General features: G+C 39.0%; 232 protein-coding genes, 2 tRNA genes and 6 pseudogenes (2 of these 240 running past the window's edge). 136 read left to right on the forward strand and 104 right to left on the reverse strand.

The genetic code is table 11. The features are described 5' to 3' along the window. The 14 genes from Sdiek1_RS04980 to Sdiek1_RS05040 form a co-directional block, all read left to right on the forward strand. A protein-coding gene (locus Sdiek1_RS04980; protein WP_087438177.1) for an ABC transporter ATP-binding protein crosses the window boundary here: on the forward strand, positions 1-95 show its end. It extends 592 nt beyond the left edge of the window; the window shows 95 of its 687 coding nt (coding positions 593-687); its start codon lies beyond the left edge, outside the window; its stop codon occupies positions 93-95. Further along, positions 92-1,330 carry an ABC transporter permease gene (locus Sdiek1_RS04985; protein ID WP_087438178.1) on the forward strand — a complete coding sequence of 413 codons (1,239 nt, stop codon included), beginning with the start codon at positions 92-94 and terminating at the stop codon, positions 1,328-1,330. The genes Sdiek1_RS04980 and Sdiek1_RS04985 overlap by 4 nt, the downstream gene beginning before the upstream one ends. A 9-nt stretch (positions 1,331-1,339) precedes the next feature. Beyond that, the gene (locus tag Sdiek1_RS04990; RefSeq protein WP_087438179.1) at positions 1,340-2,056 is read left to right on the forward strand and encodes an outer membrane lipoprotein-sorting protein; all 717 of its coding nucleotides are present in this window, start codon (positions 1,340-1,342) and stop codon (positions 2,054-2,056) included. Continuing rightward, the gene (locus Sdiek1_RS04995) at positions 2,057-3,163 is read left to right on the forward strand and encodes a hypothetical protein (RefSeq protein ID WP_087438180.1); all 1,107 of its coding nucleotides are present in this window, start codon (positions 2,057-2,059) and stop codon (positions 3,161-3,163) included. A gap of 526 nt (positions 3,164-3,689) precedes the next feature. Continuing rightward, positions 3,690-4,472 (forward strand): TOBE domain-containing protein, encoded by a 783-nt coding sequence (locus Sdiek1_RS05000; protein ID WP_025346180.1) that lies wholly within the window; start codon positions 3,690-3,692, stop codon positions 4,470-4,472. A 21-nt stretch (positions 4,473-4,493) separates the two neighbouring features. Continuing rightward, positions 4,494-5,249 (forward strand): molybdate ABC transporter substrate-binding protein, encoded by a 756-nt coding sequence (modA, locus tag Sdiek1_RS05005; protein WP_087438181.1) that lies wholly within the window; start codon positions 4,494-4,496, stop codon positions 5,247-5,249. Continuing rightward, positions 5,246-5,641, forward strand: a complete 396-nt coding sequence (locus Sdiek1_RS05010; RefSeq protein ID WP_087438182.1) for a hypothetical protein — start codon at positions 5,246-5,248, stop codon at positions 5,639-5,641. Before modA ends, Sdiek1_RS05010 begins: the two co-directional genes overlap by 4 nt. Before the next feature lie 8 nt (positions 5,642-5,649). Continuing rightward, positions 5,650-6,333 (forward strand): molybdate ABC transporter permease subunit, encoded by a 684-nt coding sequence (gene modB / locus Sdiek1_RS05015; protein WP_087439835.1) that lies wholly within the window; start codon positions 5,650-5,652, stop codon positions 6,331-6,333. After that, positions 6,326-7,195: an ABC transporter ATP-binding protein gene (locus Sdiek1_RS05020; RefSeq protein WP_087438183.1), complete on the forward strand. Its 870-nt coding sequence runs from the start codon at positions 6,326-6,328 to the stop codon at positions 7,193-7,195. Before modB ends, Sdiek1_RS05020 begins: the two co-directional genes overlap by 8 nt. Then, positions 7,195-8,016 (forward strand): sulfite exporter TauE/SafE family protein, encoded by an 822-nt coding sequence (locus tag Sdiek1_RS05025; protein ID WP_192866775.1) that lies wholly within the window; start codon positions 7,195-7,197, stop codon positions 8,014-8,016. The genes Sdiek1_RS05020 and Sdiek1_RS05025 overlap by 1 nt, the downstream gene beginning before the upstream one ends. Positions 8,017-8,057: 41 nt before the next feature. After that, positions 8,058-8,450 carry a fluoride efflux transporter CrcB gene (crcB, locus tag Sdiek1_RS05030; RefSeq protein ID WP_087438184.1) on the forward strand — a complete coding sequence of 131 codons (393 nt, stop codon included), beginning with the start codon at positions 8,058-8,060 and terminating at the stop codon, positions 8,448-8,450. Beyond that, positions 8,447-8,626 carry a DUF190 domain-containing protein gene (locus Sdiek1_RS15105; RefSeq protein ID WP_238099162.1) on the forward strand — a complete coding sequence of 60 codons (180 nt, stop codon included), beginning with the start codon at positions 8,447-8,449 and terminating at the stop codon, positions 8,624-8,626. Before crcB ends, Sdiek1_RS15105 begins: the two co-directional genes overlap by 4 nt. Further along, positions 8,595-8,759, forward strand: a complete 165-nt coding sequence (locus Sdiek1_RS15110; protein WP_238099164.1) for a putative PII-like signaling protein — start codon at positions 8,595-8,597, stop codon at positions 8,757-8,759. The genes Sdiek1_RS15105 and Sdiek1_RS15110 overlap by 32 nt, the downstream gene beginning before the upstream one ends. Then, a complete protein-coding gene (locus Sdiek1_RS05040; RefSeq protein ID WP_087438185.1) occupies positions 8,759-9,931 on the forward strand; it encodes an MFS transporter in 1,173 nt (390 codons plus the stop codon). The genes Sdiek1_RS15110 and Sdiek1_RS05040 overlap by 1 nt, the downstream gene beginning before the upstream one ends. A 43-nt stretch (positions 9,932-9,974) precedes the next feature. Here the strand turns inward: Sdiek1_RS05040 and Sdiek1_RS05045 are convergent, their stop codons facing one another. The 3 genes from Sdiek1_RS05045 to Sdiek1_RS05050 are packed head-to-tail and all read right to left on the reverse strand — an operon-like array spanning position 9,975 to position 12,942. Beyond that, positions 9,975-12,011 carry an arsenate reductase (azurin) large subunit gene (locus Sdiek1_RS05045; protein WP_202819585.1) on the reverse strand — a complete coding sequence of 679 codons (2,037 nt, stop codon included), beginning with the start codon at positions 12,009-12,011 and terminating at the stop codon, positions 9,975-9,977. 27 nt (positions 12,012-12,038) lie between these two features. Then, the gene (locus tag Sdiek1_RS14985) at positions 12,039-12,446 is read right to left on the reverse strand and encodes a hypothetical protein (RefSeq protein ID WP_202819586.1); all 408 of its coding nucleotides are present in this window, start codon (positions 12,444-12,446) and stop codon (positions 12,039-12,041) included. 10 nt (positions 12,447-12,456) lie between these two features. After that, entirely contained in the window at positions 12,457-12,942 is a 486-nt protein-coding gene (locus Sdiek1_RS05050; protein WP_087438186.1) for an arsenate reductase (azurin) small subunit, read from the reverse strand. Between the two features lie 311 nt (positions 12,943-13,253). On the opposite strand from Sdiek1_RS05050, the gene Sdiek1_RS05055 reads away from it, so the two are divergent. The 18 genes and pseudogenes from Sdiek1_RS05055 (at position 13,254) to Sdiek1_RS05140 (ending at position 28,781) form a co-directional block, all read left to right on the forward strand. Further along, on the forward strand, positions 13,254-13,736 hold the full coding sequence (locus Sdiek1_RS05055) for an arsenate reductase ArsC (RefSeq protein WP_087438187.1): 483 nt from the start codon (positions 13,254-13,256) through the stop codon (positions 13,734-13,736). An 87-nt stretch (positions 13,737-13,823) separates the two neighbouring features. After that, a complete protein-coding gene (locus Sdiek1_RS05060; RefSeq protein WP_087438188.1) occupies positions 13,824-14,138 on the forward strand; it encodes an ArsR/SmtB family transcription factor in 315 nt (104 codons plus the stop codon). After that, a complete protein-coding gene (locus tag Sdiek1_RS05065; protein WP_087438189.1) occupies positions 14,135-15,385 on the forward strand; it encodes an arsenic transporter in 1,251 nt (416 codons plus the stop codon). The genes Sdiek1_RS05060 and Sdiek1_RS05065 overlap by 4 nt, the downstream gene beginning before the upstream one ends. A 158-nt stretch (positions 15,386-15,543) precedes the next feature. Further along, positions 15,544-15,909 carry an arsenite efflux transporter metallochaperone ArsD gene (gene arsD, locus Sdiek1_RS05070; RefSeq protein ID WP_087438190.1) on the forward strand — a complete coding sequence of 122 codons (366 nt, stop codon included), beginning with the start codon at positions 15,544-15,546 and terminating at the stop codon, positions 15,907-15,909. Between the two features lie 58 nt (positions 15,910-15,967). Further along, entirely contained in the window at positions 15,968-17,674 is a 1,707-nt protein-coding gene (gene arsA, locus Sdiek1_RS05075) for an arsenical pump-driving ATPase (RefSeq protein WP_439951342.1), read from the forward strand. Next, on the forward strand, positions 17,671-18,069 hold the full coding sequence (locus Sdiek1_RS05080) for an arsenate reductase ArsC (RefSeq protein ID WP_087438191.1): 399 nt from the start codon (positions 17,671-17,673) through the stop codon (positions 18,067-18,069). The genes arsA and Sdiek1_RS05080 overlap by 4 nt, the downstream gene beginning before the upstream one ends. After that, on the forward strand, positions 18,066-18,773 hold the full coding sequence (locus Sdiek1_RS05085; protein ID WP_087438192.1) for a cytochrome c biogenesis CcdA family protein: 708 nt from the start codon (positions 18,066-18,068) through the stop codon (positions 18,771-18,773). The genes Sdiek1_RS05080 and Sdiek1_RS05085 overlap by 4 nt, the downstream gene beginning before the upstream one ends. A 186-nt stretch (positions 18,774-18,959) precedes the next feature. Continuing rightward, positions 18,960-19,226 carry a thioredoxin family protein gene (locus tag Sdiek1_RS05090; RefSeq protein WP_087438193.1) on the forward strand — a complete coding sequence of 89 codons (267 nt, stop codon included), beginning with the start codon at positions 18,960-18,962 and terminating at the stop codon, positions 19,224-19,226. Between the two features lie 10 nt (positions 19,227-19,236). Next, positions 19,237-19,605 (forward strand): rhodanese-like domain-containing protein, encoded by a 369-nt coding sequence (locus Sdiek1_RS05095; RefSeq protein WP_087438194.1) that lies wholly within the window; start codon positions 19,237-19,239, stop codon positions 19,603-19,605. Positions 19,606-19,607: 2 nt separating this feature from the next. Continuing rightward, the gene (locus Sdiek1_RS05100) at positions 19,608-20,342 is read left to right on the forward strand and encodes a sulfite exporter TauE/SafE family protein (RefSeq protein ID WP_087438195.1); all 735 of its coding nucleotides are present in this window, start codon (positions 19,608-19,610) and stop codon (positions 20,340-20,342) included. Continuing rightward, a complete protein-coding gene (locus Sdiek1_RS05105) occupies positions 20,339-21,637 on the forward strand; it encodes a TolC family protein (protein ID WP_087438196.1) in 1,299 nt (432 codons plus the stop codon). The genes Sdiek1_RS05100 and Sdiek1_RS05105 overlap by 4 nt, the downstream gene beginning before the upstream one ends. Continuing rightward, complete coding sequence (locus Sdiek1_RS05110; RefSeq protein WP_087438197.1) at positions 21,634-22,704, forward strand: efflux RND transporter periplasmic adaptor subunit; 1,071 nt, start codon at positions 21,634-21,636, stop codon at positions 22,702-22,704. Before Sdiek1_RS05105 ends, Sdiek1_RS05110 begins: the two co-directional genes overlap by 4 nt. Positions 22,705-22,707: 3 nt before the next feature. Continuing rightward, the gene (locus Sdiek1_RS05115; protein ID WP_087438198.1) at positions 22,708-25,776 is read left to right on the forward strand and encodes an efflux RND transporter permease subunit; all 3,069 of its coding nucleotides are present in this window, start codon (positions 22,708-22,710) and stop codon (positions 25,774-25,776) included. A 1-nt stretch (position 25,777) separates the two neighbouring features. After that, positions 25,778-26,692 (forward strand): cation diffusion facilitator family transporter, encoded by a 915-nt coding sequence (locus Sdiek1_RS05120; RefSeq protein WP_087438199.1) that lies wholly within the window; start codon positions 25,778-25,780, stop codon positions 26,690-26,692. Next, positions 26,685-27,645 (forward strand): annotated as a pseudogene (locus Sdiek1_RS05125) (permease). The gene Sdiek1_RS05120 and the pseudogene Sdiek1_RS05125 overlap by 8 nt, the downstream one beginning before the upstream one ends. An 11-nt stretch (positions 27,646-27,656) precedes the next feature. Next, entirely contained in the window at positions 27,657-28,112 is a 456-nt protein-coding gene (locus tag Sdiek1_RS05130) for a rhodanese-like domain-containing protein (protein WP_087438200.1), read from the forward strand. Positions 28,113-28,131: 19 nt separating this feature from the next. Beyond that, entirely contained in the window at positions 28,132-28,500 is a 369-nt protein-coding gene (locus tag Sdiek1_RS14785; protein WP_151897978.1) for a hypothetical protein, read from the forward strand. Next, complete coding sequence (locus Sdiek1_RS05140) at positions 28,497-28,781, forward strand: thioredoxin family protein (RefSeq protein ID WP_087438202.1); 285 nt, start codon at positions 28,497-28,499, stop codon at positions 28,779-28,781. The genes Sdiek1_RS14785 and Sdiek1_RS05140 overlap by 4 nt, the downstream gene beginning before the upstream one ends. Positions 28,782-28,812: 31 nt before the next feature. Here the strand turns inward: Sdiek1_RS05140 and Sdiek1_RS05145 are convergent, their stop codons facing one another. The 4 genes from Sdiek1_RS05145 to Sdiek1_RS05160 form a co-directional block, all read right to left on the reverse strand. Continuing rightward, positions 28,813-30,198 (reverse strand): efflux transporter outer membrane subunit, encoded by a 1,386-nt coding sequence (locus tag Sdiek1_RS05145; RefSeq protein ID WP_161491992.1) that lies wholly within the window; start codon positions 30,196-30,198, stop codon positions 28,813-28,815. Continuing rightward, complete coding sequence (locus Sdiek1_RS05150) at positions 30,188-33,313, reverse strand: efflux RND transporter permease subunit (protein ID WP_087438204.1); 3,126 nt, start codon at positions 33,311-33,313, stop codon at positions 30,188-30,190. Before Sdiek1_RS05150 ends, Sdiek1_RS05145 begins: the two co-directional genes overlap by 11 nt. Next, positions 33,314-34,435: an efflux RND transporter periplasmic adaptor subunit gene (locus Sdiek1_RS05155; protein ID WP_161491993.1), complete on the reverse strand. Its 1,122-nt coding sequence runs from the start codon at positions 34,433-34,435 to the stop codon at positions 33,314-33,316. A 586-nt stretch (positions 34,436-35,021) separates the two neighbouring features. After that, complete coding sequence (locus Sdiek1_RS05160) at positions 35,022-35,657, reverse strand: recombinase family protein (protein WP_087438206.1); 636 nt, start codon at positions 35,655-35,657, stop codon at positions 35,022-35,024. Between the two features lie 300 nt (positions 35,658-35,957). Here Sdiek1_RS05160 and Sdiek1_RS05165 point away from each other — a divergent pair, with 300 nt between their 5' ends. The 4 genes from Sdiek1_RS05165 (at position 35,958) to Sdiek1_RS05180 (ending at position 37,948) form a co-directional block, all read left to right on the forward strand. After that, positions 35,958-36,188 (forward strand): type II toxin-antitoxin system HicA family toxin, encoded by a 231-nt coding sequence (locus tag Sdiek1_RS05165; protein ID WP_087438207.1) that lies wholly within the window; start codon positions 35,958-35,960, stop codon positions 36,186-36,188. After that, positions 36,185-36,544 (forward strand): type II toxin-antitoxin system HicB family antitoxin, encoded by a 360-nt coding sequence (locus Sdiek1_RS05170; RefSeq protein WP_087438208.1) that lies wholly within the window; start codon positions 36,185-36,187, stop codon positions 36,542-36,544. Before Sdiek1_RS05165 ends, Sdiek1_RS05170 begins: the two co-directional genes overlap by 4 nt. 489 nt (positions 36,545-37,033) lie before the next feature. Continuing rightward, positions 37,034-37,540: a hypothetical protein gene (locus Sdiek1_RS05175; RefSeq protein ID WP_087438209.1), complete on the forward strand. Its 507-nt coding sequence runs from the start codon at positions 37,034-37,036 to the stop codon at positions 37,538-37,540. A 78-nt stretch (positions 37,541-37,618) separates the two neighbouring features. After that, complete coding sequence (locus Sdiek1_RS05180) at positions 37,619-37,948, forward strand: hypothetical protein (RefSeq protein WP_087438210.1); 330 nt, start codon at positions 37,619-37,621, stop codon at positions 37,946-37,948. A gap of 24 nt (positions 37,949-37,972) precedes the next feature. Here the strand turns inward: Sdiek1_RS05180 and istB are convergent. Both istB and istA read right to left on the reverse strand, forming a co-directional pair. Beyond that, a pseudogene (gene istB / locus Sdiek1_RS05185) lies at positions 37,973-38,792 on the reverse strand (IS21-like element helper ATPase IstB). Next, a complete protein-coding gene (istA, locus tag Sdiek1_RS05190; protein ID WP_087438211.1) occupies positions 38,783-39,871 on the reverse strand; it encodes an IS21 family transposase in 1,089 nt (362 codons plus the stop codon). The pseudogene istB and the gene istA overlap by 10 nt, the downstream one beginning before the upstream one ends. A gap of 370 nt (positions 39,872-40,241) precedes the next feature. Between istA and Sdiek1_RS05195 the strand changes: the two genes are divergently transcribed. Further along, the gene (locus Sdiek1_RS05195; protein WP_161491994.1) at positions 40,242-41,849 is read left to right on the forward strand and encodes a methyl-accepting chemotaxis protein; all 1,608 of its coding nucleotides are present in this window, start codon (positions 40,242-40,244) and stop codon (positions 41,847-41,849) included. A gap of 122 nt (positions 41,850-41,971) precedes the next feature. Beyond that, the gene (locus tag Sdiek1_RS05200) at positions 41,972-42,460 is read left to right on the forward strand and encodes a CreA family protein (protein WP_238099168.1); all 489 of its coding nucleotides are present in this window, start codon (positions 41,972-41,974) and stop codon (positions 42,458-42,460) included. A gap of 98 nt (positions 42,461-42,558) precedes the next feature. On the opposite strand, the gene Sdiek1_RS05205 is transcribed toward Sdiek1_RS05200, so the two are convergent. From Sdiek1_RS05205 to Sdiek1_RS05220, 4 genes are all read right to left on the reverse strand, one after another. Further along, entirely contained in the window at positions 42,559-43,170 is a 612-nt protein-coding gene (locus Sdiek1_RS05205) for a class I SAM-dependent methyltransferase (protein WP_087438214.1), read from the reverse strand. Positions 43,171-43,222: 52 nt separating this feature from the next. Then, positions 43,223-45,310, reverse strand: a complete 2,088-nt coding sequence (locus Sdiek1_RS05210) for a TonB-dependent receptor plug domain-containing protein (protein ID WP_087438215.1) — start codon at positions 45,308-45,310, stop codon at positions 43,223-43,225. A gap of 1 nt (position 45,311) precedes the next feature. After that, complete coding sequence (locus tag Sdiek1_RS05215) at positions 45,312-46,355, reverse strand: ABC transporter substrate-binding protein (RefSeq protein WP_087438216.1); 1,044 nt, start codon at positions 46,353-46,355, stop codon at positions 45,312-45,314. Between the two features lie 386 nt (positions 46,356-46,741). Continuing rightward, complete coding sequence (locus Sdiek1_RS05220; protein WP_087438217.1) at positions 46,742-47,335, reverse strand: Crp/Fnr family transcriptional regulator; 594 nt, start codon at positions 47,333-47,335, stop codon at positions 46,742-46,744. Positions 47,336-47,613: 278 nt separating this feature from the next. On the opposite strand from Sdiek1_RS05220, the gene fdhF reads away from it, so the two are divergent. From fdhF to Sdiek1_RS05380, 30 genes and pseudogenes are all read left to right on the forward strand, one after another. Continuing rightward, on the forward strand, positions 47,614-49,851 hold the full coding sequence (gene fdhF, locus Sdiek1_RS15555) for a formate dehydrogenase subunit alpha (protein WP_369688487.1): 2,238 nt from the start codon (positions 47,614-47,616) through the stop codon (positions 49,849-49,851). A gap of 3 nt (positions 49,852-49,854) precedes the next feature. Next, positions 49,855-50,427, forward strand: a complete 573-nt coding sequence (locus Sdiek1_RS05235; RefSeq protein WP_087438220.1) for a 4Fe-4S dicluster domain-containing protein — start codon at positions 49,855-49,857, stop codon at positions 50,425-50,427. A gap of 13 nt (positions 50,428-50,440) precedes the next feature. Further along, a complete protein-coding gene (locus Sdiek1_RS05240; RefSeq protein WP_087438221.1) occupies positions 50,441-52,402 on the forward strand; it encodes a proton-conducting transporter transmembrane domain-containing protein in 1,962 nt (653 codons plus the stop codon). Between the two features lie 12 nt (positions 52,403-52,414). Continuing rightward, complete coding sequence (locus Sdiek1_RS05245; RefSeq protein WP_087438222.1) at positions 52,415-53,338, forward strand: respiratory chain complex I subunit 1 family protein; 924 nt, start codon at positions 52,415-52,417, stop codon at positions 53,336-53,338. Position 53,339: 1 nt separating this feature from the next. Further along, the gene (hyfE, locus tag Sdiek1_RS05250; protein WP_087438223.1) at positions 53,340-53,987 is read left to right on the forward strand and encodes a hydrogenase 4 membrane subunit; all 648 of its coding nucleotides are present in this window, start codon (positions 53,340-53,342) and stop codon (positions 53,985-53,987) included. 9 nt (positions 53,988-53,996) lie between these two features. Then, a complete protein-coding gene (locus Sdiek1_RS05255) occupies positions 53,997-55,481 on the forward strand; it encodes a hydrogenase 4 subunit F (protein WP_087438224.1) in 1,485 nt (494 codons plus the stop codon). A gap of 10 nt (positions 55,482-55,491) precedes the next feature. After that, on the forward strand, positions 55,492-57,234 hold the full coding sequence (locus tag Sdiek1_RS05260) for a hydrogenase large subunit (RefSeq protein WP_087438225.1): 1,743 nt from the start codon (positions 55,492-55,494) through the stop codon (positions 57,232-57,234). Between the two features lie 6 nt (positions 57,235-57,240). Further along, positions 57,241-57,780: a formate hydrogenlyase complex iron-sulfur subunit gene (locus Sdiek1_RS05265; protein WP_087438226.1), complete on the forward strand. Its 540-nt coding sequence runs from the start codon at positions 57,241-57,243 to the stop codon at positions 57,778-57,780. Beyond that, a complete protein-coding gene (locus Sdiek1_RS05270) occupies positions 57,777-58,601 on the forward strand; it encodes an NADH-quinone oxidoreductase subunit B family protein (RefSeq protein WP_087438227.1) in 825 nt (274 codons plus the stop codon). Before Sdiek1_RS05265 ends, Sdiek1_RS05270 begins: the two co-directional genes overlap by 4 nt. Positions 58,602-58,619: 18 nt before the next feature. Continuing rightward, positions 58,620-58,967, forward strand: coding sequence for a formate hydrogenlyase maturation HycH family protein (locus tag Sdiek1_RS05275; RefSeq protein WP_087438228.1), 348 nt, complete (start codon positions 58,620-58,622; stop codon positions 58,965-58,967). Next, positions 58,964-59,422: a hydrogenase maturation protease gene (locus Sdiek1_RS05280; RefSeq protein ID WP_087438229.1), complete on the forward strand. Its 459-nt coding sequence runs from the start codon at positions 58,964-58,966 to the stop codon at positions 59,420-59,422. Before Sdiek1_RS05275 ends, Sdiek1_RS05280 begins: the two co-directional genes overlap by 4 nt. 11 nt (positions 59,423-59,433) lie before the next feature. Beyond that, the gene (locus Sdiek1_RS05285) at positions 59,434-60,288 is read left to right on the forward strand and encodes a formate/nitrite transporter family protein (protein ID WP_087438230.1); all 855 of its coding nucleotides are present in this window, start codon (positions 59,434-59,436) and stop codon (positions 60,286-60,288) included. A 53-nt stretch (positions 60,289-60,341) separates the two neighbouring features. Beyond that, on the forward strand, positions 60,342-60,587 hold the full coding sequence (locus Sdiek1_RS05290) for a hypothetical protein (RefSeq protein ID WP_087438231.1): 246 nt from the start codon (positions 60,342-60,344) through the stop codon (positions 60,585-60,587). Between the two features lie 148 nt (positions 60,588-60,735). Beyond that, the gene (locus tag Sdiek1_RS15560) at positions 60,736-62,979 is read left to right on the forward strand and encodes a molybdopterin oxidoreductase family protein (RefSeq protein WP_369688488.1); all 2,244 of its coding nucleotides are present in this window, start codon (positions 60,736-60,738) and stop codon (positions 62,977-62,979) included. A 214-nt stretch (positions 62,980-63,193) separates the two neighbouring features. Further along, positions 63,194-63,886 (forward strand): response regulator transcription factor, encoded by a 693-nt coding sequence (locus tag Sdiek1_RS05305; protein WP_087438233.1) that lies wholly within the window; start codon positions 63,194-63,196, stop codon positions 63,884-63,886. Then, a complete protein-coding gene (locus Sdiek1_RS05310; protein WP_087438234.1) occupies positions 63,876-65,291 on the forward strand; it encodes an ATP-binding protein in 1,416 nt (471 codons plus the stop codon). The genes Sdiek1_RS05305 and Sdiek1_RS05310 overlap by 11 nt, the downstream gene beginning before the upstream one ends. Before the next feature lie 215 nt (positions 65,292-65,506). Next, positions 65,507-67,546: a cytochrome C gene (locus tag Sdiek1_RS05315; protein WP_087439839.1), complete on the forward strand. Its 2,040-nt coding sequence runs from the start codon at positions 65,507-65,509 to the stop codon at positions 67,544-67,546. An 85-nt stretch (positions 67,547-67,631) separates the two neighbouring features. After that, on the forward strand, positions 67,632-68,417 hold the full coding sequence (locus tag Sdiek1_RS05320) for an FKBP-type peptidyl-prolyl cis-trans isomerase (RefSeq protein WP_087438235.1): 786 nt from the start codon (positions 67,632-67,634) through the stop codon (positions 68,415-68,417). 36 nt (positions 68,418-68,453) lie between these two features. Then, on the forward strand, positions 68,454-69,125 hold the full coding sequence (locus Sdiek1_RS05325) for a 4Fe-4S dicluster domain-containing protein (RefSeq protein WP_087438236.1): 672 nt from the start codon (positions 68,454-68,456) through the stop codon (positions 69,123-69,125). A 1-nt stretch (position 69,126) separates the two neighbouring features. Then, positions 69,127-70,089: an NrfD/PsrC family molybdoenzyme membrane anchor subunit gene (nrfD, locus tag Sdiek1_RS05330; RefSeq protein WP_087438237.1), complete on the forward strand. Its 963-nt coding sequence runs from the start codon at positions 69,127-69,129 to the stop codon at positions 70,087-70,089. A gap of 30 nt (positions 70,090-70,119) precedes the next feature. Beyond that, positions 70,120-72,813 (forward strand): cytochrome c biogenesis protein CcsA, encoded by a 2,694-nt coding sequence (locus Sdiek1_RS05335; RefSeq protein WP_087438238.1) that lies wholly within the window; start codon positions 70,120-70,122, stop codon positions 72,811-72,813. Positions 72,814-72,940: 127 nt separating this feature from the next. Further along, complete coding sequence (locus Sdiek1_RS05340) at positions 72,941-73,780, forward strand: SEL1-like repeat protein (protein ID WP_087438239.1); 840 nt, start codon at positions 72,941-72,943, stop codon at positions 73,778-73,780. A gap of 22 nt (positions 73,781-73,802) precedes the next feature. Then, complete coding sequence (locus tag Sdiek1_RS05345; protein ID WP_238099170.1) at positions 73,803-74,663, forward strand: nitrous oxide reductase accessory protein NosL; 861 nt, start codon at positions 73,803-73,805, stop codon at positions 74,661-74,663. Then, positions 74,660-74,848, forward strand: a complete 189-nt coding sequence (locus Sdiek1_RS05350; protein ID WP_087438240.1) for a hypothetical protein — start codon at positions 74,660-74,662, stop codon at positions 74,846-74,848. Before Sdiek1_RS05345 ends, Sdiek1_RS05350 begins: the two co-directional genes overlap by 4 nt. Next, positions 74,838-75,950: an ABC transporter permease gene (locus Sdiek1_RS05355; protein WP_087438241.1), complete on the forward strand. Its 1,113-nt coding sequence runs from the start codon at positions 74,838-74,840 to the stop codon at positions 75,948-75,950. Before Sdiek1_RS05350 ends, Sdiek1_RS05355 begins: the two co-directional genes overlap by 11 nt. Beyond that, positions 75,947-76,624, forward strand: a complete 678-nt coding sequence (locus Sdiek1_RS05360; RefSeq protein WP_087438242.1) for an ABC transporter ATP-binding protein — start codon at positions 75,947-75,949, stop codon at positions 76,622-76,624. The genes Sdiek1_RS05355 and Sdiek1_RS05360 overlap by 4 nt, the downstream gene beginning before the upstream one ends. After that, positions 76,621-77,575 (forward strand): annotated as a pseudogene (locus Sdiek1_RS05365) (hypothetical protein). The gene Sdiek1_RS05360 and the pseudogene Sdiek1_RS05365 overlap by 4 nt, the downstream one beginning before the upstream one ends. Next, entirely contained in the window at positions 77,572-78,081 is a 510-nt protein-coding gene (locus tag Sdiek1_RS05370; RefSeq protein ID WP_087438243.1) for a hypothetical protein, read from the forward strand. The pseudogene Sdiek1_RS05365 and the gene Sdiek1_RS05370 overlap by 4 nt, the downstream one beginning before the upstream one ends. A gap of 173 nt (positions 78,082-78,254) precedes the next feature. Then, entirely contained in the window at positions 78,255-79,085 is an 831-nt protein-coding gene (locus Sdiek1_RS05375; protein WP_087438244.1) for a PhnD/SsuA/transferrin family substrate-binding protein, read from the forward strand. Between the two features lie 6 nt (positions 79,086-79,091). Further along, entirely contained in the window at positions 79,092-81,530 is a 2,439-nt protein-coding gene (locus Sdiek1_RS05380; RefSeq protein ID WP_087438245.1) for an EAL domain-containing protein, read from the forward strand. A 28-nt stretch (positions 81,531-81,558) separates the two neighbouring features. Here the strand turns inward: Sdiek1_RS05380 and Sdiek1_RS05385 are convergent, their stop codons facing one another. The 3 genes from Sdiek1_RS05385 to Sdiek1_RS05395 form a co-directional block, all read right to left on the reverse strand. Beyond that, the gene (locus Sdiek1_RS05385) at positions 81,559-82,374 is read right to left on the reverse strand and encodes a putative bifunctional diguanylate cyclase/phosphodiesterase (RefSeq protein WP_087438246.1); all 816 of its coding nucleotides are present in this window, start codon (positions 82,372-82,374) and stop codon (positions 81,559-81,561) included. Beyond that, complete coding sequence (locus Sdiek1_RS05390; RefSeq protein ID WP_087438247.1) at positions 82,365-83,216, reverse strand: GGDEF domain-containing protein; 852 nt, start codon at positions 83,214-83,216, stop codon at positions 82,365-82,367. The genes Sdiek1_RS05385 and Sdiek1_RS05390 overlap by 10 nt, the downstream gene beginning before the upstream one ends. Before the next feature lie 64 nt (positions 83,217-83,280). Then, complete coding sequence (locus Sdiek1_RS05395) at positions 83,281-84,882, reverse strand: methyl-accepting chemotaxis protein (protein ID WP_087438248.1); 1,602 nt, start codon at positions 84,880-84,882, stop codon at positions 83,281-83,283. A gap of 257 nt (positions 84,883-85,139) precedes the next feature. Here Sdiek1_RS05395 and Sdiek1_RS05400 point away from each other — a divergent pair, with 257 nt between their 5' ends. The 3 genes from Sdiek1_RS05400 (at position 85,140) to Sdiek1_RS05410 (ending at position 87,793) form a co-directional block, all read left to right on the forward strand. Beyond that, complete coding sequence (locus Sdiek1_RS05400; protein WP_087438249.1) at positions 85,140-85,883, forward strand: response regulator transcription factor; 744 nt, start codon at positions 85,140-85,142, stop codon at positions 85,881-85,883. Between the two features lie 6 nt (positions 85,884-85,889). Beyond that, positions 85,890-86,582 carry a 7TMR-DISMED2 domain-containing protein gene (locus Sdiek1_RS05405; RefSeq protein ID WP_087438250.1) on the forward strand — a complete coding sequence of 231 codons (693 nt, stop codon included), beginning with the start codon at positions 85,890-85,892 and terminating at the stop codon, positions 86,580-86,582. Then, a complete protein-coding gene (locus tag Sdiek1_RS05410) occupies positions 86,579-87,793 on the forward strand; it encodes a sensor histidine kinase (RefSeq protein WP_238099174.1) in 1,215 nt (404 codons plus the stop codon). Before Sdiek1_RS05405 ends, Sdiek1_RS05410 begins: the two co-directional genes overlap by 4 nt. Before the next feature lie 56 nt (positions 87,794-87,849). Here Sdiek1_RS05410 and Sdiek1_RS05415 read toward each other — a convergent pair whose 3' ends face one another. After that, a complete protein-coding gene (locus Sdiek1_RS05415; protein ID WP_087438252.1) occupies positions 87,850-88,521 on the reverse strand; it encodes a response regulator in 672 nt (223 codons plus the stop codon). After that, positions 88,514-89,233 carry a sensor histidine kinase gene (locus Sdiek1_RS05420; RefSeq protein WP_161491996.1) on the reverse strand — a complete coding sequence of 240 codons (720 nt, stop codon included), beginning with the start codon at positions 89,231-89,233 and terminating at the stop codon, positions 88,514-88,516. The genes Sdiek1_RS05415 and Sdiek1_RS05420 overlap by 8 nt, the downstream gene beginning before the upstream one ends. A 674-nt stretch (positions 89,234-89,907) precedes the next feature. Between Sdiek1_RS05420 and Sdiek1_RS05430 the strand changes: the two genes are divergently transcribed. The 12 genes from Sdiek1_RS05430 to Sdiek1_RS05480 all read left to right on the forward strand — a co-directional run bounded on the left by Sdiek1_RS05430 (position 89,908) and on the right by Sdiek1_RS05480 (position 114,649). Next, positions 89,908-91,314 carry a TolC family outer membrane protein gene (locus Sdiek1_RS05430; RefSeq protein WP_161491997.1) on the forward strand — a complete coding sequence of 469 codons (1,407 nt, stop codon included), beginning with the start codon at positions 89,908-89,910 and terminating at the stop codon, positions 91,312-91,314. An 11-nt stretch (positions 91,315-91,325) separates the two neighbouring features. After that, the gene (locus Sdiek1_RS15565; protein ID WP_369688489.1) at positions 91,326-92,369 is read left to right on the forward strand and encodes an ABC transporter transmembrane domain-containing protein; all 1,044 of its coding nucleotides are present in this window, start codon (positions 91,326-91,328) and stop codon (positions 92,367-92,369) included. After that, the gene (locus Sdiek1_RS15570) at positions 92,350-93,525 is read left to right on the forward strand and encodes an ATP-binding cassette domain-containing protein (RefSeq protein ID WP_369688490.1); all 1,176 of its coding nucleotides are present in this window, start codon (positions 92,350-92,352) and stop codon (positions 93,523-93,525) included. The genes Sdiek1_RS15565 and Sdiek1_RS15570 overlap by 20 nt, the downstream gene beginning before the upstream one ends. Continuing rightward, entirely contained in the window at positions 93,522-94,856 is a 1,335-nt protein-coding gene (locus Sdiek1_RS05440; RefSeq protein ID WP_087438256.1) for an HlyD family type I secretion periplasmic adaptor subunit, read from the forward strand. Before Sdiek1_RS15570 ends, Sdiek1_RS05440 begins: the two co-directional genes overlap by 4 nt. A gap of 1 nt (position 94,857) precedes the next feature. Beyond that, positions 94,858-95,439 (forward strand): response regulator transcription factor, encoded by a 582-nt coding sequence (locus Sdiek1_RS05445; RefSeq protein ID WP_087438257.1) that lies wholly within the window; start codon positions 94,858-94,860, stop codon positions 95,437-95,439. Positions 95,440-95,515: 76 nt separating this feature from the next. Next, complete coding sequence (locus Sdiek1_RS05450; RefSeq protein ID WP_087438258.1) at positions 95,516-104,068, forward strand: cadherin-like domain-containing protein; 8,553 nt, start codon at positions 95,516-95,518, stop codon at positions 104,066-104,068. After that, positions 104,010-105,071 carry a calcium-binding protein gene (locus Sdiek1_RS15490; RefSeq protein ID WP_305790967.1) on the forward strand — a complete coding sequence of 354 codons (1,062 nt, stop codon included), beginning with the start codon at positions 104,010-104,012 and terminating at the stop codon, positions 105,069-105,071. The genes Sdiek1_RS05450 and Sdiek1_RS15490 overlap by 59 nt, the downstream gene beginning before the upstream one ends. Positions 105,072-105,091: 20 nt before the next feature. Continuing rightward, positions 105,092-105,739, forward strand: coding sequence for a transglutaminase-like cysteine peptidase (locus tag Sdiek1_RS05460; protein ID WP_087438260.1), 648 nt, complete (start codon positions 105,092-105,094; stop codon positions 105,737-105,739). Continuing rightward, positions 105,739-107,694, forward strand: coding sequence for a bifunctional diguanylate cyclase/phosphodiesterase (locus Sdiek1_RS05465; RefSeq protein ID WP_161491998.1), 1,956 nt, complete (start codon positions 105,739-105,741; stop codon positions 107,692-107,694). The genes Sdiek1_RS05460 and Sdiek1_RS05465 overlap by 1 nt, the downstream gene beginning before the upstream one ends. A gap of 211 nt (positions 107,695-107,905) precedes the next feature. After that, entirely contained in the window at positions 107,906-111,274 is a 3,369-nt protein-coding gene (locus Sdiek1_RS05470; protein ID WP_087438262.1) for a transglutaminase family protein, read from the forward strand. Beyond that, positions 111,275-113,755, forward strand: coding sequence for a circularly permuted type 2 ATP-grasp protein (locus Sdiek1_RS05475; RefSeq protein WP_087438263.1), 2,481 nt, complete (start codon positions 111,275-111,277; stop codon positions 113,753-113,755). It abuts the gene before it with no gap. A gap of 3 nt (positions 113,756-113,758) precedes the next feature. Then, entirely contained in the window at positions 113,759-114,649 is an 891-nt protein-coding gene (locus Sdiek1_RS05480; protein ID WP_087438264.1) for a transglutaminase family protein, read from the forward strand. Positions 114,650-114,933: 284 nt separating this feature from the next. Here the strand turns inward: Sdiek1_RS05480 and Sdiek1_RS05485 are convergent, their stop codons facing one another. From Sdiek1_RS05485 to Sdiek1_RS05515, 7 genes are all read right to left on the reverse strand, one after another. Then, positions 114,934-115,146 (reverse strand): hypothetical protein, encoded by a 213-nt coding sequence (locus Sdiek1_RS05485; protein WP_087438265.1) that lies wholly within the window; start codon positions 115,144-115,146, stop codon positions 114,934-114,936. A 38-nt stretch (positions 115,147-115,184) separates the two neighbouring features. After that, positions 115,185-116,138, reverse strand: coding sequence for a M14 family metallopeptidase (locus tag Sdiek1_RS05490; RefSeq protein WP_087438266.1), 954 nt, complete (start codon positions 116,136-116,138; stop codon positions 115,185-115,187). Continuing rightward, positions 116,135-117,088 (reverse strand): M14 family metallopeptidase, encoded by a 954-nt coding sequence (locus Sdiek1_RS05495; RefSeq protein ID WP_087438267.1) that lies wholly within the window; start codon positions 117,086-117,088, stop codon positions 116,135-116,137. The genes Sdiek1_RS05490 and Sdiek1_RS05495 overlap by 4 nt, the downstream gene beginning before the upstream one ends. After that, the gene (locus tag Sdiek1_RS05500; protein WP_087438268.1) at positions 117,085-117,855 is read right to left on the reverse strand and encodes a transglutaminase family protein; all 771 of its coding nucleotides are present in this window, start codon (positions 117,853-117,855) and stop codon (positions 117,085-117,087) included. Before Sdiek1_RS05500 ends, Sdiek1_RS05495 begins: the two co-directional genes overlap by 4 nt. Beyond that, entirely contained in the window at positions 117,845-118,507 is a 663-nt protein-coding gene (locus Sdiek1_RS05505) for an alpha-E domain-containing protein (RefSeq protein WP_087438269.1), read from the reverse strand. Before Sdiek1_RS05505 ends, Sdiek1_RS05500 begins: the two co-directional genes overlap by 11 nt. After that, positions 118,504-119,877, reverse strand: a complete 1,374-nt coding sequence (locus Sdiek1_RS05510; RefSeq protein WP_087438270.1) for a circularly permuted type 2 ATP-grasp protein — start codon at positions 119,875-119,877, stop codon at positions 118,504-118,506. The genes Sdiek1_RS05505 and Sdiek1_RS05510 overlap by 4 nt, the downstream gene beginning before the upstream one ends. Positions 119,878-119,975: 98 nt before the next feature. Beyond that, the gene (locus tag Sdiek1_RS05515) at positions 119,976-121,367 is read right to left on the reverse strand and encodes a hypothetical protein (protein WP_087438271.1); all 1,392 of its coding nucleotides are present in this window, start codon (positions 121,365-121,367) and stop codon (positions 119,976-119,978) included. A 207-nt stretch (positions 121,368-121,574) separates the two neighbouring features. On the opposite strand from Sdiek1_RS05515, the gene Sdiek1_RS05520 reads away from it, so the two are divergent. The 3 genes from Sdiek1_RS05520 (at position 121,575) to Sdiek1_RS05530 (ending at position 123,412) form a co-directional block, all read left to right on the forward strand. Beyond that, complete coding sequence (locus tag Sdiek1_RS05520; protein WP_087438272.1) at positions 121,575-122,048, forward strand: bacteriohemerythrin; 474 nt, start codon at positions 121,575-121,577, stop codon at positions 122,046-122,048. A 111-nt stretch (positions 122,049-122,159) separates the two neighbouring features. Then, positions 122,160-122,945 (forward strand): threonine/serine exporter family protein, encoded by a 786-nt coding sequence (locus Sdiek1_RS05525; RefSeq protein ID WP_087438273.1) that lies wholly within the window; start codon positions 122,160-122,162, stop codon positions 122,943-122,945. Continuing rightward, positions 122,945-123,412 (forward strand): threonine/serine exporter family protein, encoded by a 468-nt coding sequence (locus tag Sdiek1_RS05530; protein ID WP_087438274.1) that lies wholly within the window; start codon positions 122,945-122,947, stop codon positions 123,410-123,412. The genes Sdiek1_RS05525 and Sdiek1_RS05530 overlap by 1 nt, the downstream gene beginning before the upstream one ends. Before the next feature lie 96 nt (positions 123,413-123,508). Here the strand turns inward: Sdiek1_RS05530 and Sdiek1_RS05535 are convergent, their stop codons facing one another. The 3 genes from Sdiek1_RS05535 to Sdiek1_RS05545 form a co-directional block, all read right to left on the reverse strand. Then, positions 123,509-125,500 carry a heavy metal translocating P-type ATPase gene (locus Sdiek1_RS05535; RefSeq protein WP_087438275.1) on the reverse strand — a complete coding sequence of 664 codons (1,992 nt, stop codon included), beginning with the start codon at positions 125,498-125,500 and terminating at the stop codon, positions 123,509-123,511. Next, positions 125,487-125,864, reverse strand: coding sequence for an ArsR/SmtB family transcription factor (locus tag Sdiek1_RS05540; RefSeq protein ID WP_069477689.1), 378 nt, complete (start codon positions 125,862-125,864; stop codon positions 125,487-125,489). Before Sdiek1_RS05540 ends, Sdiek1_RS05535 begins: the two co-directional genes overlap by 14 nt. 214 nt (positions 125,865-126,078) lie before the next feature. Then, positions 126,079-126,333, reverse strand: a complete 255-nt coding sequence (locus Sdiek1_RS05545) for a hypothetical protein (protein ID WP_087438276.1) — start codon at positions 126,331-126,333, stop codon at positions 126,079-126,081. 292 nt (positions 126,334-126,625) lie between these two features. On the opposite strand from Sdiek1_RS05545, the gene Sdiek1_RS05550 reads away from it, so the two are divergent. From Sdiek1_RS05550 to Sdiek1_RS05570, 6 genes are all read left to right on the forward strand, one after another. Further along, on the forward strand, positions 126,626-127,888 hold the full coding sequence (locus Sdiek1_RS05550) for a serine hydroxymethyltransferase (RefSeq protein WP_087438277.1): 1,263 nt from the start codon (positions 126,626-126,628) through the stop codon (positions 127,886-127,888). A 27-nt stretch (positions 127,889-127,915) separates the two neighbouring features. Then, positions 127,916-129,169 carry a methylated-DNA--[protein]-cysteine S-methyltransferase gene (locus tag Sdiek1_RS05555; protein WP_087438278.1) on the forward strand — a complete coding sequence of 418 codons (1,254 nt, stop codon included), beginning with the start codon at positions 127,916-127,918 and terminating at the stop codon, positions 129,167-129,169. A 199-nt stretch (positions 129,170-129,368) separates the two neighbouring features. Further along, entirely contained in the window at positions 129,369-131,249 is a 1,881-nt protein-coding gene (locus tag Sdiek1_RS05560; RefSeq protein WP_087438279.1) for a methyl-accepting chemotaxis protein, read from the forward strand. An 89-nt stretch (positions 131,250-131,338) separates the two neighbouring features. After that, complete coding sequence (locus Sdiek1_RS15425; protein WP_256363567.1) at positions 131,339-131,773, forward strand: thiamine phosphate synthase; 435 nt, start codon at positions 131,339-131,341, stop codon at positions 131,771-131,773. A gap of 25 nt (positions 131,774-131,798) precedes the next feature. Beyond that, a complete protein-coding gene (locus Sdiek1_RS15430) occupies positions 131,799-131,966 on the forward strand; it encodes a beta/alpha barrel domain-containing protein (protein ID WP_256363568.1) in 168 nt (55 codons plus the stop codon). 10 nt (positions 131,967-131,976) lie between these two features. Then, entirely contained in the window at positions 131,977-132,963 is a 987-nt protein-coding gene (locus Sdiek1_RS05570; RefSeq protein WP_087438280.1) for an acyltransferase family protein, read from the forward strand. A 46-nt stretch (positions 132,964-133,009) separates the two neighbouring features. Here the strand turns inward: Sdiek1_RS05570 and Sdiek1_RS05575 are convergent, their stop codons facing one another. Beyond that, the gene (locus Sdiek1_RS05575; protein WP_087438281.1) at positions 133,010-133,495 is read right to left on the reverse strand and encodes a ferritin-like domain-containing protein; all 486 of its coding nucleotides are present in this window, start codon (positions 133,493-133,495) and stop codon (positions 133,010-133,012) included. A gap of 71 nt (positions 133,496-133,566) precedes the next feature. Beyond that, positions 133,567-134,250, reverse strand: coding sequence for a PAQR family membrane homeostasis protein TrhA (trhA, locus tag Sdiek1_RS05580; protein WP_202819588.1), 684 nt, complete (start codon positions 134,248-134,250; stop codon positions 133,567-133,569). Positions 134,251-134,373: 123 nt separating this feature from the next. Here trhA and Sdiek1_RS05585 point away from each other — a divergent pair, with 123 nt between their 5' ends. Then, on the forward strand, positions 134,374-135,000 hold the full coding sequence (locus tag Sdiek1_RS05585; protein WP_087438282.1) for a LysE family translocator: 627 nt from the start codon (positions 134,374-134,376) through the stop codon (positions 134,998-135,000). Between the two features lie 120 nt (positions 135,001-135,120). Here Sdiek1_RS05585 and Sdiek1_RS05590 read toward each other — a convergent pair whose 3' ends face one another. Next, positions 135,121-136,059 (reverse strand): DMT family transporter, encoded by a 939-nt coding sequence (locus tag Sdiek1_RS05590; protein ID WP_238099176.1) that lies wholly within the window; start codon positions 136,057-136,059, stop codon positions 135,121-135,123. A gap of 49 nt (positions 136,060-136,108) precedes the next feature. Between Sdiek1_RS05590 and Sdiek1_RS05595 the strand changes: the two genes are divergently transcribed. After that, positions 136,109-136,759, forward strand: coding sequence for an arylesterase (locus tag Sdiek1_RS05595; protein WP_087438283.1), 651 nt, complete (start codon positions 136,109-136,111; stop codon positions 136,757-136,759). On the opposite strand, the gene Sdiek1_RS05600 is transcribed toward Sdiek1_RS05595, so the two are convergent. The 4 genes from Sdiek1_RS05600 to Sdiek1_RS05615 all read right to left on the reverse strand — a co-directional run bounded on the left by Sdiek1_RS05600 (position 136,742) and on the right by Sdiek1_RS05615 (position 138,139). Beyond that, positions 136,742-136,993 carry a hypothetical protein gene (locus Sdiek1_RS05600; RefSeq protein WP_087438284.1) on the reverse strand — a complete coding sequence of 84 codons (252 nt, stop codon included), beginning with the start codon at positions 136,991-136,993 and terminating at the stop codon, positions 136,742-136,744. The genes Sdiek1_RS05595 and Sdiek1_RS05600 overlap by 18 nt on opposite strands. A 230-nt stretch (positions 136,994-137,223) precedes the next feature. Next, positions 137,224-137,448 carry a hypothetical protein gene (locus Sdiek1_RS05605; RefSeq protein ID WP_087438285.1) on the reverse strand — a complete coding sequence of 75 codons (225 nt, stop codon included), beginning with the start codon at positions 137,446-137,448 and terminating at the stop codon, positions 137,224-137,226. After that, positions 137,448-137,783, reverse strand: coding sequence for a hypothetical protein (locus Sdiek1_RS05610; RefSeq protein WP_087438286.1), 336 nt, complete (start codon positions 137,781-137,783; stop codon positions 137,448-137,450). The genes Sdiek1_RS05605 and Sdiek1_RS05610 overlap by 1 nt, the downstream gene beginning before the upstream one ends. Before the next feature lie 2 nt (positions 137,784-137,785). After that, positions 137,786-138,139, reverse strand: a complete 354-nt coding sequence (locus tag Sdiek1_RS05615; RefSeq protein ID WP_087438287.1) for a hypothetical protein — start codon at positions 138,137-138,139, stop codon at positions 137,786-137,788. Positions 138,140-138,322: 183 nt separating this feature from the next. Here Sdiek1_RS05615 and Sdiek1_RS05620 point away from each other — a divergent pair, with 183 nt between their 5' ends. Continuing rightward, positions 138,323-138,583, forward strand: a complete 261-nt coding sequence (locus tag Sdiek1_RS05620) for a hypothetical protein (RefSeq protein ID WP_087438288.1) — start codon at positions 138,323-138,325, stop codon at positions 138,581-138,583. Positions 138,584-138,926: 343 nt separating this feature from the next. On the opposite strand, the gene Sdiek1_RS05630 is transcribed toward Sdiek1_RS05620, so the two are convergent. The 13 genes from Sdiek1_RS05630 to Sdiek1_RS05685 all read right to left on the reverse strand — a co-directional run bounded on the left by Sdiek1_RS05630 (position 138,927) and on the right by Sdiek1_RS05685 (position 147,274). Then, positions 138,927-139,283 (reverse strand): hypothetical protein, encoded by a 357-nt coding sequence (locus Sdiek1_RS05630; protein ID WP_087438290.1) that lies wholly within the window; start codon positions 139,281-139,283, stop codon positions 138,927-138,929. 2 nt (positions 139,284-139,285) lie between these two features. Further along, positions 139,286-139,483, reverse strand: a complete 198-nt coding sequence (locus tag Sdiek1_RS14790) for a hypothetical protein (RefSeq protein ID WP_151897980.1) — start codon at positions 139,481-139,483, stop codon at positions 139,286-139,288. Between the two features lie 392 nt (positions 139,484-139,875). Then, a complete protein-coding gene (locus tag Sdiek1_RS05635; protein ID WP_087438291.1) occupies positions 139,876-140,136 on the reverse strand; it encodes a hypothetical protein in 261 nt (86 codons plus the stop codon). Between the two features lie 9 nt (positions 140,137-140,145). Continuing rightward, a complete protein-coding gene (locus Sdiek1_RS05640; protein ID WP_087438292.1) occupies positions 140,146-140,913 on the reverse strand; it encodes a hypothetical protein in 768 nt (255 codons plus the stop codon). Positions 140,914-141,273: 360 nt separating this feature from the next. Beyond that, positions 141,274-142,341 carry a hypothetical protein gene (locus tag Sdiek1_RS05645; RefSeq protein WP_087438293.1) on the reverse strand — a complete coding sequence of 356 codons (1,068 nt, stop codon included), beginning with the start codon at positions 142,339-142,341 and terminating at the stop codon, positions 141,274-141,276. Then, positions 142,341-142,943, reverse strand: coding sequence for a hypothetical protein (locus tag Sdiek1_RS05650; protein ID WP_087438294.1), 603 nt, complete (start codon positions 142,941-142,943; stop codon positions 142,341-142,343). Before Sdiek1_RS05650 ends, Sdiek1_RS05645 begins: the two co-directional genes overlap by 1 nt. A 9-nt stretch (positions 142,944-142,952) precedes the next feature. Continuing rightward, positions 142,953-143,282 (reverse strand): hypothetical protein, encoded by a 330-nt coding sequence (locus tag Sdiek1_RS05655; protein ID WP_087438295.1) that lies wholly within the window; start codon positions 143,280-143,282, stop codon positions 142,953-142,955. A 10-nt stretch (positions 143,283-143,292) separates the two neighbouring features. After that, a complete protein-coding gene (locus tag Sdiek1_RS05660) occupies positions 143,293-143,664 on the reverse strand; it encodes a D-Ala-D-Ala carboxypeptidase family metallohydrolase (RefSeq protein ID WP_087438296.1) in 372 nt (123 codons plus the stop codon). A gap of 11 nt (positions 143,665-143,675) precedes the next feature. After that, the gene (locus Sdiek1_RS05665) at positions 143,676-145,064 is read right to left on the reverse strand and encodes a hypothetical protein (RefSeq protein WP_087438297.1); all 1,389 of its coding nucleotides are present in this window, start codon (positions 145,062-145,064) and stop codon (positions 143,676-143,678) included. A 133-nt stretch (positions 145,065-145,197) separates the two neighbouring features. Beyond that, positions 145,198-145,686: a hypothetical protein gene (locus Sdiek1_RS05670; RefSeq protein WP_087438298.1), complete on the reverse strand. Its 489-nt coding sequence runs from the start codon at positions 145,684-145,686 to the stop codon at positions 145,198-145,200. Positions 145,687-145,873: 187 nt separating this feature from the next. Then, on the reverse strand, positions 145,874-146,029 hold the full coding sequence (locus Sdiek1_RS14840) for a hypothetical protein (RefSeq protein ID WP_161491999.1): 156 nt from the start codon (positions 146,027-146,029) through the stop codon (positions 145,874-145,876). Further along, positions 146,011-146,325, reverse strand: a complete 315-nt coding sequence (locus Sdiek1_RS05680) for a hypothetical protein (RefSeq protein WP_087438300.1) — start codon at positions 146,323-146,325, stop codon at positions 146,011-146,013. The genes Sdiek1_RS14840 and Sdiek1_RS05680 overlap by 19 nt, the downstream gene beginning before the upstream one ends. Next, on the reverse strand, positions 146,318-147,274 hold the full coding sequence (locus Sdiek1_RS05685) for a transposase (RefSeq protein WP_087438301.1): 957 nt from the start codon (positions 147,272-147,274) through the stop codon (positions 146,318-146,320). Before Sdiek1_RS05685 ends, Sdiek1_RS05680 begins: the two co-directional genes overlap by 8 nt. A 203-nt stretch (positions 147,275-147,477) precedes the next feature. On the opposite strand from Sdiek1_RS05685, the gene Sdiek1_RS05690 reads away from it, so the two are divergent. The 3 genes from Sdiek1_RS05690 (at position 147,478) to arsB (ending at position 151,318) form a co-directional block, all read left to right on the forward strand. Then, positions 147,478-149,316 carry a putative nucleotidyltransferase substrate binding domain-containing protein gene (locus Sdiek1_RS05690; RefSeq protein ID WP_087438302.1) on the forward strand — a complete coding sequence of 613 codons (1,839 nt, stop codon included), beginning with the start codon at positions 147,478-147,480 and terminating at the stop codon, positions 149,314-149,316. Position 149,317: 1 nt separating this feature from the next. Further along, positions 149,318-149,929, forward strand: a complete 612-nt coding sequence (locus Sdiek1_RS05695; protein ID WP_087438303.1) for a 3'-5' exonuclease — start codon at positions 149,318-149,320, stop codon at positions 149,927-149,929. 333 nt (positions 149,930-150,262) lie between these two features. After that, complete coding sequence (gene arsB / locus Sdiek1_RS05700; RefSeq protein ID WP_087438304.1) at positions 150,263-151,318, forward strand: ACR3 family arsenite efflux transporter; 1,056 nt, start codon at positions 150,263-150,265, stop codon at positions 151,316-151,318. A gap of 47 nt (positions 151,319-151,365) precedes the next feature. Here the strand turns inward: arsB and metE are convergent, their stop codons facing one another. Further along, complete coding sequence (gene metE / locus Sdiek1_RS05705) at positions 151,366-153,564, reverse strand: 5-methyltetrahydropteroyltriglutamate--homocysteine S-methyltransferase (protein WP_087438305.1); 2,199 nt, start codon at positions 153,562-153,564, stop codon at positions 151,366-151,368. 137 nt (positions 153,565-153,701) lie between these two features. Here metE and Sdiek1_RS14845 point away from each other — a divergent pair, with 137 nt between their 5' ends. The 3 genes from Sdiek1_RS14845 (at position 153,702) to Sdiek1_RS05720 (ending at position 155,527) form a co-directional block, all read left to right on the forward strand. Then, on the forward strand, positions 153,702-153,839 hold the full coding sequence (locus tag Sdiek1_RS14845; protein ID WP_161492000.1) for a hypothetical protein: 138 nt from the start codon (positions 153,702-153,704) through the stop codon (positions 153,837-153,839). A gap of 308 nt (positions 153,840-154,147) precedes the next feature. Further along, a complete protein-coding gene (gene htpX / locus Sdiek1_RS05715) occupies positions 154,148-154,999 on the forward strand; it encodes a zinc metalloprotease HtpX (protein ID WP_087438306.1) in 852 nt (283 codons plus the stop codon). 153 nt (positions 155,000-155,152) lie between these two features. Beyond that, complete coding sequence (locus Sdiek1_RS05720) at positions 155,153-155,527, forward strand: cupin domain-containing protein (protein WP_087438307.1); 375 nt, start codon at positions 155,153-155,155, stop codon at positions 155,525-155,527. Between the two features lie 22 nt (positions 155,528-155,549). Here Sdiek1_RS05720 and Sdiek1_RS05725 read toward each other — a convergent pair whose 3' ends face one another. Next, positions 155,550-156,062: an RBBP9/YdeN family alpha/beta hydrolase gene (locus tag Sdiek1_RS05725; protein ID WP_238099280.1), complete on the reverse strand. Its 513-nt coding sequence runs from the start codon at positions 156,060-156,062 to the stop codon at positions 155,550-155,552. 130 nt (positions 156,063-156,192) lie between these two features. Between Sdiek1_RS05725 and Sdiek1_RS05730 the strand changes: the two genes are divergently transcribed. Then, on the forward strand, positions 156,193-156,741 hold the full coding sequence (locus Sdiek1_RS05730) for an isochorismatase family protein (protein ID WP_087438308.1): 549 nt from the start codon (positions 156,193-156,195) through the stop codon (positions 156,739-156,741). Between the two features lie 22 nt (positions 156,742-156,763). Here the strand turns inward: Sdiek1_RS05730 and Sdiek1_RS05735 are convergent, their stop codons facing one another. From Sdiek1_RS05735 to folD, 11 genes are all read right to left on the reverse strand, one after another. Continuing rightward, positions 156,764-157,606, reverse strand: coding sequence for a CheR family methyltransferase (locus Sdiek1_RS05735; protein ID WP_087438309.1), 843 nt, complete (start codon positions 157,604-157,606; stop codon positions 156,764-156,766). Further along, positions 157,606-158,175 (reverse strand): CheB methylesterase domain-containing protein, encoded by a 570-nt coding sequence (locus Sdiek1_RS05740; RefSeq protein ID WP_087438310.1) that lies wholly within the window; start codon positions 158,173-158,175, stop codon positions 157,606-157,608. The genes Sdiek1_RS05735 and Sdiek1_RS05740 overlap by 1 nt, the downstream gene beginning before the upstream one ends. A 96-nt stretch (positions 158,176-158,271) precedes the next feature. Further along, positions 158,272-159,723, reverse strand: a complete 1,452-nt coding sequence (locus Sdiek1_RS05745; protein WP_087438311.1) for a leucyl aminopeptidase — start codon at positions 159,721-159,723, stop codon at positions 158,272-158,274. Further along, positions 159,689-160,402 carry a DedA family protein gene (locus Sdiek1_RS05750; RefSeq protein WP_087438312.1) on the reverse strand — a complete coding sequence of 238 codons (714 nt, stop codon included), beginning with the start codon at positions 160,400-160,402 and terminating at the stop codon, positions 159,689-159,691. The genes Sdiek1_RS05745 and Sdiek1_RS05750 overlap by 35 nt, the downstream gene beginning before the upstream one ends. 4 nt (positions 160,403-160,406) lie before the next feature. Then, positions 160,407-161,612 carry a tryptophan synthase subunit beta gene (gene trpB, locus Sdiek1_RS05755; RefSeq protein WP_087438313.1) on the reverse strand — a complete coding sequence of 402 codons (1,206 nt, stop codon included), beginning with the start codon at positions 161,610-161,612 and terminating at the stop codon, positions 160,407-160,409. Then, positions 161,612-162,205, reverse strand: coding sequence for an adenine phosphoribosyltransferase (locus tag Sdiek1_RS05760; protein WP_087438314.1), 594 nt, complete (start codon positions 162,203-162,205; stop codon positions 161,612-161,614). The genes trpB and Sdiek1_RS05760 overlap by 1 nt, the downstream gene beginning before the upstream one ends. Positions 162,206-162,354: 149 nt before the next feature. Further along, positions 162,355-162,687 (reverse strand): hypothetical protein, encoded by a 333-nt coding sequence (locus Sdiek1_RS05765; RefSeq protein WP_087438315.1) that lies wholly within the window; start codon positions 162,685-162,687, stop codon positions 162,355-162,357. Between the two features lie 2 nt (positions 162,688-162,689). Continuing rightward, positions 162,690-163,118 carry a ribose 5-phosphate isomerase B gene (gene rpiB / locus Sdiek1_RS05770; RefSeq protein ID WP_087438316.1) on the reverse strand — a complete coding sequence of 143 codons (429 nt, stop codon included), beginning with the start codon at positions 163,116-163,118 and terminating at the stop codon, positions 162,690-162,692. Positions 163,119-163,167: 49 nt separating this feature from the next. Further along, entirely contained in the window at positions 163,168-163,857 is a 690-nt protein-coding gene (locus tag Sdiek1_RS05775; RefSeq protein ID WP_087438317.1) for a site-2 protease family protein, read from the reverse strand. Then, positions 163,857-164,684 carry a signal peptidase I gene (gene lepB, locus Sdiek1_RS05780; protein ID WP_087438318.1) on the reverse strand — a complete coding sequence of 276 codons (828 nt, stop codon included), beginning with the start codon at positions 164,682-164,684 and terminating at the stop codon, positions 163,857-163,859. Before lepB ends, Sdiek1_RS05775 begins: the two co-directional genes overlap by 1 nt. 12 nt (positions 164,685-164,696) lie before the next feature. Then, positions 164,697-165,539, reverse strand: a complete 843-nt coding sequence (gene folD, locus Sdiek1_RS05785; protein ID WP_087438319.1) for a bifunctional methylenetetrahydrofolate dehydrogenase/methenyltetrahydrofolate cyclohydrolase FolD — start codon at positions 165,537-165,539, stop codon at positions 164,697-164,699. 70 nt (positions 165,540-165,609) lie between these two features. On the opposite strand from folD, the gene Sdiek1_RS05790 reads away from it, so the two are divergent. Genes Sdiek1_RS05790 through recG form a run of 8 tightly spaced genes read left to right on the forward strand, consistent with a single transcriptional unit; the run spans position 165,610 to position 172,204 of the window. Continuing rightward, positions 165,610-165,954: a cytochrome C oxidase subunit III gene (locus Sdiek1_RS05790; protein ID WP_087438320.1), complete on the forward strand. Its 345-nt coding sequence runs from the start codon at positions 165,610-165,612 to the stop codon at positions 165,952-165,954. A 55-nt stretch (positions 165,955-166,009) separates the two neighbouring features. After that, positions 166,010-167,296 carry a glutamate-1-semialdehyde 2,1-aminomutase gene (hemL, locus tag Sdiek1_RS05795; RefSeq protein ID WP_087438321.1) on the forward strand — a complete coding sequence of 429 codons (1,287 nt, stop codon included), beginning with the start codon at positions 166,010-166,012 and terminating at the stop codon, positions 167,294-167,296. After that, positions 167,293-167,589 carry an AtpZ/AtpI family protein gene (locus Sdiek1_RS05800; RefSeq protein WP_087438322.1) on the forward strand — a complete coding sequence of 99 codons (297 nt, stop codon included), beginning with the start codon at positions 167,293-167,295 and terminating at the stop codon, positions 167,587-167,589. Before hemL ends, Sdiek1_RS05800 begins: the two co-directional genes overlap by 4 nt. Beyond that, positions 167,567-168,073, forward strand: coding sequence for a hypothetical protein (locus Sdiek1_RS05805; protein ID WP_238099179.1), 507 nt, complete (start codon positions 167,567-167,569; stop codon positions 168,071-168,073). Before Sdiek1_RS05800 ends, Sdiek1_RS05805 begins: the two co-directional genes overlap by 23 nt. Further along, entirely contained in the window at positions 168,057-169,106 is a 1,050-nt protein-coding gene (locus Sdiek1_RS05810; protein WP_087438323.1) for a dehypoxanthine futalosine cyclase, read from the forward strand. Before Sdiek1_RS05805 ends, Sdiek1_RS05810 begins: the two co-directional genes overlap by 17 nt. Then, on the forward strand, positions 169,103-170,401 hold the full coding sequence (locus Sdiek1_RS05815; RefSeq protein WP_087438324.1) for a M16 family metallopeptidase: 1,299 nt from the start codon (positions 169,103-169,105) through the stop codon (positions 170,399-170,401). The genes Sdiek1_RS05810 and Sdiek1_RS05815 overlap by 4 nt, the downstream gene beginning before the upstream one ends. Further along, positions 170,388-171,281, forward strand: coding sequence for an ATP-dependent DNA helicase RecG (locus tag Sdiek1_RS15575; protein WP_369688492.1), 894 nt, complete (start codon positions 170,388-170,390; stop codon positions 171,279-171,281). Before Sdiek1_RS05815 ends, Sdiek1_RS15575 begins: the two co-directional genes overlap by 14 nt. Further along, on the forward strand, positions 171,248-172,204 hold the full coding sequence (gene recG, locus Sdiek1_RS15580) for an ATP-dependent DNA helicase RecG (protein WP_369688493.1): 957 nt from the start codon (positions 171,248-171,250) through the stop codon (positions 172,202-172,204). The genes Sdiek1_RS15575 and recG overlap by 34 nt, the downstream gene beginning before the upstream one ends. A gap of 33 nt (positions 172,205-172,237) precedes the next feature. Here recG and hpf read toward each other — a convergent pair whose 3' ends face one another. The 8 genes and pseudogenes from hpf to fliW form a co-directional block, all read right to left on the reverse strand. Beyond that, the gene (gene hpf / locus Sdiek1_RS05825) at positions 172,238-172,750 is read right to left on the reverse strand and encodes a ribosome hibernation-promoting factor, HPF/YfiA family (protein WP_087438325.1); all 513 of its coding nucleotides are present in this window, start codon (positions 172,748-172,750) and stop codon (positions 172,238-172,240) included. Between the two features lie 90 nt (positions 172,751-172,840). Beyond that, positions 172,841-173,290 carry a type II secretion system protein gene (locus Sdiek1_RS05830; protein ID WP_087438326.1) on the reverse strand — a complete coding sequence of 150 codons (450 nt, stop codon included), beginning with the start codon at positions 173,288-173,290 and terminating at the stop codon, positions 172,841-172,843. Next, on the reverse strand, positions 173,290-174,177 hold the full coding sequence (locus tag Sdiek1_RS05835; protein WP_161492001.1) for a type II secretion system protein: 888 nt from the start codon (positions 174,175-174,177) through the stop codon (positions 173,290-173,292). Before Sdiek1_RS05835 ends, Sdiek1_RS05830 begins: the two co-directional genes overlap by 1 nt. Then, positions 174,177-174,851, reverse strand: a complete 675-nt coding sequence (locus Sdiek1_RS05840; RefSeq protein ID WP_087438328.1) for a type II secretion system protein — start codon at positions 174,849-174,851, stop codon at positions 174,177-174,179. Before Sdiek1_RS05840 ends, Sdiek1_RS05835 begins: the two co-directional genes overlap by 1 nt. A 1-nt stretch (position 174,852) precedes the next feature. Further along, positions 174,853-175,767 (reverse strand): hypothetical protein, encoded by a 915-nt coding sequence (locus tag Sdiek1_RS05845; RefSeq protein ID WP_087438329.1) that lies wholly within the window; start codon positions 175,765-175,767, stop codon positions 174,853-174,855. Between the two features lie 46 nt (positions 175,768-175,813). Beyond that, the gene (locus tag Sdiek1_RS05850; protein ID WP_087438330.1) at positions 175,814-176,488 is read right to left on the reverse strand and encodes a hypothetical protein; all 675 of its coding nucleotides are present in this window, start codon (positions 176,486-176,488) and stop codon (positions 175,814-175,816) included. Further along, a complete protein-coding gene (locus Sdiek1_RS05855; RefSeq protein WP_161492002.1) occupies positions 176,451-179,075 on the reverse strand; it encodes a PA14 domain-containing protein in 2,625 nt (874 codons plus the stop codon). Before Sdiek1_RS05855 ends, Sdiek1_RS05850 begins: the two co-directional genes overlap by 38 nt. A 70-nt stretch (positions 179,076-179,145) precedes the next feature. Beyond that, positions 179,146-179,542, reverse strand: a pseudogene (gene fliW / locus Sdiek1_RS05860) (flagellar assembly protein FliW). A 169-nt stretch (positions 179,543-179,711) separates the two neighbouring features. On the opposite strand from fliW, the gene Sdiek1_RS05865 reads away from it, so the two are divergent. After that, the gene (locus tag Sdiek1_RS05865; RefSeq protein WP_087438332.1) at positions 179,712-180,359 is read left to right on the forward strand and encodes an outer membrane protein assembly factor BamD; all 648 of its coding nucleotides are present in this window, start codon (positions 179,712-179,714) and stop codon (positions 180,357-180,359) included. A gap of 116 nt (positions 180,360-180,475) precedes the next feature. Continuing rightward, positions 180,476-182,901: pseudogene (gene lon, locus Sdiek1_RS05870) on the forward strand (endopeptidase La). Positions 182,902-182,946: 45 nt separating this feature from the next. Here the strand turns inward: lon and rpsR are convergent. The 6 genes from rpsR to Sdiek1_RS05900 form a co-directional block, all read right to left on the reverse strand. Next, on the reverse strand, positions 182,947-183,213 hold the full coding sequence (gene rpsR, locus Sdiek1_RS05875; protein ID WP_012856656.1) for a 30S ribosomal protein S18: 267 nt from the start codon (positions 183,211-183,213) through the stop codon (positions 182,947-182,949). Between the two features lie 106 nt (positions 183,214-183,319). Continuing rightward, positions 183,320-183,829 (reverse strand): single-stranded DNA-binding protein, encoded by a 510-nt coding sequence (locus Sdiek1_RS05880; protein WP_087438333.1) that lies wholly within the window; start codon positions 183,827-183,829, stop codon positions 183,320-183,322. An 80-nt stretch (positions 183,830-183,909) separates the two neighbouring features. Then, positions 183,910-184,251, reverse strand: a complete 342-nt coding sequence (gene rpsF, locus Sdiek1_RS05885; protein WP_369688495.1) for a 30S ribosomal protein S6 — start codon at positions 184,249-184,251, stop codon at positions 183,910-183,912. Positions 184,252-184,323: 72 nt separating this feature from the next. After that, positions 184,324-185,310 carry a DNA polymerase III subunit delta gene (gene holA, locus Sdiek1_RS05890; RefSeq protein ID WP_087438334.1) on the reverse strand — a complete coding sequence of 329 codons (987 nt, stop codon included), beginning with the start codon at positions 185,308-185,310 and terminating at the stop codon, positions 184,324-184,326. Then, a complete protein-coding gene (locus tag Sdiek1_RS05895; RefSeq protein ID WP_087438335.1) occupies positions 185,303-187,249 on the reverse strand; it encodes an RNB domain-containing ribonuclease in 1,947 nt (648 codons plus the stop codon). The genes holA and Sdiek1_RS05895 overlap by 8 nt, the downstream gene beginning before the upstream one ends. Continuing rightward, entirely contained in the window at positions 187,246-188,016 is a 771-nt protein-coding gene (locus Sdiek1_RS05900) for an HDOD domain-containing protein (protein WP_087438336.1), read from the reverse strand. Before Sdiek1_RS05900 ends, Sdiek1_RS05895 begins: the two co-directional genes overlap by 4 nt. 183 nt (positions 188,017-188,199) lie before the next feature. Between Sdiek1_RS05900 and ilvC the strand changes: the two genes are divergently transcribed. From ilvC to Sdiek1_RS05940, 8 genes are all read left to right on the forward strand, one after another. Beyond that, positions 188,200-189,222 (forward strand): ketol-acid reductoisomerase, encoded by a 1,023-nt coding sequence (gene ilvC, locus Sdiek1_RS05905; protein WP_087438337.1) that lies wholly within the window; start codon positions 188,200-188,202, stop codon positions 189,220-189,222. 89 nt (positions 189,223-189,311) lie between these two features. Further along, positions 189,312-190,121: a septum site-determining protein MinD gene (gene minD / locus Sdiek1_RS05910; protein ID WP_087438338.1), complete on the forward strand. Its 810-nt coding sequence runs from the start codon at positions 189,312-189,314 to the stop codon at positions 190,119-190,121. Further along, positions 190,118-190,357: a cell division topological specificity factor MinE gene (minE, locus tag Sdiek1_RS05915; RefSeq protein ID WP_087438339.1), complete on the forward strand. Its 240-nt coding sequence runs from the start codon at positions 190,118-190,120 to the stop codon at positions 190,355-190,357. The genes minD and minE overlap by 4 nt, the downstream gene beginning before the upstream one ends. A gap of 105 nt (positions 190,358-190,462) precedes the next feature. Beyond that, a complete protein-coding gene (locus tag Sdiek1_RS05920) occupies positions 190,463-191,509 on the forward strand; it encodes a divergent polysaccharide deacetylase family protein (RefSeq protein ID WP_087438340.1) in 1,047 nt (348 codons plus the stop codon). Next, entirely contained in the window at positions 191,509-192,279 is a 771-nt protein-coding gene (locus Sdiek1_RS05925) for a DNA-processing protein DprA (protein ID WP_087438341.1), read from the forward strand. Before Sdiek1_RS05920 ends, Sdiek1_RS05925 begins: the two co-directional genes overlap by 1 nt. A 9-nt stretch (positions 192,280-192,288) precedes the next feature. Beyond that, positions 192,289-193,092, forward strand: coding sequence for a sulfite exporter TauE/SafE family protein (locus Sdiek1_RS05930; protein WP_087438342.1), 804 nt, complete (start codon positions 192,289-192,291; stop codon positions 193,090-193,092). 24 nt (positions 193,093-193,116) lie between these two features. Next, positions 193,117-193,584 (forward strand): YbaK/EbsC family protein, encoded by a 468-nt coding sequence (locus Sdiek1_RS05935; RefSeq protein WP_087438343.1) that lies wholly within the window; start codon positions 193,117-193,119, stop codon positions 193,582-193,584. A 30-nt stretch (positions 193,585-193,614) separates the two neighbouring features. Further along, complete coding sequence (locus Sdiek1_RS05940) at positions 193,615-194,139, forward strand: hypothetical protein (RefSeq protein ID WP_087438344.1); 525 nt, start codon at positions 193,615-193,617, stop codon at positions 194,137-194,139. On the opposite strand, the gene Sdiek1_RS05945 is transcribed toward Sdiek1_RS05940, so the two are convergent. Further along, positions 194,140-195,330, reverse strand: a complete 1,191-nt coding sequence (locus Sdiek1_RS05945; RefSeq protein ID WP_087438345.1) for an L-serine ammonia-lyase — start codon at positions 195,328-195,330, stop codon at positions 194,140-194,142. It lies immediately after the preceding gene. Between the two features lie 267 nt (positions 195,331-195,597). Between Sdiek1_RS05945 and ruvX the strand changes: the two genes are divergently transcribed. The 5 genes from ruvX to thiS are packed head-to-tail and all read left to right on the forward strand — an operon-like array spanning position 195,598 to position 199,072. Then, a complete protein-coding gene (gene ruvX, locus Sdiek1_RS05950; RefSeq protein ID WP_087438346.1) occupies positions 195,598-196,005 on the forward strand; it encodes a Holliday junction resolvase RuvX in 408 nt (135 codons plus the stop codon). Continuing rightward, positions 195,998-196,606, forward strand: coding sequence for a trimeric intracellular cation channel family protein (locus Sdiek1_RS05955; RefSeq protein WP_087438347.1), 609 nt, complete (start codon positions 195,998-196,000; stop codon positions 196,604-196,606). Before ruvX ends, Sdiek1_RS05955 begins: the two co-directional genes overlap by 8 nt. Before the next feature lie 43 nt (positions 196,607-196,649). After that, complete coding sequence (locus tag Sdiek1_RS05960) at positions 196,650-197,837, forward strand: aspartate aminotransferase family protein (protein ID WP_192866777.1); 1,188 nt, start codon at positions 196,650-196,652, stop codon at positions 197,835-197,837. Positions 197,838-197,846: 9 nt separating this feature from the next. Next, on the forward strand, positions 197,847-198,881 hold the full coding sequence (locus tag Sdiek1_RS05965; protein ID WP_087438348.1) for an SAM-dependent methyltransferase: 1,035 nt from the start codon (positions 197,847-197,849) through the stop codon (positions 198,879-198,881). After that, positions 198,872-199,072, forward strand: coding sequence for a sulfur carrier protein ThiS (thiS, locus tag Sdiek1_RS05970; RefSeq protein ID WP_087438349.1), 201 nt, complete (start codon positions 198,872-198,874; stop codon positions 199,070-199,072). Before Sdiek1_RS05965 ends, thiS begins: the two co-directional genes overlap by 10 nt. Here the strand turns inward: thiS and acpS are convergent. The 5 genes from acpS to Sdiek1_RS05995 form a co-directional block, all read right to left on the reverse strand. Beyond that, the gene (acpS, locus tag Sdiek1_RS05975; RefSeq protein WP_087438350.1) at positions 199,069-199,443 is read right to left on the reverse strand and encodes a holo-ACP synthase; all 375 of its coding nucleotides are present in this window, start codon (positions 199,441-199,443) and stop codon (positions 199,069-199,071) included. The genes thiS and acpS overlap by 4 nt on opposite strands. Next, positions 199,440-199,979 (reverse strand): flagellar basal body-associated protein FliL, encoded by a 540-nt coding sequence (gene fliL / locus Sdiek1_RS05980; protein ID WP_087438351.1) that lies wholly within the window; start codon positions 199,977-199,979, stop codon positions 199,440-199,442. The genes acpS and fliL overlap by 4 nt, the downstream gene beginning before the upstream one ends. A gap of 63 nt (positions 199,980-200,042) precedes the next feature. Then, entirely contained in the window at positions 200,043-201,398 is a 1,356-nt protein-coding gene (gene radA, locus Sdiek1_RS05985; protein WP_087438352.1) for a DNA repair protein RadA, read from the reverse strand. Next, positions 201,391-202,278: a signal recognition particle-docking protein FtsY gene (gene ftsY, locus Sdiek1_RS05990; RefSeq protein WP_087438353.1), complete on the reverse strand. Its 888-nt coding sequence runs from the start codon at positions 202,276-202,278 to the stop codon at positions 201,391-201,393. The genes radA and ftsY overlap by 8 nt, the downstream gene beginning before the upstream one ends. After that, positions 202,278-202,826, reverse strand: a complete 549-nt coding sequence (locus Sdiek1_RS05995) for a TlpA family protein disulfide reductase (protein WP_087438354.1) — start codon at positions 202,824-202,826, stop codon at positions 202,278-202,280. Before Sdiek1_RS05995 ends, ftsY begins: the two co-directional genes overlap by 1 nt. Positions 202,827-202,890: 64 nt before the next feature. Here Sdiek1_RS05995 and Sdiek1_RS06000 point away from each other — a divergent pair, with 64 nt between their 5' ends. The 6 genes from Sdiek1_RS06000 (at position 202,891) to Sdiek1_RS06025 (ending at position 208,999) form a co-directional block, all read left to right on the forward strand. Next, the gene (locus tag Sdiek1_RS06000; protein WP_238099183.1) at positions 202,891-203,550 is read left to right on the forward strand and encodes a 5-formyltetrahydrofolate cyclo-ligase; all 660 of its coding nucleotides are present in this window, start codon (positions 202,891-202,893) and stop codon (positions 203,548-203,550) included. After that, positions 203,456-205,012: a ribonuclease Y gene (gene rny / locus Sdiek1_RS06005; protein WP_087438356.1), complete on the forward strand. Its 1,557-nt coding sequence runs from the start codon at positions 203,456-203,458 to the stop codon at positions 205,010-205,012. Before Sdiek1_RS06000 ends, rny begins: the two co-directional genes overlap by 95 nt. A 57-nt stretch (positions 205,013-205,069) precedes the next feature. Beyond that, a complete protein-coding gene (locus tag Sdiek1_RS06010; protein ID WP_087438357.1) occupies positions 205,070-206,875 on the forward strand; it encodes an ABC transporter ATP-binding protein in 1,806 nt (601 codons plus the stop codon). Further along, complete coding sequence (locus Sdiek1_RS06015) at positions 206,853-207,524, forward strand: lipid-binding SYLF domain-containing protein (protein WP_238099185.1); 672 nt, start codon at positions 206,853-206,855, stop codon at positions 207,522-207,524. The genes Sdiek1_RS06010 and Sdiek1_RS06015 overlap by 23 nt, the downstream gene beginning before the upstream one ends. Before the next feature lie 8 nt (positions 207,525-207,532). Further along, positions 207,533-208,096, forward strand: coding sequence for a DedA family protein (locus Sdiek1_RS06020; RefSeq protein ID WP_087438358.1), 564 nt, complete (start codon positions 207,533-207,535; stop codon positions 208,094-208,096). 243 nt (positions 208,097-208,339) lie between these two features. Beyond that, entirely contained in the window at positions 208,340-208,999 is a 660-nt protein-coding gene (locus tag Sdiek1_RS06025) for a LexA family transcriptional regulator (protein ID WP_087438359.1), read from the forward strand. Between the two features lie 9 nt (positions 209,000-209,008). On the opposite strand, the gene Sdiek1_RS06030 is transcribed toward Sdiek1_RS06025, so the two are convergent. The 5 genes from Sdiek1_RS06030 to Sdiek1_RS06050 form a co-directional block, all read right to left on the reverse strand. Then, positions 209,009-209,830 carry a bile acid:sodium symporter family protein gene (locus tag Sdiek1_RS06030; protein WP_238099186.1) on the reverse strand — a complete coding sequence of 274 codons (822 nt, stop codon included), beginning with the start codon at positions 209,828-209,830 and terminating at the stop codon, positions 209,009-209,011. Between the two features lie 229 nt (positions 209,831-210,059). After that, on the reverse strand, positions 210,060-210,554 hold the full coding sequence (locus Sdiek1_RS06035) for a peptidylprolyl isomerase (protein WP_087438360.1): 495 nt from the start codon (positions 210,552-210,554) through the stop codon (positions 210,060-210,062). Positions 210,555-210,617: 63 nt separating this feature from the next. Then, on the reverse strand, positions 210,618-211,784 hold the full coding sequence (locus Sdiek1_RS06040) for a hypothetical protein (protein WP_151897981.1): 1,167 nt from the start codon (positions 211,782-211,784) through the stop codon (positions 210,618-210,620). Then, the gene (locus Sdiek1_RS06045) at positions 211,781-212,773 is read right to left on the reverse strand and encodes a PQQ-binding-like beta-propeller repeat protein (protein ID WP_087438362.1); all 993 of its coding nucleotides are present in this window, start codon (positions 212,771-212,773) and stop codon (positions 211,781-211,783) included. The genes Sdiek1_RS06040 and Sdiek1_RS06045 overlap by 4 nt, the downstream gene beginning before the upstream one ends. Further along, positions 212,749-214,038 (reverse strand): hybrid sensor histidine kinase/response regulator, encoded by a 1,290-nt coding sequence (locus Sdiek1_RS06050; protein WP_087438363.1) that lies wholly within the window; start codon positions 214,036-214,038, stop codon positions 212,749-212,751. The genes Sdiek1_RS06045 and Sdiek1_RS06050 overlap by 25 nt, the downstream gene beginning before the upstream one ends. 197 nt (positions 214,039-214,235) lie before the next feature. Here Sdiek1_RS06050 and Sdiek1_RS06055 point away from each other — a divergent pair, with 197 nt between their 5' ends. Continuing rightward, the gene (locus Sdiek1_RS06055; protein ID WP_238099188.1) at positions 214,236-214,862 is read left to right on the forward strand and encodes a response regulator transcription factor; all 627 of its coding nucleotides are present in this window, start codon (positions 214,236-214,238) and stop codon (positions 214,860-214,862) included. Here the strand turns inward: Sdiek1_RS06055 and Sdiek1_RS06060 are convergent. The 5 genes from Sdiek1_RS06060 to Sdiek1_RS06080 all read right to left on the reverse strand — a co-directional run bounded on the left by Sdiek1_RS06060 (position 214,843) and on the right by Sdiek1_RS06080 (position 220,182). Continuing rightward, positions 214,843-216,582 (reverse strand): EAL domain-containing protein, encoded by a 1,740-nt coding sequence (locus tag Sdiek1_RS06060; protein ID WP_238099190.1) that lies wholly within the window; start codon positions 216,580-216,582, stop codon positions 214,843-214,845. The genes Sdiek1_RS06055 and Sdiek1_RS06060 overlap by 20 nt on opposite strands. A gap of 63 nt (positions 216,583-216,645) precedes the next feature. Next, a complete protein-coding gene (locus tag Sdiek1_RS06065; protein WP_087438364.1) occupies positions 216,646-217,863 on the reverse strand; it encodes a sensor histidine kinase in 1,218 nt (405 codons plus the stop codon). A 93-nt stretch (positions 217,864-217,956) separates the two neighbouring features. Further along, positions 217,957-219,009 (reverse strand): FIST signal transduction protein, encoded by a 1,053-nt coding sequence (locus Sdiek1_RS06070; protein ID WP_087438365.1) that lies wholly within the window; start codon positions 219,007-219,009, stop codon positions 217,957-217,959. Positions 219,010-219,091: 82 nt separating this feature from the next. Next, positions 219,092-219,571 carry a Cys-tRNA(Pro) deacylase gene (ybaK, locus tag Sdiek1_RS06075; protein WP_087438366.1) on the reverse strand — a complete coding sequence of 160 codons (480 nt, stop codon included), beginning with the start codon at positions 219,569-219,571 and terminating at the stop codon, positions 219,092-219,094. Then, positions 219,568-220,182, reverse strand: a complete 615-nt coding sequence (locus Sdiek1_RS06080; RefSeq protein WP_087438367.1) for a hypothetical protein — start codon at positions 220,180-220,182, stop codon at positions 219,568-219,570. Before Sdiek1_RS06080 ends, ybaK begins: the two co-directional genes overlap by 4 nt. A 162-nt stretch (positions 220,183-220,344) precedes the next feature. On the opposite strand from Sdiek1_RS06080, the gene Sdiek1_RS06085 reads away from it, so the two are divergent. Further along, complete coding sequence (locus Sdiek1_RS06085; protein ID WP_087438368.1) at positions 220,345-220,800, forward strand: hypothetical protein; 456 nt, start codon at positions 220,345-220,347, stop codon at positions 220,798-220,800. A gap of 92 nt (positions 220,801-220,892) precedes the next feature. Here Sdiek1_RS06085 and Sdiek1_RS06090 read toward each other — a convergent pair whose 3' ends face one another. The 5 genes from Sdiek1_RS06090 to Sdiek1_RS06110 form a co-directional block, all read right to left on the reverse strand. Next, positions 220,893-221,231, reverse strand: coding sequence for a hypothetical protein (locus Sdiek1_RS06090; protein WP_087438369.1), 339 nt, complete (start codon positions 221,229-221,231; stop codon positions 220,893-220,895). Between the two features lie 159 nt (positions 221,232-221,390). Further along, entirely contained in the window at positions 221,391-221,900 is a 510-nt protein-coding gene (locus Sdiek1_RS06095) for a thermonuclease family protein (protein WP_161492003.1), read from the reverse strand. An 83-nt stretch (positions 221,901-221,983) separates the two neighbouring features. Beyond that, positions 221,984-222,271, reverse strand: a complete 288-nt coding sequence (locus Sdiek1_RS06100; RefSeq protein ID WP_087438371.1) for a hypothetical protein — start codon at positions 222,269-222,271, stop codon at positions 221,984-221,986. Positions 222,272-222,537: 266 nt separating this feature from the next. Further along, positions 222,538-222,612 (reverse strand) — tRNA-Gln (locus Sdiek1_RS06105). A 17-nt stretch (positions 222,613-222,629) separates the two neighbouring features. Further along, positions 222,630-222,705, reverse strand: a tRNA-Met gene (locus Sdiek1_RS06110). A 168-nt stretch (positions 222,706-222,873) separates the two neighbouring features. On the opposite strand from Sdiek1_RS06110, the pseudogene Sdiek1_RS06115 reads away from it, so the two are divergent. The 3 genes and pseudogenes from Sdiek1_RS06115 to Sdiek1_RS06125 all read left to right on the forward strand — a co-directional run bounded on the left by Sdiek1_RS06115 (position 222,874) and on the right by Sdiek1_RS06125 (position 226,140). Continuing rightward, positions 222,874-223,897 (forward strand): annotated as a pseudogene (locus tag Sdiek1_RS06115) (bifunctional 3,4-dihydroxy-2-butanone 4-phosphate synthase/GTP cyclohydrolase II). 23 nt (positions 223,898-223,920) lie between these two features. Beyond that, entirely contained in the window at positions 223,921-225,609 is a 1,689-nt protein-coding gene (locus Sdiek1_RS06120) for a monovalent cation:proton antiporter-2 (CPA2) family protein (RefSeq protein WP_087438372.1), read from the forward strand. Between the two features lie 33 nt (positions 225,610-225,642). Beyond that, positions 225,643-226,140, forward strand: a complete 498-nt coding sequence (locus Sdiek1_RS06125; protein WP_087438373.1) for an META domain-containing protein — start codon at positions 225,643-225,645, stop codon at positions 226,138-226,140. Here the strand turns inward: Sdiek1_RS06125 and Sdiek1_RS06130 are convergent. The 8 genes in view from Sdiek1_RS06130 to Sdiek1_RS06155 are tightly spaced (at most 57 nt apart) and all read right to left on the reverse strand, a layout consistent with a single transcriptional unit that may run on beyond the window. Continuing rightward, complete coding sequence (locus Sdiek1_RS06130; protein WP_161492004.1) at positions 226,131-226,811, reverse strand: HAMP domain-containing protein; 681 nt, start codon at positions 226,809-226,811, stop codon at positions 226,131-226,133. The two genes, Sdiek1_RS06125 and Sdiek1_RS06130, sit on opposite strands and share 10 nt — an antisense overlap. Then, positions 226,798-227,412, reverse strand: a complete 615-nt coding sequence (locus tag Sdiek1_RS06135; RefSeq protein WP_087438375.1) for a metallophosphoesterase — start codon at positions 227,410-227,412, stop codon at positions 226,798-226,800. Before Sdiek1_RS06135 ends, Sdiek1_RS06130 begins: the two co-directional genes overlap by 14 nt. A 57-nt stretch (positions 227,413-227,469) precedes the next feature. After that, entirely contained in the window at positions 227,470-228,009 is a 540-nt protein-coding gene (locus Sdiek1_RS06140; protein WP_161492005.1) for a YceI family protein, read from the reverse strand. Continuing rightward, entirely contained in the window at positions 227,999-229,000 is a 1,002-nt protein-coding gene (locus tag Sdiek1_RS06145; protein WP_087438377.1) for a hypothetical protein, read from the reverse strand. The genes Sdiek1_RS06140 and Sdiek1_RS06145 overlap by 11 nt, the downstream gene beginning before the upstream one ends. After that, a complete protein-coding gene (locus Sdiek1_RS15145; protein ID WP_238099192.1) occupies positions 228,993-229,304 on the reverse strand; it encodes a hypothetical protein in 312 nt (103 codons plus the stop codon). Before Sdiek1_RS15145 ends, Sdiek1_RS06145 begins: the two co-directional genes overlap by 8 nt. Further along, positions 229,255-229,524: a hypothetical protein gene (locus tag Sdiek1_RS15150; protein WP_238099194.1), complete on the reverse strand. Its 270-nt coding sequence runs from the start codon at positions 229,522-229,524 to the stop codon at positions 229,255-229,257. Before Sdiek1_RS15150 ends, Sdiek1_RS15145 begins: the two co-directional genes overlap by 50 nt. After that, positions 229,494-230,504 (reverse strand): hypothetical protein, encoded by a 1,011-nt coding sequence (locus Sdiek1_RS15155; RefSeq protein ID WP_238099196.1) that lies wholly within the window; start codon positions 230,502-230,504, stop codon positions 229,494-229,496. The genes Sdiek1_RS15150 and Sdiek1_RS15155 overlap by 31 nt, the downstream gene beginning before the upstream one ends. A gap of 50 nt (positions 230,505-230,554) precedes the next feature. After that, positions 230,555-230,686: the final stretch of an ABC transporter ATP-binding protein gene (locus tag Sdiek1_RS06155; RefSeq protein ID WP_238099197.1), read on the reverse strand. The gene runs 495 nt beyond the window's last position; 132 of the gene's 627 nt are visible here — the last part of the coding sequence; the start codon falls outside the window, past its right edge — the gene reads right to left on this strand; its stop codon occupies positions 230,555-230,557.

Genomic DNA, 230,686 nt, shown 5'->3' on the forward strand with positions numbered 1-230,686 from the left:
TTGCAACACATGATGAAAAAATAGTCTCCAATGTGGACAGACTTATCACCCTTGTCGATGGTGAAATTGTAGCAGATCAAAGGATGAACAAATGAACAATATCCTTAAAATATCCTATCGAAATCTCAAACGAAACTATCGAAGAACGCTTCTAACGGCTTCCCTTATTACGATAGGGGTCATTTTTGTGCTGATCTACACGGCGATGTCAGGGAGCTTTAAAAGTTATACGGTTGGGCAGATTACTGATTCTTTAATGGGGCATATTCAGATACACAAAAAAGGGTATGTGGCTTCTGTCGACAATCTTCCTTTGGATAAAAATCTTAATGCAAAAATGTTAGAGTTTATCGAATCGAAGCTAGAGTCCAATCCTTTTATAGAGAGTTACAGCTATCGCATCAAGTTTGGTGCAATGTTTTCTAACTTTACCAGTACGACCAACATCAGACTTAACGCGATTAATCCTAAAGATGAATTTCCAACGTTGCCACTCCTTGAAAGTCGAATTTCTGATATGAATGGTACTTTTAAATCAGGCGAAATCATTGTTCCTGAACTGCTTATCAAAGGGATGGATGTCAAAATAGGCGATACCATCGTCTTGGTTGCCAATAACAAAAATGGCTCCGTCAATGGCATTAACCTTAAAGTTGCAGGTATCGTGGGGCAAGTCATGGGACCTGGAGGACGTGATGGGTACATTCACATCGAAGATGCCAAAAAGGCACTGCGAATGAACAATGAACTTGAGATCAGTGAAATCGTCCTTCGCCTAAGAGACGTAGAAAAACTGAGAGTTGCAGAAAAATCACTTCAGCCACTCTTGGAAAAACTCAATAAAGAGGGAAAGCCTGTTTTGGAAATTCATACATGGCAGCAACTCTCTCCTTTTTACAACATCATTAAGATGATTGATGTTATGAATATTTCGATTCAAATCATCCTTATCTCTATTGTCCTTATCTCCATCCTCAATGTGATGATCATGAGTGTGTTTGAGCGTGTCCGAGAAATAGGAACCATTGCGGCTATGGGCACACCGCCTTTGACCATCGTCAAACTTTTTTTATGTGAAGGCTTGATGCTAGGCGTGTTTGGGGCGGTTGTGGGAAGCATCTTGTCTTTGGGGATTGTTTATCTTCTCAATATTGTCAAAATTACCTATAGCATCGGGCAACAAAGTGGTCTTATTTTAACACCGAGCTTAGGAATAAATGAGATACTTAGTGTAAGTATCATCGTTATTTTTATCTCACTCGTTGCGTCCATATCTCCCGCCATCAAAGCTTCAAGACTTGATCCTGTTGAAGCTTTACGTACCTATTAGGAGCACACCATGAAGAAGATCATACTTTTTTTACTCACAACGCTAGCACTCTTTGGTGCGGAGAGCATTTTAGAACAAGTGGATAAAAAGCTCAGTCCAAGTTCTGCGGATAGCTATAAAAAACTCATTAACATCGAGCCTGATGGGAGCAAAAAAGAGTTTTTGCTTTATCAGATCAAAAAAGGTAAAGATAAAATTGTCTCGTTGTTCTTACAGCCTGACAGTGAAAAAGGCAGGAGTACACTGAGATTGGATGAAAATATGTGGCTTTATTTGCCCGATGTGGGCAAGCCCATTCGCATTACGTCTATGCAAAGTGTTGTGGGCGGTGTGTTTAATAACAGTGATATTATGCAACTCGATTTCTCGGCTGAATATGACATCAAAAGCCAAACAGATGAGGGTGCTACGATTGTTTTAGATTTGAAAGCTAAAAATGAGACGGTTGCATACGATAAATTGTTGATGGAAGTGGATAAAAAAACAGTGACACCGACAAAAATCGCCTGTTATACTTCTACGGGGATGCTCATAAAAACGCTCTACTACAAAGATATGAAAGACTTTGGTGGTGGCATCGTAAGACCTGCGGTGATTGAGACGGATTCGCCACTGTATAAAGGCTACAAGTCCATCATGGTGTATGGAAAAATAACAGCGCGTGAGTTTGCCGATGAGATGTTTACCATCGAAAACATTGGCAAAGTTCAAGAGTTTCGAAAATAGATGAAATCTTTACATGTAATTCTTTTTGCAGCAGTTTTGGGAAATGCAGGAGATTACGATTTTGACCTTGATGCCATCGAGGTCAAACCCTATACATTGAGTGGTTACCTTAAAGGTGAAAATAAACTGCAAGGCTTAAATGAAGACTCACCTCTGTTTCATACCAAAAACAAAGAGAGCATGAAGAGCTATGGCAGTGAAGGTGATTTAAAATTTGCTTACTTTCAAGATGCCATTAAACTTGACTCTGAAGTGATGGTGAATTACAACGATGTCGATAGAGAGTACAGTGATGCTTACACTATTGCACAACTCTTCGTGCAGTACAAGTTTGATCAAAATAATCTTATTGAGGTCGGTAAAAAAGCGCCTAAATGGGGCAAAGGCTACTTCGTCAATCCCATCGCTTTTTTTGATCGAAAGAAAGACCCAAATGACCCTGATGCTTCGCGTGAAGGGTATGTGATGGCGAATTATCGGTATAACAAAAGCTACGATGGGGATGTGAGAAATGTCTCGTTGGATCTCATTGTGATGCAAAACAATGACCATATAAACAGTGATTTTAGCCAAAAAGATGAAAATAATGTAGGGGTTAAAGCCTATTTTCTAGCGTATGATACGGATATTGATCTTATCTATTATCATCGAAGTGAGCAGAGCGATAAAATAGGGCTGGATTTTTCTAAAAATATTCAAACGAACATTGAAGTACATGGAGAGTTTGCTAAAACACTGGGCGCGGATGATTATGCGTATTTGGTGGGGTTAAAGTATTTAACGGCATTTGAGCTCAGTATTACCAGCGAGTATTTTTACCAAAAAAATCAGAGCAGCAAGTCCGAGCCTTTTTTTGATCATCAGTATTTTATGAATAAGTTTTCACAAAAAGAGCCCTTTAATTGGCTGTATGGGTCTCTTTACTATAAAAATATCTACAACCTCGAAGATAAGTCGATGCAAAACTCTTTTGGCGCAACGTACAGCTTTAAAAACAATATGCTTTTAGATATTTCATACAATATGAACGATGGTCAAATAGGCTCCGAATACGGCTCTAAACTGGTTCAAGATACGTTATGGACAAAGCTGTATTGGTATTTTTAAATTACGGAGTAGCTTAAGCGCGTTCCAAGAAAGTCATATCTTTGATAAGTCCCTCACTTCGCCCAACTTTAACGATGTTTGCCGCCGTTCCTTTGTAGAAAGGAATTTTGGTATCGGGATCGACATAGTCTGTGCAGAGGTCGTTGATGATAGAGTAATTACTACTTCCATTAACTCCAAATCATTTTTTTACATAACAGATAAATGCTACGCACAATATAAGTAGTCATTTTATTTAATTATTTTTTAAATATGCTAATTATACATATTGTTTAAAGAAATGTTTGATTTAATATATTTAAAACTTATAATTTAATTTATATTTTATTGGAAAAATACTTGAATAATATATATGTATTATTTGCATATTAAACCCATAAATACGTTATTCTGATACAAATATTATTAATTATAATATGCAAAAATTACATGTTTAAAAATTAAGCATAAGAGCGTTATATGTCTTAAGGTTATATTGCTATACTTCCAAATAATCGTTGTATAAATATATTACATAAGGAAATATATGAGTAAAGATTTATCAAGTGGACTAATATGTTTTGATAAACCAGTCCTATTGGAAAAACGTATTCATTTACTTCAAGCTATCAAAGAGAGTGGTTCAATTACAACAGCAGCTAAACAAGTTGGTATTAGTTATAAGACAGCATGGGGAGCCATTGATACGATGAATAACCTCTCCACTATGCCTTTAGTTGTAAGAGTTACTGGTGGAAATGGTGGAGGAGGAACCTCATTAACTCCTTATGGAGAAGAAATTGTCAAGAACTATGATGTACTGAAACATGAGTATGAACGTTTTTTAAAAACACTCTCTTCTATGGCTGAATTTAATATGGATCACATTAAAAACTTACAAAGGATAGCTATGCAAATTAGTGCACGTAATCAGTTTATGGGAAAAATTGGTGACATTAAACAAGCAAAAGTCAATGCCGAAGTAAGCATGGTCTTAAAAAGTGGGGTTATTCTTGTTTCAACTATTACAAACAGCGCTGTTGAAGAAATGGGGTTACATATTGGGGATGAAGTCATTGGGATTATCAAAGCATCCTCTGTTCTTATATCCAATGACACTCATATCGCAACCAGTGCTCGCAACAAAATTCTAGGCAAAATAAGTGGCATTATTCTTGGTGAAGTGAATGCCCAAGTCAGTATTGACATAGGTGAAAATGAAATGATTGTGGCAACCATTACATCTGAATCTGCAAAAAGTTTAGGTTTAGAAATCGGTTCATCTGTGTGTGCCATTATTAAATCAAGCAGTATTCTAATCGGAAAATAACATTTGATACAAGGAGCATTTATGTTAAAGAAAATACTAGGAATGGCGTGTCTTTCCCTATCATTATGGGCAGGAGAAGTTCAAATAACCGCGGCAGCAGATTTGGTCTATGCGTTTAAAGAGATGCAAGTTGAATTTGAAAAAGCTTATCCTGGGGAAAAAGCACATATCGCTTTTGGTTCAACGGGGAAAGCATATACACAAATTGTCAATGGTGCCCCTTATGACATGTATTTTGCAGCAGATATGGGATATGTCCAAAAGCTAAAAGATGCTGGACTCATTAGTCATGAACCTAAACCATATGCCTATGGACGTATTGGACTTTGGGCTCCTAAAACAAATAATATGGATGTTAAAAGAGGTTTGGAGCTTTTATTGGATCCAAAAGTAAAAAAGATTGCTATTGCTGATCCCTCTCATGCACCTTATGGTGTAGCCGCAGTCAATGCGCTGAAAAGTCAAAATTATTATGACAAAATTCAAGATCGTTTAGTTTTGGGTGAAAATGTCTCACAAGCTGCTCAGTTTATTCAAACAGGAGCGGCAGAAGTTGGCATTATCCCTTTATCATTGGGTATTTCTGATACGTTAAAAGCACAAGGTGATTTTTTCCTTTTACCATCAGAGTGGCACAACGAAATCATACAAGGCTATGCACTTCTTAAAAATGGTGAGAACAATCCTACAGCACAAAAATTTGAAGCTTTTGTAGGAACACCACAGGCACGTGCAATCTTTAAAAGATATGGCTTTGTCCTTCCAGGTGAACTATGAATCGTTTGCGTGCACGAATCAGTCATATCCAAACCTATGAAGGGATATCACGCATTCTTTTAAACTATCATGAACAAATGCTCACAGCAATTATCTTAGAACTTCCCTCTTTTGCAAAAGAGGGAAGTGAAGTGTATATCTGTTTTAAGGAGACAGAAGTAGGTGTTGCTAAAGGTTCATGCGACAATATCAGTTTCTCAAATATCTTTGAGTGCCACATTGAAGCATTAAACAAAGGAGTGATACTCTCTACCATTAGAGCAACACATCATTCTCATACATTAGGCTCAATTATTACAACCGCAGCTATAGAACGTTTGAATTTACAGGTGAATGATTCAATAAACTTTTTCGTTAAAGCAACTGAATTATCGCTTGAGGAGATGGTATGAATGAAATCTTGAGTCCTGCATTTTGGGAACCTTTTGGGCTAACCCTAGAATTGGCATTGATTACAACGATTTTTTTATATCTTGTAGGTATTCCACTTGCTTATTATTTAGCTTTTTCTAAAATACGTTTCAAAGCCATACTGGAAGCTGTCATTGCGATGCCTTTGGTTTTACCTCCTTCGGTGCTCGGTTTTTATTTCCTTCTTATGTTTAGCCAAAATGGCTTCTTAGGCGCTATTTGGAAAGAGCTTTTTGGGCATCAATTAGCATTTCATTTTGATGGATTGGTTGTAGGTTCTATTATTTTTAGTCTTCCTTTTATGGTTCATCCACTCTTAAGTGGGTTCAAATCAGTGGATCGTTTTAGTATTGAAGCAGCCCATACAATGGGTAAAAGCCAAATACAAACACTTTTTAGGGTTATTTTACCTGCAATGAAATCTTCTCTTGCCACAGGTGGCGTCATTTCCTTTGCACATACAGTGGGTGAATTTGGTGTGGTATTGATGATCGGAGGCAATATTAATGGACAAACGAAAGTAGCTTCCATTGCTATTTACAATGAAGTGGAAGCACTGAATTATACGATGGCACATAGTTACTCACTTATCTTATTTGCCTTTTCTTTTGCTATTTTATGGCTAGTTTATACCAAATTGAACAATGAAGTAAAAGCGAGTTTTCATGCTTAAAGTAGATCTTTCTAAAAAGCTTCAAGGAGCAACGGGAGTCATTGATTTTGAGGTGGAGTGTCACTTTGAAAAAGGAGTGTTTTGGACTATTTTTGGAGAATCAGGTATTGGTAAAACAACATTTCTTCGAATGATAGCGGGACTTGAAACACCCGACAGAGGAACCATTGTGATGGATGATGAAGTGTGGTTTGATAGCACTAAAGGGATTAACCTTACCCCTCAAAAACGCCGTGTGGGATTTGTCTTTCAAAACTATGCCTTGTTTGAACATATGAATGTATTGGAGAACCTTCTGTTTTCCCAACCACACAAAGATGTTAAAAAAGCGGAAGAAATCTTACATGTAATGGGATTAGAAGCACTTAAAACTCGTTTACCTTCAACCCTTTCAGGAGGACAACGACAACGTGTCGCATTGGCAAGATCTATTGCTCAAGAGCCTAAAGTATTACTCTTAGATGAACCTCTCTCCTCACTGGATGCATTGACGCGTTCACGTCTGCAAGATGAACTTAAAAATACACACGATATTTTTAAATTGACTACGCTGATGGTTTCCCATGACCGTAGTGAAGTCTTCAAACTTTCCAATCAAGTTTTATGGATTAAAGAGGGAAAGATTTTTAGTCAAGGTTCGCCTAGAAAAGTATTTCTTTCTCAACACAGTACCAGTAAATTTGCCTTTGAGGGAGAGGTTTTAGATTGTGAAAAGCGTGATAGCATTTATGTTGCAACCATCGGCATTGGTAACACAATCGTCGAAGTTGTTTTAGATGAAAGTGAGGCTATTAACTTAAACATTGGAACAAGTGTGAGTGTAAGCACAAAAGCATTTGCACCTATTGTAAAAATCATGTAATGAAAAAAGAATCCTTGCACACACACGTACCTTTTAAATCTTTCTTAGGCGGGTTATCTGTTTCAACCTTGGGAGGTTTAATAGGTCTTGGTGGTGCAGAATTTCGGTTACCTCTTTTAGTGGGGTACTTTGGATTTAGTACCTTGTTAGCCATTATGATTAATAAGCTCACTTCCCTTGCAACGGTTCTTTTCTCATTAATATTTCGCGTTTATTATACAGGAGCTATCGATCTTTACGCCAATATGAGCACCGTCATTGTTCTATTAATAGGTTCAATGATAGGAGCATGGCTTGGCGCACATTATGCCTGTTTACTTCACGAACGCTTTTTAAATAAGCTCATTGCTTTTATTTTAGTCATTTTATCCCTTAGTATGATAAGCTCGCATCTGTATGTTATTGAACTCTATCCGACAGCTGTATTGACAGGAGTAAGCTTACAATGTATTGGATTTATAGCTGGGATTTTTATTGGAGTTATAGCAGCTATTTTAGGTGTTGCAGGAGGTGAGTTTTTAATTCCTACCCTGATGTTACTGTATGGGTTTGATATGAAAATTGCAGGTACTTTATCGCTTTGTATCTCTTTGCCCACTATGATAGTTGCATTTATTCGTTATTCTCGTAATCAGGTTTTTTCTCAGTTGAAAGAGCACAAGAAATTTATTCTATTTATGGTCATAGGTTCTTTTGTAGGCTCACTCATAGGCGCATACGTTCTTCAGTTTATTCACTCCCAATGGCTTGTATGGATTTTGGGCATTATTTTAATGCTATCTGCAATTAAAGTATTCTCTCACAGTAAAAAATCATCCTAAAAGAGTTATAATTTTCTATTCCTTATTGTGATAGGTTTTAAATGATGTACTCACTTATAGCAATTTTTACAGGTGCTGGTTTTGGAGCACTACTTCGTTGGTTTTTAGGCATGAAACTCAATAGTTTCTATCCTTCACTTCCATTAGGAACATTAGGGGCTAATTTATTAGGTGGCTACATGATAGGATTAGCCATTGCTTTTTTTAGTAACAATACATCACTTTCTCCTGAATGGAGACTTTTAATCATTACAGGCTTTTTAGGAGGCTTAACAACGTTTAGCACCTTTAGTGCAGAGATGGTTGTGCTTATCCAGGAACAAAAACTCACAACACTTTTTATAGGCTTAGCTTTACATGTAGGCGGTTCACTTATCATGACGCTTTTAGGCTTGGCAACATTTTCATTACTCACACACAAAGGAATTGCATGAAAGGGTATCAACTTGTCTTTTCCACCCTCCAAAATCGACAACACCACAGTGGGGAGAATTTGATTGAATGGTTTGAAAAAAGTGCCCAATCTTTGGGCATTCAAGGAATTACGGTTGTGAATGCTAGTAAAGGAATTGGACGAGATGGTAAATGGCACTCTGCCTCTTTTTTTTGAGTTAGCAGAACAACCCATTGAGTTGATTATAAATGTTACAGAAGCTCAGTGCGAAGCACTCTTTACATTTTTAAAAGAGCAAAACCAGCAGATTTTTTACACCAAATGTGCGATTGAATATGGTGTAATCTAATGGAAGATATTAATAAAAATATTGTAGCCTTAGGTGTAAATAGCTTCTTCACTGATTTTGCAACAGAAATGATTCTCCCTCTCTTACCGCTTTTTTTAGAACGATTCTTACATGCCACAAAATCTGATATTGGAATGATTGAAGGGTTCGCGGAACTTGGGGTAGCGATGCTCATTGCTTTTTCAGGATTTTTGTCCGACAAATTGGGGCATCGAAAAATGCTAACGATTATAGGCTATGGGTTTTCAAATCTAATTAAGCCTTTGGCATATTTTGCAAGTAGTGCACTGATGGTTGGTATGGTACGGGTGGGAGATCGTTTTGGTAAAGGTGTAAGAACTGCACCAAGAGATGCCTTGATTTCTGCATTTACTCCATCACACAGAAGTGGTTTTGTGTTTGGTTTTCATAAAATGATGGACAGTGCAGGAGCCATTGCTGGTTCTTTAACTGCATTTTTATGTTTACAATTTTATGGAGAAAGTGAAACCACATTTCGATTTGTTTTTGCGCTGAGTTTTGTTCCTGGCGTCTTAGCCGTATTGATACTAATCGTATTTGTTTCAGACGTTAGAGCTGAACCTATTCCTTTTCGCTCTTTTAGACCTTTTGCACTATCTAAAGAATTTTATATGCTTGTTGCCTTCCAAGTGGCATTTAGTTTAGTTGCAATGAATTATTCGTTTATGGTTTTAAAGTCTGGTGACAATGGACTTGCTTTAATGATGATCCCCTTAGCTTATACACTTTACAATGCAACGCAATCATTTTTTGCTATTCCTATTGGGAAAATAGCTGATCGTGTGGGAAAACCTTTGATGCTAAGTCTTATATACACTATCTTTGGTTTATCTGCGTGGATAATGACATGGCAGACTCCAATGAGTGCTTGGATAGCTTTTGGATCCTATGGTGTGTTTGCCGCTGGGTTTAATGCTTTGGCAAAAGCGATTATCTCCGATACAACGCCAAAAGCACTCAAGGCTTCAGCGTATGGTATCTATTATGGTTGTGTAGGTATTGCAACATTTATTTCTTTGGCAATGGCAGGTTATATTTGGGATCATTACGATGCCCAAGTTCTCTTCCAAGGTGTTGCGATAGGGGCAATTTCATTGGCAGTAATTTTATTTTTTTTTAGAAAAATTCTTACAATAAAAATTGAAAAATAATACATAAGCCTAGTAAAGAGGTAGCGTAAGCTACCTCCTATTTTTACGCACGTTCCAAGAAGGTCATATCTTTGATAAGCCCTTCGCTTCGGCCAACTTTAACGATGTTTGCCGCCGTTCCTTTGTAGAAAGGAATTTTGGTATCAGGATCGACATAGTCTGTACAGAGGTCGTTGATGATAGAGTTTTGGAAACCAAAAGCACCAAAAACTTCGCCTTTACGCACCGCATCCGTCACAATCGCGATCGCTCGTGTGGAGCCATAATCGTTATTCAGCTGAACAATATCGCCACTAGTAACGCCAAGCTCTTTAGCATCATTGGGGTGAATTTCAAGTGGAGCCATCGGCCATCGTTTTGCGGTAAATTCAAGGCGACCTGTGTGGTAGTTTGACTGCCATACTTCATTGATACGTCCTGAATTGACCCAGTATTTGTAGCGTTTGACCTGTTTTGCGACCTGTTTTGGCATGGCGGGTTGTGGTGTTGGTAAGAACGTCGCACGACCCGATTTCGTACCAAACTTACCATCAGCGTAATTGAGACGCGTGCCAATAAGCTTGCCATTTTCGACTTTAACGATAGGAAGTTGAACGCCGTTATTGCCCGCATCACGTAAGAGTTTATAGGTAGCAAGCGTTCCTGTTGGTCCGCCTTGACTTGCCATTTTAGAGCCTTGACCTGCGAAACCATCTTTAAATGAATCTTCTTCATTTTTCCACTCAAAGCCTTCAAAGCGTTTTGCCATGGTTTTATTGCCAGCTTTAAGATACTCAGCTTTAAGCGCATTGGCAATATCTGCTGCGATTAAACAGTCTGGCTTGGCACTGCCAGGGGCATCCATAACTTTTTCAGACAGACGCATTCTTCGCTCACCACTCATAGACGTGAGGTTCATCTCCATCGTTGTAGCCGATGGTAATACAATGTGCGCTCGCTCACTCGATTGCGTTGGGTAGATGTCTATATCGACCACGAAGAGACCGCCTGATTTACACGCGTTGTAGATAATATCGGAGAGCTCATCAAGGTTGTTTCCATGATAACCGTTAATCGCATCTTTGACAATTTGACTTCTCTTTGTCACCGCATTTCGGAGGCGTTGTGTCGCAATAGACTGCCCAAACGGATTGGTTCCCCAAATAGAATAGACAAGGTATTTACCCTCAATGATGTCAGTGTCTATGACCGCAAGATTTTGACGGCTTGGGCCAGTATACTCAGGTCTTGTGTAGCCTTCTTGGTGACCACCTGCGCGACACACACCTGTTCCAACACGACCCACGCTTTGGGTTAAAAGGGCTAGGTTGACGATAGACGCAACACCTTCGTAGTTTTTAATTCCCCAAATAATGCCTTTTTCATAGTAAATTGCATTGCGAGGACGGTGACCGCTTGGCTTTGGTTTAGCGATCCATTCCGCCGCTTTTTTGATGTCAGCGACACTAATGTTTGTGATAGAAGAGGCATACTCTAGGGAAACTTTATTGACTTTATACATCGCATCAAAGTTTTCCGTATGGTTTTTGATGAATTCTTTAGCTTCCCAGCCTTGCTCTATGATGTACGTTACAAGTGCGTTCATGAGCGTAATATCTTGACCAGGTTTGATTTGAAGATGAAGTACATTCTCTTTACCTGCAATCGCAATAGCGTTGGTAATGGAAGCTTGGCGTCTTGGATCAATGAAGATAATTTTGCCATTAGATGCGCTCTCGCCTTTGTCATACTCTTTTTTCTTGTTCGCTAAGCTACTGCCATCGAGATTGGCTTGCATATGAATGTTGAACAGGTTGGTTTGACACTCATAAGGATTACACCCAATGACCACCATCGTATCGGAGATGCTCGTGTCATAATAACTGCTATTAAGCTCACCAACGCCCATTTCACGGCTTGAATGCACTTCAGAGTTATACGCAGGGCGATTGTGAATCGAAGCCGATGCGGTGCCAATAGCCGTGTGAAAGAGCTTGCCTGTACCCCATGTGTTTTCAAAGCCACCGCCACCGCCACCGTGGTCAAAGGTTTTATGCGAAATTTCATCTGCGCCATCGTTATCGATGATTTTTTTGTACACTTTTGCGATGATGGTTGTTGCTTCTTCCTATGAGGTTTCCATGAGCATGCCACCACGAAAAATTTGAGGCTCTTTGAGTCTGTCTTTGGTCGGGCTTGCCGCATTGAAGGTTGAAACACCCATCATACCACCACGAACAGAGTTTTGACCAATGTTGACCATACACTCTTTATCAGGAATAACCATCAGGTTGTATTTTTTGCCATCTCTATCTTGCACGGTGTTGTACATCCGTTCACTACACCAGTCGCCATAGGTAGGCTGTTGCTGCGAAAGATCGAGGCTCAGAGCGTTTTCTTTGTACGTTCCCTCCGTGCCAAGAGGCCATTTGTAAGATTTGTAGCCACAACCGACAATACAAAACTCACAGGTAACATTTTTAACTTCAGCATTTTTATGAGGAATGGGTAGTCTATCGTTTAAAGTTAGTGCCATGTTTTTCTCCTTAACCTACGTTGTTGTTGATGCGGCCAAAAATAAGACCATCGACGCCAATGGCAAAGATGTCATCGCCATTGATCTCTAAAAGCACACGTGGCAGTCCGCCTGTCGCATGACCGATGACCATTTGTCCATCTTTTTTTGCGTCATACTTTGTAAAGTGACAAGGGCACTCAAACATTGCTTTCTCTTGATTGTAAACGGTTGGACAGCCTTTATGTGTGCAGATAATGCTGTACGCTTTGACTTCATTATTAACATAGACAGCTTTACACAAAGCGTTTCCATCAGGATAAGAAAAATCAAGCTCACCTTCTTTTTTGAGTTGCGCCAAGGAGCCAACTCTATTTTTTGTGTAACCTCCATACACAGACATTGTAGGGTGTGCATCACCTGCAATGAGTGCGGGGGCAGCCACTACTGCGCTAAGTCCCAAAGCAGAGAATTTTAAAAATCCTCTTCTGCTTTTTTTCTCTTCTATACTCACCATGTGTTTCTCCTTAGTGTGTTGTCCTTTTTAGGCTATAGCGATTTTTATAAAGAAAATCTAAAAAGCAAAACTTAAACTATAAATATTTGTTATAATCAAACTTATTTAAAGCTTTAAAATAGAAGAGGCATGTGTTACGATACTGGTAGTTCGTTTTTATATTTAGATAAATAAAAATAATATAAATTTTTTCGTCAATTTGTGTGTAACATTTTAGTTACATTTTTACACATTAAAAAGGCTTGTAACCATTTTGTAAATTTTATTGTGTACGCTTTGAGCACTTGCAAAAAAAATAAACAGGAGAAATGATGATCAAGGTTTTATTTGTATGTATTCACAATAGTGCACGTAGTCAAATAGCAGAAGAGCTGCTCAAAAAATACGGTGGAGAGAACTTTGGTGTCCAAAGTGCAGGCTTGGAACCTGGTATTTTAAATCCTTTAGCGGTTGAAGTACTTAAAGAAGAAGGTATTGATATAACAGGTAAACAAACGCAATCAGTGTTTGATATTTTTAAAGAAGGAAAATTGTTTAACTATGTTGTTACAGTATGTGATGAAGGGAATAGCCAGAGATGTCCAATTTTCCCAGGTCAAACAAGTCGTATTCATTGGAGTTTTAAAGACCCTAGTAGTTTTACAGGAACGTATGAAGAAAATTTAGCGCAAACTAGAGCAGTGAAAGAGGAGATTAAAGAAGCGGTTTTAGCGTTTATTGAGATGATTGACATAAAAACTAAACGCATACAACAAAGATGCGTTTTTAATTTAGAAACTATTCAATTATTTTAAATCAATATATCTTGATATAAAAGAGATATTGTGTTACACTCTTTGTAATGATTTATAATATATCGTAATAATAATGAAGGTGACATCATGGATGTTTTTTTAAAGACCGTTGGAGCGCTCAACGATGAGACACGCGTTCAAATTTTAGCGTTTATTGCACATAAGGGCGAGGTATGCGTATGCGACATCGAAAGTTCGTTTAATATGATTCAATCACGCATCTCAAGACACTTGAAAATTCTCAAAGATGCAGGGTTTTTAAAGGTAGATAGGCGAGGGAAATGGGCGTATTACGCTATTCGCTCACCTCTGGATCGTTTTCGTTTGGCATGTTTAGAGGAGATAAGCTACCTTGAATTAAACCTGCCTCAAAATAGTTCTACATGTAAAGGTGTATCATGATTTTAGCGTCTCTTATTTTTTTAATCACATTGGTGTTTGTCATTTGGCAACCAAGAGGATTGCAAATTGGCACAACTGCTGTCATCGGAGCACTTTGTGCACTTCTTGTAGGTGTCGTTAGTTTTTCAGACGTGCTGATCGTTACAGGCATTGTTTGGGATGCAACGTTAGCATTTATTGGGATTATTATTCTCTCCATGGTACTTGATGAGATCGGCTTTTTTGAGTGGTGTGCGATACAAATGGCAAAACTTTCTGGTGGTAATGGACATTTGATGTTTGTCTATTCCATTCTTTTAGGATCTTTCATCTCAGCACTGTTTGCAAATGATGGTGCCGCACTTATATTAACACCTATTTTATTGGCACAAATGCGAATTTTAAAACTGGGTGCTAAAGCGATTATCGCGTTTTTACTCGCAGGTGGATTTATTAGCGATTCGGCTTCACTTCCTTTTGTCTTTTCAAATCTCACAAACATCGTAACCGCTAATTATTTTCATATCGGATTTACAAAGTACCTAAGTGTAATGTTTGTACCATATATTGCAAGTACTCTTATTTCGATTATTGTTCTATGGTTTTTTCTGCGAAAAGACATTGTTGCGCAAGTGGATATCTCTTTACTGAAAAATCCTGATGATGCTCTCAAGAGTAAGCCACTTTTTTACATTGCATGGTTATTTTTAGCACTTCTTTTGGCAAGTTATTTTGTGGGTGATTTATATCATCTTCCAATTTCTGTATTTGCGCTTGGGGGCGGTCTTTTATTCTTGGTTATTGCCAACGCATTTAAAGTTGTGCATCCTAAAAAAATTATCACTACGGCTCCATGGCAAGTAGTGTGGTTTAGTATAGGGCTTTATATCGTAGTGTATGGGCTGAAAAATGCAGGATTAACCGAGTATCTCACATTCATTCTCAAAGACTTAAATACAAGAGGCGATACCATCGCCATTGTCGGGACAGGCTTTATCGCCGCTGCTCTGAGTGCAGTGATGAACAATATGCCTACGGTTATGATTATGGATATTGCACTACAAGATATTCCTAATACCGCTTTAGCCTACGCCAATATCATTGGGTGCAACCTAGGACCTAAAATGACACCATTTGGCTCTTTGGCGACGCTTTTGTGGTTACATGTTTTGGCACAAAAAGGGGTGAAAATCGCTTTTTGGGAATACTCAAAGTTTGGACTTTTAGTCACACCTCCCATATTGCTTTTGGTATTGCTCAGTTTATAAAGATAAACACAGATAAACTATAAACATGAGAATTGAATTTTCATGTTTATAGTAGAAATACATATCAATATATCTTGATATAAAGATAAATTTATGCTACACTTTCACTATCGTTACATGTAAAGATTGATAGTATTAAAATTAACAAGGAGAAAATGATGAAACGATTAGAGATATTTGATCCGGCGATGTGTTGCTCAACAGGCGTATGTGGACCTTCTATTGATTCCGAATTGATGAGAATATCAACAACGATTAATTCACTTAAAGAAAAACGCATTGTGATTAAACGACATGGTCTCTCTACGGAGCCACAAGATTTTGTGAGCAATAAAACCATGAATGCACTTCTCCAAAAAGAGGGAGTGGATATTTTACCTGTCACGCTTTTAGATGGTGAAGTGGTGAAAACAAAAACGTATCCTACCAATGAAGAGTTATCACAATGGTTGGAAGTAAAAATAGCAAGCGAATCACCATGGAAATCAAACAGTTCATGTTGCGGACCGAAAGGATGTTGTTAAGATGAAACCCATTATTTATGAAACATTTGGGCTAGAAAAGCTACTTCTTACCAAATACCTGTTTTTCACAGGAAAAGGTGGTGTTGGCAAAACCTCCACCGCGTGTGCCGTAGCGGTTTCTTTAGCAGATAGTGGTAAAAAAGTTCTCCTAATTAGCACCGATCCTGCATCTAATTTGCAAGATGTTTTTAATACAGAACTTGACGGCAAAGGGGTAGCAATTGCAGGTGTAACAGGGTTGATGGTGGCAAATCTCAATCCAGAAGAAGCCGCAAGGCAGTACCGAGAATCGGTTGTCGCACCTTACCGTGGAAAGTTGCCACAAAGCGTGATTGAAAATATGGAAGAGCAGTTATCAGGTTCTTGTACGGTTGAAATTGCAGCCTTTGATCAATTTTCTAACTTTATAACCGATGAAAAAACAGAGCAGTTGTATGACCATATCATCTTTGATACGGCGCCAACTGGGCATACGCTTCGTATGTTGCAGTTGCCTTCAGCATGGAGTAATTTCATCAGTGAAAGTACCCATGGTGCATCGTGTTTAGGACAATTATCAGGGCTTGAAGATAAAAAAAATATCTATAAAGAGGCTGTTTTAAATCTTGCAGATAAAACCAAAACAACACTCATTTTGGTTTCAAGACCTGAAGAAACTCCTTTACTTGAAGCGGAGCGTTCCAGCCTTGAGCTTAGTGAGTTAGGGATCAATAACCAGATTTTAATTATCAATGGAGTGCTTGGTGAAGCCAGTGATGAAGTATCGCAACAATTATTAGATAAACACCAAAATGCTCTTGCAAAAATGCCTGAGGGGTTGAAAAAACTAGGAATTTTCTTGATTCCACTGCGTTCTTACAATATTTTAGGGCTTGAAAATATCCGAGCTTTTTTTAAACGTGATGATTATGCCAAAGCAGCTTCCTATGCTAAACCTGTTGGATTGCAAGGCTTAGACGTTCTGATTGACGATATTTACACAACAGGTAAAAAAGTTATCTTTACGATGGGAAAAGGGGGCGTGGGTAAAACGACCATTGCCGCAAGTATTGCTTTAGCGCTTTCGCAAAAAGGCGTTAAAGTGCATCTGACCTCCACTGACCCAGCCAATCATCTTAAGTACAGTATCGAAGGTGCACCTTTAATAACATTGAGCAAGATAGATGAAAAACAAGAGTTGTTAAACTATCAAAACGAAGTCCTAAGCAAAGCCAGAGAGAGCATGAGTGAAGAAGATGTTGCGTATGTTGAAGAAGATTTACGCTCTCCTTGTACCCAAGAGATCGCTGTGTTTAGAGCCTTTGCCGAGATAGTTGATAAAGCACAAAATGAAGTGGTCATCATCGATACCGCACCCACTGGACATACACTTTTACTGCTTGATTCGACGCAAAGTTACCATAAAGAGGTTCAACGTACCAAAGGGGAAACACCGCTTAGTGTGCAAAGACTCTTGCCACGACTTCGTGATGTGGCGCAAACCGAGGTGATTATTGTGACATTGCCTGAAGCAACACCTGTTTTTGAAGCGCAGAGGTTACGTGAAGACTTAACCAGAGCAGGTATTCACAATAAATGGTGGGTCGTTAATCAGTGTTTATCCATGACCAATACTCAAAACCCCATGTTGATAGCAAGAGCTGTTGCTGAGTATCAATGGCTTGAAAAAGTAAAGAATATTAGTCAAGGGAATGTTGTAGCATTACCATGGCTTGAAAACGCATCTATCGAGAATATTAATCTTACATGTAAAGGTGAAAAATGAAAAAAGTACTAATTTTATGCACAGGAAACAGTTGTCGAAGCATCATTGCTGAAGCTTTGGTCAATGCTCGATTAGAAGGCATTGAAGCTTACAGTGCGGGTGTACGTGCGAGTGGTAAAGTGAATGCTTATGCGAAACAAGTTTTAGAAGAAGAGGGCATTTGGAAAGAAGAATATCACTCTAAAGCATTGGATGAAGTCATCAATCTTGACTTCGACTTAGTGGTTACCGTGTGCGATCATGCCAACGAAACGTGCCCAATGTTTCCTAAACCCATTCCTAAAATTCATGTGGGATTTGCTGATCCTGATGGTAAAGATTATGGGGCATTCGTTCTCACTTATAAGGCGATTGAAGCTGAGTTATTGCCGATTATCAAAGAAAAACTCTCATGAATTTGGAGCAGATGCTCATTGAAATGACCTCGCAGTTTGGGGCATGGGCGATTGTTGCCTCGTTTGGTATTGGTCTTTTAACCTCGCTGGCTCCATGTTCCATCATCACCTTGCCTCTGCTTGCTGGTAGTGCTTTGGGACTTTCAGGCGATCTCAGTTCAAAGCAGAAAAAAATCTTTATTTACCAATACTCTCTCCTGTTTGTTTTGGGGTTGGTCATCAGTTTTTCACTGTTGATGCTTCTTGTCTCGAAAATGGGCATGATGCTCTCCCTTGCCCCCTTTTGGGCGTATTTGCTCGCGGCACTTGCGACATTTACGGTGGTGGCGTATGCGCTTGGATGGATTCAAGGCTTTGATAAAGACAAAGTGGCACGAAAATTTTTACGATTTAAACTTTTTGGAGCCGTCATCATTGGGCTGATTTTTGGACTGGTGAGTACACCCTGTGCGTCTGCACCTTTGGTAGCCATTATCACTATCGCCTCTCAAAGCGGTTGGGTTTATTCGTATGTGTTGGTTTTGGCGTTTGCATTGGGACATGGCATGTTGCTCTTGGTGGCAGGAACTTCGCTTGGATTTACGCAAAGTGTGGTTTCCAGTAAAAAAATAAGCACACTTAGCCGCTTTATCAATAGCTTTTTTATTGTGGTCTTGGTGGGGATTGGCGTTTATTTTCTCTACCAAACGTATCTTGTATTTTAGGAAAAAAGATGAAAAAAAAAGATTATTTTAGCCGTATTAACGCTTCTTTTAGTCGGTTGTGGTGAGGCAAAGGTAGAAGATAAAAAGCCTATAGCTTCTCCTTTAACACAGACAAAAAAGGTTTCACAAGGGGTTTTAGAAGCGACGCCTTATGCACAGATAGCCACGCAGATAGGTACAAAACCGATGCTTTTAGAGTTTGGCTCGACCAGTTGTGCTTCGTGTGTGGAGATGGGAAAATTGCTGTACCGCGCGAAGCAAGAGTATCCGCAAAGTGCGATCTATTTTGTCGAGGTTTACAATGACCAACAAGCGACGCGTGATTATAGAATACAGATGATTCCAACACAAATTTATCTCGATGCTAAAGGCTCTGAGTCTGAAAGACACATTGGTGCGGTCAATTATGAATTACTCATTGCTAAACTTAAAGAGCAAAAAATTATTTTCTAAGGAGAAGACAATGGATAACTATATTCGTAGCCTCGATATGAAGGCTATTGTGAGTGCAAAAGTGGAAGCGGATAGCTTTATAGAAATGTACAACAAAGGCGAGGCGATTTTGCTGGATGTGCGTTATGGCTTTGAGCATAAAGTATGGGGACTTCCTTTTACATGTAACATTCCTCTCAATGAACTTCCTGATCGTTTAGGTGAACTTCCAAACGATAAAATCATTGTGTGTGCTTGCCCAGAATCATGTCGTTCTAATATTGCCAAACAGTATCTTTCACTCAAAGGATTCAATGCTAAAATCCTTACCTGTGGAATGCTTACATTGATGGAGCGTCTTAAAGGTGGCAAAGCCAAAGACCTTCATTTGGAAGCTTAGACGTGGAGTATTTACTCTATTTTGGGATCACATTGGTGGTCTCAACTCTCTTTTCCATCGGAGGGGTAGGCTCTTCTGTGGCACTCATTCCTATGCTTAGTTTTTTAGGTGTAGGATTTGATATCGCCAAAGCGGTTGGTCTGTTTGCCAACACGGCTTCTACGCTAGGTGCATCGGTTATGAATGTATTGCGTAAAAGCATTGATGTCAAGCAGGTCTTACCGTTTGTCTTTATGTCGGTTGCCTGTGCGCCTTTGGGTGCTTACAGTGCAACACAAATGGATACGTATTATGTCAAATGTGCTTTTGCACTTTTTTTTATTTTTAGTGCTACGATGATGCTAAAGCAAAAGAAAAAAGGTGCTGTTACGTATAAGAAAGCATGGGTGATGCTAGTCATGGGCGGCATTGTTGGATTTTTAGCGGGGCTTTTGGGAATTGGTGGGGGAGCGATTATTATCCCTTTGCTTATTTATTTGGGATATGATGCTAAACAGACGGCGATAACCGTTAGTTTTATGATTCCTTTTTCGACCCTTTCCGCTTTCTTGACCTATGTTTATTTGATAGAAATTGATTGGATTCTCTTAGGCGTGGTTGCCGTTGCGGCAGCCCTTGGTGGTGTGCTTGGCAATCACATTATGATTTTTAAACTCAGTGTGGAACAGACGCGAAAGTTTATTGCTCTATCGCTTTATTTGATTGGCATTAAAATGATTTGGAGTTTAATCTTATGAAAAAAAATAAGCATGGTTGTATTTTTTGGGGAATAGTGTGTTTAGCCTCATTTGCTTTTGCTAAGGAGATGACGATTGGTGATTGGCTCGAAGCTGCCAAACAAGCTTCGATGCAAAAAGTGATAGACCTCACACTCAAAGACAGCAACCTTAAAGAAGAGGCAGCCCTTGCCAAGTTTTATCCAAAAATTGCGTTAATAGGCACGGTCGAGACATACAATTCTCCTACCAACGCTCAGCCCGTCCCTCCAACAGAGAGTGCACAAATCACGAAAGAGAATGGCGGCTTTCCTTTTAGTAAAACACTTGAAGGCTATGGTGCCAAAGTCTCTATGCCTGTTTTTGTCAAGTCATTAATGACACAAGTGGATATAGCACAACAAAGTGCGCAAACACAAAGAATAAAGCATCATATCAGTACTGCACAAAAAGAGGCGACAATTATTGCAGGAGATGCTAAACTAATCTATATTGAAAATTTAGATTTAGCTCTCAAGGCGAAGCTCGCATCACTTCAAAATACGAGAGAATCGGTCCTTATCAAGGTTCATAATGGACGATTGCCAGAAGTGGAACTCATACGCATTGATGAGCAGATCAATCAAATTGCTCTTAAACAAGAAGAGAATGCTATTGCTAAATCACAAATTCAAAAATTACTCACTTCTATCTTAGAAATTCCTATTGAGCATTCTGTTCCTCTGACATTGATGAGCGATGATTTGCCTCAAAATCAAGATCCTTTAGATGTCCAATTACAAAAAGAAGATCTTTTGGTTGCCAAGCTTAGTGCACAAGCCGCCAAAGAGAATTTATATCCAACCGTAAATGCCAATGCTTTTTGGCAACGGAAATATGGCGAATCTTATAACAATGGGGAAAATTTTAACAGAGATTATAGTGGTGTCTCTTTGAGCCTTACAATACCGCTCTATGATAAAGAAAGCTATGTTGCGATTGAACAAAGTAGGGTTAAACAGATGCAAGCCAGTGAGCTTCTAAAACAGACCGAAAATACCATTAATGCGACGCTAAATGCGCTCACTAATGAATATGGCATGCTTCAAAAGTCCAAAGTATTGGCACAAAAAAGTGTTGATAATTATGAGGCTTTACTCAATGCTTCTAAGGTTTCGTATCTCAATCAACGCATGACACAAGAAGAGTACTTGCGTTATGAAGAGGCGCTGGTAAGTGCGAAAGCGAGTTTATACGCGACACAAATGCAACTGTGGGAAAATCTTGCAACCCACGCTGCTCTGTTAGGAAAAGATTTTAAAAGGATTGTACAATGAAAAAAATCATCTCCATTATCATCGCACTTGTGCTTATTGTAGGCGCAGGATTGTTGCTTAAAAAGAAAGCAATGCAAAATGCGCAAATCCCTCCCGCTCAAAATTTTGGTATGGTTGTACAAACTATGACACCTCACAAAAGCTCTGTAGTGCTTACAACGCCGATTTTAGCGATGGTAAAAAACGATAATGACATCACGCTGAGTTCAAAATTTGCCGCCAATGTTGAAAAAATTGTTCCAGTCGGAACGGTTGTTAAAAAAGGAGATATGCTCGTAGAACTTGATGCAAGAGATCTTTTGGCTAAGAAAATTGCTCTTCAAACAGCTTTAATCGCTGCGAAAGAAGAAGAGAGAGCTAAAAAAATTGGCTTAATGCATGAAGAGGAGTCTCATCAAAGAACGCTAGAGCTTTTACATGTAAAGGCAGCTTCCATTGAACAATCCGATGCTGAAATCAGTAAAATTGAACTACTCAAAGCAGATTTAAGCGGTGTTGCATCAAAACAACAACAGATTAAAAGCGATCTTGAACAAACGGATATTTTAATCGGTTATGCCAAGCTAAAATCCCCTATTGATGGCATTGTAGGTCAGGTTTTAACCACACAAGGAGAGATGGCAACGCTAGGAAAACCACTTTTGGCACTCAAAGCCAATTCGGGTTCTTACCTGTGGGTAAAAGCACCTTTGGAAACAAAGGCAAACAGTTTGATATATGGTGGCACAAAAGCACCTTTGGTTTTTTTACAAAATAGCAATGGGCTCAATGAATATAGAGCCAATATGTCACTTAATTTACCGAGCGGTGCGCGTGTTGAGGCTAAGTTAGTTTCTTTTGATGGGGAAGGTATTTTGTTGCCCAAAGAAGCGATATTACAAAAAGATAATCAATCATTTTATTTTAGTGCAGAGGGCACGAAAGCGGTTCCTAAAGAAGTGAATATCATTGCTCAAGGGGATGAGGGCTTTGTTGTCAATGATATGCCTGAGGCGAAAATTATTGTAGCCAAGCCTGATATTTTATTGAAGTTGCTTGGATCAACTTCTATTATCATTAAAGAGTAAGGGATGTTTGAATTTTTCTATAAGCGCCCCTATTTTATAGTGGCCATGGTTTTATTGATGTCCTTTACAGGTATTGTGGGGCTTTCAACACTGCCTAAAAACCTTTTTCCTGATGCGGAGAGACCTACAGTTGTTGTGATCACGCAATCCCCTGGAATGACCGCAAAAGTGGCGGCGAGTAGTGTTTCTAAACCTATCGAAGAAGAGGTGGCAAGACTGGGAAAGATTAGAACGGTAAGTTCTATCAATCTTGCCAACTTTTCGATTGTCAAAGCAGAATTTGAGTACGCCAAAAGTCTTGATGGCGCTGCGGTAGATGTGAGTAATGCTATAGCAACGGCAAAATCAAAACTTCCTGAAGGGGTAAATCCAACGGTTTATGTGACGGGATCCTTCACAGCACCTGTTGAAGTTATCTCTATTAGCCCAAAAGATGAAACACTCTCTTTGGTGGATGTTCGTAAAATTGCCGATAGTTTTATCAAGCCAAAGTTGCTCTCAACTAAGGGCGTTGGTAATGTGGAAGTTTTTGGCGGGCATCAAAGTGCACTTACGATCAAAGTAGATAGCATCAAAGTGGTCAATAATGGACTTGATATGGGCACATTGGCTAAAACGATTGCTTCCATTGATAAAGATATGCCTATGGGCTTTATCAAAAATCAAGATGGCGTGACGACATTTACCTACTATGGGGAAAAAAGTAGTGTCAAGAGTTTAAATGGGCTCAAAATTGCTCCCAATGTAACTTTGGGTGATATCGCAACCGTTGCGTGGAGTGAAGTTGAAAATATGAGTGTTTTTTTAGGCAATGGTAAAGAAGGCATTGCTCTGTCTGTGCAGCGTTCTCCTGGAGGTAGTGTTCTTGAGACGAGCAAAGCCACCAGAGGGCAGATCGAGCTTTTACAAAAAGAGTACCCCAAACTCTCTTTTGAGATTGTTGATACCCAAAGAGACTTGATAGAAACTGCCAATACGAACATGTTAGAAGCGTTAAGGGATGCGATTATCTTCACACTTTTTGTTTTACTTTTCTTTTTAGGCAACCTAAAAGCGATTGCGGCAGCGGCCATTTCAATACCGCTTGTTTTCTTAGGGACTATTGGCGTGATTTGGTTGGGTGGTGGTGAACTAAACATCGTTATTTATACAGCTGTTATTTTAGCGCTTGGTATGCTTGTCGATGATGCCGTTGTTGTTTTGGAAAATATCGAGAGACACTTAGTTGAACTGCATGAGAATCTAGAACAATCTGTGTTTAAGGGCACACAAGAGGTTGTTATGCCTGTTTTTGCCGGGACTATTGCAACCATTGTCATGATAGCACCCTTAATGTTTGTGGGTGATTTTCCGCAAACGATTTATCGTCCTCTTATTTCAACGTTGATTATTGCACTGATTATTTCATATGTTTTATCTATCACGCTGGTCCCAAAATTTTCAGCCTATCTTTACCGCAACGGGGTCAATAAAAATCGTTTTGAAGTGATGTTTGAAAAGATCTATGAAAACAGTTTAGGTAGAGCTATTATCCCATATGAGTCCGTTTTAAAATTTTCAAATACAGGTAGAACGATTTTACGAAAAATAGTACTCTTTCTAGGGGTGATTCTTCTGCTTATTTTTAGTGTTAAAGGCGTTATGCCTCTTATTGGAAAAGATGCGATGCCTCCGATGGATACGGGTATCATTAAAGCCAAAGTTGCTTTTAGCGTGAACAGTAAAGTGGAAGAAGTGCAAGCCAAAATGAAGCCTTTTTTTGTGTGGCTTAATGGGCAAAATTTTGTTAAAACAAGTTCAACTGCTTTTGGTGGTGAAGCGGGTGTTTTATCGATTGGAAGCGGTAATTTGCCAACTGAAGTTTCAATGACGATTTTATGTAAAAATCGATTTGAGAGAGATCAAACGATTTGGCAAATAGAAGATGCAATACGCGCTAAACTAAATGCACTAGATGGTGTAAAATCTGTCGATGTCTACGACTTTGGTGCAACGGCAAACTCGTCTATTAAAGCAGCACTTGATGTGCGAATGACGGCTAGTGTTCCTGATGCGTTGTATGAAAATAGCAAAAAAGTCACTAAAACTCTTTTACATGTAAGGGGTTTGACAAGCGTCACACCCAGTTGGTTAGACGATCTTTTTGAAGTCGAAGTCGTAATTGATCAAAATAAAGCACTTTCCTATGGACTAAGCCCGATGGGAATAGTCTCTCAAATTCCTATTCGTGGTGAAATTGTAGCCGTTAGTGGAAATTTAGCTTCCATGAATAATCAGCCTGTGCGACTTTATCTTTCAGGTAGTTTTCAAGAGCATCTTGTCTCGCTTCAAAATTTGCCTATCATGTCCAATGGTGGTCTAATTCCTTTAGGTGCTGTGGCTGAGCTTAAAGGGAATTTTACGCCCTCTAAAATCGAGAGAGATGGTTTGCTCTATAGTCTTGATGTCAATGGTTATCGATCAAAAAGAGCCATTAGCCATATTACCGACGATGCAGATAGTGCATTAAAATCTTTACAACTTGGAGATATCACCATCACGCAACAAGGTGACATTGTGCAACTTAACGACTCTTCTGCTCGCATGCTTCGTGCCATTGGTATTGGAACGGCACTTTTATTTGTCTCTTTGATGGCAATTTATGGCTCTGCTGTGATGTCTTTGGTCATGATATTGGTTCTTCCTTTGTCTTTAATTGGTGCTGCTTGGGGAATGCTTATATTTGATAAGCCTAGTTGTATGCCATCTATGCTTGGTATTTTATTGCTTTTTGGCATTATCATTAAAAATTCCATTTTATTGATGGATTTTTATAGAACAAAGCGTCAAACACATCCGCCATTTGAAAGTGCACTTGAGTCGATGAAGGTACGCTTTCGTCCCGTTATGATGACGGCATTTGGTACGATTGCGGGAATGCTTCCTATTGCCTTTGAGTGGGCAGTTGGATTGGAGAGACTCTCTCCTTTGGCGGATGTTGCTATTGGAGGGTTGTTGGTAGGAACGATATTAACACTGATTTATGTACCACTTCTTGCTTATAGTACCGATAGAAATAAAAAGGAGCGTTAAAATGGAAGAACATCATCACGATCACAAAGTAACAGGGAAAAATCTTTTCTTGACCATCGTGCTTAATGTTTTTATCACCACAGCACAGGTTATTGGAGGCGTGGTATCGGGTTCTTTAGCGCTTTTAAGTGATGCGCTTCATAATTTTTCAGATGTTATGGCACTGTTTATCGCATGGTGGGCAAATAAAGTCTCTTCAAAAGAGAGCAGTGAAGAGAAAACCTTTGGTTATAAAAGAGCTGAAATCGTCGCGGCATTGTTTAATGCTTCGGTATTGGTGGGTATTGGTGTTTATTTAATCGTTGAGGGGGTGGCAAAGTTGATGCATCCTCATGTGATTGACTCGGATATTGTTATTTACTTAGCAATTCTTGGTATTGTCTTTAACTTTGTCAGTGTTCTTCTTCTTCAAAAAGATGCCAAAGAGAACCTCAATATGAAAGCAGCATACCTGCACCTTCTCAGTGACACAATGACCTCGGTCGCAGTTCTTATCGGAGGTCTTGGTATGAAATACTATGGTGCGTATTGGATAGACCCGCTGATTACCATTGCGATTGCATTTTATCTCATTCTTACCTCATTTTCACTCATCAAAGAGACGATGGCGATTTTGATGCAATTTAGTCCAAAAGGTTTACATGTAAAAGATATAGAAAAATCTGTTTTAGCGTTTGAGGGAGTTGAAAATCTCCACCATTTACATCTTTGGAGACTTAATGACAAAGAGATTCATTTTGAAGCACATGTGGACTTTAAAGAGAATTTGCCTTTGTCTGAGGCGACATGTGTTATTGCTAGTATCGAAAAGGAATTAGAAGAGCATTTTGGTATTTCTCATGTGACGTTGCAAGCGGAGTTTGAGAGTGCTGATCTTAAAGAATTAATTTACAATAAAGGATGCTGTCATGTTTGATTGGTGGGAAAGAATCGTTGATGCTTTGGTAGCGGATGTATTTGGAATGGATAAAGCATCTCAAGCAGGAGGTGCCATTCACTTCTTTATCTATGATACCATCAAAATATATATGTTGTTGGTACTGATAATTTTTGCGGTGAGTTTTTTAAGAACGTACTTTAACACTGAAAAAGTTAGGGTTTATCTGCAAGGTAAAAGTGAATTTACAGGCAATATCTTAGCGGCTCTTTTTGGCATTATCACGCCATTTTGCAGTTGCTCTGCGATTCCTCTGTTTTTAGGATTTATGCAAGCGCGGATTCCGCTTGGTATTACCTTTAGTTTTCTGATCTCTAGTCCTATGAATAACGAGATTGCCATTGCACTTTTGTTTGGACTTTTTGGCTGGAAAGTGACCGCTCTTTACATCGGCTTTGGGCTTTTGGTCGCCATCATTGGTGGTTTTGTAGTAGGTCGTCTGGGCATGGAAAAATACGTGCTGATTCCAGTCGTACCGATGAGTGGTGATTTGGAAGATGTCGAGATTAAACTTACGATGAAAAAAAGAGTGAAAGAGTCGTGGGCATACACGATGGATATTTTGCAGAAGATTTATCTTTATGTGATGATTGGTGTGGGCATTGGAGCGTTTATTCATGGCTACATCCCAACCGAATTTATCGTGAAATATGCCGGAAGCGATGCATGGTACAGCGTGCCTTTAGCGGTAATTTTGGGCGTTCCGATGTACTCTAACGCCGCAGGCGTCATGCCGTTGATCGAGGTTTTGACCTCTAAAGGAATGCTTCTTGGAACAGCACTGAGCTTTATGATGGCAATCACAGCCCTTAGTTTGCCTGAAGCACTTATTCTCAAACGCATTTTACATGTAAAGCTGATTGCGACTTTTTTTTGGCATCGTGGCGGTAGGTATTATGGGTATAGGGTATCTGTTTAACGCGATTTTATAAAAGGAGAAAAAATGAAAAAAGTGATGTGTATCCTGTTGGTACTTGCAGGACTCATTCAAGCGGCGGAGCTTAAAAAAGTGAGTTTTGATGAGTATCTTTCAAAATTTGATTATAAAGAGCGCGAAAATATGAAAATCAAAACGCCCGATATGTTAGCCCTTGTTGAAGAGGGGAAAGCTATTTTGTTGGACATTCGATTTCGTGAAGAATTTGAAGTATGGCATATGAATTTTGCCATAAATATTCCGTTAAATGAATTACCAAAACGCTTAGGAGAGCTTCCTAAAGATAAGCTCATCATCACAGCATGTCCACATTATGACCGCTCTAGTATGGCTAGAATTTATTTAACATTGAATGGTTACAATGCAAAATACCTGAATGATGGGCTGCTTAAAACAGCAGACTTTTTGCGTGGCGATAATGCTAAAGAATTTCTAGAAGAGTACAAAAAGAATCTAAAATAAGGGATTAAATGGGATATTTATGTTGCGCTTTATAGGTTTAATAGCAGTGTTAATAGGGATTGCTTGGGCCTGCACGTCTGATTGTACTTCTTGCCATCCAACATTAAATATTGTAAGTGATGTAAGGCATCAGCCCCTTCAAACATGCCTAGAGTGTCATCCACCAGAGAGTTTAAAAGATACTCCGATGGGCACGGGATGTGGAACCGATTGTTTTGTGTGTCATTCAACCGATAAACTAGTTGCTATGCCTCAGCATGAAGTGATTCAAGGATGTATCGAATGTCATAAAGGAATGGATAAAAAGCCTTTTACGAAAGAACCAATAACGATAACAAAAACAAAAGAAAATGAATTAAAAAATCTATTTTTAAAGGATACAAAATGAAGATTGAAGTCTTAGGAACAGGATGCTCAAAATGCCAAGCATTAACAGAAGCGACTAAAAAAGCGGTGGCTCAAAAAGGAATTTTTGCAGAGATTGTGAAAGTAGAAGACATTATGAAAATCATGGAGTACGGTGTGACATCAACACCTGCTTTGGTGGTAGATGGTAAGGTTGTAAGCAGTGGCAAAGCGCTGAGTGTTGAAGATGTGGTTGCCCTTTTGGAAGGTGGTGGATCAGATACTCCTAAACAAGGTGGATGCGGTTGCGGAGGTAAGTGCTAAGTAAGTAAAAGAGGGAAATTCCCTCTTTTACTTACTTTAAAGTCTGATTCCATCCTCCACCTAAAGCTTTAAAAAGTTCTGCTTGTGAAGAGAGAAGTGTTTGTTTAGTTGTGACATGAGTGAGAGATGCGTTTAAGAGGCTTTTTTGAGAGTCAAGCACTTCTAACCAGTTTGCAGCACCATCTTCAAAACGCGTTGTCGTAATGTAAAGCATTTTTTGATAAGACTTTATCTCATTTTCGTTAAACGAGAGTCGATTTTGAATTAGCACTTGTTTAGAGAGCGCATCATAAACCTCTTTATACGCTTTTTTTACCGTTTGCTCATAGCTGATCAACGCACTTTGTAAATCCGTTTTTGACATCTCAACTTTGGTATTGATTTTCCCAAAATCAAAAATAGGCAAAGTAAATGTAGGTCCAAAACCCCATTTAGTGGCAGTTGATTGAAAAAGGTTGCCTGAGTTTTCACTTTGTTGTCCGTAGCTTCCTGTGAGGCTAATGCTGGGGAAATAAGCAGAACGCTCCACCCCGATGAGGGCATTTTTACTTTTTAAACTCATCAGTGCTTCTTGGACATCGGGTCTATTTTCAAGCAAATCGGAGGAAACGCCATTGGGTACAACAATAGGGGAAGGCAGGTGGGTTATCAACGGTTTTTCTCCCTCAAAAAGCTCTTTAGGAGATTTTCCTAGAAGCAGTGCTAAGGCACTTTGTTGAGCTATTTTGGTTTCAAGCAACACTCCTTTGGTTGCACTGGCATTGTTGTATTGTGCTAAAGATTGGGTTGCAAGCAGTTCATTGATACTTCCTGCTTGGTGTTGTTTACTTCTAAATTCATAGCTTTGACGATAATTTTCAATGGTTTCATTAAGAATTTTGATACGCTCTTCCAATGAGGCAAGATTTAAATACGCTTGAATAATATCATTGATGAGGGTATTGGTCACCGTTTGGCGTGCCATTTCACTTCCAAGATATAAAGACCAATTGGACTCGGCTTGGTTGCTTAGTTTTCCCCAAAAGTCTATCTCATATTGTAACGAGAGACCTAAGGAATACTCTGTATAGGCATTTTCTTTCTTTTGATAGGTTTCCCCGCTGGTTTGTTGTTTGCTAAAAGATCCTGTGGCATTGAGTGTCGGGTAAAGATTGGCATCACTGAGCCCATATGTTTGTTTGGCTTTAAGAATGCGAAGTGCAGAGAGTTTGAGATCATCGTTATGAATTAAAGCCTCTTCAATAAGGCTATTAAGCGTTGTATCGCCAAAAATTTCCCACCATTTTTCTTTTACATGTAAAACACTCTCCTGTTTTGTAGGTTGCTCAATTGTAGGCACTTGTAAGGTAGGAGCCAGTGAACATCCTGATAAGATAAGCGTTGTAAGTAAGGATATGTTGATGAAATTACGCTTCATGGGAAGCTCCTTTGCCATAAAATTTCTCTTTCATGCGCATAATCAGATAAAAAAAGAGTGGTACAAAAACAATACCAATTACGGTAAGTGTGACCATCCCTCCCACAATCGTTGTGCCCAAAACATGGCGACTATTGGCTCCCGCACCAGAGCTTAGGGCTAAAGGTAATGTTCCTGCGATAAACGCCAAAGAGGTCATAACGATAGGTCGAAAACGAATTTTTGCCCCTTCAATCGTCGCTTCTAACAAAGGCGTGCCATTTTTAATGCGTTGCATAGCAAATTCGACCATTAAAATGGCATTTTTAGCCGAAAGACCTATGAGGGTTACAAGTCCAATTTGGAAATAAATATCGTTTTGCAAACCTCGCGTTAAGGTAAACAAAGCAGAACCAAAGAGAGCAAAAGGGATTGCAAACAAAACAGCAAAGGGAATTGTCCAGCTTTCATATAGAGCTGCTAGAATCAAAAAGACAAAAACAATAGCATAAAGCAAGGCATCGTTTCCCTCTTTTTCAAGGCGTTTTTCTTGAAATGAAGCCCCACCCCATGCTAAAGTGTAGCCGCTTGGTAAAATTTCTTGCGCGATACTTTGGATGATTTGCATGGCTTGCCCTGTGGTATATCCCATTGCAGGTTCGCCTAAAACTTGGGCTGATGGGAACATATTGAAGCGTTGGGTGACACTAGGACTTACCATAGGGGTTAATGTTGCCAAATCACTCACAGGGATGAGATTGCCATCGCTTGAGCGTACAAATACATCACTGTAATTATCGGCACCTTCTCGAAATAATCTTGTTGATTGAACATTGACTTTGTACGTACGACCAAAAAGATTAAAGTCATTGACATAGACATTGCCAAATGTAGCTTGAAGGGTTGTGTAAATATCGGATATTTCGACATTATAAGCTTTTGCCTTTTTTGTATCAACGGAGATGGCGTATTGAGGTACATTGGTATTGAGCGTTGTTCGAACCGCTTTAAGCTCCTCTCTTTCGGAGGCTTTTTGGACGATCTCTTTGACATAATTGTTCAAGACAATATAACCAGAGCCTGTACGGTCTTGTACATACATTTCAAATCCACCTGTGACGCTTAGTCCCATAATCGGCGGTGGTGTTACGGCAACAATACGCGCTTCTTTATTTTTTGAAAATTTAGCCGTCAAATCTTTAGCAATCACATCCAAACTTTGGTTGGCATCTTTTCGCTGACTCCAATCAGCCAATCGCACATAACTGTACCCTGCATCTGTTTTATAGGCTTTTGAGCTAAAATCAGTGCCTGAAAAACCGCCCACTTTAGTCACAAGAGGATTTTTAAGTGCAATGGAAGCAATGTCTTGATTCACGCTCAATGTTCGACTCAGTGCAGAGCCTGGGGGAAGTGTGCTAACCGCAAAAAATGTACCTTTGTCTTCTTTGGGAATAAGTCCTGTGGGGATTTTCTGCAAAATGATATACGTAGCACCCATCATAATTCCAAAGAGAAGAACACTGATAAAACTTAAACGAATCGCGCGTCCAACGATTGTCCCGAAACCTTCTGTTAATGCGTCAAAGAAGCGATTAAATTTTTGAATCGGCCAAAACGGTTCTTGTGTCTCGTGTTTTAAAATTAAAGCGCACAATGCAGGGGTTAAAGTGAGTGCAACCAGTCCTGAGATAGAGACTGAAATAACAATAGTGATAGCAAATTGTCTGGACATAACGCCACTCATACTGTTGGAGAAAGCTGAGGGTATAAAAACGGCGCAAATCACAAGCACTATGGCAATAACAGGACCTGTGATCTCTTGCATGGCTTTAATGGTTGCATCCTTGACGCTAAGAGCCTCTTCTCTTAAAATACGCTCTACATTTTCAATGACAATAATTGCATCATCGACCACCAGCCCAATGGCAAGCGTGAGTCCAAAAAGCGTTAAAAGATTGATGGAAAAGCCCATAGCATAAAAGCCTGCAAACGTTCCAACGATGGAGACAGGAATGGCTAAGAGTGGAATAATGGTTGCTCTGATATTGCCCAAAAAAAGATAAACGACCAATACAACCAACACCACCGCTTCTAGTAAAGTCATAATGACTTCTTTGATGGAAGCTTGGACAAATGTGGTAGGATCATACGCTGCATCAAGCTTTAAATCACTTGGAAAAGTTTTGGAGAGTTCGGCTATCTTTTCATCTAACTGTTTGGAAACATCCAGTGCATTGGCTTGTGAGGTTAAAAAAATTCTAATAGCAGACATAGGTTCACCATTAAAAAGACCTGCGAAGAAGTAGCTTTCAGACCCTAGTTCCACCGTCGCAACATCGCCCACCGTTAAAGCAGAGCCATCGGGATTGGATTTGAGTATAATCTCTTTAAACTCTTCTGGTTTTTGAAGTCTGCCTTTTGATGCTATGGTATAGGTAAATGCAGCTGATTGGCTGATGGGTTCTTGTGCTATTTGCCCAGAGGGGTATTTTTCATTTTGATTTCGAATGGCACTGAGAACTTCTGCCGTGGTAACTTGGTAAAAAGAGAGCTTTTGAGGGTCAAGCCATACGCGAATGGAGTAGTCTTTATTGCCAATAATACTCGCATCAGCAACACCAGGAATACGCTTAAACTCTTCAATGATATTGTTAATAGCATAGTTTGCGATATAGGTGGTATCGTGGACACCCTCTTTTGACGTGAGTGCGATAACACGAAGCACATCAGGCGATTTTTCGGTAACATCTACTCCTTGTTTTTTCACAGGATCAGGGAGTTTGTTAGACGCCATTTGAACACGGTTATTGACATCTATCTTTGCTTGGGCAATATCCGTCCCTACTTCAAAAAAGAGATAGATATTAAAGGCTCCACTAGGTGATGTGGTGGAGACCATATAAATCATATTTTCTAGCCCATTGAGTTGTTGTTCAAGCGGTGCTGCAACGGTCTCTTCGAGTGTTTTAGCATCAGCCCCTGGGTAGGTTGTAGAGAGAATAATTTGAGGAGGAACAACATTGGGATACTCTTGTACAGGAAGTGTCTTAATGGCGACAATCCCTGCAATCAGGATGATAAGAGAAATAACCGATGCAAAAATCGGTCTTTCAATAAAGAATTTTGAAAACATTTATTTGCCCTCTTGATTGATGATTTTGTCAATTTTTACAGGCGCATTTTGTTTGATTTTTAAGAGATTGTTGACAATGAGTTTATCACCTTCCTTAAGCCCTGATTCGATGATGGCATTGCCATTGCTTATCTCTCCGACTACCACATTTTTAAGTACTGCTTTATCATCTTCTATAATATAAACATTGGTTCCTAAAGGATTTTGCACTAATGCTTTTTGGGGGATTTGTACTACATTGTTGCGTACTAATCCTGTGAGTGAAATTGTGACAAATTGATTGGGTAAAAGTTCTTTCGTACTATTTTTAAAAGTCGCTCTCGCTCTTAGTGAACCCGTTTTGGCGTTGATAGTGTTATCGATAAAATCAACCACACCTATCTCTTTGTAGTTTAGTTTCCCTACCGTTAAAGTAGCTTTGAGTTTGCCATCGGTTGGGTTTGACCATTTGCCATTTTTGATATTGTATTTTTCTTTAATGAGATCAATATTGGGGATGGAAAATTCTACATGTAAAGGATCAATTTGCGTAATTTCTACTAACGCAGTTCCCTCACTTACAAGAGCACTTACATCAATGAGTTTTGCTCCAGTAATCCCACTCATAGGAGCTTTAATCGTTGTTCTATCCAAATTAATAACTGCAATATCCAACGAAGCTTTAGCGCTTTCTAATGCGCTCTTGGCACTCTCATATGCCCAATAAGCGGTATCTCTATCTTGTTCGCTGGAGGCTCCTTTGTCAAAAAGAGATTTGACACGACTCCACTCTTTACTCGTTTTTTGTACCTGAATGTCAAGAGAAGCAACATTGGCTTTAGCTAGCTTCTGTGCAGCGATATAGCTCTCAGGCTCTATTTTATAAAGCACATCGCCTTTCTTAACGAAGTCACCTTCCATAAATTTTTTTTCAAGTAAAAGGCCATTGGCTCTAGCCTTTAGCGTTGTCGTCTGAGAACTCAGTGTTTTAGCTGGATAATTTAAGGTAATGGCCTCTTCTTGGGGAGCACCTACCTTGAAAATATCAACAGACGTTGATTTCTGCATTTCATTTGCAGAGACAAATGATGAAGAAAAAGCCAATAATACGTAGAAGAAGAGCTTTTTTGAAAGTAAAAACATGATGAATCCTTTTATTTTCCTAGTATAATTAGTATAAATAAACATATTAATATATGTCGATATATTGTTTATGTAATCTTACATGTAAAGTGTGAATGAAGTGTTAATATTGCTCTTTGTTTATGAACCTTAAAAATGATCACAGGCTTTTTCACTGAGGCAAGCGTAAAATAGATTTGAAACATTATTAATGAGATTATTAACTATTTAAGGTGCTATTTCGTTTATAAAACATAATAATCATGGGTAATGTGTCAGACGAAGTGCAATTTTTTGCATGTATGATTTTGTTAAAAGCCTAAACAAAGGGGATAGTTTTAAAAAACATATGCCTAGTTCTTCACTTCCTTTGACACGGAGAATGGCAAAGTTGGAAAAATAGTATTTTATTAACGCTATTATACTGTTATAAAAACAGTAATATAATCACCAGTCATTTAGAAGTGACTACGAGATTTCTCTCACAAATAACTGATTGGTTCCAGACAAAGCACCACTCTAGCCATAAAATTCTCTTATAAGCTTAAAAAAAGAGCAGATATCTTTAAAAATATATGATTCTTTACTTTGTTTGATAACATGTCCTTTAACTTAATTTGCTCAAAACTTTGTCATTTTCCATAAAATATCTCAGTGATGTCATTGAAATAGGCTTTTCAAGTTGCGAATTGATAATCTTTAAAATACTAGTTTGGCTTAAATACATCTCCAAATATTTTTTAATCTCGTCTTTGTATGGATCCAAGATTCTTTCTTTATTCTTAGCTCCTTTCGGTCTTCCTAGTATTTTCCCTTGCGCTTTTGCTGCACTTAGTCCTTGTTTTGTACGTTCGCTTATAATTTCTCGCTCTGTTTGAGCAAAATACCCATAGATAGCTAAAAGTAATTTTGAAAGTGATTCATTTTGGTTAGTAGAGAGTTCTGGCTGATTAGTAAATATGAGTTTGATACCATGAGAATTGAATTTTTCTATGAGGTTTAAAATCTCCAACATATTCCGTCCAAGGCGAGACAGTTCTGTGCAAATTAAAATATCTCCCTCTTGCATCTTGATAAATAAATCATCGAGCAATCTTGCTTTTTGTGATTTTTTGGAAGAGATTTCAATTTCGATAAATTCATCTACAATAATTTTCTTTTGTTGGGCAAATTCTAAAATTTTATGTTTTTGATTAAGAACTGATTGTGACTCTGTACTCACCCTAATATAGCCTAAAACCATCAAAAATCCTTTTTTACTATGAAATAGTATTTAAACAATTATTTTATAAAGTATAATACTATTATATCCAAGTATTAATATAAAATATATAGATATAATATAATGGTCATTAAATTAGTAAAAATACTGCATTGAAATTCAATTTGTATTTGATTTATCTAAAATACTCCAATCAGGAGTTGGATAAAGCGTTGGAAAATGCAAACGCAAGGCTTTAAAGTATGTGAAATTTTTCATAAAAGATTTTTTTAATTTCTTTTAAATAAATGTTGTGTAAGATTGTGTATTGAAAGGGCGTGGATGAGTAAAAAAGATAAGCTTTTGCAAGCGATGAAAAACAACCCAAAAGATATCCCATTTGAGGATATTAAGAAGCTTTTAGAAGGTTATGGCTACACCTGTCAGAATAGTGGTGGTAGTCATTATGTGTTTCGTAAAGAGTTTTGTGAACATATTGTGATCCCTTATCATAAGCCTATAAAAGCTATTTACGTCAAACATGTTTTAGAGATATTAGGAGAACTAAAATGAAAAAGAACCTTGATTATTATATGAACTTAGATTATGAGATTATTGTTAAAAAAGTTAAACCAGAAGACGGTGCTGGCTGGTTTGCTTACTATAAAGACTTTAAAGGCGTTATGGGTGATGGTGAAAGTGCTGATGAGGCATTACAATCTGCCCAAGAAGCATTTAAAGCTTTTGTAACGGTTATGCTTGAGAGTAAAGAAAGTATCGCTGAACCTAATGAAGCGGACAAAAGCCTTCGTATTAACATCTCTATGCCAGAACGATTGGTAAAAAAGATTGATGATTTTATTGCGCCTTTGCATCTTACACGCTCAGCTTTTTTACAAAAAGTTGCCATGAAGGAGATAGGGGCATAAAAATATATTTTGTGTGACTCCCCTTAAATTATAATATTTACTACACTTCCGGTTGTAGTGACCAAGTATTTCGTTGAATATAATCTGCATGGTTAAAGCATTGCATCGTGCTTTGATAGTGAGTTTCCCACATATCGACCTTAAATGAAGGTAGGCGCTTCATGCAGCTCATGTGCATAAAAAGTGGGTGCATACTCTACGCATTACAACCCATAGCTAAGCAGCTATATAACAAGAATCTTTATATTAGAAGATGGTGAAAGTATAGCACTAAACAAAGATGCTCTTGCATTTTTACCCGTTTTGGTATGAAGAGAAAAGAGCAGTTTTAAGTGCCGAAAAGTACCATGCTATCGAACTTCTTAAAAACAGTGCGCATTGAATTAAAAAATGAAATTCAACGGTTAAATTCAACAATTTTTCAACGTTTTTCATTTTGGTTTCAATAAAAAACGAATAGTAGTATCTCAATTTTAAAAGGATACTGCTATGAAACACGTTTCTTCCAAACAATTGTTGCATCTGCTTGCCAGAATGCCAGAGCCTCTCCAGCAGGAAGCGCTAGAAAAAACATTTGAACGTTTTTACACCCTGAAAAGTAGAAACACTGAAGGTCTTAATCGTTCAATGCTTTACCATCAAGCATTGCTGTTTGTTCTTGAAAACTATTATGATACGTTAACGATTGGTTCACTTAAAAAGAACTCTAAAGAACTTGATAGCCTGAATGAAAAAACCAAACTGCAACTTAAAATGTTTGATACTTCCAAAAAAAGAATTCCCAAAAAACGCTCCAAACTGCTTAATCAGTATGCTCCTCTTATTTATCAGTTAAAAGAGGAAAAGGGACAAAGTTATTCTCAGATCTGTCTCCATCTCGCAAAATCAAAAAAATTAAAAGTTGACAGAACGTACATCTGCAAAATCTATCCAAAAATAAAACAAAAGGTTGAAGATCTTAAGGCAATTTCTTTACAAGAAAACAGTATTTTTTAAAAGTCCATCATTGAAAAACGAATAGTAGCTGTAAGACATTTTGTTTTACAGCCATTTTTATCATCACAAGGAGTTTATATGCAGTTAGTTGTTATTCCTCTTATACAGAAGCTCTATCTGGTTGCCGATAGGATTGAAGTTCCAGAGAATAGAGTAGTCCCCATATCTATTAGTGATTCGGGCAAAATTTTAAAGGCTAAATTGTTTGAGAAATCTCATGATTATTTTTTTATTCATTCAATTTTTTGGGAAGAGACACGAATTGTAAAGGGAATCTTTATTTACCATTTTAATGAAATCTTGAATGGATTTGTCACTAATAAACTACGTCTTGGACAAGAGCATCTCATTTGGAATACAGAATATGGAGATGGTGTCAAGCGAAGCGCAGAACTGGTCAGTTTTTAGTGTAAAAAAGTTGCGAATTGAAACTTAAACCACCTCTTGATTTTGACCTTCTATGTTTGAAGATTTAGCTTCAAACTTATAGATTTCTGAGTGTAAAACTCCTGTTTGTTTCTTCTCTTTAAGTCGGTAGCTATCTCCTTGAATATTGATGATATGTGAGTGATGTAACACTCGATCTAATATAGCGGTTGTAACGATTTTATCTCCTGCAAAGACTTGAACCCATTTACTAAATACAAGATTTGAAGTAAAAATGGTAGAGCTTTTTTCATAGCGTTTAGAAATAATTTGAAAAAAGTGATTGGCTTCTTCTTTGCTCATATTGAAATATCCAATCTCATCAATGACAAGTACCGATGGAGAGGCGATAGATTTCAAGAAGCTATCATATTTTTTCTCTTTTTTGGCTCTATTTGCATTACTTAAAAGCTCACTTATGGTGGTAAATCTTACTTTATAGCGATGTTGCACCGCTTTGAGTGCTAGCGCAATAGCAAGATGTGTTTTACCCACACCACTTTCACCTAAGAGGATGATGTTCTCATACTTTTTAACAAATATTAGGCTTGAGAGTTCTTCAATCTGTTTACGGTTCACGCCAACGGAGAAAGTGTAATCAAACTGCTCTAATGTCTTAATAACTGGGAATCCTGCGAGTTTGGTCAACATATTTTTAGACCTTCCTAGTCTATTATCTACTTCCACTCGTAATACCTCCTCCAAGAACTGTGTATATTGCCAATTCTCTTTAGCTGCCATACTGGCAATATCATGATATTTTTTCGCCTATGATAGAGAGCTTGAGTTCTTTACATAACTCATCGATAGAGGTATCTAACTCCATAATGCACCACCATAAAATCCAACAGGAAGGATGATGTTTGCAACCATGGGTATAAACTCATCGTAACATTGAATGTCTCTATTGGGGATATATAATTTTTCCAAGTCTTTGTGAGAATTGATTGGGGAATATTTTTTAGCTACACTTTCAATCAAAGCTTTAGGGTGGATTCCTTGATAGGCTTTAGGCACAGGAAGTAGCTGTAACTGCTCCTGTGCTAACAACTCAAATGGCATCTGTAATGTCGTTTGGTGGATGCGTTTATTGGCGGTATTGTCCAACCATTTTAGAACTTCCGCATTTGCATTATCAAGCGTTAATGTGTAATGTTTCATAGAGAGTCGCACCCGTAATCCATTGTGAAAGTTATACCGCAGATAATGGTTAAATCTCTCAACTTTTCCTTTGGTCTTAGCACGATAGGGTTTGCATACTTTGATACTGAATCCACAATGTTTAGCAAAGTCAGCAAACAAGGGATTGAATCTATGATCACCTTTGCTATAGTCATTGCGCGACAATATAACCGTTTTCATATTGTCATAGAGACAGTTCCTAGAAACACCGCCAAAGTAGGCAAAAGCGTTCATATGGCACCCTATTAAGGTCTCAATCTTCTCATTATTAACGTATTCCACATAAGATGCCCTAGAGTAACCCATCGTCGCCACAAAGGCGGATAAATTATCCTTGGGAAACTCTACCCAGTCGACCTGCATTTGCTGGGCTGGTTTGGTTTCAAAGCGTATAATAGGCTCATCTAATTTGGCTCGAGCTCTAAGCTCATATCTTAGTATGACTTGTTGAAGCCACCTCAGACTTCCATCGTATCCTAGCTTCTTAATCTCTTCGTAAATAACAGTTAATGGTATTTCACTTTTCTGCTGCTCTGCCGTCTCTAACATCTTGGCAATATGTGGCAAATAAGGATCAACACTGTTAATCACAGGAGGTCTATTGATATGGGGAATATAATCATCTGGAAGATTGGCATAGCGCCTTACAGTTTCTCTTGAAATACCTAACTTTCTAGCAATGGCACTTTTACTAAAACCTTCAGCTAAAAACTTCTTTATCATTTTAATTTCACCTTTTTTTTAACACTCAACTCCTTTCCAAAAATTTGAAAATGGAGTTTAACCAATTTAACTTGGTTCTTTAAGGTTTTAAATAAAAATGCAACTCTCAAATTACATTTTCTACTGACCAGTTTAGCAGTTCGTTTGACACCCTCAAAGGATTATCGACAGATATCATGTATCAAGATTGGGGAAAAGATGCCAATGGACATGACTTCTGGTTTAAAGCAAATTACAAATTCTAAGTCATTGCGTTTTGAATATCTTCATGAGACAGTGGTTATCAACTGCTGTCTCTTATTTGCTTAATCAAGCAATTTCAATGCTGAAATTATAAGTTTAGTAGTTTATTTGATGAATGGAGTATCGTATGTTACAAACGATTCGTGGAAAATTAGTATTTTTGTTAGTTATTTTTCTATTAGGCTTAAGTGGGCTCACATTTTTACTTATTTCCAATACACACAATGCAGAACACGTTGCAAAGAAAATTGAAATGATTGGTAATTTAAGGATGGCCAATGCGATGTTGCCAGTATTTGTTTTAAGCTATCAGATAAGTTACGATAAAGAGAATTTAAATTTTTATAATGGTGCTTTAAAGGAATTTCGAGACTATATCAATCAATTGAAAGTTCAAATGCATGAAGAGCAGAAAATACTTTCAGTTTTAGATAAAGCGATTGAAGAGTTAACACTTTATAATAACCTAACGCAAGAAAGATTTAAAATAATCGACCAATATCAGCATACATTACATACAAAAGAATTTGTCAATACTCATGAAGAAAAACAATTTAAGGATATCGTTTTACAAATAAGAGATCATCATCGAGCAATGAAGGTTATTATTGAAGATATTAACAAGTCAATACAAGAAGATGGATTTAAGATACTCGAAAATGCCAAAATAATAGGGCTATGTATAGCTATTCTTATTGCCTTTATCGTAACACTTCTTTTTTGGATTACCATCCGTAAAATTCGTTCTTCTATTCGTATGGCCGTGAAGGGGTGTGATTATATTTCCACACATAAAGATCTTTGCTACACCATAGAAACTGGTAGTCATGACGAAATATCACAAATGATGAAAACCGTCAATCAACTTCTATTGGCGCTTTCAAAAGCATTAGATAATGCTAAAAATACAGCACATGAAAATGCCGCTGTGGCAGAAGAATTGGCCAGTACCTCTATGCAAATAGGTATTTGTACAGAAAATGCTGCGAAAGAAGTAAACGAAACAACCAATGAAACAGAGGCAGTTGTCTCTATTTTAGAATCAAGCGAGAAAAGTTCGACACAATCAGGGAGTGTTATTGCCAATGTTACTGCCGAATTGCATCATGCGGCGGAGGAAGTTCTGTCTGTTTCAAGTAATCTTCAAGGCGTTGTTGTGAGCCAAACAGATCTTTCTTCACGATTGGAACATCTCGATCAAGAAGTTGGGCAAGTTCAACAAATTCTTTCTGTGATTGCAGATATAGCAGAACAAACGAATCTTTTAGCCCTTAATGCTGCCATTGAAGCCGCTCGTGCGGGTGAACATGGTCGCGGTTTCGCTGTTGTCGCAGATGAAGTTAGAAAACTTGCAGAACGTACGCAAAAGAGTTTAGTCGAAAGTAATGCTACCGTAACAATCATAGTCCAATCCGTTTATACGGCTACAGAGATGATGAGGGTTAGTTCGCAAGAAATAAAAAGTCTTGGGGAACGAGCAGAAACAACGCAAAAATTAATGCGCAGTACCGTTATTAATATCAATACGGCTAAAGAGATCGCTTTGGATAATGCACAAGAAGCTAAGCTAGGTCGAGAAAAAACGATGAATGTTATAGAGCGTATCCGAAATATCAGTCATATCTCAAATACCAATGCGAGAAATGTGGAAGAAATTGCTTCTGCTGCAGAACATCTTGCTAAATTGTCTGAAGAATTAAATGTTTCACTATCAGCGTTTAATACTGCTCTTTAAAATGAATAATATGTATTCAATAACTAAAATGACGTTTTGTCGAGCATAAAAAATGATCTATTAAACAACAAAAGCTATAATCAAGCTATGGAAAATTGTTATCTCAAAGGAGTAGATTATGCTTGATAGTACGAAAAAAGTTGTATCGCTTAGCAATCGCTTTAGGATGTTTAGTTTCAGTGGCGGCATTCGCAGAAGAGATTGGATCGGTTGATACAGCTTTTGTTTTTTTAGGGGCAAATCATAAGATTGTGATTGAAGCATTTGATGACCCTAAGGTGCCTGGTGTTTCCTGTCATCTTTCTCGTGCAAAGACGGGAGGAGTAAAAGGTACTTTTGGTATCGCTGAAGATACTTCTGATGCTTCTATTGCATGCCGACAAACAGGCATTATTACATTACCGCAAGAGATTCAATCCAAAAAGAGTGATGGAGAACGTGTTTTTAGAGAATCTACATCGCTGTTATTTAAACATATGCAGGTGGTTCGATTTTATGATGTAAAACGCAATACGCTGATTTATTTAACGTATTCTGATAAACTCATTGATGGTTCACCCAAGAATTCTATCTCAACCGTACAGATTACAAATTCTATTTTTGAAAAATAGATGAAGTTATAGATGATGGTTAACATAACGTACGAGCATGTATTTTTAGAGACATGCTCGCTTTTTTATTTCACTTAACAGCTCTTTCAAACATGAGGTTATTTGTGCATCTGTATCCAAATGCCATCATCGGCGCGATGAATCACATAATCCACAATTCCCACACTTTTTAAAAGGGCATCATAGTCACGCTTCATGCCATCTCCATGCATTTTATTCATCGCTTCTCGATCGATTTCTTGACCTCTTTGGCGCATATTTTCTTCAATCTGCTCTTTGATTTCAGGCGTGCCTTTGCCTCCGCCCACAAACGTGGTCCCACCTTTTTTAAGTACGCGGTAAATCTCTTTGAAAGCTAATGCAGGCTCTTCCCAAAAAGGAAGCGAACCTCTGGATATCATTAAATCCATTGTCTCATTTTCCAGAGGAATGGCATGCACATCCCCCAAAAGAATAGCGCCTCGCTCTTCTAAGTCATCTTCAATGAGGTGTAAAGCAGCTTTATCCAGTGCCTCTTGGGAGAGATCAAAAAACGTTACATGTAAACGGGTTATTTTTGCAAGTTCAAGCCCCAAATACCCTCCACACGAGCCAATATCCAGACACTTTCCCTCCGTGACATTTGTATATGTTTTTATCTTGTTGGCATAGTATTCATACAAAGGGCGTTTTACTGTTCGTGACTGTTCATCGTAGTGTTCAACATCCATCGTTAATCCTTACATGTAAAAAAGCGCTCAGTTTTTTGAGCGCTTACAATAGTTAATATTTGAGTGTTAGATCAAGACCAAAAACACGACCACGATCATAGTAATACCCCGTTGTATAACGTGTTGCATAATGCTCATCGGTGAGGTTTCTGACATATAGCGTAACCGTTGTTGTGGTATTGCCTGCTTTAAAGTCCCGCATAATATTGGTATCAACGCGCGTAAAATCACCTAGATCAACATTATACGCTGTTCCCATTGCCGAGGTTGAGGTATGCCAGCCACTCTCTTTTTGGATGGAAAGGTTGGCTCGGTATTTGTCCCACTCTTGCGTAATCAACAAAGTGTACAAATCCTCTGGGTTGCTGTTCCCCACATTATCGGTTGTAACGCCACTACTGGCGATAGCGTCATACTGCAAAAGATGTGTCCAGCTTGCTTTGTAGCTTGTACCTGTTGAAAACTGTCCTTTGAGAAGAAGCTCAAGGCCATTTCGTTTTGTATCAGATTCGGTATAGTAATAGTAGGTTTGACCATTTAGCACGTACGTATTGGTTGCGGAAGTATCTTGCGCTTTTTCATTGTCTGTTTTGACGCTAAACCACGTTACCATCGGGTTAAAGGCTTTATCGTAATTGGCTTCCAGACTGGTCTCGAAACGTTCTTGTGTTTCAGCATGAAGAGTACCTGTTTTGGATTTAACATCAAAATCGCCCATCGTTCCTTCATCACCGTGATAATATCGTGTACTGATGTTATAAATTGGGGTCATTTGCCATTTTGCACCTAAGGCATAAATCTTTGCAGGCGCCATATCGGTATCGTTATTGGTACTATTTTTAGTCGCACTGGTACTTGAGTAGTCGATATGTTTTTGATCTTGTCGATAACCGCCATCAAGAATGACTTGCCCATCAAACAATTTTTGTTCAACCGTTCCTGCCCAACCTAAAACATTGACATCAAAGCGGTTATAACTAGCACTATTGTTGGCACCATATCCTGAACTATCGGTAGATTGCACTCCCAACATAACGGTTGTGTCACCATAACGCATATTGTGGCGCAAACTAAAACCGTCTGTTTTTTCCCAATAAGGTTTTGGATTTCCTATAGTTGTTGCGGGTGTTGTTCCCCCAAAGGATTCATTACTGTACTCGGTATGCTCGTAGCGTGTACCAAACATCGAAGCCAGTGTTGCGTGATTTTCACTCCATTGTAGGGTTGCATCACCACTGATAATCTGTGTCGTGATAGGATCATAATACCATTTTGAATTATCTAAAGTGCCTAAAACTGTGACACCTCTTTGCATATCAAACGTTCCCGTATCTTTATAGGCTAAGAGTTTTGCGCTCAAATTTTTATAGGTAAATCCTGTATTGGCCATTTTAACATCGGCGGTCTGTTTATCAAACCATGTATCATTGGTTCGTTGATTAAGTCCTGACCACATACCTCCGACAAAGGCGCTTGAATCATCGTTTGCAACACGCGACCCTACATAAAGATTTTCTTTATTGGTTCCAGGAATACCTTCTGTTTTTTCAAGTGTACCTGACAAAATCGCTTCCGTTTTTTCGGGTTGTTTCGTTTTGATAATGATATAACCCACATTCAATCCTGAACCCGATGTGGATGAGCCGATGTTAATCGATGGTCCTAAGGTCAAGGATGAAGAACCTCTCACTATTTGAATCTCTTCAATCGCATTGAGTGGAAGCTTTTGGAGAATTTTGTTGGCGGTAGACGGTAAAATAGCACCATCAATAATGTAGGTGAGCGATCCGCCACCCCTGACATTGACAAAATAGGGACTTTTCCGACCTTGATACGTGACATCAACACCCGTAGCATGACCAAGAAGATCGAACATATCTTTAGGCGCAAGGTCTTTAATATCTTCTTGTGTAAAGATTTCAACGCCCGCTTGAGAGCTGCTTTCTACTTTGTGAGGATTGAGTATGCTGGTAGGATTCAAATCCTCACGTACAACATGCGATGATCCATTGTTGTTATTGCCCGTAGCGCTAATGGGATCAAGTTCATAAACGGTATCAGCTCCAATGAGCGATAATGGAAAGACGAGAGATGCTGTGACGAGGCTGAGAGTGCCAAGCCATTTCTGGGACGAAGACATATTACTCCTTTGTAATGAAAGATTGTGGTGCTAAGATTACATGTAAAGCTTTTTCATCCAATGTTACACCCATAAAAAGAGCGTAAAAATTTTTAGTTTCTTCACGGATGTCGATGGGATACTCAGCGGGATACAAAAGATTTGCTAACCATTGAAGCCCTAAAAAGCGCATAAAAGAGGGTGGTCTGTCAAACCAGTTAAACGGTATTGTAGGAATAAGATAGATGCGATTTTCTTGAACCGCTTTGATGTTTTTCCACATGGGGTGTGATTTAACAGTATTTAAAAAATTCTCTTCTTGGGTAATGATCACATCAGGGTTGTAAAGAATCACTTGCTCCATCGTAAGTTTTTCAAACCCTTTGTGATTGGATGTATGACAGCGATGGACATTGACATCGCCTAATAGTTTTAAAATCTCAACGTGAATGGAGTCATCGCATTCGGTACTGAGTCCATCAGTGCCTTCTGCGTAATAGACTTTGGGACGCTTCTCTTGGGGGATATCACTGACAACCTTTTTGACATCCTCTAAAATACTTTGAGTACGTTTTGAAAGCATATCTCCGCGTTTTTCTTGATGTAAAAGACGTCCTAAAAATTGAAAAACTTTGGGATAATCTTCCATGGATTCAGCCACCGCATAAACATAGGGTATATTAAACTGCTCTAGTTTTTGGTTGATATTACCGATGGGGCTCAGTGACGAAGTAGACCACATAAGCAGTAGATCGGGCTTTTGCACAAAGAGTGTTTCGATGTTGGAGGTTTGCGCCCCTCCACTCATAGAACCTACAACGGGTAAGTCTCTGCTACTGGGGGCAAGAAAAGGCTTGTTCTTCTCTTGTACCGCAATGACCCATCCCGCCATAATCGAAGGATCCATCGCATATAAAATATAACTCCCATAAGGAGAGGTGGCGTAGATTTTATGGATGGATTCAGGCAGTGTGACTTCTCTTCCCGCCATATCGGTGATTGTAGTGGCATGTAGAGACATTGAAAAAATAGCTCCTAAAATAAGTTTACATGTAAGATGTTTCATGGCGTCTCCCTTCAAACGTTATATTATAATATATATAACGATAACTGTGCAAATTTTATTCCTTCATTGACTCATAAATATCTTGTTAGTCGTTATAAAAAGTGAAAGGAAATCCATTTTTTGGAAGATAAAACTAAAAAAAAAGAGATATAGCTCAATTTCATATCATATGGTTAGTTGTTATTTGTGAAGCAAAGAAATAGGGATGTATTTTTAAAAATTTATTATTAAATACGTCGATAATAAAAGAATTTGATATGCATAAAACTGTCAGCTTACCTAATCCAATATGGAAGTATTTGATAAACAATTTAGTTTTATATTGTTACGATGATACGGTTGTCCATTCTTTTAGTTTTGGTAGATTTTTGATAATGTAGCAGGTACTATTTTTCTTTTCTAATATATTTTTTTTTCAGAAATTCATTAAAAATCGTTGATGTGGTTTGTCTTTTGGATCCAATAAATGCAGATAATTCTTTAACAGAGAGTTTTAGTGTAATGCTTGAGTTATTTTCAATATTATTACCATTTTGAGCCGCTGCAACCTCCAGTAAAAAAGAGGCTAATTTATTTTTACAACTTTTAAAAACAAGGTTTTTAATAATACGTCTTTCCATCACGGCACGTTGTTTCAAAGAAGCAATAACAGCTGTTGAGAATTTTTCATTTCTAAAAAAATGAGAGAATTTTTCTGCGTCAATAAGATAGACTTCACTCTCCTCTAAAAATTCGATGACACATGACTCTTCAGGGATAATGATATTGTCTTTAATTAGATAATATAAGATAAATTCTTCGTCATTTTCATAAATAATAGCTTTAGCTTTTCCACTTTTAAATACATAAAGTACCAGCGATTTATTGTCATAAGCAAGATTTCCCTTATGAAATTTCTTAATCGGAATAGATTTAAATTCATCATTTGAAAGAATAGATGAAAGATTAATTGAATCTATTCTTATTCTACTAGACTCCATTTTTAACCTTTTTGATAAGAATTAGCGTAGCATATCCTATGATTTCTGAAAGACATATAAATAAGTATGCTTCATAGCATTGTATATAAAATCCATAAAATAGGCATTTAGATAATTCTATAAAAAGTGTCATATAGCTGACAGTATTTATTTTCGAGTTGTGCTACTATTTTTCCATAAAATTTAAAAGTAAATATATTTTTTAATATTAAATTTATAATATGAAAATATAGGTATATCTTTGAATTTGAAAGTGAATATTTTAGGAAAGGATTGATATGAAAAAGTTTCAGACGACATGTCCATATTGTGGCACTGGCTGTAATATAGATTTATTAGTTGAAAATAATAAAATCGTCAAGGCAGAGCCCACAAAACATCATCATGTGAATGATGGTGAATTGTGCTTGAAAGGACTTTATGGTTGGGAATATGTTCATTCTCCAAGGAGACTTACCAAACCATTGATACGAAAAAAAGACGGTGTTTTTTCAAAACAGGGTGAATTGGTTGAGGTAAGCTTTGAAGAGGCATACGATTTTGTGGCTTCTCGCATGAAAGCTTCTGTTGAAGAATATGGCCCCAATAGCATCATGGGATTTTCTTCTGCTAGATGCACCAATGAAGACAATTATGCTTTTCAAAAACTCTTTAGAGTACAAGGAACCAATAATATAGATCACTGCGCTCGTCTTTGACATGGCCCTACAGTAGTCGGTTTGACTAAAACATTAGGTAATGGCACCATGACAAACGATCTTACAGAGTTTGCTACCGATACAGACGTTCTTTTTTTAATTGGAACCAATACAAGCGAATGCCACCCAATTATCGCCATGCAAATGTTGCGAGGATTAGAGCGTGGAGCTAAAATGATTGTCATCGATCCCAAAGAGACGGATATGGCCAAAAAAGCGGACATATTTCTTCAAATCCCTGTGGGTTATAACATTCCACTTCTCAATGCAATGATTCATCATATTATTGAAAATAATCTGTTTGATAAAGAATTTGTTGAAAACTATGCAGTTGGTTTTGATTATGTGAAATATGCAGTCAAAGATTTTACACCTGAACGTGTTGAACAAGAGACAGGTATCGCGGCAAGTCTTGTGATAGAGGCAGCTGAAATGTATGCTCGTGCAGGTGCAGCAGCTATTTGTTATACCATGGGTATGACACAATTTATTGATGGAACGTCCAATATATTCTCTCTCTCCAATCTTGCCATTCTCACAGGAAATCTAGGTAAAAAAGGTGCAGGTGTTAACCCCCTTCGTGGACAAAACAATGTACAAGGTGCCTGCGATATGGGTGCTCTTCCAAACTGGGTGCCTAATGGCATGGTGACCAGTGAAGCCGTACGTTTACATGTAAAAGAAATTTGGGGATACGACATCAGTCCCAATATTGGTTATAAACTTACCGAAGTACCGCACAAAATAGAAGAGGGTGACATTAAATTCCTTTATGTCTTTGGCGAAAATCCTGTCATGAGTGATCCTTGGACAGAGCATTTCGTTGAGGCGGTTGCGCATCTTGAAACAATGGTAGTCCAAGATATATTCCTCACTGAAACTGCACAAAAAGCAGATGTTGTCTTGCCTGCTGCTTCTTGGGGTGAAAAAGAGGGAACATTCATTAATACTTCTCGTCGCATTCAAATGGTGGCAAAAGCCATTGAACCTAGTGAGGGCATTGAGCCAGATTGGAAAGTCATTTGTCATATTGCACAAAGAATTGGTTTAGAAGGTTTTGATTTTTATAAACCAGAAGAGCTATGGGAAGAGGTTCAAGCACTGAACCCACACTTCTTTGGCGGTGCGACGTATCCTCGCCTTAAAAAAGAGAATGGTATTAGTTGGCCATGTCCGCATGAGACACATCCAGGGACACCTGTTTTGTATGAAGATAAAAAATCAATGTTACCAGATGGCAAATTTAGATTAACACCTGTTATCTATACTGATGATAAAACCAAACGGGTAGAACTTGAAAATGAACTTATTGCAAAACTCAATATTCCAAGTGACTATCCAGTCGGTTCTGGTGCTCTCAGTGAAAAAGTGAATGCGCTTTATCCGTGCCTCTTTACGACCGGACGTAAAGTATACCACTATCATACGGGTACGATGACGAGGGAATGTAAACCATTGGAAATGGGTGCTGATTTTATGGGTGCTGCGATAGAAGTGAGTTTAGATATTGCAGAGGCGAGAGATTTACAAGAAGATTGTTATGCCCTTGTTGAAAATAAACGTGGGAAAATTGCTGCGAAAGTGAAAATAAATCGAGACCTTCGTCATGGCACGATTTTTACGACATTTCATTATGCAGAAGCGGATGGAAATGAACTCGCAAATGCTGAAGATAAAGACCCCCTCTCTGGTATGAATCCTCTCAAAATGACGATAGCGGCAATTCGAAAAATTTCTGAAGAAGAGTATTTAATGGTTCGTAATCAGACAGATATGCACATGCACCCGTCCGAGCAGTATCGTACGGTAAGGAGATAAATCATGAATGAGTTAAGAGTCAATAAATTTGTTATTGCCAATCCTAAGGTATGTATAGGATGTGCTACATGTATGGCTGCATGTTATGAGTCGTCTTATAAGCGTGGAAAGTTGGCAGTTCCTCGCTTGATTGTAACACGAACCCTTAGTGGTACGATGCCAAACCAATGCCGACAATGTGATGATGCCCCTTGTGCAAATGTCTGTCCTGTTGGGGCATTACGTTTTGGGGAAAACAGCATCGAATTGCATGAAGAGATTTGTATCGGCTGTAAGATGTGTACACTTGCCTGTCCTTTTGGCGCTATTCGTGCGGGGGCTGAGATTATGCCTTCCATTAATTACACGATGGAGCCAAAATACAATTTAGGCTTAGAATCAGAAATAGGGGCAAAAAGCATCGCCATTAAGTGTGATTTGTGTAATGGCAGAGTGGAAGGTCCTTCGTGTGTTGAAGTTTGTCCAACAGGTGCATTAATGTTTATTGACGCTAGAAACTTTGAAAATAAAGTTATTAGTGAAAAAGCAAATGGTAGTGTTGAAGCATTCGTTCAGCATATGATTAAATATACTTAATGAAGGATATGTGATGACAGATGTATATCTCTTATACGTACTAGGAAGCGTTGTTTCCCTTTTACTGTATAAATTTAACGCACTTGCGTCTAAAATAGGCTTTGGTATCTCCACCATCGCCTCTGGATACGGTGCGTATTATTTTTTTATGCATATTGGCGAAAAAGCGCAGTTCACAACCAATATAGCCCTTCTTTATAATCCAACATTCTCGATTGACCCTGTTGGAAACTTTTTTTTCTTTGTCATAACACTGATTGCGTTTGCATCATCCATGTATGCGATTCAGTATTCGCAAGGGTATGCAAACAAGGGAAGTCTGGGGGTTATGGCATCCTTATTTAACCTGTTTGTACTGAGTATGCTGATGGTTGTTTCTGCATCCGATGTCTTTTGGTTTATGATTTGTTGGGAATTAATGACAATTATCTCAGCATTCTTGATTTGCTTTAATGACTCAAAGTCTTCGATGAAAGCAATTATGGTTTATTTAGGAATCGCACACCTTGGTGGTATGTGTATTTTATCTGCTTTCCTTCTTTTAGCACATCAATCAGGATCACTGGAGTTTAGCTCTTTTGCCTCTATCAAAATGTCACCATGGCTTGCAAGTATTACGTTTTTACTTGCATTCATTGGCTTTGGCTCAAAAGCAGGCATGTTTCCTTTTCATGTTTGGCTTCCCAAAGCTCACCCTGCAGCACCTACGAATGTATCTGCTTTGATGAGTGGTGTCATGATTAAAGTGGCACTTTTTGGAATTATCAAGTTTTGTCTCTGGCTTCCTGTGATGCCATGGTGGGGGCTTTTGATTATTATCATTGGGGCACTTTCGTCTCTCTTAGGTGTTTTATACGCACTCATTCAACACGATTATAAAGCGCTTTTGGCGTATCACTCTGTTGAAAACATTGGCATTATTTTATTAGGTCTTGGAACAGGTGTTTATGGTATTGCGATCAATTCACCTACTTTGGCAACCGTAGGTTTCTTGGCGGGGCTTTACCATACTGTTAACCATGCCATCTTTAAAGGGTTACTCTTTTTAGGCGCAGGTAGTGTTTTACATGCAACACACACCAGAGAAATTGAAGCACTCGGTGGTTTGGCTAAAAAGATGCCATACACTGCTTTTGCGATGTTTATTGGTGTTATGGGTATTGCTGCATTGCCACCTTTAAATGGCTTTGTCAGTGAATGGTTTACCTACCAAGGTATGATGCAAGGAGCCCTTGGAGAAGGAATTCTTCCTCGATTTATCTTTACATTCTCTGTTGTAGCGCTTGCTTTAACGGGTGTTTTGGTTGTCATCCACTTAAAACTCTATGCGGTTATTTTTGCAGGAACACCACGCCACAAAGACATTTTTGATCAAGCCAAAGAAGCACCTATTAGTATGGTCTTAGGCATGATGTTCCTTGTCCTTGGTTGTTTTGCCTTTGGTATTGGGGCTAACATTGTGACCGATAATATTATGACAGTGGTTACCTCTTTTAGTGGTGTGTATCAAGCAGCACCAGCGGGCGGATACATTGCTTCTCCGATTGGATCAACCATCTCGCTTCCTCTCATTGCGATGATCATTTCAGGTGCAATGTCCTTGCCATTCTTAATTATTGTCATTATGAAAGCCAACAGAACGAAACCTCGAGAAACGGATCCTTGGGCATGTGGTTTCAAATACAGTAATCGTATGCAAATTACAGCAGGACCTTTTACGGGTGATCTTAGACGTTTGATGGAGTGGTTATTTCAAAGTAAGCCAACGGTAGAAGACCAAGGTTATTTTAAACCCGTTATTTACACTGATCATCCTAAAGATATTTGGTGGAATATTTTTTATCAACCTGTCATCAATGCTGTGACATATGCCGTTGAAAAAATTGCAGTCATGCAAAATGGTAGCACAGGTGCTTATGCTGCTTATATTTTGGGAGGTTTATGTCTTTTCTTAGCCATAAGCCATCTCATATAGAAAGGTGAACCCATGAGTAGTCTATTTTTTATGATTTTACAAGTCGTCGTTATTATCCTTGTTGCACCATTTTTTGATGGTGTCGCAAGAGTTTTAAGGGCGAGATTACAATCACGCCGTGGTGCGCCAGATTTTTTCCAAACCTATCGAGATATTATCAAATATTTTAAACGAAGTCGTACGGTTCCTCATTGTTCACACTGGGTATTTCGTTATGGACCTTATACACTGTTTGGAGCTGGCGCTGCTCTTTTAGCGGTCATGCCTATTAGTTATGGTTCACATACTTTAGCAGCTTCATGTTCGGATGTGTTTGTCGTACTCTATATTGCGGCGATGTTACGTTTCATCTTCGGAGCAGCATCTATTGACTCAGGTAATCCTTTTGCAGGTGTGGGTGGTAGTCGTGAGCAGATGCTTGCTGTATTTGTAGAACCTGTCATGATGACAAGCCTTTTAGTCGTGATGCTACTAGCGCATACGAGTAATTTGGGCGAGATTCAAGAGATGGTGAGAAGTGGTGTCATTGGATACCAAATTCCAGCATTTGCCGTTGCTTCCATCTCTTTCTTATGGGCAATGTATGTTGAAAGTGGCAGAAATCCTTACGACTTAGCAGAGGCCGAACAAGAGCTCCAAGAGGGCGTCTTAAGTGAGTATTGTGGTGCTGATTTTAGCATTGCACATGCTGGTTTGATTCTAAAACAGTTTGCCATGATTGGTATGTTTTTAACTATTTTTGAACCATGGAGTTTTGAAAATCCATTTTTAGCCTTGATTGTCTTTGTTTTAAAAGCAGGTATTTTTTTATATAGCTGCTGTTTTATTGATAACTTTGGACCACGACACAAGCTTCTTACAAGCTTTAGATCAAATGCAATAGCAGCGCTTGGTGTATCGTTTGTAGCGCTTGTCTTGTATGTTGTAGGAGCATAATATGATTGATCTATTAAGTCTTTTATCCATAGCAATGATTTTGACATCATTGATTGTTTTTGGACTCAGAAATTATAAGGCAGCGATTTTGACGTATGGATTGCAAACAGCACTCTTAGTCTCTATTTTTCTGCTTTTATCAACAACCCATTTGGCGGAGCAATTGTGTACATGGGCATTCATTGCACTTTTTACTAAAGTGCTTTTTATCCCTTTTATTTTGCTTCGTTTGGTCAAAAAATTGGGGGTGGTCAGTGAAGATGAACCCGTGGGTGGCTTTTTCGTAAGCCCCATTATTGCTATCAGTTTTTCACTTGCGATTGCCATGTCGGTTTATCCTATTTACATGAAATTTTCGTTAATTCATGAGAGCATTCCACTGATTGCCTCCATTACGATTTTTATGATTGGAATTTTTGGTTTCATTTTACGAAATTCAGTCATTAAACAGATTTTGGCGTACTGCATGTTTGAAAATGGCATTCATCTCTCTTTAGCGTTAATGGCGTATAACTTACCTGAAATTGCGGAGCTTGGAATCTTAACCGATGCTATCTTTGCCGTCATTATCATGTCAGTGCTCGCTCAAAGATTTCATCATTATTTTGGTTCTTTAGATGTCTCTAAAGCCACTGAATTGAAAGGTTAGGGAAGAAACATGGACATGCAACAACTCTTTACATTACTTTTAGCGGTACCTGTCTTGGCATCGCTTATTATCTGGTTTGCGCCTACTCAATTTAAGCTTCTAAGCACTTTACATGTAATCGCTTCAATGGCGAGTTCAGCGCTTGCTTTAAGCGCAGTTATGAAAGTCATGAATGGCAAAATATTTTTTGCTTTTCACGATATGCTTTTCATTGATGCTCTTGGTGGCGTCTTTTTGTCGCTCATTGGTGTGACGGGATTATTAGTCAATTTATATTCTGTCAAATATATGCAGTGGGAAGTTGAAAAAGGCGAAATTACCACCAAAGATGCCAAACTCTTTTTTGCCCTTTCGCATCTTTTTGTCTTCACAATGACGTTCTCCGTCCTTGCAAATAACATTGTGTTGATGTGGGTTGCGATTGAGGCGACAACTTTATCTTCTGTTTTTATGGTTGCCTTGCATAAAGGCAAAAAATCAACAGAAAGTGGTTGGAAATATATTGTTATTTGTAGTATTGGTTTAGCCTTTGCGCTTTACGCAACGGTATTGCTTTACAGTGCAGGATTCGCCGTTATCAAAGACAGTCATAGCATGATGCTTTGGAGTACCTTGATGGCGCATGCGAAGGAGATCAATCCTGACATCTTAAAACTCATCTTTGTCTTTGCCCTCATTGGTTTTGGAACCAAAGCAGGACTTGCCCCTACGCACACATGGTTACCTGATGTTCACTCCGAAGGACCAGCACCTGCGTCTGCAATGCTTTCTGGTATTTTGCTTAAATGTGCGATCTTAGGACTTATTCGTTATTACGCGATTGTGGGGAACTCAATGGTTGGGTTCGAGTACGTACAGACTGTGATGCTCGTCAGTGGTCTTTTGACCATCTTCATTGCGGCACTCTTCTTAATGCGTCAACACGATGTTAAAAGAATGTTTGCGTACCACTCTATTGCACACATGGGTGTTATTGCTTTTGGTTTAGGTGTTGGTGGATTTTTCGGTCTTTTTGCCGCACTCTTTCATGCTTTAGCACACTCTGTAACCAAAGCACTCGCTTTTTGTGTCACTGGTAATATGGTTCAAATTTATGGAACACGAGATATGACCAAAATGGGTGGACTCATCAAAATCGCGCCTATTACGGCTATTTTATTTGGTATTTCCATCTGTTCATTGGTGGGTGTGCCAGGTTTTGCAATTTTTGTGAGCGAATTTTGGATGGTGCAAGAGTCATTTAATACAGCACTTTACATCCCTGTCATTTTGTTTATCATCGGTTTGATCATTATCTTTATCGCAGATTTTTCTCACTTCTTTTTGGCAACGTTTGGTGAAAGCCAATCAAAAATTCTCTCACGAGAAGTTGCTTGGAGTGCGAATTTACCACTCATTGGTCTTGCTGCACTGATCATTATATTTGGCGTATTCTCTGTTGAGGGATGGGTCACATTGCTTAACAGCGCAGTCAAAATTATCGTTGCGGCATAAGGAGAACACGATGCTTAAAGGTGAAATTTTTATTAATCAAGTAAAACAAAGAATAACGATTCAAAGTGTTGAAAGGCAACCTGAAGATCAAATTACCATTACCGTGGATCGCAATGATCTGCCTGAAGCGGTTCGAATGCTCTATTACGATATGGGTGGTTGGCTTTCAACGATGATTCCTAATGACGAGCGACAACTCAATGGTAATTTCGCTCTCTATTATGTTCTTTCCATGGAAGGTGGAAAGATGACAGCAGAGGATGAAGTTGCTCAAGATGAAAAATGTTGGATTACCGTAAGAGCCCTTGTTCCAGCGGCAGATCCTACCTTCCCATCCGTTACATGTAAAGTTCCAGCAGCGGTATGGTATGAGCGTGAAGCATTCGATCTTTTTGGTCTTCGTGCCATTGGATTACCCGATCCAAGACGTTTAGTGCTTGCGGATGATTGGCCTGCTAATCTTCATCCTTTACGCAAAGATGCAATGGATTATAGGTATCGACCTGATCCTGTTGCCCATCAAGATGAGCCCGATTATGAGTTCATGCACCCAAAAGGCTCAGGTGGTGTTGTGGATGTTCCTCTTGGACCATTGCATATTACCAGCGATGAGCCAGGTCACTTTAGGTTGTACTGCGATGGCGATACGATTATTGATGCGGACTTTAGACTTTTCTATCAACATCGTGGTATGGAAAAGTTAGCAGAAAATAGAATGAACTACGATCAGATGGGCTATTTGGCAGAGCGTGTTTGTGGTATTTGTGGGTATGCCCATGCCATTTCGTGCATCGAAGCTGCTGAGCGTGCGATTGGCTTAGAGATTCCACTCCGTGCTCAAGCGATGCGTGTCATCTGTTTAGAAATTGAGAGATTGCATTCGCACCTTTTGAACATTGGTCTTGCATGCGAAGTCACGGGTAATGTGAATGCCTTTATGCACATCTTTAGAATTCGTGAATTTTCAATGGAGCTCGCACAATTTGTTACAGGTGGTCGTAAAACCTATGGCAACGTTGTTATGGGAGGACTTCGTCGTGACATGAGTGGTGTGGAGATCAAAAAGAGTTTAGACCTTTTAAAAATCATTGAAAAGCAACTCAAAGAAGTTTGGGAAGCAGTTATGGATGATAGCGCACAAGTGGGTCGTTGGAAAGGTGTAGGTATCTTAGATCCAAAAGTTGCACGTGATTTTTCTCCTGTTGGTCCGAATGTTCGTGGTAGTGGATTTAAACGTGATTCTCGCTATGACCATCCGTATGATTTCTTCGACAAAATTGAATTTAATGTGGCTGTTGAGCATGGTTGCGATGTATTTTCCCGTGAAATGGTTCGTTATCGAGAACTGTTAGAGTCTATCTCTATTATTCGCCAATGTTTTGAAATGATGCCAGGCGGTCAAACGATCATCTCTCCACAAACCATGATCAAACCAGGGGCGTATGCGCTTGGTAATGACGAAGCGCCTAGAGGAGAAAATATGCACTGGATTATGCACGGTAATGCTCAAAAAGTCTATAGATGGAGATGTCGGGCGGCTACGTATAATAACTGGCCATCCCTTCGTTACCAATTTAGAGGTAATACCATTGCCGATGCGGCTTTAATTGTCTGTTCTTTAGACCCATGTTACTCCTGCACAGAGCGTGTCACGGTTGTGGATGTTAAAAGCCATAAGTCAAAAGTGCTCACCCATCAAGATTTGAAACGTTATTCTCAAACCTTGAAAAATTCTCCTTTAAAAAACATGTAGGAGTATGTGATGAAACTATTAGATATGACACGAAAATATGGTAACGCAACCTATGGTTATCCCTTGGAACCCTATGAGGTTCCAGAAGGATTCCGTGGGAAGCCTTCGTATGATTATGAAAAATGTATTGGCTGTACCGCATGCGCAGTCGCTTGTCCTTCCAATGCAATCAATGTCAAACTCAATGCCAAAAAAGACAAATTGGTTTGGGAATTTGATTGTGCGAGGTGCATTTTTTGTGGACGTTGTGACGAAGTCTGTCCTACCAATGCCGTGATGCTCTCAAAAGAGTTTGAAATAGCTGTGAAGTTTAACAAAGAGGACTTGAAGGAACGAGGTGAACTTGAGCTACAGAATTGTGAGGTTTGTCACAAGCCTTTTACGACTAAAAAGCTTATTGCTTATGATCTTGAACGCCTCAAAAGAGTAGGGTGGAGTGAAGAAACACTTGATGCAAAAACGCACTACATTCGTACGTGTCAAGAGTGCAAAAAGAACATTGTGGTTGAACAGACTAATAGATCGTTTGGAAAGGCTCAAAAATGAGTAAAACATATATTGTGCCCGATGAAATAGCGCTCGCTAATTCAGTAGAAGCAAAATTAGAGCATCTTAAAAATATCAAAGGAAGCTTTAGCGTTTATAGAGTGGATTGCGGTTCATGCAATGGGTGTGAGATCGAAATTTTTGCGGCGATTACCCCGATGTGGGACCCTGAACGTTTTGGATTTAAGCTTGTACCAAGTCCAAGACATGCGGATATCTTAGTGTGCACTGGACCTTTAACGCGTCAGATGTATTATCCACTTTTACGTGCTTATGAAGCAACCCCTGATCCGAAAGTGGTGGTTGCTATAGGAGCGTGTGGGAGCAGTGGTGGCATATTTCATGATGCGTACAGCGTTTGGGGTGGTATTGATAAAGTAATTCCTGTGGATGTTTATATCCCTGGCTGTCCGCCGCATCCCGCAACCATTATTCATGGATTAGCAACGGCTTTGGGTATTTTGGATCAAAAATTATCATACAAAATGCACGCAAATGGTTCCAATCAATCGCCTGCAATCCAAATGTCTCTCTTGGGTGATATTTTATTTGAACGTGATGTCCTAGCGGAAGCAAAATTACTGATGGGTTATCTTTTTGGGCGCAAACTGTATGACAAATACATTGCAGCACTCAAAGAGTCTCCAGATATTAAAGATACCGTCAAAACACGCATAGCAATGGAGCGTTTGGTGCGTGAAGAGGAAGACAAAAGGTATCAGGAGTGTATGCAAACGATTCATAATAAAATTTACCTTTCTCACATGCGAAAGTTTCAAGCGATTGATGATGGCGATCGTATGGATTTAAACAACAATTAGAGAGATGAAGGAAATAAGATGATTAATGTATGCAGATTAACCAGAAGACATACCGATGCTACTTCTCAAAATATGCCTAGAGAGTTAGAACAGGTCAAGATCTTTTCCCTCAGCATTGGGCATGGAATTGGAACGGTTGATTTTGTGGAAACGATTGAAACGATTGAAGAAGAGGCATATGATCAAATGCTAAAGGAGTGTGGAGCGTATGCACAATTCAAGTTAGGAAATTTGAGTCAATATTTTGAAATAGAGGTTTTCCCAGAACATGCACAGAAGCTGTACCATGAAATGCCAGAGTGCTTTTTAAAAGAGCTTTTTGGAACACTGCATGAAGGGTATGTCATTTTAAGGAAAAGTTTATGAAGAAAGCACTTTTAACCATTGGAAATACATTACGCGGTGATGATGGTGTAACAACGTATCTGGGGCATCTTGTAGAAAAAGAAAAAATAGGGTGGAACGTCTTTTATGGAGACGACACTCCTGAGAGTCAATTTCATACTTTGCGAGCATTTGCTCCCGATGTTATCGTGGTTGCAGATGCAATGACAGGGATAAATGTAGGCAGTGTTGAGGTCATTGATATCAGCGATGATCGTGATTACATGTACTCAACGCATAATTTACCGATGCCTATACTTTTAAGTTATTTAAGGGGCTTTTGTGATGTTGTCCTTTTTTTAGGACTCAATGTAGATATTGAAAAGGTACTCGAAATCAACCCTTCACTTTCAGAAGAGGCACAAGCAACCGCTCGAAGAGCTTTAATCAAAATGCTTGAAATAGATGCAATTTTCGATGAACAAATGATTAGCTAAAGGAGTTTAATATGTTATCACCAGCAGAAACAGCACAGTCCTTATCAGGTGGACTTAGCCATAAAGCATTAATGCCTTTAATCAGTGTTACTTTTTTATCGATCATGGCGGGAAGTTCAATTGCCTTAGGTGACATTTTTTGGGCACATTCAACCGTCGGTGTTGCCAAAGCAGCCGGTCCTGGTATCGCCAATTTTATTGGTGGTATTGCCTTCTCTGTCGGTTTGATGATGGTTGTTTTTTTTGGAGGACATCTCTTCACGAGTTCTGTCATGTCAGGTGTTTCGACGTATGATCGCAAATTACCGATTGGCAAAATGGCCGCTTATTGGGTTTGGGTTTGGGTTTTTAACTTTGTTGGCGCGCTTTTGACGGCTTATATGTACTATGAATCTCGTTTACCTCTCAATTATGATGGGGAGATTTTAAAGCATTTTGTAGCGCTTGGGTCTGGGAAAATGACGCTTAGTTTTGAAGCCGCTTTTATCCGAGGTATTTTTTGTAATGTTTTTGTGTGTATGGCTATTTGGGCCTCTACTGCAGCTGAAGATACTGCCGGTAAAATCCTTGCTATCTGTTTTATTGTCGGTGCCTTTGTTGCTTCTGGATATGAGCACTGCGTTGCTAACATGTTTATTGTTTCCGAAGCTCTTTTCGCAAAAGCACATTATCTTCTCGCGGTAGGGGGTGACATGGAAGCACTTTCTCATTTGACGCATACCTCTATTGCTAATCTTGAAGCGCTGAATATAACAAACTTTTTTGTTAAAAATTTACTTCCAGTCACCTTAGGCAATATCTGTGGCGGTCTTTTCTTTGTTGGATTAATTGGATTTATGTCTCATAAATCAGATATGAATCATTAATGCTAAAGCCCTCTTATGAGGGCTTTAGCAAAATATAAAAGTGAGAAATAACAATGTTTGAGCAAGCACTTTATGTCAAAGAAAATCAAAAAGTTCACGCTCATGTGATGCGTGAGACTCTTTTTATCTCCCTTTTAGCAATGTACCCAATAGCTAAGGAAGATGGCATTAAAAGTTACTCTACGCATAACATAGATAGAGGTTCGTACAATAAGTTTTATCACTACAGTGTTGATAAAAATAAACGCCAAAAAATAGAGATATTGAATAAAAAATATGCACTCAATTCATGCTTCTAGATCTTTACATGTAAAGATTTTTAAATAGCAGACAGTGCATGAACTTTTGAGCATAAATATGCCAATTTTGCATATTTATAAGAGGAGGCGTGGATGTAATGAAACCTGAACTAATAAGTCAAAAAATTAAATGAATGAAAGGGAAAAAATGAGTACATCACGTGTTATATGTCCTTATTGTGGAACTGGGTGTAATGTTGATTTACATGTAGAAAACAATAAAATTATGAGTGCAAATGGTACCAAAGACCATCCTGTTAATGACTCACAATTGTGTCTTAAAGGACTTTATGGTTGGGATTATGTCGGCGCGAACGATCGGTTGAAAAACCCATTGATTCGTAAAAAAGACGGTAAATTTTCCAGAGACGGAGAATTTGTCGAAGCTTCATGGGATGAGGCACTTGATTTGGTTGTATCCAAATTTAAAGAATCCATTGAAAAATATGGCAAACGCTCCATTGCAGGTAACTTTTCAGCGCGCTGTACATTAGAAGAAAATTATGTCTCACAAAAATTGATGAGAGTCGCCATAGGAAATAATAATGTAGACCACTGTGCTCGCGTTTGACATGCACCTACAGTAGCCGGTTTGGCTAAAACAATAGGTAACGGTGCAGCAACCAACAGCTTTACAGAAATTGGTTTATACAGTAATTGTATCTTAATGATAGGCTCAAATCCAGAGAATGGTCATCCGATTGCAGCAATGCATATTCAAAGAGCATTAGACCGAGGCGCTAAACTGATTGTCATTGATCCGATATTAACCGAAATGGCACAAAAAGCAGATGTGCATATTCAATTGCCACCTGAGCATAACATTCCGATTATCAATGCGATACTTCATTACATCATTGCCAATGATCTATGTGATAATGATTTTATTGCGAAGTATACAACGGGATTTGATTATGTTAAAGAGACCGTTCAAGGGTATAGTCCTGAGTCAGTCTCAAAAATGACAGGTGTGCCTCAAGCGTTAATTGAAAAAGCGGCGCATCTTTATGCGACTATCAAACCAGCAGCACTGACGCATGGTATGGGTGTAACCCATTTTAATCATGGTGTGGGTAATGTGTATGATGTATCGAATTTGTTTTTATGTACGGGAAATATTGGAGAACTGGGTTCTGGGGATTATCCACTTCGTGGGCAACAAAATGTACAAGGTGCATGCGATATGGCCGTACTTCCTAACATTTTTCCGAACCTAAAACCTGTGACAGACCCAGAAGCACGTGCATTTTTTGAAAAAATGTGGGAGTGTAAACTCGATGATAAAATTGGTGTGCATAAAACACAAGTGCCTGATGCTATTATGAGTGGTGAAGTGAAAGTGTTCTATACCATTGGCGAAAATCCAGTAATTTCAGAACCTAATACGAATCACTTCTTAAAAGGGTTAGCACATCTTGATTTTTACGTGGTGCAAGATATCTTTTTAACCGAAACCGCTCTTAAAGCAGATGTTGTGCTTCCCGCGGTGTGTGGTCCAGAAAAAGATGGCTGTTATGCCAATGCAGAACGTCGTGTTCAACGTAACCATAAAGCGGTTGATGCGGTGGGTAATGTCAAACAAGATTGGCAAATTATTTGTGAAATCGCCAAACGTTTAGGTGCGAAAGGCTTTGATTATAAAAATCCTGAAGAGATTTGGGAAGAGGTAAGGCAAGCCGATCCTGCACGCTATGGCGGTATGAGTTACGATCGTTTGGAGAAAGAGCATGGGTTGCATTGGCCGTGTCCAACGTTGGTTCATCCCGGTACGCCTTCGATGTATATGGATAAAAAATTCTATACACCCGATCAAAAGGCGCGTTTTGCACCGGTTGTCTTTGTGGACGATAAAAGTAAAATTCCAGCTGCGCAAAAAGCATTGGCTGAAAAGCTTAACCTTCCTGAGGGATATCCACATATGGCAGGTTCTGTGGATGAAAAGACCGATAGCACCTACCCAATAGAGCTTTTAACGACACGAAAAGTGTATCAATATACGGTTGGTACGATGACACGAAAGTCTCCTGCTCTTGAGTGTGGAGCAGATCTTCATGGTCCAGCAGCAGAAATCAATCCCGCAACTGCGGCAGAGTATGATGTGGAAGAAGGCGATTTTGTGGCGATAGAAAGCAGGTATGGCTCGATTGCCATTAAGGTCGAAGTCACTGAAGTCGTTCCTAAAAATGTGATGCAAATGGCATTCCACTATTGGGAGGGACACTCTAATGAGCTCACCAGTAATGGTGTTGATCCTATCTCTTTAACGCCAACCTATAAAGCGGCAGTGAAGATGAAAAAGATCACGTCAGAGGAGTATTTTGCGACGTTAATGGAAAAAAGAGAGAAGTTTTATTCTCAAAAAATTATCTATTTCGATGCACATCATCATTAAGCTTTGAACAATGTGAGATACCGTGTGTATCTCACATATATAGCATGATAGTGTCTCAACGATGGTATCTTTCAAAAATAAAATTTACATTCAAGAAAAAAAAGAGATTACTCCCACATCAATTTTTTTATAAGCTTTGTTGCGTTAACATACTTCAAAATCAGATTCTTAAAATTATGTTAAATAATAAAAATAATAAAATATGGTTGATCCTATGAGCGAGTGCAATCTTTTAGATGTGTTATCCAATAAAAAAGTGCTATGTGTCGAAGATGAAGCCTGTATTTTGAATAATATCATGGAATCATTGGAGCTTTTTTTTGGCAAAGTTGTGGGAGTCAGAGATGGTGTTGAAGCACTAGACGAAGCCCAAAGTAATCTTTATGATGTTCTCATGCTCGACATATCCATTCCTCATATGGATGGATTAGAAGTGGTGAAGAAGATTCGCGAATTTGACAAAAAAATTCCCATTATTATTCTCTCCGCCCACACAGAGCAAGATTATCTTTGGCGGGCAGTTGAGCTTAAAATTACACGTTATTTGGTTAAGCCTTACGATAAAAACACACTCATTAAAGCGCTAGAAGATGTGGCAATGGAACTCATTGGACATACCCCTATGTTTCAAATAACCGTTACATGTAAATATGATTTTTGTAAAAAAACTGTTTTTCACACAGAAGGTGAGTTAGCCCATTTATCCAAAAGTGAGAGTAGGCTATTGGAATACTTTTTAAAACGTCCCAATCAAACCGTAACGTATGAACAGCTTTTTGATTATATGTGGGAGTTTGAACAACCAAGTAAAGAAGCACTCAAGTCTATTGTCAAGGAATTGCGTAAGAAAATAGACAACAACTTTATCAAAAACCTTTACGGCGTTGGGTACTTGTGTGAAATATAGTTTTAAGGTTATCATAGCGCTCTTTGTGGTCCTTTATGCGATCATTACACTGCTTTTTTTTAATTTTTACCGCGAACTGGCGATGAAAGATGCCAGACAAGAGGGCATTTTTATTTTAGATACGATGAATGCGATTCGTGACTATATCTCGACAGTACAACGCCCTTTGATCGAAGAGCTTAAAGAGAAAAAGATGCTTGTGGAAGACTTTTTTGATCCACGGTTGCTTTCAGCTTCCTATATTACCCGCGAAATTTACAACATACAGCTTGCAAAAGATACCATTAATTATGACTATAAGTTGGTGGCAACTGACCCTCTAAATCCTGAACATAAGGGCAATGAATTTGAAAATGAGGTTTTAGAAACACTTAAAGAGGGAAAAGCTAAAGAGTTTTCAAAAATCATTCAAGAGAACAATAAATCGTATTTTTTTGTAGGACTCCCGATTCGCAACAGTCAAGAGTCTTGCTTGCAGTGTCATACGACGACGAATGCCCCTAAAGGCATGATGGAGCAGTACCATCATATTCCCACCTTTGAGAGTAAAGTAGGCGATGTGATTGCAATGTTGTCTCTTAAAATTCCCGTTTACAGTATTTTGACCTATCACATCAAAGAGTTTGTTGTCGGCGGCTCGGTGATGTTTATAGTGTTTGTCATTTTTATCTTGTTTATTTATAAAATTTACAGAAATGAACAACGCCTTCAAGAGAAGACAACTATGCTGATGATGAGTCAAAACCGGCTAGCTTCCATGGGTGAAATGATTGGCAATATTTCGCATCAATGGCGGCAACCTCTCGCTCAAGTGGGTTCTATTTTGATCAATCTTGAACTGCACAGCGACAAAGATAAGCTCACCAAAGAGAAGTTAACGCAAAAGATTAAAGAAGCCAATGAACAACTCTCTTTTATGTCAAGTACCATAGACGATTTTAAAAATTTCTTTGCACCAAGCACATCGAAAAAAGAGTTTAGTGCCCAAGAGGTTATTTACAGAGCTCAAAAGCTTCTGAGTGCTTCGTTAGAAAAGTATGCGATTCAGGTATGCACTGACATTCAAAATAATTTTATACGGTATGGGCATTCCAATGAGATTGTGCAAGTGCTGATTAATATTATGAACAATGCAAAAGAGGCATTTTTGACACATGAAATCAAAGAGAGAAAAATTGAAATAACAGCTTTTTTACAAAATGGTGTACCTGTAATCACGCTTCAAAATAATGCAGGGTGTATTGACGAAACGGTAATTGATAAAATTTTTGATCCTTATTTTACGACAAAAGAGTCTAGTAGTGGGCTAGGGCTTTATATGAGTAAGATGATTATCGAAAAAAATAGTGCTACCATTCGTGTTGAAAATAGTAATGATGGCGTTATCTTTACAATTATTTTTTAGTTTTCTTATTTAACACAATTTTAATACTTCCCCCTTTTCCCCCCTTTTTTCCTGATAGTATTCTCCATAAGGCATTAGTGCTGGTTGATCTTTAAAGAATTTAAGTTGTATGTGTCAGTTTAAAGACTGTTTCCATAGGCTTATATGATTTGAGATTCAATTTTTCAAAGGAGGAAACATGAAAAAATTGGGACAAGTTGTTACTTGGTTTGTTCATGGGTATCAGTATCTTCGCTACAGGGGCACTTGCTTCTGACGAGGGCGGGCATACGATGCAAATGACTAAGGAAGCGCGGGATGTCATTGCTAATCCTAAGGGGACAAAGGAAAGCAGAGGCGTTGTCTCGTTGCAAGACTACATTGTAGAAGAGCAGGCTATGTATGACTGGCTCTTTAAAAACCATCCTATTTTTACCAAATACGGTGGCAAAACGGTTGGCAAACTTGTTGTTGCAGATCGTGGACATGAGTGGCTAGCAGAAGGTCATGGTAAAGACATGTCTAAAGCGAGTAAACGTGGCGCAGATGCTCTTAGTTCTATGATGTACAGAGTAGCAAGAACATCAACACTCTCTTATCCAAATAAGTTCATTGGACCAGAGAAATGTGGTGAGTGTCACCCTGCACAATACGAGACATGGAGCAGATCACGACATGCAACAACCGTACGTTTTCCGGGTGAGCATCCAGAGGTCAACAACAAGTTGAATGACCCTGTATTCTCAAGCGATTCAGCATCTATCTTACCACAAGGTATTACGCCAGATGTTATCTACTGTACAATTGGGCATTTACGAACTAAACTGGGCTTCTTTGATGCTTGGTTGCTTCGTGGTACTTACCATGTAGAAGGTGGTCTTCTTAAAAATGGTACAGGTCAAATCACCGCGGGTGCAAACCAATTCCAACGAACATGGGCACTCAATCTTACGCCTGAAGTTGCACAAAAAATCAAAAAATATGTCCCTGATTTTCCTGTAACACTAGCAGACTATGGTGTAAATGGTGGTTATGTAAGAGGTCTTGCTTCGTATGCAGCTAAATATAAAACAGAGATGGCTTTCCAAGCATCTACTTCCTATTGTGAAGTATGTCATCCATGGAAATTCGATTTCAAAAGTTCAGCAGAGTTCTACGGCGCACTTGGTAATGCGAAAGAGCTTCAAAAACACACGATCTCTAAAGGAGTTTCTTGTGAAGAATGTCATGGTGCTGGCGGTCACTTAGAGGGTAGTTCAGGACTTCTCTATTCTGATTGTGAGCGTTGTCATCAACGATTTGACTATAGCCCAGACTTAGCTAAAAATCCTGCAATCGCGGGTAAACCAGATTTGGCACTTAGTTCCAAATTCAAATCAATGGGACCTGGATGTGGAACTGAAGGTGCGCAATCTTACTTTACGGCACACTACGATAAAGGTATGAGATGTACAACCTGTCATGATCCTCATGATGTTACAGGACCTGTTACGGGCGAAAAAGACCTTAAAGGTACGGTTAACTACAATTCAGAGCAAGGCTATTTGAGTTCACTTTACACGAAGCCAAAACTCAAAAAGAATTGTGCAGATTGTCACAAAGAAGCAGCGTATATTCAGTCAAAATCTGATACGCACAGTAAAAACAGTTGTCAAAGTTGTCACATGCCATATATGATGAGCTGTGAAAACTTCTATGCAATCCAATTCCAAGATCAAGCGGGATTTGATACACAACGAAGATCACATATCTGGAAAATTGATGTTGATCCTAAACACAAAACTTTGGTACCAGGTTCAAAAGCTACCGGTCCTAGAGATGCAAAAGATTGGCATTTTGAACGTGACGATAAAGGTCATAATTTTGTTGACTTGATGTGGTCATGTGCACGTACCAGTTGGGCTGATAAAGAACAAATTGATGCTAAAGGTTGCCATAGTATCGTTCAATCAGAACTCAAAGAGACACTTCACTTCAAAGACCAAAAACAAGTCTATGATGAAGTTATGGGATGGCAAACACCTGTCAAAGACAAATATACACAGGTCAAAGTGGGCATCCAAGGTCTTTATGCAATGCTTGAAGTCAAAAAACTCACTCCATCTGATAAGACAAGAGTCTATGAGTTGATTGAAAAAGCGCAAGAGGCCGTTGATCTTCTTGAAAAAGATGGTTCATGGGGTATGCATGGATTTAAATATACCAAACAAAGAATTGATGCAGCAGTTGAGTATATTACTGAAGCACAAAGAATTGTGGGTAAAAATGTTAAGTAGTGGTGTCACACTTCATTAGAGGGTGACTTTGAAAATGGGCTATGGCTTCATAGCCCATTTATATCAACAACATAAGGGTATTGCGATGAGAAGTAAAAAAATTTCTATAGGATTATTTGTATTTATTTGTTTGGTTTCTCAAGGTTTTGCTGGTGAGCTAAAAACACAAGTACAAAAAGAGTCATATAGTATTGGTGTTTCCACCGGAAGCTATATTTCCAATCAACTTTTTGAACAATCTGAAATGGGTGCAAAAGTAGATGTCAATGCCGTTATTGACGGTTTTGTTGATGCACTCAAAAAGCAACAAAAATTGAGCGATGAAGAGATTATTACCAATTTAAATAATCGTGCTGAAGTCTTAAACAAAGTCAGCCAAGAAAAATTCAAACAAGCGTTAGATAAAAATATTGCTGATGGCAAAAAATATTTAGCCAATAATGCTAAAAATAAAAATGTTAAAACAACAAAATCAGGATTGCAATACGAAGTGCTCACGCTTGGTGCGGGTGCTAAGCCACAAAAAGAGAGCATTGTCCTTATTAATTATAAAGCGTATTTAGTAGATGGTAAAGTGTTTGATGATACTTATGCGCGTAAAGAGCCAGCGCATCTTTCCATGATTAATATTGTGGATGGATTACAAGAAGGATTGATGCTCATGAATGAGGGCTCTAAATATAAGTTGGTTATTCCAAGTGAACTTGCGTATGGAAATGCAGATATGCAAGAGATTCCTGGAGGCTCAACGGTTATTTTTGAGGTAGAGTTGACGAAGGTACTTAAACCGGGTGAACTTGCTAACAGTGCAAAACCACTCAGTGAAGAGGAAATGAAACAAGCTCATGGGGTTGAGAAAAAGAAACTGTAGAGCTTGTGATTCAGCTACACAAAATTGGAGGGGAAGATGGAAAATGACGGGAAAAGAAGAGCCTTTCTAAAATATATAGGTTTGGGTTCTGTTACATTGGGCACTGCGGGTTACAGTGTCGCATTGGAAACAGAAAAAAAAGAGAAGAAACCACATTACGGGATGATTTTTGATCAAAACAAATGTGTGGGCTGTACGGATTGTGAAGTAGCGTGCCGAAAAGTAAATGCTGTACCCGAAGGGCAAGTAAGGCTTTACGTTGAAAATAAAACAGACCCAGCAACACCGATGGAAAAACGCTATGTACGTGTTTCGTGTCAGCAGTGTGAAGATGCACCCTGTGTTGCAGTGTGCCCTAGTAAAGCATGTCATCGAGACGGCAAAACGGGTATTGTTACCATGAATCCAGATGATTGTATCGCCTGTAAATACTGCATCGTAGCGTGTCCGTATGATGTTCGTTTTATCAATGAAAAAACAAAAGCAGCGGAGAATTGTAATTTCTGTCTTAATACCAACTTGGCTAAAGGGCAAGCGCCAGGTTGTGTGGAAGCGTGTAAATATAAAGCATTGGTATTTGGTGATTTAAACGATGAGAATTCGTACATCAACCAAATCTTACAGGTCAAAGATTCTGTTCGCATGAAGCCGACGTATGGAACAAAACCGAGCTTGCGATACATACCTGTTGTAAAGGTGGGGGTGTGATATGAATGGAGCTATTAATTTTACACACGGATTTTCACATGGCGTTGAGTGGGGTTGGCCGATCGCGGTTTATCTTCTGCTTGCAGGTATCTCAGGTGGTGCGCTTATTGTTGCATTATTGGTACGTTTCTATAAAAAACAACAGGTTGATACACCATTGCTCAAAGCAGCTTCTTTAGTCTCCTTTGTGACGATTGCGTTTGGTATGGTCTTTTTGGTGGGCGATCTTGAAAAACCACTTTATTTTTGGAAAATTTTGATTCATTATAATTTCACATCGGTCATGTCTATTGGTGTTATGGCGATTTCGATCTATATTCCACTCACATTGATTATGTGCCTTTATATGTTTGAGAAAGAAATTTCGATGGTGTTGGCAAAGAAGAGCCAATTGGTGAGCTATTTTGCGATGATTATGGCTATTTTGACTAAAATCCGCCCTTTCATTGAAGTGTTAAGTGTTATCTTTGCAGTCGTTATTTGTGCCTATACTGGTTTTTTAATTTCTGTTTTGGTACGCTTTCCTATTCTCAATACAGCGATTCTTCCAGCACTTTTTGTGGTTTCGGGGCTTTCCGCTGGAACGGCGTCGGCTGGTATGGTGGCTTCGTATCTGTTCAAAGAAGACACGCACTCATCTGATCTTAAAACACTCCATACGATCGAATGGCCTATTATGGCGGTTGAGATTATGTTGATTGCGATGTTGTTTGTCTCTTTATTGGTGGGCAATGAGTTTCAACAAACGACCACCGTTGCGTTTAAAAGCGGTGTGTTTGCCAACCTCTTTTGGTTCGGTGTGATGGGAGTTGGTTTTGGACTTCCTCTAGTTCTTAACTTTGCTTTAGGCAAAAAAATGGCTTCGACACACATGGCATTTTACCTCTCTGGTATGGCAAATGTGCTAGGTGTTTTATGCCTTAGAATGTTTATTATTTACGCTGGACAAACGTTTGGCGTGTAAGACGTATCAATTTAATTTTAAAGGTTTAGCATGAAGTTCATATCCATTTTAGGGAAACTCTTTTTTTCGTACAAGTTTATCCTCTTCATGTTATTTCTCTTAGGTTTGGGTGCGGGTGTTGCGACGTTTGTTGAGAGTGCTTACGACACCCAAACCGCCAAAGTGTTAGTCTATGATGCTTTCTGGTATGAAGCGGTGATGCTTTTATTGACACTTGCCCTTATAGGGATTATCTACAAAAATAAAATGTGGAAAAAGCCGGGTGCTTTTATTTTGCATCTTGCATTCATCGCCATTCTCATAGGTGCGGGATTGACGCGTTACATGGGATATGAGGGCATTATTCACATCAGAGAGGGACTCAGTGAAAATGAGATGCTCAGTGTTAAAGCCTACTTACAAATTAAGACCGAAAAAGAATCATTTGAATATCCGCTAGCCTTAGCACAAATGGGCAATAACAGCTTTTCCTATCGTGAAATAATCGATGGGAAACCTTTACATGTAAACTATAAAAGCTATCATGCAGGCGCCAAAGGTGAACTTGGTACGCTCTTGGTGGAAGTCACCTATGATAATAAAACAAAAACAGCCAAGATAGAAGGTGGTGCAGGGTGGATTGAACCTCCAATACTGCTTCATTTTGATAATGTTGAAATAGCGCTCGCTTGGGGTTCAAAAGTCGTTGAACTTCCTTTTACTCTCAAGCTGGTTGATTTTCAATTAGAGCGATATGCCGGTTCTCAAAGTCCTTCTTCGTATGCTAGTGAAATTGAAGTACAAGACAAAGCAGAAGAGCGCACCTTGCCATACCGTATTTTTATGAACCATCCTTTACACTATAAAGGGTATACCTTTTTTCAATCTTCCTACGATACCGACGAAAAAGGAACGATTTTGGAAGTCAATAAAGACCCTGGCAAATGGCCAACTTATTTTGGGTATTTGCTGCTTTGTATAGGATTTATCGGTAATTTTTTTACCAAAGGGAGCCGATTTTTAAAATTGCGTTCATTCCTTCAAAAAAGTGCTTTAGCACTTTTCTTACCGCTTCTGCTCTGTTCATCTACTTTTTTAAAAGCAGATACCACCGATTCCCTTGAGCAGTTTCGCAAAAACTCGCGTGATCATGCTAATGGAGCGTTTAGTGCTTTATTGGTGCAAGATTATATGGGGCGCATTAAGCCTATTAGCACTGAAGCGGTTGAAATTGTCAATAAAATAGCGGGCAAAAGCTTTCTTTTTGGACTTACACCTGAGCAGGTGATTCTAGGGATGAGCTCAAACGCCGTTCTTTGGCAAGAACTCCCTATCATCAAACTCTCCAATGCAAACATTAAAAAAGCGCTCAATCTACCTCCTGAAACAGAGTATGTAAGTTTTGCTTCTATGTTCGATACAGAAGGCTACTATAAACTGGCAAAACAGGTGGCGAGTGCCAATCAAAAAACGCAAAAAAGACGGGATACCTTTGATACCGATGTCATTAAATTTGATGAAAAACTCAATGTCGCTTATCTTACTTTAAAAGGTGTCTTTTTTAAATTTATTCCGATTCCAAATGATCCTGCGCATAAATGGATCGCTCCGAATGACGCTTTTGACAATCCTATGATTAGTAGTGATGTTAAAAGCATGCTTAATGACTACTTTGTAGCGCTTCAAGACGGTGTGACAAATAACCACTGGGAGAGTGCCAACATAGCACTTGCGAAGCTCAAAGAAAATCAACGCACAACCAGCGGTGATATTTTGCCAAGCGATACACGCGTACAGGCTGAAGTGCTTTACAACCATATGGGGCTGTTTCAAAAACTTGTTGGATTTTACTTTGTGCTTGGCATCGGCGCATTCATTTTAGCGGTCTTTTCTATCTTTACATGTAAAAGTTATCCAAAGCTTGAAAAGGGTGTTTTATACTTCTTTATGGCGGGATTTATCGTACATACATTAGGGTTAGCATTGAGATGGTATATCTCAGGACATGCCCCATGGAGTGACTCGTACGAGTCGATGGTTTACATCGGTTGGTCAGCAAGTTTCGCAGGTGTGATGGTCTTTCGCAAATCCATTCTCTCCCTCTCCGCGGCTGCCATACTTGCTGCCATCGTGATGCTGGTCGCACACATGAGTTTTGTCAATCCACAAATCACCAATCTTGTTCCTGTTTTAAAATCGTACTGGCTGACGATTCATGTCTCTGTTATTACCGCCAGTTATGGCTTTTTGGGTATGGGTGCACTGCTTGGTTTAATGGCTTTAGTGTTGATGCTCTTTAAAAATAAGAAAAATGCGTTACGCATTAATGAGCAGATCAGGCATATCGCTGCAATCAATGAAATCAGCCTTATCATCGGGCTTTCCATGCTAACGGTTGGAAACTTCTTTGGGGGTATTTGGGCGAATGAGTCATGGGGACGTTACTGGGGTTGGGATCCTAAAGAGACATGGGCATTTGTTTCTATCATTGTGTATGCCATAATCGTGCATCTTCGTTTTATTCCAAAATTGAACTCCATCTATGTCTTTTCCATCGCGTCACTTTTGGGTTATACTTCCATCATTATGACCTATTTTGGGGTGAATTTTTATCTGACAGGTATGCACTCGTATGCCGCAACGGGTGAAAGTCCTGATGTTCCAAGTTTTGTTTATTATACGTTGATCATTCTTCTGAGTCTTTGTGCGTTGGCGTATAAAGGTAGAGATGTGAAAACCGTTTAAGCACCAAAGGTGCGTGTGGGCTCACTGCCGAAGTGAACCCAGTGTTAACGTAGCTTGTAGCGCTTTGCTTTAAAAGCGTGTTTAGAGTTCTGCAAGAACTCTAGGTTTAATTAAAAAAGGAAGAAAAATGAAAAAAGAGCTACTGATCTTAATAGCTTGTGCCGTGATGGCGCAAGCAGGTTTTATCAAAGAGGGTATGGAAGCAAAAGAGAGTGGCGACCATCAAAAATTGGTCGAGATTTACGACAAAGCGTGCAATGAAGGCAAAGCTTCAGGGTGTTATAACCTTGCGGTACTTTATGCAGAAGGTACTGGCAATGTCACGAAAGATTTTACAAAAGCGGTTAAACTCTATGAAAAAGCGTGCGATGGCAACTTTGCATCCGCTTGTTATAACCTAGCGCTATTATATGCGGGTGGCACAGACGGTGTAAAGCAAGACTTTACAAAAGCAAGTGAACTGTATGAAAAATCATGCGCTGAAAATGAAGGATGTACCAATTTAGGACTCTTGTATGCCAATGGTGCAGGTGTCAAACAAAGCTATGCTAAAGCGGCAGAACTTTACACAAAAGCGTGTAAGAATGAAGATTTGATGGGATGCAATAACCTAGGCTTCCTGTATGCTGGTGGAAAAGGTGTGACACAAGATTATAAGAAAGCAAGTGAATACTACCAAAAAACCTGTGATGGCAATGTGGCGGTAGGATGCGATAATCTAGGGCTTTTATACGCTGCAGGAAAAGGGGTTGCACAAGATTATAAAAAATCAAGTGAATTATACGAAAAAGCTTGCAAGAGCGGTTATGATCAAGGCTGTAATAATCTTGGCATTTTATACGCAGAAGGTAAAGGTGTAAGTGTGGATAACGCAAAAGCTAAAGAGCTTTTTAAAGGCACATGCGACAAAGGATTGCAAGTCGGTTGTGAAAATGCTCAACTCTTAGAAAAAATAACCAAAAAATAAGTTTACATGTAAGGAAAAGCAGATGATGTTACGGGCGGTTTTAATTTTATTTTTTTTACTCAATATTTCTTATGCACAGATGTTTCAAACCGTTCCTGAAGCCAATGCAACCCTTATCCAATCTGGAAACGATAAATATTCATGTCCGAATTGTGGGATGCATTTGGTCAAGTTTTACAAAACCAGTCATACGCATGCAAACCATCAGTATTGCTCGATCCATTGCCTTTATGAAGCAACCCAAGGGATCATTCCTGAAGATGCTAAAGTAGTCGATACGATCACGTTAGAGCTCATTGATGTCAAAAAAGCGTTCTATGTTGTAGGAAGTAAGGTACGAGGCACGATGACACGCACGAGCAGTTACGCCTTTGGAAGCGAAAAAGATGCGCAGACGTTTGCTACGGACAATGGCGGTCAAATCATGAATTTTGAACAAACGTATGCGGTTGCAGCCGAAGATTTTCCTAAAGATTTTGCCAAACCAACGTCTTCAAAACTAGCTCCAAGTGCTAAAATCGAAGTACCACAAGATGCCAAATGCCCTGTATGCGGGATGTTTGTTGCCAAATACCCTCAATGGGTTGCGATGATTGCGGGTGAAAAAGCGTTCTATTTTGATGGTGTCAAAGATATGATGAAGTTCTATTTTGCACAAAAAATTGCTTCGGATAAACTCTTTGTGAGTGATTATTATAAGCTCTTAAAACTCGAAGCCACCAAAGCGTTTTACGTGAAAGGCTCCAATGTGTATGGACCGATGGGCAGTGAACTCATCCCGTTTGCGACCCAAGAAGAAGCACTCAGTTTTGCGCGTGATCATGACGGTCAAAAAGTGCTCACTTTTGAAGAAATCACCGAAATGATGGTCAAAAACCTATGAAATTTTTAGCGATGCTTGCCGCCTCTTTTTCCATCCTCTATCTGGTTTTGGTGGTCCATGCATTGCGTTATCCCAGCCAACAAAAAGCCGAAGAGCTCACCGCACTTTCGTTACATGTAAAAGACACCAAGCCCTCTTTGAGCTTTCCAACACCTGCGTATCAAAGGTTTGTGTATGCCCAGTAAAAATTTTATAGAGTATGCGATTTTACTGCTCTTTAAAGACCGAAATGACCATCTTTTTAGTTTTTTGATTTTCTCTTTTATTGTCTTTATCCTAAGTTCAGTGCTTTTTATCTCTGACTCGTTGCAATACGATCTGATTCAAAGCATCAAGTCGCATCCTCAGATTGTGGTTGAAAATATGAGAGCGGGACGCGCGTATGAGATGCACGATGGCTATGTCTATGATATAACACAGATTACGGGTGTGAGCAACGTCGAAGGTGCTGTGGATGGTTACTATTATTTTGCTCAAAAACGGGTTTGGTTTCATGTCATTGGCGACGCTCATTTAGCCAAAGATGAGATGGTGATAGGTCAAGGCGTGCAAAAAGAGATGGCAGAGCTTTACTACAAAGATGTGTTTCATTTTCTCAATGAAGAGCGCATGATCGCCGTCAAAATCGATAAAATTGCCCCCAAAGGTACGAACATCATCTCCAACGATGCAATTTACTTAAACCCCAACACCGCACGTGCCGTTTTAGGCATGGAGATGGATGAATACTCAAAGCTCTATGTCACCGTTCCAAACCCGAATGAGGTGAGCGAAATCGCACTTAAAATTGTGCAGCTTTACCCTAGTGTCAAAGCCACTTCGCAAGCCGATGCCATCGGTGCTGTACGCCATTTGTACTATTACAAAGGGGGCATTTTCATGATTCTTTACGTGATTGCGATGGTTTCGTTTTTCATTCTGCTTAAAAATCAGGTCGGGTTAGTCTATGGCGAAAAGAAAAAAGAGATTGCGATTTTACGCAGCCTTGGTTTTTGTATCAAAGACATTATTACGCTCAAATTTATTCAAAATGCAGTGGTTTCGATCAGTGCCTATCTTTTGGGAGTTGCTGGGGCATATATCTACGTTTTTATGGCAAATGCGCCTTATCTGCGCAACATCTTTCTTGGAAGTGAGCTTGAAAACAGCGTCTCACTCACCCCAGTGGTCGACATCAATCTGCTCTTTTTAATCTTCCTTTTTGGCGTGATTCCATTTTTGGCCTTTGTCATTTTACCTGCCTGGAAAATCGCCATCAGCGACATGAGTGAGGCGGTGAAATCATGAGTAAAATTCTGATTCAAAACTTGCACAAGCTTTATAACCCCAATAAACCCAATGCCTTTTACGCGCTGAAAAATATTCACTTAAACATCGACGATGGGGAAATCATGATCTTAAAAGGGGTCAGTGGCAGTGGGAAAAGTACGCTGCTTTCATTGATAGGTGGGCTTAGTAAGCCAAGCGAAGGAGAGATTTTGGTCAATGAGCAAAATATTGCCAAACTGCCCGACATCATGAGTTCAGCTTTCCGTCACCAAGAGATAGGTTTCATCTTTCAGTCGTTCAATCTTTTAGAGGGGCTTAGTGTTTACCAGAACATTTTAGCGCCCTTGTCACTCACGATTCTGAGCAAAGAGGCGATCCACGAAAACGTAAGTCGAGCGATGCAACTTGCTAATATTGAGCACAAAAAAGATCAAAACGTGGGCAGTCTGAGCGGTGGGGAGAGACAGCGTTGTGCAATTGCTAGAGCTGTTGTTATGGCGCCTCAGATCATCTTAGCCGATGAGCCAACCGCCAATTTAGACAAAGAAAATTCACTGATGTTCATTGAGATTTTGAAAAAATTTAAAGCACTTCATAAAACAGTCATCATTGCCACACACGATAGTTTGTTTGATGACCTAGATTGCATCGACAGATGCGTGCATATGCGCGATGGTGAGCTTCTGGAATGAGTATCTTTTTATCCAATGAGATCATCGTTTTTTTTACTGATCGAGCTGATCCTCATTGTGTTAATGGCGATTTCACAAGTGAACATCGTGACTATTGTGCGTCATTGGGATTTTAACGCGACCACACCGTTGCAGTATGCGCTTGAGAAAAAAAACTATTTGGTTAACACGATTCTCTATTTTACCGTTACATGTAAAGTGATTTTGTTTCTCTTTTTTATCCAATCGCTCAATGCGCTTGCTGGCATTGTGCCAGGCGCCATGTGCTCAGCGGGTGTTGTGGGCTCAAACCATTATGGCAATGCGCTTTTGCTGTTAAAATTACTGCTGATTTTTGGTTTTGGACTCTGGTTGATTGTCAATAAACTGGATCTCGCTTCCATTACCTTTCCGTATCTAAAACGCAAATACATTCTGTTTACACTGCTGTTTGTCGGTGTTTTGGGTGAATTTGTACTGGAAATTCTCTACTTTTCCAATATTCCTTTAACCGTGCCTGTCTTTTGTTGTTCGGTGGTCTTTCAAGCGCCCAGACTGCCTTTTGGGTATACGCAAACACTTTTAGTGCTTTTCTTTTACCTTCTCTTTGGCACGATTTTACTTCTAAACTACCTCAAACAGACGATGGCAAGCTTTACATGTAATCTTCTGTTTTTGTTTATCGCATACTATGCTATCACCTATTTTTTTGGACTTTACATCTACGAAATGCCCAATCACAAATGCCCGTACTGCATGCTTCAAAAGGAGTATTATTACATCGGGTATCTGATTTGGGGTTCACTCTTTTTGGGGATTTTCTTTGGGATTATGCCATTTTTAATTGAGCGAATTACTCAAAAATCGTATGTATATCTGCTCAAATACTCTTCCATCTGTCTTCTCATCACTGCTATCGTGTGTAGTTTTTACGTGGTGCGTTATTACCTCATGACGGGGGTACTGCTATGATGAAATCTACCTTTGCCACCTTGTTACTCTTAGGGGTGGTCGCACTACTCATTTTCACGATGGACATTAGCGATACGCGTGTCTTGGTACGACATGGCAATACGCAAAAAGAGCCGTTGGAAATTGTGTTGGATCAGTACCTTTGCTCAGAGAGTAGGCTGCCTATTAAAGAGCTGTTCAACTCCGCCCAAGCGGTTTTACCCAATGGCGACACCTATTTTTTTAATGACATTGGCAATGTTCTTCTCTGGTTGGAGCGCCAAAAAAATCAAGAAAAAATTGTCGTGTGGGTTTATGCCCAAGATACCAATCGCTACGTTTTAGCGAAAAATGCGTGGTATTCACGCGTGGAAATCACCCCAATGGGATACGGATTTGGAGCCTATGAATACCGCCTTTACGGGCAATCAGATTACTATTTCAAAGAGGTGCAACTCTTCGCACTTCGCGGTGAAACCTTGCTCAATCCTTTCATTAATGAACTTCTGACAAACAATAAAATCTAACACCATTCACTTTACATGTAAAGCTGTTTTTGGATGGATACACCTTCATGATTGCTTTCAAAATTTTATGTTACGGAACTAAACTACATATGAGATACATGTAATTAACTTGTGACATTTTAAGGCTTTATAGGATAAAATCTATACAATAAATTCTATAGATTGGTTTTAGTATGTCCTTTATTCGTATTTGTTTGATTCTTTTAGTAACATTTAGTTTTGGTCTGGCTCAAGATTTGAGTCATGTACCTCTTCGTATTGGTATTGCACCTCACTCATCTCCAAGGATTATCTTTGAATCTCATCAAGATTTAAAACTCTTTTTAGAAGCGTATTTTCAGAGACCTGTTCAAATTATGACAGCCAAAAGTTTTAGTGAGTTTTCTAAAAAATGCAATCAAGGTGAGTCGTATGATATGATTTTGACATCTCCTAATTTAGCACTTTTAGCGCAAAGACTCGCTTCTTATATACCTTTGATGACCTATACTAAAGGGCTTGAAACGATTATTTTAAGTCGTTCTCAGGATGTCCTTACCAAAGCACCAAAACCTTTAAGAGTCGCAGGACAAGATCCTGTCTCTTTTGCAACACTTTGTGCAGAAGAGTGGCTTGAGAGTCAAGGTTTACGTGAAGGTCGTGATTTAAACTATGTTTATTATATTAGTGCCTCTGATAGCTTAGCAACAATTTTGGTCAAAGGTGAAGTCGATTTGGCGATTATGTCTTTGCCTAATTATTTAAAGCTCAGTGATGAACTTCGAGCGCATGTTACGATTTTGTACCATAGCTCTGCACGACCAAGTAGAATTTTTCTAGCAAAAGAGTCTAATGGTGTCAGCGTAGAAGAGTGGGGCAATGCATTGAGGGCATTTTCGAAGAGTCCTGAGGGTTTAAAACATTTGGAAACGACAAAGTTAGAGGCATTTCAAATGCTCACTCCTGATGCATTAGAAGATTTAAACAGTATTGCCAACAAAACATTAAAGAGATTGGGTCAATAAAGACGCATGAAGTTATCTCTCTCTTGGAAATGGCTGATTGCAAGCTTGTGTATTGAAAGTCTTATGCTTTCGGTATTGGTCTATAGGAATGTTCAACAGTTAAGTGAAAGTTTATTGGTGCAAACCAGTATGCGATTGGAAACGCAAAAAACACTTTTGCAAAGCGCTCTAATAGCCCCTTGGCTACAGATGGACTATGCCACCATACAGTCTGTTTTAGAAGAATCTCAACAGGTTCAAAGTATCAATTACCTTGTCGCATTGAATACGCAATCTCAGCCTATTGCAAGTGTTGGTTGGCCTTTAGAGAAGGAGCTTCCACCTGTCAATAATAACCCTTTTGGTCAAAGTTCTCTCCTCAATGAGCGTTATGATACGAGTATTGACATTGTCGTATCAGGTCAAAAATTGGGTTCGGTTCGTATTGGATTATCAACACTTTTCTATACGCAGGCACGATACTCGATGATTTTCAAAAGTATTGTCATTGCTCTCATCGAAATCTTTTTCTCTGCACTGTTACTCATTACTCTCAATCGATGGATTATTCGCAATTTAACAAAGTTAACGCAAAGTGCCAATGCCATCGCACAAGGTGATTACAGCAAAAGATTAGAACTGAGTGGAGACCAAGAGACAGCAACGCTTGCATGTGCCTTTAATGCAATGGCAAATACGATACAAGAGAGGATTCGCTCCCTCGAAGAAGTGCATCAGGAAGAAAAAAAGCTTTCTGATAAATTAGAGCGCATTGCACACTATGATACGTTAACCAATCTTCCAAATCGCGTCTTATTAGCCGATAGATTGCATCAAGCGATGGCTCAATCAAACCGCCATAATCGCTCTTTGGCTATTATTTATCTTGATCTTGACGGGTTTAAAAGTATTAACGATACCTACGGTCATCATATAGGCGATATTCTTCTCGTGACGCTTGCTGGGCGCATGGAGCAAATTTTGCGCGAAGGGGATACCTTATCGCGTATTGGTGGTGATGAGTTTGTGATCGTTCTCAACGATATAAAAGAAGTCAAACTATGTGAACTCATTTTGGAGCGCTTATTACATGTCACGAATATGCCTGTTATCATTAATGATATTTCCGTGCAAGTTTCGTCTAGCATTGGAGTAACCTTTTACCCTCAAGATGGTGCAAGTGCCGATCAGTTAATGCGCCATGCCGATCAAGCGATGTATTTAGCAAAGCAGTCTGGTAAAAATAGTTATCGTTTTTTTGATTTAGATCAAAATGTCTCTTTGCAGGCACAACGCGATTATTTCTTGGAAGTGGCCAATGCGCTTGCACATAAAGAATTTGTGCTCTATTATCAGCCAAAAGTGAATATGAAAACAGGAGAAATCATAGGTGCTGAAGCACTCATAAGATGGGAACATCCACAAAAAGGTTTGGTGATGCCACTCTCGTTTTTGCCATTTTTAGAAAATCATTCCCTGAGTATTGAAATAGGAGAATGGGTGATTCACTCTGCATTATCGCAAATAGGCCAATGGCAAAAAATAGGGTTCAATCTTCCAGTCAGCATTAATATCAATGCGTATCAACTGCAACAAAATGATTTTATGGTGCGTTTTAAAGCGATACTCGAAGCGCATAGCGATGTTGATCCTAGCCTCTTAGAAGTCGAAATTTTAGAAACGAGTGCTGTTGAAGACATCGTTCATGTCTCTGCCATTATGCAAAGTTGCCATGCTTTAGGAGTACATTTTGCATTGGACGACTTTGGGACAGGCTATTCTTCATTAACATATTTAAAACGTTTACCTGCAAAAACGCTCAAAATTGATCAAAGCTTTATTCATGATATGCTTGATGATCCTGATGATCTTGCCATTATTGAAGGGGTACTCGGTTTAGCAAGAGCCTTTCGAAAAAATGTTATTGCTGAAGGTGTTGAATCGGTTGATCATGGTCTTTGTCTTTTAGCGTTAGGATGTGAGTTTGCTCAAGGATACGGAATCGCAGAGCCAATGCCTCCTCAAGAATTTTTGTTTTGGGTAGAGGCATGGAAACCAGATGCCCGTTGGATGGCTTGGCAAAATCGTGTACCAAATTCAGACTCTATGCAATGGTTGTTTGCAGCAGTAGAACACAATGCGTGGGTTAAATCTCTCAAAAATTATATTCAAGAAGGCTACGGGAATCCTCCTCTTCTCAATGAGCATTTATGTCGTTTTGGTTTATGGTTTGATCGTGAAATACGAGGAACGTGCAAGGAAGAATTGTGGTTCAAAAAAATCGACTCTTTGCATCACAGACTCCATACCTTAGGCACAAAATTGGTAAATACTGTTTTGGCTCAAAAAGAACATGCTATAACGTTGCATACCATGTCTCAGATCAATCGGATGAATAAGACGATGATAGCACTGTTGTACGAGCGAATCTATAGCGAAGAAAAAGTTAAAGAAAGGGTAGAATAAAAAAAGAAGCTTTAACAATCAATTCCCATTAGAGCAGTGCTTCTTCTGAGGGTTTACTAAAAAAATAACCTTGGAAGTAGCAACATCCCATATTGTGTAACATTTCATATTGCTCTTTCGTCTCCACGCCTTCTGCCACAACATCAAGTCCAAAGTATTTACCTATGCTTAGCATCGTTTTTACTAAAACAACATCCGCTTGATCTGTTGTTATATCTCTAATAAATGTTTTGTCTATTTTTAATTCATGGATGGGTAATCTTTTTAAATACGCTAAAGAAGAGTACCCTGTTCCAAAATCATCAATGGACAATGAAATACCAAGTTTAGTCAAAGCATGTATTTTTCGCAATGAATTTTTTAAATCTTTGATTAATAGGCTTTCAGTTAATTCAAAACGAATTTTACGAGGGTTACAACATGTTTTATTCACTAAATTTTGAACAATAGTTATAAAATCATCTTTTTCGAACTGCTTTATACTGATATTAACAGAGAGTTGCCAATGACATTTTCTAGGATCTTTCTCCCATATTTTTAATTGTTTAAAAGTTTCCTCCAATATCCATTTTCCGAGCGGAATAATACATCCACTTTCTTCAGCAAGCGGTATGAATTTATCAGGTGCAATATAACCATGGATTGGATCAATCCAACGAATTAAAGCTTCAGCACCCATCGTATATATTTCGCCCGTTTCATTATGCTTCGCCCACTGTTTTTGATAATAAATGGTCATTTGTTTGTATTGGATAGCATCGTTTAGCCATTCAAGTAGTTGAGCTTGCTCTTCACGTTTTTTGTTGGAGTAAAGGACTAAAAAAATGTATTGTGTTACGACCAATTTTTTTTAGCTTCATGGAGTGCTCCATCAGCATATTGAATGATCGTATCAGGTAGATATTCTTCGCCTATAAAAGGAACAACTCCGATACTTGCAGACAGAAGGAAAGATTGATCTTCCACAACAATAGGCTTTTTAATAGTATCCAATATTTTTCTTGATAAAGTGTTCACCTCTTCTTTTGCTTTGTCATAAACGCAAGCGTGTGTATGATAAACAATAGCAAACTCATCACCGTTTAAATGTTCTACCGATAATGTATTGACAACGGAAGATATTTTTTTGGCAATATCTCGCAAGATTTGATCTCCAAAACTATACCCTTTAACATGATTGACAGCTTTAAAATTATCGATATCAAGGAGAAGTAAAGCTCCATAGGCGTTTGTTTGATGGCTGTAGCGAATAGTCTGACGTAGCATTTCGTGTAAAAATAAAAAACGATTTGGAAATTGTGCTAAAAAATAGTTTTTTAATGGGACACGGAACTCTGCTTGTTTTTGAATAATAAATAAAAATAAAGTATGGTGGTTTCTATAAATGATTTTAGGATAGATAATGATGGGTATGCTATGACCCAATTTTGATTGGATGGATGTGGCATATTGTACTGTGTCTTTTTGAAAAATAGGCTCACAGTGTGTAATAAGAGAAAAAGGGCTTTGTGCTGCAAAGTCTTCTTGAGAATAGCCTGTAAATTCGCATACTTTATCACTAATACTGATACTTTCTTTGAACGAATCACACAAGATAATGCCATCTCGGAATACTTCTGGTATCAAATTACATGTAGAAACAATGGAATCCATAGTTTCATTAAGTGAGTGATCTAAACTTGACATGCTATCAACCTTTTATAATGAACTGCAGAGCATATGTTTCACATATGCTCCGACACATAAGAATTTAAACTGTTTTGAATTCTGAGAGTGTTAAGCTAAGCCCCTCAGACAATTTTGCTAAATGTTCAGCGGCTGAAGCGACTTCCTCAACGCTTCTGGCATTTGTATTTGAAAGTTGGCTCACATTTTGGATACGTTTAATGACTTCAGATGTTTTGATTCTTCCCATTTTGGTGTCTTCAACTGTCTGTACTGCCATCACTTGGGCTTCATTCATATTTAAGACAGTTCTTCGCATCAGTGCTTGTGTCACCTCAGCGCGCTCACCTAATGCTTGGATTTGTTTTGCACTTACCTTCATCATTTCAGCAGCAGAATTGACGGATTGGACAATAACAGCAACAGTTGCATTACTTTCAATAAGGCTTTTTTGTGTTCTCTCAGCAAGTTTACGCACTTCATCTGCAACCACAGCAAATCCACGACCGTGTTCGCCTGCTCTGGCTGCTTCAATGGCAGCATTCAGTGCTAAGAGGTTAGTTTGTTCGGCAATATCGGCAATAACAGATAAGACTTGCTTGACTTGTTCAACATCTTGATCTAGCTGCACTAGTTTTGTAGATAAATCGGTTTGATTGATCACTACTTCTTGTAGATCGGTTGAGACGGTTAAAACCTCTTCGGCAGCTCCATTAAGTTCTGTTGCGACTTTAGAGATTAACATACCAGATTGATTTGAGCTTTCTTCGCTTTTTTGCAAAATCTCAGCGACCACTTCAGTTGCTTTGGTTGTGACTTCAACTTCTTTGGCTGCATCTTCGATTCGAATTCCTATTTGCATTGAGGTGCTAGATAGCTCTTCTGATACAGCAGCATTTTCTATGGCCGTTTTTTTAGCATCATCAAGAGCCTTTGCAAGTTGAGAAAGCAGCTGATTCATAACCGTTGTAATTTGTGCTATTTCATCATTACTACCTGTTTGAATGACATAATGCAAATCCTTATGTTCCGATATAAATTGACATCCAACAATAGCTTTATGAATGGCATTACGAATCGAGCGATTGATAAAGAGAAAAATAGCTATCGCTATAATAAAAATCACTCCAGCGAGCAATAAACCTGTCATTTTTGCTTTTTCAAGCATTGAAAATTCGTATGCTTCTAAGGCTTCGGTGAGTGTATTTACCAATTCACCTATTTTATTATAATGTTCCGTTGCTAAGATATTAAGTTCTGCTAACTTTTTTCCATCTGTTGATTGTTTGAACTCTGCTGTTTGAATTGATTCTTTGTATTTTTGCAATATTTCAAAACGATTTTTACTAGTTGTATGATAAGCATCTATTTTTTGAGAGGCTTGTTCAAGTAACTTTTTACTTTCATCACTTTTTAGCTCTTGTCGGATGTCTTCAATTTGTTCAGAAATTGATTTATGGGTTGCAAAGTAGCTTTCTAAAAATTTTTGATCAAAATAGAGTTGATAACCTCTTGTGTGAACACCTAATTGCGAGCTCAAGGTTCTGATTTCTCCGATGTGTTTTATCTGAGTTGCAGCATTTTTTGCATCATTGGTATTGGATGCTAGTAAATACCCTAGCGCGACAATAGCTAGAATAAAAACAAGGAGTAAAAACAGTAATTTTGCACGAATGGTTTGTAACATAAGAATCCTTTAGTAATGAGATATGTATTTGTAAATGACTTATGCAAAAGGTTGTATTAGTCTAACCATAAAAAATTGGCTAGAACTAACTGTAATTTAGAAAATTTATAATTTCTATCTTACATGTAAAATGGCTTTTGATGGTCATTTATATACTCTTATAATTTGACTTTAATGTGACCGTGGTATGCTATAATTAAAATCATCCTACGTATAATTTCAATACCATATTTCATTTATCTCTTTAAGGATTAAAATTGGATAGCAGCCTTTTAGTGTTAAAAAATAAACGTATTTTATTTGCTGAAGATGATTTAACAACGAGAATACAACTTACCAATACTCTTAAAATGTTGTTTGGTAAGGTCTACTGTGCAAAAGATGGAGAAGAGGCTTATAATCTTTATGAAGACGAACAACCAGATATTATTTTAACAGATGTTCAAATGCCTAAAAAAGATGGTATCAAGTTAACACGACAAATTCGCCAGATAGATTACACGCTTCCTATTGTTATACTGACAAGTTTTGATGACAGAAATTTACTTCTAAGCGCGGCTAATTTAGCCATTGATGGGTATCTTATAAAACCTATTGAATTTACAGTATTGGTCAAAACACTATCACAAGCCCTCAAAAGAACACAAAAAGAGAATCTCATTAGGTTGAATGAAAGTTTAGTGTTCAATTACGATACAAAAGAGTTTTACCATCACAATAAGCTAAAAGTATTAGGGAGTAAAGAGTTAGAGTTGATTGAATTTCTTTTAAAAAATCCGTACAAAATAGTTTCAAAAGAGATCCTTGAAGCCAAGCTTTGGAATTATGAAGTACAGTGTGCTTCTGCTGTCAAAAACCTTGTTTTAAGAATACGTAAGAAGTTGGGGAATAATGTCATTGTCTCCATGAAAGGGATTGGTTATCGTCTTAATATTGATAATGCATTTATGAAAAAATATCAAGGAGGTAGGGATCTAACATCACTATTAACTCTAGGATAAAATAAAGTGAAATATTTTATTTTGATCTGTGCTTTTTTTTCTTCTTTTTCTTTTGCCGTTGAATCGCTCCAAATCTCTTCATTGCATGATTCGTTAGTATTGCTTGAACCGGTTAAAGTATTTAAAGACTCTAATCATCTAAATGAAAATCAAGTTTTGGCACTATATCATGAGAATAAATTTGATAACTTACCTTTACATGTAAAAAGTTTTGGCGCGAGCAATGCGACGTATTGGATTGCACTCAAGCTTCAAAACAATGAAGAAATTGAACATTTTCTTGAATTTAAATACGATCAGTTGACCTATATTGACTGTTTCGTCTTTAGGAAGGAAGAGCGAATACATTCCTCCAGTAATGGGAATGCTATTCGAATGGAAGATCGCGAAATAGAACATTTTTTTGTTCGATTTTCACTTTCGCGATCGGATGAACCCTTGATCTATCTTTTTAAAATTACCTCGAAAAGACCTATGATTATTGCTATGCATATAGGTACAAAATCAGAGCTAGATTATGAAAAATTAATATCCATTGTATCTGTAGCACTCTTTTCAGGTGGGTTGTTTTTGCTACTCATCACTAATCTCATGCTCTACTTGGTATTCAAAATTAAAGAATATTTATATTATGGGATTTATTTAGCATACTTTTGGATTTTTTATTATGTACATCCATCATTACACNTTTTTTTATGACACAGGAGTTTTTATGGATCAATGATTTTATAAAAATAATCAGTGTACAAGGATTTCATATTACCTTTTTACTTTTTACAATTTCTTTTTTAAATCTCAAATCTCTGCCTTCATTATTCATCAAATTGATATATTTATTCTACATTATTTCTTTCATAGCATTTTTGTTTCTTGGGCTCAGAAATTCATTTCAAAGTATTGCTTATATAGCAGGAATATTGATTCCTCTGTTTTGGGTATTTATAGGTTTTATAGCTTTGCATCGGAACGTTATATTTGCAAAATTATATCTTATTGGGCTATTTGGATTTTATATTGGTGTGCTGCTTTTTTGGTTGATGCAGCTAGGTCTTATTGATGTCCCAAGTCTAGGTAAAAATGTTCTTTTATTAGGCAGTACATGGGAAATGATTATTTTTACATGTATGTTAATTTTCAAAACAAAACTAATGAAAGCAGAAAATCTTGTCATGAAGGCTCATCTGCTAGCGGTCGAAAAGGAACGTATGTGTCAATCGCGTTATGCTTCTATTGGAAGGACAATTGGTAATATTGCCCATCAATGGAAGCAACCTTTAAATGCACTTGGTACCATATTAACGCATATGAAATGTAGTTTTATTGTCGAGCAAAAAGTGAAAAAAAAAGAGTTAGTTCAAGATGTTGATATGAGTTTTGAAATAGTGCAACATCTTTCTGAAACCATTAATACATTTTATAGTTTTCTCTTGAAGCCGTATGCGCATACAAATAAATTTTCTGTTGAAGAAGAATTAAAATCAATCAAGAAAATTCTAGATTACGCATTTAAAAACGATGGGATACAAATGAGCTTTTATATTAGTTCAGATGCTTATATTGAAGGAAATTCAAATGAATTTGCTCAGTGTATTTTAAATATCTTATTTAATGCAAAAGATCAATTTTATGGTTTAGTACAGGAAAATGCACATATTGATGTTTATATTGATACAGCGGAAGAAATGTGTCATATTTCTATTCAAGATAATGCTGGAGGCATTACTATTTATCCTATTGAACGTATCTTTGAGTTTAATGTTTCTTCAAAAGAAGAGAGTGCGGGCATAGGATTATTTATTTGTAAAGATATTATTGAAAGCCGCTTTAACGGAAAGATACGAGCAGAGAATAAAGAGGGTGGTGCTTGTTTTATCATTACGCTACCTATTATGTATCCAAAATTAGATTGATCGCAATTTCTTGACCAGCTTTATTTTAGATACCAAGAAAAAAAGAACGCAAAAAACTATTTATAGTCAATTTTTATTTGATAGCCAATGCCATTAATGTTTTCAAAAAAATCAGCTTCACAGATTTCTCTGATTCGATAAATCACCATTTGAAGTTTTTTGAGATTGATCTCATCGTGCCAAAGGGTCATATAGAGTTGTTCGTAGCTTACACAACTATTTTTATGATCACAAAGTGTCTGAATGAGTTTTAATGCATTGGACCCAAGTTTGATGATTTCACCACTTTTATACAATAAATTTGTTTCGTGGTTAAAATAAAATCCCCCTACAATTTTACTGATTTTAGTTCCATTGAGATGATTTTGTTTGGCATTTAAGAGTGAAATAATTGCGACAATTTCTCTTTCATTGTAAGGTTTGATAATGTAACCATCCGCTTTTGCATCCATAGCATAGCTTATCATCTCGTCATCGGCATAGGCTGTTGTAAAAACTATGGAACAGTTACTAATATTTCGAATATCAATAGCGACTTCACAACCACTTTTGGGACCTTTAATCATGATGTCCATTAAAATTAAATGAGGATTGTATTTGCGTATACTCTCTAAAGCATCTAAGCCATTATCAACAATATCAACAACACTCCAACCCTTTTTCTCCAAAATCATTTTAAGATATTCAGCCGCTATTAATTCATCTTCAACAATCAATATTCTATACATGTGCGTTTCTCTTATATATTATTTTGTAGCATAATCCATGGTTATGAGAGATTTTTAGAGTTCCTTTTAATTGTTTAACATTTAAATCGACTAGTTTTAGACCAAAATTTTGCGTATCTTTTTGATTATATCCTCGTCCATTGTCAAAATATGTTAATAAAATATTGTTTTTGTGGCTGTTTAAAACAATAATTATTTTTGGATTTTTGATATCTTTAAACGCATATTTAATACTGTTGGTGACCAATTCATTGACAATTAAGCCTATAGGAATAACTTCATTCAGCGAAAGCTCTATTTCTTGAGATTTAAAGACGATTTTGACACGGTCACTAATGGTACTTTGGATATTTAAATATAATTTTTCTATAAAGCGCTTGGCATTCACTTTTTCAAGATCATTCGAAACATACAGCATTGAATGAACCATCGCCATAGCATCGATTCTATTTTTACTTGCTTGAATAGCATTCTTAGTCTTTTCATCTTCTTTTTCTGCTTGGATAGCAAGGATAGAAGAGACCAGATTTAAATTATTTTTAACTCTATGATGTATCTCATTGTAGAGTAAATCTTTTTTATAATTTGAGTTAATAAGTCTTTTATAGGCATCAATACGAGTGGTTTCATAATAAATGGCAAAGACAAAGACAATAGCTAATATAGATAAAAAATTTGAAATAGCCTCATTATTATATAAAAAAGCACTCATACTAAAAAGCGTCTTGATAATAAACATGATAAAAAAAGAGTAACAGCGTTAAAATAAGTAAAAATATGCCGCTAAAGATCAGTCCCCTTTTCCAACTAAAAAGGGAAAAAATACTCAATATAAAAGGGAATATAAACCCAGGTGTATAATCATCAAAATGAAAAATAAAGACGACTGCAATCATTTCTATGGAGAGTACGATTAATATAGAATACGAGGCAAGATCATATTTGCCTTTTCTATAAAAGATAAAAAAGGATAAAGCTACGAGCACAAACATCGTTATTGTCAATGGGATGATTTGGTAATTCTGATAGTAGGTATCCAAAATGGTATGGGTAAGGAAGACAAAAAAGCATACGGCATGAATAACCAATATAATTTTTTTTCTTCTTTCCTCTGTGGCTTTTTTGATTTCGGCGCTAAATGGTAAATTTGATGCTTTCATAATTTAAATTTAGCAAGTTTTAACTTAAATCATACACAGTAAAGAATTTATAATATAATGTGACCAGAATGTGGTTTTTCCTTTATATAATTATTTGAAGAAAGCATATATTTTAGGATTGTATGCTTTAAATGTACTTCAAAGTGCATGCCTAAAAGCCTGTTTGATATATAGCTATTCAGTATATCAATAATGTTGTACAAAAAATAATGTAATGGAGGTTGACATGTTAGGTAGTTCAAAAAAGAGACTGGTTCGTCTTATAGTGATCCCTTTTTGTTTTGCAGGAGCGAGTACGCTCAATGCTTTGACGCTTCAAGAAGGTCTTGATGAAGTTCTTGCAACGCATCCAGTTGTTCAAGAGAGGTTGCATAATTATCAATCAACCCTTGAAGATCTTCGTGTGACGGAGTCACAATATCTTCCATCACTTGATTATGCAGGGGATTTTTCGAGAGCAAAGACAAATAGCCCTTCTACAAACTTTCAAAGTGTTTCACTCTCAAGTTACGAGCATTCATTGCAATTAACTCAAAATCTTTTCAATGGATTTGGTACGCTTTATGAAGCAGATTATCAAAAAGCACGTATTTTGGCAGCAGCAAATAATTACATTGAAAATGCCAATGATGTCGCCTTGAGCTTTATTACTCAGTATATTGCTGTTCTTAAAGCACGAGATACACTTGCGATTGCAAAAGAAAGTGTTTCTTTCCATGAAGAAGTTTTGCATAAAGTCAAAAAATTATTTGACTCAGGTTCAACAACACGTTCAGAATTTGAAAAGATAGACACTTCTTTATCATTAGCACAGTCTAACTATATCGTTGCTCAAAACAACCTTGAAGATGCACAGTTTAACTTTGAGCGTGTATTGGGTCGTTATGTAAAAGCAGATGAGTTAGAAAAAGTCTCTTTCTCCGGAACACTTCCTGCTAGCGAAGATGAAATGAAAGAGTTTGCACGCCAATATAACCCATCAGTTTTAGTAAGTCATTATAATATTAAAGCAGCAGAAGCACAACGTCAAGCAGCTTATAAAAATTACTACCCAAAAATTGATGCATACGCTCGTAAAAGCTGGGCAGATGATATCAGCGGAATAGATGGAAAAGATGACAGAAGTGCCGTAGGCATCAAAATTTCTTATAATCTTTACCGCGGTGGCGCAGATGAAGCTCAAATTGCTAAAAGCATGACACAAATTTCACGTGAGCAAGATAACAAACGTGATGTCATCCGTAAACTTGATGAGCAAGGAAGACTTTCATGGAGTGCTAAAACTTACATTACACAACAACTTGATTATCTTGTAAAATATTCTAAAACCAGTGCAAAAACTCTTGAACTTTATCAACAAGAGTATGACTTAGGCCGCAGAACATTGCTAGATCTTTTAGTCGCGCAAAATGACTATGTTTCTGCTCGTACACAAGTTATCAAGGCTCAAAATGATTTACTCTTTTCAAATTATCGTATTTTAGATGCAATGGGCACTATGGTACAAAATGTTCTTGGTTCAAAAGCCCTAGATTATACAAAACGTGTCAGGCTAGATGTTGTGGATGGCAAATTAGATCATGACAGTAATCTTGGTACACTTCTTTTTGAAAAGCGTGACACAAACGAATAAAAGGTTATTTGATGATGGGGCCAAACGATAATGATCATGGTGGTGAGCAAAGGATAGAGGATCCTCAAGGGTTGGCTTTTTCGATCGATCCTTTGCTTCAATGTCTTGTACTTTTTACACAACTTTACCATAAGCCTTTTAGCGCTGAAGCATTGATGGCAGGCTTGCCTCTCTCTCCTAATGAAGAGACGCAAGGCCTGTACAATCTTAAGCAATCTAAAGGGCTTTTTGCGCGTGCAGCAAGTAGAGCAGGTTTGAAAAGCACGCTTGTCACGAAAAAGATTTCAGATATCTCTTCCTTGCAGTTGCCAATTATTTTACTACTTAAAAATTCTCAGGCGTGTATTTTACACTCTTTCAATGAGGATCATACGACCTGCAAAATTGTTTTGCCGGGCATTGAAGCTATTGAAGAGGTCATCTCCGTTGAAGCATTAACGTCAGAGTATACAGGGTTTGCTTTCCTTATTAAGAGACCTTTTGTATATGATGAGCATGACTCATTGACACTTAATGTTAAAAATAACCATTGGTTTTGGGACACCTTAAAACTTTCGACAGGGTTTTATCGGGATGTTTTATATGCTACAGTTTTGATTAATCTTTTTGTATTGATCAGTCCTTTATTTACCATGAGTGTTTACGATAGGGTTATTCCTAACAATGCAACGGAAACGCTTTGGGTATTTGCGTCAGGTGTTTTAGTGGTTTATACATTGGATACCTTTTTGAAATTTGCTAGAGCGATTTTGTTAGAACGTGCTGGTAAAAAAAGCGATGTTATTATGTCCTCGATTGTCTTTGAAAAAGTGCTCGACCTTCAAATGGCTTCGCATCCAAAATCAGTCGGTTCGTTTGCGAGTAACCTTAAAGACTTTGATATGATTCGCTCTTTTTTAACCAATGCAACATTGACAGTGCTTGTGGATATGCCTTTTGCGCTTCTTTTCTTATGTGTTATAGGCTATATTGGCGGTTGGATGGTCGTTGTACCTCTTCTTATGATGATTGTTATTTTAGGATACACTTTTTTTTATGCGTCATATGTTACGTGAAAGCATTGAGGAATCTCACAAAGCTGCTGCTGCTAAGAGTTCTATTTTGGTAGAGACTCTTCAAAATATTGAAACCCTTAAAACACTAGGTGTTACAGGTCATATGCAGTGGGCATGGGAAGAAGCTACGGGTGAAATTGCTCAAAAAAGTTTGAGATCTCGTATGATATCAACTTCTATTTCAACGATTACAGGCTTTTTAGTTCAATTAACCACTGTTTTACTGGTTATTGTGGGAGTTTATCTCATCGGACAACATGATTTGTCCATGGGTGGGCTTATTGGTATTATTATTATCTCGTCGCGAACGGTTGCTCCTATGGGTCAAGCGGCATCTTTGATCGCCAATTATTCAGATGCAAAATCAGCCTATGATGTGATTAATAATATCATTTCTCAACCCTCTGAGCGTCCAAATGGCAAGAAGTTTATCACACGTCCGGCTCTACAAGGTGAGGTAGAATTTCGCGATGTTACTTTTTCATACGATGCCAATGAGCATCAATCTTTAAAAAATATCTCCTTTAAACTTAAACCAAAGGAAAAAGTTGCCATTATCGGACGCATTGGTTCAGGTAAAAGCACGATCGCAAAACTCTTGCTTCATTTGTATGAGCCACAAAGTGGGTCTATTTTTATCGATGGTATTGATATTAATCAAATTGATCCTATTGATTTACGCAAAAATATCTCTTATGTTTCCCAAGATATTAATCTTTTTAAGGGGAGTGCTAAAGACAATATTGTATACCGTTCTTCTCGTGTTGGAGATGAGCAGATGCTACGTGCTTCCATGATCTCAGGGGCGGATGAATTTATTAAACGACATCCCTTGGGGTATGAAATGCTTATTGGAGAACGTGGTATGGGGCTTTCGGGAGGGCAGAGACAAAGTATTGGAATCGCAAGAGCTATTTTATTTGAATCACCTATTATTCTCATGGATGAACCGACCAATGCAATGGATCAGCTCAGCGAAGCACGACTAATTGCCAATCTCAAAAGTTATATTGAGGATAAAACAGCCATTTTTGTAACACAAAAAAATACTCTTTTAGAACTTGTTGATCGTATTATTGTTATGCACGAAGGACAAATTTATCTGGATGGTCCTAAAAATGAAGTTTTAGCGAAATTATCAGGGAAAAGTCTATGAGTAAAAAAATATTTTCATTTGATGCTCGTGACTATGCATTTATGCGCAGTCTTTCGGCTGCTGTCTTGGAAGAAAATCCTAAACAGTTTCGTTGGGTTATCTTTTTTTGGGTTTTTAGTGTGACACTCTTTCTAATCTGGGCTTCATTTTCTCCGATTGATGAAATCGTTAGAGGTGAGGGTAAAGTGGTACCTGGTGGAGAAAATCAAATGATACAACATTTGGAAGGTGGTATTTTAGAAGATATTTTAGTTAAAGAGGGTGAAACGGTTAAAGTAGATCAAGTTTTGCTCAAAGTTAATAATTTAAAATCAGCTTCTACGTATGAGAGTATGGGCTATAAAGCAGCGCAACTTCGAGCAAAAATGGTACGTCTGAAAGCTGAAATTACCAACACGGCGTTTATGCCTTCTGCAGAGGATATGAAAGAAATCCCTGAGCAGATTTTACAAGAGAGAAATCTTTTTACATCAAATAGAGATCGTCTTAATGCACAACTCTCTGGACTTAATGAGCAATATGTGCAAAAGAAAAATGATAAATTAGAAACTCAAGGGCGTATTACAGAACAGAAAAAAGCACTCACTTACATTAAAGAGGAGGTTAAAATATCCGCACCTTTAGTCGAGCAGGGCGTTAAATCAAAAGTAGATTTTTTAAAGCTACAAAGAGAACTCAGTAGCCTCGAAGAGCGTTGCAATGGAATGATAGCTTCTATGCCAAGGCTGGATGCGGCTATCTCTGAAATCGAAAATAAGATGCAAGAAGTGCGTTCTGAATTTACGACAAAAGCTCAATTAGAGCTCAATGATGCTCAAACGGAATTTAATCGTATTACTGCAGAAAGCGCTTCTTATGCAGACCAAGTGGTTCGAACAACAATCAAATCACCTATTAATGGGGTTGTTCAAAAAATTTATGTCAATACCATTGGAGGTGTTATCAAACCAGGTGATAATCTGATAGAAATTGTTCCAACGGAAGATGGTCTTTTGGCGGAGGTTAAGGTAAAACCTTCAGATATTGCGTTTTTGTATCCAGGACAAGAAGCGATTGTCAAAGTAACTGCATATGATTTTGCAATTTACGGTTCACTCAAAGGTAAAGTAGTGACTATCAGTCCAGATTCTATGACGGACAAACGCGATAATACCTATTACATTGTGAGGGTTCAAACGGATAAAAAATATTTTGGAACAGAGGCCAAACCACTCAATATAACTCCCGGTATGACACTCAATGTCGATATTATCACAGGTAAAAAAACAGTCATGCAGTACATCTTAAAGCCGATTTTAAAAGCGAAACAATACATGTTTACGGAGCGATAAAATGACACTTTATATTATTTCAAAAAATACAATTTTACAAAAAAGATGGTCAACTATTTTATCTGCATTTCATCCTATTTTTAGAGAATCGCTTCCTTCTTCGTTAGGGAGTGATTCTATGATCATGATTCATGATGCTGTTTTATACCAATTAAATGATGAGCAAAAAAAGAGACTCTTTACTTTACATGTAATGGTTCTTTCTACAACACCAACCTTTGAACAAGCACGCTTAATGTTGACATTAGGCGCCAAAGGATATGGCAATACGATGATGCATGAGTCTTACTTAGTCTCAGCATGTCAGGCAATACAAGAAGGCAATATTTGGTTATCACCCGAATACATAAACCTGATGATTCAAGAACTCCCTACGATGCCTAAAAAAGCGATAAATCCACTGGAATCCCTTAGCCATCGAGAGGCTGAAGTGGCTATTTTACTCTCACAAGGTGATTCTCACAAAGAGATCGCTGAAAAATTAAATATTACTGTTCGTACGGTAAAAGCGCATGCGACGGCTATTTATTCTCAATTAAATATCAAGGATCGACTTGCCCTTGCTCTTTTAGTTCGAAAGTAGTACCTAAGTACACTAGTATTGCCTTTTTATCTTTGTTAGAATTATTTTAGAAAAATTTTCTATCAAAGGATACATAATGGCACAAGTTATTGGATACGTTAAATCACTCCAAAATGGCATTTTTTTTGCAAAAGATGCACATGGAGAGATCAGAGAACTTAAAGCTGGCGATCAGGTATTTAAGGATGAGCTCGTTTATGGTGCTCCAACAAACTCTCAAAACGCACACGTCATTATTGATGTAACCTTAACGGATGCTAAAGATATTACACTCTCTGGCGCGGAACAGCTCTATACAGATCTTTCTGTTATCGGTGGTTCTTTTGAAAAAGAAGATGCTGTTGTCTCAACGGATGCCGTAGAAAATGCATGGAAACTCAGTACAAATACATCTACTCCAGATACGACAACTCCACTAGAGGCAACTGCAGCAGGTCTTGAAGCACCCGCAGCTGGTCAAGTTCTATCAGATACAGGATATCCTAGCGATACAGTCTTTTATGATAGAACAGGTGCCATTGGTGATGTTCGAACGGTTCTTCACGATACAGTGAATGGTGGTATCGTTCAAAATGTTACGGCAGTTGACACTCTCAATCTCAATGACCAACCTGTCGTAGCAAATGTGACAGGAACAGTCAATGAAGCGTTAAATGGACTCAATCAAATTTCTGGTCAGCTCATAGCAACAGATCCTGATGTGGGTGATACCCATACATTCTTTGCTGTGGGTGGCACATTATTGCTTAATGGACAACCTGCACCTGCAGGTATCGCATTGGTACTTAATCCAGATGGTACTTACTCTGTTACAGGTGACTTTAATACTCTCGCCGCAGGTGAAAAAGCTGTTGTTTCCTTCCAATATTACGCTGTCGATAATGGAATAGATGTTGGGGCTCCTCATGCTTCATTACCAGCAACCGTCACTTTAACGATAATCGGCACCAATGATCAACCAGTAGTCAGTGATGTGAGCATCACACAAGCAGAAGCACTTAATGGCGTGAATACGTTTGCAGGAACATTGAGTGTCAGTGATGATGATACAAGCGATACACATACGTTCCAAATGGTTGATAATAGTTTACATGTAAATGCAAATGTTGAATTATCACAACCAACACTTCTTCTCAATCCAGATGGTACTTACAGCATGAGTGGAGATTTTAATGCACTTGCCGCAGGTGAAACAGCAACCGTAACTTTCCAATACTATGCTGTAGATAGTAGTAGTAATCAAACTAATGGCGAGTCAAATACTTCTGAGGTTAAAACGGTTACCTTGACCATTACAGGAACGAACGATCAACCTGTTGTCAGTGATGTGAGCGTCACACAAGCAGAAGCACTTAATGGTGTGAATACGTTTGCAGGAACATTGAGTGTCAGTGATGATGATACAAGCGATACACATACGTTCCAAATGGTTGATAATAGTTTACATGTAAATGCAAATGTTGAATTAGCAACACCAACGCTTGTGCTCAATCCAGATGGTACTTACAGCATGAGTGGAGATTTTAATGCACTTGCCGCAGGTGAAACAGCAACCGTTACTTTCCAATACTATGCTGTAGATAGTAGTAGTAATCAAACCAATGGCGAGTCAAATACTTCTGAGGCTAAAACGGTTACCTTGACCATTACAGGAACGAACGATCAACCAGTAGTCAGTGATATTAATGTTAATGATAATGCAGGTAGTGGTATTGTTGGATACTATGATATGGTCAGTGGACAAGGGGTGAGCGCACAAGTGAATGGCATCATAACCGCTAATCTAACTGCTGCGCAACTCTTTACACTCAGTTCGGAAGAACTTTCAGGCATCAATACCCTTTATGTTCAAAATCCAAGTAATGGTGACTATGGCGCAGAATACATGAGTCAACTCAGTGCGATCGAAAACGCTGTAAATAATGGCATGACTTTAATTATTCATGATCGATATGTTGCTGGGGGTGAACAAATTCTTCCCGGTGGAGAGTCTATTGTTTTCCACAGAATAGCAGGAAATGGTGCCAATATTGATATAACAGACACGGATCTTGAAACAGGTCTTGGTGGAACGATCAATGATACTTCTTTAGATAATGGAAGTTGGTCAAACCATGGATATGTTGACTTGAATAGCTTGCCAGAAGGGGCAACTGTTCTTATGACAGATGGTAATCCTACGCACGTTGTTACTTTTTCCTATCAATATGGTGCCGGCACAGTTATTTATTCTACCATTCCTTTAGACTTCTATTTATCAGGTAATGGTGGTACTGTTCTTGATGCTAATATGCAAATTTATGCAGCTAACCTTCTTGAAGATTTTGTTAAAAATGGCGCTATTTATGAAACGCATGATGCAACCAATGTAATAGGTGTAGATGATACCAAAGATGATGGCAATAATGTTTTAACAGGTAATTTGTCGGTCACTGACGATGATGTATCAGATACCCACACGTTCCGTGTAGTCGATGCGAGTGTTCAAGTGCTAGCTCCAACAGGCTCAGGGGTTGATACGAATGATGTAACGGTTTCTATTACGCAAGATGCAGCGGGTGTATGGCATTATAATATCAATGGAAACTTCACAGAACTAGCAGCAGACGAAAAAGCAACGGTAACATTCCAATATGTTGCTGATGATGGACGTGGATTTAATGGTGCAGATGGCATCAATGAAAGTTCAATCAGTGCACCAAAAACCATTACACTTACCATTACGGGAACCAATGACCAGCCTATTGTCAGCGATGTTACGCATACGACACAAACAGAATCAATGAACGGAATCAATACCTTTGAAGGTACTTTGGTCGCAACCGATGATGATACCCATGATACGCATACTTTCCACGTAGTAGGCGGTGGAGATTTTGGTCCAGCTTTACATGTAGAATCTCCTGCCGAGATTGGAACGCCCGTTCTTCACCTTGATGAAGCCACTGGTCAATATACTGTTACTGGAGACTTTAATGCTTTAGCCGTCGGTGAAACAGCAACCGTAACTTTCCAATACTATGCGGTTGATAGTAGTAGCAATCAAGTGAATGGTGAGTCCAATACCTCTGAAATTAAAACTGTTACGATGACCATTACAGGAACCAATGATGCGCCAGTTATCTCTGAAACTAGCGTTACTACGGGTCTCGCAACAGAAGCAGGTAATCTTGATGATGGTACAGTTGTCCCAGCAACGACGGCTTCAGGTACCCTTGTTGCTACGGATGTTGATCATAATGCAACACAAACATGGTCTGTGAGTGGAAATGCAACAGGTACCTATGGAAGCTTTGCAATCGATCCAACAACAGGAAAGTGGACTTATACAGTTGATGATACAGCAGGTTCAGCTGCTGATAAACTTCAAGAGGGACAGAAAGTTACAGAAACATTTACAGTTATTGTAACCGATGATCAAGGAGCAACCGATACTCAAGTTGTTACGATTCAAGTACAAGGCACTAACGATGCACCCGTTGCTGTTGCAGATGTTAATAGTGTTACAGAGCTAGGTGATGAAAGTTTACTAGCTTATGGATGGAAAGGTATCGCAACAGGCAATCTTCTCTCAAATGACTCCGATGTGGATGGCAATACAAATCCTCTCATTGCCTTAGATGTTACAAAAATTGTTTCAAATGGTACCAATAACAGCGATACAACAACCAATTGGCTTGGCAATTTAGATGTACAAGGCTCTTATGGTACTTTGGTTGTTAACAAAGCGACAGGTATTTACAGTTATGTTCTTAATAATGGCAACAGTACAGTTGAAGCTTTGAATGAAGGTGATAAGGTTGTTGATACCTTTACCTACACGATCACAGATGCCAATGGCGCTATTGCTACTGCAACATTGTCAATCACTATCAATGGAACCAATGATGCACCAGTTATTTCAGGAACACATACTGGAATAGCAACAGAAGCGGGCAATCTTGATAATGGAATCGTAGTAGCCGCAACTCAAGCAACAGGCACACTGATTGCAAATGACGTTGACAATACAAATCCAACATGGACAGGCAATAAAGTAGGAACATACGGAAGCTTTGCAATTGATCCAGCAACTGGAAAGTGGACGTATACAATTAATGATGCAACAGGATCAGCCGCCGATAAACTTGCTGAAGGTGAAACACGTACAGAAACCTTTACGGTGACTGTTAGCGACAATGAAGCAAGCAACCCAAAAACAGATACACAAGAAGTAACGGTAATCATAAAAGGTACCAATGACTCTCCTGCCATTACCAATGCTTCAAGTGCTCTTTCTGGCACCGTCGTTGAAGCAGGAAATAGCGATGATGGTCATACCATTGCAGGTACTTCATCTGTTTCAGGACAACTTAGTGCAAGCGATGTGGATCATAATGCAACACAAAGATGGAGCATCGTTGGAACAGCAGATACAACCTATGGCTCTATCTCTATCAATACTAATACGGGAAAATGGACATACACTCTCAATAATACAGACATGGATACGCAAGCACTTGCTGAAGGCGAAAGTAAAACACTCAACTATACAGCGCGCGTAATAGATGACAAAGGTGCTTATGTTGACCAAACTATCGCTGTAACCATTACAGGTACAAACGATTCTCCTGTTATTACCAATGCTTCTACACAACTTGTTGGTACTGTTATTGAAGCTGGGAATAACGATGATGGCTCTACTTTTGCAGGTACACCATCTATCTCAGGACAATTGAGTGCAAGCGATGTCGACCATGGTGCAACGAAAACATGGAGCATTGAGGGAACGCCATCAACAACGTATGGATCTATTGGTATTGATTCAACAGGTAAATGGACATATACGCTTGATAATTCACTCAGTACAACTCAAGCGCTCAAAGAGGGCGAAACGGTTACGCAAACTTATACGGCTCGCGTGATGGATGATAAAGGTGCTTATGCTGACCAAACAATTACTATTACGTTAAAAGGTACCAACGATGCCCCTGTTATTTTGGAAACATCTAATATTACAGGCGATGCAACAGAAGCTGGAGTTGTAACTATTAATGGTGTAACATCACCAGTAGTAGCTGTGATTGCAACAGGAACTCTTAGTGCATCCGATGTTGATCATGATGCAACACAAACATGGTCAGCGATTACGACATCAGCTGAAGGTACGCATTATGGTACATTTGAAATAACAACAGCGGGTTCTTGGACATATACAGCAGGCGAAGCAGCAAATCAATTGGCTGAGGGAGAAACGAAAACAGAAACCTTTATGGCAATGGTGACAGATGATAAAGGAGCGATAGCGACACAAGCAGTCACAATAACAATTCATGGTACTAACGATGCGCCCGTTTTTGTTGTTGAAGATAACCAACCATCCTATAGCTTTAACTATAATGAAAATAGTACGACTGCAACGGTGCTTGGTACAGTCCATGCTACGGATGTTGATAATGGAAGTCACGTTTCCTATTCTATTCAGAGTGGTAATGATGCTGGTTATTTTGCAATCAATTCCACTACAGGAGTCATTACCCTTACAGAGGCTGGGACACATGCTTTCACCAATGATTTTGAAGCACTGAGCAATGTTCATAATCTTGTGGTGGGAGCAAGTGATGGAAGTGTTACAACTGCTATCAATGTTGTCCTTAATGAACAAAATGTCAATGATGCGCCAGATGCGGTAGATAACACGTATAACATTAATGGGTTAAGTGGCCAATACTATGCCTATCATGAAGGGGCTTTACTAGATGGCTCTAATTTAGGCAGTATTGCTCAAGTTGAAAATTTCATAGCTACCCATAGTGCAGATGCAACATTTACAGCGACTGCTATCAATTACGGTCTGCTTCCAAGTGGAGATTTGGGTGGTGATGGTAATTTGCAAAAATTCTTAGGGATCGATGCTCAATCTTTGTCTACGAATCCAGAAAACAGTTCTGACGCTATTATTAAACTTAGTGGTTCTATCGAGTTGGCAGCAGGTACTTATACATTTAAAGTCACTGCTGATGATGGTTATAGCATTGTGATTGATGGTAATGTTGTCGCAAAATATGATGGCAACCAATCTCCATCAACAAATTACGCCTCATTCAATATCGCCCAAAGTGGTGAGCATAGTATTAGCATTGTTTATTGGGATCAAGCAGGACAAGCTCAACTTAAAGTTGAACTCAGTAGCGATGGTCAACATTATAGTGTACTCACAGGTAGCGCCAATGCTCTTGATACCTTAGTAACAAATGAAGACACACCTCTTATCATTGCTTCAAGTACACTGCTTGCAAACGATACAGACCAAGATGGTGATACCTTAACGATTACCAGCGTTCAAAATCCAACACATGGAACAGTCGTACTTGACCCTATCACAGGAAAAGTCGTCTTTACACCAGATGCTAATTACAATGGAGACGCAACCTTTACCTATACCATTAGCGATGGACATGGAGGATCAGATACCGCTACAGTAACTTTACATGTAAATCCAGTGAATGATGCACCCGTTGCCATTGATGATGGTTCTCTTGCTTTACCATTTAGTACTGACGCCGGTGTTGCACTTACTAAGATCAATGTTCTTCACAATGATACAGATGTCGATAATGATCCATTACATGTAACGACGGCAACAAGCGATAATGGTACGGTTAGCATTAATCCTGATGGTACGTTAAACTTCGCACCGACAGACGGTTTTTCAGGTGATACGACCATCACATATACCGTTAGTGATGGACAGGGTGGAACTGACACCGCAACAGTTTTTGTCAAGGTTAATTTTGTAGATCACACTCCTACCCTCTCTGTAGATACGGGAAATCCAGGCAATGCCAACGACACTGTTCTTGAAGCTGGTTTGACAAATGGCTCTAGCCCCTCTGTAGCGGCTAGGACAGCAGAAGGAACCTTTACCATTGGCGATCCTGATGGATTGAATGACATTACTTCTGTAACCGTTGGGAATAAAACATTTGCGGTAGACGCATGGAATACCGTTGGAGAGATTACCACTGATCATGGTACTGTAACGATTACGGGATATGACAACGGTGTATTTAACTATACCTATACATTAACATCTGCTACAACAGGTACACAGACAACTGATAGTTTTGATGTTAAAGTTTCTGATGGTCATGAAAATGCACTTGCTACAGTAACCATTGGTATAACCGATGACAAACCGATTGCTTACGACAATGCTGTTTCTCTTCTAGAAGGGAGTACAACCAGTGGTGGCACAACAAATTTAGTCTTAACGCTTGATGTTTCAGGTTCGATGAACAGCAACGTTTCAGGTTCGAGCCAAACACGATTTGAAATTGCTCGTGACGCTTTGGTAAACATGATTAATCAATACAAAGAGCAAGGAACAACGGATGTTAATTTAACGTTATTTGGAGACAATGCCTTAAATGTTGGATGGATGTCAGCTTCTTCTGCGGTCACTTACTTAAATTCATTGTCAATGAATTCTTGGGACAACCTATACAGCAACTCTACCTATGTCAATGTAAATACAGGTGGTACGGATTATTATGATGCCATTAATGCTACAAAAGCAATTAGCTTTACCGGGCATACAGCAGATCAAACTATTGTTTATTTCCTATCAGATGGAGAGCCAAATGAAAATACCTCTTCTGTTAATCAAGATACTGATGCAACAATTAAAGCGTGGAAAACATTTATTACAGCCAATGCCGATGATTTACATGTTATTGCCATTGGTGGTAATGTAGGTGACGCCGTTTATTTAAATACGGTACAAGTCTTAGATGGTAAAGCGTATACAGATAGTGCACACCATGTACAAGAGTACATTGAAGTGAGTAATGTGACAGGTTTATCCAGTACCTTGTCGGGTACTGTTACCGTTCCTCATGTTGAGTCAGGTAGTGTTATCACCGAAACAGGCGTTTTAAATTTAGCGGATGTCTCCGGTGCTGATGGATGGGCTACATCTAAACTGGTTTCAGTATCATACAATGGTGTGACATATACATTTGACACCAGTCATCCTTCCTTTACGATAAGCACAGAGGCAGGTTCTGTCACTATTAACAATCAAGGTGGCTATAGCTTTACGTCATTAACGAATGTTGCACATGATGTAAGTTCAAGCATTACTTATACGGTTGCAGATAGTGATGGTTCCACGGCACAAGCGCATTTAACGGTTACAACACTTGATAGTGTTCCAACGGCTGTAGCAGATACGAATAGTGCAACTGAAACTTATTTGCATGCAACAGGTGGTACAGTTAATCATGTTACCTATAGCACAGAACCTGAAAGTTGGAATGCAACCACACTAACAGATAGTGGTCGCAATAATAACACAAATGGTTGGAGTGTAAATAGTGGTAGTGGTACATCATCTGATATATATACTATTGTAGCAGATGCTACTCATACAACTATGGTTAGCTTTACCATGGGATCCACGAATGGAGGCGGTACTGCTACACTATATAGTAGTACAGGTACAGTTATTGGTTCAGCAAGTTTCACTAGCAATAGTGATAATCAAACGATTAACTTTAGTAATGCCATTACAAGCAGTGGTGATTACTATGTCAAATTTACGCGTACCAGTGGTACAAATGTTACTGTTAAAAAATGTGACCTATAGCACCTATGATCACACCTCAGAGACAATGACTCCTATTACGATTGCAACGCCAGAAGTCGAATGGGTTGCTGCGCTTGTAGCTAGTGGTAATGTTTTAGATAATGATACAAAAGGGACGGATGGTAACTTAAGTGTCACATCGGTAAGTATCAATGGTACTAATGTCATTGTTGATACAAACGGTGTTGATATCTCTGGACATAATGGCAGTTTACATATTGACGCATTGGGTGCATATACGTATACTCCAACGAATGCGGATATGACAAGTACCGCACTTAGTACACCTGATGTCTTTACGTATACCATCAAAGATGCTGATGGTAGTATTTCATCTTCAACCTTAACCATTACGACGACAGACCATGATTATACGACAGCTACCAATAATATTATTGGTGGAACAGATGGTAATGATATGCTTACTGGAACGAGTGGTAATGATGTCATTTATGGTAGTGCAGGAGATGACCACTTAGTCGGTGGAGCTGGTAATGACACTCTTTATGGTGGAGCAGGCAATGATATCCTTGAAGGTGGCGATGGCAATGACTATCTTGATGGGGGTACTGGAGCGGATAAACTTTATGGTGGTGCAGGTAATGATATATTGGTTTACGATGCGGCAGATACCGTCATCGATGGTGGTACAGGTACAGATACTTTACTCTTTACTGCCAATACTACTATTGATTTCAGTCAACTTGATAGTAGCAATGACCCAATTAAAAATATCGAGGTGCTTGATCTTACACAACCGAATGTTAATGTCACGCTTAAAAATCTTTCATTGAATGATGTCCTTGATATGACAGAAACAGGTACTACCCATACACTAACGATTCTGGGCGATTCTGCGGACAAAGTAACTGTTGATAGTTCATTAACCAAAACATCTTCTACGGAAATAAGCAATGGGCATACATTTGATATTTACACCAATGCAAATGCAACAGATCCAACGGTTATTGTGAAGATCGAGCAAACTATTCAACACAGCTAAAAAAAACGTTATAATAGGGCATGAAAACAAAAGTCCTTGCATTATGTTTTGGGGTGATGGTTCTTACCGTCACCCTTTTTAGCACTGCTGAATTCATACTCGCGGGTATCTCTTTGGAGAAAGTCGAGAAAGAGTATGGAACATTTGCCAAAAGGCGTGTCTTGGCACTTGTGGCGATGATGAACCGTGCCAAAGATGAGAGTGATCTTGAAAAACTAGAAAAAGTGAATGATTTTTTTAATGCGACTCCCTACCATAGTGACAAAGAGGTTTGGGGTGTGGATGACTACTGGGCGACACGGTTGGAGTTTATTGGTAAAGATAAAGGCGACTGTGAAGACTATGTAATTGCGAAGTATTTTACACTCAAAGAACTTGGCGTTCCACCTTCTAAAATGTATATGACCTATGCAAAATCGCTCAAATTTAATGTAGCGCATATGGTGCTTACCTACTATGCTACTCCAAAATCCATACCATTGGTTTTGGATAATTACAATTACAAAATACTTCCTGCAAATGAACGCACCGATCTTGTTCCTATCTACAGCTTTAGCGGAGATGATCTGTTCAATGCTAAACAAGTTCAATTGGGCAAAATGCTTCCAGCGGCGGCAAAGCAAAAGCGTGCATGGGATGAACTCAAAATAGAGAAAAAGGAAAAATGATGACTCTTTTTAAACAGATGGCGGTAATGCTCAGCCTTTTTTTAAGCATAATCTTAGCCTGTGTCATGGTACTAAATTTCAAAACAGCCACAGCGTTTGTCCAAGATCAACTCTATACCAATGCTCAAAATACAGCGCATTCTCTAGGACTTTCTCTCTCCAAAATTGCAGATCCAAAAGATGTCGCTACGATGGAGACGATGATCAATGCGATCTTTGATAGTGGGTATTATGAAAGAATTGCTTTGATAGGTGTAGAAGGAAATCCCATTTATGTAAAAGAGACCGATGTTCTTTTAAGTGATGTTCCCCAGTGGTTTGTTCGTGCCGTCACCATTAAAAATGCCTATGCAACGAGCGATATTATGATAGGCTGGAACAGGCTTGGTACGCTTGAAGTGAGTGGACATACGGGTAATGCTTACAGACAGTTGTACAAAACATTGATCGACCTCATTGAGACATTTGTGGGAATTGGTTTGGTTGTTTTAGGGGTCTTGTATCTTTTACTTACCCTCAGCCTTCAGTCTATTAAACAAATTCGCGATCAAGCGCGAGGCATCATTGAAAATCGTTTTATCATTGAGCAAAAAATGCCTTTTACAACGGAGTTTCGCTCTGCTACGGTTGCTATGAATGCCATGGTTTCAAAAGTAAAAGACATTTTTGAGAGAGAAAATGAGACACTGATTCAGTACCAAGAACTGCTTTACAAAGACGCAGAGACAAAACTTTATAACCGTCATTATCTCGTTACCAAACTTCCTGAATACCTCCAAGGCGATACAAAATTATCCCAAGGTTTACATGTCATGCTGAGCATTGATGAATTGGATCGCTTTAAAAAAGAATATGGCTATGAAAATTACATTAAACTGATCAAGAACGTTGCAGAAGCATTAACCAATTGCGCGCGTTTGAGTGAGCATACCTTATTTGTGCGACTCAATGAGAGCGACTTTTTCCTTTTGATGCCATTTCGAGATGAAATTTTACTCGAAAAACACCTTGATGGAATGCTGTTAGAACTTCAGCGCACGGTTACTACTCAGGCATTAGATTACTTAGTGATAGGCGTTGGTATTGGTTTCTACACTGAACACGATACGCTTAAATCACTGCTTTCGAAAGCGGATTTAACCGTCTCTCAAGCCAAACAAAATGGCAACTTTACATGTAAAATGGCATTACAACAGCAACACTCCTTAATCTTAAGTCGTGAAGAGTGGCGTCAAGAATTGGTCAGTGGACTCGATGAATCTCGTTTTGTTTTTGCAACACAAAATGTTATCCACTATGAGAGTACCACTTCGAGCATTGTTCATGAAGAAGTTTTCATTCGACTCAAAGGAAGTGATGGCTTTGTGCACTCTGCAGGCTATTTTTTACCGATGGCGACTATTTTAGGATTGGCCGATGAAATTGATCGTTATATGATTCAAAGGATGCTTCAGCGTTTTACGTTACAAGAACTTCATACACCATTGGCACTCAACCTGAGTGCTGAATTTGTAGGACATTATGCCAATATTCAATGGCTGAAAGAGCAACTCGAAAAACTCTCTCCAACGGAACGTGCCATGGTGTGGTTTGAAACGAGTAATGCAGTGGCACTTCATAATCTTGAAGCAATCGTTTCGATCAGCAGTCAGCTTAAGATGTTAGGATGCCGTTTTGGTATTGACAACTTTACCATTCCATCTGAAGGGGCATATTATCTGCAAGCGATACGACCTGATTATATCAAGTGTACGGTTGTCTATCTCAAAGATATTATGCTAGATGCAACCACAGGAAAAAATCAAGAAAGCCTCAATAACATTGCACGTAGTCTTGGAATTTCGATTATTGCGACCAATATTGAAGAAGAACAAGACCTCTCTACCCTTAAATATTTAGGGATTGCGTATATGCAAGGAAGATTTATTGCACCGATTGAATTACTCGAAGAATAATCCAACTCAAAGCCAATGGCTATCCCAAAACATAAAACTTTTTGGGTGGCATTGGCTTTTCGGTAAGCCTTTACATGTAAAAAGATATGCGTTAAAGCTAACCTAAAGATTACTGCTTAATACATAGCCAAATACCCATCACAAACCTTTTACATCATGCTATAATAATTTTACATGTAAAGATTTTCACTTTCTGTTTTAAAGGATTAGTATGTCACTCAAAGTTGTGTTATCACATAAAACAGAATACCATTACGACCGCTATGTCGCACTTTCCCCACACATCATTCGCTTGCGTCCAGCCCCGCACAGTCGTACTCCCATTGAGGCGTATTCGCTTAAAATCAAACCAGAAAATCATTTTATCAACTGGCAACAAGACCCTTTTGGTAATTACTTAGCGCGCATTGTCTTTCCTGAAAAAACCAAAGAGCTGTGCATTGATGTGGAGATTATCGCCGATCTCATTACAATCAATCCGTTTGACTTTTTTGTCGATGACTATGCCAAAGATTTTCCGTTTATCTACAAAAAAGAGCTTCAAAAAGAGCTGATACCTTACCTTGAAGAGAGTGAAAATGGGGCATTGTTGCGCGATTTTGTGCGCTCACTGGATTGTAAAAAACGCCCCATCATCGACTTTTTGGTCTATCTCAACAGTGAGATCAATCGACACCTCGCTTACACCATCAGGTTAGAGCCAGGGGTACAAACCTGCGAAGTGACGTTGGAGAAAAAACTGGGCAGTTGCCGTGATTTCGCATGGTTGTTTGTGCAAGTCCTTCGTCATTTAGGGCTTGCAGCGCGTTTTGTTTCAGGCTACCTTGTACAACTCAAAGCCGATGTGGCTTCCTTAGATGGTCCTAGTGGCCCAGAAGCGGACTTTACCGACCTTCACGCGTGGACAGAGGTGTATATCCCCGGAGCGGGTTGGGTCGGACTGGATTCGACCAGTGGACTTTTCGCCGGCGAGGGGCATATACCGCTTGCCTGCACACCCTCTTACGAGAGCGCTTACGCGATAGAGGGACTGAGCGATAAATGCGAAACGGAATTTATTTATGACAATACCGTCACGCGCATTTTTGAGTCACCGCGTGTCACCAAACCGTACCGTGAAGATCAGTGGGATGCTATTTATCAATTAGGGTTTGAGGTCGACAAAGCCTTAGAAGAGGGCGATGTTAGACTCTCCATGGGTGGTGAGCCGACCTTTGTCTCCATCGACGATATGGAAGGTGATGAGTGGAACACCACGGCTGATGGCGAGCACAAACGCACGCTTGCCGACACACTTTCTCGAAAACTGTTGAGCTCTTTTACGAAAGGCGGAATGCTGCACTACGCGCAAGGCAAATGGTACCCGGGCGAGCCGCTTCCGAGGTGGCAAACCTCCATCATTTGGCGCAAAGATGGTAAGCCCATCTGGCACAATCCCGACCTACTTGCCGATATGAACGCTCAGTATAGCTACACCAACGACGATGCCAAACGTTTTTTAGCCAAACTGGCACTCACCCTTGGTATTAGCGATCAAAATATCGTTGAAGCTTACGAAGACCCATTGTATTACATCATCAAAGAGTCTGAACTGCCCATCGACATTGACCCGATGAAGTCCGATTTGTCCGATTCGCTAGAGCGACAAACCATTGCCAAAGTGCTCTCAAAAGGGCTCAATAAGCCTGTGGGTTACGTGCTTCCACTCAATTTTGGAGCGACACAGTGGATGACTTCCTCATGGGAGCTCAGACGTGGTTACTTGTACCTCAGTGCGGGCAATTCACCCCTTGGCTTGCGACTGCCGTTGAGCTCTTTGGCGGAAAAACCGCACGCTGAGCTGGCGCTTCGTTTTGAGCCAGACCTTTTTGCCAGTTATCCCAACCTTGGCGAGTATGCAGCAAATGCTCAAAAACGGTGTGAAAAAGCCGACGCAACGCTTTCTAAAACCCACACCTATAACACCTTTGTCCGTACTGCATTATGTGCAGAAGTACGAGAGGGTAAGCTCTATATTTTCCTTCCACCGCTGAATCACTCGGAGGCTTTTTTAGACCTGATTGCCTGCATTGAAGCCGTTGCAGAATCTTTACATGTAAAGGTAATTTTGGAAGGCTACGAGCCTGCCCATGATCTTAGACTTGATCGCATCAAAGTGACACCCGATCCAGGAGTCATTGAAGTGAACATTCAACCTGCCACTTCATGGAAGATGCTCAGCGACAATCTTTTACTCCTTTACAAAGATGCACATGAGTCTCGTTTGGGGACGGAAAAATTTATGTTAGATGGTAAACACACGGGCACAGGCGGGGGCAATCATGTCACCATCGGAGCACTTCGCCCCGAAGATAGCCCACTGCTTCGCCGTCCCGATCTGCTTCGAAGTCTCATTACCTTTTGGCAACATCATCCGGGGCTTTCGTATCTTTTCTCAGGCGCATTTATAGGTCCTACGTCCCAAGCGCCTCGCGTGGATGAGGGCAGGGTGGAAAATCTGTACGAGTTAGAGATTGCCTTTTCGCAAATTCCTGAGGGAGAAACGGTGCCATTTTGGTTGACCGATCGCCTTTTCCGCCATATGCTGACCGACATCACGGGCAATACGCACCGAAGCGAATTTTGCATCGACAAACTCTATTCGCCTGATAGTTCCAGTGGCAGGCTGGGCATTTTGGAACTAAGAGCGTTTGATATGCCACCTCATGCCCAAATGGCACTGTTGCAGATGCTTTTGGTACGCACTTTAGTGGCTGTCTTTTGGAAAAAACCGTACAAACACAAACTGGTTCGTTGGGGTACGCAACTGCACGATAAATTTTTACTCGAACATTACGTTAAAGAAGATGTGCGTGACATTGTCGAATTTTTACAAGCGGAAGGGTATCCGTTTGAATTAAATTGGTTTGACCCTTTCTTTGAGTTTCGTTTCCCACTTTATGGCATGAGTACGATTGAAAACATGCACCTAGAACTGCGTGCCGCCATTGAGCCGTGGAATGTGTTGGGCGAGGAGAGCAGTTCGCAAGGTACCGCGCGCTATGTGGACTCTTCGCTGGAGCGCGTGCAAGTGAAGGTGCAAAACTTTACCCCCGAGCGTTATACGCTTACATGTAACGCTGTGGCGATTCCATTGGCTCCCACAGGCAGGGAAGGGGAGTTTGTGGCAGGCGTGAAGTACAAAGCGTGGGAGCCGTACTCGGCGCTTCATCCGACCATCGGCGCGGACACGCCTTTGGTGTTTGACGTAGTCGATACGTGGAACAAACGCTCCATCGGCGGAATGACCTACTTTGTGGCGCATCCGGGTGGGCGCAATTACGACACGTTTCCTGTAAACAGTTACGAAGCAGAGTCGCGCCGTATCAACCGTTTTTGGGACTTTAACCATACCCAAGGTGAGGCAGAGTACCAAACCAGTTCGGTTGTCACCCAACATACACTTTCAGCTGAGGGAAGCGAGCGTACGGTTGTTGTACACAAACCCAAAGCACTCAAACAGTTCGTGTTTCAAGAGTTACCTATAAGCAGTGAATTTCCTCACACCCTCGATCTTAGACGTAAATGGAATGCCAAATAGATGAATTTTTTAGATAATTACAGTTCGGCTTCACTGTTTGATGAGATGTTGGATGACCAATTACGCGTTAGAGAGCATTGGCAACCGCTTCTTGAGCGTCTTGAATCTATGAGCAGTGAAGAGCTAGAGAACAAACAAGCGGAAATCGCGTGGCATTTGGAAGATAACGGTGTCACCTACAATGTCTACAACGACCCAGAGGACAATGGCAATCGCCCGTGGAGTTTAGACCCGATTCCTTTTATTATCACCAAAGAAGAGTGGAAAGGGATCAAACAAGGGATCAAACAGCGTGCCAAACTGTTCAATCTCATTTTAAAAGACCTTTACGGTGAGCAGAAGCTTTTAAAGGAAAATATTATTCCCGCCGAAGTGATTTACGGGCACAAAGGATTTATTCCTGCTGTTCACACTTTGGGCTTGATGGAGGATTTTCAGCTCTATTTTTATGCACTCGACATGGCACGAGGGCCCGATGGTAAAATGTGGGTCATCAACGATCGCACCCAAGCTCCCTCAGGTTTGGGGTATGCGGTGGAAAATCGTCTGACGATGAACATTGTCTCCAAAGACCTCTATCCCGAACACGAGATCAAAAAGTTGCTTCCCTTCATCGATGAGTTTAAAAAGCTGTTGAAAAAACTCTCCAAAGGTGACATCTCTAAAGCGGCACTTCTCACCCCAGGCCCTCGCAATGAGACCTACTTCGAGCATGCCTATTTGAGCTCTTTTTTGGAGATCAACTTAGTTGAAGGCGATGATCTGCTCTCCAAAAACGGCGCTTTGTGGCTGAAGAGTTTGAGTGGACTTAAACCCATCAATACCCTTTTGAGGCGTTTGGATGACCGTTTCTGCGACCCGCTTGAGCTTCGCAGTGACTCAAAGCTAGGCGTTGCAGGCTTGGTCGATAGCCTAAGGCAAGGCAATCTTGCGATGATCAATCCCATCGGCAGTGCGATTGTGGAGAACATCGGGCTCAACCCTTTTATGGAGCGCATCTGCCATTACTTTCTCAATGAAGAGCTTTTACTCCCTCAAATTGCGACATGGTGGTGCGGACAAAGCCATGAGCTTGAGTATGTCTTAGAGCATTTTGAGAACCTTATTATCAAAAAAATTGATCGTACCGAAGCGATTCAGACGCATTTAGTCAAAAAACTCTCCAACGAGATGCGAACACAACTTAAAAATAGCATTATCAAAAATCCGCATCAGTACGTTGCGCAAGAAGAGATCAATTTTTCGACCACGCCCTTTTATGCCAATGGAAAAATCGAGCCGCGTAATGCTGTTGTGCGCGCCTATGCTTTGAAAAAAAGTGAAAACTATACGGTGATGAATGGAGGCTTGGTGCGGGTGTCTTCCTCCAAAGATGCCCTTTTAGTCTCCTCGCAAAAAGGTGGAACAAGTAAAGATTTGTGGATTTTAGGCGAAGATGAGACGATCGATATGAGCTCCATTTTTAATACATTGCCTTATGTCGATGTTTCGATTCACACGATGCCAACGCGCAAAGCCGAGAACCTTTTTTGGTTGGGGCGTTATTTGTGCCGCACCATCACGACCATTCGTCTCATTCGCTATGTGGTCAAAAAGATGACCAATTTTAGCCGCTATGAAGGGGCTTTGTCGTATGAGTCGCAACTGATTTTAGAAAAATCTTTGACGCACTTAACGATGACGTATCCAGGCTTTTTAGATGAAAAGATTGCGCAAAATCGCATGAGTGAAATCGAGTCGCTGATTAAAGACAAGAGTAAACAAGGCGGGCTTTCTTTTACGATGGAGATGCTCTTTAATGCCAATGTCTCGATCAAAAGTCTGCTTGCGATTGAGGCATGGAAACTCTTTGATAAGATGCAAAAAGAGTGGAGGGTCTTTATTCGTAAAATCAACTCTCCCACACAGACCATTTTAAGTGAACTCGATAAATTTTTACTCTACCTTGTCGCGTACAAAGAGTTGGTGGAAGAGAGTATGTACAAAGAGCAAGGCTTGATTTTGTATGACATCGGCTATAAGCTCGAATCGGCACTGCTAACGATCTCTAAAGCGCGCTCGATGCTCTGTGTCAAGCATGAAAAGTCAGCCAGTTATGACATCTTAGAGGGCATGCTCAACTCCTGTGAGAGTTTTAATGCGTACCGAACGCAGTATAAAAGCTCACTCCAGTTGGATAATGTGTTGGAGTTTTTGATTCTCAGCCCTCAGTTTCCAAAGTCGATTGCTTATTTGACAAATGAACTTTTGGAAGATTTAAAAGCACTTCCGAAGAGTAAAAAGTACCTCAGTAGCTACGAAGAGCCTATTTTTCAAGCGTTTTCATCGCTGAAACTCACCACCGTTGCAACCTTGATGCAGATCGAAGAGGGCGGAACTGTTTACACGGTGCTCGATGAATTCTTAGCCACGCTTACGACGCATTTTTCGCTCTGTTCGATGGAGCTTTCCAAAACCTATTTTTCACACTACGATGAGTAAGCCATGATGTACGAAATCTACCACAAAACCGCCTTCAAATACGAAAGTCTTGTCACTTTTAGCCATAACATTGCCCGTCTCAAACCTAAAGACACACCGTTTCAACGCGTGGTGGATTTTACGATGGAGATCACGCCCAAACCATATGAACTCAGCGAGTTCGATGATGTCTTTGGCAATCACACGACGCACCTTTTAATTCGTGAAGCGCATGAGTCGTTATCCGTCATTGGCAGGTCACGCGTTGAACTCGATGGCGATGCGATGCGTTTACATGTAAACACACTGCGTGCTCAAAGTACCACGTATGAGGCGTCGCTTGGCTTGTTGCAAGCGTTTGATCTTTTTGATCTGACGGCAAAGCCTTTTATGTTTGACTCAGAGCTGATTCCCAAAGCCTCACGTGGCATTGTTGAGTATGCGAAGCGTTCCTTTTTACCACAGCGCAATCTTGTGGATGCCGCACAAGAGTTTATGAACCGCATCTTTCAGGACTTTGCGTTTGTTGCAGGTTTTAGCGATATTACGACGCCGATTGAAGAGATTTTTGAGGCGAAAAAGGGTGTTTGTCAGGACTTTGCACAGTTTGCCATCGCCGCCCTTCGCTCCATTGGCCTGCCGGCTAAATACATGAGCGGCTACATCGAAACACTACCAGCCCCTGGCAAGCCCAAACTTTTTGGTGCCGATGCGTCGCACGCATGGTTTGCCTTGTACATCCCACGTCTTGGCTGGATGGAGTTTGACCCAACCAACAACATCATCCCCGAAGATCAGCACATACTCCTTGGAAGCGGCAGAGATTACAACGATGTCGCACCCCTTAAAGGCGTCGTTTTAAGCAGCGGACAGAGCGAACTTTCCATCGAAGTGAATGTGCAAAAAGTGTTTTAAAATCTTTACATGTAAAAAAGAATAGACAAGAATTGGAATACTCAATAAAAATTGAGCTCCAATTTTTTTATTCTTCTGTTTTAAGTTTTTGCAAACCTGCAAAATATTTTTTTGTCGGTATAAAAAAGATTATAAAGATTACACTATAAAATATAGTATTGTAAACAATCCCAATTAGATTAAATCTTGGTAGTATATTTATAATCCACATTGAAGTGATTAAGATTGCAAATACAATGATTGAATATTTTGAACTTTCTTTAGGCTTTTTGACATCAATATTTTTAGCGATATAAGAAATTGAATATTTGACACCTAGGAAGAAAAAAAATGATATAGACAATATCCTTTAAAATTATTAATAAGCCTTTATCTAATGATTGACCTAGAAATTTATTGACAAAATATCCAGCCAGTAATCCAAAAAATGGAATGACAATTGAAGTTGTCAATATATGCGTAAACACAATACTGATAACAGATTTTTCTTTTTTCATACTGACTCCTGAATACAAACTTTATTTACATGTAAAGTTTAAAGATTATTTTGTGCGGATTCGACTTTGACGATGCGATAGGCAATCGCGTTTTGGAAAATGAGTGCATAGTCGTATTTGCAGGAGATGATGCCATCACACGGTGAGATGATCGTTTGAATGAGTGTACCATCCAGTGAGTTGAAAATGCGTGCTAAGGGTTGACCATGTACGACAGAGTCACCAATGTTAGCAAGCGTATCAAAGAGTCCTGCAGCGGTACATTTAATTGCTTCAATATCATTTTGCATCACAATATTGCCGTGTGAACCTTCAAAGGTTGAAAAGTCAATCAGCTCTTTTTTCACTAAAAAGCGTACAATCGCATCAAAGACTTTGTTGGCTTCATGCTTGCGCAAAGTTCCTTTTTTCCCTGAAACGAGCGAAAATGCTTTGGCATTCCAGACTTGCCAGTTGTAAGTTAAAGAGACCGTGTCATTGGGGCTCTCTTCTTTGACATGAATAAAATCAAGCCCAAAAGCTCGTGCATCATCCACATAGTTCAAGCTTGACTGTAATATCTTGACATAAGGAATACACTCGGAATGATCCTTCCTCGCTTCCAGTAAAATCGCGTAGTCATAGTTATTGGTTTTTTCAAATAATCGTGCAGCAATGCGTTGGGTGGTTTCGCCTTTTTCGTAACCTGGAAACATTACATCAATATCGGTGTTATCCAGTGGCCAAAAATTCTTCCCCATATTAAAGGAGTAGGGGTTGACTGTGGGCACAACAAGAATTTCACCTTTAACAAAAGCGGCATTGGCGAGTTCTTGTTGACGTAAAAAACGTACCAACTGTGATGCAACCCAAAGCTGATCAATGGCATTGCCCATCATAGGGCCTACAATAACGCAACTGGGTACTGTGCCCTCTCTTCCAAAACGGAAGCCTTTGACTTTGAGAGGATTGCGACTTAAAGAACTTATCTCAAATAAAACTTCTTCTTTCATAGGGTAGTATCCTCTTTTGGGTCTTCAAGTATACGTGCAAGAAGTGAGCCTTCATACACAACAGGGTATTCACGAATGGTAAATAATAGCCCATTACACGGGCTAATAATCGTCTCTTCAATCGTTCCAGAGAGTGGGTCTATAATCTCGCCGAGTTTTTCGCCTTTGAGAACGGTGACATTGTGTTCTAAAATAGGGATGAAAATACCCGGTTTTGAAGCGTTGACAAAAAAGACTTCAGAATGTAGGTTTGAAACCATCGTTTTAGTCGTTGGAAGCACAGGTCTATCGATGATACCCACATGTGCCAATAGGTTTAAAATACCTTTGGTTAGGCTTTGTCCGTACTCTTTGGTGATGCGCATTCCTACACCCATCTCTACAACGAGTGTTTTAGTTCCAAGTGAATTCATTGCATGGGCAAAGGTAGATTCTAAAACAGTGACAGCATCGTACACCCAAATAAACTCAATGTCGAGTTTTTCTGCTAAGGGGATAAGTTCATCGGCGGTTGAGCGACTAATGCGCACTTGAGGAAGTTCGCGTAAAAAGATGTTGCTCGCATGAATATCGATGGCAAAATCACTGCCTCTAACCGTATCAACAATGGCACTCGCCACTTGCGCAGGCAAAAAATCAGAGGTATTCCCTGGAAAATTACGATTGAGATCGACATCGTAAAAAGGAAAACCTCTCGTGATACTGTCGATGCCCATAGGGTTCATGGAAGGGTAAATGTCCACAATGCCTTTAATGCAATGTTTATTGGTATTGAGCCATTTTGCAAGCAGATAACAGACGTATTGTCCTTCGATCTCATCGCCATGAATACCTGTGACAATAGAGATGCGTTTGGTTGACGTGCTAATGTCTTCCGGCGCAAAACGGTTACGTCTAAGCGTTAAGGTTTCATTGACCGGCAAGTTAACATTAAAGATCTCTTCAATCATTGCTCATCCTTACCAATTCTGCCTGTAATCTCTAAGATATGCTGACGTTTACCAATGTAACTGCCTCGATGGGTTTGGCACTCAGAAAAATCACGTCCATGGGCGATCTTAATATAAGGTTCATCATTAATCAGTGTGCCATTGAGTGGGTCAAACCCTCTCCAGTCTCCATCAACAAACGCTTCAACCCATGTATGGGTTTTGTTGATACCATCGATAAAGCCGTTGACAAAGCGTGCAGGTATATGACTTTGTCGTAAGAGCGCAATTAAAAGATGACTAAAATCTTGACTCAATCCCTCTTTATAGAGTAAAAAAGTCTCCAGTCCTTTGGCTTTACTGATCTCAATGGGTTTAAACTGCTCAAAAAGTGTTTGAGTTAAGAAATACGCTTTTCGAAAATCCGTTACAGGGAGTTTGAGTGAACGGGAAAAATCGTGCAAAACCATGCTAAATGGAGCAAGTGTAGAGTACGGAAGATAAAGCTCTACTGGCTCATTATCATGATAAACATAAGGTAAAAGTTCAATCTCACCTTCCATGCTCGCTTTAAGCGCACGATGAGGTTTTCCGATAAACCCATAGACCAACTGGTTACCAAAACCATCTCGTGTCTTTTGATAGGGAATCGTATCATTTAAAGTGAGCTTCCAATCAATAAGCTGTTGTATCGCATTGGTGTGAGGCACTATGCGTAGACAAAAATGATGGTTGCGTACTGGCTCATCAAATGTGAGCGTAAAATCATAAGAAAAATTAACTTTCATGCGTTGTTGTCAATGCCCCAAATACTGAATTTATCGTTTGTAATGTTTTATATCGATTGCTTGAAGAGAGCGCCACACGTTTATGGTTTGGACGCACTTTTTCGGCAATGCTGTTGAGTTTTTCAACATCCAGTAACGCCGCTTCAATGCTATCGTAAAGGCGAATATTTAAATCCATACGTTCCACTACTTTTCCCAGCTGAATCAACGGTGCTTCTTTGGCTTCCACCAGTGAAAGCTCAAAATTACCCCAAATAGAATCAAGCTCTTTTAAGGTTCCCTCTAGCCAATACAGTGAAACGGTACGCTCTTCTTTGGCTTTTTGATACGCCAAATAAAGAGCATTAATACGACTAAACATACGGTTCGAGAGGTGAGATCGCGTCAAAATAGCATTTTCACGTGCACTATTGACTGTATCGCACAGGCTTGCATACTCCAAATCAAAAACAGTTTTGCGCAAAAACATTTGCGCTGAGTCATAGCTCATTTCAATGCCAAGTTTCTCATAAAACGTTTTGGCTTCATCAAAATTTTCATCTAAAATTTTATCAAATAACTCAATGATTAAGCGAGTCATACTCTCAGCTCTTTGGATATAACGACCCATCCAATAAAGATGTTCAGCGCTTTGTGGTGCAATAAGAATCATCGGTTATCCTTTAAAATCCACGTATCTTTAAAACCGCCACCTTGAGAAGAGTTGACAATGTAACTGGTTGGATCCATAGCAAAACGCGTGAGCCCTCCTGGCCAGACAAAAATATCTTCGCCGTAAATTGAAAACATACGAAGATCGGCTTTTCGCGGTGAAAAAGATCCATTGTCATCTAAGCATTCGATGTCATAAAACTCAATGACCTCTTGTGCAATGAAACGTCTTGGTTCTGCAATAATAGCATCTTTTAATTTTTGACGCTCATTTTTGGAAAGGTTGCATCCAAAAACAACGCCATATCCACCCGCTTCGGCAACATCTTTGATGACTAACGTACGCATATTTTGCAAGATATGGTTACGATCTTTCTCGAAAAATGCCAAATAAGTAGGGGCATTTTGCAAGATCGGTTCTTCATTCATATAGTATTTAATCATCGCAGGCACAAAGTAGTAGATACCTTTATCATCCGCGATGCCATTTCCGATGCTGTTCATGAGGGCAACATTGCCTGCACGATACGCTTGCGTAATGTTAGGCACACCAATTAAAGAGTCTGGATGAAACTCAACAGGATCAAGCGCTTCATCATCAAGTCTTCGATAAATAGCGCCTACACGTGCTTTTTTACCATTATAGGTTTTAAGATACACTTTATCTTTTTCCACTACCAAATCTTCACCATTGGCTAGAATAGCTCCGCTGGCTTTGGCAAGGTAAGAGTGTTCATAAAATGCAGAATTATAACGACCCGGTGTTAAAATGACATTAATACCACCCGTGTTGACATAGTTCATCGCTTTCTCAAGCTTTTTAGGATAATCCTGTACCCCTTGAATCGGCAGTTTTTCAAAAAATTCTGGAAAGACTTTACGTGTCAGCATACGAAGTGAAAGTGGGTAACTCACACCACTGGGAACTCTGAGGTTATCTTCGAGAACAACCCAGCCATCGCCAACGCTATTTTTGACAAGGTCTATGCCGCTGATGTGTACGCGAATGTTCTTTGCCACAGGGGTGTTGGCAAAAGCGGGTAAATAAGCTTTAGATGAAAAGACAAATTCGCTAGGGATGATGCCATCTTTAAGAATTTTTTGCGCTCCATAAATGTCTTCCAAGAAGAGATTGAGAGCATGAATGCGTTGCTGTATACCTTTTTCAAGGTAGGTAAACTCTTCGTGCGAGACAATACGTGGAATAATGTCAAAGGGAAACTTACGCTCTATAAAAGCGTTGTTTTTGAAAAGGTTGAAGTTGATTGCTTCGGTGTTCATGTACGTGAGCAACTCTTGGACGCGGTTCTTATCGATTGTATTTAAGATGCTTTTAAAGGCATCATAAAGGGGACTTTCTGATTCAATCATAACGATGGCCCTTACCCTTTCACTTAAATTGTGATGACACAGTTTAGCACAAAATTAAGCACAGAAAGAGGAAAATAGAGGACTTTTTTGATTATTTTTTAAACAATAATAAAAGTGTGACAAAATCTCTCTACTATCCATGCCAAGCATAGGCAAAAATGAGTCCTTCGATTAAAAAAAATAGTGCAAAAAAGGAGGTTCCATTTCAAAGAAACTTCCATCGGTGTGACGTTTAAAAATTTGGCGGTCATCAGTGACATTCCTGCAAACGGTGAGATGATAAACGAGATAGACGCCGACAACGTCAAAATGAGCGCAATGGAAACGGAAGAGAGTGGAAGCGAAACCGCGAGTAAAATTTTGCCAAACATCACCGCAAGTACCAAAGGATGAATGCCACAAACGGCGATAAGTATAAATAGAAGAGGAATGATGATGATGGAGTAAAGACCAAGATGATTGACGCTTCCTTGCAGAAGTGGTTGGATGTGGCTTAATATACCGCTATGATCGACGGCTCCTGCAAACAGTCCAACTGCAATAAAAAAGACTGAAAAATCGGTCGCCTGTGTAATGCCACCTTTCCAATAGAGACTTAAAACGCTCTTGAGTTCGGCATTTTTGAAAAAAGAGACGATCCAAATCGTTGAGACAAGAAGCCCTGCAAGTAAAATTCTCCCTGTTGCCGAACCGATAGAAAACGCCTCAAACAACGAGATCAACACTAAAAGAGCGATGACGACAAGAATAATGTGCGCTGTTTGCTTTGGTGCGTTTTGGGCAACACTCGATGTCTCAGGCAGAGGTTTGGTAACGATGGATTTATTTAACCCTGAAAAGTGTTCCAAACCATAAGAGGTCAGTAACCCGATAATGCTTAAAAGTAATCCTGGAAGAAATAGCTGTGACCACGAAACATGGGTGACTTGCATCACGAGGAGCATGATCACCGCCCCCGGAGCCCAAAAAAGCACAAGCGCATACCCTCGCATAATGGCGGTTGCAAAAAAGCGTTGGTGGTCACGAACATTATTTTTAAGCGCTTTATTAAAGAGTGAAACCATTACAGGAACGGTTCCAAACAGCAAAAAACTGGAAAAAAGGTTGGTGACAAGCATGGCAAAAAGGTAGAGTGAACTCTCTTTTTTAAAAAGCTTTTTGAGCCAATACTCAATGGTATCGCTGTAATGCCCGACTTCAATGGGAATGGCAAAAAGCTGCATTACCACGATAATGGCGATGATGTTGGTCATAGAAGTGAGTGAGCTTATCCAAAGGGGAAAAGGTAGTTTATAATAAACAAGTATGCTAATGCCTAAGGCAAAAAAGATCAGGGTAATGGTACGAAACCCTTTTTTTTGCATGAACAGACCCAGCATAAACAGAAGCGCAGTAAAAAACGTCAAAAGCTCTAAATTTACTGGCATAAAAAGTTTGATGACATGTAAAAACGTAATGACCAAAAGAGCCATTTTACAGATGTTTTTCATCGACATTCCAGAATTAAAATGCGCTATTGTAGCGAAATGATGGTTATAGAAGTGAAAAGCGTTGGAAGATAAACTCTTTACATGTAAAGCTAAAAAAGCGAAATAAAAACAGTCTATCTTTTCACAATAAATTCTCCCTTTTTCCTCTCTATGTTTATGTTATAATCTTTCGAATTGCATTTAGAATTCAATTTCAAAGGAATAGCAATGGGATATTGGAGATGGGACGCATCTTTTTCGGTTGGTATTGCCATTATTGATAATCAGCACAAGCGTATTATTGAGTATATTAATGAACTGGGTACAATTTCGATTTATCACGACAAAGCAAAAATTCGTGCAGTGCTTGCGGCGTTGAAGGATTATACTGTTTCTCATCTTGCATTTGAAGAGAGTATGATGGAGGAGGCGGGGTATCGCAAACTAGAAGCGCATAAGCAGATTCATCTTTCGTTTATTGAGCGCATTAATTTCTTTAAAGAACGCTATGAAAACGGTGAAGATATTTCACAACAGTTGATGATGGATCTTCAAATGTGGCTTGTCAATCATATTCAACACGAAGATACAGACTATAAAGAGGCTGTTCAAGCGATGCTGCACAAAAGAGAAATTTCGCCTATGGAAGAGCATATTAAAGACGGATGGCTCGCAACACTTCGAGATAAATTTTTTAAATAGCGTTTGCGTTCACGGTTAAATTTTTAACACTCAAAACGTTTTACATGTAAAGCTAAAAAGATTCATTCTCTTAAGTTTTAACCTAATTTTAACTATGATGCTTTTCATAGAATGTTAAAAGGATTTCCCACGATTTCAAAGGAAGAACAGACTAGAATCACTACGGTTGTTGTCAGAGTTGCTGCAATGCTTCTTGAATACGGAGCAGAAAGCCGTTTGATAGAGCAACTTTCCTCTCGTTTGGGTGTAGCACTTGGGTGTACGTCTATTGAGATTTCGCTGATTCCCTCTGCTATTGTCCTCACAACACTCATTGGTGACTCTTCGGTTACGACCACAAGACGTGCGCATGAGCAACCGATTAATATGTCCATTGTGCATCAAATCGTCACGATCTGCATTGCAGCGGAGCAAAACCCTCGTGATATTATGATGGTGGAGACAAAGCTTGCCAACATTCATTCCAATCCGTATCCTGCATGGGTGATTATTCCGATGATTGGGCTTTCGTGTGCGGCATTTAGCCATTTACAAGGTGCGGATTGGGCGGGAGTTTGCATTACCTTTTTAGCCGCATCGGTGGGAATGATCGTACGCAGAGAACTCTCCTCTCGTAATTACTCTTTATTGATCGTTTTTGCATTTACAGCCTTTGTATGTACAATGATCGCCAGTCTCTCTTTTTACCATGGTCTTAGTAGCACCGGAAGTATTGTTCTCTCTTCCAGTGTGTTATTACTTGTTCCAGGTTTTCCCTATATCAACTCGATGCTAGATGCGTTCAAAGGCTATATCAGCATGGGGTGGGGGCGTTGGACGCAAGCAACGCTTTTGACGCTGATGTCATCGCTTGGTATCATGCTTGCCATGGGACTTTTGGATATTAAAGGATGGTAATGATACTTTGGGTGACACTTTTACTCAATTCTTTGTGGGCGGCGATTCCTGCTGTGGGCTTTGGGATGATTTTCAATGTTCCGCGCTCTGCGTTGCCATTGTGTGCAGTGGGTGGCGCTTTTACCTATGGTTTTAGAGAAGTATTGATGCACAACCATTTCTCCATCGAACTTTCAACCTTTATTGCCGCGACGGCGATTGGGATTATTGGTGTTTTCTGGTCACGTCGTTATGTGATGCCCAGACCCGTTTATACCGTCCCTTCCATCATTCCGATCATTCCCGGTACGTATGCGTATGAGATGATGATAAGTCTTGTTTCGATGAATTCCGATGGCGTGACCGATGCTTTGCTCTCTAGTTTTATCCAAAATGGCTTGCATGCAGTTAGTATTTTATTTGCGATTGCGTTTGGCTTGGTACTTCCTTCGATGTATTACACCAAGCGTCAGAAGCCAATTATTTAGCAGTTTTTGATGTTTACATGTAAAGTTTTTTAGACGCAAAAGACTTTACATGTAAAACGAAAAACGCTCCTCATTGCAAAGAGCGTTTTTGAGAATTTATTTATGCGTTAACACGCGTGTGGCATTCAGCACTGCAATGAGCGCAACACCGACATCGCCAAAGACCGCTTCCCACATCGTCGCAATTCCCATTGCGCCCATAATCAAAATAATGCCTTTAACCCCAAGTGCAAAGATGATATTTTGCCATACGATGGCATGGGTTTTATGCGCTATTTTAAGCGCGGTGGCGACTTTGCTGATCTCATCGGTCATGATGACAATGTCGGCTGCTTCAATCGCCGCATCTGAGCCAACACCACCCATGGCAATACCGATGTCAGAGCGTGCCAAAACAGGTGCGTCGTTAATGCCATCGCCGACAAAGACAGTTTTACCTTTACCATTTTTTCGTACCATCAGTTCTTCAAGTTTTTCAACTTTTTGGTGCGGTAACAGCTCGGCTTCTACATGTGCGATGCCTAACTCCTTGGCAACTTTATCGGCGGCTGCTTTATTATCGCCTGTGAGCATCACAATGTCTTTGATACCAAGTGCCTTAAGCGCTAAAATAGCTTGTTTGCTGTCCTCTTTGGGCTCATCGGCAATGGTGAGATAACCCGCGTGTACGCCATCAATGACGATATGCACAACGGTATCGGGCGTGTCAAGTGTCTCGTGTACAATGCCTTGCTCTTTAAGCAGTTTATCATTGCCTGCCAAAACGGTTTTGCCTTCTATCGTTGCTTTAACACCATAGCCTGCAAGCTCTTCATACTCGCTGACCATCGCTTCTAAAGGTTCGGTGTACGCGCGTTTGATGGAAAGGGCGATAGGGTGGTTTGAGTGCATTTCAGCCAGTGCCGCAAGACGTAAAACTTCCGCTTCACTGTGCCCTTGAAGTGCCGTGATGGACGTGACACTAAAAATGCCTTTGGTCAGCGTTCCTGTTTTGTCGAAAACGACCGTATCAACGCCATTGAGGGCTTCTAGAAAGTTGCCGCCTTTCACCAAGATGCCGTTTTTAGATGCACCGCCGATGCCGCCAAAAAAGCTCAGCGGTATGGAAACCACGAGTGCGCACGGGCAAGAGACAACCAAGAAAACAAGGGAGCGTCTAAACCAGTCGCTTAAAAGCGCGTCTTGCATCAACAGTGGAGGCAAAAAAGCAAGGAGGGCGGCGGAGATGACGACAAGCGGCGTGTAATACTTCGCAAATGTGGTAATAAACTGCTCTGTTTTGGCTTTTTTAGCACTGGCATTTTGTACAAGGTCTAAGATTTTAGAAACCGTAGACTCTGCAAAGAGTTTGGTCGTTTCAATGACGAGAACACCCGTTTTATTGATGGTGCCTGAGAGCACTTCGCTTCCCACTGCAACCTCTTTTGGCAGAGATTCTCCCGTTAAGGCTGAGGTGTCAAGCGTGGAGCGACCCTCGATGATAACGCCATCGAGTGGTATTTTCTCCCCAGGTCTGACGATGATGTGGCTGCCTAAAGCAACATCGCTTGGAGCTACTTTTTGCTCCCCCGTTTCACTTTGAAGGTTTGCAAAATCGGGGCGTATGTCCATCAGTTTCGTGATGGACTTGCGAGAGCGATCGACCGCTAAGTCTTGAAAAAATTCACCCACACGAAAGAAAAGCATCACCGCAACACCTTCAGGGTACTGACCGATGCTAAACGCTCCAACGGTTGCAAGTCCCATCAAAAAGTTTTCATCAAACACATGCCCTTTAAAAAGGTTGGTGACCGCCATGTAGAGGATTTCGCCACCCACTAAGAAAAAGCTGATCAAATACGTCCAAAACATCAAGGGATTGCTCTCATCCATCAAAACGGCGGAGATAAACAGCACCGCACCAATACAAAACGTGATGAACTGCCATGATTTGAACATTTCCATCAAACTGGAATCATCAAGTCCTTCGTGATGTTGGACGTGGTGATGTGCCTGTACATCGGGGACAATGGGCTGGCATCTACTGCAACAACTTCCCGTTGTCGCGTCGCAGGTTTGGGTGCTAGGAGCGGTCTCATGAAATTGCATACTCAAATCCTCGTGGTTCTAAAATGTGTTCTAAGCCTTGGTTGAAAATGGTTTTGATGTGTTCATCATCGAGTGAATAAAAGACGACTTTTCCCTCTTTACGGTGCTTGACAAGTCGTGCTTGACGAAGGACACGGAGTTGATGCGAGATGGCAGACTGGGTCATATGCAACAGCTCTGCAATGTCGCAAACACACATCTCAGCTTCAAATAGCGCTGAGATGATCTTCACGCGCGTCGTGTCGCCAAAGACTTTAAAAAGTTCGGCAAGGTCATAAAGCTTCTCTTCTTGAGGCATCTTTTTTCTGACCATTTCGATGACATTTTCATGCACAATGTCGCAACTGCAAAATTCATCGCTCATCGGTTTCTCCTCTAAATTGATGTACAAATGCTCATATGAACAATTGCTCATATATTAAACCAACTCAAATTAGAGAAAGCTTAAAATGATAGGCAAACTCAAAAAGTTTTTACATGTAAAGAAAAGGGAGGGTTGAAAATTAAACGTTTAGCCCTCGTCTCCTATAACCATTCTGTTAATTCTGATTGCCATTCTAGCCTGACTACTTTCTTTATTATTGGATAAGCGCATATGCTTGTTGCTCTTTACAGTAATCTTCTCCTGAAATAATTTTCCAGCCAACAATAGTTTTCTTTTCATCATTCTTCTTAACTAAGTAACCCCAACTACATCCTTTTGGGTACTCTGCAGGATATATATCATACTCTTCATCATAGACTTTTTTCCTATCACTCATGCCAGGATAGAGCCCACGTCCTATTTGTAAGTCCATATTTTTCTTAAAAATTTCATATGTTGAAGGTCCCATATAACACCCTGAAACTATAAACATTATTGTGAATAGGAATATATTGCTTTTTATCATTTAGGGCATCCTCTATTTTCTTCTTTTTGAATATAGTTTATCTAAAAATAAAGGGTCAGTGTTAAATTTTTAACTTTTACATGTAAAGGAAAAGAGAGGCAAAAAATTGAAAGATTTATCCCTTTTGCAAGGATAATCCAAAAATTGCTCTAATGAAACTAAATTGGCAATTTTTGGATTGAGTGAAAGGACATTTATGGCTAAACTGTCTTCAATTAACTATAAAGGAGATCAGATGAGTTTTATTAACAATGATCGTTTAGCCACAGCCGATGATGCCGTTTTTAGGATTCTTAACAATGAGTTTGAGAGGCAATCGACGCATCTTGAGATGATCGCGAGTGAGAATTTTACCTCGCGTGCGGTTATGGAAGCAACGGGAAGTATTTTTACCAACAAATACGCGGAGGGTTACCCACAAAAGCGGTATTATAATGGATGTGAATGTGCGGATGAAATCGAGCAACTTGCCATTGACAGACTGTGTGAGATTTTTGGATGTAGCTATGCCAATGTGCAACCGCATTCGGGTAGCCAAGCCAATGGTGCGGTGTATGCGGCACTTTTAAATGCAAACGATAAATTATTGGGTATGGATTTACAGCAAGGTGGTCACTTAACGCACGGCGCGAAGGTGAGTTTTTCGGGTAAAAATTATCAATCGTTTAGCTATGGTGTGGATGCAAATGGTTTGATTGATTATGCCAAGGTTTTGGAGATCGCGAAGATTGTTAAGCCTAAAATGATCGTTTGCGGTGCTTCGGCGTATGCGCGTGAGCTTGATTTTGCCAAGTTTCGAGAGATCGCGGACGCGGTGGGTGCGATTTTATTTGCTGACATCGCGCACGTTGCAGGACTTGTCGCCGCGGGTGAGCATATGAGTCCGTTTCCGCATGCGCATGTGGTGACGTCTACGACGCATAAAACCCTAAGAGGTCCAAGAGGTGGTGTGATTATGACCAATGATGAAGCGCTGGCAAAGAAGATCAATTCTGCCGTTTTCCCCGCATTGCAAGGTGGTCCTTTGTTGCATGTTATCGCGGCAAAAGCGGTGGCGTTTGGTGAAGTGTTAAAGCCCGAGTGGAAAGAGTATGCCAAGCAAGTCAAACGTAATGCCAGCGTTTTGGGCGAGGTGATGCTTGAGCGGGGTTTTGATTTGGTCAGTAGTGGAACCGATAACCATCTGATTTTGGTATCATTACTAAACAAAGATTATTCAGGCGAAGAGGCGAGCACCGCTTTGGAAAATGCAGGTATAACCGTGAATAAAAACAGTGTTCCAAACGATACGAGAAGTGCGAAATTAACCTCAGGTATTCGCATCGGTTCTGCGGCATTAACGACGCTTGGGTTGAGAGAAAAAGAGTTTGAATGGATCGCGCGGCGTATTTGCGATGTGTTGGAAAATAGAGATAATTTAGCGTTACATGTAAAGATCAAAAAAGAGTTGGTGGCGCTTTTGCAAAACTTCCAAGTATACGAAAGTGCGACGTATTAAATGACAAAATGATGAAGGAGGGGTGAGATGAGAGAGATGGAAGTGTTGCATACCAATTATCAATTGATTGAAAAAGCGATCAAATATATCGACGCGCATTTTAAAGAACAGCCTTCCATCGATGTGATTGCCAGCAGTATCGGCATGAGCAAATACCATTTTATCCGCGTGTTTAAAGAGTACGTGGGCGTGACACCCAAACAGTTTTTGCACTCGGTGACGCTTAATTACGCTAAAGAGCACATCAAAGAGTCCAAGTCTATTTTAGACAGCACACTGGACATTGGGCTCTCGAGTGTCAGCAGGTTGCACGAACTTTTTGTCAATTTAATTGGTGTGACACCCAAAGAGTGGCGCGAAAAGGGCAGGGATGTCATCATCACGTATGGGTTTGGCATCACACCTTTTGGCGAAGCGTTGATCGCTTATACCGACAAGGGCATTTGCTATTTGGGGTTTATTGACCAAAATAAAGAGGCGATTTTTACACGGTTTAAAGAGCTGTGGGAAAATGCCAATCTGATTCATGATGATCTTAAAGCGCAGACTTACTTGGAAAATATTTTCATCAACAATAAAAAGTACAATCTTTTGGTGAAAGGCACGAACCTTCAGATCAATGTCTGGAAAGCGCTTTTGAACCTTCCCAATGGGGCAGTGACGACGTACCAAGATGTTGCCAATTTCATCGAACAGCCCAATGCGGTGCGCGCCGTTGCCAGTGCCATCGGGAAAAATCACATCGGTTATCTTATTCCCTGCCATCGTGTTATTGCTAAAAGTGGGGCGATGAGTGGTTATAGTTGGGGCATTGAGCGCAAGAAAATCCTCATTGCGTACGAATCTGCTCACAAGCCAAGTCCCACGACCTTTAAGATCGCAACACAAGAAGATATTCCCAATATCTGCCAATTGCTTCAGGCTACGTTTCCAAAGCAGGCACACAATAGAGCGAAAATTGTCTCTGAAATGATTCAAAACGCAACGACCCACTCGCTGTTTCTCGCGCTAAATGAGACAAAAATAGTAGGCGTGCTGCCAGTTCTTACCAATGTATCGGTGACATCAGGGGAAAAAGTAGCGCTGTTTGAAGCGGTGATCGTGGATGAAGCTTACGCCAAAGAGCATACTATGGAAAAAGAATTGCTTGAATATGCCATCACCTCATGTACCAAAGCAGGCTGCAAAAGAGTGATGCTCTTGAGCGAAAATGCCTCGATACCGTACGAAGAATTAGGATTTGAAAAATCCAACAGAGGACTTTTTCACATACAATTTTAAATCTATTCGTTCGTGTGTAGCGCAGCGTTTCGTGCACAGTTGTATTCCTTCATATCTATTTCATTCTCCAAAAATAGGTCCGTATCAAAAATATTGTCTAAAGTATGACTCAATCTTATGGACAAAAAGTGAGCAACGATGTATCGGGGCACAATACTTTTTTATATATAATGTCTCATAGCTTTTTAAGGGGGAACACATGTCATTTAAAGGGAAAGTTATTGGAGCGCTCGGTGTTCTAATGTTCTTGAGTTTGAGTATCTTTAGTATGATTAGCTACTTTGATACGAAAAAAAATAGTGTAGTACAGATTGAAACCACGCTCAACATGGCTTCACAATCCTTGTCCGATTATATTGATCTTTGGATCAGTACCAAGAAAAATGGTGTTGAGAGTACGGCGCGTTTTATGCAAGACATTGACTTGATGACACCCAATGATCTCATTGCTAAGTTACAAGAGACCACCAAAGTTTTAGGGGCGATGGACTCTTATGTTGGATTAGAAGATGGCAGTATGACGATGGGTTCTGGATCTAAACTGCCTGCGGGATACGATCCACGTGTGAGACCGTGGTATATTAAAGCCAAGCAGACAGGAAAATTGGGAATTACCGATGTTTATATTGATGCTACTACTAACAAACCCATTGTGACAGTGATGGCACCGATTGTAAGAGAAAAAGTATTGATCGGTGTTTTGGGTGTTGATATCAGTTTAGATGCGCTGGTTAAAGCCATTGGCAATGTTAATTTCCGTGGAGGGTATGGTGTTTTACAAGATAGCAAAGGGGTGATGATTGCCCATCCTGATGCCAAACTCTTAGGAAAAGCGTTTAGTACGATTGCGCCTAGTGTATCCGAACAATTTGGCACCAATAAAGAGGGGCTTATCTACTATTCATATCAAGGCGATGAAAAAATCTTCTCTTTTAACACCTCTCTTGAGTCATCGTGGAAAATGGGCATTATTTATGATAAAAATATCGCCTATAGTTTTTTAAATCAACAGATGAGTGAACTGTTCATTGCTGGGATAGTGATGCTTGCCTTCTCTATGGGTATTATGGTTGTATTGATTAAAATATTGCTTCGTCCTTTGGATCGGCTCAACAGTATGGTCGAAGAGCTTTCAAGCAATGAAGGTGATCTTCGTCATAGGCTAAGTACCGCTTCCAATGATGAATTTGCGCGCGTTTCAGGCAATATCAATAAGTTCATTGAGAAGTTACATGAAATTGTGAAAAAATCGAAAACTATCAGCAATGAAAATGCTTCAATCTCAGAAGAGCTTTCACGAACGGCTTCTGAAGTGGTACGCAATGTAGACAGTGAATCAAAAATCATGGAAAACACGAAAGAGGATGGAATCGCTTTAGTCAAAAGCTTAGAAACTTCGGTAACGAAAGCTCAAAGTTCACAAGAAGCACTCAGTCACACGCAACATGATATCGTAGAAGTCAAAAACAAAGTGGAACAACTCGAAGCGACGATGCAAGCCACAGCCGCTAAAGAGCAAAATTTGGCAGAACGTCTTAGCAATGTTAGCCAAAATGCCAATGAGGTCAAGGATGTCTTGGGCATTATCCGTGATATTGCAGATCAAACCAATCTGTTAGCCCTCAATGCTGCCATTGAAGCAGCTCGTGCGGGGGAACATGGACGAGGATTTGCCGTAGTTGCCGATGAGGTGCGAAAATTGGCAGAACGTACACAAAAAAGTTTAGTGGAAATTGATGCGACGATCAATGTAGTGGTTCAATCTATTATGGATGCTAACACAGACATTGCTCAAAATGTTCAAGAAGTGCAATCCCTTGCAAACATTACAGCAGAATTGCAAGAGGGGATGAATAATGTTTCAAAGATTATTCATGCAACGATTGACGAGAGTCATTATACCGTCAGTGATTTTGTGTCTACCTCTACAAAAATCAAAAAAATTGTCGATGAAATGGGACAAATTACAATGATTTCAAAGGAAAATGTTGGAAGTATCGACAATGTTTCCAAAGCTTCGGAACATTTACATATCATGACTGAAAACCTCAATAATGAACTGGGTAAATTCAAGTCATAAGAGATTCAAAGTGCTCAAGTAAAGCAACATTACTTGGGCATTTTAAGCTTTTAGTCTGTACAATCTTTGCAAAAATACAAAGAGTACCCATGTTAGACAAAGAACAACTCAAAGGACTCTATGTCCTTACCGATGCAACGCTAACCCCAACAGAAAGCATGCTTGAACAAGTTGAACGTGTTTTAAAATCGGGCGTTAAAGTCATCCAATACCGTGATAAATATGCCAGTGATGAAGAAGCTGAAAAACAGTGTATTAGGCTTCAAGCTTTGTGCGATGTGTATGAGGCGATTTTTATCATCGATGATCGCTTGGAAATTGCCTATAGAATCAATGCTGATGGTTTACATGTCGGTGAGGATGATGTCAGTTACGAAGAAGCGCGAGCACGACTAGGCGAAGATAAAATCATTGGCGTTTCATGCTATGGTGACCTAGAACGTGCCAAAAAATACGCTAACCTTGGAGCAGACTACGTTGCCTTTGGCGCGTTCTTTCCTTCCCCGCACCAAACCTCACGCTAAAATGGTAGCGCCTGAAATCCTTAAAATGGCAAAAGAACAGCTGAGTGTGCCTATTTGTGCGATTGGGGGAATTAATGCGGAAAATATTCAACTGCTTTCATGCTACGATATTGCGATGTACTCTCTCATTAGTGCGGTGTACAAAGACGATGCTATCGAGGAAAATTTAGAAAAATTACAAGCGAAAATTTAGAGGAGCGGGCATGGTTTTAGAAAAGTTTGATGTCTCCATCACCAATGCAAGTAAAGGAATGGCGCTGATGCTGATTTTGTGGCATCATCTTTTCTATGAAAAACCCGAAATGGGTTTGATCGTTTTTCAAGCAGCGCTTTTAGCCAAAGTGTGCGTGGGCATTTACGTGGTACTCAGTGGGTACGGCTTGTCAGAGTCTGTTAAAAAAAGAGGGCTTGAACTGGGTGCTTTTTACAAACGTAGAATGCTCAAGCTTTACATGAACTATTGGCTGATAGCACTTATTTTTGTGCCTATCGGTGTGTGGTTTATGGACAGATCGCTCTCTAGCGTTTACGGTGAGCATGTATTTCAAGGCTTTTTACTGCAGATGCTTGGTGTTCATATGTTTACATGGGTAGGGTATGGCTATAACGCAACATGGTGGTTTATGAGCCTTATTATCGTGTTGTATGCTATTTTCCCTCTGGTCTATACGCTCACTAAAAAATACCCTCTTAGCTTCTTAGCGTTTAGTGCATGGCTTATGTTTGTGCCTATCCCTTTAGTCAATGACTGGATATTTCCCTTTGCTGTAGGTGTTTATCTTTCGCAAAAAGATGGGTTTGTCAAACTCTTAGTTTGGCTTGATAAACAAGGTAAAGCTCGTTTTATAACGCTTTTGATTTTAACCATAGCGGTTGCATGGTATAGGCAAAATGGCTGGTTGTTTGATAGCACCCGAGCCGATGCTTTCTTTGCGATTTTATTGATTCTTTGGACGACAGAATTGGTTGTTTTTTCATCGGTAGCTAAAAAAGCGTTTGAGTTTGTAGGCATTCATTCTTTTAACATCTTCTTGTTTCATACCTTTATTTACTATTACTATTTTCCTGATTTTATCTATAGTTTCAAATATCCGGTGCTCATTTTTGCAGTGCTTTTAGGGATTTGTTTGGTGATTTCAGCAGGGATTGAAAAGTTTAAGAAAGTGATTGGATTTGATAAATTGATCTAAGAAAACGATTCAGAGATGCCTTTGGACATCTCTTTACATATAAAGATTATAACGCTCTTTGTTGAACAAATTTTTCGCTTAAGTGGTTAAATTCGGCACTTTCCACCCAACTTTCAGGTGCACTGACATACTCAACCAAATTTTCTAAAAGTACAAGATGCGATCTCTCTTCTTCTGCAATACGCAAAAATGCTTTTTTTTGTTCTCCCTCTTCCAACATCAAAGCTTTTTCAGTATAAAACTTGTAACTGCTCTCTTCAGAGCGTAAAGCGCTTTTATAAAACTCTATTTGATCTTGTGTAAAACGAGGAGAGGTGTTCTCTTTGCGCATTTTTTGAAAGATGTTTTGTGTGTGTTGAAAAATATCCACAGTAGGCTGTGTCGGTATCACTTGATTTTTATTCATTTTGTCAAAGATAACATAGTGTTTTGCCTCTTCATCAGCCAGCATTGTGAGGATTGATTTTACGCCTACATTATCTGTTTTAGATGCAAGTTCTCGGTAGTATCTCTCACCATCTTTTTTCGACATTCATTGCGTATTCATAGATATTCATTGCACACCCCTTTTTGGTTTATTGTTAAGAAAAGTCCTTAGTTATTTTATAGAGAATAAATGATAAAGACTCGATAAAGAATCGCAATTAATCCATAATAAGAAATAGAACTGCGAAGAAATGAAGCACGCTTCCTCCTAAAACAAAAAAAATGCCAAATAGCATGGTTGAGGTAAAGTTTTCTCCAAACATAAAAAATAACACCAATGGTGTATGTCAAACCCCCTGCCGCTAATAGGGAAAGGGTGAGGGTATCAAGATTGGCAATGAGTGTTTTAACGGCACCGACAACCATCCATCCCATAAGAACATAGAGGACTAAAGAGGGGCGACGAAAACGCTGAGGGAAAAAAATATTAAGACTGACACCCAGTGCGGCAATTCCCCATGCAATACCAAAAAGTATCCAACCCGTTTCACCTTTAATACCAAGTAAACAGATAGGTGTGTAGGTTCCTGCAATGAGAATAAAAATGGCACAATGATCGATTTGTTGCAAAATGGATTTTGTCTTAGGACTGCAAATAGCGTGGTAGAGCGTTGAAGCACCGTACATGACTATCAAAGAGAGTCCAAAAACAAGCGCACTAGCAATTTTTGCGCCATCGCCGCTTTGAGCTGCAAACACACACATAATGCTTAAAGCACTTACACTGAGTAGCAACCCAATACCATGGATGGTACTATGCCAAATCTCTTCAATCAAAGAGTAGGAATGTGTATTGTCCATATGACCTCCTTTATCATTTATAGTTTATTATACTCCGAAATAGTCAATAAATTTTCGGGAGTATCGTCTAAGGCATTTGGCGGTATCATACACTTTTATTTTTACATGTAAAAGGAGAGTTTGATGCTCGATTTTCAAACGATTGTGATGTTTGTAGGTGCTTCAACACTTTTAGCGCTTGCCCCAGGACCTGACATACTCTTTGTTTTAACACAGTCGATGACTAAAGGAAGTCGCTCTGGCATCGTGATAGCCCTAGGGCTATGCAGTGGACTTGTATTTCACACAACAGCCGTAGCACTCGGTGTTGCTGTTATCTTTCAAACGTCCATTCTTGCTTTTAGCATTCTCAAATTTGTAGGAGCTGCGTACCTCTTATACCTTGCATTGATGGCGTTTAAAGATGCCAGCAAGAGTAAACTGGAGTCTGACAAAAGCCTACTAAGCTTGAAAGCTCTTTATAAACGTGGCATTTTTATGAACATTACCAACCCTAAAGTTTCTATCTTCTTCTTAGCTTTCTTACCACAGTTTACGAACTCCGAAGTAGGCAATGTGACGGGTCAAATTTTTATGCTTGGGGCACTTTTTATGCTTTGCTCCTTTGTCGTTTTTACGCTGGTTTCACTTTTAGCTGGACGTGTGGGAAATTGGTTTAGCAAAACTAAAAATGGTGAGAAAATCTTAAACCGTATTGCAGGTACTGTCTTTGCAGCCTTAGCGATTAAATTAGCGCTTTCATCCCGATGAAGAAGTCTCAACTTTTAGCGGTTATTGTAGCGCTTATTGCAGGGGTTATACTGATTGAAATTGTTTTGCAAAGTCTCTTAGGTTCGTAAAAACACTCAATTAGGCTTTACATGTAAAAGCCTAATTGAGTTTCTCTTTTGCCCGAAAGCGTGGTAGCTGAGAGATAATAATACCTCCAAAGATGACAAAGCTTGCCATCATCTCCGTTTGACTGAGCACTTCACCTAAGAAGAAGTAGGCAAGAAGCACCGTGAAAACAGGAATAAGATTGACAAATACAGAGGCTCGGCTTGCTTCGATACGGCTTAACGCCAAGTTAAACATGCCATACCCACCCAGGGTTACCACGATGCCAAGATAACATAGCCATCCTAAGGCTTCCCATGAAAGGTTAAGTGGCACACCCCATGATTCCCAAAGTGCTAAAGGGAAGAAGAAAAGTGTTCCCACAAAGGCTTGGACGGCCGTTAAAAAGAGGGCGGAGAAGCGTTGGCTAAGGTAACGCACCGAGATGGCATACCATGTACCACAGACCATGGCGCAAAATTCTAAGAAGTTACCTAAGAGTGGATTGGTTGCATGCTCGCTACTTTGGGCTCCAAGGCTAAGCCAAACAGCTCCTGCGACGGCTAAAGCAGAACCGATAACGACACGTTTACTGAGGTACTCTTTTAAAACAAAACTCGCTGCAATCGCCGTCATGAGAGGCATCATGGACGTAATCATACCCGCTTGTGAAGCGGTGGTGAGTTGCAGTGCTTTGGCTTCAAAAATGAAGTAAAGGCAGGGTTCAAAAAAGGTGAGTAGGAGAATGTATTTGATGTCTTTTTTGGTAAATTCAAACGTAGAAAACTGTTTGATAAAATAGACGAAACAGAGACTGGCAATGGTCATACGACCAAACATGGCACTCATGGGTCCAAGAACGCCAAGGACGGCTTTAAGGGCGATAAAAGAGCTTGCCCATGTTAGCATGGCGATGAGTAAAAATACAATACCAATTAAATCAATCCGTTCTTGCTTCATTCCGTAATCTCTCTTTGAAAAAATGTGTGCCATTGTACCGCCTCTTTGCTAAAAACAGCGATATTTTAAGTACAATGAGTCTATGGAACTATTTAACTTGCGCAACATCATTCTTATTATTCTTCTCATTATCGGCATCAACTACTATAAAAGTAGGCAAGAAGTCGATGTGCAAAGTCTTTCGTTACCGCTAGATACCAAAGTGCTTGCTTTTGGCGATAGCCTAACTTTTGGCTATGGAGCACCAAGCGAAAAAAGCTATCCTTCTGATTTAGTAGATCTTTTACATGTAACGGTCATCAATGAAGGTGTCAATGGAGAACTGAGTGAACAAGGTTTGGCACGTTTGCCTAGTGTTCTTGAACGCCATAAACCAGACATCTTAGTCTTATGCCATGGTGGCAACGATATTTTACGTAAAATTGATGTGGCTCAAACGAAACATAATCTCAATGAAATGATCAAATTGGCCAAAGAAAAGGGTGTTTATGTTCTCTTGGTCGGTGTACCAACATTTGGTATTTTAAATTTCGATGTGCCATCATTTTACTATGAAGTGGCTAAAGAGAATGCCATTGAGATCGAAGATAGCAGTCTTAAAAAAATCTTTGACAATGAGACCACGCTTAAGTCTGACAAGGTTCATCCCAATGCCGATGGCTATGCGTTAATGGCTAAAAGCATCGCTCGCATGCTGAGCGAAAACTACCACCCATCAGCGAAATCGTTTTAAAATCCCTTTTAAATACTCTTCTGCCAAGGTTGCGATCTCTTCTTCCGTGAGGGTAATCGGTTCTGTTTGAGAAGGGATATTGTTGAGAAGAACAGCCATTTGCGTGCAGGTTTTAAAAAGCTCTTCAGGGCTCATAGAAACCATTACATGTAAAACGTCATTGGGGAGATTTCGAGGTTCAAGTTGATGTAGTGCAGTAAGCTTGGCTAAAAAGGTTTCAATGGTCGGATGCAAACGTTTTTCCTTGTTAATTTTTTGTGTGCAATTATGCCACATTCTTCGTTGATCTGCTTCATTAATCTTACCATGTAAGCATTTTTTGGCTTGCTTAGCGTTACAATCAAAGCTACTCTCATTAAGGGGCTTTGCATGAGATTATATGATGAATGTCAAGGGGTAAAGGGTGTTTTTTTGAAAGATTGTGTATTTTTTAATGTTTGAAGTGGAAAGAGGCGTTTAAGCCTCTAACCTTGTTTTTGAGCGAATTGAGAGATAAGCATATCGAGCTTAGCATCAATTCTAACGATCATTTCGTGTTTTTCTTTTGCTTCGTTTTGTTTTTCCCACAAGTTTTTAACATCGAACTCTAAACGTTTTACTCGTTCTCTAAGAGTTGCGATTATTGCTACAACGATAACGAGCTGACCAATTAAAGTCAGCCCAAACGAAAACCACTCTTGAAAAGTCATTACGCTACACTTCTCATGCTGATAATTGAGATGTTATCTGCTTTGACACCATTGAAAGTAAGACCAGCAAGAACAGCGTAAATATCATCTTCGCTTTTGCCTGATTTAACCGCCATTGAAAGATAAGCTTTTAAACCCGCAGTGTTTGAGATCACAACGTTTACAAGATTGTAACTCGTTGGAGTATCTGTACCAGTTTTTGAAGTCTCAGCATATCCAACATATTCACCATCAAGAAAAGAAGCACAAAAGCCACTCGCAACAGTGTCATCACAAGGAAGATTAAACGAACTTGTTTTCGCACCAAGTTTATTTTTAATTAATGTTTTTGCCATGATTACGCCTCTTTCTTATCATAGAATAAGTTTGAATACTCACATTTCGTTAAAGAGTCAAAACTCTCATCAAATTGTCCGATAACAGCCGTTTGAATTTCAGCGAAAGATTTTGTAGGTTTAACGTGAGGAATAGACACGCTAGCACTTTTTCTTTGACCGCTTAAATATTTTTTGCCTACACTAAACTTTTTAGCGTTAAGAACTGATGGATTTGCAGATGTGCCACCCTCAAATTTTAACTCATAAAAAGTCAACTCACCCTCCAGGATTGAACCCAGAGCAGTCATATCCGCCACACTACCTGAAGCCGAAACAGTATTGACGTTTCTTCCGCCAATTTTTTGTTTAATCATTGGTTGACCTTTGCGTTTGATTTTGTTTTGCAAAACATGGGAAGAAGTTTAAAAGTTTTTTTCAAATGTCAATATAGGTGCTTCAAAACAACGAAAAGAAGAGGATTGACGATAAGTGGTATTGACATTTCATTTTTAAAAATATCATTCAAATCAAATTTAAGATCAAAAAAAGGGGAAAAAATGGCAGTATCTGCAACAGATTGTCAAACGTTTTTAAAAAGTAGTTTTGGATTAAAAAATGTCACGAGTACAACATTAAGTGAGTTACGATGTCTTACATGTGGAAAAATAGCTTATCAATCAGGGAGCTACGTTTATTGTAAAAGCAATATAACGGCACACAGAAAAACAAACCTTGACTACATGAAGGAAATAACAAAAAACAAAGCTGATTTAATCAAAGCTTTAGAAAATTATACATTCATTGATAAAGCAATATAGAAGAAAGGGAGCTCACGCCCCATCGCTTAGTCACTTAACCATTGTTGAGATAGAAGAGCAAAGAGCGGGCTTTTAGGGTGGAGTTTGTGAAATTTTATGTATTTTAGGGAGTGTTTGGCGTTCGAATCTGCCACTCAGTTTAGACGTGTGTTTTGGCGCAAAGCGCACTTTTTGGTCGGGGCTATCATTAACCAAAAGTGGGACATAGTCCCATTCTTGGTTAATGCCCCTTATACCCTAGCGGGTGGCGGGAGCTTTATTTTTAAAGCTTTAACTTTGTTAAGTTTGGATTCTGCGTTTGACAAAGAGAAAGAGAGGCGTGAGCCTACATGTAGGCTAATCTCTAAGACCTTTTGAACAATCCAGTCACAATACTTGTTACATTAAACCCGCCTACCTCTAAATGGTTACGGCATGAAAGAGCTATATCACCCTCATTTTTATTTAACTTGACATTATTAAGCACGATTTGGTGACTCATATTTGCATTCGTTTTAATAATGCCTTTGAATACAGCCCAGTAACCGAAATCATCTATTGGAGATTGAGTATCGTCAGAGTATTCTATCTTTAAAATCTCACTCACTTTCATGGTCGTTAACTCATTAAAAAAAGCTAGACAATCGGCAACGCTTTTAGCTTCAACTTGATTAGTAATCGTTCTACGTCCTTGCTTTAATTGCACTCTATAAATTGGCATTTTTACGCTCCCAACATTGTTGATATTCTTTTTACATAATCTTTAGATAATTCACAATCTTTTAAACCATTTTCATTAATATCAACACCTAAAAAATAACAAATTAGTTTTAGATTTTCGTTTGGTTCATTTTGAGCAGACAAACCAAAAAATTGAACAAGACGTTGTAAATATTCTTTTATTGCATCACAATCGCTCAAAGTTGTATTTGTATCAACACCAAGAAGTTGACAAATGATTTTTTAAAATTTTTGAAATTGATCAGTCACAGCAGAGCCACCAAGAGTCCTTACAATTGGAGCAAAATCAGGATAACAACAAAATTGAGGGGAAACAAGCAATCGAAGAACAAAGAGCTCATTTTTCCAAGGATAAGAAGATTCAGGAGTACAAAGAACAATATAAGGAGTACGAAGAGTTAAAAATATTTACACAATAATAATTAAAAGCATCCTCAAAAAGTATCAAATGAAGCAACAAAAAGAACCACCATAACCACCAGAATAAAGATCATATTTAAAAAGAACGTAAAAAACTGGACTCATAAGAAATATTATAACTATCCAAACTAACAACATGTTCAATATAAACATCACCAAAGACAGAAGAATAAAAAGTAAGAAGATTGAATAGGAAAATAAGAAAAATAAACATAAGGATAATCACCAAAAAAACCACTAAACAAAGCAATTTTAGTATCACTGCTCCTCTGATAAATTTTCATTCCTTCATAAAAAAAATAAGAATCAGGAAGAAACATACTATTAAAAACATCAATACCAATTAAACGATCAGCATTATCAGATGAATATAAAAACTCATAATCTTGAATATTAAATTTTTGTAAAGACATTACATATCCTTACTTATTATGAACATATGCAAGAGCATTAATTAAATTCATGAACTCTTCACTTAATCCAGTTAATTTACCGTTAGAGTCTTTTGTGTACATAAAGTCGGCTGCTTTATTAAGATCATTGACGTCAAGAGCTGAAGCAGTATCACGACCTAATATTTTCTTCATAAGCATTTCATCTTGAGGCGTAAATGATTTTGTGAAAAGTTTGAACATTAATGTCTCATTGTAACGTGATGCCATATTGTTTCCTAAACCCATGTGGAGATTTTCACGGTTATAGAGGGAGTTTTTGGTATCAGTCACAGCAGATAAAGTATCAAAAGAAGATGAATTATGATTAAATTGTGAAGTCGTTTGAGCACTAGCTTTAAAACCCTGATGATTAACGATTATCTGACCAGTGATTAAATTCTCTTGATTTGAACTTTGAAAAAAGCCCATTTTACGAAAAAGTTTAACACCTTTTAAATTTCTATATTTTGCCAAACCTTTTTTTATAGGATTAAGCAAAAGAAGAGGAATTAAAATTTCAACTTTTTCAAAAATCTTTGCAATAAGAGCTTCCTGAGCACGAACAGCATACATGATAACACCAAATACAAGAACATTCATAGAGCTTTCAATAGCTTCTTTAATTATCGGATTATCAATATCTTTAGTAAATGCTTGAATAATCTTTTTAGACTCATCGTATCCAACCATCATAATGATTGTTTCAAAAAATTCCTCAGCAGAATTTTTCCCAACTTGTTGAACAGTTCCCGACATTTAACACCTCGTTTTTTCGAGAATGTTAAAAGTATTTTTAAAATGTCAATAGAGGGGAGAGAAAAGAACGAGAGAGACGAATGTTAAAAAAAGATTAATGATAATTTAAGAATAGTAAACAGCCTAAAAAAAGGCTATTTACTTAAAAGATTTATCTTTTGAAAATTGGTTGATATCTTCTTTACCACCCATCATATGATATTGTTCAATCATAATATCAGAAGAAGCGTGAGGAGGAGTATAAAAATAATACCTAATACCAATATAAGAAAAAATAACAATTAAAAACATAAAAAAAATAATAAATAAATTTTTCTTTTAATTCTTTTTTTTCTTTATTAGATGAAAATTGTCCTTTTATCATGTTGGCCTACCCCCCATTCTAGTAATAAATTCAGACATAATATCAACACTACTATCATAACCAAAAATAGAGGATATATCAATAGGCGAAAATAAGTCTATATCATAATCATCTAATTCAAGATTTTTTTCATCTGTTTGATTAATAGCTGTAACTGCATTTTTAACCAAACTAGCCTCACGAGGAGACATATCAAAAAGAACATTCTCGTCAATATCTTTGACCTGAGTTGGCGTTTTAGCGTAAACCTTAGCCTCAACCTCAAATGATCTATGACTAGCTTCAATTTCAAGAGGTGTAAAACCAACAACACTATCAGACTCTAAAACCTGATTAGAAACTGGTGTATTCTTAAACTCATACGCTTTTAACATTTGAAGATTCTTTCTAGCCTCAACTTCAGCAGGACTCATTTTAGAATCACCGACCTGCATAGTGTTATCCTCTTCTTTTTTCTTTGCATTATCTGCAAGCTCTTTAGTAAGCGTGTACGTTTTATCCATAAAACCCGTAGCAATATCCATGTATTTTAATAACCCATACATGTAATCATTAAAAACATCGAACTTCGAGCCAAAAGTAGAGGTTAATGTACCAACAGATTCAACTAAGCTTTTTGTATTTTGTTTTAGAACAGCAGGCAAAGTCTCACCTACAACAGGAGGCGTAACAGCTTCTTTTTGACGGTCTAAATCTTCCTGCAACTTAATCTTATTTTCCAAAGTATACTTAAGATTTTCGACTTCTTGTTGTTTCTTTTTAATCTCTTCTTTTTCCTCCTCAGGAGCAGTAGAAAGATAAGAGAGCAATAACTCAGAAGCCTGACCGAAAAGCTGAATAGCAAGTTGATATTTAGCAGGAACCTTTGCCATAGCCAAAGCACTTTCAAGAGAAGTCATAGCATATTGCTTACTAGAGGGGAGCGAAATAGGTTTAAAATTTGAATTATTTACGGGCGTAGAAGAACCCGAAGGAACTTCAACGCTAGGAATAGTAGAAGGAGTAGACGGCTGAGTATCAACAACAGGCTTAACCGAACCACCTACACCAGACCAACCACCCATTATGAATCCTTTAACGTAAGCAAGAAATGAGGAGCTAAAAGAATTTTACCATTTTGAGAAAGCTTATAAATAACAGAACTACCCTGAAGATCAACAGCGGGATAAGACCATAATTGCTGAGAAGCCTCAATAGTATATTCACCTTGACGAGCCGAAACAGTTACAACCGAACCATTAGGATAAGCACCAAAATTACCGTCAAGATCAGGAACAGAAAAAACACCCTCAGAAGAACCAACACCGTTATCAGAAGAACCAACATCATCTGGAACATACGATGGAAATTTTTTAAAAGCCTCAGTTTCTATACTAAAACAACAGCCAGACAACTGAGAACCTGCAACAAAAACAAAATAATTTTGAGTTGCATCCAAATATAAACGAAATGTGCTATCTAAAACAGTATGAGTTTGATTGTATGAACCATAAACAACAAGAGGAACACAATAAGCATTAAGAAGAGTATAGCTAGGAACTTCCTCAACAGTAATGAGTAAATACAATTCACCAGTAACCAAATCGACAGTATTACCATCAATTAAAGTAACAGAATAATCATTTGCAGGAACGTGTAATCTAGCAACAGCATTATCGTAACTCATAAACTCTCCTTACTTCATAATAGCGACTGTTTTATCAAACAGCACATCAAGGGATTGAATAGAAACAAAAACGAGTTTTAAATTATCGTCATTCACTTCTTGTTTAAGCTCTTTTTTTTGCAGATAATCTGCAAGAATTTCAGAACAACGAGTAAGACCAATAACGTCATTTTTTAAAACTTCATTATTTTGAAGTGTAGTATCTTGATTAAGTGTTTCCACTACCTGAGAGGCAACAATAAGACCGCCACCAATAGCGGGATTAAAAACCGTAGCAACTTGACCAACACCTTTTAAAACACTAGACCAATCATATTTTTGTAAATTTTGTAAATTCATTTTTTTTTCCTTATTTCATAATTTTTAAAATAGGATTTGGTTTAGTCAAATCCATATCAACGTGAATAAACGTATCGTAAAGCAAAACACGTTTAAAACCTACTTTTAACAGAGCCGAAACAATGTTAAATCGAACGCTATCGCTAAGAGTGGAAATATCCACAGCCAAACCTTTTGTATGTGCACTATCCTCAACACCTCCCACTTCTTTATTATGTTTTTCACAACGACAACCACAATTAATTTTAAAAGAAACATTTGCCGATTGACGAGCAGTATCCAACAAAATAACAAGATCATCATTGATATTATTAAGACCACAACCACACTTACATGTAAACTCTTCTTTTTTAAAGTGTTTTATTTGCCACCAATTAACCATTTTTTAAATCCTCAACTTATAAATTTTGAAAAATCTTTAATAAACCAATCATGAACGCCCACACCCTCATCATGTAAAGCGTTATAAGTTTGATCAATGGTATCAAACACACGATTCACAAAGTAATGTTTATTTTGTTGCATTTTTTCATCGTCCAAATCTTTGACCTCAAGACGATTGAAACGATCTAAACGTTTGCTGTAAACGTCCTCTAAAACAGTGCTATCGTGTTTCTTTTCGGTGTACTCTTTGATCTTGTTCATAGCATCTTCAATAGTGCAGGGGCGAAGATCACCATAATGTGAAAGAGACGTGGAAAGGAAAGCTTTAAACGCATTATGAACATAGATAAAATCTGTAGTAAAAGGTTTAACGAAAGTCTCGATAGTATCAGTTTTAAAATGGCCGTTAAAAGTTTCAATTACTTTCCAAAGTGGATGCACTTCACTCCTTAAAAATCGTTGTCTTACAGCGTCAAAAGTAAGTATTTTTTGATCTCCATTTTTAAGCGTTTTAAAACCTAGCATTATCTCAGTAGTGTCTTGATCGCTTAAATCTCTGAGACTAAAATCATCTAAACAACGCGCCCAAAGATTGTTTAAGTTATTGAGTATGATCTCAAAACCGTCCAAAACCTGACCATCAATAACCATATTTTTAAGCTTCTCACGCCTGATCTGAAACTCTATTCTAAAAACTTCTTTTGTTTCGTCATAATCTTTATTTGTGCGCCATAAACCCTCAATAAAAGACTTATTAGGAAACTTCTTTATCTCTTTAGTTTTATTGTAAACACGCATGAGGTAATCACCGCCACCTTTCATAAAACCTTGAAAGGAACGGCCACTATAATAAAAACTATCACAGCCTATCTCATCATCATAGTAACGATTATTGCGTGTACGTGTTTTTGTACGGTGAAAATCTAAAATCGTAAAGTTATAGCCTTGAACATCACATTGTAAATGTATTTCGCTGATCTTGATTGTGTAGTGTGAGATGATATGATCTCTTAAAAACTTGTTTATGTTTTGAACAGCTTTAATATAACCATTTCTTTGGAGGAACGAAGCACGAAATTCAACTTTACAAAATGGGTTAGGGTCAATAGTGGTAAGCATTTTTTTAAGGTGTATAGTTACGTCAGCGTTTTTAATAGATACACTAAATCCTCGCACCGTAGCGGGCATAATTTGGAAGAACGCCCCGCCGAATGAATGCTGATATTGACTAAAGCTTTTATTCTCGTTTTTTTGGCTCTGAGCTTGCATTTTAGTAGACAAAAGACTATCGAGTAAAAAATTATAGCCTCGAATATCATCACCGCTAAGAAGTTGAGATGGATAAAGGTGATATTTGAGTGTGTCGATGTTTTGCCAAAGTTTAACCATATTCTGCATTTAAAACCTTTTTGAAATTTGTCGCACTAAGCCCCCCTTGATAAACCATTGTGGAGGCAAAGTTTTTTTTCGCTTTTTGAAGCTCTACGAATAGAAATTCAAGAAACGAAAAGAGGGCGTTAACCCTCTTAAACTAACTTACTTTTTCCCATGATTGCCAAATAGGTGAAAGCACATCTTGTCCGAAGTCTTTAACAAAACCTAGTGAGCCTTTGAACATGTAAGTGCTATTTAGCTCTAATTCGTTAAACATTGTTTCTGATACATTTTGAACGAGCGTACCGCCTTTAAAAATAAGAGTGATTTTGTAGCGGTTAGGGTAAAAAGTAGGGTCACCCGAAGCGTCAAGAATAGGCGCACCCGTTGTTTTATCCGTTCTTTGTTTACCGTTTTGGACTTCACGTTGTGAAATTTGAGCGGAGAGAGTAACTTTATTTGCGTTTACTTTCTCATTATAAAGCGCCATCATTCTGTGGAACTCTTCCATAGTCATTGAACCGTCACCAACTTTTGGGGACATGTCAGCAATACCAACGTTATTGGCAACCTCACCGTTGTTAACTGGCTCATGGATAATGACTGGAATTTCTTTACCGTCTACTGTTTGTGATGTAAGTTTCATGCGATTCTTTCCTTTAATTGTTTTTCTTTTAAATGTATATTTTGCATACGGCTAATAAAAGCCGACCTCGAAACGCCACTCTCTCTAATAATGTCCTCTCTAGTTATAGAGCACCCATAACCACCCCTTTTAATTAAATTTAAAACGGAAGTTAAAAGCATAAAATCCGTTTGTGAAACTTCAAATTTCATTTAACAATCTCAACGACCCAACCAATACGATCTTCAATCGTAACGATGGGATTATTTGTATAATTACGTTTTGCACTTTTGGCAAGGTTACGAGCATCACCAAAAGCACGCCTTTGACCGATTAAAAGACCATTCACGAGAACTCTAAACATTGTTGCCCCTTTGGAACAAAAGAATTAAAACGCTTTACAATCTCCATTAATAGAATTTCAGCACTCTCAAAAGTGTCCTCAAAATTAAAAAGCTTATCAGAGTGATAGAGTTTAATATCTGCAATATGAACATGAGAGCCTTTCACATCAATGCCAAGAGAAGCGGAACGCTCATAATCATCATGATAAATTCGAAAAGAAAGTTTTAAAGCACTCAAATCTATTTCATTATCGTAAACCTCAAAAGGAAAAGGTTGACCTTTTTTTGGAATATTGTTAAAGACGATTTTAGGCATTAATTAATCCTTGATGAAATTTGACATAAACAGCACGAAACAAATGTGACATACACGCCACTAAAGCGACCATTTTATTTTTACCACCATCAACAAGACGTGTATATTTTTCTTTAATAATTTCGTTATATTGGATAGCGGACATAGTGCAAAGATAGAGAAGCTTTCTAACTAGGGAACTACCACGCTTACTCATAGATTCTTTTTTATGAACTGACGTACCACTTTCAAATATTTTAGGAGAAAGCCCCACAAAACTTTGGAGTTGTTTAAGAGTGTAATTTTGAGATTTTAAAAAAATAGGAACAAGCTCTAAAAGGAGAGCATAACCAACGCCTTTAATCTCTTTTTTTAGCTCAATGACATGTGGGAAAAGTTCTTTCAAAACTTTCTCAGCTTCTTTCTCCAAACCTTTTTTTGTCTCTTTAATCTTAAGTTCTAAAGCACACAAAAAAGAGTCTAATAAATCAATAGGATTTTCTTTTTGAGAATGAACAAAATTTAAAAGTTGTGTATCAAGTTTACGAAGCAGATTAATTGATGATGTATATTTGCGAAGCGTTTTATCAGATTGATTGAAAATTGTTTTAAATTCATCTTGATCTAATGTTTGAATATACTTAGCAATACCCAAACTATCAGCAAGATCACTTTTTTTGCGTGAATTTAAGTGTTTAAGATAGTGACTCATCATGTAAGGATTAATCATTATTTGTTTGAAGTCATGAACAGTGAGAAGCTTTTGCAATACGTGCATGTAATTACTTGTTGCTTCGTAACCAAAGAAAAGCTCACTTTTTTTATAAGTCGTTTTTAAGTAGTCAAAAAATCCTAGAATAGAGCTCTCATTATTAAGAATTTGGATAGGGTCGTATTTTAAACCATCAAGAGTAATGGAAATATCCAACTTGTCTTTAGCAACATCAACACCAACAAAAACTTTACGCATGGTAAATCCTTTTTTTTTGTATAATGTGTACTTCTTTATACTTGTAAACGTGATCTTGTCACTAGATTATTATTAAAAGTTAGTACACGAAAACCCTTATCTCATGGCGCAGGCTCTAAGACCTTAGCATGTACAGAGGGTTAAACGTGTATATCGTGTCGTTACCATAACATTTAATGAAATTTTAAAAAAAAGGATTAAAGATGGTTGACGAGGAGAATCTTACAAGTATGTACGATCTTGAGGCGTTTTTGCGCTCTATTCATCCGTTTCAACTGCTTTCCAAAACCGAGATTGCTAAAGCCATTGGTGCGATGAATATCGCTTACTATAAAAAAGAGACATTGCTGCTTTCTCCTTCAAAACCAGCTGAATTTTTATACATTATTATCAAAGGCGAAGTAGGGGAGTTTCATGAAGAAGAATTGCTCAAAGTGTACAGTAAATCTAACTCATTTGATGCGGATGCCCTCATTTATAACAAAAGTGAGAGCAGTTTTAAAGTTTTAGAAGAGCTTATCTGCTATGAGCTAAAAAAAGCCGATTTTCTCGCTTTACTTGATTCCAACGCAGCCTTTAAAGCCTACTTCATCCAAGACCTTGCTAACAAAATTCAATCCGCCAAAGCCAAAGAGTACACCACGGAACTTTCAGGGTTTATGATGGCACGCGTGCAAGACAGCTATTTGCATGTGCCAACGATTGTGGAAAAAGAGTGCTCTATCATCGAGGCACTTCATCAAATGGAGGCAACAAAAAGCAGTTGTATCATCGTTCGCAATGGCGAGGGATATGAGTATGGTATTGTGACTGACAGCATTGTGCGCCGTCATGTACTTTTTGAGGAGTATGATAAACATGCCGCCATTGGTCCTATTGCGCTTCACCCCATTATCACCATCGAAGCGGATGACTACCTTTTTAACGCACTTCTTTCGTTTACGAAACACTCTATCAAACGTCTTATCGTCACGCGCGATGGTGAGATTATCGGCATTTTGGAACAATTGGATCTGCTCAGTTATTTTGCCAATCACACCTATCTCGTTGCTGTTCAAATCCGAAAAGCGACTACCGTCGAAGAGCTCAAACAAGCCAGTTTTGATCTGATGAGCATCGTGAAAAAGTTACATGTCAAAGGAACCAAGGTTGATTATATTGCCAAGCTGATTTCGGAGATTAACGAGAAGATTTATGAAAAACTCTATGGCATGATCGTTCCACCTGAGCTTGCCCAAAAAGCGTGTTTGGTGGTGATGGGCAGTGAAGGGCGCAAGGAGCAGCTTCTTAAAACTGACCAAGACAATGCGTTGATCATTGACGATAATGTCAATGAAAGCCTTTATATTCCCTACATGCGGCGTTTTACTGAAACACTCATCGATTTTGGTTTCCCTCGTTGCGAGGGTAACATTATGGTTTCCAATCCGTATTGGTGTAAACATTGGAGTGCTTACCAAAAAGAGATCATGCGTTGGTTTGATACGCCAAGCATGGAAGATGTGATGAATCTTGCGATCTTTTTCGATGCAATTCCTGTGGCAGGCGATGCGTCGATGTTACATAAACTTAAAAATGAAATCTTTGAACATGTTGAAGAGCAGAGTCCTTTTTTAGCCAATTTTGCAAAAGCGGCAACGGCATTTGAAACGCCCATTGGTATGTTTACCAATCTGATCGCTCAAAATCATAAAATTGATGTCAAAAAAGGGGGCATTTTCCCCATCGTTCAAGGTGTGCGCGCTCTCGCATTGGAGCATAAGATCGAAGTGACCGACACGCTTACTCGCATAAAGAAGCTTGCAAAGATGGACGTTATAGACAATGATTTTGCAGGCGCACTCATCGAAGCGTTTGATACTCTTTTGAATTTGCGTTTAAAAGAGCGTTTGAGCTTGGGTGAAGACAAGGGGCTGGATAACTTCGTGAACATCGAAAATCTCAACCAATTGGAGCTAGAGCTTCTCAAAGACAGCTTCAAAATCGTCAATAAATTTAAGAAATTTTTGACGTACCATTTTAAACTTTCCATGGTGAGCTAGTATGTTCGCCTCTTTTTTTGCGAAACGCAATGCCCAAAATCTTAAAGATGAACAGTACCGTTTTTTATTTGAGGAAGCGCCCGTTGATGAAGTCGTGGTATTTGACACCGAAACAACAGGGCTCAGTCCCAAAAAAGATGAGATCCTCTCCATCGGTGCGGTGAAGATCAGAGGCAATAAAATCTTGATGTCCGAAAAGTTTGAGCTCTTCATTAAACCCAGTCGGGAGATCAACGAAAAAAGCATTAAGATTCATCAAATCCGTAATGTCGATTTGGAAAATGGCATCGACCCCCACAAGGCAATTGTGCAGTTTTTACACTTCATCGGTTCGCGCCCACTGGTCGGCTACTACCTTGAGTTTGACATCAAAATGATGAACACCTACGTCAAACCGTGGCTTGGAATCAACCTCCCCAACCCCCAAATCGAAGTCTCAGGACTCTACCACGACAAAAAGATCAAATTCATCCCCGATGGCGTGATAGACCTACGTTTTGATGTCATGATGAACGACCTAGGCTTGCCCATCTTCGGGAAACACGACGCGCTCAATGATGCTATGATGACGGCAATGATGTATATAAAACTTCGAAATATTGAGAAGGTGTAGGGACGTTTTTTGCTTTATATGTAAAGCTATTGAGGTGTCTTACATATGCCAAAAGTTAAAAGTTTGGTTCTCCAATTCAGAGTTACTCTATATGAGACCCTTACACAAATGCTTTATTTACACACTTATTGCTTTCACATGAGAACGAAGTAAATAAATTTGGGTTATGCTATTTTCATGTTGCGAACTTGATGTAAAATAGAGCGATAATATATTTGAGACAAAGTAATTTTGCAATAAGTATACTGGTTTTATAGGGTTAAATTAACTCATTTAGTTGGTCAATTATAAGTAACTAAAATCAACATATGTTGATATGTAAAGGATGTTATGATGCAAAATGAATCGACAAAACCCACATCGGGTATGGGCTTTTTTGAGCGTTATCTTACTGTATGGGTGGCTTTGTGTATTGTAGCAGGTGTGGCTATCGGTCAGTTTTTCCCCGTTGTTCCAAAAACCTTGAGCCGTTTTGAATATGCGCATGTCTCTGTTCCTATAGCCATTCTCATTTGGCTGATGATTTACCCGATGATGCTCAAAATTGACTTTGCAAGTATTTTGGATGCCGGTAAAAAACCTAAAGGGTTGTGTATTACGTGTACGGTCAATTGGTTGATTAAACCTTTTACGATGTATCTTATCGCAGCTTTCTTTTTTAAAGTTCTGTTTGTAAACTTTTTGCCTGAAAATCTCGCGAATGAATACTTAGCCGGTGCGATCTTACTAGGGGCAGCACCTTGTACGGCGATGGTGTTTGTATGGAGTCATCTTACCAAAGGCGATGCTGCTTATACTTTGATACAAGTGGCGGTCAATGACCTGATTTTACTGATTGCATTTACGCCCATTGTGGCTTTTTTACTCGGTGTGAGCAATGTCATTGTCCCTTATGACACTCTGTTCTTATCGGTTGTTTTGTTTGTAGTTATACCCTTATTGAGTGGGTATCTCTCAAGACGATACATCATCAAGCACAAAGGGCTTAGTTACTTTGAAAATGTGTTTATTAAAAAATTTGACAACACTACTATTTTAGGGCTTTTGTTGACACTTATTATTATTTTTACCTTTCAAGGCGATATCATTCTTAACAATCCTTTACATGTACTCCTCATTGCAATTCCTCTTACTATTCAAACTTTTTTTATTTTTTACATCTCATATGGTTGGGCACGTCTGTGGAAGCTTCCTCATAACATTGCTGCACCTGCTGGGATGATCGGGGCGAGTAACTTTTTTGAATTGGCCGTGGCTGTTGCCATCACGCTCTTTGGCTTACAATCAGGTGCGACGCTAGCAACGGTGGTGGGCGTGCTTGTGGAAGTGCCTGTCATGTTGGCATTGGTACGCATTGCGAACAACACAAAACATTGGTTTGAAATGTAAGAAGAAAACGTTTGCCACGAGAGGAGAAAACCCTCTCGTGTTAAGCTTTAACGCGCTAAATGCACGGCTTTAATCATGTTGGCTAAAGCCGCTTTTGTCTCACTCCAACCTCTGGTTTTTAGCCCGCAATCAGGGTTAATCCAGAGTTGCTCTTTAGGAAGCACATGCAAGAACGCTTTGATCTGCTCGCTCATCTCCTCCACACTTGGAACGCGAGGCGAATGAATGTCATAAACACCTGGTCCAATTTGCGCTTTGTAATTTGCTTTTTGAAAGACTTTGAGCAGTTTATTGCCACTGCGTGAAGTTTCGATGGTGATGACATCGGCATCCATACGCTCTATCGTGTCGATGATGTCGTTAAAGTTGCTGTAACACATGTGCGTGTGAATCTGTGTTTGATCCCATGCGATCCCAATCGAAGCTTTGAAACTCTCTACCGCCCATTTTTCATAGGCTTTGATCTTCTCTTCCCTTAAAGGATAACCTTCTTTGAACGCCGCTTCATCCACTTGAATGATCTTGATGTCGTGACGTTGAAGCTCATCGACCTCTTCGGCAATAGCACGCGCGACTTCAAAAGCCACTTCGCTTTTAGGAATGTCATTGCGTACAAATGACCAGTTGAGAATGGTTACAGGCCCTGTGAGCATGCCTTTCATCGGCTTGTCGGTCAAGCTTTGCGCATAAACGCTCCAATCAACGCTGAGGGGTTGTTTACGGCTCACACTACCATAAAGAAGAGGTGGTTTGACACAACGACTGCCATAGCTTTGAACCCAACCATTTTCACTAAAGGCAAAGCCCTCTAAGAGTTCACCAAAGTATTCGACCATGTCGTTGCGCTCAAACTCGCCATGCACCAGTACATCAAGCCCTAACGCTTCTTGAAGCTCAACGCATTTTTTGATGGACTCTTTTAAAGAGGCTTCGTAAGCTTCTCGCGTAATCTCACCTTTTTTAAAGGCATTGCGCACCGCTCTGGTCTCTTTGGTTTGCGGAAATGAGCCGATGGTGGTGGTGGGGAAAAGTGGCAAATTCAGCGCTTTTTGTTGTAAGGCAAAACGGGTAGTATAAGATGATCTGGTGTAGGCAATGGCACTGCTTTTAACCGACGGTGCTTTTTGAGTGCAAGCACTCGCTTCAGGTTTTTCTTGTTTCTCCCAAAGTGTGTTGATTTGCTCCAATTCTACTAGTTTTTCAAGGGCAAAGCTGAGGCGACTTTTGACTTCGGGGGCTAATTTTTCTTCAAACTGCGTTGAAAAAGGTACATGTAAAAGCGAGCATGACGTTGAAATGATGATTTGCTGAGCATCGATTTTTTCGCTGATTTTTTCGAGTAAGTTGTATGTTTTTGAAACATTATTTTTCCACACATTTCGCCCATCAATGACACCAGCGATGAGCATTTTGCCGTTTACATGTAAAAGGGCATCAAGGTTCTCTTCTCCATACACAAAATCAAGTCCGATTCCCCAAATAGGGCAATTTCCCAAGATTTCCACCGCTTCATTGGCACGATCAAAATAGGTGACAACAGCGATTTTTAGATTGGGACTTACTACGCCTAAACGCTCATACGCAATCTTTAAAAGACTGAGAAATTTTGGCTCTAAGGTTTTGGCAAACAGAGGCTCATCAAACTGTACGACGATGTTTTCGCCTAAACTTGAAATGGCATAAAGCACTTTAGCATAGGCTGTCACCACAGCATCAAAAAGGTTGAAAAGATCGCTTCCATCGACAGCGTTGGAAAGGAAAATAAAGGTAAGTGGTCCTACAAGGTTTATTTTTGGATGAACTCCTTGCGCTTTGGCTTCTATAAACTCTTCCGCGATTTTAGAAATGTTCACATGGGAGAAGTTCATATTCGCATGAAGTTCTGGGACGATGTAGTGGTAGTTGGTATTAAACCATTTGGTCATCTCCATTGCGGCATGGTCATCGTCACCTCGTGCCATGGCGAAGTAGCGATCTGTTTTATCGTCAATGTTTTCAAAGCGTGGAGGAATGGCTCCGAGCATAACGGTGGTATCGAGCATGATGTCATACAAACTAAAATCATTGCACGAAATAAAGTCGATATGACGCTCTTTTTGGTAGTTCCAATGGCGATTTCGAAGCGTTTTTGCAACCGCTTTGAGCGCTTCAAAATCAGTTTTTCCTGCCCAATATTCTTCTAGGGCAAATTTGAGTTCACGTTTTTCCCCAATGCGAGGAAACCCTGTAACGTAGGTTTGTGACATAGTTTTAAGTCCTTTTTCATCTTCATAATTTTTAAATAGATTCTGCCAACAACGTTGGCAAGCTTGGGTGCCATAGTGGCTAACGTAGTCGAACGAGCTTTGCTTGTTTGACGTATAAAAGATGAAAAGAGTGGAGGATGAACACCGGTTCGGCGGAAGCTAAAATAACGGGAGTGGCAGTTGCATTTGCGTCTTTTTTTGGCACGCTTAATGGCAGAGTGTGCGCGCTTGGCAAAAAGCCTGCTGCATTTGCAAAGTCTGGGACGATAGGATGAGACAAATCCGAGAAGGGTAGTGTCAAGTGGCGGTGGATCGTCTTCCACCTCTTCAGATGAGCAGGTATCGGCAAAGAGGCGTGTGGTATGCAATAGGCGTGCGTGTTGGCGCTTAGTTGTGTATGCGATCGTCGAAGCTTGAATTGAAGCGAGTGTAAAGTAACCCTTTTTGCCAAAGCCCAGAGGCAGTCTCACGTGATGCGCGTCCTTAAAGTTGATGGCGGCATTATAGCACAACACGTTACATGTAAAAAATATTTACCAAAGTGAGATAAAATAGAGCTATCAATTTTTAAAGGAGACGATGAATGGAAGTAGTAAAAACCGTTGTCTTATTGATCTTAATGACACTGTTGTTTGTGTGGGTTGGTGGTATGATGGGCGGAACGCAAGGGATGATGATCGCATTGGTACTCGCGGGCGTCATGAACTTTGTGAGCTATTTTTACTCCGACACTTTGGTGCTTCGTCATTACAATGCGCTGCCTGTTACGCGCCAAGAAGCGGGTGGGTTGTATAACATCGTTGAGCGTTTAAGTCAAAAAGCTACTCTGCCGTTGCCTCAAATTTACATCATCCCCGATTCCATTCCCAATGCCTTTGCCACAGGGCGCAATCCTTCTCACGCGGCTGTCGCAGTGACCGAGGGACTTTTACAACTTTTGGACGATGAGGAAGTTGAAGCTGTTTTGGCGCATGAGCTGAGTCATGTGCGACATTATGATATTTTAGTGGGAACGATTGCGGCAACGATTGCGGGTGCGATTGGGGTCATTGCCAATATGATGCAGTTTGGTGCAATGTTCGGAGGAGATAGAGAAAATCGTCCCAATCCTATTGTGATGATCGCCCTTGCCATCATCTTACCGCTTGCAGCGGCAGTGATTCAGATGGCAATCAGCCGTAACCGCGAATACATGGCAGATGAAGGTTCAGCTCGTTTAACAGCGCATCCTGAATGGTTGCAAAGCGCACTGGCCAAACTTTCCAACTACAACCGCCAAGGCATGGTGCATGACGCCACACCTGAGAGTGCGCATATGTTTATCATCAACCCTTTTTCAGGCAAAGATATTTCGTTTGCGTCACTCTTTTCAACGCACCCTTCCACCGAAGATCGCATTGCACGACTCGAAGAGCTCAAATTTGAGCTAAAATAACAAACGGATTACACGTTGGTAAGAAGTTTTTCTGCCTCGAAGGAGGCAATCTTCAGTGCCACAGCGGCTTAGCGTAGCTTTTTGGGCTTTGCTCAAAAGGCATGAAAAGAGCTTGGTAAGAGCTCTCTATATTTTACATGTAAAGGATTTTAGATGAAACGCTCTTTAAATGAAATTCCAAGCACGCCACTTCAAGCAGGTGAGGGTGCGAGTATGCAAATGCTGATTGCGCCAAGTGTTGAAACAAACTTTGCAATGCGCAAATTTGTCATTAAAAAAGATGGACATATGCCTTTTCATACCAATACGGTTGAACATGAGCAGTATGTTTTAAAAGGCAAGGCGCGCGTTCGCTTGGGCGATGAGAGTTTTATCGCGGTCAAAGATGATATTTTGTTTATCCCCGCAGGCGTGGCACATTCGTACCAAGTGATTGGTGATGAAGATTATGAATTTTTGTGTTTAGTGCCTAATAGTGAAGATAAAATTGAGATGGTTAATGCCGGCGGTCAAGGTTGCGGTTGTTAATGAAATAAGCCTCTTTTGAGGCTTATTCGGTACGACGTAATTGTTCTAAAAATGTCAAACCTTCTTCCCAAAGTCCAAGGTTACTGGCGGTGTTGATATGCCCTTTTTCACCTACATTGACCAAAGAACTTCCCCATGCATCTGCAATGTGTTTTGAATACGCCAAGCTTGCATAAGGGTCATTGCTACTTGCAACAATAATACTTGGAAATAGAAAGGGTTGAAGCGGTGTATGTTCAAAGCCTTCTGCAATGGTCGGGAAAGTCGGTTCTTTTGGGTCAGGTGGCGCTACGATCAATGCTCCTTTTATGGGTGAATGATGTGCCATTGATGCCCAGTGTGCAACGACTAAACACCCAATACTGTGTGAAACAATGATAACATCTTTACCTGCATTTTTAACGGCGATTTCGATGTTTTTAGCCCATTCATTACAGACAGGATGATCCCAATCGTTTTGCTCGATACGTTTTAAAAATCGGTATGATTTTTTTTCCCAATAGGTTTGCCAGTGCGTTTTCGCCTGATCCTTGATAGCCTGGTAATATTAACACGGATGTTGCCATAAATCCCTCATTTTATCAAAATAAAAAATTTATTGTAATCTAGCATGACTTAATTAAGAGTGAGTAGGTTATGATAATACCTAAAAGTAAGGAGGATTCATGCGTCTTGATTCAAAGCAAACAGCTATGCTACTGGTGGATGTTCAAGAACGCCTTTTTGCACATATTCATAATCACGAGCTGATTGAAAAACATCTTCTTGTACTCCTAAAGGGGCTTAAAACCTTAGAAATTCCCATTTTATGCAATCAACAATACACGAAGGGTCTTGGTCAAACCATCTCCTCAGTGCACTCTCTTTTGGGTAAAACGACAATATATGAAAAGTGCACTTTTAGCTGTTATCAAAACAGTGAAGTCACAGAGGCGTTGGAAGCATTACATGTAAAGTGTGTGATTGTTGCAGGCGTTGAGAGTCATGTGTGTGTTTTACAAAGTGTGTGTGATCTTTTAGATGCAGGGTTTGAGGTGATCGTATGTGCCGATGCCATGGGCTCGCGAAAAGCGTATGATCATGAAATGGCACTGCGTCGTATGGAACAAGAAGGGGCAAGCCTTGCTACTACGGAGTCTCTTTTGTTTGAACTACTGCAAAGTGCCCTTCATCCGCAGTTTAAAGAGGTCAGTGCCCTTGTAAAAACACTGTAAATCGTTTTACATGTAAAGAAGTTTAGGGCTTCTTTACATAGTAAGAGAGGCGATTGTCCGTATGTTTGATAAAATAGTTATTCTCAGGTATGATGTCCGCATGTCCTAAAAAGAGCTTACCTTCTGGCTTAAGAAGCGTGGCAAAGCGCTCAATGGTTTTAAGGCGAAAGTCATCATCAAAGTAGATGAGCATATTGCGGGAAAAGATAATGTCATACTTTCCTAATGCGAGAAATTCATGCTCAAAAATATTGACTTTCGTAAATGAAATAGAGGTGAAATATTCCCGTTTAACACGATAATAACGCTCTTCTAGGGTAAAAAACTTCTCTTTAAGCCGAGTCTCCAATTTATGCAAAGAGCGTTCTGAAAAGAGCCCTTTTTGGGCTTTATCGATTGCTTCAGAGTTGATGTCAATACCCATAATACTGAATTCTCTAGGTTCACGTCTACGTTCTTGCAACATCATGGAAAGGGAGTAAACCTCTTCACCTGAAGCACAAGGGGCACAGAGAATTTTGACATTGGGAATGGTAAGTGCAAAGGTAACAGCCATATCCAGTTGCGCCTCTTCACGGTAAAAGTAGGTTTCATTGACCGTGACAAGATCAATGAGGTCTTGTCTAAGCGCTTTATCATGCTGTAAGGTTTCAAAGAGCTTACGAAAACTATAAATCTCTTTACGTTCACAAAAGAGACGAAGCTTGGTTTCGATAACACTGTTCTTTGCAAACAGATCCACACCAATCTCACGTTTAATGTAATGCAAAAGGTCTTGAAGTCCAAAGGTATTGAACTCTTGATGCACTGCAACTTCATGATTGTGTACGACTTCAGGTTCTTTTTTTCTATTCCAAAACCACATTAGGATTCTCCGAATTTTTTGATGGTTTGTATAATGTCATCAAGTGCAAGTGCGACAATATTGGGATTGATCTCCACCGCACGTTTTGGCATGCCAAAAACGATAGCACTTTTTTCACTCTCAGCGATGCACGTTGCACCATTTTTTTGAAGTTCACTGAGCCCATTGGCACCATCATGCCCAATGCCTGTCAGTAAAACGGCTAAGATTTCGGTATCTTTGATTTGTGCAACACTCGAGGAGAAAAGCGTGTCAATACTTGGGTTATAGGGGGTTTCTCCCTCTTTGACGGGTTCAATGCTGGGTGAAAAATCACCCCGAATCAGATGACAATTTTGAGGGCAAATATAGATATTGGATTGCTTTAAGGACATCCTTTGATCAACGGCGTGTACGGGCAGGCTCAGTTCATTTTGAAATTGACTGATAAAGCTTGGAATAAAGGTTGCGTTCATATGCTGTGCAATCACAATCGCACCCGTATAGGTTGTTGAGATGGCAGAGAGAATTTTTTTAAGGTGACCAGGGCCTCCGGTGGAGGCTCCGATCAAAACAATTTTTAGTTTCATTAGGCTCCGAGTCTATTAGAATTCCTACAGAACTCTTTTGGTAACGGCTTTTACTCAAAGCCAGCAAACCTATATTAAGCCATAAAGGCACAATGTCTATTTTTTATTTTCTTCAAAGATCCAGTAAAGATTCATTCGAATGCCAGCACCCGTTGCGCCAAATTGGTTATAGCCCCATGCTTTTTCAGTATAAGCTGGACCTGCAATATCTAAGTGAAGCCATTTATCTTTATTTTCTTCTTCGATGAAATTATCCAAAAAGAGTCCAGCGGTAATAGCGCCACCGTAACGGCTAGAGCTGATGTTAGACATATCGGCAACGGAGCTTTTTAGAAGTTTTTTTAGGTATTTATTAAACGGAAGTGCACCACTGAGTTCTCCACTGGCCGTTGCCGCTTTAAGCATAGAGTGTTTAAGTTCGCTACTATGTCCCATAATACCCATAGTGTATTCACCAAGAGCGACGACACATGCACCTGTAAGCGTTGCCATATCGACCAAAAGATCAGGTTTAAGCTCTTGCGCGTAGCACAAACAATCCGCCAAAACCAAGCGACCTTCTGCGTCCGTATTGCGTACTTCGATGGTTTTACCGTTCTTTGCAACGAGTACATCATCAGGTTTATAGGCATTGCCACCGATCATGTTCTCTGTTGCACCAATAATGGCATGGATCTCATAGGGAAGCTCTAAAGTTGCCGCTGCTTTTAAGATCGACATAACCGCTGCTGCACCACTTTTGTCAGCTTTCATGGTGACCATGTGTTCACTTGGTTTTAAGCTAAGTCCGCCGCTATCATACGTTAGACCTTTTCCAACATACACAAGGCGTTTTTTGGCATTTTCAGGCTTATAGGTGAGGTGAATCAAGCGAGGAGGGTGTACGCTGGCACGATTGACAGCAAGAAAGGCATTCATCCCTTGTTCTTTTAAAAATACCTCGTCCATCACTTTACATGTAACGTTTGGAATTGTGGTTAAGGTTTGCGCAATATTAGCGAGAGCAATCGGTGTCATATCTTCAGGAGTTGCATTGACAATCTCTTTGGCGAAGTTGGTCGCTTCTGCTACAGCAGTAGCTGCACGGAGGGCTTTATTCGCTGTCTCCATCGAAACATCAGTACGACTATAATCTTCCAAACAGATGGTTATTTTTTCAATTTTAGAAGACTCTTTTTTACTTTTATAGGTATCAAACGTATAGCTACCTAAAATAAAGCCTTCAACAAGGGCTTTAATATTAATGCCAGGGCACTCATTGGAGTATGTACCAATGGCAAGTGTTTTGGCATTGGTCTTTTTGAGCGCACCCAGCGCATTAGACGCTGCTAAACGAATTTCATCGGCATCAAGAGAATCACACCCCACATAAAGTGTTTTACTTGTTGGTGTAAAGAGAGTTTCTTCACTCTCACCTTTAAACCCTAAAAATTGTAACGTTTCTTGATCATTAATCCATGAATGCGTTAAATCTTTATTGATTACAAAGACGATTTTAACGTCTGCTGCTGCATTAGTTAATTTTTGATTGAGTAGTTCTATTTGCATGTTTATCCTTAAATGTCTTATCAGTTACTTTATGAAAATAATAGGAGATACCACCTGCTACAATGGCGGCTATTGGAATAGCAAAATACCAGTGTGCTTTTGCCCAGTGAATGACAATGAGAATCTCTTGACCAAAATACCATGTAGGAACAATCGTAAAAGATGCCCAAAACCATGCCGAAATAAGATTGATCAAAGCAAACATTTTGCCACTATAACGTGTCAAACCTATGGAAATAGGAATAACCGTACGTAATCCATAGAGGTAACGTTGTGCAAAGATAATAGGCCAGCCATGTTTTTTCAAAAGAACATGTGCAAGGGCGAGTTTACGGCGTTGACTTCGAAGTTTTTTATGGACTAATTTTTTATTAAAACGACCAATGTAAAAATAGACTTGATCTCCTGCAAAGCCACCAAGTCCTGCCACGAAAATGGCAATAAAAAGGTGCATATCGCCTGTATGGGTCAACAAACCTGCCATGACAAGTCCAATTTCACCCTCCAACATTCCCCAAAAAAAGAGAATGATGTAGCCATACTCTTTTAAGAGGTAGATAAATTTATTTTCTAATCCACTTACAGGTGCTAAGTAGAGGACATATCCAAGTGTTGAGAGTACGATTGTCATAAAGAGAGCAAATAGTTTTCCAGAATGTTTACTCATAAATTCATTCATTGGCTTATCCAATATTCAAAATGGATTTTGCTTGCATCATGTCTTTATCGCCACGTCCTGAAAGATTGACAATAATGACTTTGTTTTTGATCTCATCTTTAGGAATTTTTTTCAAATATGCCACAGCATGTGCACTCTCAAAAGCAGGAATAATCCCTTCTTTGCGACTCAACCAGACAAAAGCATCCAGTGCTTCTTGATCCGTAATATGATCGTATTTTGCCGCACCTATCTCTTTAAGATACGCATGTTCAGGTCCAATGCCAGGGTAATCGAGTCCTGCTGAAATAGAGTGAGCTTCGAGTATCTGTCCATCATCATCTTGGAGAAGATAACTCATCTGTCCATGCAGTACTCCAGGGCTTCCTTTTGCGAGGGAACAGCCATGTTTATCCGTATCAATGCCAAGACCACCTGCTTCGATACCGACACAGGTCACCCCTTCTTCGCCTAAGAAATGGCTAAAAATACCCATTGCGTTGCTACCACCACCAATACAGGCAACAACCATGTCAGGAAGGCGTTTTTCTTTGACCAAAATTTGCGCTTTAGCTTCATAGCCAATAATGGCTTGAAAATCACGTACCATCATAGGATATGGATGAGGGCCTGCAACGGTTCCGATGATGTAAAAGGTATCACGCGCATGGGTGACCCAGTAGCGAATCGCTTCGTTCATCGCATCTTTAAGTGTTTTACTACCACTTTTAACGGCATGAACTTTTGCGCCTAAAAGCTTCATACGAAAAACATTGAGTTCTTGTCTCTCAACATCTTTTTCTCCCATAAACACTTCGCATTCAAGTCCTAAAAGAGCCGCGACGGTTGCTGTTGCAACACCATGTTGCCCCGCACCGGTTTCTGCAATGACACGTTTTTTACCCATTTTTTTAGCGATTAAGCCTTGTACGATGGTATTATTGATCTTATGTGCACCTGTATGGTTAAGGTCTTCACGTTTGAGATAAACTTTAGCACCTAACTCTTGAGAAATATTTTTCGCGAAATAAAGTGATGAAGGGCGTCCTACATAATCTTTCATGTAGTGATCCACTTCAGTCCAAAAATTTTCATTAAAGCGAAGGTTCTGGTACTCTTTTTCAAGTTCTAACAGAACAGGCATCAGTGTTTCAGGAACAAAGCGTCCACCAAAAATACCAAAATGGCCATTGTGATCAGGGTCGAATTTTGAAGCTCTAGGAATATACATTAAAATACCTCTAATACAGAATAGACAGAAGTTGTTTTTTTGATATCAAGATCCCCTTGTAAAAAAGTAAGGTTGATCACAAAGCACGCTTCAACACATTCTGCTCCTGCTTTATTAATAAGATTGACTGCAGCTGTGGCTGTACCGCCTGTTGCAATTAAGTCGTCGATTAGGAGCACTCTTGGTTTTGATGTGGTTATCGCTGAAAATGCGTCGATGTGTATACAAACTTCATCAACCCCATACTCCAATGAGTATTTTTCGCTGATCGTTGTGTAGGGAAGTTTGCCCGGTTTTCGAATAGGAACAAAACGTGTTTTAAGGCGTGCTGCTAATGCAGCCCCAAAGATAAATCCACGGCTTTCGATACCAGCAATATAATCAATTTTCATAGTCGAATAACGATCTACCAAATGGTCAATCAAGAGTGTAAATGCTTTAGCATCGCCATGGTCAATCAAGAGTGTAAATGCTTTAGCATCGCCTAGAAGAGTGGTAATATCCTTAAATTTGATGCCAGGTTTTGGGAAATCTTCAATTTCTCGAACAGAATTTAAAAGATAAATTTTATCAGCTTCACTTAAATGACTCATAGAAAACCTTTTTCATTTGAATATGCCTTCTAAGCAAAACTTAAAAAGCTACGTTATTTAGCCACTTGGGCGCTAAAGTTTGCCTCTTGAGGGGCAGAAAAATATTTACATGTAAAAGGAGAAAGAAAAAGAGTAACTTTTTAAACGAATTATAAAAGTGCCTCGATCTTTCCTTCAAGCTCTTTAATGTGCTGGCGGAGTTTGTCTCCTTCCATGCGGTACTGACTGTTGCGTGTACGAAGTGATTTTAGGTCATTTTTGACTTTTTTAAGTTCATCACTTAAAATATCAATATTGCCTAAAGAGCGTTGCAATTGCACTTGGTATTTGCGGATAACCACTTCGGCATCATTGAGGGTTTGTTTAACGACAATGTTACTGCGCTTCTCTTTACGTAAAAGCGTTTTGAAGTAAAACACCATAATCAATAAGTACATGCAAGCGGAAAAAAGTACCGTTGCGATAACCCAGTCAAGTGCCATAGTCATAACTCTATTTTCTTAACACGATCAGCGTGTCTGCCACCTTCAAATGAGGTAGCACACCATGCTTTGAGCATGGATTCAATAACACCTAGCCCAACAATACGTTGACCAAAACAGAGTACATTCGCATCATTGTGTGCGCGTGCCATTTCTGCTGTATACGCATCATGACAAAGCGCTGCACGAATACCAATATGCTTATTGGCGGCCAAGCTCATACCAATGCCTGAACCACAGATAAGAATTCCCTGTGTTGCACTGTTATTGAGAACTTCAAGGCAAAGTGCATGAGCATAATCAGGATAATCAACACGTTGATCGTTAAATGGTCCAAGATCAATGACTTCATGACCCATATGGTTTAACAGTGCAATGACATCGGGTTTGATGGCAATGCCTGCATGATCGGTTGCGATAAAAAACTTCAAGGAAATGTCCTTTAACTAGGTAATAGAAACGATTATATCACAAGGATTATTAGAAATTCCAAAAACAGACTCCCCATAGGAAGCCTGTTAATATAACCATCCAATTACGTAGCGAATGGGAAGAAAAAAAGTAGTGTGACAGGGGTGTTGCAATGAAAACAATAAGAATGATCATGCCATAACGCTCTAATGATTCATAAAAGCGCACGAGCGCGTTCCATCCAAAGATGATACCAAGATAAGTGAGGGCGTGTGAACCATCTAAGGGTGGAATGGGATAGAGATTGAAAAGCCCTAAAACAACGTTGTAAATCAGTGACTGGATTAAAAAAAAGATGACAAAAACTTCAATAAAGTTACTTGCATTTCTTAGATCAGGTAAAAAACTCAACATGCCTGCGCACAGAAGGGCTAGAGAGAAGTTGTAAGCAATACCTGCTAAAGAGACATAAATAGCCGCTTTATAGCCACCATTTCTAATGACGGTGGGTATATAAATCGGTACAGGTTTTGCCCAACCGAACATAAAAGGAGCACCACTAAAAAAGAGGACAGCTGGAACAATGATTGTTCCTAAAAGATCAACGTGAACGATGGGGTTGATACTCAAACGACCTTGGTATTTAGCCGTAGTGTCACCATAACGATATGCGACATATCCATGCATAATCTCATGACCAATGATCGCTACCATAAGAGCTAAAACGGTAGCACTGATCTCAATAATTTTAACTTCCATTAGAAAAAGTTCTCATCGTATTGCATGGATTCGACAAAGCGACCAATGCGGTTCCATCTGATTTTATAGTCATCATCCCATGAAAAATAGATAAACCAAGGCTTTCCGACAATGAGGCTATAAGGGACACTTCCCCAAAAACGGCTATCGTTAGAGTGGTCGCGGTTATCGCCCATCATAAAATAGTTATCTTTTTCTACTTTGGCATAAAAAGCGTTAAATCCATAGCCAGAAATACTTGGAAGTTCCTGTACTTGAGCAGGTTTCATGAAAAGTTGATTTGCCCCTAAGTGCAGTACCATTTGTTGAAAGAGATCAACGGAGTCATCATAGTGAATGCCATGAAATTTTTCGATATAAGGGTTATTGACCCAAAGTTTACCGGCAATTGTTTTGATTTTTTCAGCAGGATAGTTTGCTTTAATATATTCATCACCCTCGCTAAAGTGGATGTAGAGATTTTTCTCTTGGAAAAGAATTTCATCCCCTTCTGTTGCGACACAACGTTTAACATAATGGACTTTGATATCTTTGGGATAGCGAAAAACAACGATGTCTCCACGCTCAGGTCTATTTCCTTCAATGAGGTGACCATTGCCTTTAAAATCAGGCAAAACAGAAATTTCAAGCCAAGGAAGATGCGGTGTTGGAATACCATAAACAAATTTTTTCACAAAAAGATGATCACCAATCAAAAGGGTTTTAATCATCGAACCACTAGGAATAACAAAGGCTTGTGCGACAAAAAAAATAACAAATAAAACAATAATAAGTGTACCTGTCCAGCTGTTGGAAAAGTGGTAAAAACGGTTGAGTAAATTTTTCATAGTTTTCCTAAATTATAAACGCTGTTCGGCAGCTTTAATGGTATTTTCGAGTAACATGGCAATCGTCATGGGACCAACTCCTCCTGGAACGGGAGTAATGTAACTGCATTTGGGTGCAACATTGGCAAAGTCAACATCACCCACAAGGCGTCCTTCTTCAGTTTTGTTGATACCAATATCAATCACCATAGCACCCTCTTTAATCATGTCGGCAGTAATGAGATTTCGTTTACCTACTCCTACAATGACAAGGTCAGCTTTTTGGGTATGTGCTTTAAGATCTTTGGTGAAGATATGACAAATATCGACGGTTGCCCCTGCATTTAAAAGAAGGTTCATCATGGGCTTTCCTACGATGTTACTCGCACCCACAACACATGCATCTAAGCCTTTTGGGTCGATGTTGTAGTGCGCAAGCAAGCGCATAACACCCAGCGGTGTGCAAGGTACAAAGCTGTCAAGTCCTGCAACTAAACGACCCACATTAAAGGGATGAAAACCATCGACATCTTTTTTAGGATCAATCGCCTCGATAATTTTTGTGGTGTCAATGTGTTTAGGAAGAGGGAGTTGAACAAGGACTCCATCAATGTTTGGGTTGTTGTTAATCATCGTAATGGTTTCTAAAATTTTCTCTTGTGAAATGGTAGTTGGCATTTTATGAATGATGGAGTAAACACCAGCGGCATCACACGCTTTTTCTTTCATTTTGACATAGGTTTGGCTCGCTGCATCATCACCGACTAAAATGACGGCAAGACCGGGGGTAATACCTTTAAGATTAAGGGCATCGCTCTGTGTTTTGAGCTCTATTTTGATTTGATCTGACAGTGCTTTTCCATCGAGGATCTGCATTCAAACATCCTTTTAGTTCATTTTTGATACTATACCAAATTACGAATAAAGAGAGGATAAAGTAGTTTTGATGCGGTTTTTGCTTACATGTAACGTGTTCTTGTTTTTATCTTTTACGCCACTTTTGAGTGAGGATTTTATCTCTAAAATGGAGTATGCAAAGATGCTCTATTCTAACCCCAGAGGCATTGGCTGTAACAAATGCCATGGTGAAAAAGCCGAAGGTGCCATTATCTCAAAATACATCTCAAGAGGTAAAGAGGTGACCCTTTCTGCACCTGCCATTACCAGCGTTTCTAAAGAACGTTTTTCCCAAGCTTTGACGTCTCAACATAAAGTAATGCCGACTTATTTTTTAACATGGCAGGAGATTGATAGTTTGTATTATTACGTCTCAAGTGAAGTGAAAAAGTAGTTTGTATAGAAACTTTCTGTAAAATTTTAAAAAATAATCAATGAGGATCATGAAAATGCACTATGATAAAAGCATTAAAGCGTATGAAAAAGCTCAAAATGTTATTCCTGGTGGTGTAGATTCTCCTGTGCGCGCATTTAAAAGCGTAGGAGGAACACCTCTGTTTATCAAAAAAGGCGAGGGTGCGTATCTGTTTGATGTCGATCACAACCGCTATGTTGACTATGTTCAAAGTTGGGGACCTCTTATCTTTGGTCATGCTAATAAAACCATTGAAAAAGCGGTGATTAAAGCGGTTAAAAAGGGGCTTAGTTTTGGAGCACCTACGAAAGCGGAAACAAAACTTGCAACGCTTATCTGCTCACTCTTTCCTGAAATTGATAAAGTACGCTTTGTCAGTAGTGGAACCGAGGCGGTGATGAGTGCGATCAGACTTGCGCGAGGCTTTACATGTAAAGATGATATTATCAAATTTGAGGGTTGCTACCATGGGCACAGCGACTCACTTTTAGTACAAGCGGGAAGTGGCGCTGTAACGTTTGGAACGCCTAGTTCTCCAGGAGTTCCCGCCGATCTTACCAAACATACGCTTTTAGCTAAATACAACGACATCAAAAGCGTTAAAGAGTGTTTTAAACATTCTAAAAATATCGCGTGTATTATTATCGAACCTCTGGCTGGCAATATGGGTTTTGTTCCTGCCGATGCAAAATTTTTGGAAGAGCTAAGAGTTTTATGTGACAAACATGGAACGCTTTTGATTTTTGATGAGGTCATGAGTGGCTTTAGAGCAAGCCTTAAAGGGGCACAAGGGATTTATACAACCGTACCCGATTTGGTGACGTTTGGAAAAGTCATCGGTGGTGGTATGCCTGTAGGTGCTTTTGGTGGACGCGCTGAAATCATGAATAAACTCTCCCCTGATGGTCCAGTGTATCAAGCAGGAACGCTCAGTGGAAATCCTGTAGCAATGGCAGCAGGACTGGCTTCATTAGAGCAAATTATAGAGGATGAAGAGCTGTATATTAGGCTTGAAAAAAAGGCTAAGAGGCTGGTGGAAGGACTTAAAGAGGCTGCTCAGGTATCGGGTATTTCACTTCAAGTTTCAGCCATTGGTTCCATGTTTGGCTTTTTCTTTAATGATGCTCCTGTGAAAAATTTTGAGGATGCTCTTAAAAGTAATACCACATGTTTTGCAGCCTTCCATCAAGGTATGCTTAGAGAGGGTTTTTACTTTGCATGCTCACAGTTTGAAACCGGTTTTATCTCCGATGCTATCAGTGATGAGATGATCGAAGAGACCATTGAAGCAGCGATTAAAGTATTTGAAGAGATTGCATGAGCGATAAACCAAAATACGGCAAACTGATTGAAGGAGCTGAACAGCTCTCCTTAGGGATTTCTATTGTAGTAGCAGTGCTAATTGGTATTGGTGTTGGTATGTTAATGAGCAATGTGTTTAACACCCCCTGGCTTTTATGGGTTGGTGTTTTTTGGGGAGTGGGTGGCGCTATTTTAAATGTTTACAAAGCTTACAAAAAAAATGTCGCTTCCTTAGATGAACTCAAAGATGATGTACGCTATAAAAAATACCAACAACCTAAAGATGATGATGAAGATGACGACGACAAGTAGGCTTTTGCGCTTTTATCTTTTAGGAGATGTACTGGTCATTCTTCTTTCGTTGATTCAAGGAGGCGAGTGGCTTTTAAACACGCAAATAGCGTTTGTCTGCTCACTGCTGATTACTTTGGCATCGTTTCGCTCGTACCATACGTTTGTGACACGTCGTGTTGATGCTAGACTCATTCCTGATGATAAATTTGATAAATACTATGAGGACGATCAAGAAGAAGATGATGAAAAAGAAAATGTTACTCCAAGAGTCGCTAAAGTAGGCTTTAAACAGAGTTTTCAAAATCTTGCTTTAAGCTATAAAAGTGCACTTTCACTGTATCGTATCCTTTCGTATGGTGTACTGTTCTTAGCCGTACTTTTTTTAATTCGCCATGATAATTTGGATGCAATAGCTTTTTTTGTGGGCTTAAGTGTGGTTCCACTCTCAAGCTTTTTATCTGTTTTGTTTGTTAAAAAGGGATTGAATGAAACGAATGAGTAATGAAGAGGCCTTACGTTTAATTCGTGAGGTAGATCTTAATACATTAGGTGAGATGGCGTTGAAGCGCAAAATGGAGCTTCACCCTGAAAATTTGACAACATTTGTTGTCGATCGCAACATCAATTATACGAATGTCTGTTGGGTTGATTGTAAATTTTGTGCCTTTTACCGTCATCATAAAGAAGATGAAGCGTATGTACTCTCCTTTGAAGAGATTGGTCAGAAAATCGAAGAGTTGATTGAAATCGGTGGAACGCAAATCCTGTTTCAAGGTGGTGTACATCCTAAACTTAAAATTGAATGGTATGAAGAGTTGGTTGAGTGGATTAGTACGAATTACCCTAGCATCACGATTCATGGATTCTCTGCTATTGAGATTGATTACATCGCTAAAATCTCGAAGATCAGTTACCAAGAAGTGCTCTTACGTCTTCAGAAAAAAGGACTTTATAGCATTCCCGGAGCTGGAGCTGAGATACTCAGTGACCGTGTTCGTGACATCATCGCACCTAAGAAATTAGGGAGCGAAGAGTGGCTTGGCGTACACAGAGCCGCTCATAAAATCGGTATGCGCTCAACTGCTACCATGATGTTTGGAACGCTGGAAAGCGATGAAGAGATCATCGAGCATTGGGAAAAAATTAGAGAGCTTCAAGATGAAACAGGTGGTTTTCGAGCCTTCATCATGTGGAGTTTTCAAAGTGATCATACCAAGCTTAAAGAAGAACATCCTGAGATTAAAAAGCAGTCCTCAAATCGCTATCTCAGGCTTCTAGCCGTGAGTCGTTTGTACCTTGATAATTTTAAAAATATTCAAAGTTCATGGGTAACACAAGGCAGTTACATTGGTCAGCTTGCTCTGCTGTTTGGAGCGAATGATCTAGGCAGTACGATGATGGAAGAGAACGTCGTCAAAGCAGCAGGTGCAGCTAATCGCATGAATCAAACGGAGATGATTAAGCTCATCAAAGATATTGGGTCTATCCCTGCCAAACGTGATACATCGTACACGATTTTGGAGAAGTTCGCATGAAAAAACTATTTTTTACAATCATGATTTTGTTACAAGGAGTATTAGTGAGTCAAGAGATTAGTCAAATCAATGTTAATGGTGTTGAAATTCCTATCGTATTTGAAAAGGATGCTTCACTCCCTCTCGCTTCAGTACAACTTGTCGTTAAAAATGCAGGTAGCATGGAAGATGGTACGAATGAAGGTATTGCCAAGTTTTTAGCAGGAATGTTGGGTGAAGGCACCAAAGAGATGGGCGCAACGGCGTTTGCAGAAGAGCTTGAGTTTCGTGCTATTTCATTAGATGCTCATGCGGGTGTTGAAACAATGGTCTTTGAAGCTTCAGCACTTAAAGAACAGTTTCCCTATGCTTTGGAAATGATGAAAAAACTTCTCAAAAGTCCAAATTTCAGTAAAGAGAGTTTTGATAAAATCAAGCTTCTTACCCTTGGAATGCTCTCTAACAAAGAGAGTGATTTTGACTACATCGCCAATCTCAATCTTCAAAAACTCATCTTTGAAAACACCCCCTTTGCTCATGCGTACAGCGGTGATGTTAAAAGTATCAAGGCGCTCAAACTTAAAGATGTTGAAAACTTTTACAAAGAACGCATTAACCTAGAGAGCTTGATTATCGTTGCGGGTGGTGATATTGAACTGGATGCGCTTAAAAAAATGCTTTTACCCGTATTGGCTGAAATCAAGCATGGAAAACGAACGACGACGCCATACTTTGATGCTAATAAAAATGCTAAAGAGCTGATTGTTCATAAAGAGAGTGAACAAGCTTACATTTACTTTGGTGCACCTTTTTATATGAAAAGTGGTGACCCTGAAACCTATAAGGCTAAAGTTGCAAGTTTCATCTTAGGTGAGAGTGGTTTTGGAAGTCGTTTAATGGAAGAGATACGTGTTAAACGTGGACTTGCGTATTCAAGCTACAGCCGAACCAGTGTAGGAAAATCAAGCAGTAGTTTTACAGGACACCTTCAAACCAAAAATGAGAACTTGGATGAGGCCAAAAAGCTTGTTGGTGAAGAGATTAAACGCTTTGTAGATCAAGGGGCAACGGAAGAAGAGTTAGCTCAAGCAAAACGTTTTTTACTTGGTTCTGAGCCTCTTCGTAATGAAACACTTTCGCAACGCCTTTCTCGTGCATTTTTTGAGTATTATGGCGGATTTGAGCTAGGATATTCTAAAAAACAGCTCGAAAAAATTGAAAAGTTAAGTCTGGAAGATCTTAATAGTTTCATTAAACAACACGATGAAATCACAGCCCTTAGTTTTTCGGTAGTCACAAAACGTGAAAAACCTTGAATGTGACCCAATAGATCAAGAACGCTTCAAAAAAATAGGAGTAGATACGCTGTTAGATTTGGCGCTACTCCTGCCTTCTTCGTATGAAAATACAACCCTTTCTCCCACGCCTCTGATTGAGCAGATCAATACATTACATGTAAAGGTACTTTCACTCAGGCAAAGCCCTAAAGTCTTGCAAATTGTCTTTTTTTGTGAAGCATGGCAAACCAACCTTGATGGTGTAATTTTTGCTGCAAAACCGTACCATAAAGCACTCTTTAAAGTAGGGAATGAGCTTTATATTAACGGAAAAATAAGCTATAACGGTGGTAGGATGCAGATGATGCAACCCAAAACTGTGACGATCATTAACACCCTGGTTCCAAAGTACAAAACGACGCTTCAAAATAAAACAGTCATGGAGCTCATGCAACGGTATTTGAGCATTGAATCTTTAATGCATGAGGGTTTACATGTAAACGAAGCTCAAATACTGTTAAGTTTACACAGACCCAGCGCCAAAGAGGCAAGTGCCATAGGTAGCTTTGGGTACTCAGAATCCATTCTTAAAGTGCTTAAATATGTCGAAATTCATAACTACCTCAAAAAACTCTCTGGTAAAAAGGTAAGTTTTCCCTCTTGCGCAAAACTAGATGGAGATGAGCAGCCTTTTATCGCCTCACTTCCTTTTACATTAACATCCGATCAGCAAAAGGTCATTGGTGAGATCAAACGTGATTTTTTAAGTGAAAATGCTGCCAAGCGTGTCATTATGGGTGATGTTGGGTGTGGCAAAACGATGGTGATTTTGGCTTCAGTCATGATGAGCTACCCCAATAAAGCCATTTTGATGGCACCTACACTGTGCTTGCCAGCCAACTTTTTGAAGAAGCGGTGAAGTTTTTACCTTTACATGTAAAGACGATTTTAATTACACAAGAGGCTGACAGTAAAGAAAATTTGGTTGATTTTGACTTCATCATCGGCACACATGCCTTGCTGTATCGAGAACTTCCTGAATGTGCGTTGGTCATGGTCGATGAACAACATCGCTTTGGTACCAAACAACGTGCGTTGCTTTCAGCTTTGGTTTCCAAACAGGCATGGCATCCGCACTATTTGCAGTTTTCAGCCACACCGATTCCAAGGACATTGAGTATGATTCAGTCTTCTTTAGTTGATTTTTCATTCATTAAAATGCTTCCTTTTCCCAAAGACATTACAACCAAAGTGATCGCCAAAAAAGATTTTAAAGCGTTGGTGGAACATTTACGTGCTGAAATTGCACAGAAGCATCAATGTATCATTGTCTATCCGCTTGTGGAAGAGAGTGAGATGGTAAACTATCAGTCCATTGATGAGGGACGTGGCTTTTGGGAGAAAAATTTTGAGGGTGTTTATGTTACGTATGGCAAAGATAAAAATAAAGAAGAGATACTCAAAACCTTTAAAGAAGAGGGCAATTTACTCATTTCCACAACAGTTGTGGAGGTTGGTATCTCCCTTCCAAGGCTTTCCACGATCGTTATTGTTGGAGCGGAACGCTTGGGGCTTGCGAGTTTGCATCAACTTCGTGGACGCGTGAGTCGCAATGGTTTAAAAGGGTACTGCTATCTTTACACCAATATAGCCAAAAGTGAAAGGCTAGAGAAGTTTTCTCGAACATTGGATGGCTTTGAGATTGCAGAACTTGATTTAGCATACCGTCAAGGTGGTGATGTCGTTGGCGGTGTGATTCAAAGTGGAAAAAAATTGGTTTGGTTTGAAATGGCAAATGATGAGGAAATTTTAAAAGAAGCAAAAAGTAGGTTGGAAGCATAGCCACGAGAGATTTTACTCTCGTGGCGTAAAAGATTAGTAAAGACCAAATCTTCCATCGGTTTTTTTATACATAACACGGAATTTATCTTCCATATCATGGAAAACGATAAACTGCTTGTCACTTGCTTTGAGCTCGTTCATAGCATCTTCGACTTCGACGGGTTTGTAGCTATCAAGGCGAATTGGCACGATCTCATCGTCGCTTCCTTCACTGTTTTCTTCGGTAACAACAAGTTCATCAGCTTTATAATTGGTAATTTTATCATGGTGACGACGTAAAACTTTTTTAGCTCTCTCGATGGCGAGATCAACAGCGGCATAGACATCTTTGTCTTTTTGTTGAATAACAACCGTGTTTTTGTGTGCCATATTAATAGCAAACTCAACACTAAAGCCTTTTTTGCCATTTTTTTCATCTGCTGAGATCACAGTACGCACAGAGATAATATCCAAATTGTATTTGCCGATAGCATCAACGGCTCCATCAACATACGCCTTGATTGGCTCCGTCAAATCAAATTGTTTACCTACGATACTCGTGTTCATCTTGTCTCCTTTTCCTTCCCTCTTTCAAGGGTTTGTAAAGTCAGTATAACAAATAAAACCTTAAATGAAAAGGAGGTTTTAGGGCTGATTTTAGGGTTTTTGAATGGTGCGACGATGCAAGCGAATAGGCTCGGTGGAGACATTGTGATCTTGAACAATCGTGTCAATTATCACTGTGACATTTGAGTCAGTCGTATTTATATCCGTTTGACTAAACCTTTGGCATTTTACATTACCTACTGGTAATCCAATACCTATATAATAGATAGAAATCGCAATATCAAAAATAGGGGTTCCTGTATTTGGAAATTGTGCATTAATGGTATTTAAACAGTTATCGTTGGCAGTAATGTCATGTGTCGAAATAGCAAGTAACGCATATTCAGTGCTACTTTGTAGTAAAAGTTCTGCTTGTTCTCTTAGATAAGTATCACCGGTTTGTTTGACATTGAGTGTCGAAAAGGAGAGGGCTAAAGCACTAAGTGTTGCGATAAGTACCATAAAAATAATGGCGGTGATAAGTGAAAATCCTTTACGCATCAGTACACAACCTTTTCTTTACAAATGGCAATGCGATCGCCTGTTCCTGTTTGATTGTTGTCATGTAAACAGAGCTTTAAGCGAATGACGGTGTCGTCTTGTTTGAATTGAAAGAGGCTTGCATGTTCTGCAAGAACAGAATTGCCTAGGGCATTACTATTATAATTTTGACCTAACCACGGTTGATAGTTGTACCGAAGGGTTAAATTAAAATCGGTTGAGTTAAAACTACTAGGAACAATAGCATAAGCAGAATGGGCTAAAACATAATGTTCATAAATATCATTGGGAATATCAGCAGAATCGATAGTTAAAATATCATCTGTATTTCGTGTTACTTTAACTGTAGCTGAGCCGTCTGCATTGTTTGGGTTTCCCCAACCAAAGTCCGTAGCATTATAAGTCGTTTTAAAGATCAGTGCTGCCTCTTTCCCTGCCGTTAAATCAATAGCACTATTGGTTAGTGCACTCATTGTAGCAGCGGCAGAGGAGAGATTGCTATCGGGAGTTTTAAGCGTATGTGTCGCTTTATTGGTATTAGTATTGTCTAGATCAATCAGTCCACTCCATCCTGGAGGTGTACTTAGGAGACTCTCATTACTGTAGCCTATCCATTCAAGAATTGAATAGGTCGAATCACTGCCTGAAAGGGCTATAAAACTTCCATCTGCTTTTCGGGCTATGGTGCTGTCTTTAATACGGTATTGTAACCGTTTGGCAATTTGCTCTAACACAATCTCTGTTTGTGATTCTAATTGATGAATAGCTCGTGAGCGTAAGTAGTTGTTATAAAGTGAGAGAATAATCTCAGAGCCGATACTTGCAACTATGCCCAAAACAACAATGACCATTACGAGTTCAATCATCGTAAATGCTTTTTTCTTCATTACCATGTCTTTTTCGTCACTTTACTTTGCCCAATATTGGATGAAAAAGCATACATAGATATTGGCCTTTCAATACCATTGGCTGTTGCCGTTACTTTGATCATTTTGATATTGGTACTGTTGGTTGTGTTATTATCGGGGTTAAAAATAAAGGTTATCGCATTGCTTGAGGCGTATGTTCCAGTGTCAAGCCGATCTTTGATATAAGAGACAGATGTATTGAGAGTAACATTGAAAATAAAGTCATCAAGAGCTGTGATGGTTTTTGTTTCGCTTTCCCCATTAAAGTCGTCAATGTCATCATTTGCTGTATCAGTCGTAAAATTAACTTTTGTCGTAGGTGCTCTTAAATCATCCCATAATCGTCTTCGACCATCAGCAAAAACATGTCCGTTGCGTCTTATGGTACTTGTATTAAAGTCAGTAGCAGTATCAGCAGATGCTGGTACATTTAAAACACGCTCAATATCAGCTGTCTCATCATATGTGTTTTGATCCCACTGGTACGTTAAAATGTAAGAGAGTTTAGTTTTAAGAGATAAGATGACTTCTTGGCGTAAAGCAAAGCTATTGCTATTTTGTACTTGGGTTAAAATGAGTGGTAAGCTCATGACAGCAATTCCCATAATGACGATAGCAAAGACCAGTTCTATCATTGACATTGCTTTTTTCATGTTACCAGTTCATCTTTTTATTACTGCGATTTGAGTCATTTGTATTTGTAAATTTACCCACATCTTTTGAACTATTTCTGTCAACGCCTCCAGCACCGGACCAACTTCCAATACGTGTAAACTCAACATTAAAGTCGTTTGTTGTTGCAGCGGCATTGGAAGCATTATAAAGAAGCCATAAGGATGGAGTCATTTTAATACGATCGGTATAAGGGGCATTGGTATTGGTAAGCCTATGGGTAGTATCAATACCCGTACCTGCATTGATGGTGCTTACGGTTGCATTGGCAATGGTTGTTGCTTTTGACCCTGTTGTAGCAGAAGCGAATGTGGTAACATTGCCATCTGATATTACATGTAAAGGATTTTGATACCAATTGAGCGATAATGGGCTTTGTGTGCCAATAGCGTTAAAGGCTGTTGTATTACAGTCTTTGCAATATACTTCATAGCGAATGGTCGTATCGATAGGGCTAGGTGCTCGATAATCGGTTGAGTAAACACGTCCATAGTAGAAAGGGGAACTTTGGTTAATGTCTGTTGTTCCTTTAATGGTATCTACATCCGTTACATTAAGATCACGAAAGTTCAGTTTTAAAGGATTGGAGGCTTTGGTTATATTTCTATCAAAATTAATTTTAAAGTTAAGCTTAGCAGTCCCATTATTATCTGTTCCGAAAATACTTTTATTAATACCTGCAAGGTTTAGCCCTGAACCAATAAGCGAAGAGCCTGTTGTCGAAGTATTGGTCTCAAAAAATTTGATTTGTGTAAGGGCATTGGCAGGAGAAATTGTAAGTGCATCATACGAGATATTGTAGTCTGTAGCTTTTGCATAACAAGCACTGTTGTAGTTTTGGGTAGTATTATTATCAAGCCTCTGCGCAATAATTGTAACATTAAGTTCCGAAGACATATTGAGATCATTTGAAATATAGGTAAAGTTACCACCTTTATAATTTTTAAAAAGTTGATGCTAATGAGAAATGATCTGGAGTGTAAGTCCAGTTTTGATCGTATGGAGTGATATAACGCTCACTATCTGGAGTATCACTAGCATCAACATTTGCAAATTCTAAACCAGAAGTTTCTTGCATTTTGATATTAATAACACCAACTTCGCTATAGGATAAAGACGGAATTACTTTTGTACCATTTTCAAATTGCAAATTGGATAAGTTTGTGTCAAAGATTCCAGTAATACAACCAGCTTTTGTTTCAAGAGGTGTTACAGGAATAGTTTCATTGTAATCTGTTGTATTTGCATTAGTGTAGTCTTTTGCAGAAAATGTCACGCTATAACCAACACCTGCTTTATAGGGAGATGCTCCTGCTATGTTAAAATCAAAATTATTGGGGCGAACGGCAAAATTATTAGAATCAGCCCATTGGCAATCACATGTTCCTACGTTTGGTGTACACCCAGGAATACAAGTGGTAGTGTTGTTTACTTTTGACCAACAATCTGTCCATTCATGATCACTACGTGCACAAAAATAAAATCTTGGGAAAATATTTTTATTGGCTTTTGTCCATTTATTGACTCCTGATGGCCATGCTGAACTGGGTAATTCAAAGCGACCTGTTGATTTTAGTGCATTAAAAGTACCCGAACCATTTTTTTTTAATATCTCCAAAATAATAGATATTTTGAGTGATTTCAGCGCTATTTACTGTATAAAGCTCTTCTAAAAAGATACCGACACTTACATTTTTATCAGCTTCTACGGCTGTTTGCGCGTCATTTAAAAGAGCTATATCAAGTTGAATAGGGGCATTAACAATCTTTGTTTTAATGGCTGTGTCAGTCGCTTCATTTCCTGTGGCAACCGTATGCTCAATTGCTTTGAAAGGACCTGGAATAAATTTATAACGTGTGACAAATTGGTAATTATCTTTTGCCATACACATATAATGATCATGTCGATAACGATCATTGATTGTTCCAGCATAACCTTGATCATTATAGTGATAAATATTTCCATTGTCATCAGCCCAAAAGTGCATCCAGTTACCATAGGTATAGTCACCATTTGGTTCCCGTGATCGAGCATTTAAATAACAATTAATAGTATTGCCACCACTGCACATTGGGGCACTATTTGAGAAGTCTCCAGCTGAAAAAGTTGTAATCCAAAAATCTGATGGATAACCCATCTCCTCTAATGTTGTTTTCCAACCTGTTCCTGTACTAATATGGGCGATATTAACAGATGTACCATTGATTTCTGAACTTGATGTCAAGTCATAGCCGTATGTTTTGCCATTAATTGTTCGACCATTTGTAATTGGTGTCCAACTACCTGCAGCTCCTGGGTCTAAAATACCATCTGAGGTACTTCCATCATCGTAATAAAGGCCCATAGGTCCATACGGCCAGTAATAGCGTGTTGTTTCATAGCTTGTACCCCATCCAGCGATATTTCGATCAGAAAAATATTCTCCCATTTGCCCCGTATAAGGAGACCATTGTGCTTTTTGGTCGTATAAAAAAGTTTTAACTTTATTGAAGGTCGTTTGTGAATTTGGAACAAAAAAGAAAAGTCCTAAATTGGTGCAGGTATCTTGTCCATTTTTAATATCACTATGGTTTTCAGTTCTTACACCATCAAGTGTTAAAAACATTGTCCATGAATATTTGTCTTCAGCATTTGATCCTGCGACTTCCATACAGTAAGCTACAAATGGCCTGTAATCTGATAATAACTGATTGCCATCACGTCCTTGTACTTTTGGATCAATATAAAAATATCCGGTTATATTTGCATATTCGCCATTAGCGGGTAATTGTTCAGAAAGTTGCTTACATGAAGGTTTTAAGACCTCCGCTCCATCATAAATGACAAATTTATAATCATCTAGTAATTTTAATTTAAGATTTTTTCCTGTACATTTATAAACATCTTCCTTTTTAGGATTAATTTTAAGAACTTGACCACCTTGTTGACTTGAGATATCATAATCTCTGCGCATTTTACTGAGAGTACATCCGGTAATATTGCTTGCTGACATATTATTCCAATCAAACGTAAAAGGAGTACCTCGAAAATTAAGATTACTGAAGTTCCCATTATAAAACCCAGAAGTATTGTCGGGGATAATTTCTAATGTACGCGCATCAATGCGAATATAATTTATATAGGTCTTAGCGTTATTATCATCATAATAATTTTCATTTGTTCCTAACGAGGCATTAAATGTAAAATTACTAAATTCTGTTGAAGCCATTTGTTTTGAAAGTGGTAGTTTAATCACATCTTTAATATCATTAGGATTGCTTCTGTCACAATAGACTTCAAAAGAGTGACTTGTATTACCATCAGGAGCGATGATATGATAGCCTTGTGTTAGGTTGTTTTGAGCACAGTAACCCATATCATCATTAATAATGGTACCTGTAGCTATCGCTCTTGCAATAGTAGCATTAACTTCATTGGAAAGTGTGACTGTGAATGTTTCATTATTTTCTACGAGCGTATCGCCTTTAATGGGTATTGAAATAATTTTCGAGAGATTTGTATCGGATGAGCTAAAAATTAATGTTCCATTAGTGGCATTATAGTCACTTCCTGCTGTTGCAGCTGTTGCGGCTACCGTACCGTCAGCAGTTGCATATTTTACGGAAGCGTTAGTAGTTTCTGAAATGGTAACTATAAAATTCATATTCTTATAGCCAGTATCACCTTCTGTTAAATTTGCATCAGTTATTGTTAAAGAAGGATATGTACTAAGATTGGATGTAGGAATAATATCTTTTGAAACACTAGGCCCTTGCCACTTTAATTGTGCAACGGCACCTCCCCCTTTTTCATAAAACTCCATAATAATGGGGTAATATCCTTTATTAAGAGTTAAATTCTGACTATCTTCTTTACTTGCATGATCTGTCCAATTATTTATAATTAAAGAGCCATTAATAGTTAACTTAACACCATCATCGGATTGTGTATAAAATGTCCAAGTTCCATTTTTAGGAATGTAAATGTATCCACTCCAAATAACTTGAAAATTATCTGTTTGTATACTTGAATCAGGGGAGCTATTGTCCCATGGAAAATTGACTGTAGCATCAATGCGTGTCAAATTGGGTGTACCAGTAATAGGATAAGAAGATACTGTTGATGCAGTTTTATTATAATACTTTCCGATTAATCCATTAGTTGCATATACATTGGAAATAAAAAATAGCAAAAGTAGATATGTGAGAAAAGGACTTTTTTTCATTAGAAAATCACCTTTTGATGGCATTAAATATAAAAATATTTTCTGAATAGAAACACTTTTATATCTTGTTTTACTCAGCTTTTTCTTTATTTAAGTATTGTGAAATACTCTCCATTAAACCAAAGTCAGGGTATAGGTTTACATCTAAAAACGACTTGAGCGACACTGCCGTTATCGACATTAAAGACAAGGGGAGCGATAAAATTGATGGTTGATGTTTCGATAGGTGTGGCAATAATCATAATATTTAAAATAAGAATGTTGGTTTTTTCATTGATATCAAGTAACGCTCTAAAGTATTCAGGAATTTCAAATTCATAAGAGCGGATCATAAAAGGATTGATGAGTGTAAAGACAGTTGTGTCGGATTTAGAGATAAATTTGACAAAAAAGTCATCAAATTTTTCGAGTTCTACTTCTTTGATGGATTCAAATCCTGGGATCGGCGCTTTAACAGAGAAGATCATACTATTCCTTTTGATACAAAATAATTATTTTATCTATTGTATCATTTTGTACGTTAAATGCGACAAGAACTCTGAAAGAAATCGTCTAAAATAGGAAATTATCTATTTTTATTTTAAGATAACAAAAAAGAAGATACAATAGGTTTTTTTAACACAAAGGATAGCGTAAATGAAGATAATAAATGTTCTTATTGTGGCGTCATTGGTGGCTTTAATCAGTGGTTGTGCTTCTAAAGATAAAGAGGTTTTTAATATGCCAGCAACCTATTGGTATGAAGAGATCGCCAAAGAGATTAAAGCTCAAGATTTGGAAAAAGCAGACTCACGTTATACGTCGTTGGCCAGTGAGCACATTGAATCTCCACTGCTTCCAGATGCAATGATGATGCTTGCCAATGCGCATATTCAAGATGAAGAGTATGTCTTAGCCAACTTTTACCTTGATGAGTATTTGAAACGTTATGGTAGTAAAGCCAACGCCGATCATGTTCGCTACATGAAAATTAAAGCAAACTATGAGGCATTTCCAAATCCAAATAGAAATCAGCAACTTCTTTTAGATACGATCGTTCAAACTAAAGATTTTTTAGCAAAATATCCTAACTCAAAATTCCGCCCTTTAGCAGAAACAATTTTAGCAAGATTAGAAATGGGTGAGTATTTCTTAAATGAAAATATCAAAGATCTTTACAATCGCGTTGATAAACCAGATGCAGCACAATTGTATGATGAAAAACTCAAAAAATCTTCTTTGGGTGACGCAAAAATTATAGAACCAAATGTTCCTTGGTATCGTTCTTGGTTTGAGAAAAAGTAGCCACAAAAACTTTTTATTTACTTCTTTACTATACAATCTAATTACGGCATAAGAGCTTGGCTCTTATGCTCTTACATGTAAAATAATTAAAAACACACTATGACGGAGATTGAGAGATGAAACTCAGTGATTATACCGCCTTTCCTGCGGACATTCCTATTGTCGTTGAAGACAATTTGTTTTTTATACCCTTTTATGATTTCACCCCTTTTTTTTAACGGATGATGAAAATATTCGTGCTGCAAATGATGCTTTGGAACATAACTCATTGGTGATGGTGTGTACGGCAAAAGCTGGAAATGAGCATGGACGTGATTTTAATGCAATTTATCCAGCAGGTGTGATTGGCTCTATTATGCGTAAAGTGGATCTCCCTGATGGAAGAGTCAAGATACTTTTTCAAGGGATGCAAAAAGGAAAAATTTTAAAAGAACTCTCCACAACACCGCTTCGTGCAACGATTGATTTGATCCACACACACCGTACAGAGGCGATGAAAGTAGAAGCGACATTAGCCGTTTTGAGAGAAAAAATTGCACTTTTAGGAACATTGGGTGGACAATTTCCCCCTGATCTAATCAAAACGATTGAAGATAACAACGACATTCATCGCATTACAGATTTGATTGCAAGTAGTATGAAGCTCAAAAAAGAGCAAGCCTATAAGCTTTTTGTTGAAGAAGATGATGAAAGTAGACTACTACAACTTATCGACTATGTCATTGAAGAGATTGAATCAAGCAGGCTTAAAAAAGAGATTAAAACCAAAGTCCATTCGCAAATTGAGAAGGTAAATAAAGAGTATTTTCTTAAAGAACAGCTCAAGCAGATTCAAAAAGAGCTTGGAACGGACAATCAACGCGAAGAAGAGATCGAAGAGTATCGCAAAAAATTAGAAACTAAAAAAGAGTATATGGAAGAAGATGCGTATAAAGAGATTAAAAAGCAGATTGATAAACTCTCTCGTATGCACCCTGATTCGGCTGATGCGAGCTTAATTCAGAGTTATCTTGACTGGGTGATTGAAATTCCTTTTGGCAAAGCAACAAAAAAGAACTTAGATGTTTTAGAAGTCAAATCACAGCTTGATAAAGACCATTATTCTCTCGAAAAACCAAAAGAACGTATTGAAGAGTTTTTTGCAGTGAGGGAGCTTCTTGCTAAGCGAGGGCTGGCTGATAAATCAGCCAATGGTGCTATTTTATGTTTTGCAGGCCCTCCAGGTGTGGGTAAAACCTCTTTGGCGAACTCTATTGCAAAAGCACTCAAACGTAAACTTGTGCGTATTGCTCTTGGTGGACTCGAAGATGTGAATGAGCTAAGAGGACACAGACGAACTTATATTGGTGCGATGCCTGGCCGAATTGTTCAAGGTATCATTGAAGCGGGAGAGATGAATCCCGTTGTGGTGCTTGATGAGATCGATAAAGTCGCACGAAGTTTCAGGGGCGATCCAACCGCGGTACTTTTAGAAGTGCTTGATCCTGAGCAAAACAACAAATTTAGAGACTATTATCTCAATTTTAATATTGATCTTAGTAAAGTTATCTTCATTGCTACAGCCAACGAAGTAGGCTCAATTCCTGCTCCACTGCGTGATCGTATGGAGTTTATCTTTGTAAATTCTTATACCCCACAAGAGAAGTATGAGATTGCTAAGAAGTATCTTATTCCACAAGAACTCAAAAAGCATGGTTTGAAAAACAGCGAAGTGAACATCTCTAAACCTACCTTGCAGTTGATTATCGCCAATTATACACGTGAATCAGGCGTGAGAAATTTGCGTCGTAGAATTGCCGATATTTTGCGAAAAGTGGCAAAACAACTTTTGATGGATTCTACTGTAGAAAAAGTAAGTATCACCAATACAAATCTGAAAGAGTTTTTGCCCAAAACCGTTTTTGAAATCGATGAAGTTGATAAAGAAAACAGTGTTGGTATTGTCAATGGTCTTGCTTGGACAAGTGTAGGTGGCGATGTGCTTAAAGTGGAAGCCATTCGCATTCAAGGCAAAGGCGGTATTCAAATCACAGGATCTTTGGGTGATGTCATGAAAGAGTCTGCTAAAATTGCACTTAGTGTCGTCAAAGTTTTGATCGATAATGGCAAAATTGATGTGCCGCTTTCTATCATCCCAACTACTGGTCTGGATAAAGAAGAGAGTGCAAGAAAAATTGAACCAAGTGATGTGTACAGACGTTATGACCTTCACATTCACGTACCAGAGGGTGCAACGCCCAAAGATGGCCCTAGTGCGGGTGTGACTATGGCAACAGCGATTGCTTCGATTTTGAGTAATCAAAAAGTCAAAAGTGACCTTGCAATGACAGGTGAGTTAACATTGACAGGTAAAGTTTTACCTATTGGTGGGCTGAAAGAAAAACTGATTGCTGCATACAAAGCGAAGATTAAAACGGCGCTCATTCCTAAAAAGAACTATGAAAAAGATCTTGATGAAATTCCTGACGAAGTGAAAGAAAAGATGAAAATTATTCCCGTGTCTCGTGTAGAAGAGGTGTTGGAGTATGCGTTAGTGAAGTAGAAAGAAGAAGCTAGATGGAAAACCATCTAGCTTTACATGTAAAGATTATTGTTGAAGTTGTTCGAAAGGAACAGCAACAACTTTTTGAGTGTCGATGATGTAAGGGATAACTGCTGTAGCACGAGCGCGTTTGATCGCTAGTTCTACCATCTCTTGATGTCTTTTGCAGTTACCAGTTAAACGACGTGGCATAATTTTGTATCTCTCTGAAAGAGAATGTCTCAAAATTTTTGCGTCTTTATAATCAATGTATTCTACTTTTGCTTCACAGTATTTGCAGTATTTGCGTGCAAATTTTCTTTTCTCTGCCATTTTTTATCCTTTACTTATTTTTATAACGACTCTTAGGCAAGGCCTAATTGTCACTAAAGCTTGCCTTTTTCAAGACAGATATTTTTACATAGATATGTAAAAATCGCTAAAACGGTATTTCGTCATCGTTAATATCGATGTCCGGAATTTCATGACCACTGTATTCAGGAGTAGATTGTCTTGGATAGGCAGCTGGCTTTTGTTGGTTTGCGTTGTTGTAACCGACATTTGGTGTTGCCATAGGCTCACCACCATAACTACCACCTTCTGCACCACCACTCTCTTGTCCACCACGAGAATCCATCATTTGAAGTGTTTCAACAGTAATAGAGTGCTTAGAGCGCTTTACCCCTTGTTGATCCGTCCATTGATCGAGCTTTAAACGGCCCTCTACCAATACCTTTTTGCCACGGCTTAAGTATTGATTGGCGATTTCTGCAGTACGTCCAAAAAAGGTGATGTCGATAAAGCAAACCTCTTCACCCTGACTTCCATCTTGCTTTTTGAAGCGACGATTGGTCGCAAGTCCAGTGGTACAAACAGCACCACCATTAGGTAAATAGCGAAGTTCGCAATCACGTGTGAGGTTACCAAGCATAATTACTCTATTGAACATCGTGGCTCCTTAATTAAGCTTCAGTTGTAACAGTGTCTTCTACGATCTCTTTAGATTCAACAACTGGGGCTGCTGGTGCATCACTTTTTTTTAGTGATTTTATCAACTTGTTTGTTCCAGAATCTAAGTTCTTTTTGATTTTCAAATTTAACAGTCATAAAGCGGATAAACTCTTCAGTAATTCTGATAAGTCTTTCAACCTCAGCAATAGCTGGTGTTGGGGCAGTAAAGTAAAATACTACGTAAGATCCACGCTCAAATTTATCAATTTGATACGCAAGTTTGCGTGTACCCATCTCAAGTGTTGCAGCAATAACTGCACCATTTTTCTCTAAAATTTCTTTTAGAAAACTTAGTTTTGCTTGTAGTTCTTCTACAGTTAATGTAGGTTTTACTACAACAAGCAACTCATAATGTCGCATCGTTTCTCCTTCTGGATTTCACCCAAATAGTGTGTATTTGAGTAAGGATTTTTAGAATAGGTGGGGATTATACTACAAATAACTTTGAAGTTTTATTAAGCTTGAGAGTAAGTAACTGGTCTTTTCAACATTACCTATCTTCTTAAGACGGTATTCAGCATCAATCAAGATGTTGGTAAGTTGATGATATGTTGCAAGATCAATCTTGATGGAGTGTTGTGAACGCTGTGCTGCGAGTTGGGGAGGAAGAGGGTAACCAAGAATGGCTTTTGCATCAAATGCGCCGTATAATTTAATATAGGCATGAAATAAAAAGAGCTGAGTTACGTGTCCTTGAATCGCATTAATGATACGAATTTCCTCAACACCATCACCTTCAACAAGACGCTCAAATTCCTCTTTGATATCTTTTTTCTCAAGTAATTTTGTGATGAAAGTGTCCATTGAAACGCTACCAAGTCCATAAACATGTGTATTGATATCGTTGATGCCAATTTCTTTATTCAACACCAAAAGCTTTTCGCATTCATTGACACATAATGAAAGATCTTCGGCGTGAATCATATAGAGTTGTTGCAATGCGTAGCGATCGATTGAAAGACCGACAGCATTAGCATGGTTCTGAAGTAACTGAATGGCTTCATTAAAATCTGCTTTAAAGAGACGCACAAAAACACCATCGTTTTGTTTATCGAAAAATTTGGTCAGAGGAGTCGCTTTTTTATCTTCACCAAAATATTGATAGATAAAATAGCTTGAATCATTCTTAGCACACAACCCCACCAATGTTTCAATTTCTTTGGAAGGGATCGTTTTATCAGTTTTGACTATCAGGATGTTACGATCACCAAAGAGAGAGGATTGTGCAAGAAAATTTTTAGCGGAGGTAAAATTGTACTCATCAAAATACATCATGACTTTTTCATCACTCCCCGCCTTTAAAAGAGCCAAAAGTTGCTGTGTCAGTACGTTGTTTTGGTAGGCACATGCTCCATACAAAAGAGTTGATTTTGGGGCTTTTTGTGCTTTTAAAAGTCCTTCAAATTCTCTTCTATACATCAAAACTCCTCGTGACTCTGGCATAAATCCGAGTGGTTGCTATATTGCTTTCGACAATTTTAACTTCAATACGTTGTAAAAGATGCACATCATTGTCCAGTAAAAAGATACGTGCACCTTTAAGTTCATCATCTAATTTCGCAATAGGATTTTGTTCGGTTTCGACAACAATCGCTTTGAAATTATCACCTACATGTAACGCCATGTAGCGTGCAAATTTGCGATCCATATAATCCCATGCGACTTTGTCACTTTCTCTTTCCAAAGCGCTTATTTGCTCGCACAGTGGAGCAATATCTTTGAGTAAAAAGGTGAGTTTCTTCTCATCGTTTGCCATCTTTGCTTTTAAGAGGCGGTGCAGTGTTAAGTCACTGTATCGACGAATCGGAGATGTAAAGTGGGTATAGATGTCAAAACCAAGTCCAAAATGTCCTTTATTTTCAGGCTCATAAATCGCTTTTTTTTGGCTTTTAATGATGAGTTTATCCACCTCTTCACGAAGCCCCAAGGCATCCGCTTTGGCTTGAATTCCTTGAATCATTTTGGGAATATCAGCGCCAAGCTTTGCATTGATACCAATGAGTGCAAGGTCATTTAAAAGCATCTCCATACGCTCATATGAAGGGCTTTCGTGCGTTCTAAAAATACCAAAGCCTATTTTTTTTGCAGCCGCTTTATTGGCAAGGAGCATACAGTCTTCAATCAGACCATGCGAAGGTGTCTCTTCTTCTACAGTAGTTGAAACTAAATTTTGGTGTTCATCCACTCTCATACGAACTTCTGAGGAGCGAAATGAAAAGGCGTTTTCAAGCCGTATATCACGTAGTTTTTGCGTAAGTGTGTGAAGCGGCAAAAGATACTTTAAGATTGTTGTATCTGCACTGTCAGCATCATCAGTTTTGCCTGCTAAAAATAGGTCTATTCTCTCATAGGTATAGCGCTTTGTGGAGTGAATAATGCTCTCAAAAAGTTCTTCTTTAAGTGGTTTACATGTAATTGGATCGAGGGTTATTTTAAACGTGTATGCAAGGCGATCCACATTGGGTTTTAATGAGCAGATATTTTCACTTAAAGCACGAGGAAGCATGGGAATGGACTTATGCGGAAAGTAGATCGAAAAACCACGTTCAATGGCTTCTTTATCGATGGCTCCCATGGCATAAACATATTCACTGACATCGGCAATGGCAACATAAAGTGTGTGATTGTCCACATCAAAGTAGATCGCATCATCAAAATCTTTAGCATCGACGGGATCAATGGTACAAAAGGGTAAATCGGTGAGATCAACACGGTTAGGATAGTATGCTTTATCGACAAAATCACCATGACTTTTAGCTTCTGTTTCGGCTTCTTTAGTAAAAAACTCTTTTTTATCAAACAGAGCTAAAGAGATTTTTTCATCGACCAACGGATCATCGAGTGTTCCTAAGACTTCTTCGATGGCATTGGTAATATTATCTATCTTTAAAACGCTTCCAAGAGGAAGTTGTTTGAGTGATTTTTGGCTGGCCGTGATCTCAAACATAGATTCATTTTTGACGTTAACGCCAACCACTTTGCCTTTGCTCATCTTTGTGTAAACAATGCTTTTAGCAAAAGCGCGTTGGGCAATGTAGACTACCACAGCTTTTGCGCGTCCTCCTCGTTTATTGGTGACACGTTTTGCAACGACCAAATCGCCCCGCATGGCACCATGCAATCCTGAAGCTTCAATAATAAGGTCTTTGGAGCGTGTTGGCTCTAGTGAACTTAAATAGCCTGTTCCACTAAAGGCGACGTCCATTTTGCCTACAATATGGGAAGGCTCAAGGACGTAAAGATCATTTTTTGCTATAAGAGCCCGAAGTTGGATTAATGTCTGAAAATGAGGAAGAAAAGGGGCGGGCACATCTTTTTGTGCCACCCCTTCTTTAAGGCTTAAAAGAAAGTTTTTCACTGTTTAAATTGCTCTACGGTTTGTAAAAATGGCTCTGGAGTTAAACCGTATGCATTAAACATTTGAAGTGAACGATGAATGGAAGCATCGTCAAGCTGTCCGAAGATGTTAATACTATTTCTCACTACATTCAGAGCAGCCGAAAAAGCTCGGATGTGCTCTTGTGCTTTGGCAGGTTCATTTGAAAATTTGATGGATTCCACAAGTTCACTCTCTAAATTCCACTGTTCAAAAATTTTTGCAGTGATCTCTTCATTACAAAAGCCTACATACTCTTTTTCAAGTGCAGAGAGTTCATCGGGTGTTTTGATCGTTGAAAGTACCGTTTTAAACGCAGCATCTTTTCCTTGTTCTATAAGCTCATGTGCGATGATGATTTTTCCAACTTCCATCATAAAAGAGGCAGGTTGAAGAACATCGAGCATTGCTTTATTGACTTTAGAGTACCACTTAAACATGAAGGTACTTTGAAGTGTGCTAATTTCTAAAAAGGTTGCGTTAGTAATGTGATATGGGGTAAGATCAATTTTGATATTTTGTTTGATAGCGCTCGAAAGGGCAAACCCGCGCACGGTTGCCATGCCAAAAAGCGATACGGCGTGAGCAATATTTTTGATCTCCCTGCTAAAGCCATAAAGAGGTGAATTAGATGATTTTAAGATATTGGCAGTTAACATTGGATCGCTCTCAACCACTTTGACAAGATCGGCGAGTGAGCTGTTTTTATCGACACATATACGCTGTATTTTTAAAACAGTATCATCCAGTGGCGGAAGCGCTTTAACTTTTTTTTAAAATATTTTCATCCATAAGTGTTTCCTAGTGATTTGTTTATCCTCAAATTCTATCTCTTGTTGGTTTATAGTTTCCTTTTGCCCTTTTACATGTAAAGTTTTTAAGTAACTATTCTGTAAAATACGGCATTTAATATTACATGTAAGGATTGACAAATGGCAATAACCGTCTTTTATGACAAAGATTGTGATTTAAGTGTTATTCGCTCTAAGAAAGTAGCGATGATCGGTTTTGGTTCTCAAGGACATGCACATGCAGAAAATCTTCGTGATAGTGGCGTAGAAGTCGTTGTAGGTCTTAGAAAAGAGGGTAGTTCATGGGCAAAAGCGGAAGCAAAAGGTTTCCGTGTAATGAGCGTTGGCGAAGCAACCAAATACGCAGATGTTGTCATGATTTTATTGCCAGACGAGTTACAAGGCGATGTCTTTGCTGCAGAAATTAAACCCAATTTGAGTGCAGGTAAAGCGATTGCTTTTGGTCATGGTTTTAACATTCACTACGGACAAATCATTACGCCTAAAGGGATTGACTGTATTATGATTGCTCCAAAAGCACCAGGACATACTGTAAGAAGTGAGTTTGTGAACGGTGGTGGTATTCCTGATCTTATTGCCGTAGATCAAGATGCAACGGGTTCTGCAAAAGCATTAGCGCTTAGTTACGCATCAGCTATTGGTGGCGGACGAACAGGAATCATTGAAACAACGTTTAAAGACGAAACTGAGACCGATCTTTTTGGTGAGCAAGCGGTTCTTTGTGGTGGTGTTACATCACTCGTTGAAGCAGGTTTTCAAACATTGGTCGAAGCAGGTTATGAGCCTGAAATGGCATACTTTGAGTGTTTACATGAATTAAAATTGATCGTTGATTTGATGTATCAAGGTGGTATTGCTGATATGCGTTACTCTATCTCTAACACAGCAGAGTATGGTGACTATGTGAGTGGTAAACGTGTTATCAACGCTGAGTCAAAAGCAGCGATGAAAGAGATCTTGGCTGAGATTCAAGATGGTCGTTTTGCAAAAGATTTTATCTTAGAGCGAAAAGCGGGATATACTCGTATGAACGCAGAGCGTTCTATGACTGAGAGAAGCCTTTTGAATAAAACGGGTGAAAAACTTCGTTCTATGATGCCTTGGATTACATCTAAAAAAATCATCAATAAAGACAAAAACTAATCCACTATTTTACCAGTGAAAACTAGTGCATTTTAATGCCACAGGAGCCTTGCTTCTGTGACATTATGAATTTAAAAAAAAGAGGTTATATGGGCATTGTTATCACCGTAACGTCTGGTAAGGGTGGGGTTGGCAAATCAACCACCACAGCAAACCTAGCCGTTGGACTTGCAAATTTAGGCAAAAAAGTTGTTGCGATTGACTTTGACATAGGTTTGAGAAACCTTGATATGATTTTGGGTCTTGAAAATCGCATCGTTTATGATGTGGTTGATGTCATGGAAGGCCGTTGTAATCTTGCGCAAGCTTTGATTAATGATAAAAAGTCTAAAACACTCTATTCTTTACCTGCGAGTCAAACCAAAGATAAAGATATTTTGAATAAAGATAAAGTCAAAGCTTTGATTGAAAACCTCAAAGAGAGTTTTGACATCGTGATGATCGACTCACCTGCGGGTATTGAAAGTGGTTTTGAACACTCCATTTTTCTAGCAGATCGTGCACTGATTGTTTCAACGCCCGATGTCAGTTCTGTTCGTGATGCGGATCGTGTCATTGGCATTATTGATGCTAAAAGTGAACGTGCCAAAAATGGTATGGAAGTTGAAAAACACATCATTATTAACCGTATCAAACCTGAGATGGTGGATGCTGGCAATATGCTTAGTGTAGAGGATGTGTTAAGCATCTTAGCACTTCCTTTGATTGGAATTGTTCCTGATGATGAAGATATTATTACTTCTACCAACACAGGCTCACCTATCGTCAATAAAGATAAGTCACTCTCAGCCGAAGCGTATCGCCGAATTGCTCGACGTATTTTAGGCGAAGAGGTTGAGTTCTTAGATATTAGAGCTAAGAAAGGACTTATGGCAACCCTTAAAGGAATTTTCAAATGAGTTTCTTTGATAGTTTCTTTGGACGCAATAAACCTACCGCAGATGTGGCAAAAAATCGCCTAAAAATTATGCTTGCGCATGAGAGAGCCAGTTGTAAATTACCGTATATGGACGATTTACGCAATGATCTTATTGCAGTTATTCGCAAGTATACTAACGTAGAAGATGTAAAGATTACCTCTCAAACGAATCAAAATATTGAGTTATTAGAAGTTGAAGTCATTCTTGGAAAGTAAGTTTATTCATGGTAAAAAAAAATTAACGAAAATAAAAATACACAAGAGGGCACACCTCTTCGTGAGATAAAGTCGAGTCAGCTTAGAAAATACAGTTTGCTTATAATGCTTGTTTTAACACTTATGTTAACGGCTTTTGGTGTCTATATCTATATGACGACCTCGTATGAACATTATTATAAAACAGCTCAAAAAGAGCACGGCATATCCAGTGAAGAGTTAATGCATAAGATGAAGCAGATGTTGGACGATGAAAAAGCACGACAGTCTCAACTGCCTACACCACCAACGCCTGTTGAAGAAAATGTTACAGAACAAAATCAAACGCAAACACAGCAACCAACTGAAAAATCTGTTGATAGTAATGAAACAAACGCCACCATGGTTGCTCGTGAAAATGAAAGTAAAAGGCAAGAACTTTCTGAAGTTCATGACTATGAACGTAGCCTCAAAGAGAGTGGAAAACCAGCACGTCCAAATGAAGTCGTTCGCAAAAAATATCCTGAGGGAACAACACCAAGACTTGCCATTATCATTGATGATGTCTCTTTTGCTTGGCAAACACGCTCTATTAAAGAAATTCCTTATAAAGTGACACCTTCCTTTTTCCCTCCAACAAAAGGACACCCTGATACAGTGCGCTTGTCTCATGATTTTGAGTTTAGAATGATTCATCTTCCAATGGAATCAAAAAACTACTCTTCTCCTGAGCCTGACACTTTGAATGCAGTTGATTCCAGTGAAGTCATAGAAAAGCGAATTAAACGTATTAAAGAGTGGTTCCCTGAAATTATCTATTACAATAATCACACAGGCGGCTCTTTTACGGCAGATTATAATGCCATGGATCGCTTGGTTAAAGTGATGAAAGAGAATGGTCTCATTTTTGTTGATAGTCGCACCGCTGGCAATTCGAAAGCGCCTGAAATTACCAAAAAGTACAACATGTTTCTTTTTTCACGAGATGTCTTTTTGGATAATTCTCTCGATAAAAATTTGATTCGTACACAATTAAAAGAAGCCGTTGCTAAAGCGAAAAAACATGGCTATGCGATTGCTATTGGGCATCCACATAAAAATACTCTAGAGGTATTAAAAGAGTCTCAAGATCTTTTAGAAGGTGTGGACATGGTTTATCTCAAGGATTTATAATGATCCAAACCATAGACTTTCATATCCCCGAATTGGAGTGTATGAAAGTCTATCCCAATCCGCTTTATTATCTTGGCAATTCTGATCTTCTCACGCGTCCTAAAATCTCTATTGTTGGCACACGCCATCCCATTACATATACAAAGCTATTGACAGCAGAATTGGCTCACAAACTCTCTTTAGCAGGAGTTTGTATTGTCAGTGGTGGTGCACAAGGCGTTGATGGTATTGCTCATCAGTCAGCGGGTATTTCCAATACCATCATGGTGGCAGGAACAGGGCTTGATATTCGCTATCCCTCTTTACATGTAAAGCTCATTGAAGGTATTGAAAAAGAGGGGTTGGTACTGAGTCAATTTGAAGCAGGACAACCTTCTCTTAAATGGAATTTTCCAGTGCGCAACGAATTGGTTGTTGCTTTGGGTGAAGCACTCATTGTCACACAAGCTGACTTGAAAAGCGGAACGATGCACAGCATTGAATTTGCTCTTAAAATGCAAAAGCCAATTTATGTATTGCCACATCGTTTAGGCGAAAGTGAAGGCACCAATAAACTTCTCTGCGAAGGGTTGGCGACACCACTTTATGACATCGATGCTTTTGTCGCACGTTTTGGTCACACGAATATTTCCTCTACCGACGATTTTCTGATCTATTGTGACACACATCCTCTTTACCACGAAGCAGTGGCAAAATTTTCACAAAAAGTATTTGAATATGAATGTTTGGGTAAAATTGCAGTTGAAAATGGACGTATTAAACGCACATAAGGGAAACAGATGGGGTTTGAGTGGATTATTGCTTTTTTAGTGTTAGGATTAGTGGTTGGCTTTATGGCGGGATTACTTGGTATTGGCGGTGGTGGAATTATGGTGCCTGTCTTAACAAGCATTTTTCTTGCACAAGGAGTACCGGTTGAGCAAGTTGTCCATATGGCACTAGGAACTTCAATGGCCTCTATTGTTTTCACATCATTTGCGAGTATGAGAGCCCACCATCAAAAAGGCGCTGTCATGTGGAATGTTGTAAAATACATGGCAGGAGGTGTCGTTATCGGCACATTTGCGGCAACATTTTTAGCAACCTATATGAAATCAGTGCAACTTGCCATCTTTTTCGCCATCTTTATGGCGTATGTTTCCATTCAAATGGCGATCGATAAAAAGCCAAAACCAAGCCGTGAGCTCTCTTCTCCACCATCACTTTTTGGTGTAGGCTCGCTGATTGGCATTGTCTCTGCGTTGGTTTCCATCGGTGGAGGTTCTCTTACAGTACCGTATCTTGTTTGGCAAAATGTGGATCTTAAACGTGCGATTGCGACCTCTGCTGCCATTGGATTTCCTCTCTCAATTGCAGGAACAGTCGGCTACATTGTCAATGGACTGATGCATGCTGAAGGAGGTGCTGATATGATGTTAGGGTTTGTTTATCTGCCTGGTGTGGTATTGATCTCCATAGTGAGTTATTTTACGGCTCCTTTGGGCGCTAAAATGGCACATACGCTTCCGGTTGCTAAACTCAAAAAGATTTTTGCTTTACTTCTGATGACACTCAGCATTAAAATGCTTTCATCAGTCCTTTAGCTCGTTATATGGAAAAGTATTAAGATGGCAATAGAAAAAGTCAAAGCTTATTTTAAAATATATGAGATGGAATCTCAGGTGATTGAGTTTGCAGTTTCAAGTGCAACCGTTGAGCTTGCCGCTGCTGCATTAGCATGTGCACCAGAGCGCATTGCTAAAAGTCTTACTTTTTATGGGGAAGAGAGTGCTATACTGATTGTGACCGCAGGTGATGCTAAAGTCGATAATCAAAAATTTAAAGAACATTTCAACATGAAAGCTAAAATGTTGAAAGCAGAAGATGTTGAACCACTTATCGGACATGCCATCGGTGGTGTTTGTCCGTTTGGTGTCAATGCCAATGTACATATTTATTTGGATATTTCACTCAAGCGCTTTGATGTGGTTTATCCTGCAGCAGGAAGTGCTAATAGTGCGATTGCTTTAGATTTGAAGTCTTTAGAGGTTCATTCTAAAGCGTTAGGTTGGGTAGATGTTTGTAAAAACTGGTAAGACTAGTTTACATGTAAAGAGGAATTTATAATGCAAAGAGGTTTTTTAACGGCACTTCTATTGCCTTCACTCTTGGTGTGCGCGAGTAATCTTTTTGACGAAAACCAGCCTCTTGTGGCTGTAAGTAGCTGTATGGAACGTATTGAGATTAAAAATAGTCATACACCTGTTGATCTGTTTAAATCAAGCGCTAAATGTATTGAGGAAGAAAAATATCCACAAGCTGTTGAGCTTTACTTGGTTGCCACAGCGTATGGTTATTTCGATAGTGCGCGCGTGGTTGATAAAAGTACACGCCAATCCTTAGATACCCTCAAAACGGAAATTTTTGGACCACTGGATGCCACGAAACGTAATCAGTTTGCAGAAGCTTTACGTGCAAGGTTGGACGATATGAAATCAAGCTGCAACTTCCTTGAAAAATTGGGCAAGCCAACGTATTATCCAAAATATTTGGTCGAAAATGGTGTCACACGTGGCGATGGGCTCATTCTGAATTACGATGCGAAAGCGTTGTGGGATGATACACGGTTTGAGTATTTGAAATGCCCGTAATTAAAGGTAGCGTTTCGCTAAACCTCCCAGTGAAGTCTCTTTGTAGTTGGTGTTCATGTCTTTGCCTGTTTCGACCATCGTTTGAATGATCTCATCAAAACTGACTTTATGGACACCATCGGTATAAGAAGTATACTCTGCCGCGTCAATGGCACGAATGGCTGCCACTGCGTTGCGTTCGATGCACGGCACTTGCACGTAGCCCGCTATTGGGTCGCATGTCATGCCAAGGTGGTGTTCTAATCCCATCTCTGCCGCGTAATCAATTTGTTGCAAATTTCCACCAAAAAGATACGATGCCATGCCTGCTGCCATCGAACAAGCAACTCCCACTTCGCCTTGACAACCCACTTCTGCACCTGAAATGGAGCCGTTGAATTTCACGATATTTCCTAAAAGGCCTGCCACAGCAAGTGCCCGTAAGCAATCGATTTGATCTAAATTGTAAAGCTCTTTAAGGTAACGAAGTACAGCTGGAACAACTCCACAAGCACCACACGTGGGTGCGGTGACGACAATATTGCCTGAAGCATTCTCTTCGCTGGTGGCGAGAGCATAGGCGAAGATGATGCCATGAGCACGTTTTTCTTCTTTACGCGCTTTGGCAAAAAACATGGGGGCTTTTCTGGGGTATTGAAGAATTCCTGGTAAAACACCAGATTGTTTTAGTCCTCTATTGATGGTATTTTGCATGCTCTCCCAGACTTCAGCAAGATAATTCCAAATGGCTTCTCCTTCATATGTTTCCACGTATTGCCAAAGCTCTTTGTGCTCTTTTTCACACCATTTTATAATTTCATTTAGCGTTGTGAGTGGGTAAATAGAAGGCTCAGCTATAGGATTTTCTCCTGCTTCTTTAAGCGCACTACCACCCACGCTGTAAACTTCCCACGATCCTAAGAGTTCTTGTTTTTCATTAAAGGCTTCAAAAAACATGCCATTGGAGTGAAAGGGTTTCGTGATGTCGGGGCGAAAAAGTATCTCAACACCTTCTGAGGCTAAGGCTTGATGGAGTGCATCATCGGTTAAGTGACCACGTCCTGTTGCTGCAAGCGAGCCAAAAAGAGTGACGCGGTACAAAGATGCATTGGGAAAGCGTTTTTTAAAGAGTGTGCCCGCATTAAAAGGTCCCATCGTGTGGCTGGAGGAGGGGCCATGCCCAATACAGTAAAATGATCTGAGGGATTGCATGATACACCTTTTGAGACGAAAAATTGTGGTGGATTATAGCATAGAATGCATTTTACATGTAAAGTGAAAAAGAGCGCTTTAAATCAATCTTCGGTAGAATAAATTTATATTAGACTTCTTGCAAAACTCCTTTTGCAAGAAGAAAAAGCAGCAAAGGTGCGTGGGCTTTCTGCCGAAGAAAACGCAGTGTTAACGTAGTCTTTAGAGCTTTGCTTTAAAGACGTGTAAAGAGTTCTACAAGAACTCTATTGAAATAAAGAGTCATCATTGAAAAAAACAGCAAGTATTGATATTGGGCTAAAGCGTATTGGCGTGGCGCTCTGTTTGGCTGAAGGTATCGTGTCTCCGCAAGAGGCGATACTGCGTAAAAATCGTGACCAAGCAGCGCGTGATGTGGATGCTTTTTTAAATGAGTGGAACATCGAGCTTTTAGTCGTGGGACTTCCCAAGGGTGGTAGTAGCAGTGAAGAGATGGAGAGGCGTATCAAACACTTTGTAAGCCTGTTAAAATTTAGCGGTAAAGTGGTGTACCAAGATGAGTATGGCTCAAGCAATGAAGCGAAAGAGATGATGCAAGGTGTTGTCCGTCAAAAGCGTGATGGCAGAATCGATTCCATGGCGGCAAAAGTGATTTTAGAACGCTATTTTGATGCTCTAAAGGCAAGTCATGGTTGAGCTTGAAGTGGCTGAAATTATTGGTACCATCGCATTTGCACTGAGTGGGTTTTACGTCGCAGTCAAGGAAAAATTGGACCTTTTGGGCATTTTTATCGCTTCATTTCTGACAGCGCTCGGTGGTGGACTGGTACGCGATATGTTGGCGAGTCGCTCTCCTTACACCTTTACACATTTGATGCCTTCTATTTTAGTGATTACCGTCATTGGGCTGAGTGTTTTGTTTCAATTGCACAAAAAAGATGAGATTGAGAAGACATTTTATTTTATCATCAGCGACACGTTGGGATTGGTTTCGTTCTCTATTTCAGGAGCACTCATTGCATTACAAGTAGAGTTTAACTTTTTTGGCGTTGTTTTGATGGCGCTTATAACAGCGGTAGGTGGTGGAGTCATTCGCGATATTTTACTGAACCGCGTACCTCTTTTGTTAACCAGTGAGTTTTACGGTACAGTTTCACTTTTAGTCGGAGCGATTTTATTTGTATTTGCGAAGTTTGACATTAGTGGATACGTGCCTTTAATGGCAGTATTTGCTTTTGGAGTCGCGCTTCGATTGTTGGCCTATTATAAGCAGTGGCATTTGCCTAAAATTGGGTAAGGTTTTTTTTCGCTATAATGGCATTTTTTTAGAGGAGTATGTGATGGATTTTGAAACAATGGATAAAGAGTATGTGTTGCAAACGTATGCAAGAAACTATGTCAATTTTAAACACGGTATCAACGCAACACTTTTTGATGATAAAGGAAAAGATTATATCGACTTTACGAGCGGTATTGGTGTGGTTAGTGTGGGGCATGGCAATCAAAGACTTGCGGATGCAATAAGCGATCAAGCACGTAATTTGATTCATACTTCTAATCTCTATTTGATTGAACCTCAAGCGAAGTTAGCAAAAAAAATCTGTGAACTCACAGGCTTTGATGTGGGAGTATTTTTTGGAAACTCAGGTGCTGAAGCCAATGAGGGCGCGATTAAACTGGCACGTAAATACGGTGAGAAAAAATTTGCCAATAAAAAATACAAAGTTCTAACCTTAGAACACTCATTTCATGGCAGAACGATTACGACGGTTAAAGCTACCGGACAAGAGAAATTTCATCAAACTGCTTTTGCGCCGTATCCTGAAGGCTTTGCGTATACCAAAGAGATCGCGGATCTTTATAACTCTATCGATGATGAGACCGTTGCCGTCATGATAGAACTTGTTCAAGGGGAGGGTGGCGTTAAGGCATTCCCTAAAAAAGAGATTCAGGATTTGGCAAAATTTTTGAAAGAAAAAGAGATTTTGCTTATTATCGACGAAGTCCAAAGTGGCGTTTTTAGAAGTGGCGAGTTCTTAGCAACATCCCTTTATGAGATTGAGCCAGACATCATCACCCTCGCAAAAGGGCTTGCAGGTGGTGTACCTATTGGTGCGGTCATTAGCAAACACAAAGATATCTTTGAAGCTGGGGATCATGGTAGTACCTTTGGTGGTAATTTCCTCTCTACACGTGCAGGGCTTGAAGCACTTGCTATTTTAGAAGAGTACAAGCAAAGTGGTATGTTGGATGAAGCACTCATCTATTTTGATGGAAAACTAAAAGCGACACAAGCAGCATTCTCGACACTGTTTGAGAGTGTTGAGGGGCTTGGTCTTATGCGTGGTCTTAAGTGTCCAAGTAGCGATATTTTGGCAAGTATCATCAAAAAAACATTTGAACATGGCTTATTAGTGCTTAAAGCTGGTAAAAATACGCTTCGTTTCTTACCTCCGCTCACCATCTCTAAAGAAGAGATTGATGAAGGGTTTAAACGCTTAGAGAGTGCGTGTAAAACGCTTTTATAAAAGAGATACGTGAAATTTAGCGCTTATATGCAAGAGTGGCTCTATGGTAATGAGGGCTACTACAGCAATGTGCGAACCATCGGGAAAGAGGGTGATTTTTACACCGCGGTAAGTACCAGTATGTTCTTTGGTGGTTCGATTGCTAAACGGCTGATTTCAACGATTGAGAGTGGTTTTTTAACTTCCTCCTGCACTGTCGTTGAAATTGGTGCACATAAAGGCTACCTCCTAGCTGATATGATCCAGTTCATTTATACGCTGAAACCTGAACTTCTCCAAACCCTTACTTTTGTGATCGTTGAGCCTTTTGAGGCAAATCAATCAATGCAAAAAGTTTACTTTGAAGAGGCTTTTGGAGATGCCATAAAACTTTTACATGTAAAGAGTTTAGAAACGTTTACATGTAAAGAAGCATTCTTTGTTGCCAATGAGATTTTTGATGCTTTTTCATGTGAATTGATTAAAGAAGATCAGATGCTTTTTATTGAAAGTGGAAAAGCTTTTTTTGCACATATGGATGACGCAACAAAGACAAAAGCTAAAGAGTACGGTATTACCAAAGGCGAACTTTGCTTAGGATATGAGCCTTTCACAAAAGCGATGAATCACTGTTGTGGACGTTTTGAGTTTGTCACGTTTGACTATGGTGATAAAGAAGCCAGACATGATTTTTCATTGCGCATTTATGCCAATCATAAAGTCTATCCTTTTTTTGCGCTCACTGATTTGGTGGAAGAAAAACTTCGCGAACAAAATGATTTTAATGCCTTTTTCGCTCAGGCAGATCTCACGTACGATGTTAACTTTAGTCATCTTTTTTATGCTTTTGAAAAAAATGGTATTTATGTCCATGACTATGCAACACAGATGAAAGCATTAGTTGATTTTGGCTTAGTAGAGCTTTTAGAACTTTTTGCTCAAAACGTTTCAGAAAAGCAGTATGAGCGTGAAATGAATAAAATTAAAACGCTCATTGACCCTTCCTTTATGGGAGAACGATTTAAAATGGCATGTTTTCGCAAAGGAGAAGTTGAATGCAATTAACCGTTAATGGTGAAAAAAAAGAGAGTCAAGCCAAAACAATTCAAGCACTTTTAGATGAATTAGGCATTGAGAGTAAAGTGATGGCGGCAGCTGTCAATATGAATGTCATCAAAAAAGAGCAGTGGGAGAATTATAAGCTTGAGCAAAACGATAAGGTAGAGTTTTTACAGTTTGTAGGTGGTGGTGCTTAGTGCCAAAGCTGCCGGGTGCTTTTTTTGCCTTCAATCACCGCTACTGCAATGGCAAAGCCGTTATCATGAGTGATGGAGAGTGAAAGATCGGTAATATTATACGCTTCAATTAAGTGACGTGAAAGTGAAAAAGAGGGTGCATTTTTTGCATCTTTGCAAAGCTTAATGTCAAAGAAACCACATTTTTCGCTAATACCAATACCTAAAGCTTTAGAAACAGCTTCTTTTGCCGCATAAAATCCTGCAACAGTGGCATCACTTTTCGCGAGAGTTATTTCTTCGGGAGATAAAAATTTAGCGAACGCCTTGTCTCCAAAGCGCTCTTTGAGTTTTGTTATTCGCTCAATACTAACAATGTCTATGCCGATCATTGAACCACAAAATCTGTAAAGTAGATATTTTTGACTTGTCCGTCAGAGAGGTTTTCATTGATTTTATCAAGGACTTCATCTTTGAGTTTATCTTTACCCTTCAATGTACTAATCTCTTCAAAGGTTTTAGAAGAAAATGTGCGGATGATAATATCTCGAATTAAAGATTTTTTATGATCCATTTCGGGCTGCAATTTTGGATCGCTCAGTTCCAAATCAATCGAGACTTTTAAAAAGCGATTGCCACTTTCACTGAGTAAGTTAACCACAAACTGTGCCATCGGGTACATGGGGCCAATGGCTAAATGATCGGTTGATTTTTTACTGCTAGTTTTTTTCTTCTCTGCTTTGACATCTTGTTGTGAGGTTGTTGTTGCAGCGGCTTCTTCATGGCTACTGCCTAAAAGTAAAAAAGCTGCAGCGCCTCCACCAATGAGAATTACTACCAATAAGACAATGACAATGATGAGAACCATATTGCCTTTTGGTTTTTTTTCAACAGTAACATCGCCATCTTCGGGTTTTTTGCCGGCCATTCTTCTATCCTTTTTTACATGTAAAACACAATTTACTATATATCGTGTTATTTCGTAAAAAATTTACATCCATTCAATTAATTTCGAAACTTCATCAATATTATAACACTTGATTCCCTCAATCTTCTCCAATGGAAGAGAAGGAACGACCGCTTTTTCAAACTGTTGAGATTTTGCTTCTTTAAGCCTAAGATCAAGGTTAAAGATATCTCTGACATCACCAATCAAAGAGACTTCACCGATAAAAATAGTATCTTTGCTAATAGGTCGGTTGCGGTAGGAACTAATGATCGCTGCGATGATGGCAAGATCAGCCGATGTTTCGCTAATCTTGATACCTCCAGCGATGTTAATATAGACATCATACTGATTGAATGGGAGGTCAAGTTTACGCTCTAAAAGAGCGAGTAACATTGTAAGACGGTTGAGTTCATACCCTGTCGCACTACGTTTTGGGTTGGGGTAGCCGCTATCACTCACAAGTGCTTGTACTTCTAAGACAATGGGGCGACTCCCTTCCATTAAAACCGTAATAGCCGAACCTGCTTGTGCTTTTCCCCTTGTGAAAAACTTTTTAGAGATATCTTTAGCACTGACAAGTCCTGCTTTGGTCATTTCAAAAATTCCCACTTCGCTGGTTGTTCCAAAACGGTTTTTAAATCCTCGAAGCAATCTTAGCTCACGGGAAGAGTCGCCTTCAAAATAAAGTACCGTATCGACCATGTGTTCTAACACGCGAGGTCCTGCGATTGAGCCTTCTTTGGTGATGTGCCCAATGATAAAAATAGCGATATTTTTATCTTTTCCATACCGCATCAGCTCAAAGGTGATCTCACGAACCTGAGAGACACTTCCTGGGGCTGAAGCTACTTTTTCACTGTAAATGGTTTGAATGGAGTCAATGATCAGGACTTCAAAAGAGTGTTGTTCGAGCTCTTTAAAAATCGTATCGAGTCTGATTTCTGAAAGTAAATAAAGATTAGGGTAGTTGCTATCGACACGATTGGCGCGTAGTTTAATTTGGCTTGAAGATTCTTCACCACTGACATAGAGAACTTTTTTACCTTCTTTGGCAAGATTGCCTGCAATTTTAAGAAGTAGTGTGGATTTACCAACCCCTGGGCTTCCGCCAATAAGTGTTAAACTTCCTTGAACGATACCACCGCCTAGTACCAAATCAAGTTCACGGTCTCCTGAACTGTAACGCTCAACTTGTTCGAAGCTGACTTCAGTGATAGGAATAGCACTGCTTTGCGTATGAGTAATTGGTTTGGAGTTGATCTCTTTGAGCACTTCAATTTGCTTATCACTTAGTTCAATATATTCATCCCAAGCACCACAATTAGGGCATTTACCAAGCCATTTGGCACTTTGGTGTCCACAGGCTTGGCATTCAAAAAGAATCTGTTTTTTAGCCATTGGTATGCGTGAAAATAGAGTCTAAAATGGTATCGATATAATCATCGGCATTAAAAGGAATCAGATCATCTTTTCCCTCACCCACACCTACGTAGATGATAGGAAGCTCTAATGCTTTTGCAATGCCAAAGAGTGAACCACCTTTTGCTGTCCCATCAAGTTTTGTGATGATAATAGCATCAATATGAATCATCTCATGAAAGGCTTTTGCTTGGTTAATGGCAGAGCTACCTTGTGTTCCATCTAAAATAAGGATTTTACGGTGTGGAGCACCTGTAAGTGCTTTATCGCAGATTCGAACAATTTTTTTGAGCTCATTGGCGAGATTGATTTGATTATGTAAACGTCCTGCTGTATCGATGATGACATGATCAAGTTTTCTTGCCACGGCAGAACTGATCGTGTCATAGGCTACAGCGGAAGGGTCATGTCCTTGTTGTGTGAAAATAATACCCACATCAATTTTTTCTGCCCAGCTTTTAAGTTGTTCAATGGCGGCTGCTCTAAAGGTGTCCGCAGCGCCTAAAAGCACGCTTTGGTTCTCTTTTTTGTAGTTATGTGCTAGCTTGGCAATGGTTGTGGTTTTACCTGCTCCGTTAACACCAATAATAAGCTCAACAAAAGGCTTTTGTTGCGTCGCCACAGAAGAAGTGGTGTCATACTTAAAATAGGCTTTGAGTACACGCCTCACATCTTCGCGTGCGATAGTTTGAGCAGGAGGCAGATAGTAGATGATCTCTTCAACCAATTCATAGGGAATATCAGACTCAATTAAGATCTCTTCTAAAAGCGTTTTGTCGATTTTTTCAACTTTCTCAGGCAATATCTCTTTGATAGTGCCGAGTGTTTTAGCAAGTCCTTTTTTGATAAAGCTAAACATCAAAGCACTTTTTTGATATCAGCGTCAATCATCTCTTCAGGAATAGCTCCTACATAATGAGTAGAGTATTTGCCTTCTTTATCATACAAAAACATGAGTGGAATATTTTTGACACCACCTACCCTTTGTGCCAATTTGAAGTTTTCAATTCCGTTGGTAATAATGTAGTGAATATTGTTGTATTTCATAAAATTGCTGATTTCTTCATTAGATTTATTTTCTTCTAAAAGAACACTAATGATGACAAAATTATCTTTATATTTTTCTTGTAGGTTGTTAAGGTGAGGAATTTCAGCTTTGCAAGGAGGACACCACGTTGCAAAAAAGTTGACTAAAACAACTTTGTTTTCATAGCCTGAAAAGCTAAAGCCTTTTTCAAGTGGTGTAACAACAATCTCTTTGCCTGAAACATCTTGAAGAATAATTTTTTCATTTTTAACCTCTTCTTGCACTTTTTCAGACTTTGCTTCGGTTTTTTTCTTATCAGAAGAACAGCCATTAAAAAAGAGCATTGAGGACGCGATAAACAGAGCAAACCAAAACTTCATTCATATCCTTTTTTTATATTATAAAGGATATTATTGTAGTCAAACAAGCCTTAAAGTGACAACAATGCAAAAAATTAAGTTTGAAACAAAATCAGAATTTCGCGCTTATGCAAGAGCAAAACTCTGCGCAGTTCGCAATAGCTATAAGCGTGATAAAATAGTGGAAAAAAATATTTTGAGCCTCTTAAGTCACCTTAAAATTCGCTCTGTTTTGCTCTATGCTCCATTGCCGATCGAGTCCAATATAAACGGTGTTATCGCTACATGTAGACGAAGAAAATATAAGGTCTATGTTCCGTTTATGGAAGGCGTCAGTTTCAAGATGGTAAAATGGAGATTGCCTTTAAGTAGAAAAAAATTTAACATTGAAGAGCCTAAAAATTCTTTTGCTGTTAAACCAAAAATTGATTTTGCGATAGTGCCCGTCATAGGGGTTGATGGGGCATTCAAAAGAATTGGTTTTGGAAAAGGGATGTATGATCGATTTTTCGAGTCTCTTGTACCAAAACCTCCAATAGCATTTGTTCAAAAGGAGTTTTGTATGACACAAAGCCTTTTATCAGAAGAACATGATATTGCAGCAGATATTTATTTAACCCCTTATAAAACTATTATTAAAAGAGGGAAAAATGGTCTTAGAGTCATTAGCGGTCGGCGGAGCTGCCGTAGTAAGCGGCGTTGCGGGATTTTTCATCGCCAAAAAGATGGAAGCTGCAAATTATGAGATACACGTTGCCCAAGCAAGGGCCAAAGCGAAAGCGATTGAACATGAAGCGGAGTTAATCCTTAGTAGTAGCAATATTAAAGTGAAAGAAGCCGAATTAGAGGCTAAACGCAAATACGAAGATCGAACGATTACGCTTAAAAAAAGAACACTCAGAAAAATGCTTGACCTTGAGAAAAAAGAGCGTAGTTATAAAGATGAATTCAAAAAAATCACGAAAGAACGTGAAGATTTACAACTGTTACAAGCCAATGCAAACTCATTGTTTGAAGAGGGAAATCAACTAAAAGAAGAGTATAACGTTAAAGTCAATGAAGCGCTTGTGGTATTGGAGCGTTCATCTGGTTTGACTCAAAATGAAGCCAAAGAGATTGTTTTAGCCAAAGTCGAAGAGCAATCACGTGCTGAAATCGCCCATACCGTTAGACGTCTTGAAGAAGAGGCCAAGCAAGATATTAAACGTCGTGTTAACTATATTTTAGCGCAAGCAACAACACGTTTTGCAGGCGAGTTTGCGGCGGAACGTTTGATTAACGTTGTCAATATTAAAGATGATGAGCTCAAAGGTCGCATTATTGGTAAAGAGGGTCGCAATATTAAAACCCTTGAGATGCTTTTAGGGGTAGATATTATCATTGATGATACGCCTAATGCGATTATCTTAAGTAGTTTTAATCTTTATCGTCGTGCTATTGCAACTAAAGTCATAGAGCTTTTGGTTCAAGATGGCAGAATTCAGCCAGCACGAATTGAAGGTATTTATGAGAAAGTCAAAGATGAATTTGACCAAAGCTTGACTGAAGAGGGTGAAAATATCGTTATTGACCTTGGTCTAACGAAAGTTCATCCAGAACTCGTTAAACTCATTGGTCGTCTTAAATTTAGAGCGAGCTACGGTCAAAATGCCCTTGGTCACTCTCTTGAAGTGGCACACTTAGCAGGTATTATCGCGGCTGAAACCGGTGGCGATGTGCTTCTTGCCAGACGTGCAGGCATATTGCATGATATCGGTAAAGCGTTAACCCATGAAACCGCGGGTAGCCACGTTGATTTGGGTGCTGAGATTTGTCGTCGTTATAAAGAGCACGATGTGGTTATCAATGCTATTTTTGCGCATCATGGACATGAAGAGCCAACATCCGTTGAATCAGCCGCTGTCTGTGCAGCCGATACGCTCTCAGCAGCACGACCGGGTGCTAGACGTGAGGTGCTTGAGAGTTTCTTAAAACGTGTTCAAGACATTGAAGATATTGCGAAAAGCAAACCAGGGATTAAACAAGTCTATGCGATTAATGCGGGTCGTGAAATTCGCGTTATTGCCAATGCTAAACTCATTAATGATGATGAAGCGGTATTGCTTGCCAAAGAGATTGCGCAAGAGATTGAGAGCAAAGTTCAATATCCTGGCGAGATTAAAGTTAACGTCATTCGAGAAATTCGCGCTATTGATTTCGCGCGCTAAAAGCTTTTACATGTAAAGGTTTTACCTTTACATGTAATGCTCATTTATGGAACGTTAATGCAGACACTTTACACCTTCAAAACCCTTTTTCATGAAATAAAATACTATAAAAAAGAGCTTATTTTTGCCAATGTCATTGCTTTTTTAGCGGTTCTTGTCAATACTCCTGTCCCTCTTTTGATGCCGATGATAATTGATGAAGTGCTCCTTGGTAAAAAAGGATTTGTCACACAGAGTATCGATGCTCTCTTTGGGCATGCTAATCCTGCTTATGTTTACATCGTTTCTGTATTGTTTTGTGTTGTACTCCTTCGCTTTTTCTTCTTTTTGCTGAACTATTGGCAGACTAAAATTTTTACCATTATCTCCAAAAATATTGCATTTAAAATACGTGAAGTAGTTTTGAGACATTTAAGCCATGTGGCAATGAATCAATTTGAATTCTTTGGCTCAGGCAAAGCTGCCTCTTTGTTGGTAACCGATATTGAGACGATTGATAATTTTTTAGGGGCGTTTGTTAGCCGATTGATTATTTCCGTATTGACCATTTTGGGCGTGGGGGCTGTCTTATTGATGATCCATTGGCAATTGGGGCTTTTTATTTTAGTGCTCAATCCTGTGGTCATCCTTTTTACAACCAAACTTGCTAAAAAAGTGGCTAAGCTCAAAAAAGAGCAGAACCAAGCATTTGAGCTTTTTCAAGATGCCCTTTCAGAAACACTCGACATGTTTGTGCAAATTCGCGCTACGAACAAAGAAAAGCTTTTTTTTGGCCACGTGGAAGAGCAAGCTAAAAACATTAAAGAGCGCTCTATCGTTTTTGGATATAAAAGCGATGGTGCAAGTCGTCTTTCGTTTCTCATCTTTCTTTCAGGCTTTGAGCTTTTTCGTGCCGCGAGTATCTTTGTTGTTGCTTATTCTGACCTTAGTATTGGTGCAATGCTTTCTATCTTTGGTTATCTTTGGGTGATGATGGCTCCAATACAGGACATTTTAAATATCCAATATTCTTACCATAATGCACGTAAAGCATTGGATCGTATCAATGAAATTTTGGCTCTTAAAACGGAAGAGCGAGGTTTACATGTAAAGAATCCTTTTCTGGAAAATCGCACCAATGCCATTGAAGTAAAAAATGTCAGTTTTAGCTATGATGGGGGCAAAAAGATTCTTGAAGAGATTAACCTTTCTATCCCTAAAGGTTCAAAAATCGCTATAATAGGGGCAAGTGGAAGTGGTAAAACGACACTGGCACATTTACTGGTTGGGCTTTACCCTTTAGAAGAGGGTGATATTTTATTTGATGGTATTTCCGTAAAAGAGATTGGACTCGATGTGGTTCGTGAACATCTTTTTTTAGTCTTACAAAATCCGCAACTTTTTAATGCTTCAATGGCTCAAAATTTAATGATTGATGATAAAATAGATAAAGCGTTAGTTCAAAAAGCACTTCAAATAGCACAGCTTGATAATTTTGTTGATGAGCTTCCCGATGGTTTACAGACACAAATCGGAAAACATGGTATTAAGCTCTCTGGTGGGCAGAGACAACGTTTGTCTATTGCCCGTATGGTGCTTCAAAATCCCAACGTGGTCATTTTAGATGAGTCCACATCAGCGCTAGATGTTCACACGGAGGCAAAGTTGTTTAATGCCCTTGAAAACTATCTTGAAGGTAAAACAACCATTATTATCGCGCATAGGCTTAGTACCATTAAAAAGGCTGATTTTATCTATGTGATGGATAAAGGAAAAATTGTCGAGTCGGGAACACAAGAAGAGCTGATGCGACAAGAGGGTGCTTTTTTTGACTATGTGACACAAAATAGAAGGAGTAAAAATGATGAAAAAACTATGGGTTAGTTTAATTGTGGGATTAGTGATTTCCACAACACTCTACGGTTCAGCGGAGGAAAAATTATTGGATTCGTCCAATGCACTGAAAAATATGATACGCGATTCTAAGATAAAAATTCCTCAAAAAGTCTTGGAAAAGGCACAAGCGATTGCTATTTTTCCAGGCACAATTGAAATTAGTATATTTCTTGGTGGCAAAACAGGCAATGGCGTGATGGTGGTACGTCGAAGTGACGGCTCATGGAGCTATCCATTTTTTGTGAAACTCGGCGGAGCGGGACTTGGTTTTCAACTGGGTGTCGAGAAAAAAGATATCTTGATGATCTTTGAAAGCACCGATAGTGTTAAAAAGCTGATGAACAATAAAATTACACTGGGTGTTGATGCTTCTGTTGCCGCAGGCCCTGCAGGGGATAGCGCGGGAAGAGGAAGCGAAGTTGATTTTAAATCAGAAGTGTATACCTATACAAAAACACAAGGTGCTTTTGTAGGTGTTTCATTTGATGGATCCGTTATGAACCATGACTATGATGAAAATATTGAGTTGTATGGCAATAACATAACGCCAGCTCAAATTATTGAGTCTGATGGACTGCTTTCATCGTATGCGATTGAGGATTTTCTCAAAGCTGTACAAAAGCTTACAAGCTATTAAGGATTTTAGTGGAAGATATTCTTAGCTCTCTTACAACGTATGGATATATTATCCTTTTTTTATACTCTTTTGGAGGAGGTATGCTTGCGATTATTGCCGCAGGTGTACTTTCTTATGCTGGAAAGATGGATCTTACAACCTCAATCGTTGTAGCAGCATTTGCAAATGTAATTGGTAGTTCTTTTTTGTTTTACATGGGGCGTTATAATAAAAAAGCACTGATGCCTTATATCAAAGATCATCGAAGAAAATTGGCACTAAGTCATATTTTGATGAAAAAATATGGCGATAAGATCATTTTCCTTCAAAAATTTATCTATGGACTGAAAACATTAGTTCCAATGACAATAGGGTTAACAAAATATCCCCAAACTAAATTTCATATCATCAATACCATCTCTGCTATTCTTTGGGCAGTGATCTTAGGGATAGGAAGTTATAAAATTGGAGATATTTTGATGCGTATTGCCAACTATTTTTCAGAAAATACGATGCTTGCTCCACTGATATTACTCTCAATTATTGGAATAATCTGGTTTTATTTCCAATACGCTACTAAAAAGAAGAACTAACCCGCTTTCCTCTTCAGGAGACTTCACAATACGTGAAGTCTCTTATTTAAAATATCTTATTGCTTAAAATAAGCATCTTTTGTTCAAAACGGTTCATAAATTCATTGTAAACTTTACGGGAGTGACTGATAGTACAGATTAAATTTTTCATAGAAGGCTCCTCAGTTATTAAATTTTCATTATTGTAATAAAATTTTAAAATATGCTATAATAATATTTCAAAATGAAATGTAGGAGGATAAAATGCCAGATATTTTAGCTGTTTTGCATAAAGTTAAAGATATTCTCTCTCAGGAATTAGGTGAGCGCAAGGTATTTGACAAAGATGTGGCGGAAGCGCTTGGAATCAATCAGCTGACACTTGCTACCATGAAAAATCGTGCTAAAATCCCTTATAAAGAGATTTTGGAATTTTGCGCCAAACGTAAGATTTCGATTAATTGGCTTTTATTTGATCAAGTCGTTGAAAGTCTGCAAGCGGAGACTGATAAATTTGCTCGTGTGCATTATTTTAGAGATATTTATGCTTCAGCCGGTGGTGGCGCTCTGAATGAAGAGGAAGAGGGTGAAATGATGTATCTTGATGAGGAAATTGTTCAGAAACTCGGTGGAATTGGCATGATAAAACATATCCAAGCGATCAATGTTCTGGGCGATTCGATGGAACCAACATTGTATACGGGGGATGTCGTATTTATTAACAAAGAGTATACCAATGCTTTAAAATCGGGTATTTATGTTGTCTCAACTCCTGTGGGTCTATTTATCAAACGTCTACAACTTCACGCCAATGGAACGGTATCCCTTGTTTCCGACAATGAAGCGTATGCCCCAGAGATAATCAATGCTGAAGATGTTCAGGTGATTGGCAAAGTGGTTGGAAAATTATCGGCTAATGTATAAAGGAGCGTTTTAGCTTTTTGATGTCTCACATCTCTCTTTGTGTCGTGACCAAAAGCCTGCTAAAATCGCACCAGAGATATTATGCCAAATACTGAAAATAGCACCAGGAAGTGCGCTGAGCGGCGTAAAATATTTAAGTGCTAACGCAACAGCTAAGCCAGAGTTTTGCATTCCAACATCAATCGCAATCGTTTTGCAGATTGTATGGTTGAACCCAAACCATTTTGCTCCTACATAGCCACTCAGCAGTCCTACACTGTTATGAAGGATGATGGCAATGATAGTCAAAAATCCAATCGATGCAATAGCATTTTGGTTGAGTGCTACGACAATGGAAATGACAAAAACAATGGTGATCATTGAAAGCATTGCAAAATAAGATTCATAACGTTTAATCATCGTATGCAAAAAATAATTCAAGATAACACCAAAAATCACAGGTATCGCAACGATTTGTAAAATACTCACAAGCATGTCAACGGCAGGTACAGGTACACTTTGCCCGACATATAAAAGGGTTAAAAGAGGTGTGATAAAAACAGATAAAAGTGTAGACATCATCGTTATGGTAATGGAAAGGGCTACATCACCTTTCGCTAAATAAACGATCACATTAGCCGCAGTTCCTCCTGAAACGACACCAACAAGTATCATTCCTATCAAAAGTTCTGTCGATAAATGAAGCATTTTAGAGATGAAAAGTGCCGCAAGTGGCATACAAATAAACTTTAAAGTTACGGCTATAAAAATAGTTTTAGGTTGTTTTAGAACACGAGCAAAGTCATCTAAATGTAAGGTGATTCCCATAAAAAACATAATGGTTGCTAACAAAGGGGTAATGCTCTCTTTATGCGGTGTAAAAAAATTCGGGTTTCATATAAGCTAAGCAAGAGAATACGATAGCCCAAAAAGGGAAAAGAGAATTAATGCGCCTAATCATAATCTATTCCTTCTAACTAAAAAAATAAACAATGTTATAAAAAGTAGGGAGAATGTGTTTCCTCACACGGTTGAAAGAGCATTACATGTAAAGAGAAAATCTCTTTACATGTAAAAGTTTTTAGAGTTTATCTTTGATTTCGATGGTGATCATTTTATCATTTTGAGTGATACTATCAAACACTTTGAAACTCTCTTTATCCTCTTTAGCGATTGCACCAAAAACGGTGTGAACGCCATCTAAGTGAGGGCAATCAACGAAGCAGATAAAGAATTGACTGCCACCTGTATTGGGACCAGCATGTGCCATAGAAAGAGATCCACGTTTGTGTTTGCTTTTTTGTCCTTTACATTCGCAAGCGATGTTCCAACCAGGACCGCCTGTTCCACGACCGAGGGGACAACCACCTTGTGCCATAAAATTTTTAATGACACGGTGGAAAATGAGTCCATCGTAGAATTTATCGTTAGCAAGTGTTGCAAAGTTTGCAACGGCTATGGGTGTCTCTTCTGGATTGAGCTTAATGACAATATCGCCTTTTTCAGTTTTGATAATGGCGTATTGAAAAGCTGCCAATTGCTCTTTTGTGTAGTCGTATGTTTTGAGTGCGCTCATAGTTAAAGCCCTTTATTATGAAGTTTACGTGGAGATTATAACAAGCCGTTCCTATAAGCTATATTAACTTTTGTGGATGAGTGGTTTCTTGATTAAGAAGCTCAAGACACTTTTGGGATAGGTTGGATTTTCCAAAGGAGGCGATGAGAGGGGGATGCTTTGTAGGAGTTCTAGCTTATCATAGGTTTTAACGAATTCCACTAAAGGTTTGTCTATGGGAAAAAATTGTAAATAATTTGACAATGATTTTTCCCAATCTACGGCAGTATTCATCTCTTTTGCCACTTCTTTAAATTGTGAGAGATAGAGCTTTTTCATAATATTGGCAATGTTTTGTTTACAAATGGAGAGGTTCATATAAGGCTCAATATTGGTAAAGACTTTAGCATAAGCTTTTGTCTCAATGAGCGCATATTGTTCTAGTCCAAAGGTGTTTTTCATCTCTTCTAGTGTTTGAACGAGGGCATAATGACTCTGTAATTGAAACTGATCTTGTGTTTTGACTGCCTGAAAAAGCATATTATGTTCGATTTGGTGTTCAAGGATAATTAAAGCTTTAGAAACTTCTTTAAGCCGAATGGCTTGATTTTGGTAGGGTTTAAATTGATATAAAAGATCAGCTAAAATGAGAGATTGTTTATAATTTTTCTCTTCCAAATAGCGGAGTGTTTCTTGTTGTAATCGTTCACCGACTTGGAGGACTTTTTGATACAAAGAGGTAGACTCTAAAAAGTGATTTTGCGCTACCAACCGGAAATAGAAGGTAAAGTTTTTCTCTTTAACAGAATTTTCTGCCATTGTAAAAGTGCCAGAGCGTTTGAGCATATTTTCGATGATGGTTTTTTTCTCTTCGACTTCCTCAAAGGCTTTTAAATTCTCCTTGGCTGCTTCTTTATTTAGAAGAGGTTCTCGTGCTAAAAGTATTTGTGCTTTTTGGAGGCTTTTGTTCCAAAGTGCTTCCAACTGAGCAAATAAAGAGCTTTTCCTCAGTTCTGGTTTTAGGGTTGCTAAAGAGTAAGCAGGTGCATAACTCATACTTCTGATATAGCGTTGTAGGGACATTAAATCAGGTTGTAACGACTCTATTTCTGCAAATTCAAGCTTACATTTTGGGTGAAATAAAAAAGGCTCAGCAATAATCTGTGCTTGTTCAATCTCTCCTCGAGAGAGAAGATTCATGATGGTCTCTTTTTCTTCCAGCCAATACTCATAGATTTTTTTTAGTTTCACGATGTGACAATTAAAAAAATATTTTTTTGAAAAATAAGACATGCTTCTTTGATCTGCCTGAGTTTAATATAGGTGATGAATTGTTCTTCGTGCTCTCTGTGATTAAAGAAAAGAATTTCACCTGTTTTAAATCCCATAATAAAATAGTTTTGGGTTCTGCTAAGAGTCGTAACACCATAGTAGGGCAATTTAACTTGGTATAAAATATCAAGCGTTTTGACATAGACTGCAAAGAGCAAAGACTCTCTGGTTCCAACATAGACAAATTTTTTGCTGTGTGAGAGCACCATGACTGAAGGCCAGACATTTTGATCTAGCACCATCTCTTGGAGAACTTTGCCCTTTGCAAGATCGATTTTAATAATTTTTCCATTGCGTGTGATCGCAAGCAGCGTTTGGTCATCAACAAAGAGCATCATTTCAATGACACTGTCAATTTTCTGTTTAAATACAACCTTAAAGCTATTGGTTTTGTAAACAACCAACTCATGTGAAAAAGAAGCATAGGCAGATAGATGATACTCTTCAGAAAGTGTTACAGCGCTAATGGAGTCGCTTGCAATAGGAAGATTGGCTTGAATAGTGCCATCTTCCGGACTTAGGATATAACTACGTCCTCTCTCGTTGCCAGTAATGAGTAAAAGATCATTTTCGCTAAAGGCAGCTTTGGTCACGACATCATGTTGATTGTAATGAAAGGTACTGAGGGGAACTATTTTAGATTGCGTATCAATGACATATTCTGTCCCTTGCTGTGCAAAAGAGATATAGGCTAGATTTTTACCCACCGTAAAAGGCCGTTTGTAGTAGTCAAAAAGATCGTTTTGTGGCAGAACTGAAAGGGGTGCATTTTTGATCACTTTGAGTTCATTGAGGTCTATTTTATGCAAATGGCATTGGTTATCAATGATTTGTAATGTCGATTCATTAACGATACTTGCAGCGGAAATCGCTGTATGAAACGTTATCTCTCTTGAACTTGGCAGCATAATTCAAAATCCTCTTGTTTGACGATGCAAATGATATAGCGATTAGGTTCATATTGACTAATTTTGACAAGCACTTCAAGCAGATGCCCAATGGATGGGATAATGCCTTTAAAAGTAATATCACCATCATAAGGCCAATTGTTTTTAATAGCTTCAATACTATTAAAATAATCCATCTCTTCAAAATTGACTAATTCAGAGAGATGAAGTGTGTGTGTCGTCAGTTTTCCAAGTAATGTTTCATCGACATGATTATTAACAATCTCTCCAAAGCGTGTATTGTAGTTCTCAAAATGAAGATCGTCCAAAAGGAGAGCTGAAGCAAAAGGAATCTGTTTTAAAAGGTCATTTTCTTTGACATTTATGGCACGTTCGATATTTTCTTTAGTCGTTTCTTCATTGTGTTTATAAAGTTCCGTAAGATCTTGCGCAATACTGATAAATTTGATAAATTCACCCTTAGCATCTAAGATGGGAACAATGGTTTTATAATTGTAAAGAGGGGTTAATGCACGTGTTTGATTGATAATCAGCCCTTGCCATGTTTTTTTAGCAAAGAGAGAATCCCAAATATCTTTGTAGATTGCTTTGTTCATGGAAGGATGGTAGAGTACGTCGTATTTTTGTCCGATAATCTCTTCTTTACTATAGCCTGTTGCTTTACAGAAATTCTCATTAACATCAGTTATAATGCCGTTTTTATCCGTCAAGGAAACAATCGTTGCTTTATCGAGAGCCTCTTGATATGCCCTAAGCAGAGAGTCTTTCAAATCAATGGATTGTGATTGAATATGCGCTATTTTTTTAAGTTTTTGGTTTGTGATTTCAAGTTCATTTTTATAGTGGTTGAGCTCTTGTTCATCATGAATATGTTTAACAATTCTATGTAAGACTCTCAAAATTTGCTCACTTTGGAGAGGTTTTGTGATGAAATTATCCACATTCAGATTGATGAGTTTAATCAGATAGTCACTTTCATTATGAGCAGAAGTAACAAGAATAGGCAGTGTGGGATAGAGCTTTTTAATGTTTTCAATCATCTCTATACCATTCATCAGTGGCATTTTGATATCGGTAATGACAAAGTCATAATGCATAAGAGAGAGTTTTTGTAACCCTTCTTCTCCATTGGACGCTAAATCAACTTGTGTAAAAATATCACTGAGGAAAAGACACACCTCTTCACGAAGAGCAAGGTCATCTTCGACATATAATACTTTTAGCTCTTTACTCCAAGCAACTAGCTGATCGATTTGGTTTTCCATTACAGCGCTCCATACGGATTTTATGGCTCTATTATATACTTTTGAACGTTGTATTTGAGTTGTTTTTTTGCTATACTTATCTTAATTACAGGCTATTAATAGACAATTTACTCATTGAGGAAAAAAAATGAGCGAACCGTTATCTTTACTTCTCGTGGAAGATGATATTTCTCTAAAAGAAGAACTGAGTATTTTTTTTGTCAGATTTCTTTGATACGATTGATGCCTTTGGCTCTGCAGAAGAGGCATATGAGCGCTATTTAACGTCTACGTACGACCTTATTATAACCGACATTGAACTCCCTAATCAAAATGGTCTTAGTTTAGTTGAAAAAATTAAGAAAAAAAATCCTTCACAAATTGTGATTGTCATCTCTGCATATAAAGAAGTGGATTATTTTCTTAAAAGTATTGATCTAGGTATTTATTGTTTTTTAACAAAGCCTTTTGATTCTCAGCTTTTGATCAATACGATGATCAAGGTCACCAATCAATTACATCGACAATACACAAAAAATGATAGCACTACCGTTGTTATATTAGACAAAGGGATTAGCTTTGATTTGAAGACAAAATGTTTACATGTAAAGGGTATTTTACAAGAGCTTACGACCAAAGAGGAGCTTTTACTTTCTCTTTTAGTCAAAAATGCCAATTCGTTTGTACGTAATGAACAGCTTTGTCAAGAAATATGGCAAAGTGATGAGGTCAATAATTCGACACTACGTGCCCTTGTAAAGCGTGTACGCGATAAATTAGGGTATGAAGAGTGTATTGTCAATCTTAAAAACAGAGGCTATAAACTTACTGCTCATGGTGTATAGGTAATTTTAGAGGTGCATTAAAAAAATAACCTTGAGAATATTCAACCCCTAATTGTTTCACCATTTCAAATTCTTCTTTAGTGGATACAAATTCTGCAATGACAGGCATATTCAGCTTCTTTGCCATCGTCGTAATAGACTCAACAATATCTTGGTTTCGAGTGATCGTATCGATATTTTTGATAAACTGACCATCAATTTTTAAAAAATCAACACCTAAATTTTCTAAGCGGTTAAAATTCGAGCGATCACTTCCAAAATCATCTAATGCCAAGAGATAACCCATGTCTTTGAGTATATGTAAATTATTAAGCGGAATTTGGTTGGTATCACTAATGATAATATCTTCTAAAATTTCAAATGTTACTAAAGATGGTTCTATATTGTAGCTCTTCTGTTTTGCCTGTAAAAAATCAATGAAGTTTGAATTGAGCAGATCTTCATTGGTAATATTGAGTGAAAATGCCACGTTTTGCCCAGAGAACGTTTTGTAGGACTTGTTGATCATAAGGCGAGTCAGATTACTCATCAGACCGCTGCGTCTAGCAGCTTCTAAAAAATGAGCAGGTGAGATAATTTCACCGTCATCTTCAATACGTGCTAAACACTCATATTTGACGATTTCGCCTGTTGCATTATCAATAATAGGCTGAAAATAGGGGATAATACGATCATCTTCCATGGCAATACGAAATTTTTGAATCCATTCCGTTTCAATTTTGGTTTGTTTCAAAAAAGCATCATGCGTATTGTAAATGTTATATTGGTTTGGAATACCGCGCATTCTCGCTTCACGAAGTGCGATGCGTGCATTTGGGAGCAGCAATGCAGGGTTCTGTGCCGTAGCTATGCCACACGAGAGTGTAATATAGATAGGCTGGCCTTCATATTCACCAATAGGTGTTTCTCTGAAAAAGGCTTGTATTTGAATGGCTACAAATTCGGGATTGATGATTTGTGGATCAAAAATAATGACAAATTCATCTGAGTTGTAACGGTAAAGATGTACCTCTTTTGAGAGATTGTATTGTAAATATTCACCTACTTTAAAAAGGGCTTCATCGGCGAAGTCTGTACTATAGGTTTGATTGATAAAGCTAAAATTGTCAATATTATAGAGCATAATGGTTAAGGCATGGTCTTGTACAAAAGTATCCAAAAAGTTGTAAAGTACCGTAGCATTTTGAAGTTTAGTGACTTTGTCAATCGTTAAAAATTCATGGACTGTTTGAGAGTTTTGTGCAAGTAGCTGGTTTTGTTCTTCTATTTTTTCTTGTAGTTGGATCTGATTTTTAGCTTTCTCTTGACGTTCTTTGACCAAAGAGGCAACTTTATAAACGGTTTCCATAAGTTGATTAAAGTCGATCGGTTTTAAAATATAGCCATTCACATTGTTGCGGATACTCTCTAAAAAATATTCGGTTTCATTGTGCGCAGAAACAACAATGATGGGTTGTTTGGGATTGATAATTTGAATATTTCTGATAAGATCCATTCCATTCATTTGAGGCATATTAAGATCGGTGATGACAATATCGTAGTTACCTTGATGCTCTTGGTAAAGCATGAGAGCTTCTTTACCATCACTTGCTTCATGAATTTCTCCAAAAAGATCACGCAAAAGAGCAATGGTGTTTTCGCGTAACACAACATCATCTTCCACATATAAAACACGTAAAGGTGATGTCAGGGCAAGAAGGTCACTAAAACTAATTTGCACGGTATTCTCCACAAATTTTTATACTATAGTTTACACCTTTTTGGGTGAATGTCTTCATAACGATTAACCTTCTTTGAGCTTAATGGTAAATTGAGCACCTATTGGCGTATTGGATGCTAGTATTTGACCGCCACAGTGTTCTTCGATAATCGTTTTTGACATATAGAGCCCCAACCCTGTTCCATTTTTTTCTTGTTTTGTAGAAAAATAGGGCTCAAAAATGTGAGGCAAAACCGTTGCAGGTATACCTCCTGCATTATCGGTAATAGAGATGGTTTGCCACGTGTCTTCCGTACCAATTGTAATCTGTATGTTCGGGTTTATGATCTCTCTTTCTTTGATAACGTCTTCCGCATTTTTGAGAATGTTGAGTATCACTTGGGTGACTTCATTGGCGTAGGTAAAAATTTCAGTGGTGGCATGTGTCTCAATATTGATCGTAATGCCATTAATTTCAAGTGCTTTTCCGATGATTTCCAGTGTACGGTTGACAAGCTGAGAGAGGGTAATACTCTCTTTTTGTTTATTGGGTTTGAAAAAATTGCGAAAATCATCAATGGTTCGAGTCAGAAACTGCACATAGGATTCGATTTTGCTCATGGATTCTTCTAAAAAAGCTTTGCTGGCTTCTTGCCCTTCAGCGGTTGAATAATCAAAACGATTCAGCATTATTTTTAGTTTAATGGACGCAGCAACCGTTGAAATGGAACCCAGTGGTTGTCTCCATTGATGGGCAATCATGCTGATCATCTCTCCCATTTGTGCCAGACGAGACTGTTGTAAAATGTGTTTATCTTTTTCTCTATTTTTAGCGACTTCTTCTTCAATGCGTCGTTCAAGCGTTTGATTGATCTCTATGAGTTCTAGGTGGTTTTTACAGGCGCAAACAGCGTTTTCGAGTTTAGATTGAAAGAGCGAGATAATCTCTTGAATGAGATCCATCTCTGCTTTGGTTGCATCAAAAATAAAGACAATCCAATCGTCCATAATCTTTACATGTAAAAGGTATTTTTCATTTTTTTCATTAAAGGTAATGGTGTTATGTTGTGTCAGCGATGATGGCAATATTAAGAGGTCTTGAAATGCTTTTTTACCGTAAAAACAAAGTTGCTTATAGGTGTGTTTTGTTTTATCGTATTCCCAATAAACCGAAGCCAATGCTCCTGTTTTGCGTGAAAATACTTTTAAAAAATGCTCCATCATCTCTGAGAGCTGTAGCGACGTTCCTATGGCACTTACACACTCAAATGTAATTAAAAGTTGTTCATTGAGCTGTTGCATTAAAGACTCCTAAGACAGATAAAGTGTTCAAGCAGAAATGAAGAGGCAAGAACAAAATACCATAAAGATCCTGATACCGATACACGTATCACCTTAGAGCGTACCGACAACGCACGTGTTATTGTAAAATTCTATGCATTCTTGATCGGCATTGGCAATTTCACCAAGGCTAAGAATGCCCCAAATCATCGTTTTAGGAGGATAGGCATCGGTAATAGCTTTGATCTCCTTTTTAAAATCTTGATCTAAAAATAAAAAGCGAGAAATACAATCAACGAGTAGCACCGATTGAATAGATGTATCTTCAATCTCATGGCGAGACATAAGGGCTGCTTCATGTGCTGCATTGAGAATGTCCTCTTTTTCTCCTTTGAGAATAGACAAAACCGAGTTCGAGTCAAGTTTCCCAACCAAAATAATATTTTTCCCATTGGTACTAACGGGTTCTCTCACAATAAAATCTTTCTTATACCGCACAATTCCGAGTGGGTATCGTTGTGAAATCTGGAAAAAAGGAGTTGAGTCAAAATCTATACCACTGTCTTTTTCTATAGCCTCTTTATAGACATCAAAGGCATCTTTAAAGTTGATTTTTTCTAAAATATTGTCATGGCTATTGGTTGCGATAAAAGGGCCAACGAGAGGTCTCCACCCATGTTTGACACCCAAACCAATCGTACTGATGGATGAAAGGATGATAGCATTATTGAGGTAATAGCGTTGCGTGTCAAAGATAACGGGTTCTTGTATCAGGTTTGATTTCCCTGCGCCGCCACCAATTAATTTTGTATTTTTGGGAATAAGTGAGTAAAACTCTTCCAAAAAATCATCAATTCGTGCTGAAAATCCGTCGACAATAGTAAAAATTGAGCAGATATCTTTAGGAGGATCAAATCTTGAAAGATCATTAATATCAATGATTTGCATCGTTGTTGTGGGCTGGAGTTTGGCTACAATGATGCCTTCTGAAAAACTTTTTCCTTTAAAAATAACTCTTGGGAAAATAGCACCACATACTTTGACACCTTCCATTTTTTGGATTTCCAAAAAGGGTGTCTCTTCTGCAATCAGTAAAAGATAAGAGCCTTTTTTAAGCGTCCTTGGTAACTCTTCAACACGCTTAACAAAGGAGATGCTTTCAAACATTATTTTCTCCCAATGTTTTAGTTAAAGCATTGTATATCACAAGTGTGATAAACGCGTTGCAAAATCTTTACATGTAAAAGATTTAATGTTTTGTTAAAGGCTCACATATAGCTTTGGACGCTTGTATTAGGACATCAGGAGAGAGGTGCAGTTGCACACCACGAAGCCCAGCGCTAACATAGATTTTTTCGTGTTGATGAATGGAGGCATCGATAAATGTTGGGTAGGTTTTTTTCATTGCAAGGGGAGAGCACCCGCCACGAATGTATCCTGTAAGCCCTAAAAGTTCTTTGACGGCAACGAGTTCACAGCGTTTTACTCCTGCCACTTTGGCTAACGCTTTGAGGTCAATCTCCTCAGCAGCGGGGATACATGCAACGATAATATGTTTTGCATCATCTCTGGCAACCAGTGTTTTAAAGACACATGCAGGATCGACACCTAATGATGCCGCCGCGTGTGTCGCACTCAAATCTTCTTCATCGACTTCATACGAAGTCATCTCGTAAGGGAGTTTTAGCGTATCTAAAAAACGTGCTGCATTGGTTTTTTTTAGGCTCATTTTTCAACTTTTTTGTAGGTAGTTTTAACCCCTAGAAGGTTGGTTTCAATAGTTTTGTCACTTGTAATATAAAATGTAACGCCTGTGTTGGTTGTGGTGTCTATGACATTAATTTTAGTATCATCAATATCGTATTTTACCATCGTTGTGATATTGAGTGCTTGGACTTTATCTTTAGCAAATTCAATATCGCCCACCGGTAAGAAAATATTTTTTCCTTGAGGTCGCCATTTGCCAATTAATGGGTTTGGTGTTTCATGCAGTGCAATTGCCAAAATAACAACACCGATGAATAGACAAACACCACCTATAATGATTTTTGGGTGATGTTTAGGATTCCAGTCCCGCTCTTTCATGCATTGGCTCATTTTTTTCAAAACAGATTCACGTGGGATCTTTTGTCTCGGTTTTCGACGAGGTTCTTCATTGATATTTGGACGCTCGAATGCGCTCTCTTCCACCTCTAATTGACGAAAAAATTCATCTTCTTCCTCTTGGTTTAAAGGGTCTTTTAAAACGCGTTTTTTCTTTCTAAGCAGTTTATCGGGATCCATATAATCAAGTGTCGCATCTTCTTTAACTTCAAAAAATTTCATAAATTTAGAAAACATTATATACCTTATGTGTTAGTCTTTTTGATTAAAAATTATAGCACTAGAACCTTTTAAGGACGATGAGAGAACTGAAAAAGCTTACATGTAAAATAAAAGAAGACCATTTTTAACATGCTATAATGATAGGAGGTTAATCAATAATAAGGCGCTGAATGTTTGATGATAAGAAAATCCAAAAAAAAAGAAAAATCGAGACAATCACAATCTTTAAAACCAAAAACAGTGCGTAAAACAAGTGCCTCAAGACCTCGTAAACGCACTGCTCAAAAGCAGGTTGTCAAAACTTCTTTAGTGTTTAAACTTTTTATGGGTGCTATCATTGCTCTTTTGATGGTGATTGCGCTTAAATACATTATTGAGCCACTCATCAGCCCAAACCCTTTGCTTGGAAAATGGAGAACACAGACAGCTTTAGGCATTATGGAAATTGAGTTTGATCGACAAAGTATGTCCTCTTTTGGTACAAAAAATCCTGTAAGTTATGATGTTGAAGAGAACAAAGTCATTGTGTTTGACGATACGATCAAAGTAGGAAATACGTATAAAATTATTGATCAGAATACTATCTCTACTGAATCTGGCGGTTATAAAACAGTGTATAAAAGAGTGAGGTAATTTTTTTAGTTTACAGCCTGCTCGTTCTTAGCCAACGTGATTAACGAGTCAGTGACTCAAATGTTGATTTGCCTCTTAATGACACAAGTGTGCTAAAGAGGTCGTATCACTACATTAAATGGCATGTTGTTGTGTTTTTGGCTCGATGCTCCATGTATCGTAAAGCTATTTTGCATCTCGTCAAACTTGTATTCTTGATAGCGTTGTGAAAACCCTGTATGGTATTGGTGAGAATCTAGCTCGCCAATAGTAATGGTATCTACAAATTCTGGATTATTCATATAAAACGTTACTGTCGCAATCATAGATTCTACGAGGTCATGATTGATATAATAATTCACAGAAAACTTCTCTTTTCCCACACCCGAATCATAAGCTATCTCATTTTTATCTAAAAATGCTTTCATCATCACAGTTGCTTCATCACCCATGCAATTCCTCTAATCATTCAAATTTATACAATTTTATACTGTCTCATTCGTATTCTATCTTAAAGATTATGGTTAAGGCAATAGGGACATTCTCACGCATAAAATAGGTGAGAATATAGCCTAAAATAGGTCAAGACATAATGATTTTACAGGTTACCATTATCGGCACAATTTATTCATAATATCGTAATTAATTGCCCAAAGACCTTTTTTCTCTTCTTTCGCGTTTTTCAATGCTTTTTCAAGTTCACCTGGATAAGCAGCTTTTTTATTAATACAGGCAAAACCATCTTCAATCATTTGTAATGAGTAATCAACACTATTTTTATTTACGGTTGCAAGTATTCGCCCAGCTTGATCTTTTTTGTCTGACTCAACAATAACCTTGTCACCTTTTTTAAAAAACTTAGAAGCATAGTCGCTTGCCAACTTCCCTAATTCTTGGATATCTTTTGCAGGGACACCTAGTTTTTTAGCATCTCTATTTAGCTTTGCATTACTAAATTTTTCCGGTACATCGATGTAGAGGATTTTAATTGTTTCCTCAGATTGCCCAAGCACCATATGGAGAGTAGAACCATCCGAAATCTTCGTAACAACGCCAGTGCTCTCTGCTGCAAGAAGCGGAAATGTTGCGAGCATGGATACTATGATGAGTTTTTTAAACATATTCATACCTTTATTTTTGTTCTTTGTGTGTATTTGCATTTTCGATAGCTTTTTGTGTCTCTTGTTGCATTTCCGATAATTCACTACTCACTGTTTTTTTGAATCGTTGAGAGTACGTCAGATGCACTGTTTATTTGGCTAAAATCCATTCCTCTCAGTATGTAAACAAGCATACCAATCATGGCTAAATACCAAAGAAAATTAGGGATGCCAAAGGTGTGATTTTTCTCTTTTTTATCAGTTTTGCTAATAAATTGTCCTAATTCTCTATAGATGTTATTTTGGGGTTCATCTTCACTGTTTGGAGACTGAGCATTCTTTTGTGAGTATTGACCTAGCAGATCAAGGGTGTTGTTTTCTTTATGAAACATCTGAAACGCTTTTTTCCTTTAGTTCTGGATATTGACTCAATAAACGATCATTCATATTTTTGATTTCATAGTAGATTTGGTTTCATTCTAAAACCATGGATGAATTATAGCACTTTGGCATCAATCTTTTGATTTACTATTTAAATAGGTAGATATAATGCCATGATAACAATGTAGTAAGAATTGAAGAATAGGTAATGAAAAACTATAGATAAGATTTTATGAGTGTTGAAAGAGTTAAGAGGAATTATTTTTAGAAAGAACGGTGGATGGGGATACAGGATTCGAACCTGTGAATACCACGACCAAAACGTGGTGCCTTACCGCTTGGCGAATCCCCAAGAAGATTTTAAAAGACTGGTTGCGGGAGCCGGACTTGAACCAGCGACCTTCGGGTTATGAGCCCGACGAGCTACCAACTGCTCTATCCCGCGATATTTTCTCTAAAGGGAATCGAACCCTGATAACTGGATGAAACCAGCTTCTCTTAGCGCTTGGCGATATTCAACCAAGTCGTTAATTGAGGTGAAATTATAGTCATTTTTAATTTGTTTGTCAAGGGTAATTTACTATAATCATTTAAAATCAATTTTGGAGTGAAAATGCCAATACAAAGAGTCAAACAAGCGATAGAAGATATCAAGCATGGTAAGATGGTAATGATGGTGGATGATGAAGATAGAGAAAATGAGGGTGACCTTGTTTTTGCAGCAACATTTTCGACTCCTGATAAAGTCAACTTTATGGCTTCGGAAGCTAAAGGTTTGATCTGTGCTCCTGTTACAGAAGAGATCGCCAATCGTTTGAATCTTAATCCAATGGTGAAGAACAATGACTCTCAGCATGAAACAGCTTTTACGGTTTCTGTGGATGCGCGTGTCTGTACGACAGGTATTTCTGCGTATGAGCGTGACATTACGATCAAAATCCTTGCAGATGCGCTCAGTCAACCTTCTGAACTTGTCAAACCAGGTCATATTTTCCCGCTAATTGCCCGTAAAGGTGGAACACTTGTTCGTACAGGGCATACAGAGGGTTCGGTTGATCTGTGTCGTTTAGCAGGTCTTTATGAAGTTGCTGTTATCTGTGAAGTCATGAAAGAAGATGGACACATGGCACGCCGTGATGATCTAGACATCTTTTGTAAAAACCATGACATGAATATTGTTTATATTTCGGATATTGTGGCATATCGTATGCAATCTGAGTCATTGGTGCGAGAAGTATTTTCGTCCAATGCGCAGTTTTTTGGGGCACAAACTCGTAAAATTGATATGGTGGATCATGAAGGAAATCATCACATCGTTTATGCTTTTGGTGAAATTGGAAAGACGAGTGCGGTGAAATTTCACCATATTTTGCCAGATCAATGAGCTTTTTGCTAATGAAAAAAAATACCAAGGCATTTTAAAAGCGATTGAGTATCTTAAAAAGAACAATGGTGTTTTCATCTTTGTCGATAGTGAATACACCACCAACCCAGAGCTTCGAGAGTTTGGTATTGGAGCGCAAATTCTTAAAAAATTGGGCATTGAAAATATTGATCTTATTTCAATCACGTCACGTAAAGATTATGTTGGCTTGTCAGGTTTTGGGCTCAATATCAATCAAGAGATCATTCTCTAAATCTTTACATGTAAAGGGGTTTCATGGATTTTTTTCTACTTTCAGCACTGGTACTTTTAGCGGTAACGGCCATTATGGTGACCATCTCCAAACATATGGGGCTTGGTTCTATCTTAGGCTTGCTGATTGCGGGAATTATCGTGGGACCTCATACTCCTGGACCTATTGTTACCAGTGAAGTCGAAAATTTACGCCATTTTACAGAATTTGGCGTGGTCATGTTGCTTTTTATCATTGGTCTTGAGATGCAGCCTGCTAAGTTATGGTCGATGCGCAAAGAGGTCTTTGGTTTAGGTTCGCTTCAAGTCATCGTTTCGGGTGTGGTTCTTGGATTGTACATGAGCTTTTTCGTGGATCGTTTGAGTGTAGCAATGCTTTTAGGCTTTACCTTGGCGCTTTCTTCGACGGCATTTGTCATGCAAATTTTGCAAGAAAAAGGTAAAGTCAATACAGAGCATGGCAAAAATGCTTTTGCAATTCTATTGCTTCAAGACTTAGCCGTAGTACCTCTTTTGGCAATTCTTCCTTTGCTTTCAACACAAGAATCAACGCATAATACTTCATGGTTCGAATCTTTAGCAACCGTTGTAGTCATGTTTGGGCTTTTAATTGTTTTTGGGCGCTACATCATTCCAAAAGCGTTGGATAAAGTCGCAAAACAGCGCAATAAAGATGCTTTTTTACTGCTGACGTTGCTGAGTGTTGTCCTTTCAGCGTATTTAATGGATCATGCAGGACTTTCGATGGCACTGGGTGCTTTTTTGATGGGTATGTTCCTCTCTACCTCACGTTACAGTTTTCAAATCGAATCGAGCCTAGAGCCTTTTAAAGGTATCTTGATGAGCCTTTTTTTCATTGCTGTAGGTATGTCAATCGATTTTAAAGCGATCATGAGTGACCCTTGGGTTTTTAGCGAACATATTGTGGTTATTTTAGTGCTCAAAGCGTTGATTATCTTCGTGCTGATGCTTGCTTTTGGAGCAACAAAAAGTGGTGCGATTAAACTAGCCTTTTTACTCAATCAAAGTGGTGAGTTTGGTTTTGTTCTCTTTGGTGCAGCCAAGGCATTGGGGATTATTGATGACCAACTTTTTGTTATTGGCATTGGTGTGATTTCGATTAGTATGCTCTTTACCCCAGTCCTTTATAGTTTTGGATGTTCGCTTGCCAACAGATTGGCAAAGGTTTCTCAGTTTTCATATTTTGAAAATGCAAGTATGGAGCAAAAAGTAGTTGTTGCAGGTTATGGTAGTACGGGTAAAGTGATTGCTAAGATGCTCAAAAGTAGTGGCATCCCGTTTATGGTATTTGACATCAATGCTACGGAAGTGGCACTTGGTCGCAAAGAGGGGTTACCTGTCTTCTTTGGCGATATTACAGACTTAAAACTGCTCAATACCATTAAACTGGATCAAGCTTCAATGATCATTGTCTCGATTGACCATAGTCTCAACGCTATTAAAGTGGTTAAACATATCAAAGATAACTATCCGCACATTAAGATTTTAGCACGAGCGCTTGACATCAAAGCCATGGATAAGATGCTTTTTGCAGGAGCCAGTTGGGTGATAGCAGAGACATTAGAAAGCAGCATTCGAACAGGCTCCGAAGCACTCAGTCAATTGGGTGTCCAATCGGATGAAATTGCCACCTTGTTGGAGTCATTGCGTAAAAATGAGTATGAACTTATTCGTGAAATTACCAAAGCATAAGTCACTTTACATGTAAAAGGAGAAGGAGAAAAAATGAGTCGTTTATCTATTCTTTTATCAACACTTACGAGTAGTATCATCATCCTTGGATGTACCCCGTCGACACCCAATTCACCCTCAATCAGCGCCGAAACCAATCAAACGAAGAGTGCTGATAACGCTCCTGAAACAACGGCTGTACAAAGAGTAAAAGAGGTGTATTGGAAGTTAATTGGTGTTGAGGGTAAAGCGGTTATGGAAGATCCTAATGGACGAGAGGCCTATATCATTTTGAAATTAGAAGGCAATCATTTGCAAGGCTTTGGCGGGTGTAATATTTTACTAGGAAGCTATGAGTTAAATGAGAACGATCATACGGTGCATTTTTCACGTGTTGCGTCAACCATGATGTCCTGTTCACGCATAACGGATGAAGCTGAATTTTTAAAAGCGTTAGAAAAAGTCGATCATTATAGTATTGATGAAGGTGTGTTATTACTTCAAAAAGCAGGTAAAACCGTTGCTACATTTGAAGCATCTTATCAGCCCTGAGAAGTGTGTAAACAGGAGGCTCTTTGCAAATCTAAAAGATTTTTTTCGTGCGATGGAATACTTTTTAAAACATGACTTGCCTTCATAAAATCGTACTCTGCAAGAAACAATAACGCTTCCATCCGTTTTTGCAGTGTTGCAATTTCCTCAAGCTGCGTTGACAAGATCGTTTTATACTCATGACATGTGCGCTCTTTGCGCAACGCTATTTCAATTTCTCCCCGCATAATGGTTAAAGGCGTGCGCAATTCATGCGACGTTTGGGTATTGAACTTCTTGATACTGTTAAAAGAGTTTTCTAAGCGTTCTAGCATAGCATTAAAGGCGATGGTAAGCTGATTGATCTCATCATCGCTTGAACGCGTTTCAATGCGTTTAGAAAGCTCTTTTGCATTCATGGACTGGATATTTTTCAGCATCTCTTTGAGGGGTTTAAAATATCTGCTCATTAAAAAATAACCCCCAAAACTTGACAATATTACAATAAAGGGCGTCAATAACCACTGCGTTTTTAAAAAGTGCTCAATGGCTTCATGTATCTGAACCACACCCGAGTTATTTTCCCTAAGGTTGTGCTCGACATTGATAAAAAGAGCATAGTTAAAGCTAGCTAAAACAACGGTTTGAATGAGAAGGTACCACAAAATCAATTTGAGTTTAATGCTCAACATGTTCATCCTTGGTAAGCCGTATAATCACGATTTCACTAGGAGCTCGAAAGCGAAAGTTCAAACCCCAACTACCATACCCTGTTGTGACAAATATCTGTGTTTTGCCATCACGATGTAAGCCTTGCAAGTAAGGCTGAAAAAGCCTGACGATATACCCAAAAGGATAAATCTGCCCACCATGCGTATGACCGCTAAGTTGTAAATCAATAGAGGCATTTTTCGTAAAGCGAATGTCTTTGGGCTGATGTGCCAATAAGATGGAAGGCACATTGGGATTGAGGTTTGCTAAAAGCTCTTTTTCATGGCGTTTAATGCCGAAGTATTTACTAAAGGAATCGCTAAGACCTGCAAGTTGAAGGCGATCATCACCTCTACAAAAGGTGAGAACACGATTGTCTAAACGGGTGAATCCTAGCGCTTCAATCTCATGGGAGAGTGCTTTACATGTAAAAAGAAGATCGTGATTGCCGCTGACAAAATAGACAGGATGCTTGATCTTCTTTAAAATATCCAGATGCGCTCGTATCTTAGAAGGAAAGGTATCGAATAGATCGCCCGTGTGTAAAATTTTCAAAAGAAGTCGGCAGATTTTCGATGCCAATCGTCATGCTTTTAAAATTCAGTTTTTCATACGCTTTTTCAAACATCATTGCATCTTTTAATTTTTCGCCAATGTCAGGTCATAGGAGATCGCAACTTCATCACGTACGCTTAAGAAAAGAAGGGTTGGAGGCTCAATGCCAAAGTCGCTCATCTTGATGTTAAAGCCACCTTTGAGTTTCAAAAGATCACTTTGATCGGCAATCTCTGCTTTTGTGTCAATCTCTTTGATCTGTTTATTGAGGGTGAGCGTGCCTAAAAGATGGTAGCCATCAGACTCTTTCTTAACCTCTTTGAGCTTGAAGGTCGTGGTTGGTTGTGCTTTTACATGTAAAGCTTCATACATGTGTTCATCACGTTTGTCATTTTCACTTTTAAGGTTTAAAAGATCGAGTGTAATGTCGCCTTTAAGGGATTCAACGGCATCGTCCATGCTGAGTTTGGTAACGATTTGAGTGCTTTTAGGGTTGATATTGCTATCACCTAATATCTCAGTTTGTGCTCCAATTGAGCCCTCTTTAAAAGTAAGCTCTTTGGCATACATGCTACCGCAAAGCAGTGAAGCACTTATCAGTGAAAACGCGATTTTATTGAACATTGTTAATCCTTTTTTGAGAAGTTTGATAGATAAAGTTATAGATTTCTGCGCACAAGAGTATGCAGATAAAGATAACGCCAACATAGGTGTAGCCGCCAAGCGCGCTAAGGAGCCCACCACCGCCTGCGATCCAGCCTGTCAAGACCATAATCATTCCTAAAAGCCTGAGATTGCCTAACTTTGAAAGTCGTTTGAGAATGACAAAGTTATAGTACGAGATCACAAAAGGGTACACCATACTCAAAAGCACCGCTTCGCGCGAAGCATAGAGCATGTAACTGAGGGCAAACAAAGCGACAATGACAAAGGAGTGATGCTCTTTAAGCGTGTCTCGAAGCAGATAGGCTGCTCCCATTCCCACCACATGAAAGACTAAGATAATATGCCACGTTTGGGCTCTCCAGATAGAAATGTCGCTACTTCGTGAAAGCGTTTCAAAGAGATTGGCATCTAAAAATGCCCAAATTGCCATCGATAAAACGGCATAAACACTCAAATTCTGAGGTTCAATTTCCACTCTATGTTCTGGCATACGGTGGATAAAAAAGCTACATGTAAACGCAACCAAAGAGAGCGCAATGGCAAGATTGCCTCGCAAAATAGGCTCATACGTAAAGAGCGCCGTAGCAAGGGCATAAGTAATACCCAGCGCTATGGCAATTTCGGTGTAGCGACCTTTGGTAAATTTAATCAAAAGTGGTGCGCTCATGCCAAGGCTGATACCCAGAGCACCCAAAACCACAAGGTTGAGGGCAGGGTAAAAGAGTGAACAAAGCGCTTGAAGCCCCACAAAAAAGATGATCTTTTTTTGATCGGTATTGAGCCAGCCAAACGAACGGTACACCAGCAAACTTCCAAGCCCTCCACCTAAGGGGAGGGTAAAGAAGGCTTGAATGTTAGAGTGAAACACTTCGATAATTCCCGTTTGCGCAATGAGCAAGTAGTAGCAAAATTCACTCGCAACAAAGAGTGTAAAGAGGGCATTAAACATAAAGACTCCTTTCAAATTTTGCTTGAAAAATGACGTAAACCGATGCAAATACTAAATCGTAAACGGCGATCAGCATCGCTTCAATGCCCAACTGATGGGAAAGGTACAGCGATAAAAACATGGCAGAGACAGCAATGCGGTTAAATGCACTTAGTTTGGCGAGGATGAGCGCGTAGGGTGGTTGTAGTAAGCCAAAAAGATGAAGAATCCCTGTCGTCGTCATAAAGGCAAAGACAACGTACTCGTACTTTCCTTCAAAACCGAAGCCTAAAAATGGATAGAGCGTGTCTGCAAAGATAAACAAAAAAAATGCCTCCTAGTGCGTCACTCAAAAAGCCCGTCAGATGGTAGAGTCTTAAGGTATCGATCTTTTCAACATTCATTCCTAATTCTGGGTAGAAAAAACCAGTAGTCACCAAAATGATAAAGAGTCCACACAGCATTCGAATCGTCCACAAAAGGTGAATATCTGCTTGCAAAAAGCCCGCTTCCATCATTCCTGCCATGGAAAGTGCGATGAGCATAAGGGCAAAACCCAGCGTATAAAAGAGGCTGAAAGAAAGTTGGTTGAGCTTTTTAAGATAGGGTGAAACCACGGCCATTGCCATAAAAAAACACCCACTCCCATAGCGATATGTGCATGTGCAACAATGAGATCATTGCGGTGGAAGAGCCAACGAAGTGTAGGGATAAACAAGATGTTCCCCTCAATGTCCACAAACAAAAAGGAGTAGACAGAGATGATTAAAAACGGGTTGTTTTTAAAGGTGATGTTTGCATCTTTAAGCCATTTGAGAAGCAGTGGCACAAAACAAAGGGTTAGGTACTGAAAAAACCACTCTTGGTTATAGGTAAGCTCGCCGATAAATATGCGGTGCGCAACTGAGTCAATGTACCCAACTAAAGGAATAATCCACATCGCGTGGTATTTTGCCACAAACGTCTTTTTGGCGTGCAGTTTGATGAGCAGGTAAAAAATAGGAATCAGGGTAAAACTCATGCCAAGCGTATTGTCACCATGAGGACCAACAATGGTTTTTTCCACCTGTCCGATGATGGGGTTCATCAACACCAAAAGGGCGATAGGTGAAGCGATAACAAGGTATAACGAGACTTTGATCCATAAGGGAATGACCTTGTAGACTTTGATGTAGTCATAGAGTGCCAAGATGTAAAAAACACCTGAAAAGGCGAGAATGAAGTTAAGCTCATACGCAAAGTCATAAAAGACGAGCCCTCGATGCACGCCCATCAGAAGGCTTAGCGTCATAAAGACTAAGAAAATACACCAAAGCGTAAAGTAGATTTTCAGTTTTTCCAGTCCTTTATCACTATGAATGTTCTCTTTTTCCATTAAAACAAACGGCAAAAAAGAGAGCATCAATGGCACAAAACCATACAGCATGAGCGAGACATGTACACTTCTCGCATTGGGAGCAGTGATGATGGAAGAGGGTAGAAAATAACCCAAAAGATTGAGTGAATACTCAAATCCAAATGCCAAACCAAGCACTAAAAAAAAGTGAACTGATCGCAAATGATTTTTGTATAAAACTAGATAATTTTTCCATCTTTTACCTCGATAATTTTGTCTGCATAATCCGATACATGGCGGTCATGCGTCGCGATGATGATCGTCGTGCCACTTTTGGAAAGTGTTTTAAAAAGCTTATAAATCGTCTGCGA

This window comes from Sulfurospirillum diekertiae (assembly GCF_002162315.1).
Lineage (GTDB): Bacteria > Campylobacterota > Campylobacteria > Campylobacterales > Sulfurospirillaceae > Sulfurospirillum.

Excerpts from the sequence above, each read along its gene's own strand:
- Sdiek1_RS04985 (WP_087438178.1), top strand. The coding sequence starts at position 92 with ATGAACAATATCCTTAAAATATCCTATCGAAATCTCAAACGAAACTAT.
- Sdiek1_RS04990 (WP_087438179.1), top strand. The coding sequence starts at position 1,340 with ATGAAGAAGATCATACTTTTTTTACTCACAACGCTAGCACTCTTTGGT.
- Sdiek1_RS04995 (WP_087438180.1), top strand. The coding sequence starts at position 2,057 with ATGAAATCTTTACATGTAATTCTTTTTGCAGCAGTTTTGGGAAATGCA.
- Sdiek1_RS05000 (WP_025346180.1), top strand. The coding sequence starts at position 3,690 with ATGAGTAAAGATTTATCAAGTGGACTAATATGTTTTGATAAACCAGTC.
- modA (WP_087438181.1), top strand. The coding sequence starts at position 4,494 with ATGTTAAAGAAAATACTAGGAATGGCGTGTCTTTCCCTATCATTATGG.
- Sdiek1_RS05010 (WP_087438182.1), top strand. The coding sequence starts at position 5,246 with ATGAATCGTTTGCGTGCACGAATCAGTCATATCCAAACCTATGAAGGG.
- Sdiek1_RS05020 (WP_087438183.1), top strand. The coding sequence starts at position 6,326 with ATGCTTAAAGTAGATCTTTCTAAAAAGCTTCAAGGAGCAACGGGAGTC.
- Sdiek1_RS05025 (WP_192866775.1), top strand. The coding sequence starts at position 7,195 with ATGAAAAAAGAATCCTTGCACACACACGTACCTTTTAAATCTTTCTTA.
- crcB (WP_087438184.1), top strand. The coding sequence starts at position 8,058 with ATGATGTACTCACTTATAGCAATTTTTACAGGTGCTGGTTTTGGAGCA.
- Sdiek1_RS15105 (WP_238099162.1), top strand. The coding sequence starts at position 8,447 with ATGAAAGGGTATCAACTTGTCTTTTCCACCCTCCAAAATCGACAACAC.
- Sdiek1_RS15110 (WP_238099164.1), top strand. The coding sequence starts at position 8,595 with ATGGTAAATGGCACTCTGCCTCTTTTTTTTGAGTTAGCAGAACAACCC.
- Sdiek1_RS05040 (WP_087438185.1), top strand. The coding sequence starts at position 8,759 with ATGGAAGATATTAATAAAAATATTGTAGCCTTAGGTGTAAATAGCTTC.
- Sdiek1_RS14985 (WP_202819586.1), bottom strand. The coding sequence starts at position 12,446 with ATGGCACTAACTTTAAACGATAGACTACCCATTCCTCATAAAAATGCT.
- Sdiek1_RS05050 (WP_087438186.1), bottom strand. The coding sequence starts at position 12,942 with ATGGTGAGTATAGAAGAGAAAAAAAGCAGAAGAGGATTTTTAAAATTC.
- Sdiek1_RS05055 (WP_087438187.1), top strand. The coding sequence starts at position 13,254 with ATGATCAAGGTTTTATTTGTATGTATTCACAATAGTGCACGTAGTCAA.
- Sdiek1_RS05060 (WP_087438188.1), top strand. The coding sequence starts at position 13,824 with ATGGATGTTTTTTTAAAGACCGTTGGAGCGCTCAACGATGAGACACGC.
- Sdiek1_RS05065 (WP_087438189.1), top strand. The coding sequence starts at position 14,135 with ATGATTTTAGCGTCTCTTATTTTTTTAATCACATTGGTGTTTGTCATT.
- arsD (WP_087438190.1), top strand. The coding sequence starts at position 15,544 with ATGAAACGATTAGAGATATTTGATCCGGCGATGTGTTGCTCAACAGGC.
- Sdiek1_RS05080 (WP_087438191.1), top strand. The coding sequence starts at position 17,671 with ATGAAAAAAGTACTAATTTTATGCACAGGAAACAGTTGTCGAAGCATC.
- Sdiek1_RS05085 (WP_087438192.1), top strand. The coding sequence starts at position 18,066 with ATGAATTTGGAGCAGATGCTCATTGAAATGACCTCGCAGTTTGGGGCA.
- Sdiek1_RS05090 (WP_087438193.1), top strand. The coding sequence starts at position 18,960 with ATGCTTTTAGAGTTTGGCTCGACCAGTTGTGCTTCGTGTGTGGAGATG.
- Sdiek1_RS05095 (WP_087438194.1), top strand. The coding sequence starts at position 19,237 with ATGGATAACTATATTCGTAGCCTCGATATGAAGGCTATTGTGAGTGCA.
- Sdiek1_RS05105 (WP_087438196.1), top strand. The coding sequence starts at position 20,339 with ATGAAAAAAAATAAGCATGGTTGTATTTTTTGGGGAATAGTGTGTTTA.
- Sdiek1_RS05110 (WP_087438197.1), top strand. The coding sequence starts at position 21,634 with ATGAAAAAAATCATCTCCATTATCATCGCACTTGTGCTTATTGTAGGC.
- Sdiek1_RS05115 (WP_087438198.1), top strand. The coding sequence starts at position 22,708 with ATGTTTGAATTTTTCTATAAGCGCCCCTATTTTATAGTGGCCATGGTT.
- Sdiek1_RS05120 (WP_087438199.1), top strand. The coding sequence starts at position 25,778 with ATGGAAGAACATCATCACGATCACAAAGTAACAGGGAAAAATCTTTTC.
- Sdiek1_RS05130 (WP_087438200.1), top strand. The coding sequence starts at position 27,657 with ATGAAAAAAGTGATGTGTATCCTGTTGGTACTTGCAGGACTCATTCAA.
- Sdiek1_RS14785 (WP_151897978.1), top strand. The coding sequence starts at position 28,132 with ATGTTGCGCTTTATAGGTTTAATAGCAGTGTTAATAGGGATTGCTTGG.
- Sdiek1_RS05140 (WP_087438202.1), top strand. The coding sequence starts at position 28,497 with ATGAAGATTGAAGTCTTAGGAACAGGATGCTCAAAATGCCAAGCATTA.
- Sdiek1_RS05145 (WP_161491992.1), bottom strand. The coding sequence starts at position 30,198 with ATGAAGCGTAATTTCATCAACATATCCTTACTTACAACGCTTATCTTA.
- Sdiek1_RS05150 (WP_087438204.1), bottom strand. The coding sequence starts at position 33,313 with ATGTTTTCAAAATTCTTTATTGAAAGACCGATTTTTGCATCGGTTATT.
- Sdiek1_RS05155 (WP_161491993.1), bottom strand. The coding sequence starts at position 34,435 with ATGTTTTTACTTTCAAAAAAGCTCTTCTTCTACGTATTATTGGCTTTT.
- Sdiek1_RS05160 (WP_087438206.1), bottom strand. The coding sequence starts at position 35,657 with ATGGTTTTAGGCTATATTAGGGTGAGTACAGAGTCACAATCAGTTCTT.
- Sdiek1_RS05165 (WP_087438207.1), top strand. The coding sequence starts at position 35,958 with ATGAGTAAAAAAGATAAGCTTTTGCAAGCGATGAAAAACAACCCAAAA.
- Sdiek1_RS05170 (WP_087438208.1), top strand. The coding sequence starts at position 36,185 with ATGAAAAAGAACCTTGATTATTATATGAACTTAGATTATGAGATTATT.
- Sdiek1_RS05175 (WP_087438209.1), top strand. The coding sequence starts at position 37,034 with ATGAAACACGTTTCTTCCAAACAATTGTTGCATCTGCTTGCCAGAATG.
- Sdiek1_RS05180 (WP_087438210.1), top strand. The coding sequence starts at position 37,619 with ATGCAGTTAGTTGTTATTCCTCTTATACAGAAGCTCTATCTGGTTGCC.
- istA (WP_087438211.1), bottom strand. The coding sequence starts at position 39,871 with ATGATAAAGAAGTTTTTAGCTGAAGGTTTTAGTAAAAGTGCCATTGCT.
- Sdiek1_RS05195 (WP_161491994.1), top strand. The coding sequence starts at position 40,242 with ATGTTACAAACGATTCGTGGAAAATTAGTATTTTTGTTAGTTATTTTT.
- Sdiek1_RS05205 (WP_087438214.1), bottom strand. The coding sequence starts at position 43,170 with ATGGATGTTGAACACTACGATGAACAGTCACGAACAGTAAAACGCCCT.
- Sdiek1_RS05210 (WP_087438215.1), bottom strand. The coding sequence starts at position 45,310 with ATGTCTTCGTCCCAGAAATGGCTTGGCACTCTCAGCCTCGTCACAGCA.
- Sdiek1_RS05215 (WP_087438216.1), bottom strand. The coding sequence starts at position 46,355 with ATGAAACATCTTACATGTAAACTTATTTTAGGAGCTATTTTTTCAATG.
- Sdiek1_RS05220 (WP_087438217.1), bottom strand. The coding sequence starts at position 47,335 with ATGGAGTCTAGTAGAATAAGAATAGATTCAATTAATCTTTCATCTATT.
- Sdiek1_RS05235 (WP_087438220.1), top strand. The coding sequence starts at position 49,855 with ATGAATGAGTTAAGAGTCAATAAATTTGTTATTGCCAATCCTAAGGTA.
- Sdiek1_RS05240 (WP_087438221.1), top strand. The coding sequence starts at position 50,441 with ATGACAGATGTATATCTCTTATACGTACTAGGAAGCGTTGTTTCCCTT.
- Sdiek1_RS05245 (WP_087438222.1), top strand. The coding sequence starts at position 52,415 with ATGAGTAGTCTATTTTTTATGATTTTACAAGTCGTCGTTATTATCCTT.
- hyfE (WP_087438223.1), top strand. The coding sequence starts at position 53,340 with ATGATTGATCTATTAAGTCTTTTATCCATAGCAATGATTTTGACATCA.
- Sdiek1_RS05255 (WP_087438224.1), top strand. The coding sequence starts at position 53,997 with ATGGACATGCAACAACTCTTTACATTACTTTTAGCGGTACCTGTCTTG.
- Sdiek1_RS05260 (WP_087438225.1), top strand. The coding sequence starts at position 55,492 with ATGCTTAAAGGTGAAATTTTTATTAATCAAGTAAAACAAAGAATAACG.
- Sdiek1_RS05270 (WP_087438227.1), top strand. The coding sequence starts at position 57,777 with ATGAGTAAAACATATATTGTGCCCGATGAAATAGCGCTCGCTAATTCA.
- Sdiek1_RS05275 (WP_087438228.1), top strand. The coding sequence starts at position 58,620 with ATGATTAATGTATGCAGATTAACCAGAAGACATACCGATGCTACTTCT.
- Sdiek1_RS05280 (WP_087438229.1), top strand. The coding sequence starts at position 58,964 with ATGAAGAAAGCACTTTTAACCATTGGAAATACATTACGCGGTGATGAT.
- Sdiek1_RS05285 (WP_087438230.1), top strand. The coding sequence starts at position 59,434 with ATGTTATCACCAGCAGAAACAGCACAGTCCTTATCAGGTGGACTTAGC.
- Sdiek1_RS05290 (WP_087438231.1), top strand. The coding sequence starts at position 60,342 with ATGTTTGAGCAAGCACTTTATGTCAAAGAAAATCAAAAAGTTCACGCT.
- Sdiek1_RS05305 (WP_087438233.1), top strand. The coding sequence starts at position 63,194 with ATGAGCGAGTGCAATCTTTTAGATGTGTTATCCAATAAAAAAGTGCTA.
- Sdiek1_RS05315 (WP_087439839.1), top strand. The coding sequence starts at position 65,507 with ATGGGTATCAGTATCTTCGCTACAGGGGCACTTGCTTCTGACGAGGGC.
- Sdiek1_RS05320 (WP_087438235.1), top strand. The coding sequence starts at position 67,632 with ATGAGAAGTAAAAAAATTTCTATAGGATTATTTGTATTTATTTGTTTG.
- Sdiek1_RS05325 (WP_087438236.1), top strand. The coding sequence starts at position 68,454 with ATGGAAAATGACGGGAAAAGAAGAGCCTTTCTAAAATATATAGGTTTG.
- nrfD (WP_087438237.1), top strand. The coding sequence starts at position 69,127 with ATGAATGGAGCTATTAATTTTACACACGGATTTTCACATGGCGTTGAG.
- Sdiek1_RS05335 (WP_087438238.1), top strand. The coding sequence starts at position 70,120 with ATGAAGTTCATATCCATTTTAGGGAAACTCTTTTTTTCGTACAAGTTT.
- Sdiek1_RS05340 (WP_087438239.1), top strand. The coding sequence starts at position 72,941 with ATGAAAAAAGAGCTACTGATCTTAATAGCTTGTGCCGTGATGGCGCAA.
- Sdiek1_RS05345 (WP_238099170.1), top strand. The coding sequence starts at position 73,803 with ATGATGTTACGGGCGGTTTTAATTTTATTTTTTTTACTCAATATTTCT.
- Sdiek1_RS05350 (WP_087438240.1), top strand. The coding sequence starts at position 74,660 with ATGAAATTTTTAGCGATGCTTGCCGCCTCTTTTTCCATCCTCTATCTG.
- Sdiek1_RS05355 (WP_087438241.1), top strand. The coding sequence starts at position 74,838 with ATGCCCAGTAAAAATTTTATAGAGTATGCGATTTTACTGCTCTTTAAA.
- Sdiek1_RS05360 (WP_087438242.1), top strand. The coding sequence starts at position 75,947 with ATGAGTAAAATTCTGATTCAAAACTTGCACAAGCTTTATAACCCCAAT.
- Sdiek1_RS05370 (WP_087438243.1), top strand. The coding sequence starts at position 77,572 with ATGATGAAATCTACCTTTGCCACCTTGTTACTCTTAGGGGTGGTCGCA.
- Sdiek1_RS05375 (WP_087438244.1), top strand. The coding sequence starts at position 78,255 with ATGTCCTTTATTCGTATTTGTTTGATTCTTTTAGTAACATTTAGTTTT.
- Sdiek1_RS05380 (WP_087438245.1), top strand. The coding sequence starts at position 79,092 with ATGAAGTTATCTCTCTCTTGGAAATGGCTGATTGCAAGCTTGTGTATT.
- Sdiek1_RS05390 (WP_087438247.1), bottom strand. The coding sequence starts at position 83,216 with ATGTCAAGTTTAGATCACTCACTTAATGAAACTATGGATTCCATTGTT.
- Sdiek1_RS05395 (WP_087438248.1), bottom strand. The coding sequence starts at position 84,882 with ATGTTACAAACCATTCGTGCAAAATTACTGTTTTTACTCCTTGTTTTT.
- Sdiek1_RS05410 (WP_238099174.1), top strand. The coding sequence starts at position 86,579 with ATGACACAGGAGTTTTTATGGATCAATGATTTTATAAAAATAATCAGT.
- Sdiek1_RS05415 (WP_087438252.1), bottom strand. The coding sequence starts at position 88,521 with ATGTATAGAATATTGATTGTTGAAGATGAATTAATAGCGGCTGAATAT.
- Sdiek1_RS05420 (WP_161491996.1), bottom strand. The coding sequence starts at position 89,233 with ATGAGTGCTTTTTTATATAATAATGAGGCTATTTCAAATTTTTTATCT.
- Sdiek1_RS05430 (WP_161491997.1), top strand. The coding sequence starts at position 89,908 with ATGTTAGGTAGTTCAAAAAAGAGACTGGTTCGTCTTATAGTGATCCCT.
- Sdiek1_RS15565 (WP_369688489.1), top strand. The coding sequence starts at position 91,326 with ATGATGGGGCCAAACGATAATGATCATGGTGGTGAGCAAAGGATAGAG.
- Sdiek1_RS15570 (WP_369688490.1), top strand. The coding sequence starts at position 92,350 with ATGCGTCATATGTTACGTGAAAGCATTGAGGAATCTCACAAAGCTGCT.
- Sdiek1_RS05440 (WP_087438256.1), top strand. The coding sequence starts at position 93,522 with ATGAGTAAAAAAATATTTTCATTTGATGCTCGTGACTATGCATTTATG.
- Sdiek1_RS05445 (WP_087438257.1), top strand. The coding sequence starts at position 94,858 with ATGACACTTTATATTATTTCAAAAAATACAATTTTACAAAAAAGATGG.
- Sdiek1_RS05450 (WP_087438258.1), top strand. The coding sequence starts at position 95,516 with ATGGCACAAGTTATTGGATACGTTAAATCACTCCAAAATGGCATTTTT.
- Sdiek1_RS15490 (WP_305790967.1), top strand. The coding sequence starts at position 104,010 with ATGTCAAATTTACGCGTACCAGTGGTACAAATGTTACTGTTAAAAAAT.
- Sdiek1_RS05460 (WP_087438260.1), top strand. The coding sequence starts at position 105,092 with ATGAAAACAAAAGTCCTTGCATTATGTTTTGGGGTGATGGTTCTTACC.
- Sdiek1_RS05465 (WP_161491998.1), top strand. The coding sequence starts at position 105,739 with ATGACTCTTTTTAAACAGATGGCGGTAATGCTCAGCCTTTTTTTAAGC.
- Sdiek1_RS05470 (WP_087438262.1), top strand. The coding sequence starts at position 107,906 with ATGTCACTCAAAGTTGTGTTATCACATAAAACAGAATACCATTACGAC.
- Sdiek1_RS05475 (WP_087438263.1), top strand. The coding sequence starts at position 111,275 with ATGAATTTTTTAGATAATTACAGTTCGGCTTCACTGTTTGATGAGATG.
- Sdiek1_RS05480 (WP_087438264.1), top strand. The coding sequence starts at position 113,759 with ATGATGTACGAAATCTACCACAAAACCGCCTTCAAATACGAAAGTCTT.
- Sdiek1_RS05485 (WP_087438265.1), bottom strand. The coding sequence starts at position 115,146 with ATGAAAAAAGAAAAATCTGTTATCAGTATTGTGTTTACGCATATATTG.
- Sdiek1_RS05490 (WP_087438266.1), bottom strand. The coding sequence starts at position 116,138 with ATGAAAGAAGAAGTTTTATTTGAGATAAGTTCTTTAAGTCGCAATCCT.
- Sdiek1_RS05495 (WP_087438267.1), bottom strand. The coding sequence starts at position 117,088 with ATGATTGAAGAGATCTTTAATGTTAACTTGCCGGTCAATGAAACCTTA.
- Sdiek1_RS05500 (WP_087438268.1), bottom strand. The coding sequence starts at position 117,855 with ATGAAAGTTAATTTTTCTTATGATTTTACGCTCACATTTGATGAGCCA.
- Sdiek1_RS05505 (WP_087438269.1), bottom strand. The coding sequence starts at position 118,507 with ATGATTCTTATTGCACCACAAAGCGCTGAACATCTTTATTGGATGGGT.
- Sdiek1_RS05510 (WP_087438270.1), bottom strand. The coding sequence starts at position 119,877 with ATGATTGAATCAGAAAGTCCCCTTTATGATGCCTTTAAAAGCATCTTA.
- Sdiek1_RS05515 (WP_087438271.1), bottom strand. The coding sequence starts at position 121,367 with ATGAAAAACATCTGTAAAATGGCTCTTTTGGTCATTACGTTTTTACAT.
- Sdiek1_RS05520 (WP_087438272.1), top strand. The coding sequence starts at position 121,575 with ATGGGATATTGGAGATGGGACGCATCTTTTTCGGTTGGTATTGCCATT.
- Sdiek1_RS05525 (WP_087438273.1), top strand. The coding sequence starts at position 122,160 with ATGTTAAAAGGATTTCCCACGATTTCAAAGGAAGAACAGACTAGAATC.
- Sdiek1_RS05530 (WP_087438274.1), top strand. The coding sequence starts at position 122,945 with ATGATACTTTGGGTGACACTTTTACTCAATTCTTTGTGGGCGGCGATT.
- Sdiek1_RS05535 (WP_087438275.1), bottom strand. The coding sequence starts at position 125,500 with ATGCAATTTCATGAGACCGCTCCTAGCACCCAAACCTGCGACGCGACA.
- Sdiek1_RS05540 (WP_069477689.1), bottom strand. The coding sequence starts at position 125,864 with ATGAGCGATGAATTTTGCAGTTGCGACATTGTGCATGAAAATGTCATC.
- Sdiek1_RS05545 (WP_087438276.1), bottom strand. The coding sequence starts at position 126,333 with ATGGGACCTTCAACATATGAAATTTTTAAGAAAAATATGGACTTACAA.
- Sdiek1_RS05550 (WP_087438277.1), top strand. The coding sequence starts at position 126,626 with ATGAGTTTTATTAACAATGATCGTTTAGCCACAGCCGATGATGCCGTT.
- Sdiek1_RS05555 (WP_087438278.1), top strand. The coding sequence starts at position 127,916 with ATGAGAGAGATGGAAGTGTTGCATACCAATTATCAATTGATTGAAAAA.
- Sdiek1_RS05560 (WP_087438279.1), top strand. The coding sequence starts at position 129,369 with ATGTCATTTAAAGGGAAAGTTATTGGAGCGCTCGGTGTTCTAATGTTC.
- Sdiek1_RS15425 (WP_256363567.1), top strand. The coding sequence starts at position 131,339 with ATGTTAGACAAAGAACAACTCAAAGGACTCTATGTCCTTACCGATGCA.
- Sdiek1_RS15430 (WP_256363568.1), top strand. The coding sequence starts at position 131,799 with ATGGCAAAAGAACAGCTGAGTGTGCCTATTTGTGCGATTGGGGGAATT.
- Sdiek1_RS05570 (WP_087438280.1), top strand. The coding sequence starts at position 131,977 with ATGGTTTTAGAAAAGTTTGATGTCTCCATCACCAATGCAAGTAAAGGA.
- Sdiek1_RS05575 (WP_087438281.1), bottom strand. The coding sequence starts at position 133,495 with ATGTCGAAAAAAGATGGTGAGAGATACTACCGAGAACTTGCATCTAAA.
- trhA (WP_202819588.1), bottom strand. The coding sequence starts at position 134,250 with ATGGACAATACACATTCCTACTCTTTGATTGAAGAGATTTGGCATAGT.
- Sdiek1_RS05585 (WP_087438282.1), top strand. The coding sequence starts at position 134,374 with ATGCTCGATTTTCAAACGATTGTGATGTTTGTAGGTGCTTCAACACTT.
- Sdiek1_RS05590 (WP_238099176.1), bottom strand. The coding sequence starts at position 136,059 with ATGGCACACATTTTTTCAAAGAGAGATTACGGAATGAAGCAAGAACGG.
- Sdiek1_RS05595 (WP_087438283.1), top strand. The coding sequence starts at position 136,109 with ATGGAACTATTTAACTTGCGCAACATCATTCTTATTATTCTTCTCATT.
- Sdiek1_RS05605 (WP_087438285.1), bottom strand. The coding sequence starts at position 137,448 with ATGACTTTTCAAGAGTGGTTTTCGTTTGGGCTGACTTTAATTGGTCAG.
- Sdiek1_RS05610 (WP_087438286.1), bottom strand. The coding sequence starts at position 137,783 with ATGGCAAAAACATTAATTAAAAATAAACTTGGTGCGAAAACAAGTTCG.
- Sdiek1_RS05615 (WP_087438287.1), bottom strand. The coding sequence starts at position 138,139 with ATGATTAAACAAAAAATTGGCGGAAGAAACGTCAATACTGTTTCGGCT.
- Sdiek1_RS05620 (WP_087438288.1), top strand. The coding sequence starts at position 138,323 with ATGGCAGTATCTGCAACAGATTGTCAAACGTTTTTAAAAAGTAGTTTT.
- Sdiek1_RS05630 (WP_087438290.1), bottom strand. The coding sequence starts at position 139,283 with ATGCCAATTTATAGAGTGCAATTAAAGCAAGGACGTAGAACGATTACT.
- Sdiek1_RS05635 (WP_087438291.1), bottom strand. The coding sequence starts at position 140,136 with ATGTCTTTACAAAAATTTAATATTCAAGATTATGAGTTTTTATATTCA.
- Sdiek1_RS05640 (WP_087438292.1), bottom strand. The coding sequence starts at position 140,913 with ATGTCGGGAACTGTTCAACAAGTTGGGAAAAATTCTGCTGAGGAATTT.
- Sdiek1_RS05645 (WP_087438293.1), bottom strand. The coding sequence starts at position 142,341 with ATGGGTGGTTGGTCTGGTGTAGGTGGTTCGGTTAAGCCTGTTGTTGAT.
- Sdiek1_RS05650 (WP_087438294.1), bottom strand. The coding sequence starts at position 142,943 with ATGAGTTACGATAATGCTGTTGCTAGATTACACGTTCCTGCAAATGAT.
- Sdiek1_RS05655 (WP_087438295.1), bottom strand. The coding sequence starts at position 143,282 with ATGAATTTACAAAATTTACAAAAATATGATTGGTCTAGTGTTTTAAAA.
- Sdiek1_RS05660 (WP_087438296.1), bottom strand. The coding sequence starts at position 143,664 with ATGGTTAATTGGTGGCAAATAAAACACTTTAAAAAAGAAGAGTTTACA.
- Sdiek1_RS05665 (WP_087438297.1), bottom strand. The coding sequence starts at position 145,064 with ATGCAGAATATGGTTAAACTTTGGCAAAACATCGACACACTCAAATAT.
- Sdiek1_RS05670 (WP_087438298.1), bottom strand. The coding sequence starts at position 145,686 with ATGAAACTTACATCACAAACAGTAGACGGTAAAGAAATTCCAGTCATT.
- Sdiek1_RS14840 (WP_161491999.1), bottom strand. The coding sequence starts at position 146,029 with ATGTTTAGAGTTCTCGTGAATGGTCTTTTAATCGGTCAAAGGCGTGCT.
- Sdiek1_RS05680 (WP_087438300.1), bottom strand. The coding sequence starts at position 146,325 with ATGCCTAAAATCGTCTTTAACAATATTCCAAAAAAAGGTCAACCTTTT.
- Sdiek1_RS05685 (WP_087438301.1), bottom strand. The coding sequence starts at position 147,274 with ATGCGTAAAGTTTTTGTTGGTGTTGATGTTGCTAAAGACAAGTTGGAT.
- Sdiek1_RS05690 (WP_087438302.1), top strand. The coding sequence starts at position 147,478 with ATGGTTGACGAGGAGAATCTTACAAGTATGTACGATCTTGAGGCGTTT.
- Sdiek1_RS05695 (WP_087438303.1), top strand. The coding sequence starts at position 149,318 with ATGTTCGCCTCTTTTTTTGCGAAACGCAATGCCCAAAATCTTAAAGAT.
- arsB (WP_087438304.1), top strand. The coding sequence starts at position 150,263 with ATGCAAAATGAATCGACAAAACCCACATCGGGTATGGGCTTTTTTGAG.
- metE (WP_087438305.1), bottom strand. The coding sequence starts at position 153,564 with ATGTCACAAACCTACGTTACAGGGTTTCCTCGCATTGGGGAAAAACGT.
- Sdiek1_RS14845 (WP_161492000.1), top strand. The coding sequence starts at position 153,702 with ATGAACACCGGTTCGGCGGAAGCTAAAATAACGGGAGTGGCAGTTGCA.
- htpX (WP_087438306.1), top strand. The coding sequence starts at position 154,148 with ATGGAAGTAGTAAAAACCGTTGTCTTATTGATCTTAATGACACTGTTG.
- Sdiek1_RS05720 (WP_087438307.1), top strand. The coding sequence starts at position 155,153 with ATGAAACGCTCTTTAAATGAAATTCCAAGCACGCCACTTCAAGCAGGT.
- Sdiek1_RS05730 (WP_087438308.1), top strand. The coding sequence starts at position 156,193 with ATGCGTCTTGATTCAAAGCAAACAGCTATGCTACTGGTGGATGTTCAA.
- Sdiek1_RS05735 (WP_087438309.1), bottom strand. The coding sequence starts at position 157,606 with ATGTGGTTTTGGAATAGAAAAAAAGAACCTGAAGTCGTACACAATCAT.
- Sdiek1_RS05740 (WP_087438310.1), bottom strand. The coding sequence starts at position 158,175 with ATGAAACTAAAAATTGTTTTGATCGGAGCCTCCACCGGAGGCCCTGGT.
- Sdiek1_RS05745 (WP_087438311.1), bottom strand. The coding sequence starts at position 159,723 with ATGCAAATAGAACTACTCAATCAAAAATTAACTAATGCAGCAGCAGAC.
- Sdiek1_RS05750 (WP_087438312.1), bottom strand. The coding sequence starts at position 160,402 with ATGAATGAATTTATGAGTAAACATTCTGGAAAACTATTTGCTCTCTTT.
- trpB (WP_087438313.1), bottom strand. The coding sequence starts at position 161,612 with ATGTATATTCCTAGAGCTTCAAAATTCGACCCTGATCACAATGGCCAT.
- Sdiek1_RS05760 (WP_087438314.1), bottom strand. The coding sequence starts at position 162,205 with ATGAGTCATTTAAGTGAAGCTGATAAAATTTATCTTTTAAATTCTGTT.
- Sdiek1_RS05765 (WP_087438315.1), bottom strand. The coding sequence starts at position 162,687 with ATGGCACTTGACTGGGTTATCGCAACGGTACTTTTTTCCGCTTGCATG.
- Sdiek1_RS05775 (WP_087438317.1), bottom strand. The coding sequence starts at position 163,857 with ATGGAAGTTAAAATTATTGAGATCAGTGCTACCGTTTTAGCTCTTATG.
- lepB (WP_087438318.1), bottom strand. The coding sequence starts at position 164,684 with ATGAAAAATTTACTCAACCGTTTTTACCACTTTTCCAACAGCTGGACA.
- folD (WP_087438319.1), bottom strand. The coding sequence starts at position 165,539 with ATGCAGATCCTCGATGGAAAAGCACTGTCAGATCAAATCAAAATAGAG.
- Sdiek1_RS05790 (WP_087438320.1), top strand. The coding sequence starts at position 165,610 with ATGCGGTTTTTGCTTACATGTAACGTGTTCTTGTTTTTATCTTTTACG.
- hemL (WP_087438321.1), top strand. The coding sequence starts at position 166,010 with ATGCACTATGATAAAAGCATTAAAGCGTATGAAAAAGCTCAAAATGTT.
- Sdiek1_RS05800 (WP_087438322.1), top strand. The coding sequence starts at position 167,293 with ATGAGCGATAAACCAAAATACGGCAAACTGATTGAAGGAGCTGAACAG.
- Sdiek1_RS05805 (WP_238099179.1), top strand. The coding sequence starts at position 167,567 with ATGAAGATGACGACGACAAGTAGGCTTTTGCGCTTTTATCTTTTAGGA.
- Sdiek1_RS05810 (WP_087438323.1), top strand. The coding sequence starts at position 168,057 with ATGAAACGAATGAGTAATGAAGAGGCCTTACGTTTAATTCGTGAGGTA.
- Sdiek1_RS05815 (WP_087438324.1), top strand. The coding sequence starts at position 169,103 with ATGAAAAAACTATTTTTTACAATCATGATTTTGTTACAAGGAGTATTA.
- hpf (WP_087438325.1), bottom strand. The coding sequence starts at position 172,750 with ATGAACACGAGTATCGTAGGTAAACAATTTGATTTGACGGAGCCAATC.
- Sdiek1_RS05830 (WP_087438326.1), bottom strand. The coding sequence starts at position 173,290 with ATGCGTAAAGGATTTTCACTTATCACCGCCATTATTTTTATGGTACTT.
- Sdiek1_RS05835 (WP_161492001.1), bottom strand. The coding sequence starts at position 174,177 with ATGAAGAAAAAAGCATTTACGATGATTGAACTCGTAATGGTCATTGTT.
- Sdiek1_RS05840 (WP_087438328.1), bottom strand. The coding sequence starts at position 174,851 with ATGAAAAAAGCAATGTCAATGATAGAACTGGTCTTTGCTATCGTCATT.
- Sdiek1_RS05845 (WP_087438329.1), bottom strand. The coding sequence starts at position 175,767 with ATGTCTTCGGAACTTAATGTTACAATTATTGCGCAGAGGCTTGATAAT.
- Sdiek1_RS05855 (WP_161492002.1), bottom strand. The coding sequence starts at position 179,075 with ATGAAAAAAAGTCCTTTTCTCACATATCTACTTTTGCTATTTTTTATT.
- Sdiek1_RS05865 (WP_087438332.1), top strand. The coding sequence starts at position 179,712 with ATGAAGATAATAAATGTTCTTATTGTGGCGTCATTGGTGGCTTTAATC.
- rpsR (WP_012856656.1), bottom strand. The coding sequence starts at position 183,213 with ATGGCAGAGAAAAGAAAATTTGCACGCAAATACTGCAAATACTGTGAA.
- Sdiek1_RS05880 (WP_087438333.1), bottom strand. The coding sequence starts at position 183,829 with ATGTTCAATAGAGTAATTATGCTTGGTAACCTCACACGTGATTGCGAA.
- rpsF (WP_369688495.1), bottom strand. The coding sequence starts at position 184,251 with ATGCGACATTATGAGTTGCTTGTTGTAGTAAAACCTACATTAACTGTA.
- holA (WP_087438334.1), bottom strand. The coding sequence starts at position 185,310 with ATGTATAGAAGAGAATTTGAAGGACTTTTAAAAGCACAAAAAGCCCCA.
- ilvC (WP_087438337.1), top strand. The coding sequence starts at position 188,200 with ATGGCAATAACCGTCTTTTATGACAAAGATTGTGATTTAAGTGTTATT.
- minD (WP_087438338.1), top strand. The coding sequence starts at position 189,312 with ATGGGCATTGTTATCACCGTAACGTCTGGTAAGGGTGGGGTTGGCAAA.
- minE (WP_087438339.1), top strand. The coding sequence starts at position 190,118 with ATGAGTTTCTTTGATAGTTTCTTTGGACGCAATAAACCTACCGCAGAT.
- Sdiek1_RS05920 (WP_087438340.1), top strand. The coding sequence starts at position 190,463 with ATGCTTGTTTTAACACTTATGTTAACGGCTTTTGGTGTCTATATCTAT.
- Sdiek1_RS05925 (WP_087438341.1), top strand. The coding sequence starts at position 191,509 with ATGATCCAAACCATAGACTTTCATATCCCCGAATTGGAGTGTATGAAA.
- Sdiek1_RS05930 (WP_087438342.1), top strand. The coding sequence starts at position 192,289 with ATGGGGTTTGAGTGGATTATTGCTTTTTTAGTGTTAGGATTAGTGGTT.
- Sdiek1_RS05935 (WP_087438343.1), top strand. The coding sequence starts at position 193,117 with ATGGCAATAGAAAAAGTCAAAGCTTATTTTAAAATATATGAGATGGAA.
- Sdiek1_RS05940 (WP_087438344.1), top strand. The coding sequence starts at position 193,615 with ATGCAAAGAGGTTTTTTAACGGCACTTCTATTGCCTTCACTCTTGGTG.
- Sdiek1_RS05945 (WP_087438345.1), bottom strand. The coding sequence starts at position 195,330 with ATGCAATCCCTCAGATCATTTTACTGTATTGGGCATGGCCCCTCCTCC.
- Sdiek1_RS05955 (WP_087438347.1), top strand. The coding sequence starts at position 195,998 with ATGGTTGAGCTTGAAGTGGCTGAAATTATTGGTACCATCGCATTTGCA.
- Sdiek1_RS05960 (WP_192866777.1), top strand. The coding sequence starts at position 196,650 with ATGGATTTTGAAACAATGGATAAAGAGTATGTGTTGCAAACGTATGCA.
- thiS (WP_087438349.1), top strand. The coding sequence starts at position 198,872 with ATGCAATTAACCGTTAATGGTGAAAAAAAAGAGAGTCAAGCCAAAACA.
- acpS (WP_087438350.1), bottom strand. The coding sequence starts at position 199,443 with ATGATCGGCATAGACATTGTTAGTATTGAGCGAATAACAAAACTCAAA.
- fliL (WP_087438351.1), bottom strand. The coding sequence starts at position 199,979 with ATGGCCGGCAAAAAACCCGAAGATGGCGATGTTACTGTTGAAAAAAAA.
- radA (WP_087438352.1), bottom strand. The coding sequence starts at position 201,398 with ATGGCTAAAAAACAGATTCTTTTTGAATGCCAAGCCTGTGGACACCAA.
- ftsY (WP_087438353.1), bottom strand. The coding sequence starts at position 202,278 with ATGTTTAGCTTTATCAAAAAAGGACTTGCTAAAACACTCGGCACTATC.
- Sdiek1_RS05995 (WP_087438354.1), bottom strand. The coding sequence starts at position 202,826 with ATGAAGTTTTGGTTTGCTCTGTTTATCGCGTCCTCAATGCTCTTTTTT.
- Sdiek1_RS06000 (WP_238099183.1), top strand. The coding sequence starts at position 202,891 with ATGCAAAAAATTAAGTTTGAAACAAAATCAGAATTTCGCGCTTATGCA.
- rny (WP_087438356.1), top strand. The coding sequence starts at position 203,456 with ATGGTCTTAGAGTCATTAGCGGTCGGCGGAGCTGCCGTAGTAAGCGGC.
- Sdiek1_RS06010 (WP_087438357.1), top strand. The coding sequence starts at position 205,070 with ATGCAGACACTTTACACCTTCAAAACCCTTTTTCATGAAATAAAATAC.
- Sdiek1_RS06015 (WP_238099185.1), top strand. The coding sequence starts at position 206,853 with ATGATGAAAAAACTATGGGTTAGTTTAATTGTGGGATTAGTGATTTCC.
- Sdiek1_RS06025 (WP_087438359.1), top strand. The coding sequence starts at position 208,340 with ATGCCAGATATTTTAGCTGTTTTGCATAAAGTTAAAGATATTCTCTCT.
- Sdiek1_RS06035 (WP_087438360.1), bottom strand. The coding sequence starts at position 210,554 with ATGAGCGCACTCAAAACATACGACTACACAAAAGAGCAATTGGCAGCT.
- Sdiek1_RS06045 (WP_087438362.1), bottom strand. The coding sequence starts at position 212,773 with ATGCTGCCAAGTTCAAGAGAGATAACGTTTCATACAGCGATTTCCGCT.
- Sdiek1_RS06050 (WP_087438363.1), bottom strand. The coding sequence starts at position 214,038 with ATGGAAAACCAAATCGATCAGCTAGTTGCTTGGAGTAAAGAGCTAAAA.
- Sdiek1_RS06065 (WP_087438364.1), bottom strand. The coding sequence starts at position 217,863 with ATGCAACAGCTCAATGAACAACTTTTAATTACATTTGAGTGTGTAAGT.
- Sdiek1_RS06070 (WP_087438365.1), bottom strand. The coding sequence starts at position 219,009 with ATGTTTGAAAGCATCTCCTTTGTTAAGCGTGTTGAAGAGTTACCAAGG.
- ybaK (WP_087438366.1), bottom strand. The coding sequence starts at position 219,571 with ATGAGCCTAAAAAAAACCAATGCAGCACGTTTTTTAGATACGCTAAAA.
- Sdiek1_RS06080 (WP_087438367.1), bottom strand. The coding sequence starts at position 220,182 with ATGTTTTCTAAATTTATGAAATTTTTTGAAGTTAAAGAAGATGCGACA.
- Sdiek1_RS06085 (WP_087438368.1), top strand. The coding sequence starts at position 220,345 with ATGATAAGAAAATCCAAAAAAAAAGAAAAATCGAGACAATCACAATCT.
- Sdiek1_RS06090 (WP_087438369.1), bottom strand. The coding sequence starts at position 221,231 with ATGGGTGATGAAGCAACTGTGATGATGAAAGCATTTTTAGATAAAAAT.
- Sdiek1_RS06095 (WP_161492003.1), bottom strand. The coding sequence starts at position 221,900 with ATGTTTAAAAAACTCATCATAGTATCCATGCTCGCAACATTTCCGCTT.
- Sdiek1_RS06100 (WP_087438371.1), bottom strand. The coding sequence starts at position 222,271 with ATGTTTCATAAAGAAAACAACACCCTTGATCTGCTAGGTCAATACTCA.
- Sdiek1_RS06120 (WP_087438372.1), top strand. The coding sequence starts at position 223,921 with ATGGATTTTTTTCTACTTTCAGCACTGGTACTTTTAGCGGTAACGGCC.
- Sdiek1_RS06125 (WP_087438373.1), top strand. The coding sequence starts at position 225,643 with ATGAGTCGTTTATCTATTCTTTTATCAACACTTACGAGTAGTATCATC.
- Sdiek1_RS06130 (WP_161492004.1), bottom strand. The coding sequence starts at position 226,811 with ATGTTGAGCATTAAACTCAAATTGATTTTGTGGTACCTTCTCATTCAA.
- Sdiek1_RS06140 (WP_161492005.1), bottom strand. The coding sequence starts at position 228,009 with ATGTTCAATAAAATCGCGTTTTCACTGATAAGTGCTTCACTGCTTTGC.
- Sdiek1_RS06145 (WP_087438377.1), bottom strand. The coding sequence starts at position 229,000 with ATGTTTAATGCCCTCTTTACACTCTTTGTTGCGAGTGAATTTTGCTAC.
- Sdiek1_RS15150 (WP_238099194.1), bottom strand. The coding sequence starts at position 229,524 with ATGCTCATCGCACTTTCCATGGCAGGAATGATGGAAGCGGGCTTTTTG.